The sequence below is a fragment of the Lysinibacillus pakistanensis genome (assembly GCF_030123245.1).
In the GTDB taxonomy this organism is placed as follows: Bacteria; Bacillota; Bacilli; order Bacillales_A; family Planococcaceae; genus Lysinibacillus; species Lysinibacillus pakistanensis.
In genome coordinates, this window is record NZ_CP126101.1 from 3,694,468 (window position 1) to 3,925,153 (window position 230,686).

232 protein-coding genes, 1 tRNA gene, 5 pseudogenes, 2 riboswitches and 2 other annotated features (2 of these 242 running past the window's edge) are annotated in these 230,686 nt (G+C 36.6%); of the genes and pseudogenes, 50 read left to right on the top strand and 188 right to left on the bottom strand.

All coding sequences use genetic code 11. The features are described 5' to 3' along the window. The 12 genes from QNH24_RS18400 to QNH24_RS18455 form a co-directional block, all read right to left on the bottom strand. On the bottom strand, positions 1-326 hold the 5' end (the start) of the coding sequence (locus tag QNH24_RS18400; protein WP_283868968.1) for an AAA family ATPase. It extends 388 nt beyond the left edge of the window; the window shows 326 of its 714 coding nt (coding positions 1-326); it begins with the start codon at positions 324-326; its stop codon lies beyond the left edge, outside the window. Positions 327-347: 21 nt separating this feature from the next. Next, positions 348-734, bottom strand: a complete 387-nt coding sequence (locus QNH24_RS18405; RefSeq protein ID WP_283868969.1) for an organic solvent tolerance protein OstA — start codon at positions 732-734, stop codon at positions 348-350. A gap of 12 nt (positions 735-746) precedes the next feature. Then, positions 747-1,223: a siphovirus Gp157 family protein gene (locus tag QNH24_RS18410; RefSeq protein ID WP_283868970.1), complete on the bottom strand. Its 477-nt coding sequence runs from the start codon at positions 1,221-1,223 to the stop codon at positions 747-749. Further along, positions 1,223-1,462, bottom strand: a complete 240-nt coding sequence (locus QNH24_RS18415) for a hypothetical protein (protein ID WP_283868971.1) — start codon at positions 1,460-1,462, stop codon at positions 1,223-1,225. Before QNH24_RS18415 ends, QNH24_RS18410 begins: the two co-directional genes overlap by 1 nt. Further along, positions 1,459-2,460: a hypothetical protein gene (locus QNH24_RS18420; RefSeq protein ID WP_283868972.1), complete on the bottom strand. Its 1,002-nt coding sequence runs from the start codon at positions 2,458-2,460 to the stop codon at positions 1,459-1,461. The genes QNH24_RS18415 and QNH24_RS18420 overlap by 4 nt, the downstream gene beginning before the upstream one ends. Continuing rightward, entirely contained in the window at positions 2,460-2,648 is a 189-nt protein-coding gene (locus QNH24_RS18425; protein WP_283868973.1) for a hypothetical protein, read from the bottom strand. Before QNH24_RS18425 ends, QNH24_RS18420 begins: the two co-directional genes overlap by 1 nt. Then, positions 2,649-3,041 carry a hypothetical protein gene (locus QNH24_RS18430; RefSeq protein WP_283868974.1) on the bottom strand — a complete coding sequence of 131 codons (393 nt, stop codon included), beginning with the start codon at positions 3,039-3,041 and terminating at the stop codon, positions 2,649-2,651. Positions 3,042-3,058: 17 nt separating this feature from the next. Next, positions 3,059-3,208: a hypothetical protein gene (locus QNH24_RS18435; protein WP_283868975.1), complete on the bottom strand. Its 150-nt coding sequence runs from the start codon at positions 3,206-3,208 to the stop codon at positions 3,059-3,061. Next, positions 3,180-3,659, bottom strand: a complete 480-nt coding sequence (locus tag QNH24_RS18440; RefSeq protein ID WP_283868976.1) for a hypothetical protein — start codon at positions 3,657-3,659, stop codon at positions 3,180-3,182. Before QNH24_RS18440 ends, QNH24_RS18435 begins: the two co-directional genes overlap by 29 nt. Before the next feature lie 233 nt (positions 3,660-3,892). Beyond that, the gene (locus QNH24_RS18445) at positions 3,893-4,366 is read right to left on the bottom strand and encodes a hypothetical protein (protein ID WP_283868977.1); all 474 of its coding nucleotides are present in this window, start codon (positions 4,364-4,366) and stop codon (positions 3,893-3,895) included. 43 nt (positions 4,367-4,409) lie between these two features. Beyond that, on the bottom strand, positions 4,410-4,577 hold the full coding sequence (locus QNH24_RS18450; protein WP_283868978.1) for a hypothetical protein: 168 nt from the start codon (positions 4,575-4,577) through the stop codon (positions 4,410-4,412). A gap of 103 nt (positions 4,578-4,680) precedes the next feature. Beyond that, positions 4,681-4,845, bottom strand: coding sequence for a hypothetical protein (locus QNH24_RS18455; RefSeq protein WP_283868979.1), 165 nt, complete (start codon positions 4,843-4,845; stop codon positions 4,681-4,683). A 153-nt stretch (positions 4,846-4,998) separates the two neighbouring features. On the opposite strand from QNH24_RS18455, the gene QNH24_RS18460 reads away from it, so the two are divergent. Further along, entirely contained in the window at positions 4,999-5,361 is a 363-nt protein-coding gene (locus tag QNH24_RS18460; protein WP_283868980.1) for a helix-turn-helix domain-containing protein, read from the top strand. Positions 5,362-5,381: 20 nt separating this feature from the next. On the opposite strand, the gene QNH24_RS18465 is transcribed toward QNH24_RS18460, so the two are convergent. Next, positions 5,382-5,543 carry a hypothetical protein gene (locus tag QNH24_RS18465; RefSeq protein WP_283868981.1) on the bottom strand — a complete coding sequence of 54 codons (162 nt, stop codon included), beginning with the start codon at positions 5,541-5,543 and terminating at the stop codon, positions 5,382-5,384. Positions 5,544-5,907: 364 nt separating this feature from the next. Between QNH24_RS18465 and QNH24_RS18470 the strand changes: the two genes are divergently transcribed. Then, entirely contained in the window at positions 5,908-7,338 is a 1,431-nt protein-coding gene (locus QNH24_RS18470; RefSeq protein ID WP_283868982.1) for a recombinase family protein, read from the top strand. 33 nt (positions 7,339-7,371) lie between these two features. Here the strand turns inward: QNH24_RS18470 and QNH24_RS18475 are convergent. The 3 genes and pseudogenes from QNH24_RS18475 to QNH24_RS18485 form a co-directional block, all read right to left on the bottom strand. After that, a pseudogene (locus tag QNH24_RS18475) lies at positions 7,372-7,758 on the bottom strand (UPF0758 domain-containing protein); the annotation flags it as partial. Between the two features lie 34 nt (positions 7,759-7,792). After that, positions 7,793-8,386 carry a Maf family protein gene (locus QNH24_RS18480; RefSeq protein ID WP_283868983.1) on the bottom strand — a complete coding sequence of 198 codons (594 nt, stop codon included), beginning with the start codon at positions 8,384-8,386 and terminating at the stop codon, positions 7,793-7,795. Positions 8,387-8,474: 88 nt separating this feature from the next. Beyond that, a complete protein-coding gene (locus tag QNH24_RS18485) occupies positions 8,475-9,119 on the bottom strand; it encodes a hypothetical protein (protein ID WP_283868984.1) in 645 nt (214 codons plus the stop codon). Positions 9,120-9,371: 252 nt separating this feature from the next. On the opposite strand from QNH24_RS18485, the gene QNH24_RS18490 reads away from it, so the two are divergent. Continuing rightward, a complete protein-coding gene (locus QNH24_RS18490) occupies positions 9,372-9,800 on the top strand; it encodes an SRPBCC domain-containing protein (protein WP_283868985.1) in 429 nt (142 codons plus the stop codon). A gap of 185 nt (positions 9,801-9,985) precedes the next feature. Here the strand turns inward: QNH24_RS18490 and QNH24_RS18495 are convergent, their stop codons facing one another. The 4 genes from QNH24_RS18495 to QNH24_RS18510 all read right to left on the bottom strand — a co-directional run bounded on the left by QNH24_RS18495 (position 9,986) and on the right by QNH24_RS18510 (position 16,020). Beyond that, positions 9,986-11,239 carry a bifunctional folylpolyglutamate synthase/dihydrofolate synthase gene (locus QNH24_RS18495; RefSeq protein ID WP_283868986.1) on the bottom strand — a complete coding sequence of 418 codons (1,254 nt, stop codon included), beginning with the start codon at positions 11,237-11,239 and terminating at the stop codon, positions 9,986-9,988. Continuing rightward, entirely contained in the window at positions 11,236-12,528 is a 1,293-nt protein-coding gene (locus QNH24_RS18500; protein ID WP_283868987.1) for a bifunctional folylpolyglutamate synthase/dihydrofolate synthase, read from the bottom strand. The genes QNH24_RS18495 and QNH24_RS18500 overlap by 4 nt, the downstream gene beginning before the upstream one ends. 177 nt (positions 12,529-12,705) lie before the next feature. Next, the gene (locus QNH24_RS18505; RefSeq protein ID WP_283868988.1) at positions 12,706-13,104 is read right to left on the bottom strand and encodes a hypothetical protein; all 399 of its coding nucleotides are present in this window, start codon (positions 13,102-13,104) and stop codon (positions 12,706-12,708) included. A 270-nt stretch (positions 13,105-13,374) separates the two neighbouring features. Further along, positions 13,375-16,020 carry a valine--tRNA ligase gene (locus QNH24_RS18510; protein ID WP_283868989.1) on the bottom strand — a complete coding sequence of 882 codons (2,646 nt, stop codon included), beginning with the start codon at positions 16,018-16,020 and terminating at the stop codon, positions 13,375-13,377. A 121-nt stretch (positions 16,021-16,141) separates the two neighbouring features. Beyond that, positions 16,142-16,406 (bottom strand) — a binding site (T-box leader). A gap of 105 nt (positions 16,407-16,511) precedes the next feature. Here QNH24_RS18510 and QNH24_RS26385 point away from each other — a divergent pair. Next, positions 16,512-16,706 (top strand): YszA family small membrane protein, encoded by a 195-nt coding sequence (locus tag QNH24_RS26385; RefSeq protein WP_283868990.1) that lies wholly within the window; start codon positions 16,512-16,514, stop codon positions 16,704-16,706. Here the strand turns inward: QNH24_RS26385 and QNH24_RS18520 are convergent. After that, positions 16,689-17,327 carry a valyl-tRNA synthetase gene (locus QNH24_RS18520; RefSeq protein ID WP_283868991.1) on the bottom strand — a complete coding sequence of 213 codons (639 nt, stop codon included), beginning with the start codon at positions 17,325-17,327 and terminating at the stop codon, positions 16,689-16,691. The two genes, QNH24_RS26385 and QNH24_RS18520, sit on opposite strands and share 18 nt — an antisense overlap. A gap of 222 nt (positions 17,328-17,549) precedes the next feature. Next, the gene (locus QNH24_RS18525) at positions 17,550-17,996 is read right to left on the bottom strand and encodes an SRPBCC family protein (RefSeq protein WP_054771341.1); all 447 of its coding nucleotides are present in this window, start codon (positions 17,994-17,996) and stop codon (positions 17,550-17,552) included. A 686-nt stretch (positions 17,997-18,682) separates the two neighbouring features. On the opposite strand from QNH24_RS18525, the gene QNH24_RS18530 reads away from it, so the two are divergent. Beyond that, positions 18,683-18,856 (top strand): site-specific integrase, encoded by a 174-nt coding sequence (locus QNH24_RS18530; protein WP_430675537.1) that lies wholly within the window; start codon positions 18,683-18,685, stop codon positions 18,854-18,856. Here QNH24_RS18530 and QNH24_RS26335 read toward each other — a convergent pair. The 19 genes and pseudogenes from QNH24_RS26335 to QNH24_RS18625 all read right to left on the bottom strand — a co-directional run. Then, a pseudogene (locus QNH24_RS26335) lies at positions 18,852-19,282 on the bottom strand (transposase); the annotation flags it as partial. The gene QNH24_RS18530 and the pseudogene QNH24_RS26335 overlap by 5 nt on opposite strands. Positions 19,283-20,375: 1,093 nt before the next feature. After that, positions 20,376-20,513 (bottom strand): FtsK/SpoIIIE domain-containing protein, encoded by a 138-nt coding sequence (locus QNH24_RS18540; RefSeq protein ID WP_283868993.1) that lies wholly within the window; start codon positions 20,511-20,513, stop codon positions 20,376-20,378. A 68-nt stretch (positions 20,514-20,581) separates the two neighbouring features. Beyond that, positions 20,582-21,940, bottom strand: a complete 1,359-nt coding sequence (locus QNH24_RS18545; protein WP_283868994.1) for a TraB/GumN family protein — start codon at positions 21,938-21,940, stop codon at positions 20,582-20,584. Positions 21,941-22,466: 526 nt separating this feature from the next. Continuing rightward, positions 22,467-22,724 (bottom strand): annotated as a pseudogene (locus tag QNH24_RS18550) (ABC transporter permease); the annotation flags it as partial. A gap of 45 nt (positions 22,725-22,769) precedes the next feature. Then, positions 22,770-24,062, bottom strand: a complete 1,293-nt coding sequence (gene hemL / locus QNH24_RS18555) for a glutamate-1-semialdehyde 2,1-aminomutase (protein ID WP_054771344.1) — start codon at positions 24,060-24,062, stop codon at positions 22,770-22,772. Continuing rightward, a complete protein-coding gene (gene hemB, locus QNH24_RS18560) occupies positions 24,063-25,043 on the bottom strand; it encodes a porphobilinogen synthase (RefSeq protein ID WP_283868995.1) in 981 nt (326 codons plus the stop codon). It lies immediately after the preceding gene. Continuing rightward, on the bottom strand, positions 25,040-25,801 hold the full coding sequence (locus QNH24_RS18565; RefSeq protein WP_283868996.1) for a uroporphyrinogen-III synthase: 762 nt from the start codon (positions 25,799-25,801) through the stop codon (positions 25,040-25,042). The genes hemB and QNH24_RS18565 overlap by 4 nt, the downstream gene beginning before the upstream one ends. After that, positions 25,791-26,723 (bottom strand): hydroxymethylbilane synthase, encoded by a 933-nt coding sequence (gene hemC, locus QNH24_RS18570; RefSeq protein ID WP_283868997.1) that lies wholly within the window; start codon positions 26,721-26,723, stop codon positions 25,791-25,793. The genes QNH24_RS18565 and hemC overlap by 11 nt, the downstream gene beginning before the upstream one ends. Before the next feature lie 18 nt (positions 26,724-26,741). Then, positions 26,742-27,569, bottom strand: a complete 828-nt coding sequence (gene ccsA / locus QNH24_RS18575; RefSeq protein WP_283868998.1) for a cytochrome c biogenesis protein CcsA — start codon at positions 27,567-27,569, stop codon at positions 26,742-26,744. A gap of 202 nt (positions 27,570-27,771) precedes the next feature. Beyond that, complete coding sequence (hemA, locus tag QNH24_RS18580; protein ID WP_283868999.1) at positions 27,772-29,136, bottom strand: glutamyl-tRNA reductase; 1,365 nt, start codon at positions 29,134-29,136, stop codon at positions 27,772-27,774. 196 nt (positions 29,137-29,332) lie between these two features. Next, positions 29,333-32,257, bottom strand: a complete 2,925-nt coding sequence (locus QNH24_RS18585; RefSeq protein WP_283869000.1) for a VWA domain-containing protein — start codon at positions 32,255-32,257, stop codon at positions 29,333-29,335. A gap of 17 nt (positions 32,258-32,274) precedes the next feature. Further along, positions 32,275-33,897 carry an S-layer homology domain-containing protein gene (locus tag QNH24_RS18590; RefSeq protein ID WP_283872887.1) on the bottom strand — a complete coding sequence of 541 codons (1,623 nt, stop codon included), beginning with the start codon at positions 33,895-33,897 and terminating at the stop codon, positions 32,275-32,277. A gap of 33 nt (positions 33,898-33,930) precedes the next feature. Beyond that, complete coding sequence (locus tag QNH24_RS18595; protein WP_283869001.1) at positions 33,931-35,607, bottom strand: hypothetical protein; 1,677 nt, start codon at positions 35,605-35,607, stop codon at positions 33,931-33,933. A 165-nt stretch (positions 35,608-35,772) separates the two neighbouring features. Continuing rightward, the gene (locus tag QNH24_RS18600) at positions 35,773-35,946 is read right to left on the bottom strand and encodes a YjfB family protein (RefSeq protein WP_283869002.1); all 174 of its coding nucleotides are present in this window, start codon (positions 35,944-35,946) and stop codon (positions 35,773-35,775) included. A 306-nt stretch (positions 35,947-36,252) separates the two neighbouring features. After that, positions 36,253-36,834 carry a ribosome biogenesis GTP-binding protein YihA/YsxC gene (gene yihA, locus QNH24_RS18605; protein WP_283869003.1) on the bottom strand — a complete coding sequence of 194 codons (582 nt, stop codon included), beginning with the start codon at positions 36,832-36,834 and terminating at the stop codon, positions 36,253-36,255. A gap of 4 nt (positions 36,835-36,838) precedes the next feature. After that, a complete protein-coding gene (lon, locus tag QNH24_RS18610) occupies positions 36,839-39,163 on the bottom strand; it encodes an endopeptidase La (RefSeq protein ID WP_283869004.1) in 2,325 nt (774 codons plus the stop codon). 233 nt (positions 39,164-39,396) lie between these two features. Continuing rightward, positions 39,397-40,668 carry an ATP-dependent protease ATP-binding subunit ClpX gene (gene clpX / locus QNH24_RS18615; RefSeq protein ID WP_283869005.1) on the bottom strand — a complete coding sequence of 424 codons (1,272 nt, stop codon included), beginning with the start codon at positions 40,666-40,668 and terminating at the stop codon, positions 39,397-39,399. A 719-nt stretch (positions 40,669-41,387) separates the two neighbouring features. Continuing rightward, complete coding sequence (gene tig / locus QNH24_RS18620; RefSeq protein WP_283869006.1) at positions 41,388-42,677, bottom strand: trigger factor; 1,290 nt, start codon at positions 42,675-42,677, stop codon at positions 41,388-41,390. A gap of 112 nt (positions 42,678-42,789) precedes the next feature. Next, entirely contained in the window at positions 42,790-43,779 is a 990-nt protein-coding gene (locus tag QNH24_RS18625; RefSeq protein WP_283869007.1) for a DUF3196 family protein, read from the bottom strand. A 319-nt stretch (positions 43,780-44,098) separates the two neighbouring features. On the opposite strand from QNH24_RS18625, the gene QNH24_RS18630 reads away from it, so the two are divergent. The 8 genes from QNH24_RS18630 (at position 44,099) to QNH24_RS18665 (ending at position 53,162) form a co-directional block, all read left to right on the top strand. Continuing rightward, the gene (locus tag QNH24_RS18630; RefSeq protein ID WP_283869008.1) at positions 44,099-44,563 is read left to right on the top strand and encodes a hypothetical protein; all 465 of its coding nucleotides are present in this window, start codon (positions 44,099-44,101) and stop codon (positions 44,561-44,563) included. Positions 44,564-45,518: 955 nt separating this feature from the next. Continuing rightward, positions 45,519-46,361, top strand: a complete 843-nt coding sequence (locus tag QNH24_RS18635; protein ID WP_283869009.1) for a DUF2785 domain-containing protein — start codon at positions 45,519-45,521, stop codon at positions 46,359-46,361. Positions 46,362-47,147: 786 nt separating this feature from the next. Further along, positions 47,148-48,080 carry a cytochrome aa3 quinol oxidase subunit II gene (qoxA, locus tag QNH24_RS18640; RefSeq protein WP_283869010.1) on the top strand — a complete coding sequence of 311 codons (933 nt, stop codon included), beginning with the start codon at positions 47,148-47,150 and terminating at the stop codon, positions 48,078-48,080. A 27-nt stretch (positions 48,081-48,107) separates the two neighbouring features. Beyond that, positions 48,108-50,051 (top strand): cytochrome aa3 quinol oxidase subunit I, encoded by a 1,944-nt coding sequence (gene qoxB, locus QNH24_RS18645; RefSeq protein WP_283869011.1) that lies wholly within the window; start codon positions 48,108-48,110, stop codon positions 50,049-50,051. A 1-nt stretch (position 50,052) separates the two neighbouring features. Then, positions 50,053-50,652 (top strand): cytochrome aa3 quinol oxidase subunit III, encoded by a 600-nt coding sequence (qoxC, locus tag QNH24_RS18650; protein ID WP_283869012.1) that lies wholly within the window; start codon positions 50,053-50,055, stop codon positions 50,650-50,652. Then, the gene (gene qoxD / locus QNH24_RS18655; protein ID WP_004226585.1) at positions 50,652-50,936 is read left to right on the top strand and encodes a cytochrome aa3 quinol oxidase subunit IV; all 285 of its coding nucleotides are present in this window, start codon (positions 50,652-50,654) and stop codon (positions 50,934-50,936) included. The genes qoxC and qoxD overlap by 1 nt, the downstream gene beginning before the upstream one ends. Positions 50,937-51,311: 375 nt before the next feature. Next, positions 51,312-52,178, top strand: coding sequence for a DUF6612 family protein (locus QNH24_RS18660; RefSeq protein WP_283869013.1), 867 nt, complete (start codon positions 51,312-51,314; stop codon positions 52,176-52,178). Positions 52,179-52,469: 291 nt separating this feature from the next. Beyond that, a complete protein-coding gene (locus QNH24_RS18665; RefSeq protein ID WP_283869014.1) occupies positions 52,470-53,162 on the top strand; it encodes a hypothetical protein in 693 nt (230 codons plus the stop codon). 105 nt (positions 53,163-53,267) lie between these two features. Here QNH24_RS18665 and QNH24_RS18670 read toward each other — a convergent pair whose 3' ends face one another. From QNH24_RS18670 to QNH24_RS18695, 6 genes are all read right to left on the bottom strand, one after another. Continuing rightward, positions 53,268-54,329, bottom strand: coding sequence for a PQQ-dependent sugar dehydrogenase (locus tag QNH24_RS18670; RefSeq protein WP_283869015.1), 1,062 nt, complete (start codon positions 54,327-54,329; stop codon positions 53,268-53,270). A gap of 742 nt (positions 54,330-55,071) precedes the next feature. Further along, entirely contained in the window at positions 55,072-55,242 is a 171-nt protein-coding gene (locus tag QNH24_RS18675; RefSeq protein WP_283869016.1) for a hypothetical protein, read from the bottom strand. Between the two features lie 166 nt (positions 55,243-55,408). Further along, on the bottom strand, positions 55,409-55,822 hold the full coding sequence (locus QNH24_RS18680; RefSeq protein WP_283869017.1) for a YugN family protein: 414 nt from the start codon (positions 55,820-55,822) through the stop codon (positions 55,409-55,411). Between the two features lie 531 nt (positions 55,823-56,353). Further along, entirely contained in the window at positions 56,354-57,550 is a 1,197-nt protein-coding gene (locus QNH24_RS18685) for a Ger(x)C family spore germination protein (protein WP_430675540.1), read from the bottom strand. Between the two features lie 5 nt (positions 57,551-57,555). Further along, positions 57,556-58,653 carry a spore germination protein gene (locus QNH24_RS18690; protein WP_283869019.1) on the bottom strand — a complete coding sequence of 366 codons (1,098 nt, stop codon included), beginning with the start codon at positions 58,651-58,653 and terminating at the stop codon, positions 57,556-57,558. 26 nt (positions 58,654-58,679) lie between these two features. Continuing rightward, entirely contained in the window at positions 58,680-60,224 is a 1,545-nt protein-coding gene (locus tag QNH24_RS18695) for a spore germination protein (RefSeq protein ID WP_430674136.1), read from the bottom strand. Between the two features lie 285 nt (positions 60,225-60,509). On the opposite strand from QNH24_RS18695, the gene QNH24_RS18700 reads away from it, so the two are divergent. Continuing rightward, a complete protein-coding gene (locus QNH24_RS18700; protein WP_283869020.1) occupies positions 60,510-61,514 on the top strand; it encodes a nucleoid-associated protein in 1,005 nt (334 codons plus the stop codon). Positions 61,515-61,647: 133 nt separating this feature from the next. Beyond that, positions 61,648-61,950, top strand: coding sequence for a hypothetical protein (locus tag QNH24_RS18705; RefSeq protein ID WP_054771353.1), 303 nt, complete (start codon positions 61,648-61,650; stop codon positions 61,948-61,950). Positions 61,951-61,991: 41 nt separating this feature from the next. Here the strand turns inward: QNH24_RS18705 and QNH24_RS18710 are convergent, their stop codons facing one another. From QNH24_RS18710 to QNH24_RS18720, 3 genes are all read right to left on the bottom strand, one after another. After that, the gene (locus QNH24_RS18710; protein WP_283869021.1) at positions 61,992-62,717 is read right to left on the bottom strand and encodes a metallophosphoesterase family protein; all 726 of its coding nucleotides are present in this window, start codon (positions 62,715-62,717) and stop codon (positions 61,992-61,994) included. Between the two features lie 243 nt (positions 62,718-62,960). Next, complete coding sequence (locus tag QNH24_RS18715; RefSeq protein WP_283869022.1) at positions 62,961-63,434, bottom strand: GNAT family N-acetyltransferase; 474 nt, start codon at positions 63,432-63,434, stop codon at positions 62,961-62,963. A gap of 334 nt (positions 63,435-63,768) precedes the next feature. Further along, the gene (locus QNH24_RS18720; RefSeq protein ID WP_283869023.1) at positions 63,769-63,969 is read right to left on the bottom strand and encodes a hypothetical protein; all 201 of its coding nucleotides are present in this window, start codon (positions 63,967-63,969) and stop codon (positions 63,769-63,771) included. Between the two features lie 607 nt (positions 63,970-64,576). Here QNH24_RS18720 and QNH24_RS18725 point away from each other — a divergent pair. Both QNH24_RS18725 and QNH24_RS18730 read left to right on the top strand, forming a co-directional pair. Beyond that, the gene (locus QNH24_RS18725; protein WP_054771354.1) at positions 64,577-64,789 is read left to right on the top strand and encodes a helix-turn-helix transcriptional regulator; all 213 of its coding nucleotides are present in this window, start codon (positions 64,577-64,579) and stop codon (positions 64,787-64,789) included. After that, on the top strand, positions 64,789-65,271 hold the full coding sequence (locus QNH24_RS18730; protein ID WP_283934514.1) for a hypothetical protein: 483 nt from the start codon (positions 64,789-64,791) through the stop codon (positions 65,269-65,271). The genes QNH24_RS18725 and QNH24_RS18730 overlap by 1 nt, the downstream gene beginning before the upstream one ends. A gap of 343 nt (positions 65,272-65,614) precedes the next feature. Here the strand turns inward: QNH24_RS18730 and QNH24_RS18735 are convergent, their stop codons facing one another. The 10 genes from QNH24_RS18735 to QNH24_RS18780 all read right to left on the bottom strand — a co-directional run bounded on the left by QNH24_RS18735 (position 65,615) and on the right by QNH24_RS18780 (position 75,260). After that, entirely contained in the window at positions 65,615-66,202 is a 588-nt protein-coding gene (locus QNH24_RS18735) for an undecaprenyl-diphosphatase (protein ID WP_283869025.1), read from the bottom strand. Positions 66,203-66,527: 325 nt separating this feature from the next. Beyond that, the gene (locus QNH24_RS18740) at positions 66,528-67,997 is read right to left on the bottom strand and encodes a class I adenylate-forming enzyme family protein (protein WP_283869026.1); all 1,470 of its coding nucleotides are present in this window, start codon (positions 67,995-67,997) and stop codon (positions 66,528-66,530) included. Positions 67,998-68,013: 16 nt separating this feature from the next. Then, the gene (fabG, locus tag QNH24_RS18745) at positions 68,014-68,745 is read right to left on the bottom strand and encodes a 3-oxoacyl-ACP reductase FabG (RefSeq protein WP_054772275.1); all 732 of its coding nucleotides are present in this window, start codon (positions 68,743-68,745) and stop codon (positions 68,014-68,016) included. Beyond that, entirely contained in the window at positions 68,729-69,640 is a 912-nt protein-coding gene (gene phaZ, locus QNH24_RS18750; RefSeq protein WP_283869027.1) for an intracellular short-chain-length polyhydroxyalkanoate depolymerase, read from the bottom strand. Before phaZ ends, fabG begins: the two co-directional genes overlap by 17 nt. Positions 69,641-69,652: 12 nt before the next feature. Continuing rightward, a complete protein-coding gene (locus QNH24_RS18755; protein WP_283869028.1) occupies positions 69,653-70,657 on the bottom strand; it encodes a 3-oxoacyl-ACP synthase in 1,005 nt (334 codons plus the stop codon). Next, positions 70,654-71,673, bottom strand: a complete 1,020-nt coding sequence (locus tag QNH24_RS18760; RefSeq protein ID WP_283869029.1) for a branched-chain amino acid ABC transporter permease — start codon at positions 71,671-71,673, stop codon at positions 70,654-70,656. Before QNH24_RS18760 ends, QNH24_RS18755 begins: the two co-directional genes overlap by 4 nt. After that, positions 71,670-72,542, bottom strand: coding sequence for a branched-chain amino acid ABC transporter permease (locus QNH24_RS18765; protein ID WP_283869030.1), 873 nt, complete (start codon positions 72,540-72,542; stop codon positions 71,670-71,672). Before QNH24_RS18765 ends, QNH24_RS18760 begins: the two co-directional genes overlap by 4 nt. 14 nt (positions 72,543-72,556) lie before the next feature. Then, a complete protein-coding gene (locus QNH24_RS18770; RefSeq protein WP_283869031.1) occupies positions 72,557-73,264 on the bottom strand; it encodes an ABC transporter ATP-binding protein in 708 nt (235 codons plus the stop codon). Beyond that, positions 73,239-74,015, bottom strand: coding sequence for an ABC transporter ATP-binding protein (locus tag QNH24_RS18775; RefSeq protein WP_283869032.1), 777 nt, complete (start codon positions 74,013-74,015; stop codon positions 73,239-73,241). The genes QNH24_RS18770 and QNH24_RS18775 overlap by 26 nt, the downstream gene beginning before the upstream one ends. A 102-nt stretch (positions 74,016-74,117) precedes the next feature. After that, entirely contained in the window at positions 74,118-75,260 is a 1,143-nt protein-coding gene (locus tag QNH24_RS18780; protein ID WP_430675542.1) for a substrate-binding domain-containing protein, read from the bottom strand. A gap of 371 nt (positions 75,261-75,631) precedes the next feature. On the opposite strand from QNH24_RS18780, the gene QNH24_RS18785 reads away from it, so the two are divergent. Continuing rightward, entirely contained in the window at positions 75,632-76,621 is a 990-nt protein-coding gene (locus tag QNH24_RS18785) for an aldo/keto reductase family protein (protein ID WP_283869034.1), read from the top strand. 119 nt (positions 76,622-76,740) lie between these two features. Here the strand turns inward: QNH24_RS18785 and QNH24_RS18790 are convergent, their stop codons facing one another. From QNH24_RS18790 to QNH24_RS18835, 11 genes are all read right to left on the bottom strand, one after another. After that, positions 76,741-77,640, bottom strand: coding sequence for a LysR substrate-binding domain-containing protein (locus QNH24_RS18790; protein ID WP_283872890.1), 900 nt, complete (start codon positions 77,638-77,640; stop codon positions 76,741-76,743). A gap of 465 nt (positions 77,641-78,105) precedes the next feature. Continuing rightward, the gene (locus tag QNH24_RS18795) at positions 78,106-81,216 is read right to left on the bottom strand and encodes a BTAD domain-containing putative transcriptional regulator (RefSeq protein ID WP_283869035.1); all 3,111 of its coding nucleotides are present in this window, start codon (positions 81,214-81,216) and stop codon (positions 78,106-78,108) included. A gap of 228 nt (positions 81,217-81,444) precedes the next feature. Beyond that, the gene (locus tag QNH24_RS18800; protein WP_283869036.1) at positions 81,445-81,675 is read right to left on the bottom strand and encodes a hypothetical protein; all 231 of its coding nucleotides are present in this window, start codon (positions 81,673-81,675) and stop codon (positions 81,445-81,447) included. A gap of 60 nt (positions 81,676-81,735) precedes the next feature. Then, positions 81,736-81,957, bottom strand: a complete 222-nt coding sequence (locus QNH24_RS18805) for a transposase (RefSeq protein WP_283869037.1) — start codon at positions 81,955-81,957, stop codon at positions 81,736-81,738. A 79-nt stretch (positions 81,958-82,036) separates the two neighbouring features. Further along, complete coding sequence (locus QNH24_RS18810; RefSeq protein WP_283869038.1) at positions 82,037-82,444, bottom strand: hypothetical protein; 408 nt, start codon at positions 82,442-82,444, stop codon at positions 82,037-82,039. A 272-nt stretch (positions 82,445-82,716) separates the two neighbouring features. Beyond that, positions 82,717-83,217 carry a DUF4275 family protein gene (locus tag QNH24_RS18815; RefSeq protein WP_283869039.1) on the bottom strand — a complete coding sequence of 167 codons (501 nt, stop codon included), beginning with the start codon at positions 83,215-83,217 and terminating at the stop codon, positions 82,717-82,719. Between the two features lie 277 nt (positions 83,218-83,494). After that, a complete protein-coding gene (locus tag QNH24_RS18820; protein WP_283869040.1) occupies positions 83,495-84,217 on the bottom strand; it encodes a cytochrome c biogenesis CcdA family protein in 723 nt (240 codons plus the stop codon). A gap of 428 nt (positions 84,218-84,645) precedes the next feature. Beyond that, a complete protein-coding gene (locus QNH24_RS26340; protein WP_353051149.1) occupies positions 84,646-84,840 on the bottom strand; it encodes a sigma factor in 195 nt (64 codons plus the stop codon). Between the two features lie 115 nt (positions 84,841-84,955). Next, a complete protein-coding gene (locus QNH24_RS18825) occupies positions 84,956-86,467 on the bottom strand; it encodes a PH domain-containing protein (RefSeq protein WP_283869041.1) in 1,512 nt (503 codons plus the stop codon). Then, complete coding sequence (locus QNH24_RS18830) at positions 86,464-86,958, bottom strand: PH domain-containing protein (protein WP_283869042.1); 495 nt, start codon at positions 86,956-86,958, stop codon at positions 86,464-86,466. The genes QNH24_RS18825 and QNH24_RS18830 overlap by 4 nt, the downstream gene beginning before the upstream one ends. A 718-nt stretch (positions 86,959-87,676) precedes the next feature. Then, positions 87,677-89,164 (bottom strand): serine hydrolase domain-containing protein, encoded by a 1,488-nt coding sequence (locus QNH24_RS18835; RefSeq protein ID WP_283869043.1) that lies wholly within the window; start codon positions 89,162-89,164, stop codon positions 87,677-87,679. Positions 89,165-89,655: 491 nt separating this feature from the next. Here QNH24_RS18835 and QNH24_RS26345 point away from each other — a divergent pair, with 491 nt between their 5' ends. Further along, a complete protein-coding gene (locus QNH24_RS26345; protein WP_283869044.1) occupies positions 89,656-90,666 on the top strand; it encodes a hypothetical protein in 1,011 nt (336 codons plus the stop codon). Positions 90,667-90,848: 182 nt separating this feature from the next. Here the strand turns inward: QNH24_RS26345 and QNH24_RS18845 are convergent, their stop codons facing one another. Beyond that, the gene (locus QNH24_RS18845; protein WP_283869045.1) at positions 90,849-91,049 is read right to left on the bottom strand and encodes a hypothetical protein; all 201 of its coding nucleotides are present in this window, start codon (positions 91,047-91,049) and stop codon (positions 90,849-90,851) included. 26 nt (positions 91,050-91,075) lie between these two features. After that, positions 91,076-91,318 carry a hypothetical protein gene (locus QNH24_RS18850; RefSeq protein ID WP_283869046.1) on the bottom strand — a complete coding sequence of 81 codons (243 nt, stop codon included), beginning with the start codon at positions 91,316-91,318 and terminating at the stop codon, positions 91,076-91,078. A gap of 343 nt (positions 91,319-91,661) precedes the next feature. Between QNH24_RS18850 and QNH24_RS18855 the strand changes: the two genes are divergently transcribed. After that, positions 91,662-92,276: a hypothetical protein gene (locus tag QNH24_RS18855; protein WP_283869047.1), complete on the top strand. Its 615-nt coding sequence runs from the start codon at positions 91,662-91,664 to the stop codon at positions 92,274-92,276. Between the two features lie 151 nt (positions 92,277-92,427). On the opposite strand, the gene QNH24_RS18860 is transcribed toward QNH24_RS18855, so the two are convergent. The 4 genes from QNH24_RS18860 to QNH24_RS18875 all read right to left on the bottom strand — a co-directional run bounded on the left by QNH24_RS18860 (position 92,428) and on the right by QNH24_RS18875 (position 94,257). Then, the gene (locus QNH24_RS18860; RefSeq protein WP_283869048.1) at positions 92,428-92,946 is read right to left on the bottom strand and encodes a fimbrial biogenesis chaperone; all 519 of its coding nucleotides are present in this window, start codon (positions 92,944-92,946) and stop codon (positions 92,428-92,430) included. Positions 92,947-93,126: 180 nt separating this feature from the next. After that, positions 93,127-93,396, bottom strand: coding sequence for a hypothetical protein (locus tag QNH24_RS18865; protein ID WP_283869049.1), 270 nt, complete (start codon positions 93,394-93,396; stop codon positions 93,127-93,129). 268 nt (positions 93,397-93,664) lie between these two features. Further along, the gene (locus QNH24_RS18870; protein ID WP_283869050.1) at positions 93,665-93,814 is read right to left on the bottom strand and encodes a hypothetical protein; all 150 of its coding nucleotides are present in this window, start codon (positions 93,812-93,814) and stop codon (positions 93,665-93,667) included. A 224-nt stretch (positions 93,815-94,038) separates the two neighbouring features. Then, positions 94,039-94,257: a hypothetical protein gene (locus QNH24_RS18875; RefSeq protein ID WP_283869051.1), complete on the bottom strand. Its 219-nt coding sequence runs from the start codon at positions 94,255-94,257 to the stop codon at positions 94,039-94,041. Positions 94,258-94,913: 656 nt separating this feature from the next. Here QNH24_RS18875 and QNH24_RS18880 point away from each other — a divergent pair. Continuing rightward, positions 94,914-95,450 (top strand): DUF6241 domain-containing protein, encoded by a 537-nt coding sequence (locus QNH24_RS18880; RefSeq protein ID WP_283869052.1) that lies wholly within the window; start codon positions 94,914-94,916, stop codon positions 95,448-95,450. A gap of 430 nt (positions 95,451-95,880) precedes the next feature. Continuing rightward, complete coding sequence (locus QNH24_RS18885) at positions 95,881-96,714, top strand: GNAT family N-acetyltransferase (RefSeq protein ID WP_283869053.1); 834 nt, start codon at positions 95,881-95,883, stop codon at positions 96,712-96,714. 214 nt (positions 96,715-96,928) lie between these two features. Here QNH24_RS18885 and QNH24_RS18890 read toward each other — a convergent pair. From QNH24_RS18890 to QNH24_RS18920, 7 genes and pseudogenes are all read right to left on the bottom strand, one after another. Continuing rightward, positions 96,929-97,195 (bottom strand): annotated as a pseudogene (locus QNH24_RS18890) (group II intron maturase-specific domain-containing protein); the annotation flags it as partial. An 88-nt stretch (positions 97,196-97,283) separates the two neighbouring features. Continuing rightward, positions 97,284-97,698: pseudogene (locus QNH24_RS18895) on the bottom strand (phage holin family protein). Between the two features lie 351 nt (positions 97,699-98,049). After that, positions 98,050-98,811 carry a hypothetical protein gene (locus QNH24_RS18900; protein WP_283869055.1) on the bottom strand — a complete coding sequence of 254 codons (762 nt, stop codon included), beginning with the start codon at positions 98,809-98,811 and terminating at the stop codon, positions 98,050-98,052. Between the two features lie 130 nt (positions 98,812-98,941). Further along, positions 98,942-99,730: a helix-turn-helix domain-containing protein gene (locus QNH24_RS18905; protein ID WP_347342982.1), complete on the bottom strand. Its 789-nt coding sequence runs from the start codon at positions 99,728-99,730 to the stop codon at positions 98,942-98,944. Further along, positions 99,679-99,825, bottom strand: coding sequence for a hypothetical protein (locus QNH24_RS18910; protein WP_283869056.1), 147 nt, complete (start codon positions 99,823-99,825; stop codon positions 99,679-99,681). Before QNH24_RS18910 ends, QNH24_RS18905 begins: the two co-directional genes overlap by 52 nt. A gap of 64 nt (positions 99,826-99,889) precedes the next feature. Continuing rightward, entirely contained in the window at positions 99,890-100,066 is a 177-nt protein-coding gene (locus QNH24_RS18915; protein WP_283869057.1) for a hypothetical protein, read from the bottom strand. A gap of 67 nt (positions 100,067-100,133) precedes the next feature. After that, positions 100,134-100,280, bottom strand: a complete 147-nt coding sequence (locus QNH24_RS18920) for a hypothetical protein (protein WP_283869058.1) — start codon at positions 100,278-100,280, stop codon at positions 100,134-100,136. Between the two features lie 139 nt (positions 100,281-100,419). On the opposite strand from QNH24_RS18920, the gene QNH24_RS18925 reads away from it, so the two are divergent. From QNH24_RS18925 to QNH24_RS18935, 3 genes are all read left to right on the top strand, one after another. Continuing rightward, entirely contained in the window at positions 100,420-101,094 is a 675-nt protein-coding gene (locus QNH24_RS18925; RefSeq protein ID WP_283869059.1) for a hypothetical protein, read from the top strand. Between the two features lie 138 nt (positions 101,095-101,232). Further along, entirely contained in the window at positions 101,233-101,379 is a 147-nt protein-coding gene (locus QNH24_RS18930; protein WP_283869060.1) for a hypothetical protein, read from the top strand. Positions 101,380-101,610: 231 nt separating this feature from the next. Further along, positions 101,611-101,808 carry a hypothetical protein gene (locus QNH24_RS18935; RefSeq protein WP_283869061.1) on the top strand — a complete coding sequence of 66 codons (198 nt, stop codon included), beginning with the start codon at positions 101,611-101,613 and terminating at the stop codon, positions 101,806-101,808. 65 nt (positions 101,809-101,873) lie between these two features. Here the strand turns inward: QNH24_RS18935 and QNH24_RS18940 are convergent, their stop codons facing one another. Next, positions 101,874-102,302, bottom strand: coding sequence for a hypothetical protein (locus tag QNH24_RS18940; RefSeq protein ID WP_283869062.1), 429 nt, complete (start codon positions 102,300-102,302; stop codon positions 101,874-101,876). A gap of 229 nt (positions 102,303-102,531) precedes the next feature. On the opposite strand from QNH24_RS18940, the gene QNH24_RS18945 reads away from it, so the two are divergent. After that, a protein-coding gene (locus QNH24_RS18945; RefSeq protein WP_283869063.1) for an IS3 family transposase occupies positions 102,532-104,105 on the top strand; the annotation gives its coding sequence in 2 pieces (ribosomal slippage) (positions 102,532-103,174 and positions 103,174-104,105; 1,575 coding nt in all). A 95-nt stretch (positions 104,106-104,200) separates the two neighbouring features. Here QNH24_RS18945 and QNH24_RS18950 read toward each other — a convergent pair. The 9 genes from QNH24_RS18950 to QNH24_RS18990 all read right to left on the bottom strand — a co-directional run bounded on the left by QNH24_RS18950 (position 104,201) and on the right by QNH24_RS18990 (position 108,233). Continuing rightward, positions 104,201-104,383, bottom strand: a complete 183-nt coding sequence (locus tag QNH24_RS18950; protein ID WP_283869064.1) for a hypothetical protein — start codon at positions 104,381-104,383, stop codon at positions 104,201-104,203. Between the two features lie 111 nt (positions 104,384-104,494). After that, complete coding sequence (locus QNH24_RS18955) at positions 104,495-104,689, bottom strand: hypothetical protein (protein WP_283869065.1); 195 nt, start codon at positions 104,687-104,689, stop codon at positions 104,495-104,497. Positions 104,690-104,836: 147 nt separating this feature from the next. Beyond that, a complete protein-coding gene (locus QNH24_RS18960) occupies positions 104,837-105,172 on the bottom strand; it encodes a M15 family metallopeptidase (RefSeq protein WP_283869066.1) in 336 nt (111 codons plus the stop codon). Beyond that, positions 105,169-105,573, bottom strand: coding sequence for a phage holin family protein (locus QNH24_RS18965; protein WP_283869067.1), 405 nt, complete (start codon positions 105,571-105,573; stop codon positions 105,169-105,171). Before QNH24_RS18965 ends, QNH24_RS18960 begins: the two co-directional genes overlap by 4 nt. A gap of 73 nt (positions 105,574-105,646) precedes the next feature. Beyond that, positions 105,647-105,931, bottom strand: coding sequence for a hypothetical protein (locus tag QNH24_RS18970; RefSeq protein ID WP_283869068.1), 285 nt, complete (start codon positions 105,929-105,931; stop codon positions 105,647-105,649). A 71-nt stretch (positions 105,932-106,002) separates the two neighbouring features. Then, positions 106,003-106,158 carry an XkdX family protein gene (locus tag QNH24_RS18975; RefSeq protein WP_283869069.1) on the bottom strand — a complete coding sequence of 52 codons (156 nt, stop codon included), beginning with the start codon at positions 106,156-106,158 and terminating at the stop codon, positions 106,003-106,005. Next, positions 106,158-106,379, bottom strand: coding sequence for a hypothetical protein (locus tag QNH24_RS18980; protein ID WP_283869070.1), 222 nt, complete (start codon positions 106,377-106,379; stop codon positions 106,158-106,160). The genes QNH24_RS18975 and QNH24_RS18980 overlap by 1 nt, the downstream gene beginning before the upstream one ends. Beyond that, positions 106,379-106,609 carry a hypothetical protein gene (locus QNH24_RS18985; protein WP_283869071.1) on the bottom strand — a complete coding sequence of 77 codons (231 nt, stop codon included), beginning with the start codon at positions 106,607-106,609 and terminating at the stop codon, positions 106,379-106,381. Before QNH24_RS18985 ends, QNH24_RS18980 begins: the two co-directional genes overlap by 1 nt. A gap of 13 nt (positions 106,610-106,622) precedes the next feature. Further along, positions 106,623-108,233: a phage tail protein gene (locus tag QNH24_RS18990; protein ID WP_283869072.1), complete on the bottom strand. Its 1,611-nt coding sequence runs from the start codon at positions 108,231-108,233 to the stop codon at positions 106,623-106,625. A gap of 21 nt (positions 108,234-108,254) precedes the next feature. On the opposite strand from QNH24_RS18990, the gene QNH24_RS18995 reads away from it, so the two are divergent. After that, positions 108,255-108,815 (top strand): site-specific integrase, encoded by a 561-nt coding sequence (locus QNH24_RS18995; protein WP_347342919.1) that lies wholly within the window; start codon positions 108,255-108,257, stop codon positions 108,813-108,815. A 94-nt stretch (positions 108,816-108,909) separates the two neighbouring features. Here the strand turns inward: QNH24_RS18995 and QNH24_RS19000 are convergent. After that, positions 108,910-108,983, bottom strand: a tRNA-Arg gene (locus tag QNH24_RS19000). A 232-nt stretch (positions 108,984-109,215) separates the two neighbouring features. Between QNH24_RS19000 and QNH24_RS19005 the strand changes: the two genes are divergently transcribed. Then, positions 109,216-109,362: a hypothetical protein gene (locus QNH24_RS19005; protein WP_283869073.1), complete on the top strand. Its 147-nt coding sequence runs from the start codon at positions 109,216-109,218 to the stop codon at positions 109,360-109,362. Positions 109,363-109,897: 535 nt separating this feature from the next. Beyond that, positions 109,898-110,551, top strand: a complete 654-nt coding sequence (locus tag QNH24_RS19010) for a hypothetical protein (protein WP_283869074.1) — start codon at positions 109,898-109,900, stop codon at positions 110,549-110,551. Positions 110,552-110,603: 52 nt separating this feature from the next. Here QNH24_RS19010 and QNH24_RS19015 read toward each other — a convergent pair whose 3' ends face one another. The 13 genes from QNH24_RS19015 to QNH24_RS19075 all read right to left on the bottom strand — a co-directional run bounded on the left by QNH24_RS19015 (position 110,604) and on the right by QNH24_RS19075 (position 120,808). Continuing rightward, positions 110,604-111,284, bottom strand: a complete 681-nt coding sequence (locus QNH24_RS19015; RefSeq protein WP_283869075.1) for a YqjF family protein — start codon at positions 111,282-111,284, stop codon at positions 110,604-110,606. Between the two features lie 57 nt (positions 111,285-111,341). Next, positions 111,342-111,506 carry a DUF2639 domain-containing protein gene (locus tag QNH24_RS19020; RefSeq protein WP_283869076.1) on the bottom strand — a complete coding sequence of 55 codons (165 nt, stop codon included), beginning with the start codon at positions 111,504-111,506 and terminating at the stop codon, positions 111,342-111,344. Between the two features lie 108 nt (positions 111,507-111,614). Then, positions 111,615-113,075, bottom strand: coding sequence for a protein adenylyltransferase SelO (locus QNH24_RS19025; protein WP_283869077.1), 1,461 nt, complete (start codon positions 113,073-113,075; stop codon positions 111,615-111,617). 140 nt (positions 113,076-113,215) lie between these two features. Continuing rightward, positions 113,216-113,722 (bottom strand): metallophosphoesterase, encoded by a 507-nt coding sequence (locus tag QNH24_RS19030; protein WP_283869078.1) that lies wholly within the window; start codon positions 113,720-113,722, stop codon positions 113,216-113,218. A gap of 12 nt (positions 113,723-113,734) precedes the next feature. After that, on the bottom strand, positions 113,735-114,328 hold the full coding sequence (locus tag QNH24_RS19035) for an XTP/dITP diphosphatase (RefSeq protein ID WP_283869079.1): 594 nt from the start codon (positions 114,326-114,328) through the stop codon (positions 113,735-113,737). A gap of 5 nt (positions 114,329-114,333) precedes the next feature. Then, complete coding sequence (gene rph / locus QNH24_RS19040; protein WP_283872893.1) at positions 114,334-115,077, bottom strand: ribonuclease PH; 744 nt, start codon at positions 115,075-115,077, stop codon at positions 114,334-114,336. 129 nt (positions 115,078-115,206) lie between these two features. Further along, positions 115,207-116,004, bottom strand: a complete 798-nt coding sequence (racE, locus tag QNH24_RS19045) for a glutamate racemase (protein ID WP_283869080.1) — start codon at positions 116,002-116,004, stop codon at positions 115,207-115,209. A gap of 10 nt (positions 116,005-116,014) precedes the next feature. Beyond that, positions 116,015-116,467, bottom strand: a complete 453-nt coding sequence (locus tag QNH24_RS19050; RefSeq protein WP_283869081.1) for a MarR family winged helix-turn-helix transcriptional regulator — start codon at positions 116,465-116,467, stop codon at positions 116,015-116,017. Between the two features lie 74 nt (positions 116,468-116,541). Continuing rightward, positions 116,542-116,763, bottom strand: coding sequence for a helix-turn-helix domain-containing protein (locus QNH24_RS19055; RefSeq protein WP_004226437.1), 222 nt, complete (start codon positions 116,761-116,763; stop codon positions 116,542-116,544). Between the two features lie 162 nt (positions 116,764-116,925). After that, on the bottom strand, positions 116,926-117,384 hold the full coding sequence (locus tag QNH24_RS19060; protein WP_283869082.1) for an acyl-CoA thioesterase: 459 nt from the start codon (positions 117,382-117,384) through the stop codon (positions 116,926-116,928). A 209-nt stretch (positions 117,385-117,593) separates the two neighbouring features. Further along, complete coding sequence (gene sdhB, locus QNH24_RS19065; protein ID WP_283869083.1) at positions 117,594-118,373, bottom strand: succinate dehydrogenase iron-sulfur subunit; 780 nt, start codon at positions 118,371-118,373, stop codon at positions 117,594-117,596. Between the two features lie 5 nt (positions 118,374-118,378). Then, positions 118,379-120,133: a succinate dehydrogenase flavoprotein subunit gene (gene sdhA / locus QNH24_RS19070; protein WP_283869084.1), complete on the bottom strand. Its 1,755-nt coding sequence runs from the start codon at positions 120,131-120,133 to the stop codon at positions 118,379-118,381. Between the two features lie 66 nt (positions 120,134-120,199). Continuing rightward, positions 120,200-120,808 carry a succinate dehydrogenase cytochrome b558 subunit gene (locus QNH24_RS19075; protein ID WP_054770928.1) on the bottom strand — a complete coding sequence of 203 codons (609 nt, stop codon included), beginning with the start codon at positions 120,806-120,808 and terminating at the stop codon, positions 120,200-120,202. A 272-nt stretch (positions 120,809-121,080) separates the two neighbouring features. Here QNH24_RS19075 and QNH24_RS19080 point away from each other — a divergent pair, with 272 nt between their 5' ends. Further along, positions 121,081-121,515 carry a YslB family protein gene (locus QNH24_RS19080; RefSeq protein WP_054770927.1) on the top strand — a complete coding sequence of 145 codons (435 nt, stop codon included), beginning with the start codon at positions 121,081-121,083 and terminating at the stop codon, positions 121,513-121,515. Positions 121,516-121,538: 23 nt separating this feature from the next. Here the strand turns inward: QNH24_RS19080 and QNH24_RS19085 are convergent, their stop codons facing one another. From QNH24_RS19085 to zapA, 17 genes are all read right to left on the bottom strand, one after another. Then, positions 121,539-122,822: a methyl-accepting chemotaxis protein gene (locus QNH24_RS19085; RefSeq protein WP_283869085.1), complete on the bottom strand. Its 1,284-nt coding sequence runs from the start codon at positions 122,820-122,822 to the stop codon at positions 121,539-121,541. A 460-nt stretch (positions 122,823-123,282) separates the two neighbouring features. Beyond that, complete coding sequence (ltrA, locus tag QNH24_RS19090; protein ID WP_283869086.1) at positions 123,283-124,545, bottom strand: group II intron reverse transcriptase/maturase; 1,263 nt, start codon at positions 124,543-124,545, stop codon at positions 123,283-123,285. Positions 124,546-125,550: 1,005 nt separating this feature from the next. Continuing rightward, the gene (locus tag QNH24_RS19095; protein ID WP_283869087.1) at positions 125,551-126,777 is read right to left on the bottom strand and encodes an aspartate kinase; all 1,227 of its coding nucleotides are present in this window, start codon (positions 126,775-126,777) and stop codon (positions 125,551-125,553) included. Between the two features lie 132 nt (positions 126,778-126,909). Beyond that, positions 126,910-127,088, bottom strand: a riboswitch (Lysine riboswitch). Between the two features lie 39 nt (positions 127,089-127,127). Next, on the bottom strand, positions 127,128-128,918 hold the full coding sequence (gene uvrC / locus QNH24_RS19100) for an excinuclease ABC subunit UvrC (RefSeq protein WP_283869088.1): 1,791 nt from the start codon (positions 128,916-128,918) through the stop codon (positions 127,128-127,130). Positions 128,919-129,030: 112 nt separating this feature from the next. Then, entirely contained in the window at positions 129,031-129,342 is a 312-nt protein-coding gene (trxA, locus tag QNH24_RS19105; RefSeq protein ID WP_054770925.1) for a thioredoxin, read from the bottom strand. A gap of 142 nt (positions 129,343-129,484) precedes the next feature. Continuing rightward, positions 129,485-130,834: an amino acid permease gene (locus tag QNH24_RS19110; protein ID WP_283869089.1), complete on the bottom strand. Its 1,350-nt coding sequence runs from the start codon at positions 130,832-130,834 to the stop codon at positions 129,485-129,487. 56 nt (positions 130,835-130,890) lie between these two features. Next, positions 130,891-131,124: a binding site (T-box leader), on the bottom strand. Positions 131,125-131,266: 142 nt separating this feature from the next. Then, positions 131,267-132,244 (bottom strand): electron transfer flavoprotein subunit alpha/FixB family protein, encoded by a 978-nt coding sequence (locus QNH24_RS19115; RefSeq protein WP_283869090.1) that lies wholly within the window; start codon positions 132,242-132,244, stop codon positions 131,267-131,269. Between the two features lie 50 nt (positions 132,245-132,294). Beyond that, positions 132,295-133,068 (bottom strand): electron transfer flavoprotein subunit beta/FixA family protein, encoded by a 774-nt coding sequence (locus QNH24_RS19120; RefSeq protein ID WP_283869091.1) that lies wholly within the window; start codon positions 133,066-133,068, stop codon positions 132,295-132,297. 109 nt (positions 133,069-133,177) lie between these two features. Next, positions 133,178-133,951 carry an enoyl-CoA hydratase gene (locus tag QNH24_RS19125; protein WP_283869092.1) on the bottom strand — a complete coding sequence of 258 codons (774 nt, stop codon included), beginning with the start codon at positions 133,949-133,951 and terminating at the stop codon, positions 133,178-133,180. A 14-nt stretch (positions 133,952-133,965) separates the two neighbouring features. Further along, entirely contained in the window at positions 133,966-134,547 is a 582-nt protein-coding gene (gene fadR, locus QNH24_RS19130; RefSeq protein ID WP_283869093.1) for a fatty acid metabolism transcriptional regulator FadR, read from the bottom strand. A gap of 189 nt (positions 134,548-134,736) precedes the next feature. Next, entirely contained in the window at positions 134,737-136,428 is a 1,692-nt protein-coding gene (locus tag QNH24_RS19135; RefSeq protein ID WP_283869094.1) for an AMP-binding protein, read from the bottom strand. 557 nt (positions 136,429-136,985) lie between these two features. Beyond that, complete coding sequence (locus tag QNH24_RS19140) at positions 136,986-137,936, bottom strand: nuclease-related domain-containing protein (protein ID WP_283869095.1); 951 nt, start codon at positions 137,934-137,936, stop codon at positions 136,986-136,988. A gap of 601 nt (positions 137,937-138,537) precedes the next feature. After that, positions 138,538-138,951: a DUF350 domain-containing protein gene (locus tag QNH24_RS19145; RefSeq protein WP_010860124.1), complete on the bottom strand. Its 414-nt coding sequence runs from the start codon at positions 138,949-138,951 to the stop codon at positions 138,538-138,540. A gap of 21 nt (positions 138,952-138,972) precedes the next feature. After that, the gene (locus QNH24_RS19150; RefSeq protein WP_283869096.1) at positions 138,973-141,339 is read right to left on the bottom strand and encodes an endonuclease MutS2; all 2,367 of its coding nucleotides are present in this window, start codon (positions 141,337-141,339) and stop codon (positions 138,973-138,975) included. Between the two features lie 18 nt (positions 141,340-141,357). Continuing rightward, positions 141,358-143,067, bottom strand: coding sequence for a DNA polymerase/3'-5' exonuclease PolX (polX, locus tag QNH24_RS19155; RefSeq protein WP_283869097.1), 1,710 nt, complete (start codon positions 143,065-143,067; stop codon positions 141,358-141,360). 59 nt (positions 143,068-143,126) lie between these two features. Continuing rightward, the gene (locus tag QNH24_RS19160; protein WP_054770922.1) at positions 143,127-143,666 is read right to left on the bottom strand and encodes a CvpA family protein; all 540 of its coding nucleotides are present in this window, start codon (positions 143,664-143,666) and stop codon (positions 143,127-143,129) included. A gap of 5 nt (positions 143,667-143,671) precedes the next feature. Beyond that, the gene (gene zapA, locus QNH24_RS19165; protein WP_054770921.1) at positions 143,672-143,932 is read right to left on the bottom strand and encodes a cell division protein ZapA; all 261 of its coding nucleotides are present in this window, start codon (positions 143,930-143,932) and stop codon (positions 143,672-143,674) included. Positions 143,933-144,067: 135 nt separating this feature from the next. Between zapA and rnhC the strand changes: the two genes are divergently transcribed. After that, positions 144,068-144,991, top strand: coding sequence for a ribonuclease HIII (rnhC, locus tag QNH24_RS19170; protein ID WP_283869098.1), 924 nt, complete (start codon positions 144,068-144,070; stop codon positions 144,989-144,991). Between the two features lie 393 nt (positions 144,992-145,384). On the opposite strand, the gene pheT is transcribed toward rnhC, so the two are convergent. The 3 genes from pheT to QNH24_RS19185 form a co-directional block, all read right to left on the bottom strand. Further along, complete coding sequence (gene pheT, locus QNH24_RS19175; RefSeq protein WP_283869099.1) at positions 145,385-147,802, bottom strand: phenylalanine--tRNA ligase subunit beta; 2,418 nt, start codon at positions 147,800-147,802, stop codon at positions 145,385-145,387. A gap of 14 nt (positions 147,803-147,816) precedes the next feature. Beyond that, on the bottom strand, positions 147,817-148,854 hold the full coding sequence (gene pheS, locus QNH24_RS19180) for a phenylalanine--tRNA ligase subunit alpha (RefSeq protein WP_283869100.1): 1,038 nt from the start codon (positions 148,852-148,854) through the stop codon (positions 147,817-147,819). Between the two features lie 590 nt (positions 148,855-149,444). Then, positions 149,445-150,209, bottom strand: a complete 765-nt coding sequence (locus QNH24_RS19185) for a TrmH family RNA methyltransferase (protein ID WP_283869101.1) — start codon at positions 150,207-150,209, stop codon at positions 149,445-149,447. Positions 150,210-150,389: 180 nt separating this feature from the next. On the opposite strand from QNH24_RS19185, the gene QNH24_RS19190 reads away from it, so the two are divergent. Continuing rightward, the gene (locus QNH24_RS19190; protein WP_283869102.1) at positions 150,390-150,785 is read left to right on the top strand and encodes a (deoxy)nucleoside triphosphate pyrophosphohydrolase; all 396 of its coding nucleotides are present in this window, start codon (positions 150,390-150,392) and stop codon (positions 150,783-150,785) included. Between the two features lie 68 nt (positions 150,786-150,853). On the opposite strand, the gene QNH24_RS19195 is transcribed toward QNH24_RS19190, so the two are convergent. Both QNH24_RS19195 and QNH24_RS19200 read right to left on the bottom strand, forming a co-directional pair. Further along, a complete protein-coding gene (locus QNH24_RS19195) occupies positions 150,854-151,102 on the bottom strand; it encodes a diguanylate cyclase domain-containing protein (RefSeq protein ID WP_283869103.1) in 249 nt (82 codons plus the stop codon). 3 nt (positions 151,103-151,105) lie between these two features. Continuing rightward, positions 151,106-152,455, bottom strand: coding sequence for an FAD-binding oxidoreductase (locus tag QNH24_RS19200; RefSeq protein WP_283869104.1), 1,350 nt, complete (start codon positions 152,453-152,455; stop codon positions 151,106-151,108). 189 nt (positions 152,456-152,644) lie between these two features. Between QNH24_RS19200 and QNH24_RS19205 the strand changes: the two genes are divergently transcribed. From QNH24_RS19205 to QNH24_RS19215, 3 genes are all read left to right on the top strand, one after another. Further along, on the top strand, positions 152,645-154,060 hold the full coding sequence (locus QNH24_RS19205; protein ID WP_283869105.1) for a LysM peptidoglycan-binding domain-containing protein: 1,416 nt from the start codon (positions 152,645-152,647) through the stop codon (positions 154,058-154,060). 152 nt (positions 154,061-154,212) lie between these two features. Continuing rightward, a complete protein-coding gene (locus QNH24_RS19210) occupies positions 154,213-154,374 on the top strand; it encodes a YfhD family protein (protein WP_283869106.1) in 162 nt (53 codons plus the stop codon). A gap of 12 nt (positions 154,375-154,386) precedes the next feature. Continuing rightward, positions 154,387-154,578, top strand: coding sequence for an H-type small acid-soluble spore protein (locus QNH24_RS19215; RefSeq protein WP_054770918.1), 192 nt, complete (start codon positions 154,387-154,389; stop codon positions 154,576-154,578). 244 nt (positions 154,579-154,822) lie between these two features. Here QNH24_RS19215 and QNH24_RS19220 read toward each other — a convergent pair whose 3' ends face one another. Together QNH24_RS19220 and QNH24_RS19225 are read right to left on the bottom strand one after the other, a co-directional pair. Continuing rightward, positions 154,823-156,982, bottom strand: a complete 2,160-nt coding sequence (locus tag QNH24_RS19220; protein ID WP_283869107.1) for a bifunctional diguanylate cyclase/phosphodiesterase — start codon at positions 156,980-156,982, stop codon at positions 154,823-154,825. A gap of 202 nt (positions 156,983-157,184) precedes the next feature. Continuing rightward, complete coding sequence (locus tag QNH24_RS19225) at positions 157,185-157,724, bottom strand: RNA polymerase sigma factor (protein WP_283869108.1); 540 nt, start codon at positions 157,722-157,724, stop codon at positions 157,185-157,187. Positions 157,725-157,934: 210 nt separating this feature from the next. Between QNH24_RS19225 and sspI the strand changes: the two genes are divergently transcribed. Beyond that, entirely contained in the window at positions 157,935-158,144 is a 210-nt protein-coding gene (sspI, locus tag QNH24_RS19230; protein WP_283869109.1) for a small acid-soluble spore protein SspI, read from the top strand. Positions 158,145-158,357: 213 nt separating this feature from the next. Beyond that, on the top strand, positions 158,358-159,737 hold the full coding sequence (locus tag QNH24_RS19235; protein WP_283869110.1) for an FAD-binding oxidoreductase: 1,380 nt from the start codon (positions 158,358-158,360) through the stop codon (positions 159,735-159,737). 231 nt (positions 159,738-159,968) lie between these two features. On the opposite strand, the gene QNH24_RS19240 is transcribed toward QNH24_RS19235, so the two are convergent. The 9 genes from QNH24_RS19240 to argF form a co-directional block, all read right to left on the bottom strand. Then, entirely contained in the window at positions 159,969-160,481 is a 513-nt protein-coding gene (locus tag QNH24_RS19240) for a GNAT family N-acetyltransferase (protein WP_283869111.1), read from the bottom strand. Positions 160,482-160,524: 43 nt separating this feature from the next. Then, the gene (locus tag QNH24_RS19245; protein WP_283869112.1) at positions 160,525-161,232 is read right to left on the bottom strand and encodes an amino acid ABC transporter permease; all 708 of its coding nucleotides are present in this window, start codon (positions 161,230-161,232) and stop codon (positions 160,525-160,527) included. Positions 161,233-161,244: 12 nt separating this feature from the next. Then, entirely contained in the window at positions 161,245-161,949 is a 705-nt protein-coding gene (locus tag QNH24_RS19250; protein ID WP_283869113.1) for an amino acid ABC transporter permease, read from the bottom strand. Positions 161,950-161,974: 25 nt separating this feature from the next. Continuing rightward, positions 161,975-162,802, bottom strand: a complete 828-nt coding sequence (locus tag QNH24_RS19255; protein ID WP_283869114.1) for a transporter substrate-binding domain-containing protein — start codon at positions 162,800-162,802, stop codon at positions 161,975-161,977. A gap of 175 nt (positions 162,803-162,977) precedes the next feature. Beyond that, positions 162,978-163,253: a glutaredoxin family protein gene (locus QNH24_RS19260; protein ID WP_283869115.1), complete on the bottom strand. Its 276-nt coding sequence runs from the start codon at positions 163,251-163,253 to the stop codon at positions 162,978-162,980. Positions 163,254-163,266: 13 nt separating this feature from the next. After that, the gene (locus tag QNH24_RS19265) at positions 163,267-164,268 is read right to left on the bottom strand and encodes an LLM class flavin-dependent oxidoreductase (RefSeq protein ID WP_283869116.1); all 1,002 of its coding nucleotides are present in this window, start codon (positions 164,266-164,268) and stop codon (positions 163,267-163,269) included. 50 nt (positions 164,269-164,318) lie between these two features. Continuing rightward, complete coding sequence (locus QNH24_RS19270) at positions 164,319-165,650, bottom strand: LLM class flavin-dependent oxidoreductase (protein WP_283869117.1); 1,332 nt, start codon at positions 165,648-165,650, stop codon at positions 164,319-164,321. Positions 165,651-165,826: 176 nt separating this feature from the next. Further along, complete coding sequence (locus tag QNH24_RS19275) at positions 165,827-166,726, bottom strand: LysR family transcriptional regulator (RefSeq protein WP_283869118.1); 900 nt, start codon at positions 166,724-166,726, stop codon at positions 165,827-165,829. Between the two features lie 308 nt (positions 166,727-167,034). Beyond that, positions 167,035-168,000, bottom strand: coding sequence for an ornithine carbamoyltransferase (gene argF / locus QNH24_RS19280; RefSeq protein WP_054770936.1), 966 nt, complete (start codon positions 167,998-168,000; stop codon positions 167,035-167,037). Positions 168,001-168,241: 241 nt separating this feature from the next. Here argF and QNH24_RS19285 point away from each other — a divergent pair, with 241 nt between their 5' ends. From QNH24_RS19285 to QNH24_RS19305, 5 genes are all read left to right on the top strand, one after another. Continuing rightward, entirely contained in the window at positions 168,242-168,694 is a 453-nt protein-coding gene (locus QNH24_RS19285; RefSeq protein WP_283869119.1) for a MarR family winged helix-turn-helix transcriptional regulator, read from the top strand. Positions 168,695-168,707: 13 nt separating this feature from the next. Then, positions 168,708-169,706 (top strand): serine hydrolase domain-containing protein, encoded by a 999-nt coding sequence (locus tag QNH24_RS19290; protein ID WP_283869120.1) that lies wholly within the window; start codon positions 168,708-168,710, stop codon positions 169,704-169,706. A gap of 327 nt (positions 169,707-170,033) precedes the next feature. Next, a complete protein-coding gene (locus QNH24_RS19295) occupies positions 170,034-170,192 on the top strand; it encodes a hypothetical protein (RefSeq protein ID WP_283869121.1) in 159 nt (52 codons plus the stop codon). A gap of 148 nt (positions 170,193-170,340) precedes the next feature. Then, entirely contained in the window at positions 170,341-170,520 is a 180-nt protein-coding gene (locus tag QNH24_RS19300) for a hypothetical protein (RefSeq protein WP_283869122.1), read from the top strand. Positions 170,521-170,587: 67 nt separating this feature from the next. Continuing rightward, positions 170,588-170,893: a hypothetical protein gene (locus tag QNH24_RS19305; RefSeq protein WP_283872895.1), complete on the top strand. Its 306-nt coding sequence runs from the start codon at positions 170,588-170,590 to the stop codon at positions 170,891-170,893. A gap of 158 nt (positions 170,894-171,051) precedes the next feature. Here the strand turns inward: QNH24_RS19305 and QNH24_RS19310 are convergent, their stop codons facing one another. Then, the gene (locus tag QNH24_RS19310) at positions 171,052-172,140 is read right to left on the bottom strand and encodes a M42 family metallopeptidase (RefSeq protein ID WP_283869123.1); all 1,089 of its coding nucleotides are present in this window, start codon (positions 172,138-172,140) and stop codon (positions 171,052-171,054) included. A gap of 94 nt (positions 172,141-172,234) precedes the next feature. Then, the gene (locus QNH24_RS19315) at positions 172,235-172,720 is read right to left on the bottom strand and encodes a dUTP diphosphatase (protein WP_283869124.1); all 486 of its coding nucleotides are present in this window, start codon (positions 172,718-172,720) and stop codon (positions 172,235-172,237) included. A 102-nt stretch (positions 172,721-172,822) separates the two neighbouring features. Between QNH24_RS19315 and QNH24_RS19320 the strand changes: the two genes are divergently transcribed. After that, positions 172,823-173,218, top strand: a complete 396-nt coding sequence (locus QNH24_RS19320) for a sigma-w pathway protein ysdB (protein ID WP_283869125.1) — start codon at positions 172,823-172,825, stop codon at positions 173,216-173,218. Between the two features lie 42 nt (positions 173,219-173,260). Here the strand turns inward: QNH24_RS19320 and QNH24_RS19325 are convergent, their stop codons facing one another. From QNH24_RS19325 to citZ, 24 genes are all read right to left on the bottom strand, one after another. Beyond that, positions 173,261-173,521 carry a DUF1294 domain-containing protein gene (locus QNH24_RS19325; RefSeq protein WP_054770910.1) on the bottom strand — a complete coding sequence of 87 codons (261 nt, stop codon included), beginning with the start codon at positions 173,519-173,521 and terminating at the stop codon, positions 173,261-173,263. Positions 173,522-173,694: 173 nt separating this feature from the next. Then, positions 173,695-174,054 (bottom strand): 50S ribosomal protein L20, encoded by a 360-nt coding sequence (rplT, locus tag QNH24_RS19330; protein WP_283869126.1) that lies wholly within the window; start codon positions 174,052-174,054, stop codon positions 173,695-173,697. A gap of 58 nt (positions 174,055-174,112) precedes the next feature. Then, positions 174,113-174,313, bottom strand: coding sequence for a 50S ribosomal protein L35 (rpmI, locus tag QNH24_RS19335; RefSeq protein WP_283869127.1), 201 nt, complete (start codon positions 174,311-174,313; stop codon positions 174,113-174,115). Between the two features lie 31 nt (positions 174,314-174,344). Then, the gene (gene infC, locus QNH24_RS19340) at positions 174,345-174,848 is read right to left on the bottom strand and encodes a translation initiation factor IF-3 (RefSeq protein ID WP_016994853.1); all 504 of its coding nucleotides are present in this window, start codon (positions 174,846-174,848) and stop codon (positions 174,345-174,347) included. Between the two features lie 411 nt (positions 174,849-175,259). Continuing rightward, on the bottom strand, positions 175,260-177,191 hold the full coding sequence (gene thrS, locus QNH24_RS19345) for a threonine--tRNA ligase (RefSeq protein WP_283869128.1): 1,932 nt from the start codon (positions 177,189-177,191) through the stop codon (positions 175,260-175,262). A 552-nt stretch (positions 177,192-177,743) separates the two neighbouring features. Next, the gene (gene dnaI, locus QNH24_RS19350) at positions 177,744-178,673 is read right to left on the bottom strand and encodes a primosomal protein DnaI (RefSeq protein ID WP_283872896.1); all 930 of its coding nucleotides are present in this window, start codon (positions 178,671-178,673) and stop codon (positions 177,744-177,746) included. A gap of 23 nt (positions 178,674-178,696) precedes the next feature. Next, on the bottom strand, positions 178,697-180,064 hold the full coding sequence (locus tag QNH24_RS19355; RefSeq protein ID WP_283869129.1) for a replication initiation and membrane attachment family protein: 1,368 nt from the start codon (positions 180,062-180,064) through the stop codon (positions 178,697-178,699). Between the two features lie 18 nt (positions 180,065-180,082). Next, a complete protein-coding gene (nrdR, locus tag QNH24_RS19360) occupies positions 180,083-180,553 on the bottom strand; it encodes a transcriptional regulator NrdR (RefSeq protein ID WP_283869130.1) in 471 nt (156 codons plus the stop codon). 236 nt (positions 180,554-180,789) lie between these two features. Beyond that, positions 180,790-181,812: a glyceraldehyde-3-phosphate dehydrogenase gene (locus tag QNH24_RS19365; protein ID WP_283869131.1), complete on the bottom strand. Its 1,023-nt coding sequence runs from the start codon at positions 181,810-181,812 to the stop codon at positions 180,790-180,792. Positions 181,813-182,049: 237 nt separating this feature from the next. Then, complete coding sequence (coaE, locus tag QNH24_RS19370; RefSeq protein ID WP_283869132.1) at positions 182,050-182,652, bottom strand: dephospho-CoA kinase; 603 nt, start codon at positions 182,650-182,652, stop codon at positions 182,050-182,052. Between the two features lie 13 nt (positions 182,653-182,665). Beyond that, positions 182,666-183,538 (bottom strand): bifunctional DNA-formamidopyrimidine glycosylase/DNA-(apurinic or apyrimidinic site) lyase, encoded by an 873-nt coding sequence (mutM, locus tag QNH24_RS19375; protein WP_283869133.1) that lies wholly within the window; start codon positions 183,536-183,538, stop codon positions 182,666-182,668. A 12-nt stretch (positions 183,539-183,550) separates the two neighbouring features. Continuing rightward, positions 183,551-186,178: a DNA polymerase I gene (polA, locus tag QNH24_RS19380; RefSeq protein WP_283869134.1), complete on the bottom strand. Its 2,628-nt coding sequence runs from the start codon at positions 186,176-186,178 to the stop codon at positions 183,551-183,553. Between the two features lie 227 nt (positions 186,179-186,405). After that, complete coding sequence (locus QNH24_RS19385; protein WP_283869135.1) at positions 186,406-189,315, bottom strand: S-layer homology domain-containing protein; 2,910 nt, start codon at positions 189,313-189,315, stop codon at positions 186,406-186,408. Positions 189,316-190,132: 817 nt separating this feature from the next. Further along, a complete protein-coding gene (locus QNH24_RS19390) occupies positions 190,133-190,546 on the bottom strand; it encodes a DNA polymerase I (RefSeq protein WP_283869136.1) in 414 nt (137 codons plus the stop codon). Between the two features lie 212 nt (positions 190,547-190,758). After that, positions 190,759-191,769: a protease modulator HflC gene (hflC, locus tag QNH24_RS19395; protein ID WP_283869137.1), complete on the bottom strand. Its 1,011-nt coding sequence runs from the start codon at positions 191,767-191,769 to the stop codon at positions 190,759-190,761. Next, positions 191,769-192,746, bottom strand: coding sequence for an FtsH protease activity modulator HflK (gene hflK, locus QNH24_RS19400; protein WP_283869138.1), 978 nt, complete (start codon positions 192,744-192,746; stop codon positions 191,769-191,771). Before hflK ends, hflC begins: the two co-directional genes overlap by 1 nt. 215 nt (positions 192,747-192,961) lie before the next feature. Then, positions 192,962-193,675 (bottom strand): LrgB family protein, encoded by a 714-nt coding sequence (locus tag QNH24_RS19405; RefSeq protein ID WP_283869139.1) that lies wholly within the window; start codon positions 193,673-193,675, stop codon positions 192,962-192,964. Further along, a complete protein-coding gene (locus QNH24_RS19410) occupies positions 193,672-194,040 on the bottom strand; it encodes a CidA/LrgA family holin-like protein (RefSeq protein ID WP_054770907.1) in 369 nt (122 codons plus the stop codon). Before QNH24_RS19410 ends, QNH24_RS19405 begins: the two co-directional genes overlap by 4 nt. 371 nt (positions 194,041-194,411) lie before the next feature. Next, on the bottom strand, positions 194,412-195,947 hold the full coding sequence (gene pnpS, locus QNH24_RS19415; RefSeq protein WP_283869140.1) for a two-component system histidine kinase PnpS: 1,536 nt from the start codon (positions 195,945-195,947) through the stop codon (positions 194,412-194,414). Beyond that, positions 195,944-196,660, bottom strand: a complete 717-nt coding sequence (locus tag QNH24_RS19420; RefSeq protein ID WP_283869141.1) for a response regulator transcription factor — start codon at positions 196,658-196,660, stop codon at positions 195,944-195,946. Before QNH24_RS19420 ends, pnpS begins: the two co-directional genes overlap by 4 nt. A gap of 52 nt (positions 196,661-196,712) precedes the next feature. Beyond that, complete coding sequence (locus QNH24_RS19425) at positions 196,713-197,153, bottom strand: MaoC/PaaZ C-terminal domain-containing protein (RefSeq protein ID WP_283869142.1); 441 nt, start codon at positions 197,151-197,153, stop codon at positions 196,713-196,715. 219 nt (positions 197,154-197,372) lie between these two features. Continuing rightward, positions 197,373-198,311 carry a malate dehydrogenase gene (mdh, locus tag QNH24_RS19430; protein ID WP_283869143.1) on the bottom strand — a complete coding sequence of 313 codons (939 nt, stop codon included), beginning with the start codon at positions 198,309-198,311 and terminating at the stop codon, positions 197,373-197,375. 178 nt (positions 198,312-198,489) lie between these two features. Beyond that, a complete protein-coding gene (gene icd / locus QNH24_RS19435) occupies positions 198,490-199,752 on the bottom strand; it encodes an NADP-dependent isocitrate dehydrogenase (protein WP_283869144.1) in 1,263 nt (420 codons plus the stop codon). Positions 199,753-199,832: 80 nt separating this feature from the next. After that, complete coding sequence (gene citZ, locus QNH24_RS19440; protein ID WP_283869145.1) at positions 199,833-200,948, bottom strand: citrate synthase; 1,116 nt, start codon at positions 200,946-200,948, stop codon at positions 199,833-199,835. 252 nt (positions 200,949-201,200) lie between these two features. On the opposite strand from citZ, the gene QNH24_RS19445 reads away from it, so the two are divergent. Beyond that, on the top strand, positions 201,201-202,166 hold the full coding sequence (locus QNH24_RS19445) for an AI-2E family transporter (protein ID WP_283869146.1): 966 nt from the start codon (positions 201,201-201,203) through the stop codon (positions 202,164-202,166). On the opposite strand, the gene QNH24_RS19450 is transcribed toward QNH24_RS19445, so the two are convergent. From QNH24_RS19450 to QNH24_RS19485, 8 genes are all read right to left on the bottom strand, one after another. Then, entirely contained in the window at positions 202,150-202,539 is a 390-nt protein-coding gene (locus QNH24_RS19450) for an FxsA family protein (RefSeq protein WP_283869147.1), read from the bottom strand. The two genes, QNH24_RS19445 and QNH24_RS19450, sit on opposite strands and share 17 nt — an antisense overlap. Before the next feature lie 211 nt (positions 202,540-202,750). Then, positions 202,751-204,511: a pyruvate kinase gene (gene pyk / locus QNH24_RS19455; RefSeq protein ID WP_283869148.1), complete on the bottom strand. Its 1,761-nt coding sequence runs from the start codon at positions 204,509-204,511 to the stop codon at positions 202,751-202,753. A 28-nt stretch (positions 204,512-204,539) separates the two neighbouring features. Further along, a complete protein-coding gene (gene pfkA / locus QNH24_RS19460; protein ID WP_283869149.1) occupies positions 204,540-205,499 on the bottom strand; it encodes a 6-phosphofructokinase in 960 nt (319 codons plus the stop codon). A gap of 303 nt (positions 205,500-205,802) precedes the next feature. Beyond that, a complete protein-coding gene (locus QNH24_RS19465) occupies positions 205,803-206,765 on the bottom strand; it encodes an acetyl-CoA carboxylase carboxyltransferase subunit alpha (RefSeq protein ID WP_283869150.1) in 963 nt (320 codons plus the stop codon). Next, on the bottom strand, positions 206,758-207,615 hold the full coding sequence (accD, locus tag QNH24_RS19470) for an acetyl-CoA carboxylase, carboxyltransferase subunit beta (protein WP_283869151.1): 858 nt from the start codon (positions 207,613-207,615) through the stop codon (positions 206,758-206,760). Before accD ends, QNH24_RS19465 begins: the two co-directional genes overlap by 8 nt. A 21-nt stretch (positions 207,616-207,636) precedes the next feature. Then, positions 207,637-208,278: a FadR/GntR family transcriptional regulator gene (locus tag QNH24_RS19475; protein WP_283869152.1), complete on the bottom strand. Its 642-nt coding sequence runs from the start codon at positions 208,276-208,278 to the stop codon at positions 207,637-207,639. 129 nt (positions 208,279-208,407) lie between these two features. After that, positions 208,408-211,488 (bottom strand): DNA polymerase III subunit alpha, encoded by a 3,081-nt coding sequence (gene dnaE / locus QNH24_RS19480; RefSeq protein ID WP_283869153.1) that lies wholly within the window; start codon positions 211,486-211,488, stop codon positions 208,408-208,410. Between the two features lie 26 nt (positions 211,489-211,514). Then, a complete protein-coding gene (locus QNH24_RS19485) occupies positions 211,515-212,468 on the bottom strand; it encodes a DHH family phosphoesterase (protein ID WP_283869154.1) in 954 nt (317 codons plus the stop codon). Between the two features lie 90 nt (positions 212,469-212,558). On the opposite strand from QNH24_RS19485, the gene QNH24_RS19490 reads away from it, so the two are divergent. Next, positions 212,559-212,864, top strand: coding sequence for a YtpI family protein (locus QNH24_RS19490; protein WP_283869155.1), 306 nt, complete (start codon positions 212,559-212,561; stop codon positions 212,862-212,864). 53 nt (positions 212,865-212,917) lie between these two features. Here the strand turns inward: QNH24_RS19490 and QNH24_RS19495 are convergent, their stop codons facing one another. Together QNH24_RS19495 and QNH24_RS19500 are read right to left on the bottom strand one after the other, a co-directional pair. Next, positions 212,918-214,225 carry a DRTGG domain-containing protein gene (locus tag QNH24_RS19495; protein WP_283869156.1) on the bottom strand — a complete coding sequence of 436 codons (1,308 nt, stop codon included), beginning with the start codon at positions 214,223-214,225 and terminating at the stop codon, positions 212,918-212,920. Positions 214,226-214,377: 152 nt separating this feature from the next. Then, positions 214,378-215,061, bottom strand: a complete 684-nt coding sequence (locus QNH24_RS19500) for a metal-dependent hydrolase (RefSeq protein ID WP_283869157.1) — start codon at positions 215,059-215,061, stop codon at positions 214,378-214,380. Positions 215,062-215,368: 307 nt separating this feature from the next. Between QNH24_RS19500 and QNH24_RS19505 the strand changes: the two genes are divergently transcribed. Further along, the gene (locus QNH24_RS19505) at positions 215,369-216,457 is read left to right on the top strand and encodes a M24 family metallopeptidase (protein ID WP_283869158.1); all 1,089 of its coding nucleotides are present in this window, start codon (positions 215,369-215,371) and stop codon (positions 216,455-216,457) included. An 80-nt stretch (positions 216,458-216,537) separates the two neighbouring features. On the opposite strand, the gene ald is transcribed toward QNH24_RS19505, so the two are convergent. Continuing rightward, positions 216,538-217,653: an alanine dehydrogenase gene (gene ald / locus QNH24_RS19510; protein ID WP_283869159.1), complete on the bottom strand. Its 1,116-nt coding sequence runs from the start codon at positions 217,651-217,653 to the stop codon at positions 216,538-216,540. A gap of 431 nt (positions 217,654-218,084) precedes the next feature. Between ald and QNH24_RS19515 the strand changes: the two genes are divergently transcribed. After that, complete coding sequence (locus tag QNH24_RS19515) at positions 218,085-218,534, top strand: universal stress protein (protein ID WP_283869160.1); 450 nt, start codon at positions 218,085-218,087, stop codon at positions 218,532-218,534. A gap of 41 nt (positions 218,535-218,575) precedes the next feature. Here QNH24_RS19515 and QNH24_RS19520 read toward each other — a convergent pair whose 3' ends face one another. The 5 genes from QNH24_RS19520 to mbcS form a co-directional block, all read right to left on the bottom strand. Further along, positions 218,576-219,505 (bottom strand): class I SAM-dependent methyltransferase, encoded by a 930-nt coding sequence (locus QNH24_RS19520; RefSeq protein WP_283869161.1) that lies wholly within the window; start codon positions 219,503-219,505, stop codon positions 218,576-218,578. Between the two features lie 89 nt (positions 219,506-219,594). Then, on the bottom strand, positions 219,595-220,098 hold the full coding sequence (gene tpx / locus QNH24_RS19525) for a thiol peroxidase (RefSeq protein ID WP_054770901.1): 504 nt from the start codon (positions 220,096-220,098) through the stop codon (positions 219,595-219,597). 136 nt (positions 220,099-220,234) lie between these two features. Continuing rightward, a complete protein-coding gene (locus tag QNH24_RS19530; RefSeq protein ID WP_283869162.1) occupies positions 220,235-220,858 on the bottom strand; it encodes an RDD family protein in 624 nt (207 codons plus the stop codon). A gap of 11 nt (positions 220,859-220,869) precedes the next feature. After that, positions 220,870-221,883 (bottom strand): signal peptide peptidase SppA, encoded by a 1,014-nt coding sequence (gene sppA / locus QNH24_RS19535; protein ID WP_283869163.1) that lies wholly within the window; start codon positions 221,881-221,883, stop codon positions 220,870-220,872. 208 nt (positions 221,884-222,091) lie between these two features. Next, complete coding sequence (gene mbcS / locus QNH24_RS19540; protein WP_283869164.1) at positions 222,092-223,678, bottom strand: acyl-CoA synthetase MbcS; 1,587 nt, start codon at positions 223,676-223,678, stop codon at positions 222,092-222,094. Between the two features lie 247 nt (positions 223,679-223,925). Next, positions 223,926-224,024, top strand: a riboswitch (TPP riboswitch). Between the two features lie 89 nt (positions 224,025-224,113). Between mbcS and thiM the strand changes: the two genes are divergently transcribed. From thiM to thiE, 3 genes are read left to right on the top strand one after another with little or no spacing between them, the layout of a single operon-like run. Then, a complete protein-coding gene (thiM, locus tag QNH24_RS19545) occupies positions 224,114-224,869 on the top strand; it encodes a hydroxyethylthiazole kinase (protein ID WP_283869165.1) in 756 nt (251 codons plus the stop codon). Beyond that, positions 224,869-225,693 (top strand): bifunctional hydroxymethylpyrimidine kinase/phosphomethylpyrimidine kinase, encoded by an 825-nt coding sequence (thiD, locus tag QNH24_RS19550; RefSeq protein ID WP_283869166.1) that lies wholly within the window; start codon positions 224,869-224,871, stop codon positions 225,691-225,693. The genes thiM and thiD overlap by 1 nt, the downstream gene beginning before the upstream one ends. Continuing rightward, positions 225,683-226,315, top strand: a complete 633-nt coding sequence (gene thiE, locus QNH24_RS19555; protein ID WP_283869167.1) for a thiamine phosphate synthase — start codon at positions 225,683-225,685, stop codon at positions 226,313-226,315. The genes thiD and thiE overlap by 11 nt, the downstream gene beginning before the upstream one ends. Positions 226,316-226,399: 84 nt before the next feature. On the opposite strand, the gene QNH24_RS19560 is transcribed toward thiE, so the two are convergent. The 5 genes from QNH24_RS19560 to ezrA form a co-directional block, all read right to left on the bottom strand. Further along, positions 226,400-226,618, bottom strand: coding sequence for an alpha/beta-type small acid-soluble spore protein (locus tag QNH24_RS19560; protein ID WP_012295642.1), 219 nt, complete (start codon positions 226,616-226,618; stop codon positions 226,400-226,402). Between the two features lie 313 nt (positions 226,619-226,931). Then, positions 226,932-228,140: a tRNA uracil 4-sulfurtransferase ThiI gene (gene thiI, locus QNH24_RS19565; protein ID WP_283869168.1), complete on the bottom strand. Its 1,209-nt coding sequence runs from the start codon at positions 228,138-228,140 to the stop codon at positions 226,932-226,934. Next, positions 228,137-229,297 (bottom strand): cysteine desulfurase family protein, encoded by a 1,161-nt coding sequence (locus tag QNH24_RS19570; protein ID WP_283869169.1) that lies wholly within the window; start codon positions 229,295-229,297, stop codon positions 228,137-228,139. Before QNH24_RS19570 ends, thiI begins: the two co-directional genes overlap by 4 nt. A gap of 297 nt (positions 229,298-229,594) precedes the next feature. Then, positions 229,595-230,068: a GNAT family N-acetyltransferase gene (locus QNH24_RS19575; RefSeq protein WP_430674196.1), complete on the bottom strand. Its 474-nt coding sequence runs from the start codon at positions 230,066-230,068 to the stop codon at positions 229,595-229,597. Positions 230,069-230,186: 118 nt separating this feature from the next. Further along, positions 230,187-230,686, bottom strand: the 3' portion of a protein-coding gene (gene ezrA / locus QNH24_RS19580; protein WP_283869171.1) for a septation ring formation regulator EzrA. Its footprint extends 1,201 nt past the window's final position; the window shows 500 of its 1,701 coding nt (coding positions 1,202-1,701); the start codon falls outside the window, past its right edge; the stop codon is at positions 230,187-230,189.

Sequence of the window (230,686 nt, forward strand, 5' to 3'; positions counted from 1 at the left end):
TTGTTACCTTCACGGCCTAAGTTAGCTAACATCGAACGCGTTAATTCAGAAATATTATCAAAAAAGATTGTGTCATACTTAGATAGGTCTGCATTTTTCAAATCAATCATAAGTTGATTCCATGCATTCCAAGCATCGTATGAATCGAAGTTCACAATATCGATATTTGGAGTTCCTGCTAAAACAATTTCAGTTTTATCAATTGGAATGTAAAGCGTGTTACCTTCTAAATATTTAGCAGTAGTTGTTTTACGCATACCAGGATTGCCGTAAAGCAACCAAGTGGATGCGTCTGCTTGAATGTCTGTAGCGCTTGTTACTTGCATGCCTTCCACACTCCTTTTCTATTAAAATGGCACGTTTTCATTAGATGCATCTTGTTTTGCTTCTACATTTGCGAATGGATCCTCGAATTCTGGTAATTCTTCATTCGTATTTTCAACTGTTACACTCCCATCCGAATTGACTGTATATGGTACACCTTCGTGCACTTCATCCATATTCATTTGACCATCTGGTGCATCATCTTCAGGTCGCTTGTCCATTTCCTCTTTAGCTGTCGAATATGTGTAATCCAAATCCACTAAAAAGTAGAAGCCTTTTGAATTATGTTTTTCATGGATTTTTTGCATTGTAAGAAAATCATTTTCCTTGGCTTCTGCAACAATTTCCTCAGCCTCTTTTCGAGTATCAGCGTACCAACGTTCTTTTGTGTATAATTTTTCTTTTGCCATTATTACATCCTCCTATCGAATACTTAATGATTGATTTTCAACGAGTTGAGCACCTTCTATTTGCTCACCTGCTTTTAATGCTTTTGCTAAATCTGCACGGCTGATAGTTTTCTCAACCTTAATAAACTGTGGAGGAATAGCAGCATCATTATTGATTTGTACTGATGTTGATTTACGGAAGCTAAACGTAAATTTTTCTGTTTTCACTCGGTTGCCTTCCACAGTTAATAAGGCATCAGCCATATTTTCTTTAATACGAGTAAGGTTACTTTCCATAACTTTGCGACGATCCGCCAATCGTTTTTCCTCAGTTTTAATACCTGTAATATCTGATTCGATATTTTTAAGCACCATGGCATATCCCTCTAGCTTTTCACCAATCTCACCTTTGATTTGAGAAAGTGCTAGTTCAAAACCTTCTACATTATTTTCTTCAATAAAATTTTGAAGCATTTTGTATTGGTCAGTTAGTTCGTAAAGAGTAGCCATTATTGACCCACCTCTTTTAATTCCAATTTCATATTTTTATTTAGTTGAATTTCTAGCTTTTTAGCTTGTTGTGAATAGAAATTGAAATCAGTAATAGAAAGTATTTCGTCGCTGTTATCAGAGATAATTCTCGCAACTATATCAATTGCATCACGCTCATTATCAATAACACTTACTTTCTCAACTTTTTCGGATTCATAATCATCCCAAGTATTATAAGCAATTAGATAACGTCTCATTTAATCACCTCGTATTTAGCGTTAGTGTCGTTGATAATTACACTAAGTTCTTTTGCTGAACGCGAATCGATAGCAGTTAACATACTTTCTTCAGAGTAAATCCCTGATTCTGCAATTGTTCTATATGTTTTATCTTCTGTTTCATAAACAATCTGTCCAATCGCAAATGTTGGCTGCACCGCCTGTTCAAACTCACTCACATCAAGACCTAGCGCTCGTCCTAGTGCGATTGCTTTTCCGATGTGTTCGTTGAATACGTCATTTGGATTGCATTTGGTAATACCTCGGTGATACACTTCATGTCTTGTACTGAAACTTTTTATTAACGCAACAACTGTACGTTTATCTTCATTGACAACAAATTCTAATGCGTCTGAGCTTCCAAAGATAACGGAAGTTAAACCACTGCCATCACAATATGGAACATGAAAATGCTTTTTATTTGAATTAACCTCAACAAACTTCTTCGCCTTCTCAATAACTGCAGCACGTTGTTGATTTGGTGTTAATGACATCATTTCTGCAACTTCTTCTATAGTTGTAGGCTGCCATTGACCATTTACTAGTCTTGTCATTTTTGGTGTGTCCTCCACAGTATTAGTTGTGGAAGGCTCCTGTGGTGCATTATTTATAACAGTCGTTAACTGTGGACGTTCACGTAATTCATGGACGATTAGCTTTAATTCACTAATTTCCTTTGATTGCTTTGCAACTGTTTCTTCTAATGCTGTGATACGTTTGTTTTTAGTTGGTTTCGATTCTACTAATTCAATTTCATCAAATCGTAATTTTCGAGAAAAATTGCTTGTACACTCATCAACATCTTCCTTTTTAAACTTTGCTTTAATAAAGTCACCTAAAACAGACTCAACAATTCCGATAGCACCAATTTTCACTACACCTTGTCCGCCAACATGCCACCCAGATGTTTTTTTATCTCCAATAAAAGAAGTATTTTGAGTAACTTTTATTTCATCTCCAACATTAAACTTTGCCATTACAATTCCTCCTGTGGTACAATACCAGTGATTTTAGGTTGTATTAAATTTTTATCTTGCTCGCCATCGGTTGCCGCCTTTGACGAGTTTTTTTGCGCCTCAATTTGGGCATTCTGTGCGTCTTCGATGTCTTGCCAGTATTCTGATTCACGGTCATATACATCAGCGTGTGTGTAGCCTATACGCAATCAATCACCTCCTTCTAAAGCATTACTGATAACGACTTGTAAGCGAGTATCTACATGACAGCTTATATCTTCCAGTGCTTCACGTAGACGTTTGTTTTCTTCGCGAAATTTTTCTAGTACTGCTGTTTTCGCCCGATTATCATTACCTAAACGATTGTTATGATGGTCGATTGTACGAATAACATGGTCTTTTTTCTTGATAGTAATTTTCATTCGACCGATTTTTGTACGTAGCTTATTCGCTTCTTTTTGACCATCTAAAGCCATCATGATTAGATATTTCATATCGTTGTACATAGCTTGAAAATTAACCATTGCATTAGGTGAATCACCTAGCGTTTGATGAGTTTCATCGATTTTTTCATCGATTTGCTTAATGCGATTTAAATTCACTGCTCAAAACCTCCTATTCAATTATCAGCAGCACGTTTAAGCGCCAATGTTTTAAGTAATGTTGTATACAACACATCCTCCAACGGTTGTCCTTCAATACTGTGGATGCCAAGTTTGTTTAACTTAGAAATGACTGATTTACGCTTCAATTGCTTCATCATCGACATCTATTAAACACCCCTCATGAAATGCCTTAACTTCCTCAATCGCGTCAATGATGCCGAATACTCGTTGTTGTGCAAGCTTGTATTCTCTTTGCTTAGAAACTAATTTTTCCTCTAGCTTTTCGAATGGATATTCTTCTTCCATCTCTCCCATTTCGATTAAAATGTCATTCAGTTTGTTATGTTCTTCTCGTTGTATTTGCTCCAAATGATGAAAGAGTTTGTTCCTTTCCTCTTCAATCCTGGATTCAAATTCAGGATGTTTGAGTGCTCCTTCCAAATTTTCAATAGCTACATGTGGGCGTGTTTCGTATTGACTATCTGCCTTATCAACAAAGCAAGTATTAGACTTATCTTCATTGATTGCATATACTGATTGAACTTTTCCCGTGTCACTATAATGAATTGATAACACTGACAAATCCGTACCTTTTACGTTTAATACTGCTTGCATTCTTATAACCTCCAAATAGTTTGATAGATTTACTTTTGACGTGTTGATACAGCATTTGCTATTGCTTGGCTTACTAATGCAACTGGAACAGGTTTAATTTCCATTGGATTCTCCTTCCCAATTCGTTATCTTGAAATTGTTCAATCTTCGCAATAATATGGTGCCATTGCTGTATCTCAGTAGCGTTTAATATCCGTGTCAACTCACCATACCGAATCATGATTTTGCTATTACTATGTGTGATGATTTTGTTTCCATTGGCCATCCGAATCACCATCCAATGCTTGACGTGCAATTTCTCCTCCATCCTCTACTACATACTCTGATTGAGGTACAATACTTTGAATCATTTTGCGAGAACCTCCTACTTGTGGTATCCATTTTTCAATAGTGACTGGTTCGTAATTATCTGCGTTAGCATAAAACCCAAGTGCTTCACGTAACCTCTCAACTTCTGCAACAAGCGCTGGCACATCTTCACGGGCATGTGCTATAAATTCAATGTTGCTTTCAGCGTCCTTTCTAATGTGTCTGCGAGTTTGTCCAACACTTACGATGCGTGTTGCCCATTTAGATGGAGCGTTAGGGGCTTTAACAACTGTTCTACATCCGTCGTATATACCGTCAATTTCTTCATTTACGCACCATGGACCAATTGTAGCTTTTTCAACACGTTGTTTAATGGCATTCAACTGTTCTTGATTCACCTAATTACCTCCCCTCACTTGCTTTAAAGCAGCTTGTTTTTCATCATCCGACATTGCATTCCACTCTGCTACTTTGATTTTCATTTAGTTCATCAGCCTCCTTTCTTTGTCGCTCAGCTTCTAAAAGTTCTTTATAGATACGTGGTATTGATGTTTTCATAAAGAAAGCATGCATACGTTGTTGAGTTTCAATAGATGGTATGGTTTTCACTAGATTTCCTCCTGATCGTATTAACGTTGCTACCGTCATATCAGCTATAAATTTGGATATACTATCATTAGTTACTAACTCAGTGCTTTAATCGATAGTTTTATTAAGAAATTTCAGCTTCATCATCCTCAACTTTTGGCGGTCTGTTAAGTTCCAAACCTGTAGCTACTCCTTTTACCAGTAAAAATTCTTCTCTAGACATTTTGAGAATCATATCCAAAAACTCATGCATATCTTCTTTTTTAGTGCATACAGTTTGACTATTCATGTAATCACCACCTTTCATTACCGTACACTTGTTTGAGTTGTTATGCTCATAGTACACCGATTATTTAAGCATGTCAACCCAAATAAATAAATATTTTGAGTTGACATGCTCAATGTTTTAAACTAATATATTATTCATAGGAGGGGACACACATTGGATTCAAGAATAAAGATATTACGAAATGAGCTGAAGCTATCACAGACAGCTTTTGGCAAGAAAATAGGAATTTCAAGAGATGCAGTCAATAATTTAGAAAATGGTCGTGCTGAAATAAAAGATTTGGTAGTAAAAATGATGTGTAGTGAATTCAAAGTAAACGAAGAATGGTTACGAACTGGAGAAGGTGAGATGTTCATAACTCTAGATGAAGAATTTGCAGACATTGTTAGTGAAGCTTTCCTAAAAGGTGGAGATGAATATAAAGACCTTATGATAAAAGTTAGCAAAATGTCTGAAAAAGAATTTAAATTAATTTCTGATTTTGCTAATTTGATAATTGAAAGTAAAGAAAAATAACATATAAAAAAGCAACCCCCTTATAAAGAGTTGCTTTTTTTGTGTATTGATTTACTTAAAGTTTGAAGTGCCATAAGCGCTTTTGGATTATTGATACTTAAGCTTAATTTAACAATACTCAAATGTTCTTGTGTAATTTCACCATTAAAATTTTCAATTAATTTAATCAATTCTTTTTTCATGGCCCCACCTCTTATTTTAAATAAATTATATAGGAACAGATGTTCTTAATCAATGTTATTTATTTACTAAAAATATCCGTACCATCTTTTACAGCATTCGACATTTTTGTAGGTATCTTTATTATATATGTATAGTCCAAAATTTCATAAAAATATCTTTAGACGTACATCGACATATGAAGAAATATTTTCCTCGTTATACATTTCCTCCGATTAAAATATTTTATTTTTTGTCTTTAATTGTAGAACATTGTCGTATTATGACTAAATGAATTTAATGTAAAATTCCCCTTTTATTATAAAGGGATACAAAAAAGTATATCTTATTCTATAATTTAAATTAAAACAGAATGGAGTTATTATTATGACAGTTGGAATTTACATTCGTGTATCTACAGAGGAACAAGCAAATGAAGGTTACTCAATTTCTGCTCAAAGAGAGCGTTTAAAAGCATTTTGTATGGCTCAAAATTGGAGTGAACACAAATTTTATGTAGATGAAGGAATTTCTGGACGTGATACAAATCGACCTCAATTAAAAAAATTATTAAAAGATATTAAAAATGGGCTGATAAACGTGTTATTAGTGTACAGATTAGATAGATTGACTAGATCAGTTCGTGATTTGCATAAAATATTAGATGAATTAGAAAAAAGTAATTGTACATTTCGTTCAGCTACTGAATTTTATGATACATCTACTGCAATGGGTAAAATGTTTATCACGATTATTGCCGCAATTGCTGAATGGGAAAGTGCTAATTTAGGTGAACGTGTAACAATGGGACAAGTAGAAAAAGCGCGTCAAGGTGAATGGGCTGCACAACCACCCTACGGATTTTACAAAGATGAAAATCACAAATTACACATACATGAAGAGGAAATAAAAGCAGTTAAATTAATGATTAAAAAAATCCGAGAAGGTATGTCTTTTAGGCAGTTATCTATTTATATGGATGCATCAAAATATATGCCAAAACGAGGTTATAAATGGCACATTGGTACGTTATTAACCCTACTTCACAACCCAGCATTATATGGAGCTATGTATTGGAAAGGTAATGTATATGAAAATACTCATGAAGGCATTATGACTAAAGATGAATTTAATCAATTGCAAGAAATTATTACTTCTCGCCAGAATTATAAAAAAAGAAACGTTTCAACTCATTTTGTTTATCAAACTAAATTGATTTGCCCTGATTGTGGTAATCGTTGTTCTTCTGAACGTTCAACATGGACACGAAAAAATGAAACTGAACTACGGGCTAAAAATGCTTATCGTTGTCAAGCATGTGCATTAAATCACCCTGATAAAACACCTTTTGGTATTAGAGAAACCAAAATGGACGAAGCTCTAATTGAGTATATGAGCAATTTTACAATTATGGCTTCAAAAACTGAAGAAATTAATCAGGATACGCAATTACTAGACATCAAAAACGAATTAAAACAAATAGAAAATCAACGAGAAAAATATCAACGTGCTTGGGCTAATGATTTAATTACAGATGATGAATTTAAAAATCGTATGGATGAATCACGTTTACGTTACGAATCTTTACAAAAAGAATTAATAAATATTGAAGGAACTCCTCAAGATCCAGTTGATATAGAAAGATTTAAAGAAATAACAAAGTCCTTTAATGAAAATTATTTTCGTTTAAATCAAGAAGAAAGACGTGCCTTTGTACAAACATTTATCGAAAGCATAAAAATCGAAATAATTGAACGTACAAAAGGCAAAGGTTATAGAAATCAAAAAATACGAATAGCAGATGTAAGCTTTTATTAAGCTCACTCTGCTAATATTTTTTCGTATTTATATCAACTTCACAGTAACGAAATGTTCCTGGCTTAGGGAGGTCATATCAGGCATTAAATAGGCAGCAGCATCCTGCGGGGATCGAATTGTATACTTTTCTTCACTTTGTTTCTGGGCAAGACGCCTACCTAGCTCAATGGCTGCTAATAATTGAATAGCTTTCACTTCGCCTATTCCTTTAATCGCCACCATTTCTTCAATAGTTGCATGCTTTAAATGGTGTAAACGCTCAAATACACTTAATACACGATTTGCTAGAACAAGAACAGACTCCTCTTTAGTGCCTGTCCGAAGTAAAATAGCTAGTAGTTCCTGATTCGATAAACTCATCGCACCTTGCCGCAATAATCTCTCACGTGGACGATCTTCAATATTCACGTCTCGTATCATCATACTAAGTAAAACATCATTCGGCAATAAAGCCTCACTCCTTCGCAAATTGGATTATATCGAGTGCTACCATTTGCGTAAACAACGACGCAAGTGGTAAACCGACAACATTGTTATAATCTCCTTCAATTCTCTTCACTAAAAGGGTTCCAGCCGTTTGAATGCCATAACCACCTGCTTTGTCAAATGGATCTCCCGAATCTACATATACTTCGATTAGCTCCTGTGATAAATGATGAAAGACAACGGTAGTTTCTTCAACAAACACGGTTTCATTACCATTAGGCTCGATTATGGCAACAGCTGTCATGACCGCATGATGTTTGCCTGATAAACGAATTAAATGGGAAATTGCTTCCTCACGAGTTTTTGGTTTATGCAGTAGCTCTTCATCAAAAACAACAATCGTATCTGCACCAATGATAGTTGCACTTGGAACCTTTTTTGCGACATCCCGTGCTTTCAATAGAGCTACACCTTTCACATAATCGTGCATCGTTGTTGCCTGAACACTTGTCTCTTCTACTTCACTCGTAATTATGTCAAAAGGAAGTGATAACATAGCTAGTAATTCTTTTCGTCTTGGTGAAGCAGAAGCAAGCACAAGGTTATGATTTGTTTTAAACATGACTTAACCATTCCTCCTTATTAGCTATCATAACGGAGAAATTGGTATTTGAAAATTTTCTAATAATCAAGATAATGCCGATTTCATACTAAAATTTTACTTGAAGACAGGCATTTTTCGATTTGTAATGGGCAAAAACCTGTAGGCGAATAATGCTGACATCATTAGAAATAGAAGAGGCTGCCGCTCCAATCGATTGCCAATCAGCAGGAAGTGTAGAATCCTTTGAATTTTCCTTAAAATTTAATTTTGTAGCTTTTTTATCAGCTAGCACGGATGGAAGCTCTGCAATAGTTGCCTCCTTACAGCTGTCACTGCTTACATTAAATGCTTTTTTAAAAGTAGCAGGATCTTCTAAAAAGGTTAGCTGGCTTTCATCTGTTACCATGCTCGTCCACACATAAAATTTTCCATCCACTTCAACAATAGCACTTTCTTTTAATGAAGGGTGCTCGGAGACAAAGGAGCTGGCACTTTCATAATTTGAATAAACCCCTGCTTGACTCGCAAAAAACATGGGTGACTTTGTGGCACCTCCCGCTGTCGGAATTGTTTCCGTGTCTGTATCTTTATTATTGCTGCTTGCTACTTCGTTACTATCATTTTTTAAAGATAATTGAGTACTTGCCTGAAGAATACCTAGAAAAATTGCTACACCAAAAAGCCCGACTATTCCTCCAATCAGCATTGCTCTAAATATTTGTTTTTTCATCACCTGACTGACAATTTTCATGCATCCATCACCTCTTCCTCCAACTTCTCGGTCTGCTTTCAACGACAATTTGATATAAGTATATGTAAAAAAGTAGCTGTAAATGCTAATTTACTACATTTTGATGTAGTAGTTTTAAAGAAGATATACCTTAAAAACCAACTATTTTCGTCCTCAAAAACACGCTATTTTACTAAATAGAAAAGGAAATCCTGACAGAGAAATCGAATAACGATTTATAGACAAAATAAAAACTATTGGAGTGAAACTAGAATGACTAACGATAGAATTATTGGGCAAACAAAAGCAGCTGGCTTTCAAGTAGGTGTAAGAAGATCATTTTCTATCTCTCAGGAGGATGCTTGGAGCCTTCTCGCTTCATCAGATGGATTAAATCTATGGCTGGGGGAAAGCACTGGCATTTCTCTTATTCCAGGTCAGACTTACATGACCAATTTGGGGTCAGGAGAAATTCGGATTGTTAAACCGCTACAGCAGCTTCGTCTGACATGGCAAAAGGAAGGATGGGAGCGCCCATCAACAGTTCAAATTCGCATTCTATCAAAAGCAGACAATAAAACAACGATTAGCTTTCATCAAGAAAAGCTATCAGATCAGTATGTTAGAGAGGAAATGAAAACATACTGGGAAACTATCCTAGAAAAAATAGGTGAGCGAGCGATGAAGAATAAATCTAGCTAAAAATAAGTTTTTCTACTTAACTATGAAATCAATTTTTAGTAACGTTGATTTCTTGTGCTTTTCTGACGTGAAATTGAAAATTAATATTAGAGAGATTAAAAGAAAATAAAATCGACTAGGTTATTTCATCATCTTCTAAACCACAAAGTAAAATCAGTACCCATAAAAAATGAGTACTGAAACTACTAAATACTTTTTAATCTATTCCGTACTTCTGTTAATAAATATAAAGATCCTGTTACAATCGTTTTTAGCTTTCTTTCAGACTGATGTTGTAAAAATGAGGCATAGTCCACTAAAACTTCTTTATAGGGTGCGCCAGATAGTTCTAGCATCTTCTGAGCACCCATTGCACGAGGATTATTAAAATCAACAAAATAAAAATGATCACTTATCTGCTCAAAAAGCTGCAATATTTGTGGAACATCCTTATCTGCAAGTATGCCAATTACCAAAGCAATTTGTTCATCAGGAAATTCACTTTTTATCGTTTCAATTAATTTTTCAACACTTGCTGGATTATGGGCACCATCTAAAATTACATGAGGCAAAATTTCTTCAAAGCGCCCTAAAATGGTTGCCTCTTTCACTCCTTTTTCAAGTGCACTTTTAATTACCTTTATATTTAGTGCAGTTGCCACTTCAAGAAAGGCTGTTATAGCTAAAGCCATATTATTTGCCTGATGTGCTCCCTTCATTGACCTAGTTAGCTTTGATAGATGGAAGCTCTGTTTATCATATTCATATGTCTCTCCATCCTTCTCTTGTCCAACAGAAAATTGCTGGTTAAGTTCAAGGACAGTTGACTGTTTTTCTCGTGCCTCCTTATAGATAATATCCTTTGCCTCCTGTGGTAAATCACCGATAATGACAGGTTTATATGGTTTTATTATGCCAGCTTTATGATGGGTGATTCTTTCAATGGTAGTGCCTAAAAATTTTGTATGTTCTAAAGCAATACTTGGAATAATCGATACAATTGGTGTCACTACATTTGTGCTATCAAGTAAGCCTCCCATTCCTGCTTCAATGAGAGCGATATCGACATCACTAGCAGCAAAATGTAAAAATGCCGCAACCGTTAAGAGCTCAAAATCCGTTAATTTTTCACTAAGTCCAGCTGCCTGCATTTGTTGGAATAGTTGGTCCATCACTGCCCCAGTAATTGCTTGACCCTCCACTTGAATTTGGTCATGTACATCGACAATGCAGGGGGACATAAATTTACCTACACGTAGGCCATGCTCCTTCGCTAACGACTCGAGAAATGTAAGCGTTGAGCCTTTACCATTCGTCCCTGCTAAATGGACAACTTGCAATCCGTTTTCTGGATTACCAACTCGCACTAATGCTTCCTCAATCGCAGCAAGACCAGGTTTAATAATATCATCACTCTTAACGTTCCATTTTTCTTTATAACGATTCAAATTAGGAATCATCGTTCTCCCTCCTGAAGCCATTGTCGTACTTCAGCAATAAAATACAGTGAACCTGTAATAATTACAATGTCTTTCTCATCTCTTTGATGTAATACTTTTCTGACCATTTCCTTCCAATCATTATGAAACTCCTTCACCCTATTCATAGAGAGCCTAGCTAATTTTTCAGCAGGCATGGCATTGGGTAAATCTATTTGTGTAAAGAATATTGATGCAGCTATTTGATCCATCAGGGCAATACTGTTCGCATGATCTTTATCTGATAAGGCGGCATAAATAAAGCGATAGTTTTGATTTGGGTAAACCTCTTTAAGGGTTTGAATAAGCGCAGCTGTACCTTCAGAATTATGGGCACCATCTAATACAATATTGCTTTGCAATTGCTCAAAACGACCTGCCCACTGAGCATTTGCCAATGCCTGACGTATTGACTCGTCAGAAATGTTAAATGCTTGCTTCTCTCTTAATGTTAAGATAGCAGTGATGGCGAGGCTCGCATTATTGACCTGATGAGATCCTGCCATCTTTAACGGAACATCTGTCATCTCAATATTAGCTTTTTTGTAGTGAAAATACTGCAAATTAGTGTCTTGTATTTTATTTGCAACATTAAAATCCTTCCCTAACACAAAGCATGGTGCATGCCGTTCTTCTGCAACTTGCTGAATAACTGTAAGAGCCTCTTCATTTTTAACGCCCACTATAACCGGTATACCCTCTTTAATGATCCCTGCCTTTTCAAACGCTACTTTCGCTAAAGTATCGCCTAAAAAAGCAGTGTGCTCTAATGAAATGGTAGTAATAATTGAAAGCTCAGGTGTAATGACATTTGTAGCATCTAAGCGTCCTCCAAGTCCTGTTTCAACAAGTACAATGTCTACAGCTTGATCTGCAAAATATTGGAACATTATTAATGTGACAACTTCAAAAAAGCTTGGAAACTCACCTTTATAATGTAAATGAATCTGCTCGGCTACTCTATTCATATAAAGTAAAAAATCCTTATCCGCAATCGGAATGCCATTAATCGTCATGCGTTCATTCACTCGCTCTAAATGTGGAGAGGTAAAGGCACCCACCTTGTAGCCAGCAAGTTGCAAAATTTCTCTTAACGCATTTACAGTGGAGCCCTTCCCATTTGAGCCTGCTAAATGAATAGCACGAAATTTGTCCTGTGGATTATTTAAAAGCGTAAGCACCTCTCGCATCAGGACAAGCGGAGCACGTTTATGGTCAACTGCTTTTAATGTAAAAATAAAATCTGTACACTCTTTCATTGTTTTAAACAAAAGAAACACTCCCTCTTACTACAATATCTCTATTTTAGTACAAGTCCTGCCTAATGCGCATACATTTCATAAAAAATACTCCTCCCAGCTAACCACTCTTTTACCAACATTAAAAACACACAGAAAGGCACTTGAATAAGTGAGGTTCTGTGTGTTTTTAAGCAATTTCGTATCGAGTTATTGATGCTGGTGTACATCAAGTAGTGCTCCCATATTATCTAATATAATTTTAGCATCATTGTTTAACAATGGTAGGATATCATCTCTTTGCACTAAATCAAAGGAGCTTTTTAAAGTTCTTTTTAGCATAGAAATATCAAAATCCGAGCAATACTCATTAATTTTTTTTATAGTTAATAAGTCGTTTCTTGTTATTTTATTTTCTGATGTCTCTTTCTTACTATCAGCTAGTACATGCTTTATAAGTACGCGACCATTTGAATTTAATAAACGATACTGTTTTGCCTCTGATAATTTCAGAAGATTTGTCTCAATCAATACTCTTGCGCTAACAAAATCTAAATCATCACAAGCCTTATTGATTTTTGTAATAATTGTAGTAATATTTCCTGCCATACTTTGCCTCCATTCAATTTACCACCCTAAAAAAGACCATTCCAATGAACAGTCATATAATAAATAACTTTTGCATTTAAAGTGCACGACCCAATTTTTTCACACTACATTTTAATAGTTTTTTATACCCATAATAAAATGATGAATATTTCACCTATTATACTAATTATTTAAAATATTACTATATATTTTTCCCTAATACAATACATATCTTTAGCTCCACAAAAAGAAAAACAGTGGATGACTTTATTGCCATCCACTGTTTCTTTCTTACATATTTTTCAACTCTTCTAAACGTTTTAATACAGCCGCATGTTTACTCTCATAGTCAGCTAATTTTTCACGTTCTGCATTCACTAATGCTTCAGGAGCTTTTGACACGAACTTCTCATTCGATAATTTTCCAGATACAAGCTTCACTTCTTTTGCCCATTTTTCTAATTCTTTTTCAAGGCGAGCAACCTCTTCTTCTATATTAATAAGCCCAACAAGTGGTAGGAATAGCTCTGCACCAGTTACCACAGCTGTCATTGATTGACCTGGAGCCTCTAAGCCTTCACCAATCGTTAATGATTCTGGATTACAGAATTTTTCTAAATACGCTTTATTTGCATCAAGGACAGCTACAGTTGCTGCATCTTTTGCTGAGATAAATAAAGGTACTTTTTTGCTCATTGGTGTATTAACTTCCGCACGAATATTACGGACTGAACGTATAATATCCATTAGGAGCTTCATGTTATCTGCTTCTTCAGCAAATTGAAGATCCGTACGTACAGTTGGCCACGCTGCCACAGTAATAGATTCACCTTCATGTGGTAGGTGTTGCCAAATTTCTTCTGTAATGAATGGCATGAATGGGTGTAATAAACGCATTGTTTGATCTAATACGTAAGCTAAAATAGAACGAGTTGTTTTCTTAGCTGTTTCATCATTACCATATAAAGGTAATTTAGCCATTTCAATATACCATGAACAGAAATCATCCCAAATGAAATTATAAAGCTCACGACCTACTTCACCAAATTCGTAGCGTTCTGCCAAGGATGTTACACGCTCAATTGTTTCATTTAAGCGAGTTAGAATCCATTTATCGGCAACTGACTTCTCACCAGTTAAGTCGATTTCTTCATATGTCATACCATCCATATTCATAAGCGCAAAACGAGAGGCATTCCAAATTTTATTCGCAAAGTTCCAAACCGCTTCAACCTTTTCTGTAGTATAGCGTAAGTCCTGACCAGGAGATGATCCAGTTGCTAAGAAGTAACGTAAAGAATCAGCACCGTATTTCTCAATAACGTCCATTGGATCAACACCATTGCCAAGCGATTTACTCATTTTACGTCCTTCACCATCACGTACTAAGCCATGAATTAACACATCTTTGAATGGACGCTGATCTGTAAACTCAAGACCTTGGAAAATCATGCGAGATACCCAGAAGAAAATAATATCATAGCCGGTTACTAATGTACTTGTTGGATAGTAACGTTGATATTCTTCATTTGTCTCGTCTGGCCAGCCCATTGTTGAGAATGGCCAAAGTGCAGAAGAAAACCATGTATCTAAAACATCTTCATCTTGAGTCCAATTTTCTGCATCTGCTGGTGCTTCTTTACCTACGTATATTTCACCTGTTTCATTATGATACCAAGCTGGAATTTGATGGCCCCACCATAATTGACGAGAGATACACCAATCACGAATATTTTCCATCCAGCGAGAGTATGTGTTTTCAAAACGAGCTGGTACAAAGTTTACTTTACCTTCTTCATCCTTTTGAAGCTCTAGTGAAGCATCAGCAAGTGTTTGCATTTTAACGAACCATTGCGCTGATAGGTACGGCTCTACAACGGCACCAGAACGTTCAGAATGTCCCACTGAATGCATATGCTCTTCGATTCGAATTAACACACCTGCTTCTTGTAAATCAGCGACAATTTGCTTACGGCATTCAAAACGATCCATACCGTTATATTTACCAGCAAGCTCATTCATTGTGCCATCTTCATTCATTACAAGAATGCGCTCTAAATTGTGTCGATTTCCAACCTCAAAGTCGTTCGGATCATGGGCTGGTGTCATTTTTACAACCCCGGTACCAAATTCCATATCTACGTAATCATCGGCTACAATAGGGATTTCACGACCAACGATTGGTAAAATAACGGTTTTACCGATTAGATGCTTATAACGCTCATCATTTGGATGAACAGCTACCCCTGAGTCACCTAGCATCGTTTCAGGACGTGTTGTGGCAACTTCTACATGCCCTGAGCCATCTGCTAATGGATATTTCATATGGTAGAACGCACCTTGAACATCTTGATAGATAACTTCAATATCAGATAAAGCTGTTTTCGCTGCAGGGTCCCAGTTAATAATACGTTCACCACGATAGATTAAGCCCTTTTCATATAAATCAACAAAAACCGTTTTAACAGCATCTGAAAGACCCTTATCAAGAGTGAAGCGCTCACGCGTGTAGTCTAATCCAAGACCAAGCTTTGCCCATTGATCACGAATATGATTAGCGTATTCTTCTTTCCACTCCCAAGTCTTTTCGAGGAATTTTTCACGTCCTAAATCATAACGTGTAATATTATCCTCTCGTAGTTTTGCTTCAACTTTTGCTTGTGTTGCGATCCCTGCATGGTCCATACCAGGTAACCAAAGCGCATCGTATCCTTGCATACGTTTCATACGCGTTAAAATATCTTGTAATGTCGTATCCCAAGCATGACCTAGGTGTAATTTACCTGTTACGTTCGGTGGTGGAATAACGATTGAATAGGGTTTTTTCCCACTTTCTGGCTGCGCCTCGAAAAACTTCCCTTGTAACCACCATTCATAGCGACCAGCTTCAATGGACTGTGGGTCATATTTAGTTGGCATTGAAATGTTTTCTGTCATTTTGACTCCTCCTGTTGTGTGTTATCTTGTGCAAACATCGAAAAGCTTCAATCATTCCATGACACATGTTCAAAAGACATTCATCAGAAGATTAATTGAAAATAAAAAAACTCCTAACGTCAAAAAGGACGAAGGAGTTTTAGTTCGCGGTACCACCTTTAATTCCAGCAGAGGAAAGTAAGTGTTATGAATAGAAATAGCACTACTTAAGCCTTTTTACTACTGGCTCTTAATTCGGTAACGGTTTTTAACCGGCTTTAACTACTGTTAGTTCACTAAAGCTGCTCGAGGGCTACGTTCAATTAGGCACAAATAGAAACTTTTCAGCTACCGTTTCTTCTCTGAAAATGTACGAATAATTTACTCTTCCCTGTCATAGCATCTATATCAATATTTTTACACATTGTACCGCAAAATCGTGCAATCTTTCAAGTGATTTAGTCATTTTTAGTGTTCACAATAAAGTAAATAGAAAAGGAAGTGATATTTAAATGCGACGACGTAAATATAATCCCTGTTTTTTACCACCTTGGCTTAGACAATTCCGCTTTTATTGTAGAACAATAATTGTGCCAATTTGTGCATTTCAATTTATACGAGTAATCATTGTACCAACATCTGGAGACTTCATCTTTTTATTGCTCCTAATACTTCTATGCTATTTACTCTTAAATGATATCATTTGAAACACGAACTTTTAGCGGGGTATAGCCTTCTTCTAAATCCCAGATCATCGAAGGTACTTCCTGCCATGAACTGGACTCACGAACCACAATATGACTTAAAGATTCTCTTAATACAGTTTTTTGTTCACTCGCTTCAAGTTTATCAAGTTTTGCTGAAGCAACATTCACTTCAGTCTGCTCTTCTATTGGGGCCGAAACAGCTACATGTTGCTTTAGCGGTGCTGTTTCTTCTACAATCATTGCTTTTTCAGCTTTGGCAGTAGTCGATTGTTGGTCGAAAGCAGAAGCATTTTCTAAGACCAGTTCTGGCTCATTGAAAATACTTGTAACAGTCCATTCAAGCTGACACATTTGGTTAGTAAGTGTTGGTCGTACATCTTTTACCATTAAGTCCTCAAGAGCTGAATCTTTAGGTAAATCAACATGTAATGGGACTGCATATTCAAAATAACCAGTATCTCCTTGAATATCGAGCGCATCAATTTTTATTAATTCTTCTTTATCATTAAAAGCCTGCATATCTTGGAAATCAAAGCGAACATGTGCTGTAATGTGATAAATACCCATTAATCGCAATGAATCTTCTAATTGCATTGTCTGCCACTGTGGCTTAATTTGCACAGCTGCTATTTCTGTTGGGCAGCCGTATCCAGGAAAACAGAAAGTTTCACGCATATTCCAAGTTTTGTGTTCGATAATAATCCCTCCCCTTGCATCATATGAAGCAAGAGAGTTCGGTATGCTATTGAAAAATTGAGACAGAAAGAAAAATGATTCTTGCTTTTCCCCAAAAATGGCATACTAGGAAAAAATCCTAGTATGCCATTTTACTAATAAATGAAATTATACATGTACCAATTTAATTTTATTTGCTACACGATCTGTTAGCATTTGTGTTGCTTTTGGTACGATTGGCTTAAAGATTGGATTTAACACTGGACCTGCTAATCCACCTGCTACCACTTCTAAAAAGCCTGTCATTTTTGTATTTTCTGCATCAATGCTTTCAGCAAGGAAATATCCGTTACCTGTAAAATTATCAGAAAGACCTTTTAATTCAAATGTTACTTTACTTGGGGCTACCCATTCTAAAATAGTAATTTCAACTTGAACTGTTTTTTTCAGAACCCCAACATTTCCTTTAAAAGTCCATGTTGAATGTTTGTCATCAATCATTTCATGTGCGTTATAACCTGGGACAAGTTTTGCCCATTTTTCCATATCGCTGACGAAATCCCATACGTGATCAATTCCTACGGGTACTTCGACTATATGTGTGCCTGTTGCCATATCAATTCACTACTTTCTTTTATGAATAGCTATATTATAAACGATTTCGCGTAAAATTGACTATGCTGAAAGATATAATTTTTACAAAATCAGGTCCTTCACCCAACAAAAATTTTTTAGGTAAATCCCTTCATCATTACATTTCGATGATTCAAGTCATTCTGTATTTTATCTAATTAAGAATGCAGAAACTTCAACTTATTTAAAAATGTCTATTCTTCTTAATTGAGTATAAATCTTCGCCGTGTTATAATTCATAGTGAAGATGTGTATAAAATAAATAAGACCATTTAGTGTTGCTGCACTAATGGTCTGTAACAAGACGAATCGCTTCAAAGGCGATTTGCAATGAGAAGAAGTAAACCTACTCACAGCTTGCGAGGCAGAGGCGGTTTACTTTTTTTTGTGAAAAAGTAAATGACAATGCAAGTATAGAAACTATAAGCGTAGAAAAGCTTATAGCGACCATTTTATATAGACTATAATTACGAGCAGTAGTTAACGTTTTCTACGTTAGCTTACTGTTCTTTTTTTATGGTTAAATACTATATATATGGATGTGATTTTTATAGTTCTTTTAGTTTTTAATGAAACGGAGCAAGAAAATGAAGGTAATAGAAATTGGCTCAGACGAGGGCAAAAGATATATGCTACTAAATCGAGAGGGAGAACCCGTTATTCCAGCCATGAAATATCTAAAATATCTTTTCAATATAGGAAGAGCAGAAAACACCATTAAATCTTATGAATATCATCTGAAGCTATATTTTGAGTTTTTAGAAGTTGAAAAAATTGATTATCAACAAATTAATTTACATACTTTTTCTTCCTTTATTGGGTGGTTACGAAGTCCTTTTTGAAGATGACATAAATAGCCTCTTGTAAATCAGCTTCTTGTGCTTGTCGTTCATCGTCTTTGCGTATTTTTAAGTGGTAGTAATATGAACTTCTTGGAATTTGCAGGACGTCGCACATTGTTGCTGTCGCTTCGCTTTCGCACAAAAAACATCTGCTGATACCGAATATTTGTGAGCGTTGTGACGAATCACATCTATTTTCGTCCCATGATCAGCGCTGCTTGCTTTAAGATATCGTTCTCCATTCGCAGTCGTTGTACTTCTACGTAGCTCTACTAGTTCATTTTCTTCCTATGAACGGTTATCTTCTGCCTTAAATGAACCAGTCTCTTGATGGTTTTTAATCCAACGATCCAGTGCAGATGGTGTAATATCATACTCTCTCACAATATCTGCACGAGATTTACCATTTTCATATAGCTTCACCATTTGAAGTTTAAAATCGGCTGTAAAAGTTCGACGTTAACGTGACATGAAAACACGCTCCTTTAGGTTAGTAATTATAGTGTACAGCCCTTATAGAATCTGTCTAACTTAGTGTAGCCTATCCAGAAGGTGAAATATGGCCAAAATAAAGAAGATGGTGTTAAATACCATCTTCTTTACATAGTGTTGAAAAACTAAATGGTCAAAGGATTCTTTGTGAACACTACTAAGTCAAATGAAGGTGATTTCCATTCCAGGCTACTCGCTTTCCAGTGGGCGAGCGACGAGCCGCTTCCTGCGCTGACGCTCCGTGCAGGGTCTCGTCTGTCTCGCTATCCCACGGGAGTCGAGTAGCCTTACACTCCAATCAGCAATAGTGTAGAACTTTAAATATTTTCTTAACTCAAAAGTAAGGTAAAAGCATATTACTTACCAACATTAAATGGATAGAATAGTAGTACAATTCTATAGCTGTCAACCTACATTTTTGTACATAAAACTACTTTATAACTAAACATAAAGCTACTTATTGCTGGACTGCTTTCGCATAGAAAAACGTTATCAGCTTTATTTTTGCATAAAATAGTGATGGCTAAGACTTCAATTTATCAATATCACTATACATTTATGTGAAATACCAATGAAAATACTATGAGAATGGTTGATTGGAGTGTAGACTGAGTGACTCCTTGGGGATTCAGCGACACAGATGAGACCCTGGAGCGCGAGTGAAGCGGCTCATCGGACGCCCCCAGGAAAGCACTCAGTCGGAACGGAGATCAACCCCTCGTTTTGAAAAAGGGCTATACTTTTTAATTTGTCACCTTGATTTCATTGACATAATAGTATTTCAACAACATGTAAAGAAGATGGTGTTAAGTACCATCTTCTTTAAGTAACCATTTCTTTATAAGTTGACTAACATTCTGAATTTCACTACTAGATATAAACGGAACTTGAGCATAAATTAAGTTTGGTTCACCAGATAGTTTTGCAACAAAATGTCCCTTCCCTAATAAGTACTCAACCTTTTTCTCCTAGCGGAATCTCAGATGTACCTGAACTTCCCACTTTTAATATAAGTCTATTACTTAAGTTATCTCTTAACTGCATGTAACGCATCCTTTTCTGGTCTTTGGGTAGCGAATATTAGATGTATACCTGCTGTCCTTGCTTTTACCCCCAACCTTTGAACAATTGAAGAAACGGTACTCTTATATTCATCTACTAGCATCCAATCTGCAAACTTATCATGATTAAGAAAAATAAATGGCAGCTTTTTCTCTTCGGATACTCATTTACTTATTGATAAAATGGCTTCACATCGTACCCATTTTTCTCCAAATGATAGCGAATGGTTTTCTCTGTTACTAAGTGTCCTGAACCAACAACAACAAAGTACGTACCTTCCTTCTTTTTAAGTAAATCCATGATTTTCTTTGCCATTTGTTCATCTCGTAAACCTAATAGCATTTTATTAAACTCTGACTGTTCTTCCACTGTCGCTTGGAAACTTTTTGCGAGGGTTTCAACGTCCCCATACTTCCAACTTGTTAACATTTCTTGATGGATTTTGGATTGATTTTTAGAAGGATCGATGATGCTATCCAAGGCAGAGACTAAGTATTGCTCCTGAGCTTCTGGCGATAACCCTTCAAACATATCAGTTTGTGCCTTTATACCTTCTAATTCAATCACTGGCTTTTGCTGCAGACGTGCATTCAATATAAAGTATAAATCAATACCATGAATTCCCATGTCTTCTGGTGTCATATCAAAAGAATCACTCATTGCCTGCACTGAAAATATATTAGCTAGATACCAAGGCTTTAGCAATGTCAGATGTTCCATCGGGAGACTATAAAGCTTTGCGACGTGCTCAAGCTTTGCAAATGTTTCTGGTGTAACAGTATCTTTCAGTTTAAAATTGTCTGCATATATTGATTTTTCTGTAAAGTATTTAGACCCTTCCGTATCCAGATTATTTGCCTCTACTACCAGAGCATCCGCTTCATTGAATGCCGTCATTAAGTTTTTATTTAACGGATATAAATCAGGTGTACCAAGATGAATGGATCCCAGTAAATACACAACTGTATCCTCATCCTCTACTACCCAAGCTACCCCCTTTGAACCTTGACCTGCAAACGCATACATATTCTTAATGAATCGAACTGCTAGTATAACAGCCTGTTGCGTCGTTGCCTTTTTCTCTAACTGCAGTCCGTTTGAAGAACCTTGTAATATGTTATGCTCTTGCATAAATTTAATAGCATCTTTGCCAACAGGTAAATCATAGCGCGCTATGATATTATACAAGCGCTTTACAATATCACCGCGTGTATTATCGTTCTTTACACTTACAGGCTTATACTGTTTATTCTCTGTTAAGCCCAGTGAGGCAATTTTCTTTTCCGTTAATACCAGCAGTTCATTTACCTTTTCCACCGGGATTTCTTGAAGGAAGCCTTCATAATACCATTGGGTTGGATAAATTCCGTACTTTTCACCTTCGTTTAATGTTTCTTTAGCCCAATCACTAATCGATGGTGCTAGGGGTGGTGATTGCTCCTTCGCATGGATCACTGGCATTACCATTGTCAGCATCAATGAAACGCCAATCAACACAGCACTCGCACGTTTCATTAACCTATTCATCATATTCTCTTCTCTCCCTTGCTCATACTTTGAATCAATACCGCTTAAAAATCCCACCGTAATAACCAACATATGCTTACAAAACAAAATATCTACAATTCTGTATTTAATATGAGACTAACACTTCCATTAAACGAGTTCAAGAAATATTTGAACTCAACAAATTATGATATTTATCAAGTTAATAGCCTCATTACTTCCTTCCACATAAGATGATATGAAGGGAGGGAAATTGTACGACTACTCTTTTAATAATGAACATATTAAATACAAAATAAGTAATGGCGTGATGTATAGAAGATAAGATTGAGTCATGCCTTATTTATTGTGTATTACTCTTATATTGCAAGCTAAACCAAAATAAAAAAGTTTAGACCGTATGATGAATAAACACAAAAAGACTACGTTCTCACATAGTCCTTTACAAAGATATGTTGTGGTCTTTTTTTAGTTCTGTTTAAATCGTAATCAAACTCATTTATCCTATGTTTTCAGTTCATTAACGACAAATGTTTTTATTATGTTTTCATTAGAATTTCGGAAGAACTATTCTCTTATATAGTTGAACGGTAATATAGTAGTATATTGAGTAAATTACAATAAAAATACCAATCGGAAGCCAAATACGGAAATAAGGTTCAGCTAAAATAGTTGAAAAAAGGTTCATGCCAATCAGTACATGTACATTACCAACTATCGCAGGGAATAGGAATACTAAGAATATTTCTTTATAAATAGATTTTGATAACACTTCATATCGAACACCAATTTTGAAAAGCATTTGATATATAAAAATAGCATGCCAGAAATTAATCTAGCATGCCATTAAACTTTATCTAGCTAATTGAGCAAATACTTTATGGAAGGCATCCACCGTTTTAGCGATATGCTCCTCTGTATGTGCAGTGGAAATAAATAATCCTTCAAATTGAGATGGTGGTAAGAATATTCCTTCCTCTGCCATAAGACGGAAGTACTCCGCAAATAATTGTAAATCAGATGTTTTCGCAGTAGCAAAATCAATCACGTTCTCATTTGTAAAGAAGAATCCTATCATGGAACCAGCACGATTGACAGTATGCGGAATATTGTATTTTGTTGCTGCTTCACGGAAACCAGCCTCTAATTGATCTCCTAGCTTTTTGAAGTATTCATATGAGCCTTTATCAAGACGAGATAATGTTTCATAGCCTGCAGTCATGGCTAATGGATTCCCTGAGAGTGTACCAGCTTGATAGATTGGGCCTGCTGGTGCGATTTGCTCCATAATTTCTTTCTTCCCTGCATAGGCACCTACAGGCAGTCCACCGCCAATTACTTTGCCTAATGTTGTGATATCTGGTGTCACATCGAAATAGGCCTGTGCACAGCTATAATCGACACGGAAGCCAGTCATAACCTCGTCAAAGATTAACAATGCTCCATATTCCTTCGTTAATGCACGTAAACCTTCTAAAAAGCCTGGCTGTGGAGGCACGACACCCATATTTCCAGCTACTGGCTCTACAATTACGCCTGCAAGCTCAGCTCCATACTTTTCAAAAATTAATTTTGCTCCCTCTAAATCATTGTATGCAACTGTTAATGTATTACGTGCGACATCTGCAGGAACACCAGGACTATCAGGTAAGCCTAATGTAGCTACACCAGAGCCAGCTTTAATTAGTAATGAGTCTCCATGACCGTGATAAGAGCCCTCAAATTTTAAAATTTTATCTCGGCCCGTTACGCCACGAGCTACACGCAATGCAGACATTGTTGCCTCCGTACCTGAAGATACAAAGCGAATCATTTCCATGCCTGGTAAACGTTCTAACACTAATTTAGCTAAACGATTTTCTGTATAGCTAGGCGCTCCAAATGAAGAGCCCTTCGCTGCAGCATCTGCAATTGCTTGAACTACTTCGGGATGTGTATGACCTAAAATAAGCGGCCCCCATGATAATACATAATCAATATATTCATTGCCATCAATATCTTTAATGATAGCACCATGTCCAGATTCCATGAAAATAGGATCCATATTGACAGATTTAAATGCGCGTACCGGGCTACTAACACCACCTGGCATTAAATGAATGGCTTCCGCATATGCTTGTTTTGATTTTTCGTAAGAACGTGTCATTTATTTCTCCTCCAACCAACGTGCAACATCTTTAGCATGATACGTAATGATTAAATCAGAGCCAGCACGTTTCATACCTAATAATGTTTCAAGCACTACATTTTTTTCTTCAATCCAACCATTAATTGCTGCTGCTTTGATCATTGCATATTCTCCAGAAACATTGTACGCAACGATTGGTAAAGTATAATTATTTTTCATATCTCGAATAATGTCCAAATAGCTTAATGCTGGCTTAACAATTAAAAAATCTGCACCTTCTGCAACATCCGACTCTGCTTCACGGAATGCTTCTAAACGATTCGATGGGTCCATTTGGTATGATTTACGATCACCAAATTGAGGAGCACCGTCAGCTGCATCACGGAATGGCCCGTAGTAGCTTGATGCATATTTAACTGCATATGACATGATTGGAATATGTTCAAAGCCTGCTTTGTCTAAGCCTGCACGTATTGCAGCAACAAAGCCATCCATCATATTTGATGGAGCAATGATATCTGCTCCCGCTTTTGCTTGAGACACAGCTGTACGCGCTAAAACATCTAAAGACGGATCATTTAAAATTTGATCACCTTCAATTAAGCCACAATGCCCGTGATCTGTAAATTCACATAAACAAGTATCTGCTATGATTAATAGCTCTGGGTGGCGTTCTTTAATAAGACGTGTTGCCTCTTGCACGATGCCATGGTCATGGAAAGCTCCAGTACCAATCGCATCTTTTTCAGCCGGTAAGCCAAATAAAATAACTGCTGGTATTCCTAATGCTACGACTTCATCAATTTCCACTTCAAGTTTATCTAATGAAAATTGAAAAACACCTGGCATAGAAGGTACTTCATTTTTAATATTTTCGCCTTCAATAACGAAAATAGGATAGATTAAGTCCTCTTTGTGTAAGTAAGTTTCTTTTACCATTGATCGTATCGTTGCATTTGCACGCAAACGACGATGTCTTTGAAATTGTAATTTTGTCATTTTCTATTCCCTACTTTCATTATTTCCTCGATGACCGCATGCATAGTATATACGCTGGGCTTAACATCTACAGTAGCCCCGTGATTTAAGATAGCCGCTTCTGTAATATGACCAATTGCTGCAACATGTGCCGCCTCCCACCCAATAACCGAAGCTACATCCATTGCGTAGACATCAACAGCAGAAGGACTAGCTAAAATCACCGTAACATCATTACTTGCACGTATGCATTCAATAATGATTTGTTTTTGATCATGACGCTCAATCGTTTCATATACTGTCCATTCCTTAATTTTAAAGGGTAGACCTTTCTTCAATGTATTTTTCGCCTTTTCTCCACGAATAAATAGACAACTAGGATTACTACCTGCTATTTCAGGAAATTCTTTAACAAAAACATCTGCACTAAAGATAGAAGGCATAAAACTAACATGGAATCCAAGCTTTTCTATTGCTGAAGTCGTTTTAGTGCCAATGGAAGCAATCTTTCCTTGAAAATGCCTTGCACTTAAATTAAATCGTTGCATCTTACTAGCAAAAGCATCTACAGCATTTTGACTTGTAAAAATAAGCCATTCAAATTGACGTGCTAACTCTATTTGTACATCATCATTTCTATCAATTAGCTCGCAAGTTTCAATCAATGGGGCAATAACGGCACGGCCACCTAAAGCTATAATGTCATCTACAATTGTTGTCGTTTTAGATGTCCCTGTCAAAATAATTGTTTTACCTTCTAAAGGTAAATTACTTTGCATCTTGCTCTGCCTTTACGCGTTGAATTAATTCAAAGGCACCTTGCTTCGTTAAAATCTCAGCAAGCTCTTTCCCAATTGCTTCCGCATCAGTGCCTACTACTGTCTCCTTATAAACAACAGAGGCATCTGGTGCAGCAACAAGACCAGTTATTGTAATTTCTTCCCCATTCGATTTAGCATATCCTGCGATAGGTACTTGACAGCCACCATCCATAGCTGCTAAGAAAGCACGTTCTGCATGTGCTTCTTGCCATGTAATGCTATCTGTTAATTTGCCTAATTCAGCTAATAGTTCAGTATCATCGCCACGGCATTCAATCCCTAGAGAACCTTGCGCTACTGCTGGAAGACAATCCTCGACAGGTAAAAACTCAGTCACCACTTCATCGCTCCAGCCAAGACGTTTTAGACCAGCAGCTGCTAAAATAATAGCATCATATTCATCTGTTTCAAGCTTTGCCAAACGTGTATCTACATTTCCTCGAATCCATTTAATTTCTATATCAGGGCGGACTGTTAGCAACTGAGCACTACGTCGAAGTGAGCTTGTTCCTACTACAGCACCAGCAGGAAGATCGGCGAATTTCACATGTCCTTTTGAAATAAATGCATCACGTGCATCTTCACGTGGAGGAATACAGCCTATTACTAATCCCTCAGGTAGTACTGCGGGCATATCCTTCATCGAATGAACAGCAAAATCAATTTCTTTATCGAACAATGCTTGTTCAATTTCTTTAACAAAAAGCCCTTTCCCACCAACTTTTGAAAGCTGTACGTCTAAAATTTGGTCGCCTTTTGTAACAATTTCCTTTACTTCAAATTCAAATGGTACGCCAGCTGCCTTTAACTCATTTATAAACCAATTTGTTTGCGTTAATGCCAGCTTACTTCTCCTAGAACCAACAATAATTTTTCTCAACAGTCTCCAACCTTTCTTCTAATACCATAAATGGAATCGCGATAAACTACTTCCTAAGAAGAAGTTCACAACAACTAATAGATATGCGTAAATATGTACCCATGCATAAGTTGTTCCTGTTAGCTTGCTTTTGCGATTCACATATAATATCAAGCAATACAAAATTAAGATAATGAAGGAACCAATGATTTTTGCATCAAAAATCGAAAGACTCTCTAACGTTAATAGTGCCCATTCAAACCCTAAAACTAAACTTATAAACAACATAGGAATTCCAATAAAAAATGATATATTCATCCAGCTACTTGTTTGTTGCAAAGATGGTAGCCTAGTCCATAAATAGGACCATTTTTTCTTTTTAAGTAACCGATATAAAATCAAATACAATATCGCAAAAACAAATGTTAGCGTAAATGCTGCATACGATAAAATCGCAAATGATATATGAATAAAAAGCATTTCCGAAATTAAAGTTTCACTAACTGCTCCAGTTGGTCTTTTCGGCATAAACGTAAAAATACTAGCGAACAAAAATCCTAATATATTAATAATAAATACCGGTAGATCTACCCGCGCAATACAGTGCAGAAAAATAGATAATGTAACGAGCAGCCAGGAATAAAAAAGAATTCCTTCAGATAAGGATAAAATCGGAAAACGCTTGGTTTCCACAAAGGTTAATAAAATTATGGCACTTTGTATTACCCATACAAATGAAACAAGCCAGAAAGCAATTCGCCTTGCTCGTACTTGTTTATAAAAGTAATCAGTAAAGTAAAATACTAGACTGATCGCATACAAGACGATCATTACTTCATAAAGCCTTGTCATTGTCAAATCAGCCAATAGACATCCCTTCTTTGTATCAAAATTGCTAAAGACGTATTCAACTTTAGCCAGAAAAGAAAAACGTTTTCGTATCCTTAGTTTACCACACAGATACGAAAACGCCTCATGTAATATCAGTAGAAAGTCTAGTTCGTGAGAGAATCGTGGATTTGCTCAATCCTAGATTAGGTTCACTCTTCAATACGAACGTATAGACATCTTAGAAAGAGTACTTTGGTTCAGTAGAAGTTTGTGATGATTGCACACGCTCTTTACGATCAAGCTCTTGCTTTGTCATTGCTTCTACCTCAGCTTCTACAGCATCCTCAATACCAAAAATTTGTTGGAATAAACGTAACTGTTCATTTGCTTTTGGTGAATTCGCCATTTCTTTTGCTTGTAAAATGGGCTCTTTTAACAACTGATTAATAATAGATTTAGTATGTTTGCTTAAAATTTTACGTTCACGATCCGTTAAATCTGGCATTTTATTTTCAATGCTAATCATTGTCTCCTCTTGAATATGATTAGCTTTTTTACGTAACGCTGAAATTACTGGCACAACACCGAGAGTTGCAACCCAGTCTTTAAATTGAAGAACTTCTTTGCCAATCATTGACGTAATGTCAGCTGCTGCACGTTCACGCTCAGCTAAGTTTGCTTCAACAATCCCCTGTAAATCATCAATATCATATAAGAAAACATTTGGTAAATCTCCAACACGCGGATCAATATCGCGTGGAACTGCTATATCAACCATAAATAATGGTTTACCTTTGCGTAAACGTTCTACAAATTGCATTAGTTCATAGTCAATCACATAATCGGTTGCACCTGTAGACGTAATTAAAATATCCGCTTCCAGTAAAGAACATTGTAGCTCTTTCATCGATTTTGCTTCACCATGGAATTTAGCTGCTAGGCTTTCTGCTTTTTCAAATGTACGGTTAATAACGGTTACTTTTCCAACACCGCTACCGTAAAGATTTTCAATAGCAAGTTCCCCCATTTTTCCAGCACCTAAAATAGCCACATGTTTGCGCTGTAATGAACCAAATATTTTCTTCGCTAATTCAACTGCTGCATAAGAAACCGATACCGCGTTCTCACCGATAGCCGTTTCATTATGTGCACGCTTCGCAAATGTCACTGCTTGTTTAAATAGCTGATTGTACACCGTTCCTGTTGTTCCAATCTCTTGTCCACTTAAGAAGCTTTTCTTTACTTGACCTAAAATTTGCGTTTCACCAAGAACCATAGAATCAATTCCTGCTGTCACCTTGAATAAATGCTCAATTGCCTCGTCCTCTTCTCGAATTGTTAGGTAAGAAGAAAATGTCTCCGCAGGTAAATTGAACCAATTTGCTAAAAATTGTTTTACAAAATGACGTCCCGTATGCAATTGATCCACTACAGCATAAATTTCTGTTCGGTTGCATGTTGAAACAATTACATTTTCTAATATGCTTTTTTGTTTTTGCAGCGCTTCCATTGCTTGTGGTAGTTCACTCTCTATGAATGATAACTTTTCACGAATTTCAACAGGCGCTGTTCTATAATTCAAGCCTACTACGATGGTATGCATGAATAACACCTCACACGTTCTAATTCACAAATCTCATTATAGCACAGTTCGACAGAAGTTCATCTATAATTTGTGAACATGTCATGAAGAACTGTTATTCGTCATCTACATTAGAATTATTATAAACTAAGTGTAACAAATTATACGTCCTGTTTCAAATAAAAAAACTGCCCCAATAAGGAGCAGCTTTTATCTATTAATTAGTGATTGTTACAGTCTTTAAAGTGATGATTTTATCATCTTTATCATATGCTACGAATTCTATTTCGTTGTTCACCTTGAAGTCTTGCATAGTTTGAACGGTTTTTGTCAGCATATAAACATTATCACTACGTTTCTTTAATTCAAATTGTACATCTCCACTTACAGAGGTGAAGCGCACATTAACTTTCGCAACATTTGAACAATTACCATCGATTCTAGCATTCATTGTAATATTCCCTTTGCGTAATGTAACAGAAGCTTCTTCAAATAGATTATCAGGGTTTACACAGCTTGAAGAAGTTGTTTTACATAATATCGCATCAATTATTTTTTGGAATACTTGATGTAACTGTAAATTATCGATTGCATGATAATAAGTTCCACCAGTTTCTGAAGCCAGCTGCATTAAAATGGCATCATTAACTTGTGATTTTTTACCCATACTTACTGTATAAACTTTGACGCCTTGCTTTTTCGCATCATTCAGCACTTTTGTCATTTTTGATTTACTTGTCTTGCCATCAGATATGACAACCATTGCTTTTGAAGTTTTCGCATCGTTTGAGAATTTCGTAAGGGCTAATTCAATACCTGCAAAGATATCTGTAGCACCCTTTTCTTTCGATGTTTTATAGAGGTCTTTTTTCAATACATTCTCTGTACTGCCTTCTGCTAGTACAGTAGCTTTTGTATTCGTTTCAACCACTATATTATTTTTTGCCTTAATCTGATTTATAGCTTCCATCGTTTTCTTACCACGGAAATTGGTTTGGTCAGCTGTTTTCATGGATGCTGAGTAATCCACCACAAATGCGACCTCTGTTGCTAATGAACAAGCATTTTTACTGAAATATGGATTCGTGAAAATTTCCTTAGTAATCGTTTTATCCGTCAAATCTTTTAATATAGTGGTATAGCGTGGATCAATTTTATTGACTAATGTTGCCTCTACTTTAGATTTCCCATAAATAATAGAGTCAAAGTACGCTACTGCTGTTCCAGGTCCACCTGTTTTGTCTAAATAATCCGAGGTATTTGTCACAAATGAAGCTGTTTTTTCTACACCATCGAATTTAATTTTTACAGTTCCTTGATAGTCAGTAATAGGGTCCCCGCCTGCTCTCACTAATGTAACCATTACTTTTGTATAACGATCTTTACCAGAAGGTCTAGATGCTGCCTCTGCGCTTTCTTTTAATGCTTCTACACGCTTTTTATAAGCCTCTACTTGACCAAGTAATTTACCGCCTTGATATTTTAATAGAACTGTTCGATCATAGTTACTTAAATTCGTAAGAATAGCATAAATTTTCATGACGCTATCATAATGCTCTAATGTTAATTTCTTTTCCTCTGGCATATGATTCATAAGTTGAATAATGGAACCAACCGGATTTATATTTTCAACCTGTGAAGCAATCGCATCGTCAATTCCTTGCACACGATATATAGGTCGGCCATCATCAGCAATCATATACATAATTTCTGTTTTAGCTGGTGTTGTCACGGAATCTTTCAATCGTCGATTTAATAATTCTTCAAATAAATAAACAGAAATATCATAGTTTTCAAACTGTAAAATAGCATGCTCATAACCTAATGCTGGATATTTTGGATCAGAGCCACCATATCTTAAATACATGTTTTGCACATTTCCAAGCGCATCTGTTACGTTCGTTTGCTGTCCAATACTAAACAGCTTTTTATCTGCGTCTTTGTCTAAAGGAACTGGATTGTAAACATCAATAACATTTTCAGTAAAGAACTCAGGCAATTTTTCATACGGTTTAAATGGGGGTGTAACATTTCCATTATCATCATCAGTATTGGCTGGATCATACACTTGGTAATCAATACGCATCTCTGGCTGAGGTGAATAACGTACCTGTGCATTTAATTTTTCACCTACTAGACATTTCATACCTGGATCTGTATTGTTAATTAGCTCGAATGAGATAGTGTCACGGACAGACTTTGTTAATGCAGGTGCTTTTACGATAGCTGTTACCGTAGAGCCATCAGATTGTATGTTTCTAACTGGATCGCCTGCTGTATCCACAATTGTTGCACCATATGATGAAGTTACACGGAACGTATAAGATTTATCGTCTGCAATTGGATCACCATTACAAGCTTTTAACGATACTGTAATTAGCGTTGAATCAACTCCATTTGCAATTAAATCAGGTTTTTCAACATCAATGCTTTGTAAAGCATTATTTACATATTCTGGACCAGTAAAATCATTGGAATTATCCTTTGGTTCTTCAAATTCTGCACTACCTGAGCCCATAAAGCCTGATGGTAAAGTAACTTTATCATTATCACGACCAGCAGCAGCACGTTTTAATCCTTGAACACTTAAGGAACCATTTTGTGCAGCGCGATATAAAAATACTGCAATATCCCCACGTGTTAATTTTGTCGAGGGATTAAAATCAGCAAATGTTTTTTTGCCTGTATTACCTGTTGAAATATCATTTGTATATAAATATTGTACTGCTTGAGGTTCGTCTAAATCTAAACCTTTAAAGGCTGCATATACCCGTGCAAATTGACCACGTGTTATTGCTTTGGAGCGATTTGCTGTTGCATGCGTACCATTAAAAGGTAAATAGAAATCACTATAAAAGTTATACGCTACACTTTCGTTATACGTTAATGCGTAATTACGATCAAGCTTCGCAAGCATAACTACAAGCTCTTGTTCAGTTATTTGTTCATCTGGTAAAAAGTTATTACCGCCATTCAATGAAAGTAAGTCATTATCAACTGCCCATAATATAGCTTTATATTTACTATTATTTGTTGGTACATCCTGAATAGTCGTGGCTGCCCAAGTAACAGCAGGAGCTGCTGACATAAATACTAATACGAAGCAAAGCAGTGATAACAATGCTTTTTTAGCATGTGCCATTTAGTTCAGTCCTTTCTTTAATTAAAGAACAATATATCATCACGATAGTTTTGTTTTAAATCATTTTCTAAATAATTCAAGAAACGTTCTAGCACTACTGATGCTTGTGCTCGTGTTAAAGGTTGGTTAGGGTTAAATCTACCTGTTACAGGATCACCTGTCATTAAGCCTAATTCATTGGCAATGTAAATTCCGTCTTTTGTATAATTTGGAATTTGAGCATCATCTGTAAACTTAGTTACATAGCCTGGGTCTGGTGCTTTGTTTTCAAGTCCTAAGGCACGCACAAAAATCGTTGCCGCTTGCCCACGTGTAATCGGACTATCTGGTTTAAAATACTCAGGGGTAACTCCTTTAATAATTCCTTTCTTGACAGCTGTTTCGATGTAGGCATAATCCTTTACAGTACGCTTTACATCTTTAAAAACACTTGTAGATGCTGTTTTTTTCGATTTATTTTCTTTTTCTTGCATAACTCGTAAATCAACCGCTTTACCAATCGCCGTTGTAAAATCAAAACGCTTCATTGGTGTGTTCGGAGAGAAAAAGTTACTCGTATCTGTGTAAATACCTAAAGAGTATAATTTATCAATAGCTTCCTTGGCGTAATGATTGTTTAAATCTCTAAATTTAGGAATAATTAATCGTTCGATAGTTGGCATATATTCAGTATCTAAGTCCAATTTCCCCTTTTGTCCAGAGGCTAAGTTATAATTATATTCAGAAATAACATCTTTTTCACTTACAACTGCATACCCGCCATCAAAGCTTCCTAAGCTTCCTAGATTTTGTTCATAGTTTAGTACACGTGATTTACTTGTAGATAATCGATTTTTCACATGGCTTGTTTTGCCATCACTAAAAGAATAAACCGATTCTGTAATTTGTGTTTCTGTTGCTCCCCAGAAATTTTCATAGCCAGCATGTCGGCTATCAGTATCAATGGTTACTGTATTTTGAACAGCATTTTTCCCTGTTCCCGACTGGAAGGAATAAGTTTTTCTAGAAATCACATTACCAGAATAATAATCTGAAGCAGCACGATTATCTGTCACTGTACCTTGGGAAAATTGGTAATCAACTAACGTATAGGTAGTTTTACCGACTACAATTTTTTCAGTATACTTTTTCACAACTCCATTGGACGTTTTTTGACCAATCGTAGCATAATCGACAACATCTGATTCATAGGCAATATTTCTTGTTAAAGTAGCACCATTACTCGCTGTCAGCTTAAGGCTATATGTTTCTGTTAATTTTCCCTTTGATTCTTTTTCGGTAATTTTAATATCTTTACTTGTCCCTTTAAAAATAATTGGTGTCCCTGTAATGAAAACAGCTTCTTCATATGTATATTCATTTTTTACAGCACCTGTAGTTTCCAATGAAGCAGCTAATGCATTTTGCGGGATGGTAGCGCCAATTACAGCTACTGCAAGAACTACTAACATTATTTTAGATAAATGTTTTCGCATTCGTTTTTTGTTCCTCTCTTTCATTTCATGCACATCTGTATAGAGCTGCCAAAAATCAAGTATAAAAAATAAGTGAATGAAGCTTAAAATTCGCATGTCTCTTGCAAGTTTCAAGAATCCAAGAATAGATATACGCATTTGCATATAGTCGTATCTTTCATCCATCTTACTCACAAGAGACTCGCAATTTCTATTAAATTAATCTACTAAAATAAAATGAGCTTTCCCAAAACGATCTGATAATACTAATAAACGATCAGAAGGCTTTAAATCAGCTGGTTGAATAACTTTACCAGCTTTTATAAGGGTAGTTTGATCAATATTCATATCAACCATTTCTCCTGCCTCATACCAACGACCTTTTTGCCATTGACTGACACTCTTTACATTAATAACAGCTGGATATGTTGATTTAACTGATTGCAGCTTACCTGCCAGCATTAATGGTGCAACTGGCTTAGCATTATCAAGGATATGAACAGCCTGAATATGTCCATCTTTCACATAGAAGTAGCCATAATCGCCTTCAAATAAATGAAGCTCAATATCAGGGATAACACTATATACTTTTTTCCCATCATCCACTATTGCCTTAGTAGAATTACTTACTGATAGAACAGCATGATCTGTTTTCTTAAAGACATTGGATTCAATCTTCATTGCATCATTAATTTCAATTAGATAGCCATCTGCTTGAGATAAGCGACCATAGTATAATTCATGACCTGCTAAGTTCGGAGACATAAAGCTATCACTTGTCACTTGGACAACCTGTGCGTAATTATCACGTGCAGCACCGTCCGATATTACAAAGGCTGTACCATAAGCTAGTAAGCCATTAGGTTCGATTAAACGCCCATTACGAATTAAAATTGTGCCATCATGGAAGTACAATGAACCAGCAGATTTAAGTTTTAATAATTGATATTTTGTATCCACAGAAAGCATAGGCTCATAGTAAGTACGTTCGTTATTTTTTAAGACAACAATTTTCTCGATCACTTCTTTACCAAATTGTTTAACCGTAGCATAGTATGCTTCACTGCCAATATAGTTTTTTAACTGACCTTTATCAATTTTGGTATTCCCTACATAAATAGGTACCTTTGATGAAAAATCCATCGTAGATAAAGCAGTTGTCGTTTCTGAGCCAAAGTCCCAATTTACAAAGGCATGTTGATTTTTTACCGTTAATTTATTTGCATTAGCATTAACAACTTGAATTTCACCTTTATAAAGATTTTCAACTAATGTACCCGTCTCACTAATATCTACTTTAGTGACAATAGACGTATTTAGATTTTTAAGACTAAGCTTAATTCGATCACCTACATAGAGTGCACTAATATCCACAGATGAGGAATTTTTTTGATAGCTTGTATCTTTATTTAGATAGTAGGTTGTTTCCTCCCCAATATCTGGCTTAAACATGATGAATAGTCCATTTGGATCAATACTTGTGACAACCCCAGTAACTGTCGCCTTTTTCGTATTTTGTCCGGCTGAAGGAGATGTAGATTCAGTTTCCATTGTGGAATTAGATGAACCGCGAAGCTCAACAACACTTCGAAGAGATATATCTGCCTCTACCTTCATTCCCATTTTAAAGCCATCAATGGTAGTGACTGTATTATTAATATATAGGCGGGCATTATCATTTATATTGTATGTAACTGTACGACCGCTATCATTTTGTAGAGTGATTTTACTTAGTTTTCTTTCTATTACTCCGTTTGGATTTGCATATTCTGAAAATGTTACATCAACAAAGGATCCTGTCACCATTTGAGTAGCAGCATTGGCTGTTTGACTCGAGGACATCCCGAAAACCGTGATTAACAAAATCAGTAGTATGTATGGAATCTTTTTCAACAAATCCCGCCTCCTTTAAAATTTGTTATTAATAAATAGTATATCGTATTATTGGTAGTTTTACGTCTTCAAAAAGTTACATTTTAACGCATTCTACTTTCTTTTTAGAGCAACCATTAGACACAAAGATAGAGGTAGCTTTCTAATCTCAAGCTACCTTACCTTTAATCATACTTGGATGTCAATTGTATGTCCGGCTGTCGGATGTGGAGCATCTAACATTTCAACTAACTGTTCTGTATTCTGCTGTTGCATTTCCATTGCCTGTTTTGTAACAGCTAATGATACATTTTGCATTAAAGTCGCTTGATTCATGGCAATTGATAAAGCTGCGATATCCATTCTGTCCACCTCCTATTTAATTTATCGGTCAATTCTTTCATTCATCAAGCGATTTTCCCAATTTTCTACATAACTTTCTCCTCCAAAACCTCCGTCCTATATTGTTGCTTTTACTTATAAATGAAAAAACATCTACTGTCCTAAAAAATAGACGCAATAGATGTTGTTTTATCTTCATTCAGCAAATATTTTCTGTAGGAAAAGCGAAGCGACAGCTACAAATTTTTTTTGAATCGAAAGCATAGCGGCAGATTTTTTTTGCGCGTAAGCGTAGCGGCAGCTACAATTACGCCAAGGCGAAGTTGATTACATTAAATTTTCAATCGTACGCCAAGTCTCTTCAAAGCCAATTCCTTTTTCTGAAGAAAACACAATAAGAGGATCATTCTTCTCCATATTGAGCGTTTCTTTTACAATTTTTTTATGTTTATCCCACTTACCCTTTGGAATTTTATCTGCTTTAGTCGCAATGACAATACAAGGGATATTATAATGCTTTAAAAAATCATACATCAGGCAATCATCTGCTGTGGGAGGATGACGTAAATCTACAATCTGTACGACCGCCTTTAATTCCTTGCGTCCTGTGAAGTAGCGCTCTATCATTTTTCCCCATGCTTCACGCTCTGTCTTAGAAACCTTTGCATAACCATAGCCTGGAACATCTACAAAAAACAATTGCTCTTCGATTTTATAAAAGTTCAACGTTTGTGTTTTTCCTGGCTTAGATGAAATACGTGCTAAAGCTTTACGGCCAATCATTCGATTAATGAAGGAGGATTTCCCCACGTTAGAACGACCGGCTAATGCAAATTCTGGCAGTCCATCTTCTGGATATTGGTCTGGTCTTACGGCACTAATGACCATTTCTACGTTATGGACTTTCATTTTTCTAAAAACCTCCGTCCAGTGCATAGGCTAATACTTCATCAGCCGATGACACTAGTTTAAATGTAAGTTGCTCGCGTACACTTTCAGGAATTTCCTCAATATCTCGCTCATTATCCTTTGGACAGATAATTGTTGTTAAACCTGCACGATGGGCACTGAGTGTCTTTTCCTTTAAACCACCTATTGGTAGTACACGGCCACGTAATGTAATTTCACCTGTCATACCAACCTCACGACGTATCGGACGATGTAAAATAGCAGAAACAATCGCTGTCGCCATTGTAATACCAGCAGATGGGCCGTCTTTTGGTACAGCTCCTTCAGGAACATGGATATGAATATCATGTGTTTCAAAGAATTCTGAATCCACTTTTAGCTCGGCCATCTTTGTACGAACATACGACAAAGCTGTTTGAGCCGATTCTTTCATTACTTCACCAAGCTTCCCGGTAAGTTGTATCTTTCCTTTACCAGGTGTTAATGATACCTCTATTTGCAATGTATCACCACCAACCGTTGTATAGGCTAATCCAGTAGCTACACCAACTTGGTTTTCTTTCTCTGCTTGTCCATAACGGAAGCGATGTTTACCCAAGAGCTCTTCTAATGATTTTGAGCTTACTGTTACACGTTTTTTCTCACCAGAGACAATAATTTTAGCAATTTTACGACAAAGCGTGGCAATTTGACGCTCAAGTCCACGAACTCCGGCTTCACGTGTATAGTAACGAATAATATCTAGTACCGCTTCATCCTTTATAACAACTTGTGTTTTTTTCAAGCCATGCTCTTTAAGCTGCTTCGGGATTAAGTGATTTTTCGAAATTTGAGCCTTTTCTATTTCTGTATAGCCTGCTATAGAAATAATCTCCATACGATCCAGTAATGGGCCTGGAATTGTACTTAAATCGTTAGCAGTTGCAATAAACAATACATTCGATAAGTCGTACGGCTCTTCGATATAATGATCACTAAAAGAATTGTTTTGTGAAGGATCTAGAACTTCTAGCATCGCTGCTGCTGGATCACCTCTAAAGTCATTAGACATTTTATCAATTTCATCTAATAAGAAAACTGGATTAATGGTGCCTGCCTTTTTCATGCCTTGGATAATACGCCCCGGCATTGCTCCAACATACGTACGACGATGACCACGAATTTCAGATTCATCACGGACTCCACCCAATGAAATACGTATAAATTTGCGATCCAAGCTTTCTGCTATTGATCGAGCTAGTGATGTTTTCCCAACACCTGGAGGACCCGCTAAACATAAAATTGGTCCACGTAAAGAATTTTTCAATTGACGTACAGCTAAATATTCTAATACGCGTTCTTTTACCTTTTCTAAACCAGCATGGTCACGATTTAAAATACGCTCTGCATGAGCAATATTCATACGATCTTCAGTCGAATTTGTCCATGGCAAAGAAATAAGCCAATCAATGTAGTTACGGATAACACCACTTTCCGCACTAGCCCCAGGTAATTTTTCATATCGATCTAGCTCTTTAAGCGCTGCCTCTTTTGTTGTTTCTGGCATACCTGTTTCTTCAATTCGCTTGCGTAATTCAGCTACCTCGCCCGTTTTTCCTTCACGGTCTCCTAGCTCCGTTTGTATAGCTTTCATTTGTTCGCGTAAATAATATTCTTTTTGTGTACGTTCCATTGATTGCTTTACTTTTGTATTAATTTTCTTTTCAAGATCTAGCACTTCTTGCTCATCGTGTAAACGAATTATTAAATGGTCTAAGCGCTTTTTGACACTAAGCATTTCTAATACTTCTTGTTTATCAGCAATTTTAAATGGCAGATGTGATGCGATGATATCAGCCAAACGTCCTGGTTCTTCAATGTCAGCCACTGTATTAATGGTTTCAGTCGTTATTTTATTGGAGGATTTAGCGTATCTTTCGAAATATGTTAACAGCGTACGCATTAAAGCCTGTGTTTCCACATCCTTATCAATCGTTTCCTCCTGTATTTCTACATCAACAACCGTATACTTTTCCAAAGCCTTATAGTTACTCCAAGTAGCTCGTGCAACACCTTCTACCAATATTCGCAACGTTCCATTTGGTAATTTGAGCATTTGCTTGACGTATGCCATAGTACCAATTGTATATAAATCTTGCTCTTCAGGTTGTTCATCATGCATTTCCTTTTGTGTTACTAGCAAAATCAATTGGTCCTCTAACATTGCCTGTTCTAGCGCTGCTACAGAACGATTTCTACCCACATCAATATGTAACACCATCGACGGGTATACTAAAAGGCCACGTAAAGGCAATAATGGTACATTTGTTGTTTTTTGTATTGTCACCATGCGGGTATTCACCTCCGTCAAAATTTTCTAATTTACATCCCGCTCTACTAGTATGTGTCTAAATAGCTGATTCACACTAGTTAATCAAACGAGCCAAAAATTACATCTAATTATTATTGGCTTTATGTATGAATGAATAAAAAGCTGACTGTCGATCTGTGCGAATATTGCACAATCGAAGTCAGCTAAATACTCTTTATCTCATAACCATTAGACTCAGTCACGTCTGATTGTTATGCTGAAGTTTTTGTGTCGCTACCTTCATCGAGTTCAGTGCCATCTTCAAGAAGCAATTTCGGTTTTTCTTTATCCGTAATTGTTTTTGCCGTAATGATACATTTTTTCACATCTTCACGTGAAGGTAGTTCGTACATTACATCAAGCATTGTTGACTCAATAATTGAACGAAGACCACGTGCACCTGTTTTACGCTCAATTGCTTCTTTGGCAATAGCTGTTAGGGCACCTTCATCAAACTCAAGCTCAACACCATCTAATTCAAGCATTTTTTGGTATTGCTTAGCCAATGCATTTTTGGGCTCCGTTAATATTTGTACAAGCGCAGTCTCGTTTAATTGCTCTAGACTTGCAAGCACTGGTAATCGACCGATGAATTCTGGTATAAGCCCAAATTTTAATAAATCCTCTGGAATTAACTTTGCCATAATGGAGCCTTCATCCACGTCTACTTTGTTTGGATCCGATCCAAAGCCGATTACTTTCTCACCCTGACGACGTTTAATAATGGATTCAATTCCATCAAACGCTCCACCTACAATGAATAGGATATTGGTTGTATCGATTTGCAAAAACTCTTGATGTGGATGCTTACGTCCACCCTGTGGCGGAACACTTGCAACAGTTCCTTCTAAAATTTTCAGAAGCGCCTGTTGTACTCCTTCACCAGATACATCGCGTGTAATAGATGGGTTTTCAGATTTACGTGCAACTTTATCAATTTCATCAATATAGATGATTCCTTTTTCTGCACGTTCAATATCATAATCTGCTGATTGAATTAATTTTAGTAAGATATTTTCAACGTCCTCACCAACATACCCTGCTTCTGTAAGAGAAGTAGCATCAGCAATCGCAAAAGGTACGTTTAAGATACGCGCTAATGTCTGAGCTAATAATGTTTTCCCGCTACCAGTTGGGCCGATTAACACAATGTTCGATTTTGCTAATTCAACATCATCAATTTTACTATTAGTATTGATGCGTTTGTAGTGATTGTAAACCGCAACTGCTAAAGCTTTTTTAGCACGTTCTTGTCCAATTACATACTCATCTAAAATCGCCAAGATTTCTTTAGGCTTTGGAATGTCCTGGAATTCAATTTCTTCCTCAACGCCTAGTTCTTCTACAACGATTTCTGAACAAAGCTCAATACATTCATCACAAATATAAACACCAGGTCCTGCAACTAATTTACGTACTTGCTCCTGTGGCTTTCCACAAAATGAGCATTTTAAATTGCCTTTTTCATCATTAAATTTGAACAATATGTTTCACCCCTATTCAAGCAACAATCTTACAAGATTATTGAACCTTTATCAAATAAATTGTCTGCATCATTTTACGCCCTGGCAATTATGCTATAGATTTTTAAAATACTTAAAGACGTAATTCATTTTGTTATACTACTATTTTTTTGCATAGCCATCAAATATTTAGCCAAATGAATTATTGTTAAAGCGTAGATTTTTAACTGTAATTCCCAAAAAACCTAGCGATTAGCAATCATACTATTATTGACTCATGATGGATATATAAAGCCTTAAAGTAAAAAGCTACAAACATTTAATTAGTTACTTAGCCTTTAATAATCAATACCATTCACCTAAGGCTTAACTTTATCCAGAAGAGGATGTATGTTTTCTATGGAGTTTTAAAAATTAGTGCGTTATGCCTCATTCAAAAGTTCAGTAACATTTGATTTACTCCAGCTCTACTGAATAAAGTTAAAATTTAGCACCGTATGAAAAGTCAAACAATACTATGTATTTTTGAGTGTAGAATACCTACCTATCTCTGCTAAAAATGTTCATTTTGAGATACTTTTTATTACTTTTTATGGTGAGATTAGTTTAACATCATCAAATTATTTAGCGTCTATATAAAGGGGACTTGGCTTTCAACTAAAGAAAGAATATGTGATAAAACAAGGCACGGTATAATGCCGTACCTTGTTTTCATTTATCTATCAAGTTACAAAAAAATCCTATTCAGTAATTTTAGCGTTTTCTACTAAAAATTCAACTGTTTTTTGAATTTTAATGTCATTTTCAAGAACCGCTGTACCACCTAGTGCACCTGTAATTTGTTCTTTTGTCATGTTAAATTGAGCAGCCATTTTTTCTAATTCAGCTTCGATATCAGCTTCAGTTGCTTCAATTTTCTCAGCTTCAGCAATTGCTTCTAGCGTTAAAGATACACGAACTCGGCTTTCAGCTTCTTCTTTCATTTGTCCACGTAAATCTTCTTCTGATTGACCTGAGAATTGATAGTAAAGATCCAAGTTCATACCTTGCGTTTGTAAACGTTGACCGAATTCTTGTAACATACGATCAGTTTCAGAGTTAATCATACCTGCTGGAACTTCAAATTCTGCATTTTCTGCAGCTTTTTCTACTAATTCATCACGTAATGCTGCATCTGACTCTGCTTGTTTTTGTTCAGCAGTTTGTTCTTTGATTTTAGCACGTAAAGCATCAACGTTCTCTACTTCTGAATCTAATTCTTTCACAAATTCGTCATTTAATTCAGGAAGAACTTTTGTTTTAACTTCTTTTACAGTTACTTTGAAAGTAGCTTCTTTTCCTGCTAATTCAGCCGCATGATACTCTTCTGGGAAAGTAACAACAACGTCTTTTGATTCGCCAGCTTTTACACCTACAAGTTGCTCCTCGAAACCAGGAATGAAAGAACCTGATCCGATTTCTAGTGGATAGTCCTCGCCTTTTCCACCTTCAAATGCTTCTTCGCCTACAAATCCTTCAAAGTCGATAACAGCTGTATCACCTTCTACGATTGCTTCGTCTTCTTTAATTTCAAGCTCTGCTTTACGAGCTAATTGATCTTTAATTTGTGCTTCTACTTCTTCATCAGTAACGTCTACTGGAAGTTTTGCAACTTCTAAACCTTTGTACTCGCCAAGTTTTGGCTCTGGTTTAACCGTTACTTGAGCTGAGAATGTGAAATCTTGACCATGTACGAAGTTTTCTGTACCAGAGATCTCAGGATAATCAACTGGCATAATTCCAGCTTCATCAATAGCCTTTGCATAAGAATCTGGAACGATGATTTCTAAAGCGTCTTGGTATAGAGATTCAATACCAAAGCGTTGTTCAAACATTTTACGAGGCATTTTACCTTTACGGAAACCTGGTACGTTAATTTGTTTTACAACTTTCTTGAATGCTTGGTCCATTGCCGCGTCTACTTCTGCAGCAGGTACTTCGATTGTAAGAGTACCGATATTACCTTCTTGTTTTTCCCATTTTGCTGACATGTATAAATACCTCCAAATAAATAATCAAGTTTAAATGTTAGACAATTCATTCGTAACTACGATTTTGACAACCATTTTAGTATAACATAGATGCGTATAGTTTCAACTTATTTCATACTTCATGTAGTTCTGTTAGTTTTTCTAACATTTGTAAAAATTCGATGAGTTCATAGTCCATTTCCTGCACTTTTCCGAGCATAGATTGCACAAAGTCAATATAACTATAGGCAATATCATCGGCTTCATATGGGTGCCATTCAAATGGATACGTTACAATGGCATGCTTAGCCATTAAATATTGTACCATTTCCAATGTTGTTGGGTCTTGCTGTAATTTATTTTCAATTATTTTTTTCACTTCATTATACTGAGGTAACTGATTTGGTAATACCAATTCAATCGGGTTTATGACCATTGTTTGGTCAAATTTTGAAACTGTAATATCAATGGATACTTCTTGTTCAACTAAAAGTATAAGCGCTAAGCTTTGAACAAACGGATGAATAGTTGTACATTCAATAATAGCTTTTAAAGCCGTTTTTAATTGTCGCACATTTGTATCCATTAATCGATGTAACCGAATAGATTGCTCATCGGGTGTAAGACTACTAAATTTCAGCAATTCATATTCTTGCTCTTCTATTAACCGCTGTGCATCTTCCTTTTGTTGAAGATTTCTCGCAACTTCTTGATTTATGCTTTTTAATCGTTGAAATTTTTCAATCTGCTCTAATGGAAGCACATCTTCCTCAAGCAATGTCGTAATTAACGACTCTACTTGATGGTACTGCTTTAATTGCATACATACCGTAATATATAATTCCATTATTTCCACGTACAATGTCGTACCCATAGCCAGCAATTGCTCACAAACTTCTTTAGCTTTGTTATATGATTTTAATTCATATAAAGCATAAGCATAGGCACTTAATGCTAATTCATCTCCTGTTTCATATAAAAATGCTTTTTCAAAGCTGGCCACTGCCTCTTCATATTGATAATTTTCCGCATACAAATGTCCTTCGCGTATTAATGTCTGAACAGCACCTGGAAAAACAATAATATTGTCATGTTTTATAACATGTCGTTTTCGCTTTGTCATTCCCTCACCTCTTTACTACTATTTCACTACACTTTAAAAGGTCGACCCTTCACCAGAATATGAGAATGAAATGACACATGGTGTCTCTCTATCCATAAGCAAACCGACAAGCCTTTTCTAAGGTGCAGAAATCTCACATTTTCACTGGAGCTAATGCACCACTAACTCAATTTTTGCAACGCTTATTTTTAACAAAAAATTCTCTGCTTTTGCATTCATATTTTGTAATAAATTGTATTATAATTAATAATATCTATTATTTAAAAATCATTGCAGACTGCATTTAAGAAACAAAAGTTCTTTACAAGGAGTGGAATACATGCAATTAATGGATACAGTCAGTGAATTTGAAAATCGTATTTCTCCAACATTTGAGGCACTATCAATAAAAGTTATTTCATATTCAATAGCGGATGGTCCTCAACAAGATTACCCGATTGAATTTGAAATTCTAACTCGCACTAAGGTTGATTCATACGTACAAGAAGCTATTACGCATATTATAAGTATCCAAGGTTACATTCCTGGCTCCATTTCAATTGGACATCAACATGAGTCACTTTTTATTGTTCCCCAAAGTGTACACATTGAATGCAACTATAAACTTCTTAGTATCGATAAAAAGGATATGCAAAAAATTTTACAGCATCCACAACCGAATCTCCATTACAGCGAATGGCTAATAGATGCCATAAAAAATGCTAATATTCTTGTAGAATTAAAAACAAATCAGGGTACAGTTACAGATTGGCCAATTGGCGTTAAATCAGCTGTAATCTTATAGTTAAGGTCAGACATACTAAATAGGTATGTCTCATAGTGTTGAAAAACTAAATGGTCAAGGGACCCTTTGTGAATATTTAGTCAAAATGAAGGTGATTTCCGTTCCAGGCTACTCGCTTTCCTGTGGGCGAGCGACGAGCCGCTTCCTGCGCTGACGCTCCGTGCAGGGTCTCGTCTGTCCCGCTATCCCACGGGAGTCGAGTAGCCTTGCACTCCAATCTGCAATAGTGTAGAACTTTAAATATTTTCTTCCCTCAAAAGTAAAGTAAAAGCATATTACTCACCATCATTAAATGGATAAAATAGTAGTACAATTCTATAGCTGTCAACCTACATTTTGTGCATAAAACTACTTTATAATTAAACATAAAGCCACTTATTGCTGACATATTGCTTTCGCATAGAAAAATGTTATCAGCTTCATTTTTGCGAAAAATAGTGATGGCTAAGACTTCAATTTATCACTATACATTTATGTGAAATGCCAATGAAAATACTATGAGCAATGGTTGATTGGAGTGTAGACTGAGTGACTACTTGGGGATTCAGCGTCACAGATGAGACCCTGGAGCGAGCAACGCGAGTGAAGCGGCTCATCGGACGCCCCCAGGAAAGCACTCAGTCGGAACGGAGATCAACCTCTCGTTTTGAAAAAAGGCTATACTTTTTAATTTGTCACCTTGATTTCATTGACATAATAGTACTTCAACAGCATGAGACATACTAAATAGGTATGTCTTTTTTTGTGTCTTTGAATAAGTTTATCCTTTTCGTGGCGTTTCTATCATATCAACTTTCTTTAGATTCTGGAATTCCCATTGTAAATATGCTCCTATATCACTAGAAAACTTTACTATTTTATTAACTTGTCTGTAAAAGGCGCTATTACAAACAAAAATGTTGTTATGATGATAAAATGCTTTATAGAACTTTATTTAACTTCGGGGGAAATAACTATGAATATTCAAGATGCATTGAAGTCCTTTTCTACTATGACGCTTACCATACGTCAAGAATTTATGATAAAGAATGGCGAATGGTTGTTACAAGAGATGTTAGACCATATTGGTTCACCGGATGCTGTATTACGGGACCAATTAATATACCGTACTTTTATTGAATTACTAAGTGACAATTTACTGACTACACAGCAGCTACAATTTTTATTTGACACAGCCTCTAGTGACAACTACTTATTTTTGAACATTGGGGAAGAAATGACAGATAGCGTCTTTACACGATCATTTTCTGCATTATTGGTTGCAGGGTTACTATCAAAGGATACTTCATTACAAACACTAGACGCCAATCGACTTGAGCCTTATTTTCAAAAGATTGGACGGTATTTATTATTAGAGAAAGATACACGAGGATTTGTTCAAGATAAGGGATGGGCGCACAGTATTGCACATGGTGCTGATTTAGCTACCATGACGATTAAGCACCCTAAATTCGATTTACAGTATGCACCAGCCATTTTGCATGCATTAAAACTTGTTTCGTGGAAAAATACCGTCTATGTAAACGATGAGGAGGAACGCTTAGTTACGATTATCGAAGCCCTTCTAGATCGAAATTACTCTGAAGAAGCATTAATCGAATTCGTTCAGCAAGCTTTTGATAAATTTGAAATGCATTTAGTAACACAAGGCTATAATGAAAGCTTTTTTAGCGGACGTACATGTACATTAAATATCATGAAAACTTTATACTTCGCATTAAAAATGAACAATCGATCACCTAAACTGCAAAACGCCATTTATGGACAAGTTGCCAAATGGCTAAAACTCGGTGCCTGATTCCTTAGAATGTCAGATAGCAAACTTAGTGTACTCTAAGATTGCTATCTTTTTTTAGAACATTTTTTACTTTTCGAGCAAAACATGCACAACCTAATATTTGGATATCAAAGAGATCCATTAATTATATTAACATAATTAATATTTCATTCCAAATTCCCCCTTTATAATCATTCCTTACATTGAAAAATTATCCTTTTTTATGCTTAAATTATCTTTTGATGTACTCCTTTTTTCAATAAAACGCAACCAAAATGTTTCATCCTCTTTGACTTCACGCGTATTTTATTACAAAATGGCGTCCAAAATGTGAAATGGTATTTTCACAAAAAAAATTATTTACTTAGGTAAATACCATAAACTCAGTATTTTCAACGTTTCAACAGTGTTTATTTTACAAAGCCTTAAAATACCAATATTAAAATAACGTTTTTTGTTCAAAAAATGTTCATATTCACCCCCTACTTACTATTAAATTTATAACAAAATAATTTTTTTTCTGTAAAACGGGGCGTATAATCCAATGTGCAAACAACGCCATTTGTGTCGATTGATTATGGCACAGTCTTTAATTCGATTGCACAGATTTATGGCTTTGCAAACGCTTGCACTAGACCAATCAAACACTAGATTCAATGTTTCATATTGAACCATGCCATTGTAAGTACTTTTAGGACTTTGATTGGTACACCAAATAAAAGAGGTGACCTTATTTACTCATCTATTTATAAATGTGAAATTTAACATGAAATTTATGAATAGTCGTTCTATAGAAAGGAGTCAAACATGAAAAAGAAGTTAAGCTTAATGTTTGTAGCATTTAGTGCCCTTGCCATTCTTGCTGGATGTGAACCTCTAACAATTTTAGATCCAAAAGGACCAAATGCTAAAACATTATCAGACACAATTATTTTATCCATTATCACAATGGCCTTTATATTATTAGTCGTGTATGTACTTTTAATATTTATGCTAACAAAATATCGTGCTTCAAAAGCACCTGCTAATTATGAGCCACCTCATGAAGAAGGCAGTCATTTACTTGAAATTACATGGACAGTTATTCCAATTATCATTGTTGCGTTTTTAGCAATCGTAACAGTTAGAACAACAAGTACAGTAGAAGCCAAGCCAGATGGTTATGACAATCAAGAGCCACTTGTAATTTATGCTTCTTCTTCTAACTGGAAATGGCATTTTAGCTATCCAGAGCAAGGAATTGAGACAGTAAACTACGTAAATATTCCAGTTGATCGACCAATTGAATTTAAACTGTACTCTTTCGGACCAATTACAAGTTTTTGGATTCCTCAATTAGCAGGTCAAAAATACGCAATGAGCGACATGTTGACTACTATTCACTTAGCAGCTGATGAGGTTGGTTCATATATGGGACGTAACTCCAACTTTAGTGGTCGTGGATTTGCTGAAATGGAATTTGAAGCACAATCTATGACACAGGAAGATTTTGATAAATGGGTTTCAGATGTAAAGGCAAATGAAAAACCATTAACAAAAGAGAAATTTGATGAGCTATTAAAAGCTGAGCATGTTGGTCGTTCCAGCTATTCATCAACACATTTAGAATTTAGTCCTGCTCCTATGGAACATAGTGAACATATGAACATGTCTGACAAAGAAATGGATCACTCTAAGATGAACCATGAGGGCCATTCAACAGATTCACAAGAAAATTCTAATGCAACACATTCACATTAATTTTTAAATCTGAAAGGAGCGCATCCAATGAGTATGGAAGAAGTTTTCCATCCAATGCAAGAACCGATGATTTTAGCGGCAGCTATTAGTATCGTCGTTGGAGCAGTTGTTATTTTTGCTGGCCTTACTTATTTCAAAAAATGGGGCTATTTCTATAAAAACTGGCTTTCAACTGTTGACCATAAAAAAATCGGTATTATGTATATCGCTGTAGCGCTTTTAATGCTTTTCCGCGGTGGTATTGATGCATTGTTAATGCGTGCACAAACGGCGGTTCCAGACAATGGACTTCTAGATGCACAACACTATAATGAAATATTTACAACACACGGTTTATTAATGATTTTATTTATGGCTATGCCATTCGTAATTGGTTTAATGAATATTGTTATCCCACTGCAAATTGGTGCACGTGACGTAGCCTTTCCACGTCTAAATGCAGTCAGCTTCTGGTTATTTGCAGCTGGTGCTGGTTTATTAAACTTATCATTTATCATTGGTGGTTCTCCAGATGCTGGTTGGACAGCCTACTTCCCACTATCAGGAACAGAGTTTAGTCCAACTGTTGGGAACAACTACTATTCTTTAGCTTTACAGTTATCAGGTATTGGTACATTAATGACGGGTGTAAACTTTATTACAACAATCATTAAAATGCGTGCACCTGGTATGACATTAATGAAAATGCCAATGTTCACTTGGTCAATTTTAATTACAAACATTATTATCGTATTTGCATTCCCAGTGTTAACTGTAGCGCTTGCATTAATGATGCTTGACCGTCAATTTGGTACACAGTTCTTTGCAATGCAAAATGGCGGTATGGATATGCTTTGGGCCAACCTATTCTGGGTTTGGGGACATCCTGAAGTATACATCGTTATCCTACCTGCTTTCGGTATCTTCTCAGAAATCATTGCAACATTTGCACGTAAAAACTTATACGGCTATAAATCAATGGTTATGAGTATGGTCGTTATTTCGTTACTATCATTCTTAGTATGGGCCCACCACTTCTATACAATGGGTCACGGTGTAATGGTAAACAGTGTATTCTCTATTACAACAATGGCAATCGCAGTTCCAACTGGGGTTAAAATCTTTAACTGGTTGCTGACAATGAGGCACGGGAAGATTCAATTTACTACTCCAATGCTTTACGCACTTGGCTTTATTCCGATCTTCACAATTGGTGGGGTTACAGGGGTTATGCTAGCAATGGCAAGTGCCGACTATCAATATCATAATACGATGTTCTTAGTTGCCCACTTCCACTATGTATTAATTCCAGGGACAGTATTTGGTGTACTTGCTGGTTACCACTACTGGTGGCCAAAAATGTTCGGTTTCCGTTTAAATGAAAAGTTAGGGAAAGCTGGTTTCTGGTTTATTGCAGTATGTTTCAACGTAACCTTCTTCCCATTATTCATTTTAGGTTTAGATGGTTATGCTCGTCGTATGTATACTTACTCTGAGTCTACTGGCTATGGTCCATTGAACATGCTATCGTTCATCGGTGGACTTGGTCTAGCTGTCGGCTTCGCGTTAATCGTGTACAATATCTACTACAGCTGGAAACATATGCCTCGTAATGAAAAAGCGGATGTTTGGGATGGTCGTACGCTAGAATGGGCTACTCATTCTCCAGTACCAGAGTATAACTTTGCAGTAGTTCCAACGGTTACACGTTTAGATGAATACTGGTTCGCGAAAAAAGAAGGTCGCGATATTACAGCAGGTAAAATTGAAAAAATTCACATGCCGAACAACACTGGCACACCATTCTGGATGAGCGGATTCTTCTTCCTTGCAGCATTCTTCGCTGTATTCAATCTATGGATTCCAGCCATCATTAGTATGCTTGGTGTATTTGGCTTTATGATTCATCGTTCATTTGAAAAAGATCATGGTCGTTACATTTCAGTTGAGGAAGTTATGGCTACTGAGAAAAGCTTGAGAGGTGATAAATAATATGAAAATCGATTCTTCACTTCCATTAGAATATAGTACAGAGGAAAATCGCCTGAAAATTTTCGGTTTCTGGATTTTCCTTGGCGCCGAAATCGTGTTATTTGCTACACTATTTACTGTATATTTCACACTTCATACACGTACAGGTAGCGGTCCAAATGGCGCTGAAATTTTTGAATTAACACCAGTATTATGGGAAACATTCTTATTATTAACAAGTAGTTTCACAATTGGTCTTGGCGTTCATGCAATGCGCATTGGCAATAAAAAAGCAATGATGACATTTTTCATCATTACACTGCTTTTAGGCCTTGGTTTCTTAGGTATTGAGATTGATGAGTTTGTGACATATGTTCATGAAGGTGCAACAATTCGAACAAGTGCATTCTTATCGGCATTGATGACTTTACTTGGTACGCACGGTCTCCACGTAACATTTGGTTTCTTCTGGGGCGTTGCCATTTTAATGCAAGTAGCTAACCGTGGTTTAAACCCACAAACGGCTAACAAAGCGTTTATCTTCTCACTGTACTGGCACTTCTTAGACGTTGTTTGGATTTTCATCTTCAGCTTCGTCTACTTGAAAGGACTGATTAGCTGATGAAGGAATTATTCCCAAAACAACATGTGATGGGCTTCGGCTTCTCACTATTACTAACAATTGTAGCTTTAGCAGTTGTTAAATTCGATATGTCACTTAATATGGCATTTGGCATTTTACTAGTAACTGCTCTAGCACAAGCGACTGTACAATTAGTATTATTCATGCACATCGGTGAATCCGAAGATAAGAAAACGTTATATACAACGATATTATATTCTGTATTCGTAGGTGTTGTCACAATCATTGGTACATTATTTGCAATGATCTGGGGCTATAACTGATAAAAAAAGTCGAGAAAATATTATTTTCTCGGCTTTTTCTTTTTTGAAAAAATAACTTTTACTTCAATCAAATGAAATGCGTCCCCAATATCCACAATAATTACAACGTTTTAAAAATATCATCAAAAAAATCATTCAATATCTAAAGCTAACTAACTTACTCTCTGTAACACTTCCTCCTACATTTATTATTCAGGTACTACTTCTTCTTGTCACTTAATATGCAAGAAGACATAAAAATAGAGGTGAAAATTGGTTATTTACTATTATTTTAATATTGAATTAAAATTTTATTTAAAATAATGAATCTTTTCCTTTTATAGTTATGTATACTAGTAGATATTGTTTTTTTACCAAGAATAGGAGATGAAAGAAATGAACAAATTTTTTAAAGTCTTAAGTGTTGGAGCACTTGCATTAACACTAGCAGCTTGTAACAGTAGTGCTACCCCAACGAAAGACACAACTAAAAAAAGTACACTTACTCTAGAGCAAGTGTATGACAAAGCGGTAGATCGCCAAGCAGACGTTAAAAGTGCTAGTGCCAAAATGGAGATGACCCAAGAAACAAAAATGGGGTCAGGCGAAAACGCGATGGAATTTACTAGCGATTCAAAAATGGAGATGGATGTAGTTACTGAACCACTTGCTATGCACGTTACAGTTACAACGACAGCGCCAGATATGCTTAGTGAAGGCGACCAAAATACCGAAGCATCAGTTGAAATGTATATGAAGCAGGATTTAGGCATTTTTGTAAAAGACGAAACGTCATCTGATGATAAATGGTTAAAGTTACCAAGTACTGATATTGATGCGATTATAAAAGAAACTGCATCACCCGCAAACGCTAAGGAACAATTAGATCAGCTGAAAAAATTTATTGGTGATTTTAAGTTTGAGCAAACAGATGATGCATATGTTTTAACATTAGACGCAAAGGGCGATAAATTTAAAGAACTTATCGATTCTGAGATTCAAAAATCAATGCAAGAGCTTAACCTTCAAGAAAACCCTCTTGATAACTTAACGATTGATAAAATGAACTACGTGATATACATTGATAAAGAAACTTTTGATACAAATAAAATAGATGTGATTATGGATATGAAAATTAAAGTGGAAGATGAAGAATTATCAACAAAAACGAAGACAGTTATTACATACACTGAATTCAACCATCTAAAAACAATTGATATCCCACAAAGCATTATTGATAATGCTAGTGATGTTGCACAATAATTCATTGAAAGCCAGTTTCCTCCATTAAGGAAACTGAGCTTTCTATTTATTATCAATAAACATATTTCACAATCATATAATATTTTTCTCAACATATAGCATAATAAGTATCTAATATAGACTATTATCACTATTAGTCGTTAATTTAAATAATCTTGCCCTAGATCACCCACATTTTTTTATGAAGTACCAGAGATTATTTTATGCTCAATGGAGCTAATACAGATAATTATTACCATGTGATTGGGCAAAAGATATTGCTATAATTTACTGAGAGGGAGTGTGTGAATTATGGCTATAGAATTTCAAGCAATTTCTACAACATTGGGTATCTCTTATTTCGATGTTGTTACATATTTAATTCCTAAGCAATGTCCCCATTGCTATGTCTGGATGATTCCATCGACAATCGATGCCAAACAGCTATCTTATGATTTACATTTTGATATGAATTTTCTTTCACATTCGTGTGTAGGTTGTAGAAAAAATTTTGTTACTACACATTTCCGTAAAACTTCAAATAATAGCATTACTTTTCATTCTGTTTATCCAGAGATGACAAATAAAGCTGTTCCAATTATTATTGCTGAATTTTCTCCGCAATTTGCTAATATATATAGACAAGCTGCATTGGCAGAAAATTTGGATCAAATTGAACTAGCAACGACTGGCTATCGAATGGCATTAGAAATTCTAGTAAAGGATTATTTAATTGCTGAGTTTCCAGAGCTAGAAGAACAAATAAAATATTCGAGCTTGCATCAATGTCTGACAGAATATTTTAAAGATATCTCTAATTCTGTCGCAGCCCATGTTGTAAAATCCTTGAGTAATGACTATGTCCATTATATAAAAAAGCATACTCACGCCGGTTTTGAAGAACTTAAGTTTTATTTTGAGATCTTTGTAAATGATATTGAAACTAAATTAAAATTTAAAAAACCAATTATTAAAAAAGCAAATATGCTTAGTAGCATGTCATAGCATAAAAAGGTGCCTAATTTTTTTAAGCACCTTTTTTCAATCCTTTACTTAGTCTGCAACATTCTCCCTATTTAAGAGAGGCAATTGTCTGCCAATATTTCAATATTACAATGGGATTCGATATAGCTTATCATCATTTGTTAATGGATTACCACGACCATCCGTATTATTACTAATGAAATATAGATATTGATTGTCTACGTAAAGATCTCGAATGCGACCAAGATCTGAAACTAGCTCTCTTTTTTCCAGCGTTTCTATAGAAAATTCCAATATTGCCGCTCCTCTTAATGCTGCCACATACAATTTCTCTTCATTATTATCCATTCCTGAAGGAGCCCAAGTCGTATCATGTCCAGATGTAACAATTGGGGCGACCATTCCTTGCTGTTCTTCACTGCCTTCTATATTCGGCCAACCATAATTTTGTCCTTTTTGTATAATGTTGATCTCATCATTAGCTGAATTTCCATGCTCACTCGCATACATCCTGCCGTCTGATGTCCATGTCAAACCTTGAGGATTGCGATGGCCAAAGCTATAAACATAGGAATTAGGAAAAGGGTTATCATCCGGGATAGATCCATCTAAATGTAAGCGCAGAATTTTTCCTTCTAGTACGGATAAATCCTGAGCTAGCATAGGCTCCGTAGCATCGCCAACTGTTGCATAAAGCTTGCTATCTGGCCCAATTTTTAATCTACCTCCATGATGGTATGTGCCACTATTAATACGATCAACTAGCAAACGCTCTTCCTTCCATTTGTTCCCCTGTAGCATCAAAGTGATAATCCGATTAAACTGTTTAGAGCCTTGAACATACGTATAATAGGCATATGCCCTTTTTGACTCAGGAAAATCTGGAGCAAGAACAAATCCTAATAACCCAGCCTCTGAAGCAGTAGAAAGCTCCTTATTAAGTTCAACATGTTGTCTTTCTACTTTTCCGTCTTCAATTTTTACAATATTCCCTGGTCTCTCAGATAAATAAAAAACATCGCCACTTTTTTGAATAGACCAAGGTGCATGTAGATTATCAGCGATAATTTCAAGATTTGAAGTTGTTAAGTTTGTAGCATTTTCAGGTTTTTCATCTTGCTTGATTTTGGTGCACCCTCCAAGAACACACAACAGTAGTAGTAACAATAATATATTCGCTTTTTTCATCAGCGATCCTCCCTTCTAATTTTGTTACTGACAGTAGTGTACAAAAGAAAAAGACGTCATTTAGACGTCTCATGTTGTTGAAATACTATTCTGACAATGAAATCAAGGTGACAAATTAAAAGTATAGTCCTTTTTCAAAACGAGGGGTTGATCTCCGTTCCGACTGAGTGCTTTCCTGGGGGCGTCCGATGAGCCGCTTCACTCGCGCTGCTCGCTCCAGGGTCTCATCTGTGACGCTGAATCCCCGAGGAGTCACTCAGTCTACACTCCAATCAACCACTGCTCATAGTATTTTCTTCTGCCATTTCACACAAATGTATAGTGATAAATTTGAAGTCTTAGCCATCACTATATTGTGCAAAAATGGAGCTTTGATAACATTTTTCTATGTGTATGCAGAGCGACAAAAATGAAAAAGTAGTTTTATCATAGAAAGTAGGTTAACAGCTATAGAATTGTACCACTATTCTATCTATTTAATGATGGTGAGTAACATGTTTTTATTTTACTTTTGAGGGAAGAGAATATTTAAAGTTCTACACTATTGTTGATTGGAGTGCAAGGCTACTCGACTCCCGTGGGATAGCGAGACAGACGAGACCCTGCACGGAGCGTCAGCGCAGGAAGCGGCTCGTCGCTCGCCCACAGGAAAGCGAGTAGCCTGGAACGGAAATCACCTTCATTTTGGCTAAATATTCATAAAGAGTCCCTTGACCATTTAGTTTTTCAACACTATGAGACGTCATTTAGACGTCTCTTCTACTATATCTACAAAGGAATCAAATTCTAATATCTCACCTTTAGCCTTTGTCTTTTCCAGCACCTCTAAATACTCTTCTTTCCGATCGATGAGTCGTTCTTGCTGCAATTTCTGATATGAATGAAGAAAATCATCACTAGCTGCTTTTCCCATTAACTCACCTCATTTAGTAGTATTAATTAGCTCTATTATAATATTGGCAATTTTTTCTGACAATTAAATTTTCTTTTTTGATTATTACGTACTAAATTTAATGAAGGATAAAAGACTTAAAACCGTACTAAGTGATATTATTTTTTATCTAAATGAATCCTCTATTTTAATGAAAGTACGGAAGCACTCTTTTTTCTACAACCTGCTCACCAGCACTTATCCATCTACTTTTATCATGAATATGACCATCCTTGTCAACTGGTGTCTGAAATTGACTTACTCCTGAAGCATCTAGTAAAGAGCCCTCATCATAATCTAAGCCAACATTTGCCACATGCTTTATGACAAATGGGTTTTGGAAGCGTATTTTGGCATCTTCGTTATCTAGCTCTCCTTCTGTTACAACAAACGGCACGCGTAAATAAATTGTCTCTCCGCCTTCTTTCCACAATACCGTATCAAAGCTTCCTTTATAATACTCCCAGTTACCGCCAATGGTAAATCCACGACCTTCGATTTTATCGCGTAAATAGCCAAATCCAATTTCTTTTCCAACTATTTTTGAATCAAATTGTAACAATTTTGACCCCTCCTTCCTGTTACTCGTTAAAAGTCTATCCTAAAAAGAGGAATTACAAACTCTTCTAGTAAAAAGTGTTGATAATGGTAAAGGTGCTTGTTTTTCATTCAAAATGAAAAATGACAAAACGCTTATTAACTTGCCCGTTTTATTTGGGATAAATATGTACTTATGAAGCCAATCCATTTACACTATAATGGTAAAGTGAAAACCAATCTGCCTTTTTAAATAATCATTTATGTAAAGGAGTGTTAGCGGAAATGAAAAAATTTGTAGTTAGTATGATTCTATTACTTTCTCTCTCGTTTTTTCTTGCTGGCTGCGGGAGTAAGGATGTACCCTATGACTATGAATATGATCGCTAAAAATCCCATAGAAAGTCTCGAAACCTTGAACAATACAAAGTTTCGAGACGACTATTTAGCCCTAATATATCCATTCTTTAAGGCTACATTGATAATGACCTTTTAACTTATAAAGGCAAAAGCTACATCTTTTCAAAAAAACAAAAAGACTATAGAACAAATAGGGTTAATCGCCCGATGTTCCATAATCTTTTATATTTATCTTGACCTCATATGTGATGGGTACCTCACTGAATGTTTGATCCCAATTCTTTTTAACCTTTTCCCATACTTTAGGATATTCAATTCTTAAGCTATTGCCAAATCCCGAAACATCAGTTTGATATTGTTGCTGTATCTTCTTTAATACATTGTCCATCAAGCGCTCTACTTCTTTTTTTGTCGTTTGTTCTGCTATTTTCAGAAATTTATTGTCAAATGTTTGTTCTGATAGCACCCAATGTTCTGCAATTCTACCTTCAGACTCTATTTTGACATGGAATGAAATACTGTCTCCCTTAACAGAGGGAGAAATTTTACTTTTTATAGATAGTGCCTCATATATGATAGGCTGATTTGTCTTTTCGTCAAAACTTTCGATTAAACCGCCTTTAGCTTTTCCAGTTATCCATGAAATTCCTTCTAATTCTAATGCATTTAAAGAACCTCGAAATGTTTTTGTTTTCCCCTCGATGACTGCAGCACCCACAAATTTTACTTCTCCATTTTCTGAAACTACATGTTGTAACAAAAAGCTAGCATTCGAATTTAATTTCCCCTCTAACTTGGCAAATGTCATAGGAGGCAGAATTTTAGATGTTCTTTCATGACCTTGAATCATTTCCCTAAGTTGAAACGCTGGAATTTTTGTCTGTTCATTTGATTCAAGTATGTCACTAGCACGATTTTTAGCAATAAGCAAAACACCACTGGGCCTTATCTCCAGCTCTCTTAGAAAAAAGTCCAATGTCTGTTTTAAATTCAATGTACTCGCTAAGTCCTCTCCAATAATAATTACTTTAGAATGTTCTGCAAAGGCCCGTTTGTCAATTTTCAATAACATATTTCGTAAAGTGGGAAGTACGGTATCTCCAGTTTCAGAAACATTTTTATAGGCTTGTTGATGGACAGTCCCTCCTTTTGCTCCAGTAGCAGTTGTCTCTGAGGTTACTAATTGATTGGTTATCGTAATGAGCTCTCTATTTGAAGATCTCCCTTCTTGCTCCTCCAAGCTTCCCGAATAATCACTGTTTGTAGCTAAGTCCAAGGAAGTGCCTGCTACTAGACCTAAATCTTCTATTTCTTTATTACTCCAGCATCCTGATAGAGGTAAAAGGATTAAGATTAACATCGCCCCCAACAGAAACCTTTGATACAAACGCATTAATGTCATGCTTTTTCACCCTTCAGTTTTGAAATAATAAGTAAAAATATCGGTAGTATACCGAAAAGAATAATAGCTGCATGGCCTATCAGATTGCCAAATTTAAATAGATCATTTATATTTTTTGGCGTCATTGCAATTATATATATAACAGGCAGTAAGCCAAACAAGAAAGGTTGAATATTAGTTTGAAATAGTTGAGCCAGGCCTAATGCAGCCGCATAATAAGTAATTGTAAATGTAGCAAATATTTGCATAATCCATATGACAAGTAAAAAGGATTCGAATCGTTCAAAGATTAAGCCCGGAATTTCAAAACTTCTCATCAGTTCAATTGTTGGCCATGTTCTTGTCACAACTCCCTCTATAGATAATGCCCCAATCACCATTACAACAGTAATCACATAAAAAATGAGAGGAATTATTAAGCCAACTAATACGATTCTAACAGCCTTTGTTTTGTCAGCTGGCTTCATAAAGGCGACTAGTAGCAACATAATTTCTGGTCCTAAAAATGCCAGTGTAGCTGTTTTTATTCCTTTTAACATCGGGGTAACACCTAAGCCTAATACGGGACGAAGATTATCTAGCTCAAAAATTCCAAAGCTTAAAAAGGCAACTAGCAAGAAAATAACAAATGTAATGGGAAAAATGATTTCAAATAGTCGAGCAATCGAGTTTATACCGCTACTAACCAAATATAAGCCAACCCACATAAAGGGCAGAATGATTGCCCAGGTGGGGGTGCCCTCTAACAAAAAAAGAGAGGTCACCTCGGCCATTGTCCTGACCTCAAATGCAGAAATTGTAAAGAAATAGCTAATAATCAGCAAGCTTAGCATCCAGCCAAGCCATTTTCCAACAATTTCTTGATTGTACTGATAAAAGGTTTTTTCAGGAAATTGCTGACTTAATTTCACAATAATAATTCCTGCAATCATCGCAATAATTCCGCCTAAAAAAACACTAATCCAAACATCTGGCGTTTTCACCTTCTCTACAGATGCTCGAGGCAGTGTAAGAATTCCAGTTGCAAGAATATAATTGACAAGGATAACAAGTGCCTGTGAAGAGCTAATTTTATCTTGTGAACTAATTATCATGCTAAGTCAATGTCCTTTCTAGAGGATTAATCTTTGCGGATAGGATCTTTCGTATGCAGCATCTTAGGACGGCGCTTCATCATCATTAATGGCATTCGAACCATAAAATCTTTCCAATCACTCGCTCGATATGGAATAGTTGGGCTTACATAGGGAACGCCAAAGCTTTTTAGTTTTACTAAATGACTACATAGAAAAAGGAAGAACAATACAACCCCAAATAATCCAAATATTGCCGCAAAAAACATCGAAACAAATCGAAGCAATCGTAATGTTATACCTGCACTGTATTGAGGTATAGCAAAAGAAGAAATCGCTGTTAAAGCTACCACAATGACCATAATTGGGCTCACTATTCCTGCTTGAACTGCAGCTTCTCCAATAACCAGCCCTCCCACAATTCCCATTGTCGGTCCTATAGGTTTAGGTAGGCGAAGTCCAGCTTCTCGTAATATTTCAATAGCTACCTCCATAATTAATGCCTCTATTATTGCAGGAAAAGGAACTCCTTCTCTTGTTCCCATCATGGACAATGCTAGTTTGGTTGGTATTAAGCCTTGATGAAAAGAGACAAATGAAATATATAAGGAGGGTGCTAAAAGCGTAATTCCAGCCGCTAGATATCGGAGCAGACGAATTAATGAACTGGGTAGCCAACGCTCATAATAGTCTTCAGGTGATTGCAATAGCATGCTAAAAGTAACAGGAACAATTAGGGCATAAGGTGTGCCATCAAGCAAAATCGCTACTCGTCCTTCTAGCAAAGCCCCCATCACTCTGTCAGGCCGTTCTGTATTCTGTACTTGTGTAAATGGGCTAAGGAAATTATCCTCTATCAATTGCTCTATATACCCCGATTCAGGTACATCATCTATATTTATTTTGTTGATTCTATGTTTGACCTCTTCAATTAAGTTGGGATCAGCAATCTCTTTTATATAGGCAAGGACTAACTCTTTTTTGGAGCGCTCACCAACCTGCATAGGAATCATAGATAGGTCACAATTTTCTCCATGCTGTCGTAATAAAGCTGTATTATTACTTAACGTTTCTGTAAAACCTATCCTTGGACCTCTAACCAAGGCCTCCGATACAGGCTCTTCAATACTACGCAATTTATTTTTTGTGGTACCCAAAATAAACACATGTTGCATACCGTCCACTACTAATAAAGTGGATCCAATCAATACTTTCGCTACAGATTTTTTGACATCCTGCTCCTTTGTTAAATCACTAACTGCAAGAACATGATTTGTTATATGCTCTTGTAAATCAATGTGATTTAATTCCTGATTTTTTGTTTCTGAAAAGCTACCCATTAGTGAAGATAAAATATGTTTATCAATCATCTCTTTATCAGATAATCCTTCCAGAAAAATGATTGCTGCACGATTACCAGTGCTACCAAGATAAAACTCTCTAAAATGCACATCCCAGTTATGTCCAATTGCGTTTCTTATAAAGGAGAGGTCTTGGGTAATATCACCTGTAAAATCAGTGAGCGAAACTTGAACATGCTTTGAATTTATCCATTTTTGTTTTTCAACTTCTGTTGTTTTGATTTCTAGCATTCCATTTTTCTTCCGATGAAGTATCAATCCATTAAACAATTTGTACAGAATATAAGGAATAAGAAATACCAAAAACCCTTGCAGAAATACTCCCCATTCTGGTATGTAGGATACCACCTTTCCCCACATCATTATCACCCTCACTAACTGCTTTCTACTTCTATAATTTCATTTTTATCTATCCATTCGCTTTTTAAACTTACAATAAGCAATCTTCGTCAAATAGGTTTTATAAAAGAGAATATGGTATATTATCTACATTGAATAAATAGAAGGTGAAGAAATATGCTAGAAGTTAGTGAAAGTAAATTAGCACAGTATATCATCCATTTTATAAGCGACTCACTTGTGCTAGGTGAGGAATCGTTTACACATCCCGAAGTCATGCTAGAAGCCGCTTTTACACAACTAGCATTTAGTAAAATCGATTTAGAGCAGCAGTATGAATTTTTCCATGAAACTAATATTGCCTTAAATGAGGTATATACATATGTTAGTGCCATTTTTAAAGAGGAAAAGAGCTTTCTTGAGCAATCCAAAAGCATCGCCAGACATTTACATAGTGTCTCTCAGCATCCTAATATTAAAAGCGGTGAATTATTTATTGGCTTGTTTGACAATTGCTTCTTCATGAATGAAGCTAAAAAAATTGTTGCCATTGTTAAATTTGATGAGAAAGAAATGTTTTTAGATGTTAAAAATGATCAAAACAAAATGATTATTCATGGTATTGACGGCATTAATGTAAAAAAGATCAATAATATGGCCATCATCGTGGATATGGGTGAGGAACAGGTACCTGCTGTATTTATTAAAACAAAGAGAAAAGAGGATATTGTCTATTGGCAGGAGCGCTTTTTAAAGATTAAGGCAGCGGATGAACATTATCACAAAACGAATTTGGCGTTAACTGAATGTAAAAAGTATATTCTTAAAGAAGACAATTTTTCAAACACAGAAAAACTAGGATTATTAAATAAAACGCTGGATTATTTTAGAAATGAGGATGAATTTCAAGTAAATGAATATATCGAAACGGTATTCGATAAAACAGATTCTACACAAAGGGATATAATCATAAATTCTGTAAAGCCCTATGAAACGATCATTTCTGAAAGTGCACTTGAAAAGGCCGAAAAAAAATATAAACGTAAAATAAAGCTAGATTCCAATATTGAAATTCAGGTTAATGTACAAAATATCGAGCAGGTAGATGAGCTTATCGAAGTAGGCTATGATGAAGCTACAAATCGTAAGTATTATAAAATTTATTTTCAGGAGGAAATCTAATCAAACCACAATATGCTCCTATTAGGTTGACAAACTGTTAGCTAATGGGAGTATTTTTTAGAATTTCCTGAAAAATACACACTCACAATTGTTAATATGTTACAATTTAATTACTTTATAAGGGGGTTTTTATATGACAATTATTGATGAATTACAATATTACATGGATAGTGCTTCCATTGGAATTGTACTTGAGCTTCTCCTAGTAACCACTTGCCTTTCAACTATTATCTATGTGGTCACTAAAAATCAATATATTTCATACTTATCATCGGCGCCAATATTTTACTTTATGTCCTTCTTCCTCTATCACAATTCTCACTTTATCCTGCTAATAGTAGCCATGACGATTCAAGCTTCTGTTATCCTCTTTATTCAAAAGAAAAATCTGTTTAAAGTACTTATAGAAAAAGACCATACTTTAAAATCTAATTAGCCTGACTCAAGCTGCAAACAATGGCAATTTGCAGCTTGTTCCTAGACATGTCCAAACTTTAATGCTCGTGCCCAATCAGGTCTATTTAGTTTTTCACTTTGCTTTATCGCATCAGTTACATCATAGGCAATATTTATTTGCGCGAAAATCCAATCGCTATCATGTTTTTCCACAATCGTATAATTAGCAAAGGGTGTCCCCGATTCCATTTTATAATAGAAGGGCTCATCTTCCTCATATGCAGGCAAGCCAACACTTCCAGGATTAACAATAACCTTGCCATTTGGTAAATAAACAATGGCTGGTAGATGAGAATGACCACAAAATATGATATTTTGTGGAATTTCCTTAACTAAATTCATTATGTCTTGTGGCTGCTTTAAAATTGCACCGTTTAGCGTTATATCATGTAACAAATACTGCTCATCACTTTCTGGAGAGGCATGACAGAAATAAAAATCTTCTGTCTGAATGGAAAATGGCAGATTGTTTAACCAATCTTTATGCTCATTCTCCAGCATACCTATTACATATTGCGCAGTCGGATTGTCTGATGATGCTTGTAACAACATACGATCACAATTTCCGCCAACACTTTTTATGTCCATTCTCTTTAATAAATCAAATGTTTCTAACGGGAAAAGCGGTCCATACAAAATATCACCCAAATTATAGATACTTTCAATATTTCGTTGCTGTATATCATCTAATACGGCCTTTAACGCTTCTTTATTGCCATGAATATCTGATAATACTGCCATTTTCATAATTTTCCCACCTTATTATATTGGATTAGTCGTCTTATGATCTTCTCTTTTTTAATACCATAGCAAAACCTTAGCACTAGGAACTACTCTATACAAATTAAACAACAAAAAGGACTAGGTTCAAATGATTGAAATACCTAGTCCCCTCTGCTTGTAGAAATAAGACATTGACAAGATTACATGAATAGCATACTACATCGTTCTAAACAAAAACTGAACAAACTTATTCTAGTAATCTTGATTTTAAACATTTATCTTCATTTTTCTACTTATACTTTCCATCCCTAAATGTTTATAGAATTCAATTGCATTGGTATTGAAGTCCCAAACATTTAATTCGATAGATAAGGCCCCTCTTGCCTTAGCCCATTCTTTACATCTTTCAAATAGCAATTTTCCAATACCATGCTTTTGAATTTCTTTTTTTACACCAAAATCATGTATATAAGCATATTTACGCTGAACTAAAGATGGAAACGAGGGAGAAGATTCAATGCTGATGACAGCAAAACCTATAACAGATTCACTATTCTTTGCAATAAAAATATTACTGTCGTTATCTTTAAGTAGTTCTTTAAAATAAGATTTAGGCATAACCGATTCGACACTTTTGAAAACAGTAGGTTCTTCAATTACATGTTCTTCATGTCCTTCTTTTACAAGAGTATTCAAAGCAAAATAATCCTCATTTGTTGCTAAACAAATATTAATTTTCAACTTATACCCCCAAAATATCCCTTTTATGAATATTATAGCAGGAATGATCGTGAATAAAAGTGTAATGTCATAACCGTAAAAACTTCAATGAAATTTGAAAAAAGCTTTAAATAACATACAAGTATGACACGATACGTATTTAGAGACAACTATTAGCGCATTCGTTGTTTGCTTTTTAGACTTTCATACATTGTTGACTGAAATGTTATAAAAATGAATCGTTTCTAAGATGTACATTGTTTTCGTTATCATTATATTTAATTAAATATACGCAGGGTTGTCCTATAAATCATCAAAATAAACTTTTGGGGTAGTCCCTACTAAATATTAATAATTAATTTATAAGTTTTTGATTATATTCAACCCACTTTTCCATCTCTCTCTCCACTGCACGGTTTTGCCATTCAAACCAAATAACTGAACATTCACTACAGTGGCTATCTACGCCCTTTTTTCCATTCATATCTTTACATGTAAAGATAGTCTTTTTACGACAGCTGTAACAGTAAATTTCTACATCTTTATAAAATTCCATTGCTATCAACTCCTACAATTTACACCTATTCCTTTCCGTTTTTCTTATAAATTATTCTTATGATGTCAAATTCGATTTAAGGCTGGAATTATCAGATCAAAAAACTAGGAAAATGAATAAGCCGAGGTTGTGATTTACACAAACTCGGCAATTTAAAACCTGCTCAAGAGCATTTTCACCTTCTTTGATTATAATTTAAATTAGATTACAATTGCTCTTCCATAGTATTCGTAAACCCCAGCCCTCACATAATTTCATTCCCTATTTCAACTAGAAATAATTGTTCAACCTTTTATCCCTAACCTTTACACCCAACGAATAAAAATAACCCTCTAAAAAGGTAGTGCCCCCTTAAAGTTAGAGTTTTGTTTATTCATCTTAACGAAAATCATCACTTCTACACATCTTTGTACATTTTTTATTAAAAGGATATTATAGTGTCACCTTAATGGCATAGTGCCGGAAACGGTCTATTTAATTGAATACGTGATGAACTGCGTCTTTTCAGATTCGTTTTTTTATTGTTGAACTATTACCCTTAATTTTCAAAAAGTAAAGTTAACTAGACAAAAAGACAAATTAACTTTACAATCAGAAGAAAGAAGAGGTGATTACATTGCTGGTTAATCGTGTGAAGGAATTTAGAGCAAAATATAATTTAACACAAGGAAAACTCGCTGAAAAAGTCGGGGTAACCAGACAAACTATTGTATCATTGGAAAAAGGTAGTTATATTCCTTCACTCCTTTTGGCAATGAATATTGCGGAAGTTTTCAATGAACCAATAGAAGAGATTTTTACCAAAAAGGAGGAAGAATGATGAATATGTCGTTGACTGTTATTTTAAGGACTTTGTTATATGCTTCGTTAGCTTTTATGGTTTATGATTTTGTTAAAATTCAACAACAATTTGAATTAATGAAGAGAGGTTATTTAGACGGATTTTCTGTTTATATAAGTAAATTACCAGGGCAATTATTTATAGTTATCACAATCATCTTATTACTTATGAATGTTATCCAACTAGTCGTTGTGAAAAAGAATAAACAGGCGAAAATTAAAGATTATATCCTTCCCGAATATGATGTTTCAGATGAACGTTCTATAGAAGTTACAGGAAAAGCAGTAAGAATTTCTTTTGTTTTTATATTATTTTATTCCTTTTTTATTCTTGGTTCATATATGTTTATTCCGAATTATTTTCTAGATTATATTTGGTATCCTATGTTTTCCACGGCTTCTATACCTATAGTCGGTCTAATCATCTATCTAATATCTTTTAGGGTTATATATTCCCGTTAAAAATTGTTAATTCTTTGCAAAGAAAGAACCCGTTTTGATATCAATCTTTTTTCAAAAAGGGTTCTTTTAAGTTAGCGTAAGATGTGGGTTTGTGAGCAAACTGTATTTCAAAGCTACATTTAGAAAATAAAGTAAGTATTCTTTATCACAATTAATTTACCATTAAGGATATATTTTAACCAAAAAATAAACAAGGTTTCCGGTTTTTTATGTACATATAAAAAAGCACAGGCTCAAAGCACCTGGGCTTAAATTGAATCATTCAATACAAAGTTAAGCATGATAACATTCACACATAGCTTCAATTCTACACTTCTAGCTATTAATTATTTTTGTCTGAAATCTATATGTGCTTTTTGCTAGTGATTACTTTTTCAATGGATTCGTATTTAGTAAGAATGGTTGTTATTATTGTTAATCTTGGAACTGTTAAGTAAGTTAAAACTGAAGAAACAATACCAATAAAAGCACCTACAAGTACATCTAATGGATAATGAACACCTACCCAGATGCGTGAAACTCCTACTAATATTGCTAACAAAATCCAGATGACCCATCTTCCTTTTTTAAACAACCAAAATGACATACAGAATGAAAAAAATAAAATAGTATGATCGCTTGGAAAAGAATTATCTACTGCTTTTTCTATTAACTGATTTGTATTTGAAAGGACAGCGAATGGTTGGTGATTAAAATGGAATAACCCTGCAAATTTCCCCATAGTTTCAGCCAAAATAAAAGCGATACTTGCACAAATGATCATTATTTTATTTTCTTTATTTTTTGTAAACCAGAACATAATAACAAAAAAAGCTAAGAAAAAAACTGTGTATTTAGCAATAATAATCATTGGTAAATTGATAAATTGAAATTCTTTCCCTAAACTATTAATCATTGTGAAAACATCATTATTTATTTCTGATATATTCAAGACACTCTCTCCTTTAAAGCTTTATAGAGCTATATTAAGAAAAAAGGTATCTTTAAACCATCACTTAAGGTGACAATCAATAATTGAATCTAACATTATTGTCACTTTGATTTAAAACTCTTTTTGATTAATACGGGACTACATAATGATTCAATAAATAGTTTCAAGACATTATCAATAAATTAACACTTTTAATCAATATGAGTTGTAATTTGCGAGGTAAGTATAGTGAAATACAGTAATTCTTTATTTTTATGGCTCATCCCCCTAAAGAAACATTTCATTTATAAAACAAAAAACGCTTGTATATCCAAGCGTTTTTTCTCTAAGAAGATGTTTTCACATACATTTGCAATACTTTTTTATCAATTTTTCCAACACTCGTTTTTGGCAATTCATCGATGACAATAAATTTTTTTGGTATTTTGTAGCGCCCTAAATGCTTGCTGCAAAGCTCTTTTATTTCCTCTATGATCGTAGCTGCTCTATCCTGACAAACGATAAATGCCGTTACGATTTCACCCCAATAGTCATCGGTCACACCAATCACCGAAACCTCCTGCACTTTCTGATGGCGTAAAATACATTGTTCCACTTCCTGCGGATAAACATTTTCACCACCAGAAATAATCATTTCCTTACTGCGCCCGACGATATAAAAGTCACCATCCTCATCCATCATTGCTAAATCACCAGTTTTTAACCAGCCATCTTGTATAATTTGTTCGGTATCCTGCTGATTATTCCAATAAAATCGAAACATATGCTTTCCTCTGACGAAAAGCTCTCCGACTTCACAAGGGGCACATGGATCACCTGTACGATTAATAATTTTAGCTTCGTTAAATTGCATGCTCTTCCCGACTGCACCCTTTTTCAAATAAGCATCCTCTCGAGCAATATAAAAATTGTTCGGCCCTGCTTCTGTTAAGCCATAGCCCTCTTTAAAAAATAAGCCCTTTTTAAAAAATTCATCATAAATCGGATATGGACACGGTGCACCCCCTGATAAAAATACTTTCATAGAGGGGAAGCCACTCTTCTTAAAGTAGTCTGTTGCAATCATCGCTTGGTACATCGTTGGCACAAAAAGCGATATGGTTGTCTTATATTGATTAATGGCCTTAAGAGCTGTTTCTGCCTCGAACTTATCGCCAATCACAACCGTTCCACCAGCCATTAGCAGTGGAATACATAGGGCATTTAAACCTCCTGTATGAAACATCGGCATATAATTTAACGTACAATCACTGTCATTTAAACCCCAGCTAATGATTGTGTTAATGGCATTCCAATTAATAGAATTAAAGGACAGGACGACCCCCTTCGCTTGCCCAGTAGTGCCCCCTGTATAGATAATCAGCCAAGGGTCATTTAAATCTACTTGGCTAATGCTTAGAAACGTATCAAATTCATTCAGCACTTGTAGAGGATGCATGTTCTCTAAAAAGAGAGGACAATTCATACCTTCCTCGTACAATAATAAGGATGGTGTAGCATCAATTAAAATATCATTTAATTCTTTTAAGCTCATGCGCCAATTTAACGGTACATAGATAAGCCCTCTTATTCCACAGGCGAATAATACGGCAAAAAGTTGGATGTGATTCTTCGAAAATACAGCTACACGACTTCCTGCCTGTAAATTTTGGTGCTCAAAAAAACGACTCCATTTTGTAATTTCATCTGTTAATTGCTTATAAGTCCACTGCTCCTGTGTTTCTAAATTTACCAATGCTAGTCGATTAGGTGTTAACGATGCACGTTTGAAAATCCAGGCTTGCTCTACAAACATTTTGAAAGCCTCCTTATCACATCATAATTGCTCCATCCACATGAAGCGTGTGACCGTGGACATAAGAAGCCTCATCAGATGCTAAAAATAAATAGGCATTAGCAATATCTCTAGGTGTACCTAATCTTTGCAAGGGCACGACTGCGCGCATTTGAGCAAGAACGTTTTCTGGCATCTTTTTCACCATTTCGGTTTCTGTAAAACCAGGTGCCACCGCATTGACATTGATGCCCTTACGCCCTAATTCCTTCGCCCATGTTTTTGTCATGCCGACGATTGCAGCCTTTGTTGCAGCATAATTGGTTTGACCAACATTTCCATATACACCACTAACGGAAGATGTATTAATAATTTTACCCCCACCAGCAGCCACCATATGTGGAATAACCTCTTGTGTGCAGTGAAATACCCCAGTTAAATTCACATCGAGGACCTGTCGAAACTGATCTTCTGTCATTTTTGTTAGCATCGCATCACGAGTAATTCCTGCATTATTTACTAAAATATCAACGCTGCCCGCGTGCTCTATAACCGTTGACACCAGCTTCTTGACACTCTCTCTATCCGCAACATCTACTTGCACAAATAATGATTTATCTCCTAAATGATGGGCAGCTGCAATACCAGCCTTCTCATCAAAATCTGCAATAAAAACGAACGCACCTTCTTCAATAAATCGTTCAGCAGCAGCATAGCCAATCCCGTTAGCAGCTCCTGTAATAATGGCAACTTTATTGTTTAATCGCATAATTCTTCCCTCCAATTTCTAAAAAAGCCTCGATTTCGGATGTTAGCTGTGGTAAATCATCAATTAATGGTGAATGCCCACAGTCTTTTAAGCTGACAAATTGTGCATTTGCACCTAAATCGAGCATAGTCTCATCATTCATTTCTTCTGTTATGACATAATCACGATCCCCTCGTAACACTAAAATGGGAATAGTGATTTGTTGTGCTTCATGTGTGCCCTTAACAACTTCATTATCAATACCACTAATATTAAAAACATTTAATGCATGATAAACTTCAGCTAAATTTCTTTGTGTCAGCATATCCTCCACGTATTGCTGATATTGTTCCGTACTAGGCTGCTGATGTGTATAAATAAGTGCATTCCAAATGGACTGTAAGCCTTGAGCATTTTTCGAATCGTAGAATCCTTGTACCAATTTCGTTTTAGATGTATCAACTAGCACCTCGTTATAGGTAAATGCTCTCTTTAATGAACCTTGATTGCTAGTACCTAAATCTGTGTAAAATGGATAGCCTCTGGTAGATGCTGAGGCTAGTAAAATTAGTCGTTGACAATAGCCCGGATAATTCGCAACAAACTGCATGCTTACTGCTCCACCTGTTGACCAACCTATCATGTCAAATTGCTTCAATTGAATGGCGTCAACAAAAAGCTTTACATCATCGCTAAAATCTTTAATAGTGGAAATTGGCTTGTGATAAGATGAACCACCAAATCCCCTTAAATCGATCGCATAAATTGTATACTTTTCATCCAACGAGTCTATAAGGACATCCCAATGTTTGGAAGATGTCATATTACCATGAATAAGTAATAAAACATGTTCTCCCCCTTGACGTTTACGATATGCAAGCGTTTCTCCATTTGAAAGTTGAACTGTTTTTAACATCGCACTTCCCCCTTATCCCCATCGAATTGTCATAGCTCCCCAGACATAGCCAATACCAGCACTAACAAGTGTGACAATGTCTCCATCTTGAATACGACCTTCTTCTAATGCCAGCTGCAATGACAAAATTTGATCAATCTGTCCAATATGTCCGTACTCCTGTAAATAGATGGATTGTTCCTGCTGCAGACCTAGTTCGGATAATATATAATCATGAGCAGATCTTTTCATGTGAAGCATCGCTAAATAGCTTATATTTCCCTCGTTTAATCCACTTTTCGCTAAAGATGTTCGAATCACCTTCAAAAAATTGCTTAAGGATTTTTGTTCAAGGCGCTCTTTCATCCCAATCGGATCGATGACATCGAGCTGATATAAATGATGCTCTAAATCATAAGCCGTCAAAGGTTTCTTAGTACCTCCAACAGGTACGACAACATCTTCCGAGAAAGAGCCATCCGTCATAATATCCGCCTCTAATAACTGATTTTTATCAAAATTCTTTTGTAAAATGATGGCGCCTCCACCTGCAGCTAAATTGTACATAAAGCGTGTTCGTGGATTACTGTAATCAATAAAATCAACATTTCGATAGCCGCCTGCTAACACAATGATTTGAATAGAATCATCTGATGCCATTAAGCTTTTTGCTAGTTTAAGAGCCATAATTGTCGTACCACATCTTAATTGCACATCGAATGCCCAAGCATTCACGGCCCCAAGCTCCTCCTGCATTTTGATCGAAGCCGTCCACAGTGGATACTCTTTATGCTCCTCCCCCATATAAATAACAACATCAATGTCCTTCGGCTCGATATTAGCCTTGCGTATTGCCTCCTGAGCTGCCCATACAGCCATTTGAACTGTATGATCATGCTCACCAGGAACAGGCTTTTCATGGATACCCATTTTTTGTCGAATAATATCTTCTGGAATAGTAGAACGGTCTGCTATTTCTTTAGATGTCATTTTTGTTTGTGGAATATAAATTCCGGTACTTACAATACCTACAGTCATTCAAATCGCTCCTTTTCCTGCGACAGGGCAACTGATACTTTGTCTTTTTTCTTTAGCTTTAATCGCCATTTCCAATACATCATGCGAAGTGATCCAATAATTCCTTTCGGGAAAAAGATAACAGCTAAAATATAAAGAATCCCAAAGAAAATAATCCAACGTTCAAATATCGGATAATCACGTGCCAATCCTGAAAGTGCATGTTGTGCATATTCAATAACAGCCGCTCCAAGCAATGGTCCAACTAATGTGCCAACACCACCAATAATTGTCATTAATAATGCATCTAATGTGATATCCATTGTCATGACACTTGTGTTGACGAATCGAAGTGATATAGCATATAAGGAGCCTGCTAAACTTGCAACGGTCCCTGCGACAACGGATGCAATCACTTTATAATGCAAAGTGTTGTAGCCCAATGATTTTGTTCGTTGTTCATTTTCTCGAACAGCGATTAAAATCCGACCTGTTGGGGAGTTAACGAAGCGATAAAGTGCGATAAAAATAAAGACTAAGCATGCTAATACAAAGAAATAAAACGTTATTCTGTCTCTAAAAATTTCCGGTGCTCTAAATGTAAAACCATCATTTCCGTATGTGACAGAGCGCCATTTTTCTGCCACTACTAAAAATAGTCCTGAAAAGGCTAGTGTCAGCATCGCAAAGAAATGACTTTTTAACCTAAGCGTTAATAATCCTACTAAGAAGCTAATGAACCCTGCGATGAATAGGCCGACAACAATCGATAATATAAAGATCGAAAGCGTGTTATCCATTTGTTTCAGCATGACAGATGTTGTGTACGCCCCTATTCCAAAAAACATGGCGTGACCAAACGATACAATGCCTGTGTAGCCTAGCAGAATGTCATAACTCATCGCTAAAATACCGAAAATAAAGATCTGTGTTAATAAAATCATGAGTGTTCTTGAATCATTGACGTAAGGGAGAAGCACTAATATTACCAGCATGAGGAAAAAGCCTACATACTTTAATGAAAGCTTATTTTTCATGTTGATCTCTCCTTTCGCATTGCAAATAAACCTTGTGGACGGAAAATTAATACTATAGCCATTAAAATCATATTGACCGCAAGCGATAATACCGGTACATAATAAGCCATAAAGCTACCTGCTAATCCGACTAAAATTGCCGCAAGTAGAGAGCCCGAAAAGCTGCCCATTCCTCCGATAACGACAACAATAAAGCCTAAAATCGCATATTCCATACCCATTTCAGCATAGATAACACCTGAATACGGAGCCATTAACATGCCGCTAAGTGCCGCTAATGCTGCACCAACCATAAAGACATATAAAAATACTCGCTTTATATGAATCCCGAGTGCCTGTGCCATTTCTTTATCCTGTACACCAGCCCGAACGATTAGCCCAATTTTTGTACGCTTCAACATGTACTGGAAAATACCGAAAATCACAAAACCTACTACAATAATAAATAATCGATATTTAATGATAATAACGTCTCCAATTTCCCAGCTACCTGCTAAATAACTTGGCGTTTTCACTGCCACACCATTAGGTCCAAAGACAACTTTAATCATCTCTTGTAACACAAGCATAAGCCCTAATGTAATTAAAATTTGCTGAATATGATTGCCATAAACAGGGGTAATAATTAATTTCTCTGTAATAAAGCCTAAAAGTGCACCTGTGACAACGGCTCCTATAAGGCCGATTAAAAAGCTCTCGGTGAACATATACGTAAATATCCCTGTATAAGCCCCCCAGACAAATAATCCACCATGTGCAAAGTTTAAAACATCCATTAATCCAAAAATTAACGTAAGACCAGCTGCCAGTAAAAAAATTAACATGCCCGTCGCTAGGCCATTAATGACTAAATTTACGAATAGCTCCAATGAAATACACCTCCTTATCCTATTCCAAGATATTTTCTTTTTAGTTCTTCATTATGGATAAGATCCTGCATTTTACCTGAGTGAACCGTTCTCCCGTCATCAATTAATGTATACATTTCGCCAATTCGACTCGCCATAATAAAGTTTTGCTCTACAAGTACAATAGACGTTTGTTTCTTCATTTCCACGATGGCCTCCATTACTTTCTCTACCATTATTGGCGCCAGCCCTTTGGAAGGCTCATCAATTAAAATTAACTTACTATCATTAATAAATGCCCTTGCCATGGACAGCATTTGCTTTTGACCACCTGAAAGATGTCCGCCAGCCTTTTTCCAAAATTTCTTTAAATCAGGAAACAGCTCCAGCACATAATTTTGTCGCTCTAAGGTAACTGCATCCTCTTTGCGCATCGCCACTTTCATATTTTCCTCTACGGTTAAATCTGCAAAAATTCCTTGGTTTTCAGGCACATAACCTATACCTAATTTTGCCACTTTATAAGTAGGGCTTTTTTTAATAGAGTGTGAGTGGAATTTTACCTCTCCCTTTGAGGCAGGCGTTAATCCCATAATCGTTTTTAAAGTAGTCGTTTTCCCTGCTCCATTTCTTCCAAGTAGTACACTTACCTGACCTTCCTTTGCCTCAAAATTGACTCCCTGCAAAATATGGTATTGGCCAATATATGTGTGGACATCATTTAATTTCAGTAAGGTGTTCATCGTACAGACCCCCTAAATATGCATTTTGTACGGTTTCATTTTTCATAATGTCCTGTGGGGTTCCATCCGCAAGAAGCTGACCATTAAACAACACCATAATCGAGTCAGACAAATCTAGAATCATATCCATCTTGTGTTCAATAAGGAGAATGGTTTTATCCCCCTGGTTTTTTATTCTGCGAATGATCTCTAAAATCGTTGGTACTTCCTCTAAGGACATTCCGGCCGTTGGTTCATCAAGCAGAAGAATTTCTGTATCAAGTGCTAACAACATAGCAATTTCTAGCTTTCTTTTTTCCCCATGAGACAGCATTGTTGCCAGGGCATCCCTTTTATTATCGAGTAAAACGAGTGTTAATAGCTCCTCTGCTTTTTCTGTAATCGCCTTATAGCTTTTATAATGGCGAAATAATTGGTAACGTACTTTCTCCTTTGATTGCACAGCCAAACGAACATTTTCTAAAACCGTCAAGTTTGGAAAAACATTAGTAATTTGAAACGATCGCCCTAGCCCCATACGCGTTCTTTCTATAGCCGATTTTTGTGCAAGTGATTGTCCCTTAAAATAGACATCTCCAGTAGACGGCATTAATTCCCCACTGATTAAATTAAAAAAGGTTGTTTTACCAGCACCATTTGGTCCAATAATTGATTTCAAATGCTTTTCTGGCATATTAAAATTCACATGGTCTACAGCTATGTGTCCGCCAAAACGAATCGTTAAGTTTTCTGTTCGTAAAATAGGCTCCATCGTATTCTCCTTTCTAACACTTCTATCGCTCTTCATCCATTCTGATTGAGATTAGATGAAGAGAGATGAAGAGAGACAGAATTATTTCTGTCTCCACCTTCACTAATTCATAACTGGTGGTGCCGTTTCTTCAGGATTAAGCTCACGAATTAGTACTGGTACTGGATAATCTACACCCTCTTGTTTTTCAAGACGGATCGAATACATCGACTGTAATGCTTGATGGTCTTCTTCTCGGAATGTCATCGTTCCTTTTGGTGTTTCAAAGGACATCCCTTCCATAATACCGATTAGTTTTTTCGCATCTGCATCACCTTCTGATTTTTTCAGGGCCTCTACAATAGAGATTGCAGCTGACATTCCTCCTGGCGTAAATAAATCAGGAACCTCATTAAAGCGTTTTTGATGTTCCTCTACTAACCATTTATTCACATCATTTTGTGGTAATGTATGATAATACACTGAGAAGCCTTCCATACCTATTAACGGATTCATAAAATTAAGTGCGATAATATCTGGTGCACCTGTAGAAATTTTAATGCCCTTCTCTTGGATTTTTAGATCGGCAATTTGATTCCAAGGTGAGTTAGCCCCTGCCCATACAACAAATAAATAATCTGGTTTTGCATCAATTACTTTTTGCAAATTCGATGTGAAATCTGTTGCCGCTGGATCAGCATATTCCTCTAAGACTATATCCGCACCTAGCTTTTCCGCCGCTGTCTTAAATGCATTCACCCCGTCCCAGCCAAAAGAATAATCTGGTGCAAAAGTGGCAATCTTAACACCCTTTCCAGCGATCGCTGCGGCAGCTGCATAAGCATCCTGAGAAGAATTTCGACCAGTTCGGAAAATATAGTCATTAAATTCTGAGCCCGTAATACTATCCGCTACCGCAGGCTCTACAACCATGATTTTTTCATATTCTTCCGCAAGTGGTAGTACTGCCAGCGTATCACCTGAGCTGGAGGAGCCAACTAAGAAATCCACCTTGTCATCCTCCAATAACTTTGTCGCCTTTTGTACTGCAACCTCTGGCTTTGTTTCTGTATCTTCATAAACAATCTCTATTTTCTTTCCGTTAACCTCCATCGTACCGTCTGTAGCATATTCAATCCCTAAATCAAACCCACGCTGTGTTTGTTTCCCATATGACTCAAGAGCCCCCGTCAATGACGCAAGTACACCAATTTTAATAGTGCCACCTTCTTCAGAAGTTCCCTTTGCATCATTCTCTGAATCCATATCATCCGTTGAACTATCCTTCAATCCCTCTCCATTACAAGCAACTATCATGATTGTGAACATCATTAACAGCACAAATAACCAATATCTCTTCATCCTCAAACCCCTTTCATAATGAGCTAAATAGAAAGCGCTTTCGTTGCTATGTCATCACTATATAAAAGTCCAGTTACAAATTAGTTACAAGATAATAGGCTCAATATTTGAGCCTATTATCTCTGCGACGAAAGTGAAGCGGAGCGCAACGGCAGCAATAAATCTCTTCAGTAGTTTTATATAAATTTTATATTAATTCATTATTAATAATATATTATCCATGTTAAAATCTGGTCTTTATAATGAAGATATCACTTTTAAAAGGGGGAACTAGGATGGAGTTTAGTAAACTTGGCAATAGCGGATTAACAATTAGCAAGATTGCATACGGAAATTGGATAAATCATGGGGGTAAAGTAGATGAGGATACTGCAAAAGAGTGTGTTAAAGCAGCACTAGATGTCGGTATAACAACATTCGATACTGCTGATGTTTATTCAGACACTAAAGCTGAAGAAATACTTGGCAGGTCTTTACAAGGTATACGACGCGAGAGCATTGAACTATGTACAAAGGTGTGTCATCCGATTGGAACTGGGCAAAACGATAAAGGTTTATCTCGAAAACATATTCTAGAAAATTGTCATGCATCTCTGCGTCGGTTACAGACCGACTATATAGATGTCTATTATGCACACAGATTTGACCCAACTACTCCTCTTGAAGAAACGATGCTAGCATTCGCAGATCTTGTAAGACAAGGTAAAGTGCTTTATATCGGTGTAAGTGAGTGGACAGCAGAACAAATCACCCGTGGTGCAGCACTTTCAATGGAATTGAATATTCCGCTCATCGCTAGCCAACCCCAGTATTCAATGTTGTGGAGAGTTATCGAAAGCGATGTGATACCAACCTGTCAGCGTGAGGGACTTGGGCAAGTAGTATGGTCACCTCTTGCACAAGGTGTTCTCACTGGAAAATATCTACCCCGAAAACCAGTACCAACTCAATCACGTGCTAATTCTCTTGCTGGCAAACCATTTTTTCATAAACTTGCACAACGTTGGATGAACGACAATGTGCTCACTGCTATCCAAAAGCTTAAACCTATTGCACAAGAGATTGATCTTACCCTCGCTCAACTCGCAGTAGCTTGGGTATTACAAAACCAGAACGTTTCCTCAGCAATTATCGGAGCCTCGAGCCCAGAACAGGTTAGAGAGAATGCGCTCGCTTCTGGTGTCAAGATAGACATTGAAATAATGAATCAAATTGACAAAATATTAGAAGGTTGCGTTGAGTACGATCCGAGTAAAACAGGTTAAGTTTGCACATGACTTTACCAGAAATATATATAAATCTTTGAAGTCTTCCTTTAATACTTAAGTTAAATTAGAATTCTTCCTTTCTAATTTTTTAGTGCCCATCCCATTAAGATGGGCTTTTATTTTTGGTGATCAAATTGGAAAATCGAATACACCTCTCTAACAACTGTTAAGAAATGATCTACTACTGCAGATTTTTCATCTTCTCTCCATCCAACATATAGATTTACTTTTGGTGTAGTCTCTTGGATTTTTTTATAGATTACCCCAGGACGTTTATAACTTTCCACCGATGATGGAACGACAGAAACTCCCATTCCTGTTGCAACTAAATTAACAATAGTTTGCATTTGAATTGCTTCTTGAACAACATTTAAACTTACACCATGCTCCCAAAAGTAGCTAATAATTAAATCATAAAAATTTGGACCCATTTGACGTGGAAACAAAATAAATGGTTCATCAATTAACAATTGGAGTGGAATTTCGGGCAATGAGGCGAAAGGGTGATCTTGATGTAAAACCAGTCTTAAAGATTCTTCAGAACAAACTTCAGAAGATAGTATTCCATTGTTCTGTTTAGAACGAATAAATCCAATTTGAATTTGTTTCTCATAAAGTGCTTTTAATTGCTGCTCCGTTGTCATTTCACGTAATACAAGATGGATTTTAGGAAAGCGTTCTCGAAATTTATTAAGCACTTCTATAACAATTTCTGTGGAATCGACAAAACCGATGATTAAGTTCCCTATTTTCCCTTCAGCTGCAAGTTGTGTTTCTTTTATGGTTCTTTCTAATTGAAACAGTGTTTGTTGAGATCCTTCTAAAAATACCTTCCCAGCATCTGTAAGTTCAACCATTCTTTTTGTGCGATGAAAAAGTTGAACTCCTAATTCTTCTTCTAATTTACGAATTTCTTGGCTTAGAGGAGGTTGTGCCATCCTAAGACGTTCTGCTGCACGACTAAAATTCAATTCTTCTGCGACCATTATAAAATATCGCATTTTCCTAATATCCATTTTCATCTATCCCTTCTACTAAAATTCAATAAGGACTTTTCTTTTATTATCATTTAGGAACTTAGTATTTTCGCAGCCATGCTTTTTATGTTTTACAGCTCTTTGGTACTAGGAGAGGAAGATATAAATCCGCCTGTATTTCTTGTTTTCGGTAGGAAAGACAAACTGTTTCATCAATATGCCTATATTCTAAATGAAAAGTTGCCATCAATTGCTGTTTCAAAAAATGAAAAAGCTAAAGGTAGTCAACAATATCCTCTAGCATTTCATCCGAGTTATTAATTTTTTCATAGTCTGGAGTCTTGCCCATACCTGGAAGATCAATATAAATTCGCTTCCAACCATTTCTTTCTATCAATTTCGCCTTGGCGTAATTGCGTCCGGATTTTGAATTGTGCCCGCACAATTCATTCCTTTGAAAATCCGTGACATCCGCCGGAGGCTTTATCTTCATTCAGTAATTTTTTAACCTATAATTAAGTCATAAACAACCATCGTTGATTCCATTGGCGTTGTATTAAGTTCTTTTTTTAATTGTTGCACACATTTTTGGTACCATTTTAATGCAAGAGAGCGGTTTTGTAATTGATAGTAACTATACATTAATAGCCGATAGCCCTCTTCCCATAATGCATCCTCTCGCAGCATTTTTTCCGCATAAAAAATGGCTTGTTTATAGTTTTGTTGTCTCGTCGCATTTTGCGCTAATCTTTCTAGTACTTCAATATATAACGATTGCAGCTTTTCACGATCCTGAATGAGCCAATCTAACTGCTTTTTTTCGGCATAGAGTACATCTGTATAACTTATTTCAGCAAGTAAAAGCCATTCGTTTGATAATTGTGGATCAAACTCCTCCATTCCTAACTCATAATAATAGAGAAAGCGTTCAACATCGATCTGCAAAAAATGAATATGCTGTAATTGATACATATTATTTTTTCGCTGAATAAAAAAGCTATCTTGACGGGCATTTCGATTTGGCTCAAGGACCTTTAATAAAGCGTTTAATACTACTTTAAAATCTCGGTCTAGTGAATCAGCCTTCCGCTCTGGCCATAATGCCTGAGCAATCTCTTCCTTTGGTGTATACCTATTTCGGTGACAGTATAAATAGACGAAGAGCTCCTTCGATTTATCGCGCTGCCATTCTTTATCCTCTAACTTTCGATCCTTTCTAATTAAGTCTAAACTTCCTAAAAAATTTACCTGCACCTCATCTTGCGGATAAACAATACTTTCCTCTACTTGAAAATAGCGACGCATTGCCAAAATAGCCACATTTTCACCATCACATTTTTTACTATATTGTAAAAGTTCATAAAATATCATCCTATTGAATGGCCCGAGAATAGTTTTTCTCTGTAAAAAATACTCATAACCATTTGACATACATATTTGAGCAAACTGCTGAAAATTCACATTAAATTGCAAGGCATTATTTTCATAAAAAGCAATAATCGAATGATAAAATAAAACATGCATCTCCCCATTTCGATCGCCACAGTCTAGAAATAATTGCTGAGCCTTCCGCAATAATTGCTGTGCCCGCTCAAATTCATGCTGAGAAAGAATGATCTTCACCTCTGCAATTAATATAAGAGCGGTCATCCAAGTATCCTGAACCTGCTCCGTTTCCTGTAAGCCAAGTGCTACATATTTTTTAGCTGATAGGATATCTCCTTGCGCATGTTTAACAATCGCTAAACCCATAAATGGTTCAGCTTTCACGCGTGAAATATTAATCGTATTCATCAATGTAAGGGCTTTCTCATAAGCCTCGCAAGCCCCCTGATAGTCTGGAAAATCTATTAATAGTAAAGCATGTGCTTTTCGAATATAACCAACAGCCTCAATAAAAATAGACCTTTCACGTTGCCCTCTACGAATCCCAAGCTGAGCAGCATACCAAGCATCCGTGCCCAGACCTAATAGCGCATAGACAAATGATACTAACAGCTCACTTTCTCTATGTGTCGCTACAAGCTGTGGCGGTAATTCCAATCTTTTTGCAAGTAAATACTTTGCCTCCAGTAACTTTCCCGTTCTTAACAATATTCGAACATCGACATTCGCTCTTTGTAGCACTTCCTCTGTCAAAGCAACCTCCTCCGTAAATATTTGTGCACCTTTTGCTTTTCCTAAATTCACTAAATTTTCAGTATATTGTCGTTGCAATTCTAGCAGTTCTTCATTGTTTAACGGTGTCTGGTTCGCTAATTCTAATGCTCTTTTTAAATGCGGCTCTGCTAATGCTGGCTGGATTGTATCGAGATAAATATGTGCTAATCCTGCCTGTGCCTTCGTCATAAAGAGATAGTCATTTTTATGTTTCGCTATTTCCGAACACCATTCGTACGCTTGCTTTGCTTTTTCATAATACGCACGATAGCGATGGCATTCGCCCTCAAAAAAATATAATTTATAGTATTTCGTTTTTTCCTCGGCAGTAAAACGATAGATTTTTTCTAATAGCCACTCAAACTGGCCAGCCCGTATAAGGTCTTCAGCATAATTTTGTAATAGTTCACCACAAAAATAGTGATCATTCGTTCTAAATGCATGATAGAGAACTGCATGTATATTGTTTTGTTTTACATAATACAATGCTGCTTGTTTATGTAATGCAATATATTTTAAAGAGTCTTGTTGCCATTTTAGCTCCAAAAATCGACTAAACAAGGCATGGAAACGATATAATCCATCCGTTGTCATTGGTTGAATAAATAGGTGCCGTTGTACAAATTGTTTTAACGCCTCCGCTACCTCCAAGCCATAAAAGCGGGCAATGAATTCCTCTGAGAAAGTAGGAAAAATCGCCAAGCTTAATAATACTTCTTGCTCAAATGCTGTCATCTTTAAAAAAACTTCCTCCGATAAATAAGCAAAAAGATCATTTGTAGATATGTTTAACCATTGATCTAATGTCTCATTGTTCCATTGTTCTGCCAATAAGGAAATACTAATTGCCCAACCTTCTGTAATTTCTAAAACTTTAGAAATTTCATCCTTTACTAAGTGCACATCTACATAATCCTCGAAAAAAACAGCAATTTCCTCCGAAGAAAATGCTAATTCTGCTTCAGAAATAACGAGTAATTTTTTTTGTAGCTTTAGTTTTCTTGTAATATCCCAATTTGGCAAAGTTCTAGAAGCGATAAAGAAATGAGTATTTGGAGGTGAAAACTCTATTATTTTTTCCATAACATAATTAATATGAAATTCATGGTCCACTTGATGGTAGTCGTCTATGACAATTAAAATCGATTCTTCGATTTCACATAAGCTATTAACAAATAATTTATACAAGCGATTAAGTTCTTCTATTTTCGGAAAGCGTGATAATTGATTCCATGCATCAAATTCTTGACCGAAACCCGGAACAACTCGTTTTATACTAAAAAATAAATGCCTTAAAAAGGGTAATAAATTGTCATCTTCCTCGGACACACTATACCAAGAAAATTTGCTTGATTCTGTGTGTAGAAATTGTGTAAGGATGGTTGTTTTGCCATATCCAGCACCACTAAGAATAAATGTACAAGTGTATTCTAGGCACCTTTTTAATTTTCTCATCAATACAGCCCTACTAATACAATGTTTAGAAGGACTAGGTGGAATACATTTTGATTGAATTATAATGTCTGTTGTCAATTGATAATAACCCCCATTCTCTTTGGCGATACGTAAGGTTACAAACTTTCGCAGAAAAACATTAAATCTTTCAAATAGTTAAATTATTGACATTCTACCATATACTATATGTTATTTGACAGAATTGACTTGCTTAAATGAGGTTTTATTTTAAATGTTTGGTGAGGCACAATGCGTAGCTTCCCCGAAGACTTGGAGCTTTTTTATGAACGCAAGCTCCGCACGTAATAATTCATTTTCACTTTCTAATTCCTGCTCACGAGTTAATTTCTTTTCTTCTAGCTTTCTTCGGTTTGTTTGCCAATGATGGACTCCTTTTGATTTTGGAGAAATTCCATCTATATCATGCTTTCTATATGCAGAAGCCCAAGATGAAGCCATCGAATCATTTGGAAGATTGAATTTATGAGCTACTTTTCGGATAGATTCTCCACTATTTAATTAATAGTTTATGACATCTAATTTGAATTGAATAGTGTAACCTGCATGTCTTGCCCGTTTTCTAAGAGAATCAAATCCTAATGCAGCTACCTGTTTTAACCATATTCTAACCACTCCATGACCCGAAATTCCAAATTGAAGGGCTAAATGTCTATAACCACCCTCACCTTGAAAATAAGCTTCCACAACTTTCTTTTTAAACTCATAATCGTACTTTGACAAAATAAAAACACCCCAATCGTTAGGTTTTTTGTCTAACTTTTGGGGTACAGTTCAGATGAGTATCTTCTAAAAGGTGAATCTATCTAATTATTTGTTCGAATTCTTCACCATTAACTGTAAGAACGGCTTTTAATGGTTTGCCATCATTTTCTGTTTCAGATGGTAAAGATGCTAAAAAGTGCAACACTCCAGTTTGTAATGGCTCAATATAAGTAATATTTGAATAAGTGAAGTCTTTACCCCCATTTTCTTCTAGCGTAGAAAATGTTGTATATTCATATTTATCATCGTAAATAATTTTTACACTTACAAAATCACTTGCTTCTTTTCCTGAAGTTTGTAAACTTTTCACCGTAATAACAGTGTCTAAAAACACTTGATTTGGTTCTTTATTTTCATAGTATGTGTAGAGATCACCTGGATTTGGCGGATTAATAATTTGACCAAGATTATTGCTATTTAAAGTGATTTCCGCAAAATCATTCACAACCATCACTTCACCTATTTTTATTTGAGGTGTGGCTTTTGATTCTTCAGGTTAAACATATCCACTAGTTCCAGTGAATTGAAGAAAAATCCAATCACACTATTTATTAAAAAATCTTAATTTAGACACCTTTTAGGCACCATTTAATGAAAAGTATATGTATCTATCAGTACACATCTTCATCTTGGAGTGGTCTTTTCTTAAATTCAATTAAAGCTCTCGTCAGCATAATAAGAAACTATCCCCTTAGTTACATCCAAAATTTATCCCCTTCAATTTATCTTATAAAGATATGGACCACACATTGATTCATGTGTATGAACATATGTCCAAGTAAAGTTTTTATCAAATATATAAATATCTTGTTGTGTATCAAAATCCCTCGATATCACTTCATTAGCATTTGTATAAAGGAATATTATTGGTGAATCTTGATACATTACATAAAATGCTTCTTTAGATAAAGTATCAAATGCTTTTCTGGCCACTTCTTTTTCCAAGCATTTTTGCTTCTCATAACTGAAAATATGCCATTTAAACTGATCATAATATATTTCTTCTTTTAAGTTTTCACTAATGTTTTGTGCGAATGTCTTATCCCATAAATCAATAATTTCCTCTGCTTCATTAACTAATTTTATGACGACACCTTTTTCACGTAAGTTTTGTTTATATATATACTCTTCTTGTATAAAAACTATTGACCAAAAAACATTTTCTAATTCTTCTTCTGGTAAACAGTCTAAGATTTTATCAATTTTATCTCTAATCATCTTTTCCTCCAATGTCGTAGAATCTGTTTTATGTAAAAATCGAACCTTTTTATTTCATTCTCAATTTTCTTGCTTACATTTTAAATTCGAACCTATATATACATTTGGGTTGACATGTAATAAAATATTTACATACGAAATATTTCGAATTCGGGAATTATTCACTCTATAGCACTTGAGGCTCTTTTAAATTCCCATCTGTTAAAGATAATAAGTGTATTGTATGGGGAAAACAATATTGATTTAGCAGTCCTTTACTTTACTGCATATTCAAAAATTAAAATCCTTGAAAATCTCCAAAAATAGGTTGTAATAATGAATTAATTAGTGTGAACTTATCGAAAAAGAGAATAATACCCATGGCAATCATAATACCGCCACCCACTTTCATAAATATTCCACTGTATTTTCTAAGCCAATTGAATTTTGAAATGAAGAAAGCCATTAATAAAAATGGCATGCTAAAGCCGATGATATAGGCAGCCATATACCATAACCCTTGTGATGGATTTGTTCCAACTAAAGCCAAAGTAGCTGCAAGGATTGGGCCCGTACAAGGCGTCCAGCCGATTGCAAAGGCTAGCCCGATCAAACTTGAGCCAAAATAGCCCGCAGGTTTATTTTTAATATGTAATTTGTGTTCCTTCATCATAAATGAAGGCTGTAAAAGTCCTACTGTAATCAATCCAAAGATGATCATTAAAATGGCACCAATTTGCCTAATCAAATCACCGTATTGGAAATACCAACTTTCTATTTTTGTTGCCCCTTCAGCTGTTCCTAAACCTAACACTAAGTAAATAATCGAGAATCCCATTAAAAAGAAAATCGTATGAAATATTGCTTCTTTTCTGCTTCTTATTTGCCCTTGCTGTATTTCTTGGACGCTCAAACCTGTGATATAAGACAAGAAAGCAGGGTATAATGGAAAGACACAAGGTGAAAGAAACGTAAGTAATCCAGCTCCAAATGCCAAAACAATAGAAATATCCGCCTGCATAAGTACCCCCATTTTTTCTAGTTATTATCATAACTTACAACGAAAAGAAAAAGAAATAGTTCCTTTATAAAATTTAGATACAGTTATATTACACAGTTGTTAAGCAGTTAAAAAACTTATTTAAACCTTCTAAGAGCCAGCGAAGCTCCTATTGTGAAAGGTTACGTACTTCCTTTTGATCTTTTAGCTATTGCAGTTTCCCATTTTTTAGCCGTTTATAGAGTCTAGTAAAGCCATCCCCATCGAAATATTCTACTCCTTGATTTCAATAAAAAAAGAGCTGCACATGCAACTCGATGTTCTTCAAGTAAAGCCTCTGTTAGTCTTCTAGATAAAGATCCAGCAATTTTTGTTACTGAAAGAAATCCACTTCGTATGAGGATTGCTATTGATAATATACGGGGGTTACTTAGGTTGCTCCAAAAAATTCATGTGTAGGAACCCCCATATTTACAATACTTCGTTCTCAGATAGTCTTTACATTGGTTTTTCCTGACTGTATATAACCATGCTTTAATCGTCCACTTATCTTGATGTTGGTCAAGGTGAATGATGTATTTAAGAAAAATTTCTTCAACAATATTTTCTACAAGGTACGGGTCTTTTACATATCCCCAAGCTATTTTTTAAGATTTATACTGTATGACGTTATTAGATTTGTAAGTTGATATTCATTTGTATTTTCTCTAATAATGTGACCATCGTTAATTAATTTAGATAGGAAATGTAAACACGCTTTCATTCGACTTTGATTTCATTTCTACGTTTCATATACCATTGGTAAAGCGAGGCAGCTAGTTCTAATGGTACATCGTCAACACCAGTATGATGTACCGGTTTAGCTCGATTAATTGTTCTGATAGATGCCAGACCAACCATTTGTTGAACAATGTTCCGAGTTACTTTCACTTCAATGATTTTATCTCGTTTTGATAAGAATAAAGAAGTGGTCAGACTCCCTGTTTTGAATTGAATAAATTGATCGTTCATAATGTATCGAGTATTACAGAAATCTAGCAATCTTGATACTGCAATAAGAATAAACAGGACAGCAGGTAAGATCCACCAAGCTTGCTCCACTTCTAGAATACTTGGTTTGAAATAAAATAGAACTGCCGTTGTAATGATCCAGATCCAACTTGGCTTAAATAAGCGCACCCATAGGGATTTTCTAGGGAGACGAATCATCTTTGTTGTTACTTCATAAGATGGTAATATTTCCGAAACCATTTCATATGCCCGTTTAACAGGTAAAAATGGATAGAGTGAATTGATTTCAAGTGTATCTTCGCCAGAACTCAAACTGCCTGCACTGGTCAGCTTCACTTCGGCAAGTCCAAGCAATCGTTTCATGATGGACTGCTTAATTTCAATTGCCTGCACTTTTTCTTTGGATATTGAAAAAGTAGTTTCTTCGATTACACCTTTCGTAATGTAAATACGATCATGGTCTGAGGAGATTTGATATTTCCCATATTTTAAAAATGTCCGAACGATACCGAAAGTAGCAGAAACAATGACGAGTACAGTGATAATGATCGTCATCATCCACCCAGAGCTCATTATACTCATAAAAATTCCTTCGACTTCTTCTTCCACATGAAAAATTTGATTGATTTTAAAATAAAAAGAACCAATTAAAGGAAAAAGAATAAAAAAGCTTAGCGATGTAAAGGAGGCTTTTAAAATGTCACTTTTCGTCGGCTTAAAATGAATGGTTCGATTCAAATTCACATTTTCTGTATCCATTTTAGAAGATAATTCAATATTGTCATTGTTAGAATTAATGGTGGTTAATTCATGGCGGCTAGCACTTGTTATATGTGCTTCTATTCGATCTGCTTCTATTTGAGAAATCACTTCAAATTTTACAGCAGCTTCCTCACCCCTCATTCCCGTTTCAAAATTAGTCGAAGTCACTTTAAAAATCCGGTGGAGTAAAGATGTATGTCGATTCACGTTTTGAATTTTAGAAAAAGGAATAGTTCGCTCAGATTTACTGAAAAATCCTTTGTAAAGGTGAAATGATCTATCATCGAGTTCGTATTTATGGGTGAACCACTTCAATATAATTGATATAAGTGAAATTCCAAAAGCTAGGAAAAAAATAATCCTACCGTATATTACGAAGTTAGATTCCGAATCAGCTTTTATCACGAATAAATAAATTACAAAAAAAATGGAGTTTTTGACTAATTTCCATAAATTAAAAAGAATGAGAAGTGGATGGTATCTTTTTGTCTTCGTCATGATTCTACTTCCTTAATTTTTGCATAATGAGCAATCTGATTCCTTAACTTAATAGCTACATCTTTAGGTAGGGCAGGAATTATGTGTGATGACCCCATTGTTTCAATTGAAATTGAGCAAAGTCCATATTTTCTAAGTAACGGTCCTTGTTTAGTTGCAACCGATTGAATTTTTGTCATTGGGACAAGTTGATGCTCTTCATATAATACGCCTGATTTTAATTGTAAAAACTCTTCATCTACATCATAACGCCAGTTTTTATAAAGTAAAAACGGGTTGATAAATGACCAAGCTGCTCCTAGCACAGCGATCACTGTTATACCAATCAAAATCCAATCAATCCATTCTTTCCATAAAAAACGGTAATCTAAGTAAAGTAAAATCCCAATAATCATGAATCCGATTAGATTCGTGATCATTTCACTTATTAACCATACTTTGACCGCATCCTTGGATAATCTTTTTTGAGGTGCATTCGTTTGAGAATACATAAAAATCACCGCCTATATTTTTAAACTACTATTAAGATTATTCATCCAGAATTTATATTCAAATGATGGATCTTTCTACACGAAGGACATCTAGCTTATACTAAAACTGATATAATATCACCAGCTTAGCTTTCTGAATCGGAGAATGTTTGAGCATTACGGTGATTGTTAAACTTTAGATGCTCTAAGTTCATTCATTGTGCCAATTTTAACAATCTGTCCTTCTTTCATATTTCTGTTTTTCCGATTACTAAAATACCGGATTTTCCCTTTTATTGTTTTTTATTTCCTTCTTTTTTCTACATACTAATGATAGTTTTACCCGCTAAGTTATATAGTCATAACACCACAAATAATGGATAGAAACAATTTCAGTTGTATGTCTAGCATTCAATAATATCGCTGCAATATCGGAAATCGTTTTCATCCCTTCAACGATTTTTTCAATCTACCATTATTATAAGCGTTCTTTCTTATCTCTTCTGAAACTCTCCCTTAATTTTTCCTTAATTCCTATATTTTTAGTTAGTGAATTATATGATTATTTAAATATCAAATTGAATAGGAGCATCTTCATGAAAGATGCTCAATTGTCGATGATTAAACTAATACCTGGTTTAGTTGAATAGCAACAACCTTTTAGAAAATAGCTTAAAATAATATATAATGAAAAAATTAAGTCACTCATTTTTTAAATGAATGACTTTGTATGCTTTATTTACGTATGTTTCTTTTTAGTTAAAATGTGCAATAAGCCTAATAAATAATAAATTACACTTGTCATGATGACACTATAAAATAACACAGTGATTGAAGTTGGACCCCATACTTTCATAAACGTCCAGTTATATCCCAAAAATTTTGGGAGCATATTTGTAAGTGTCAAAATTGTTGCTACAATCAAAGAATGTATGAAAAACAACAAAATCCTTTTTATATTTAATGATGCTTTAATGCTTTGTTTTCTAACTATCTTCCTCAGGGTTTTTAGCAATAGAATGCTAAAAAGTATCCCAAAGCCGATGACAGTAACGCACAGAAACGTTACTATTTTATCCATTTTTTCGGGACCCCCAGACTGAATATTGTTAGCATTTTTCCCTCCCCACAAATCCATCACACCTTGACCTATAGCTGTTGTATAGCTAGTATTCATATTGGCCAATACAGCTACTCCTAATTGTTCATTTGGCTGCATAATGAAATATGAAGTGAATGTTGGGTTTTCTCCAGCATGGAATATATATTGATTTCGGTCTTTTTCCATGACTCCCCATCCACTAGCATAGTATGTATCCGTATCGAAAGGCTCTACGGAGTGATCAGTAATATGTGATTCTTGAATAATTTTTTTATCAATAGAATCAATTTGATTACTTCCTAACTGCAAGTTTAACCATTTTGCTATATCATTTGTATTGCTTATTACATATCCAGCAGGTACATTTCCACGATAGATAGGTGGTGTGTAACGTTGTTCTCTCATCAGTCCTAATTTATAGCCTGATGCCATGTCAGCAGATTTAATTTGATGAAGACCAACAAATGTATCTTTCATATCAGTTGGCTCTAATATATGTTGTTTTATAAACTTTTCAAATGGCTGTTTTGATACTTTTTCAATAACGAGTCCCAAAACATCGTAATTAAGCGTTGCGTACTCATATGAGCTACCAGGTATACGATTCAAAGGCTTTTCAAGTAATTTTTTTACAGTCAACTCAAGAGCATTACTTTCGTTACTTTCAGGGATATCAGCTATAGTGTAAGTTGATATGCCACTAGTATGATATAGTAACTGATTTATTGTGATAGACTGCGGCTCCTCATTATATTTTAGTTTCAACCATGGAATGTACTTTCTGACATCATCAGAACGTTTTAACAACCCTTCCTTTTCCAATTGTAAAATAGCTAATCCTGTAAATGCTTTCGAGGTAGACCCTAGTTCAAATAAAGTATTAGAAGTAACTGGTGTTTTTGATATAACATCAGCATATCCAAAGCCTCTTTGATAGACCGTTTTCCCCTTCTCTACAATTACTAACGATAACCCTGGAATTTTACTGATTGCTCTTTGCTCTTCTATAAAACTTTCTATCTTTTTAATTTTTTCCTCTGATTCTGCCTTTACAATTGTCGGCGTAAAACTATAAAACGCTACAATCATAGCAATTATAACCACTAACATTTTTGGTGATTTCATTTTCATGTCTCCTTTAGATCTAGATTTTTAATAAGCATCGGTGGGTAGAAAGAATTAATTTCCTTACAACATCGTTTACTATAACAAGTAATTAGTACTCAAACCATCGTTTAACATGACTAAAAACAACACAACATGACAATTTTGTAACATATAATGCTATACACAAAAAGACCAGTACTCATTATTGAAGTGAGTCCTGGTTTCAATTGTTTATAAGGCTTAAAAGTAATTCTTCCACTTGGGGTTTTTAAAGCATGATTATACTTGATCACTATAGTCAATAATAAAAGGAATGTTTGTTTGTATATATTACAGTCATCATAGTTTATAACGAGGAAATTAAAGCAGGAGTTTAGTAAGTTAATGAACAAGCTAAGCAATTCAATTCAGAACATGGAACAGATAACTATTATTGGTTGTCTGCTTTTTTGTATGTACTTTTATATCCTGATTTCCTAAAATGGAAATATAGAGGAGGAATTTTAAAAATGAAGAAAAAATTAATTTTTAGTGCAGCATTAGTATTAAGTTTAGGATTGGCAGGCTGCGGAGGAGAAAAAGCAAAAGAAGAACCTCAAAAAGAGAATGATACTAAAACTGAAGAACAACAAAAGGTTCTAGCTAAAACAGTAGATGATGTAATTAAATATTTTAAAGAAGATGGTCTAGAGCTAGGAGAAGTTTCAGATTTACCAAATGATGAATTTGGAAACATACGAAAAGAAGGTAAACGAATTTTAATTCCTTCTCTTGGCGTTGATTCAGGCGGTCGATTATTCTTATTTGATAGTGAAGAAAACTTACAAAAAGCTAAAAGTTACTACGATGAATTAGGTAATTCAGGACCCATGTTTTACTCACACACACATCAGAGTGGCTTATTCTTAATTCAAATGAATGGCGATATGGAAGATAATGAATTCGCTAAGTACGCAGCTTCACTCGAAACAGCTGTAACAGGTTCTACTACCATTAAAATCAAAGAAGAAAGCAAAGCAAATAAAGCAGATAATTTAACTGTAGCTAATGTTGGTGATGTAGTAAAAGACGACTTTGCTGGTACATATACAATCACTGATTTATATGAAGCACCAACTGATAAGTATAAAAGTGCTGATGTTGAGTTTTCTATTGATGGAATTAAAACAGCTAAATTAAAGGCGGAAAATCCTGATTTGATTGAAACCGCAGCTGAAACAAATGTCCTTATTTTATCAATCACAGGTGAGAACTTATCTGATGATACTGTAAGCTTTCATCCTGACACAGCTAAAATGACTACTGATACTAAGCGTCAAATCGAGGCGAATGTCATGATTTCTCCTTATGAATCTGAATTTATTGGAAAGGTCATTCAAAAAGGTGAGGTTATTTTTGATTTAGGAGAAGAAGGTTTAGAGGGTGTGAAGGAATTGAAATTTATATTTGAACCAACATCAAAAGATGCTAGAAAAATCGGAGAAGAAATTACTGTTGTTGTACCAGTAAATAAAAAATAGTCACTCAGCGGCTTTTTAATTTTAGGAGGTTATGTATGAGGTTTGTAAAAGGGCTCATAGGTCTCATATTAATTATGGTTGGTCCTATGTTGCTAGTCATAACGATTGACGATTCTTTATTAATCAAAAATATACTTTTAAAAGTTTTAGGAACGTTTTCTATTTTTATTGGTGCAGATATATTACATAGACAATTCCATCCAAACAAGTACAAAAAAAAGACCAGCCCGGCTAAATAAGCTTTGCTGGTCCTCGTTTTCCCTATTTAATCGATCAGTGGTCATTGTACCATTCTGCAAATCCTTCAAGTGCGATTCTTGAATAATGCCATCTTTAACCGCCTGTGCAATAAAGTTTTTTGTTTCGAGAGCTATATAATTCATAATCTATCAATTTTCTTCAACTGGCTTTAGTAGATTGGCTTTAAAATACCTACGGGAAGCCAAATACATTGTTCGTCATTCGCTTCCAAGTTATCCTTTACACATAGATAAGCATTAATTGAATCACTCACTGAATAAACAATGCTTCCTTTTTGCATGACTTTTTCAGTTTTAGAATCTATTAATGGATAGGACTTCGCTTCGGTATCCTCTGTTACCTCATAACGTACACCTGCTTTTCTATTCCCTCTATCTACCATTCTACCCAATTCGCTAACTTACATTGTCTGTTACTTATTGATTGTGAGAGGCTATCCCTTTCCTCTATCCAATTATAAAAAGACACAGGACGTTCATTAGAATGAGTTTCTTCTTTAAATTGCGGTTATAGGCTCCACTATTGAACGCTCTACAGCTTTACTTACGTCCCTACAAAAATTACTGGAAATTGGGTATACGTTTGAGGAAATAAAGGAGCCTTTGAGGAAGTAATTGAACAAGCTAAACAGTCTAATAGGATCGTGAGACAGATAACTAATATCGGTTTTATGTTTTTTATGTACTTTTATCTTCTAATTCCCTAAAATGGAAATATAGAGGGAGGAATATTTGATGAAAAAATTAGTATTTAGCGCAGCATTAGTATTAAGTCTTGGACTAGCAGGATGTGGAGAAACTACTACAAAAGAAGAAACACCAAAAGATGAAAAACCAGCTGCTGAAACACCAAAAGAAGATGCTACAAAACAAGAAACATCAGCACCAGCAACTAAAGAGGGGAATGGTAAACTAACTGAAGAAAAGTTTAAACAAATTAAAGAAGGTATGACATATGAAGAGGTAGTTAAAATTGTTGGTGCGGAAGGTAAAGTTCTTTCTGAAACAGGTTCTACTGGTGAACCACATCATACAGTAATGTATGAATTTGAGACAGATGGCGTCTTGTCATCCTCTACTATGATGTTTCAAGGAGGTAAACTAATCAATAAAGCACAAATCGGAGTGGAAACATCTGATATTGAAATTACCCTTGACCAATTTAATAAGCTTGAAAATGGCATGACAAAAGAAAAAGTATTTGAGATTCTTGGTGGTGAAGGTGCAGTCATTTCTGAATCTGGTGATGTAGTAATGTACAGCTATAATGGCACAGTTTTAGGTGGCAATGCATCGTTAATGTTCCAAGGCGGTAAATTAATGAATAAAACTCAAATAGGTTTAAAATAAAAAGAAAACAGAATATGTTGTACATGATAAAATTGCTTCATTTGAAGTAAGAGAATATTAATTACAAAAAGACCAGGCACTCATTTTGAAGTGAGTCCTGGTCATTTGACTAAATGGTTAACGATTTGTTAACTTCTATATCTATTCTCTTTTAAATAAAAATAGCTCGTTGAAATTGATGATGTAATACCGTATTCCCTTCTTGAGGTACTCCCGCATTATTAATCTCCCATGTGTTGAAGATTATTGGATCAGGTGGGAACATTATAAGCACTTCATAAACAGGGTCAACTGGTTGCCAAGCATTTTGTGGAGTTGCATGAACGGTGAGAAGTTTTTTAGCTGGAATGGTAAATATAAGAGGAGTAGGTGCTTCATTAAAAAGTGAAGGTAGAGATTCTCCACATAAGAAGGCTTCTTTTGGCATCTCTTCTTGGCTACAACTTTGCCAATCTAAGACCGATATTGTCACTGTTTGAGGTGTATCTGTTTTATTCAAAAGAGTAACCACAATCATTTCCGTTGCAGGATTTCTCCATATTGCTCCTGTCGTAAAATCATTAGGAACTCGAGGTTGAAAAGGACTACTAGAACAAATCGGACATGAAGATACTTTATTTAAACGAATTATTTTTTTATCGCAATCACAGTTACAAGAAGATTTTATCATTGCATCACTCCCTTTAAATCGATTGATAATAATAGGATATGGCAATTTATCAACATGGTTTAGGAAATTTACTCAAGGAGAAATCACAAGATAAATAAATACAAAATCACCCTTCATTTTTGGTTTTTTCCAATTAAAAGCCCTCCACAGATGATTGTGGAAGGCATAATGTATAAAATTTTACTCAGTTATATATCCTCGTACAATGTCCCAATACACACCATAAAAAACTAAACTTTCAAGATTGAATTGCTCTACTATATTCCATATTTGTTTACCTAATTCATCACTATATTCATCATATTCCATAGTAAATCTCACATAGCAATCACCGTTAATTTGTTCTACTTTGACATTATCTATGCCTTTAGTAAGAAATAAATAATGAGCAAATTCATAAGCTTCTTTTAGATTATTTGTAAAAACTGAGTCATTTCTTAATACACTCAATTAAAATGCACCGCCTCTCATTCTACTTTATTCGATGAAAGGGAAGGATTTCCTCTTGAACTCCTTCCATCGTTTGTGCTGTGGAGTCTAAACTTTGTTTGAAATCAGGAATAGCAGCTTCGCCATGGCATCAGCCGATCGCTTGATGTAGTCGAGGTTATTATAAACACCTTGCGCTACCCTCGCCGGAATCCATTTAGCGACTTCTGCCATTTCTCGTGATGGTGAATGAATGCCTAGTTTTTTCTTCACCCATTCTGGAAAAAACTCAGCTGCTTAGAGTCAATGTAGCCCCTTGACCGTTTCCACCACCTCCTGGTGGCAGGTTATCCCCTGGTGGGTTTCCTTCGCCACCATCTGCGAACATTTGAATATTTAAAGGTAAAAAAGTTTTTAAATTAAATGGATTTTGATTCATAATTTGCTCCTTGCCCAATTTAATTATTCGATTGAATCCCTAAACTGTTCAAAAGTTTATTTTTCTCGTTCTTTATAGCGTCTGCGAGAATAAAGATAAAAATAAAAAGCCACTCAAAAATGAATGACTTGTGTAGATTTATAACAAAGTTTGTTTTAATTAATACAAGAACAAGACTATAAAGCATGATTTGGAAAAAGTACAATAGGCTATCCTAGGTTTAATTACCATTTCTCATTATATTTATGGTTCTTTAAATGAACGTATTCAGCATTTTTAATTCTCTTCCAACTACTAATAAAATTCAAAATAATCATAAAAATTACGAATAATACAGAACCCACCATGTAATGACCTAAGAAAAAGATAACAAACCCCGCAACCAATAATAATATCATTAATACTATTGCTAAGATTTGTAATTTCCCATTCTTATCATTCATATACTCAACCTCCTATTAAATGATCTTTCCGATCTTTTAATATGTTAACGTGGTTTATTTTACCATGTTTTAAAGTTTTACACAAAATCTTAATGACTTAATCACACAACAAATAAGAACACTTCTAAGAAAAACTAACATTATGATTTTTATCAAATTATTTTGCGCTAAATTGTTTTCTCCAATCCTCGTAGCTCATAAACACACAACAACGCTTGGAGGCTTTACCTGTTTATGCGCTTTGTTAAAAGCTTGTTTGTAAGTAAACCCTAAATCAGACATGTAAGCATCATGCATTGTAGTCCCTGCCTCGTCTTACTCAGGCAGTTTTCCATTAACCATGTAAATCGTGTGGCAACGACTGTATGTCCATCAATGCAATACCCCATAACCTCGGTGCTTTTGATCAAGATAAAAGTGAGGAATGAAGGTTGTAAAGTGCAAACTATGCACCTTTCGGCTGTGCACTCTTTGCACATCGGGAATCCAAATTCGATTATTGTTCATAGTAGGTACCTGTCACGTATACTGTACGTTTCGACTTTTCATTGCCATAACTACAGGTTACTTTAATGTTATGTTATTATTATCCTAATTACATAATATAAACCAATACAAAATTAAATAATGATACAAAATTATTGAGGGGTATTAACATGAAGAGAAAAACAAAGGCGATTATCGTTATCATTGGAATATTGTTCACTTTTGGTGGAATTTTTGGTTACTTCAAATTCACCGAACAAATGGAGAAACCTGTTCCTGAAAAGGAAAAAGCAATTGTTGAACATGCTGGAGTAACGCTTGAAAATAAAATTGTTACAAAAGAAGAATTGCTTTATCCTGATAACTTAATAGAACACAAAGTGAACGAAGCCATCCATAGCATGTCTCACCAAAAAGTTGAAGCTAAAGTAAAATGGGGTCACACGCAAATAACACAGGCTAAAGTTGAACGATTGTTAGATGTAGCCAAAATGAACGATTATAAATATAAAGAGCTTTACGTTTCAATATTGGAAAGATGGTCAAAAGGTGATTTTTCTCATGCTGTAGAAGATCATAACGCAATTTGGGAGATACAAGGTGGTGATGAGTCAAGAAATTCAGGGAAAGCAATTCGTTTGCTATCGCCCGAGGAAGAACAAGCTTATATTGAACACAATTTAGCATCTGACTTATATGATAAATAGCACTCATTAAATTTTTCATTGCCACAACATAAAGATATTTCAATAAGCTGTTATTGCAATATCACCTTTTTCGTAAAGATTTTTAGCGTATGCTCTACGTATGGCGTGAGCGTTGATATTTGGTAAATCATAACGCTTGGAATATTTGTTCAATTGTTTGCTTATGGCATTATTGGTTGATTTACCATTTATACTCTCGCCTTTTTTGTTATGAACAAAAAATCATTACCTACTTCAAAATGCGAGCAGATTAAATTAATTTGCATGATTAATATTTTGTACATTCTCATCAAGAAGAAAATAAGAAATTAGAAGAACAAGAAATAGAACGAAAGAAGCAGGAAGAAATAAAACAACAAGAAGAACAAAAAAAGCTTGAGGAAGCACAAACAAAAAAATATATTTTGTTTAAATTAAAGGAGCTATTTTTATGATTTATAAATTAGATAAAAAAGACTACCCCAGAATAAAAGGATTGCTACAATCTCCCGACCAAAAGAATGACCTAACATTAAATTCTATAATCAATGGTATGAATAGAGGAACAATTTATGTAGATAATCCTCAAGAGCCAAAAACAGCACTGATAGATGTAACAGGAGTAATTAGTATTTTTATTGGAGATCCAACTAATAAAAAGTTTAATGATGATTTACGAGATTTTCTTGATAGTCAATTAAAAATAGATACATATGAATCATGTGGTGGAACCTGGTTTATTGCAGTTGTGAAAGATGAAACATGGGAACAATTATTAGAAAATGTTATTGCAGATAGAGAATATGAAAAAGATTATGAATGTTACTATCAATTTAATCCTGAAATTTTCTCTTCTTTAAAAGAGAAATACAAATCATTACCAGACAATTATCACATAAAAAAAATTAATAAAGAAGTTATTGAGAATGATCCTGATGGAATTCTCTCTGAAGTATTGGAAGAGGTGTGGTATTCAATTGAAGACTTTAATACTTATGGACTTGGGTATTGTATCACAAAGGATAATAAAGTTTTAAGTGCATGTTATTCGTGTTGTGTGCATGAAAATAAACATGAAATTAGTGTAGAAACATATGATGAGAAGTACATGAATAAAGGATTAGCTACCTTAGTATGTTCTGCATATTTAGAGGATTGTATAAAAAATGGTTTAATGCCACAATGGTCAACAATGGAAACAAATCTTGGATCTAAACGTTTAGCGAAAAAATTAGGCTTTGAATTTAAATCAAAACTAAAAACTTTGGAGTTTGAATGGCAATAGTTTATTGAGCGTCCAGCTTGAAAAATGAAAGGGATCTAATATTTAGTAGGAAGAATAGGTTATTGTTTTTTCTTAACAGACAATAAATATAAATATTTTTTCTTTATAGAATTTTTGCTTGGTGTTACCTTAAAACCATACCAATCGAGTGGAGGGAGTGATTAGCTCCTGACCTCTCACACTACGTCGTACGGTTCCGTATAAGGCGGTTCAATTAAGATGAATAACGCAAAGTTTCGTAACGACTTTGCAGACTTTTCAGCCTTGGCTTTCCCAGTATGAATTGCCGAGAGTTCTGTGTAATATGGGGCTTTTGAGATGCGCCAGTATCCTTTTCCTTATGGAACTTTTAAACGAATGAGATTTCTGACTCTGGTTCGTGGTTTCTTCCAATTCTTCCAAGACATATTCGAAACCTTTTTTTAATCCAACTGTCTAATCTGTTGAATATTGAAGGTATGTCTGCGAGCGCAAAATATCCCAAAAAATAAAATCTGTTTATCTAATAGGGAGCACATCAATTAAACTATCTTGGTCTTTTTTTCTGCATGTTGTTGTTACGTTCACACTCATTTCGCACTCCCCTCCCCTGATTTATCCTTTACGATTGCTAAAATGTTTTTAATAAAGTCAGCTGTTGGCAAGCCCATCTTTGTGCCATTTTCCGTTATAGAAATAAATTCGAGTACACAGAATGCAATGGCTGTTTTCATCACCTGGGTACTCGATACCTGGAATAACTAGTGCCAGTAAATACACTGAGCCAACTAGCATTAAGTAATAAATTTTTCGTATGATGCCGTTGAAACCAACACGACTATTAAGGTTCTGATTAATGACGCCACTCATATTACCAGTCGCATAATCGAGAGCCATAAAAACGATTAAGACCGTTACAGCCATACCCACCCCATCCACTGAATAGGATACAAGTGTACCAATTACTTCAGCAATCCATTTGAGATAATAAAAAATCCACCACAATTAATATGTTATTCTATGCGATTTTCAAAATATCTATAAAAACAAAAAAACGCTCAAAACCCAGTATTCATAAGGTTTCAAGCGCTTTTCACTTCGGTTAAAAATTAACCTTTAATTTGTAATGGACGTCCCAGGAGGACATACCACAATGCTGATATATCAATGGTTAACAGCTATAATGTTTACCTTTTGTTTACCTTACTTTTTAGACCACCCATCACGGAGTGGTCTTTTATGGATTATTCAGCTAAGCACAAGACATCGATAAACATCCTATTCGCATGTCAACAAACCATAAAAAATAGCCCCCTTATCGAATAAATAAGAGGGCTTTATATAATTCTTAATCTATCACTTATCTCCAACTGGCTTTAGTGAATTCATTGGAAGATAAACAGCATTATCGAGTCTTCCTTCTAATTCATCGGTTACATATATATAACCATTAATTTCATGATCATACCTTGAAAAAACAGTACTTCCCTTTTTCATAATTCTTTCAGTTTTAGATTCTTTTAATGGAACGCCCTTCCCCTCTTCATCTCTTGTTAGTTCATAACGTACACCTCTTTCTCTCGATATTGTCTCAGCGATTTTAAGGTCTGTACCAGGATACGTATAATTCAGTTGGAAACTACCATCACCGCTATCGCCAAAAGTTATTAGTTGTCCATTTTTTGTATCTGAGAAAGAAATATCCCATTCACCGCTACGGAGGTAAAATCCGTAACTTCCCATACCATAATTACCATCACGATTAATAATAATATATGTTGGATTGTTATAGAAAGATGAACGAATTTCTATTGGTACTTCTTTGAAAACTACTAAATCCGTTGCTTGCACGCGATATTGCCCCATCTGGTAAAATATTTTGCCATCATATTTCTCAATATCATACGTTTTAAAGAAGTTATTTCGCTTAACCACTAAAGATTCAAACGTACCATCTGAATTTTTCTTGTATACCTTAATGTCTTTTTTAAAGGTCATTTTCCCTGTTTGCCCTTTTACAACTTCTGCTCCATCATACATCACTTTCGCTTCTGATTTTGTTGGATTTACTACTGCAAATACGAATGCTGCTAGTAACACAATAAATAATTTTTTCATTATTCTCCTCCTACTCAGTTATAAAAACATAATTTCTTAGTATTATATACCAGTAACTTAATATTCTATCAACGGATGTTAAAAACCCTACAAAAGTATAGTGTTTTTCCATAACATTATTTCCCCCCATCTACCATTCTACCCAATTATCTAAATTATATGGTCTACTACCTATTGATTGTGGAAGGCTATCTCTTTCCTCTAACCAGTTATAGAAATGCACAGGACGTTTTTTATATGTTGTTTCTTCTATATAAGATGAATTAATCGACTTACTATTTAAACGCTCTACAGCCCTACTATACGCCCCTACAAATACGGCTCTTAATGTACTAGTAACAGTTAGTACGCCTTCTTTAATGTCCATTGCTATCTTAAACAGGACGTTTTTAGCTCTAATGAAGTCAGGTGCATTTTGAACCTGAGCAGCTAATACAACCTTGTGCAATTCATCTTTCAAATTGTCTGCTAATGGCAGTGAGTGCATGAAATCAAACAACATTACCTGGTACTCGTTCATGTATTCCTTAGCTGCTTCTTTTTCAGCATGTGCTGATTCATATACTTCCTGTAAATTGCTTGTTTTTAAAAGATTAAAAGAACTAGATGGTTGGTTTTCTGAAAAATGTCCAGTACCCTTGATACTACTAGCTTTATCGGCTGTCTCTCGTTGGGACACGCTCGATGGGACATAAGGTAAAATACGATAAATACTAGCCCCTTTGATGCCGTTTAATTTTGTACCTGGTACCTTTTCGATGATGCCTAATTCCTCTAACTTTTTAACGCTACGATAAACCGTCTTTGTACTGATCTCCAATGATGTTGCAATGGTACTCGCTTTAAGATGGCATGCACCTGGATACTCTAATGAATGAGAAGCAAGCTTGAAAACGATGGCACTTCTGATTCTGTTAATTCATAGTAGTGTACCGCCATGTGCTCTTCCACATGCTGGTCCATTTCTTGGACTGAATTGAATGTTTCGTATTGTGCTAAGTATTCAAATGCCATCGTTTTCACCTCACTTTCTAATTCCCGAACTTTTACGGATCCATTGGATGAATATTGTTCGTATTTATTTAAATTCCTTACGTAAATTTTCTCGCACCTGCTTTACTTCCAAATTCGTCAACAGCCGATGATACCCCATAAGGCGTTTTAATCTTCGTTGATACTTGTTGACATCTGAAATTGCATCATGTTGTTTCATCTTCGTTTGAATATATTCATTACGTTGTTGGATGGTTTTCAATTTGTTCACCTCACTAATATTTAAAAACTCAATCGAGAGCACTCAATGAATGCTCCCTGTTCAGTTTTTAAAAAGTAGGAATGTTAATTAATATTTCAATCATCATTTCTTTGTCATATTCAATTACATCTACTTCTAAATAAGCATGTTCAACAATCATCTTTTCGCGTAAAGCCTCTTCATTCATCATTTTTAGTTCTTCATATTTGTACATTTATTGCACACCCCTTAAAGTTCTTTTCCGCAGTCGTGACATACGCAAATAGCATCTCCTGAACAAAGTTGTCTGTTTTTTTGTATGTACTTTTATCCCCTGATTTCCTAAAATGGAAATATAGAGGGAGGATTTAAAAATGAAAAAATTAATTTTTAGTGCAGCATTAGTATTAAGTCTTGGACTAGCAGGATGTGGAGAAGAAAAAACAAAAGAAGAACCAAGAAAAGAAGATACTAAAACACCTGTATCAGCTGAACAAAATGTACAAAAAGAAGAGAGTAAAACAGATGATAATGAAGTTAAAGAAGGTCCTTTAACAAAAGCAGGGCAATGGACAATGGATGGTCAAGACAAAGTTACTTTGGTGAAAATCAAAGAGGTAAACCAAACATATAAACAAGGTCCTATCAATTTAACAATTGAATCCGTTAAATTATTACATCACTCAAATGTTGCCGATGAAACAAAAGAATACTTAAAGAATGCAAATGGCAAAGATGTAACAGAATTGAATACAATTCAAGTGGTTTATAAAGTGGAAAATACAGTAGATGATAATGTTATGATGATGGCAATTGATACATTAACAACCGATACCAAAGCACAAATTCATAGCTATGATAATCTGGCAAGTTCTGATGACACAGGCAGTTATGCAGGACAAGTCATTGTAGAAGGCATGGCTATTTTCCCTTACTTCAACGGCACTTTAGAAGATATTAATACAATTTTCATTAATACGGGTATGACATTAAATAGCGATGCAGGTACAAGACTTGGGGATAGTCAACGTATCGAAATTGCTTTATAAATAAAAACGAATTAGTCACTCAAATGAGTGGCTTTTTTTGATGAAAAAAATTAGCAAAACAGGAAAATAAATATAAAAAAGTATTGATTTTATATATACCTTGGTATATAATTAAAGTATAGAAAGGAGGTGAACAAAATGGATTACGATAAGATTCTAGCTTACCTAGTAACTATCGCAACAATCGCAAACTTGCTTACAAGTACAGCGAAAAACATAAGCGATATGAAAAGTAAGAAAAAACAAAAGCGACGCCCCTCTAGCAAGAAGAAACGTCGCAAATAGTCAAAGCGAAGGAGGTTAGCCCCTCCTTCCCTTTAATCTTATCATATCCTCATCATTATGAAAAATATTGGCTATGTTGTTGCTTTAGCATTAGCGTTGTATATCTTAACTGATATGGTTAATTGGCATGAACCAAAGTTTTTTGATTACTTCATGATTGTGGCATACTCTATTTGTTTCATATTAGTAATAATTAATATCGTTCTGTACTTTAAGAAAAGGAGAGGTTAAATGTTGACTGACAAAAAAACATCTGAAGCTCAAAAGCGTGCTACACAAGCTTATCGAGAAAAAAATCGTGAAAAAACACGTAAACAATCAGCTAAGAGTGCAGCTAAAACTTACATTAATAAATATTGTGAGTTAGACGATTTAACGGAATTAAAGCAGCTGATAGACGCTAGAGAAAAGGAATTACAAGGTGAATAATAACACTAAGACCAGGTACTCACCTTTTTATGAGCGCCTGGTCATTTGTTTATATGACTTAAAAGTTATTCTTTCTTCTCTGCTTCAATAATAAAATCTGTATATGGTTTTTCATCAACTAAAACAGAAATTTTCCAAAGCCCTTTTTTATCAAATCCAAACTTCGCCTCACTCTGTTTGTTTTCAATTGGCCATATATAAAGTTTTACAGTTTCTCCTGTATCCTTATGTGTTGCTGTCATTTTGAAATTCTTTCCGATAAAATCTTTTTCTAAAAAATAGACTTGATATAGTCTTCCTTCGTCACCAGCTGGAAACTCTGGCTCATCGCTTTCCCCATTAACTTTTATAATACCGAATTTTTCTTCTAATCCATGTAAAATCATATTATCTTTAGTAAAAGTCGGGCTTTTTTCCCAGTCAGTTTTTATATCTTCTGAACACCCTGACAAGATTAAACACATAATAAAGAAAAAGCTAATCATTTTCCTCAATGTCTTTTCCCCCTCCTAAAACTGTCAAAATATTTTAAGTACGGTCTTTTACTAGCCAGGCCAATATTTTACCACAACCTACTATTTACTAATATTAAGTATACTTTGAATTACTAAATATACCAATAATAAAAATAAAAAAAGCCCAGGCTCAAAATTAATTGATATGCTCCCTATTAGGTAGACAGATTAAAAAATAAAATCTGTTTATCTAAGGGGAGTATTTTTTATGGGGCGAAGCAAACATCCGCTCGAGTTAAAACTACATATCCTTCAATTGTTTGAAGAAGGTCAATATTCTATAAGGGAATTGTGTGAAAAGTTTTCAGTAAATGATCAAACTTTATATAGATGGAGAATGCAATATGAAGCAGGTGGACGTGAAGGATTACAAGAAGCGACTTCATGTAAATTCTATTCAAAAGAGTTAAAATTAGCGGCTGTGGAAGACTACATTCAACAAAATTATTCACAAATGGAGGTGTTGGCGAAATATGAGATTAGTAGTACCTCTGTTTTAAAAAGGTGGGTGAAAAAGTATACTAGTCATAGTGAATTAAAAGATTCAGGTAAAGGAATGAGTCAAGCTATGACAGAAGGAAGAAAAACAACTTTTGAGGAGCGTATTGAAATTGTCGACTACTGTTTGAAGCACCAGAAAAATTATCAGTTAGCAGCACACACTTATGGTGTTTCATATCAGCAGGTGTATCAATGGACGAAGAAATTTGAAGCAAATGGTGAAGAGGGATTACGTGATCGCCGTGGTCGCACAAAAGATGAGGTTGAATTAACCGTTGAAGAGAAATTGAAATTAGAGATTCAACGTATTGAGCGTGAAAATGAGCGCTTACGTGCAGAAAATCTATTTTTAAAAAAGTTAGAGGAAATCGAAAGGAGGCGTCACTAAGCCAAATCCGCTTTCAACAACGGTATTTAGCGATTCAAGAATTACATCAAGAGGAAAAACTGGCGATTCTTTTATTATGTGAAATCGCTGGTGTTTCGCGAGCTGCTTACTATAAGTGGCTAGTTCGCAAGCCTTCTAACAGAGAAGTTGAAAATGAAGCAATTTTAAAGGATATTCATCTTCTTTACCAACAAGTAGATGGCATTTACGGCTATCGTCGTATGGCGCTGACCATCAATCGTCAGCGAAAAGAAAATAATCAAGCGGTGGTTAATGAGAAGCGAATTTATCGTTTGATGCAAGTGAATGGGTTGAAGTCTGTTATTCGGCGAAAGCGAAAGCCTTATCGTAAATCCCCAGCGCATCATGTGGCAGAAAATGTGTTAAATCGGGTATTTAAAGCGGAAAAGCCAAATGAAAAATGGTGTACAGATGTCACCGAGTTCAAGTATGGAAATGGAAAGAAAGCTTATTTGAGCGCAATTATTGATTTATATGATGGTTCGATTGTGAGCTACGTGTTAGGACATTCAAATAATAATCCATTGGTATTTAACACGATAAAATTAGCAATTCGTTCATTAAAAGAAGGTGAGCAGCCACTAATTCATAGCGATCGAGGCTTTCAATATACATCACACGGATTTAAGCGAATCATTGATAAAGCAAAACTGATACAAAGTATGTCACGTGTAGGCCGATGTATTGATAACGGACCGATTGAAGCATTTTGGGGCACATTGAAATGTGAGAAGTATTATCTACATAAGTACGATTCATATGAAGAGTTAAAAGTAGCGATAGATGACTATATTCATTTCTATAATCACTATCGCTACCAGAAAAGATTAAACGGCTTGAGCCCTTTAGAATTCAGGAATCAAGCCGCTTAATACAATTTTTATTATTTCCACTGTCTACTTGACGGGGTGCAGTTCAAATTGCGTACCTGGGTGTCTTCTTCTGTCACAAATGTAGAATTCTCTTTTTATTCATTACAAGCATTAGTTGGTTCATCACCAAATACATCTGCTAGTGTGTTAGAAATGCCCTGTGCTCCTAAACACATTTTATACTCTAGTTCATCGGATACCCCATAATGCAGAACTGCACTTCCTATAATAATAATTAATGCTCCTGCAAAAAATACGTTCTTCGCTCCCTTTATCACTTTGATTGCTCCCTTCAACAAGAAATATTTGCTATAAACAGCATATCAAAAGTTTATTTTGCACGTAAATACAGTGATAGACTGATAACTCATCAGGCTTTAGACTTACCTTTATTTAAGCATTCCACCGCGGTCAATGACAGTTGCAACTAAGCCCAGCACTCGATCTGTAGTAAGTTCTTTATTTTGTAGAGCTGTTAAGTGTTGAGATTGAATGTGTTTCTTCTCTACGCCCCATTTAATAATGTTTTCTGTTGCCGTTTGCATAGCTGGTGAACCTGGATTCCAATTTTTAATTTCTGGCACTTTAACTTCCTCCTTTGGTTTGTCTTCCACAATTAATTGAACTTGCATTTTGCTGTTACTTGGTACGATTACTTGTCCTAATTTATAGCCTACTGGCATCTGCCAGTTGAATTTTATCTCGAAATGAGGTCGGTCAATATTGCCTGCTCATGTGCCTCCCCAAGTAATGCCTAGCTTTTTAGCTATAGCACCCACTCTGTTTAAAGTAGTCACATCATATAAAGACTGTGGAGGACCAACAGCAATATCCCAAGCTAAACGTGATTTATGATTGCTATCTAATGTCCAGGTAACAATTTGCCCGGGTCTAGTACGTCCCTGAGCGTAAAGGTAATTTTGGCGTTCCTGTGAGCGATATGTTTCAGTGATGAAGATATTTTTAATTCCGGCTTTAAAACACTCCTGAAATAACAAACGGCAAGCTGTTTGTGCAACTGGTAATAGCTCGGCAAGATCTCGACATGTAGTAGTTACGCTAGTCATTTCGCATCACCTTCCCCTGTTTTATCCTTTACGATTGCTAAAATATTTTTAATAAAGTCAGGCGTTGGTAAACCCATCTTTGTACCATTTTCCGTGATAGAAATAAATTCGAGTACACAGAATGCAATGGCTGCTCCATCACCTGCGTACTCGATACCTGGAATAACTAGCGCCAGTAAATACACTGAGCTAACTAGCATTAAGTAATAAATTTTTCGGATAATACCATTGAATCCAATACGACTGTTAAGGTTTTGATTAATGATTCCACTCATAAGCCCAGTCGCATAATCGATAGCCATAAAAGCGATTAAAACCGTTACAGCCATACCCAACCCATCCACTGAATAGGATACAAGTGTGCCAATTACTCCACTTACTGCAGCAATCCATTTTTCCATCTGAACACTTCCTTTTTTCCAAAATAAAAGCCCCCCACAATCATCTGTGGAAGGCTTAAAACAAAATGTATTATTAATTTTGTAGTAAATCAAAGTTATATTTTTTATTTATCTTATTTGCAATTGATTCTAAAAACAATTCAACAGTCATGTTTTCGACTTCTCTTGTATACCATGCAAGTTTTGCACCATAATTTTTTTTATTATAATTTACTTGTAGTGGCCAAAAATTTTTGGTTGCATAAGTATAATCAAACTTCACATATAATTCCTTCCCATCTGGACTTTCCATAACAACATTATACATTGGATTTTTTCTTTCTGGCTCAAACTTAACTTTTCTGATTTTGGTTAGCACTAAATCACTCCTCTATTTATTATATTCGACAAAAGGAAAGGATTTCCTGCTAAAATAAATAATAAAAAATGCTAAGCTTCTGCTTGCATCTTAAAAACTTGCCCTGTGATTTCTTTGTATTGTTCTTTTGTAATTTCTCCAAATGGATTTGTTTCTGTTTTTACAGCTAATTTTAACTGATCTGCTGTTACCCACTTGTACATAAATGCGATTTGCCAAAACTGCATTATGCGCCACCTCCCTTCAATGCCATTACTTCTAGCTTTAACTGTATAACTGTTGCTCCCAGGCTATTGATAATTAAATCCTTCTGGATGCCTTTTATCTTTTCTTGTGCCAATTGTTCTCCAAAAGAAGCTACTTGCTCATCAAGTTTTAACCCTGAACCAATTGTGACCGGTGCACCTAAACCACCACTTTCATCACGTACTTTATACTCTAATGCCATTATTCAACAACCCCCGATATTAAGTGGATTTTGTGATGGATGTCTACAGTCTCACGAGACGTCTCAAGCTTCAAGATGATATTGTTCTTTGGCTCAGTTGCCTCATAATAAAATGTATCTTCTACGACATTATTTTGATTTGGCATAGGTGCTGTATTTTCAGGTGTTAGAACAACATATTGCTCTTGTTCGCCAGCTAATGTCATCGATAACGAGACTTCAAGGTCCATATCCTCATCTCGCTCAATGAATAATAAAACGCCCTTTGCAGATCCCTTTGGTGGCTCGATTTTGTAGCGAGCAACGGATTGCAAAATATATAGTGCTGGTGCCACTGCCTGACATTCTGATATTTTGTCCAACTGTTATTTCTTTGTTCACATTAATATTTGTAGCTCCACTAATATCACCATCGACTACTACAGCACCATTAAGGTTTATCTTATCAGCATTAATTGTCGCAACACCTGGGCTCAAATTAATATCAGTAATAGAGCCGCCTTTGTCTACTTTTAAGTTGATACTATTTTGCATTACATTAATAGCAGATTTTGTGTCTCTATCTAAATTAGAAACAGCTATTTCAATTCTTCCGGCTCTTACGTCAATTGCAGATACTTCATTTGTAATACGATTATTTACTGAAAGATTGATATTGTCTGCTTTTAAATTGATAGCCGCCATTTCGTTTGTGATACGGTTATTCACAGACAAATTAATATTATCGGCTTTAATATCAATAGCAGCAATGGAAGTATTGATATGCTCTACCTCTAACGTTATACGATCATCCGTTTTCTTGATTTCACTTCTAAATTCACCCTGCAACTTTTCCTTGGTTTCTTCGATTTCTTCCTTTAATTCTTCTTTTGTATCGTCAATGTACTCATTTGTGTCGCCTATTTTTTCTTCTTGGTCAGCAAGTGTATCTTCTATTGACTTCGGAAGTGAATTCCCGAAAACGACACTAGATGTTATTAATTTACCGTTATACAAAACTTTCGTTTGCTTTAATATCCGCGTTGACATTTCAACACCTAGCGGCTCATAGATAAGCCAAACACGTTCACCATTTTCTCTTGCAACAAGCTCTGGAATTGTTGTTTCAATCGCTAGTTGTGGCTCATCCTGTAGCTTGCTTTTGATGTAATTTAGCAAAGCTGTAGCATCAGTAAAACGCTCATCTTTAACAGGCTCCTCTTCCCTCCGACCGAAAATATCGATGTTAGGTGATGTATAATCAACTGTTAAATCATCTTTACCAAAACCTTTAATATAAGTAGCAAGGTTAGTCGTATCTTCTTGTAACACAATTGATGATATATTGTGTTTATAACGATACTGGTAGTCGTTGTCGCCACCAATCTCTTTAGCAAAATAAAGTTGCTTATTCGGCAAAATTTGAAATTCGCAATTATGGTACTTGCATATTTTTTGCACTAATTTAATGACATTATCATTACCGAATGATCGTATATAATTAGTGACATTTGCGATATTTGCATCTACTGTGAACGTCCACCCTGTACCTTGCAAAGCAAAATTAATGTGATTATTTAAAGTGTGACTACCCTCAAATATGCCATGCCTATACGTTTTCAAATGGTCATAAAAAATACTTAATGCCGTTACTGATTTACTATAAACATTGTCAGCAAAAACCTTCACACGAAAATCGTTGCCATCCACAGTGATGATTGATTCAGACTTTAGTAGTTCGTAACCAGGGTTATTTTCGCTTGGAAAACAAGAAAACGACACAGTAAAAGTGCCGTCTACTATTTGTTCCATTTTAAAGTCTGTGCCGATTTTTATTAAAGGCTCCACCTGTGAAATAACTGTAACAGTAAGCAAGCAACCACCTTCTTAAGATTATTGGTTGAACTTGCTGTAGTAAGTGCTGCTCGACAAGGTGAACTAGTAGCCATCGAAGAAAAACACCTAAACATAGAAAACAATACCTTATTAATTGAACAAGCTTTAGTTAATTTAACTGGAGAAGGAATCATTGTAAAAGAGACGAAAGGTAAAAGAAAACGAGTTGTGACTATTCCTTCAAATATAATGAATGATTTAGTTACACTTGCTGCAGTTAAAAAATATCAACTACAAGAAGCTGGTGATGAGAGAGAATGGAAGGAACACTTTTTTCTATTCTCAAATGAATTCGGTAAACCATATCGCCCAGATTCAATTAGTCAATGGTGGGATCGTTTTATGAAAAGGAATCCGGATTTACCTAGAATTCGTTTCCATGATCTACGTCACACATCAGCAACTTTATTAATTCATGCTGGAGAACACCCGAAAGTTATTCAGTCAAGATTGGGTCATTCAAATATTACGACAACAATGAATACTTATGGACATCTTTTGCAAGAGACTGATCAACGAGCTAGTTCTCATTTTGATAAATTATTTGATGAAAAAAAGTGATTTGGGCACCTTTTGGGCACTGAATAATGAAATATACATTTATGCATAAATATAAAAAGCCTTACAACCGTTATGGCTGTAAGGCTTGAGTTAGCGTCCCAGGAGGGATTCGAACCCCCGACCGACGGCTTAGAAGGCCGTTGCTCTATCCTGCTGAGCTACTGAGACATGATGTCGTTTCTATATATTTCATATGAAGGACAATATTTATTATATGTACTTTATGGGGAAATGTCAACATTAATTTTACTTTGAAGGCAAGGTTTGCCTCATAAAGATTATTATATGAATTCATTAGTGACTTTATGCTATCTTTTCCCGTTCTTTTTTCTTGGGTTGACCGATTTTTTACTAAAATGATGAGTGCAAAAACAATGGGAATTATGATTATGTTTTGCATATGCACAACAAGGGTACTCATGTTGTCATTGCTGATGTAAGCAGAGAGTTAGGTCAGCAAGTAGAGAGCGATTTACTAGAGCAAAAATATTCTACGCTTGTTATTCCAACCGATGTATCAATGGAGAACAAGATATTATCCATTTAATGCAAAGGACCTCTGATTATTTTGGGTACTATTCATATTTTAATAAATAATGGGGGTAAGTTTCAATATAAATCTCTAAATAGCATAACATTTAAGGAATGAAATAATACAAACCAATTTTGCGAGTGCCTTTTTCTGCTAAAGCGATGAGGTCTCATGAACATGGTGGTTCAATTTTTATCCAGCCCCTACTCGTGCTGAAACGTCTGAATCTGAAACCAGGGCTTATGCGGCAACAAAGGGTCGTATTGTCGTGTTAACGTATGCTTTAGTACGGTCATATTTTATTTCACCAGGATGTTTAAAACTGGGAATGATCGTATGCAGCAATTTTCTATACGTGTAGGTGTTCCTGAAGATATCGCTCGAGCCTGCCATTATTTAAAAATAATATTGTAACAGACATTAATCTTACTGTAGATGGTGGTATGACAAAGAAAATGATGTATGAAGCATAATCGATTTTGCCTTCTATCATACTTGAAACTTTTAAAGAGTATTCTAAAGTAAAGGAAAAATAAAAAGGAGTGAATTATTGTATCCTTATGCACAAGGGTTTACCCTTAGTATGCTATATCCTGCTCCATACACTAATTATACGGCACCAGTTCGCCATTTTTTAAGACCGTCAAATGATTATCGGCGCTGTATAAGTAAAACTGAGGCTGACTTTATGGCGATGAATCGACTTCTCTGGATGGAGCATGTCAATTGGACGAGGATGACAATTATTAGCATTGTTTTTAATCTGCCTGATCTTCCCTTCGTGCAACAACGATTGTTGCGCAATGCGACTGACTTAGGAAATTGTCTACGCCCATTCTATGGTGATGCCATTGCTGATCGTTATGCTACCTTAATAAAGGAGCATCTTACTATAGCAGCACAATTAGTGACTGCTGCTGTTAAAGGCGATGCTAAAACAGCAGATGCTAAAGAAAAAGAATGGTATCGAAACGCAGACGAAATCGCTATTTTTTTACACAGTATCAATCCTTACTTAAGCATAGAAGGTGTACAACAAATGTTCTATACACATTTAGCGTTAACGAAAAATGAAGCTATAACTATGATCCAAAAAGATTATCAAACAGATGTAAACATTTTTGATGAAATTGAGGCTGAAGCACTTGCTATGTCAGATATGATTGCCCACGCGATTGTCCTACAGTTTTGTTATCTCTTCTAGTAATAAAAACCAGATCTATTAACATTTATTTTTGTTAATAAATCTGGTTTTTCTATTCAATAACAGGTGGAAAAATTTTCGCCTTCTTGTACTTTGCATAATGAACTATTGGTTGAGTCCTTTGGAGCATTTCATTCGTAAAAGGAGCTAGCGTATTGCTTTCAATATTGATTTGCGCTTTATGAAGCTGCCAAGGTAAATGATGTATATCGATGCGTAATAATACATTTTTCGATTTTGTCCATGAGCAATAGCGTTCTACTAACCATTTATCAAAGCTGCTACTAGGTATTTCACTAGGCAATGGTTTATAAGAAATCCTTGCTCTTTCCTTAAATTTATGACTATGGCTTGTAAAAAAGTAGCTATTATCCTTTAGTTGTAATGCCATTTTTGCATAACGGTATTTTAAACCACCCATTGAAGCTAATTGTGCAACAAAACGATTTGTCACATCTAAATTAAAAAAATAAATACCTTGCTTCCCCTTGTACGTCACATAGGTACGTATATTGAGCTGTACATAGGAATCAGTTCCAGGGAATGCTGGTAGCAATCGGATTCGTTGTCCGTTTACTTTAAAAAGCACTATACTAAGCCAAGCGTTTTGTTCAAAGAGATCTACTTTTAAATCTATTGGGATATGTTGCTCTAGTATAGACGGAGGAACAGGCCAATGCAAAAACAATACATCCTGCCATGTTTGCGTTAAAATCCATGGTTTTCTCAACATCAAATCACTCCCTTCTGTAGAATCAATTCTCTCCTACAGAAGAGTAGTTCAAACATTTTATTTTCGATCTGTTTCTAGCGTTTCTTTTACAACAAAGCGATAATATAAATTGCGAAGCTCAGATTCTTTAAAAAGCCCTAAATGATTTTTTAATTGAGGGTGTACTAGAATTCCATGTTTACGCAACTCGTTAACAAACCAACCCTTTGAATATTTATACATCTAATATAGTCTCCTTTAGCGTTTATTCATACATAGGGTATGCGCTTGGATTCTAGAAGTGACCTTTTGACAAAATAAAAAACGAAGGGAGTTCCCCTCGCTTTCCAATTATGTGCCACAAAATGTACGATATGGCTGTGTAGATGGTGTTGGTAATGTTGCGTATTGTAATTGCTCATTAGAATGCTCGAACGGCTTCGCAAGGGCCTTTAATAATTTGTTCATAACACTGTAGTCCCCATGCTCGACTGCAGCCTCTAAGGCTTCTTCCACACGATGGTTTCGTGGAATAATTGCTGGATTATGATTACGCATTAATTGGTGAGACATTTCCTTTGTTTGAGATTGTCTTGTTAATCGCTCAAGCCATTTACTATGCCACTCTTTAAATGCTGATGAGCTAAATAGCTGTGATTCGTCCCATCTTTCAAAGGTTAATGCGATAAATGTATTTGTATAGTCCGCTTGATATTGCTGCATAAGCTTAAGTAGCTCTTCAATAAGAAGCACGTCCTGCTCTTCTTCATTATAAATTCCAAGCTTTGCACGCATACCTGCTAGCCAGTTATCTTGATACAGTTTGGGATATTGTTGCAATGTTTCTTGAGCTAAGGTTATTGCTTCTTCTTGATTTTCATGAATTAATGGTAATAGTGTTTCAGCCAAGCGTGTTAAATTCCAGCCACCTATATTGGGCTGGTTGCCATATGCGTAACGACCTTGTCTATCAATGGAGCTGAACACTGTCGCTGGGTCATAGGTATCCATAAATGCACAGGGGCCATAATCAATCGTTTCACCACTAATAGTCATATTATCCGTGTTCATCACACCATGAATAAAGCCAACTAACTGCCATTTTGCAATAAGGGAGGCCTGCTTTCTGATTACTTCCTGTAGTAGATAAAGATAGCGATTTTGAGCCTGTTCTGCATTCGGAAAATGGCGCTCTAATGTATATTCTGCCAACATTTTTAGCTCCTCATCTGTTCCCCATTGTGCTGCAAATTGGAAGGTACCGACGCGCAAATGACTGCTTGCAATACGAGTTAGAACAGCACCCGAAAGCTCAGATTCACGGATAATAGTTTCACCTGTTATTACAACAGCCAAGCTTCGTGAAGTGGGAATACCAAGTGCATACATGGCTTCGCTAATTATATATTCACGCAGCATGGGACCAAGTGCTGCCCTACCATCTCCGCCACGAGAAAAAGGTGTTCTTCCTGAGCCTTTTAGTGCGACATCAAAACGTTTATTATTTGGGGTTATTTGCTCTCCAAGCAACAGTGCTCGACCATCCCCTAGCATATTGAAATGACCAAATTGATGACCAGCATAGGCTTGAGCAATGGGATTCCCTCCAGTTGGAACCTTATTTCCTGCAAAAATCGCAACCGCTTCCTCGCTAGATAAGGCTTCAATCGTTAAACCTAATGACGAGGCAACCGCTTCATTTAATTTGACCAGCTTAGGAGCACGTACAGGATTAAGGGCTAGTTCCGAATAAAAAATGCTAGCTAGTTGGACATAACTATTATCAAAATTCCATCCAAATATATTTTCCATGCTCTCTCCTTTATTGTCTTTTATATTTATTTTCCCTTAATCTTTAAAATCAATTCATAGTCAATTTTACCACTAAGAACTCCTTAAAGCCGACTACAAATTAAAAATCCGCTAAATAAAGCGGATTTTTACAACCATCATTATTCATTTCGCATAAATGTGTAAGAGTCTAAAAGCTGGTGATCGTCCGTAAAGAAATTAACTTTAAAAGTTGTCTGATTGATCTCCACAACGGCAAAGCTCTTCTCTCGGCGTTCACGCGGCTTTAACAGGCTCCCTGGATTTAAAAATAACATACCATCAATCATCTCTGCTCCTAGCATATGAGAATGTCCGAAGCAGACAATTTGTGCATCCACTTCTTTCGCTCGGTAGGATAATGATAGCATTGAGCTTTTCACATTAAATAGATGACCGTGGGTTGCAAAGACTTTAATATCGTCAACATCAATAACTATTTCATCTGGAAAGGCAGGATCGACGTCACAATTACCTCCTACTTTTTTCATGCCATCTAATACCTGATGGGAGAAAGGAAGCTCACTATCCCCACAATGTATCAAGGTGTCAATGTTTGGATAAAAGCCTCGAACCTTTTCAATCACACCGCTATCACCATGTGTATCGCTCATCACTAATATTTGCATAGATATCACCTCTTATTTTATAAGATTTGACAATTGTTCCTTTAACTGACGAATTGCATTTCCACGGTGAGAAATGGCAGCCTTTTCTGCTGGTGATAGCTCAGCCATCATACGGTCTAAGCTTGGTACGTAGAAGATTGGATCATAGCCAAAGCCATTTGTACCTCGTTTTTCATGGGCAATAACACCCTCACAAGTACCAAAAACTGTAGTTGTGTTAAAATTAGGACCTGCAATGGCAATACAGCAGCAGAAGCGTGCTGTACGATTTTCATCTTCAACATTCTTTAAATTTTCTAGCAGTTTGACTATATTCGCTTCATCATCATGGTCGCCTGCATACCGTGCAGAATAAACGCCTGGCTCTCCCTTTAATGCATCGACAGCTAAGCCGCTATCATCTGCAATAACGATTGTGCCGAGCTCTTTGGCTAATGCCTCTGCCTTTAAGACTGCATTTTCCTCAAATGTAGTGCCCGTTTCTTCTATTTCCATTTCTGGTGCCACTTCAAACATGGTTACCACTTCATAGCCAAGTGGACCAAATAAAGCTTCGAAATCCTTAGCTTTTCCTTTATTTTTCGTTGCTATTACTACTTGTTTCATCACTTTTATCCTCCAATTTGATCTGCCAGTTCGCCAAGTGTCTCTTTTTGTAGTGCAATTAACTCCTGTATGCCCTTTTCACCTAGTGCTAGTAGATCATTTAGCTGTGCACGAGAAAATGTTGCCTCTTCTCCTGTTCCTTGAAGCTCAACAAATTGTCCTGCTCCTGTCATCACAATATTCATATCGACGGCAGCATCAACATCTTCTATATAGTTTAAGTCTAAAATCGCCCCTTGTTCTTCGACAATTCCAACGCTTGTTGCTGCTAAATAGTCAGTCACGGGAAACTTTTCAAAAGGCTTTTCGGCACCAAATTTAGCGATTGCCTGTGTCATTGCCACAAATGCACCTGTAATAGAGGCTGTACGTGTTCCTCCGTCTGCTTGAATAACATCACAATCAATCCACACTGTTCGCTCACCAAGTGCCTCTAAGTCAACAATAGCACGTAATGCACGACCGATTAAACGTTGGATTTCCATTGTACGACCATTTACTTTGCCTCGAGATGACTCACGGGGTGTACGCTGTGCTGTTGCACGAGGTAGCATCGAATATTCTGCCGTGATCCAACCTTTGCCCTGTCCACGTAAAAATCCTGGAACCTTATCCTCAATTGTTGCTGTACAAATCACTTTTGTATTACCAACTTGAATTAAAACTGAGCCTTCAGGGTGTAATAAATACTCACTATCTATTTTTACTGGTCGCAGTGCATCTGCATTTCTTCCATCAAATCTTGTCATCATTCTTGTTCCTCCTAAAACTTTCGCACTCATCTTATCATACTTTAACCATTCAAAAAAGTGTACGGTTCTCTATGTAAGATGCTAAAAACAGCAAAAATCAGCCTAGCCCATCGCTAAGCTGATTTTTTATTTTAATGTCATACGTTTTATATCGAGAGTACCTTGTTCAAGCCAATTTTCAGCAATTGAACGGAAAATTGGTACTGATCCTGTGGCATAAAATTTATGAGTAGGCACTATAGTTGAATCAGCCAACGTGCCATTATACTCAAGCATTTCTTGAACATCCTTTGCTGTTTCCTCCGCAGAAGATAGCACGAACACATCTTCTCCGACAACAGCTTCAATTTGTTTTTGCAAAATTGGATAATGTGTACATCCTAAGATGACCGTATCAAATTGTTCATTTTTCAACGGCTTTAAGCCTTCTGCAATTAATTTATTGGCAAATCCACCTTTATATTCGCCACTCTCAACAAGTGGCACAAATGTTGGACAAGCAAGTGGAATAATATGTGTTGACGTATTGAGTGACAGTAAGGCTTCCTCATACGCCCCACTTTTAATGGTTCCTTCTGTTGCAAGCACAACGACTTCATGTCGCTTCGTTTTCTTTACAGCTGCACGTGCGCCAGCATTAATAACGCCTAGTACCGGAAAAGGCATATTTCTTTGTAAACTTTCGAGTGCTACTGCAGTCGCTGTATTACAAGCAATAACAAGCATCTTGATATTCATTTTCTCGAGTGCTTTTGCCATTTGCCAAGTGAAATTCCGTACTTCCTGTCGACTTCTCGGACCATATGGACATCTTGCTGTATCGCCAATGTAGTAAATCGTTTCATTTGGCAAACGTTTCATAATTTCCTTTGCTACGGTTAAACCGCCAACTCCTGAATCAATAACGCCTATCGGGGCATTCATACTTTCCGCCTCAATCCTGTTTCATGTGTACATGTAGTCTTTGTAGATAGCCTGATAATTGCGCGACTTCTTGTTCATTAAAACCTACAAGTTTTTCCTGCAAATACTGTTGTCTTTTTTCAATAACCTCTTGAATAATACGTTCGCCTTTCTCGAGAAGATGAACAACAACGACACGACGATCATTTTCGTCACGTACTCGTTTCACTAATTCATTTTTCTCCATTCGGTCCACTAAATCTGTTGTTGTACTAAAAGCTAAGTATAATCGGTTAGACAAGTCGCCAATTGTCATATCACCAAGTTCTTCTAACCACTGTAATGCAACAAATTGTGGCGGCGTAATCGCATATTGCGAAACAATCTCTCTTCCCTTTTGTTTCACAATGGCCGCTATATAGCGTAATTCCTTTTCAACCGTTGCAACGGTTTCAGGTGAGTGTTTTGTTACTTCATCCGACATATAACTATTTCACTCCTAAAAATACGTTGAATAGTTCTATTTTGTCGTTTTTTTCATGAAATAGCAAGTGTCCATTAGTCTAATTTAAATTCTTCTAAGCGTAACAGCTCAATTAACGCCTGAGATCGATTCGTTACACCTAGCTTTTGAATTGTATTGGAAATGTGATTTCGCACTGTTTTTTCACTAATACCAAGTTGCTCTGCTATATCCCTCGTTGTTTTTTCAGCTAATAAAAGCGCAAATATTTCACGTTCTCGATTTGTTAAAAGAGAACGATGATGAGAGCCATTCATTTTCAGTTACACCCTCCTCCCCCGCACGTATTGTAACTTATGATAAGGAGTGAGGAGCGGTGACGGCTATTTTCATGAATAATACGTGTTTCCTTAAAAATTTCGAAAATTCCTGACATAAAAGAATTTCTTGTCACAAGGATATTAATTTAGGATTTATTATCATAATATGGATAGGCTTGCTAAATGATTCCTTGCTTCTACAGACAAAGGTACACTTTTCCCAGTGCGAGGGTCCATTTGCACAACGGTACCCCGACCCGTGAAACAAACTTCATCTTTTTGATTTTTCCCCAAATAATGAATATCCAATGATGAATTTCCAACCTTCGCTACCTTTGTATAAATTTTTAATGCATCATCAAAGAAAACCTGTCTTACATAATCACATTGTAGATCCGCTACTATTGGAATTCCCTCCACATTCTCATCAATTGCAGCTGGCATTAGGATACCTAAGTGACGGAAATAATCAATTCGTGCTTGTTCAAAATATGTAAAGCTAACTGTATTGTTCATATGACCGTACATATCTGTTTCAGAAAAACGTACACGTACCTCGATATAAAAAGAAAAATCCTTTGCCCATTCCTGAAAATCTTCAATATAATTTGCTTTCATCTTACCATCCTCCTAAAATTCATTCGCTTTAAAATTTAGCGAATTGATAGATGAATATACATTCATTATAAAGGAGATTATTATATTATCATAGAAAATTCAGCTATTTGCTTGTTTTATTCACAAAATCCCTTAGCAAAAGAAATTGGAATAGAAAAATCCCCCTGACACTTTATCGTGTAGGGGGCTTTAAAGTAAAGCTTGTACAATTAGTCAACGAAGTGGTCAGAACCGAAGAAGTTACGGAACATTTGCACTGTAGTTGCACGGTTTAATGATGCAATAGATGTTGTTAAAGGAATACCTTTTGGACATGCAGCAACACAGTTTTGGGAGTTACCACAGTTTGCAAGGCCTCCATCACCCATAATCGCATTTAATCGTTGATCTTTAATCATAGCACCAGTTGGGTGAGTGTTGAATAAACGTACTTGTGATAATGGTGCTGGTCCGATGAATGAAGCTTTTTCAGACACATTTGGACAAGCTTCCATACATACACCACAAGTCATACATTTAGATAATTCATAAGCCCATTGACGTTTACCTTCTGGCATACGTGGACCTTCACCTAAATCATAAGTACCATCGATTGGCACCCATGCTTTAACTTTTTTCAGTGCGTTGAACATACGTTCACGGTCAACTTGTAAGTCACGAATAACAGGGAAAGTTTTCATAGGCTCTAGTTTAATAGGCTCAGTCAATTGATCAACAAGCGTTGAACAAGATTGACGTGGGCGACCATTAATAACCATTGAACATGCACCACAAACTTCTTCTAAACAGTTCATATCCCATGCTACCGGTGAAGTATTTTCACCATTTTCAGTAACAGGATTTTTTTGAATTTCCATTAAAATTGAAATTACGTTCATACCATGACGGTAAGGCACTTGGAATTTTTGCCAGTAGCTATTGCCGCCTTTAGTATCTTGACGTAAAATTTCCACTTTGACCATTCTTCCAGTATTTGCTGCGATTTGCATAACTTTTAGTCTCCTTTCGCAGAGTAGTCGCGTTTACGTGGTGGAATTAAAGAAACGTCGACTTCTTGGTACGTGATGATAGGATTACCAGTAGTTGGATCAAACTTCGCCATTGTTGTTTTTAAGAAGTTTTCATCATCACGGTTCGGGAAATCTGGTTTATAGTGAGCACCACGTGATTCATTACGCAATAATGCACCCTGTGTCATTACTTTCGCAAGAATTAACATATTTTTAAGCTGACGTGTAAAGTGCGCACCTTGGTTGCTCCATTTTTGTGTATCATTGATGTTGATGTTATTCCAACGCTCAGAAAGATCATCTAATTTTTTCAATGTATCTTGAAGTTGGTCGTTATAACGTACTACTGTCATCGTAGCAGTCATCATCTCACCAAGCTCTTTATGAAGCAAGTAAGCGTTTTCTGTGCCGTCCATCTTCATGATAGCGTCCCATTTAGCTTGTTCTTCTTTTACGCGAGCATCGTAAAGCTCTTGTGGAAGATCTTCAGCATGCTTTTTAAGATGTTTTACATAATCTACTGCGTTTGGTCCTGCAACCATACCACCGTAGATAGCAGATAATAATGAGTTTGCACCAAGACGGTTTGCACCATGTTGTGAGTAATCACATTCACCTGCTGCAAATAGACCAGGTATTTCAGTCATTTGGTTGTAGTCAACCCATAATCCACCCATTGAGTAGTGAACTGCTGGGAAAATTTTCATAGGTAATTTACGTGGGTCATCTCCAACGAATTTTTCGTAGATTTCGATGATACCACCAAGCTTAACGTCCAATTCATGCGGATCTTTATGAGAAAGATCTAGGTAAACCATGTTTTCACCATTGATACCAAGTTTTTGGTTTACACAAACGTCGAAAATTTCACGTGTTGCAATATCACGTGGTACTAAGTTACCATAAGCTGGGTATTTTTCTTCTAGGAAGTACCAAGGTTTACCGTCTTTATAAGTCCAAATACGTCCACCTTCACCACGAGCCGATTCTGACATTAAACGGTTTTTGTCATCTCCAGGAATCGCTGTAGGGTGAATTTGAATGAATTCCCCATTCGCATAAGAAGCACCTTGTTGGTAAACGATAGAAGCAGCAGAGCCTGTATTAATAACAGAGTTTGTTGTTTTACCGAAGATAATACCAGGACCACCAGTCGCCATAATAACAGCGTCTGCACGGTATGATTTAATTTCTTCAGTACGCATATCTTGTGCTACAATACCACGACAAACGCCATCTTCGTCAATAATGACACCAAGGAATTCCCAGTGCTCATATTTATTAACTAAACCAGCTACTTCGTGTGAACGAACTTGCTCATCTAGTGCATATAGTAATTGTTGACCAGTTGTTGCACCTGAGAATGCTGTACGGTGCATTAATGTACCACCAAAACGACGGAAATCAAGAAGTCCTTCAGGTGTACGGTTGAACATAACACCCATACGGTCCATTAAGTGAATAATACCAGGAGCCGCATCACACATACCCTTAACTGGTGGTTGGTTAGCTAAGAAGTCCCCACCATATACTGTATCATCAAAGTGAATCCAAGGAGAATCCCCTTCACCTTTTGTATTTACCGCACCATTAATTCCGCCTTGCGCACATACAGAGTGTGAGCGTTTTACAGGAACTAATGAGAATAAATCAACTTCAGTACCAACTTCAGCTGCTTTAATCGTTGCCATCAGACCAGCAAGACCGCCGCCGACAACAATTATTTTGCTTTTCGCCATGATTATTTCTCACTCCTCTTAAAAAATTGCAATGATTGCATGTGCTCTATAGTAGCTTCTATTAAATTAAACGAAAGCTAAAATAGCAGCCACACCAACTACACTTAGAATTACGAAAAGAATGTTTGTTACATAAGTAGCAATCTTTTGAGACTGAGGAGATTGTACAACACCCCAGCTTACTAGGAATGCCCATAGACCGTTTGATAAGTGGAAAGTTGCTGATAAAATACCAACGATGTAGAATCCAAGCATGATTGGATTAGCAACGATATTCGCCATCATATCGTAATCAACGTGTGTACCAAGCGCTTTTTGAATACGAGTTTGGAAAATATGCCATGCAATGAAAATCACTAAGAATACACCTGTAAAACGTTGTAATGAGAACATCCAGTTACGGTATGTGCTGAAACGTCCTGTATTTGGTGTAGCAGTGAATGCAATGTAAACACCATAAAATGCGTGGAACATTAATGGAATATAGATGACAATCCATTCAACTAGGATAAGGAATGGAATCTTTTCCATTACTGCGGTAGCATCGTTGTAACTTTCTGCTCCGCCTGTTGCTGTAAAGTTAATGAACAGGTGCATCGTTAAGAACAGACCTACTGGAATGATCCCAAGTAGAGAATGTAAGCGACGCCATAAAAACTCTCGATCTTTCGACAAGACTGTTACCCCCCTTAGTACTTAAAATAGCACAACAAAAGAAGTCATCATTTTGTAAATGATACTTCATTGACTGTGTATTTCATCATGGTACAATATTATGACATGTTTATTGTACTCTCAAGAGCTACGAGCGTCAAGGTAACTTAGAGTTTTTCATAGTCCTCATTAAAGAACTAATCTAGTACATGATGCATCATTTTTTCTCGAAAAAACTATCTTTACTTTATCAGCGTTAAATTTTAAGAAAATTCTAAGAAAGAAGGATTTCAATGTTAAACCCTCCATATCCTACTATCTCATCATTTGGCTATGAGATTATCCGTGATCATATTTTATCTTCAATTCTTGGTAAACACGAGGAGGATGTACTTTACTGGGCCGGAAAAGAGCTGGCTCGGAAGTTTCCTTGTAAAAGTCAAGAAGAACTTATCGCATTTTTCGCAGATGCCTGTTGGGGTACCCTTGAATTGATTAAAGAAACAAAAGATGGACGTATATTCCAGTTGACAAACGACCCTGAGCTGCTATTAGTTGGGCACCGTTGCTTTAGATTGGAAGCCGGTTTTATAGCAGAGCAAATTCAGCAAGCAAAAGGCTATTTAACAGAGTGCTACGATGAAAAACAAGTTAAACAGGAGCATGTGATGTTCACTGTGAAGTGGGATGTTAAAGAAAGAATTATGAATACTATACCAACAGAGTAAGAAAAAGGATTGCATCCCTCTCTTTATTTATGGGATGACAATCCTTTTTCTAGTTGCGCATGTCTTTCTTTTAACAGTATATCTATTAATGCAATAAAGGCCTCCAATATATTAAGCGAGTGTTGAATCATTTCCTCTAAGTTACTAATTGATAGTTCATTGACTAATTTTTGTGCAGCAGTATGTACGAATTCATGCGGTTGCTCTATTTGACGGTACTCTGATAAGGAATGATACTGCTCAAGATGTCCATAATACCATTGTCCAAAGGCACATTGATGATGTGTTTTTAAAATATCCTTTTTTCCTGCCCTTTGAATTGTATTTCGCAAAAACCTTGCATGATCCATTAATCTTGCTGCTAGCTGACTTATGACGGTTTGCTCTGAAGGTTTGCGGATGGTCGGTACAATAGCTTTTAGCATTTCAGTGACTTGATTTTGAATTGTCTCGGAGAAATCACTAGTATGTGATAATTCTGTTGTCGTGATAGCCAATCGATCAATCGCTACTACATTTTCCTCAGACGCAACTGTTATTTGGTGAACGCCATGTGCCGCCTCTTCAATACTTTTGCTTGTAATAGACAGATTCGTAATATTGTCTTTCATGTTGCTTAAGAAATTTGTGAAATAGTATTCAACCTGTTCGATATTGGTTATAGTATGATGTAATTTCTCATCGATGACTGATCGAATTGTTGTCATTTCTTTTAAGGAACCTTTGGAGCTATTGGCTAACTTCCCTACCTCCATAGCCACAACATTAAAGCCTTTTCCATGCTCACCTGCACGCGCAGCTTCAATTGAGGCATTTAACGCAAGTAGCTGTGTTTGATCAGCAATCGCTGTTACACTTTTGCCAATGTTATTCATTCTATTCATTTCATCCTTCAGTTGCTCTGTTGAATGAGCTCCCTGGATTAACAACCCTTGAACAATTTCACCTTTTGTAATTGATGACTCCATCTCTTTCACTAATTGGATAGAATGCTGTTTGATTTCTTGAATGTTTGCATTCATATTTTGCTCTACAGCTAATATTTCTTCTGTGTTTGATGACATTTCTTCACTCATTGCTGAAATATCCCCTACACTTGTTGACACTCCCTGTACCTTTAAAGCAGTTTGAAAATTAATTAATTCCATATGTGCTAGTACAAATTCTAATATTGCATTTTTCACATCAATACTTTCCTGTGCAAGTTCCAATTCTAGAATTCGTTTTTTCAGTAATTGTATTTCAGAATCATTGCATTGTTTTATACCTTCATCAATTGGTTTTTGAAATAGACCAAATAATGCCATTCAATACTCACCTCTTCCTTGCCAAAACATGTAATCTTTCTCTATTATATAACAATCAATTTCGATAAAACATTAAATTGAAGTAAACGTCCCATATATAAAAAGGAGGTGGCTATTGGCACATCCTTTCATAGTGTTGAAAAACTAAATGGTCAAGGGACTCTTTGTGAATATTTAGTCAAAATGGAGGTGATTTCCGTTCCAGGCTACTCGCTTTCCTGTGGGCGAGCGACGAGCCGCTTCCTGCGCTGACGCTCCGTGCAGGGTCTCGTCTGTATCGCTATCCCACGGGAGTCGAGTAGCCTTACACTCCAATCTGCAATAGTGTAGAACTTTAAATATTTTCTTCCTTCAATCGTAAAGTAAAAGCATATTACTCACCATCAATCGAGTAGGAGGGGGTGACTAACCCCCGACCTCTCTCACCACCGTACGTACGGACCCGTATACGGCGGTTCAATTAAGATGAATAACGCAAGATTTCATAACGAGCTTGCAGACTTTTGAGCCCTTGGTTACTCCAATAAGAGTTACCAAGGGTTCTGTGTAATATTGGACTTTTCGAAATACGCCAGTAACTCTTGCGAGTATTGCCCCATTCGTAAGCCTTCCAGTCTGGAACTCCTAAGCGAATGAGGTTGCGCACTTTCGTACGAGGCTTCTTCCAATTCTTCCATAAACACATGCGAAGTCTTCTTCTAATCCATCCATCCAGTGATTCAAATACTGATTTCGTATCCGCTAATGCAAAGTAGCCACACCACCCAATTAAGTATTGATTCAATTGTTGAATTCGGTACTCCATTGGAAATGGCTTCTTTCTAGCTGTTAATTCCCGAATTTTATTCTTCATTCGCTTTATGCTCTCTTTCGCAATTCGAACTTGTGGTTCTTTGCGGGAGGTAAAGCTAAATCCTAGGAATTTACGTTGCCAAGGACGAGCCACTGCGGATTTCTTCTCATTTACTTTCAATCGTAGCGTCTTCTCAATAAAGGTTTTGATACTTGCCATCACTCGTTCTCCTGCTCGTTTTGTTTTCACATAAATATTGCAGTCATCGGCGTAACGGACAAATTTATGACCACGTTTCTCTATCTCTTTGTCTAATTCATCCAGGACAATGTTTGAGAGGAGTGGACTCAGTGGACCCCCTTGGGGTGTTCCTTCATCTGTATCATAAACGACACCATTTATCATGACACCCGATTGTAAGTATCTACGAATCAGCTTGAGTAGAGGTTTATCAGAAATTTTCTTCGCTAATGTACTCATTAGACGGTCGTGGTTTACTTTGTCGAAGAATTTCTCTAAGTCCATATCTATTACCCAGCGGTATCCTTCTTTTATATAGCCTTTGGCTTCTCGGATTGCATCGTGAGCACTTCGTTTTGGTCGAAATCCGTAACTATGATTCGAGAAGTTCAGGTCGTATAGGTTGGATAGCACTTGGGCAATCGCCTGTTGAATGAGTCGGTCTGTCACGGTTGGGATTCCTAATAGTCGCACACCGCCGTCAGGTTTCGGGATTTCGATTCTGCGGACTGGTTGTGGTTGGTAGGTTCCCTCAAGAATTTGCTTCTTAATCGTTAGCCAGTTTTCGACTACATGCTGTCGTAGGAATTTTACGGGCATTTTGTCTACTCCATGACTCCCTTTGTTTCGTTCCACCCGTTTGAGTGCGAGAAGCAGATTCTCCCGTGATAATATTTGATTCATTAACATCTCGTTCGATTCCTCCGTGAATAGCTTGTCTTTTTATAACAGTTTCTACTGCACCCGCTCAATGTCCCTCATGGGATTCACCATTACCTCCATTAAGTCGGTCCTTTTGGATTTTCTGTGTTTATCATAGAAAACTGCATGCCAAGGGCTATTTTCTCCGAATTGTTCGGTCCTTCCCCTTCATTCTAGAAGTGAATGGTACTATGACCTCTGCTGACTTCTGATGGTTCAGCTACCTATCGCTAAGTAGGTTACAAAGTGTACTTTGCGTTTCCATCAGACCTCCCCGGGTAAGCGCATGCACTTTCACACCATCTATCCGCCTCATTTACTCGATATGACCTTCGACAGAAAGGACTTTGTGTTGTTAAGCACACTCATCCAATCATACCTAGCCTTCTATGAGATTCGTGTTCCTCGGACCGGTGTTTTGCCTCCAGCTTCCTTCAGATTCCGCGTCGCCACGGACACCCTTGCTCTTGGCTAACCTCTACTTCTGTCTTCGGGGTTCGGGACTTGCACCCTATAGTTCATACGCATGCCGGGCGCACTTAAATGGATAGAATAGTAGTACAATTCTATAGCTGTCAACCTACATTTTGTGCATAAAAATACTTTATAACTAAACATAAAGCCTCTTACTGCTGTCGTACTGCTTTCGCATAGAAAAATGTTATCAGCTTCATTTTTTACGAAAAATAGTGATGGTTAAGACTTAAATTTATCACTATACATTTATGTGAAATGCCAGCGAAAATACTATGAGCAGTGGTTGATTGGAGTGTAGACTGAGTGATTCCTCGGGGATTCAGCGTCACAGATGAGACCCTGGTACGCGAGTGAAGCGGCTCATCGGACGCCCCCAGGAAAGCACTCAGTCAGAACGGAAATCAACCCCTCGTCTTGAAAAAGGGTTATACTTTTTAATTTGTCACCTTGATTTCATTGACATAATAGTATTTCAACAACATGAAAGGATGTGGCTATTGGCACATCCTTTCATTCTTACATATAAAGTGCTTGCTCTAAATTAAATTCATCATGTAAAGCATTAGCTGCATGAATCATGTCATCTTGAGGCACTACAACAGACACTTTGATTTCAGATGTACTAACCATCTTAACAGGGATGCCTTCATGTCGTAAACGATCAAACATTCGTGCAGCAACGCCTGGATTAGATGCCATTCCTGAACCAATAATAGATACCTTTGCCAAGCCAACTTCAAAATCAGCAAAGCTAAACCCAAGCGACAATTTACTTTCTTCTAGAACACGTAATGCTTCTGCAAACTCTTCTTTCAAAATCGTAAATGATACAGTCGGTTTAAGACCGTCAATGATCGCTTGCACGATGATATCTACGTTAATGCGATGATTTGCAAGTACCGTAAAGATATCTGCCAACGAAGCATCCGAATAAGCATCATACCCTACCGTTAAACGAATAACATCTGATTCATAGGCAACACCACGTACAATTAAATTTTTTTCCATCTCAACTTCCTCCTTCAATAAAGTACCTACTGTATCTATTTCATTTGATCGAATAATAACTGGTATTTGAAACTTCTTTGCTAATTCTACAGCTCGTGGATGTAAGATATGTGTACCTAAATTCGATAACTCTAGCATCTCATTATAGGAAATTTCCTTTAATTTTTGTGCACCGTTCACATGGTTTGGATCAGCAGTATAAACGCCATCCACGTTCGTATAAATATCCACACGCTCCGCATCCAGTGCTGCTGCAATGGCCACAGCCGCCGTCTCTGCTCCACCTTTACCAAGAGTCGTAATATTTTGTAAATGATCAATACCCTGCTCCCCAGCAACTACGACAATTTGCTTCTGTGCCAAATGCTCTTCTAGTCGACTTACATCTATATAATCAATGCGTGCGTTAACATACATTGCATCTGTTTGAACACCTGCCTGCCAGCCTGTTAATGACACTGCATTATAGCCTTCTTCCTGCAAGGCAATGGCCACTAAGGCACTTGATAGTTGTGAGCTCGTTGAACGTAGCACATCTAATTCACGCTTAGACGCTTCATCAGATAAATCCTGTGCCATTTTTGTTAATTCATTTGCTGAGCTTATCATTGCTGCAGTGACAATAACTACATCATGACCTTTTTCTTTTTCATGAATTGCCTTTTTCGCAATCTTAAAAATATGTGCTGATGATGCTAATGTAGCACCGCCAAATTTCATTACAATTCTTGCCATCCTGAATCTTCTCCTTTTCATCATCACTAATTTGACGTAATTTCTATTCGGAGTGTCTACTAGAAAACCAAAAAAGCAGCTTTCACATAACGTGAAAGCTGCCTATACATGTACAATAAAAAAACCTTGCGCATGTGTGATAGCTCTCCGAAACGTTTAGAATCGACAGTCTTACATTTCTTAAATGCAAAACCAGTACAACATCGGAAACAACGATGCTCCACTTCGGCAAGCTCCCCTTTCATACATCTTCACAGGATTTGTTCATCCTCTGATGTACTACTTTTGAATCTTGCACCTCTATCATCACTTAAAATAGTGAATGTATGTTATTAAACATTAGCATATGTCTATTCCTTTGACAATGTCTGTTCCTGAAAATAGGTATATATATGACTAGCAAGATTAGCAGGCATCCCAGCCTCTTGTAATGCTAACTCACTTGCCTCTCGAATTTTTTTGACAGAACCAAAATGCTTTAGTAATTGCTGTTTTCGCTTTGGACCAATACCCTCAATCTGATCGAGAACGGATTGAATAGCATGCTTTTCGTGCTGCTGGCGTAGGAATGTAATGGCAAACCGGTGTACTTCGTCTTGAATTCGTTGCAATAAATAGAACCCATCACTTGTGCGCTTTAACGCAATGACCTCAGGTGGATCACCAAATAGAAGCTGTGATGTATTATGCTTTTCATCCTTCGCTAAGCCAGCGATTGGAATGACCAGCCCAAGCTCATCCTCTAATACTTCTCGTGCAACTTCCATTTGTCCCTTCCCTCCATCTATTAAAACTAAATCTGGTAGGGGTAATCCTTCCTTTAGTACACGAATGTAACGACGACGTATTACCTCCTGCATCGCCCCATAGTCATCGTGCTTAGCAGCTGTCCGAGTTTTATACTTCCGATATTCTTTCTTTGCAGGCTTGCCATCGATAAATACCACCATTGCAGATACAGCATCTGTTCCATGCATATGACTGTTATCAAAAGCCTCGATTCGTAAAGGTGTGGAAATTCCCATCGCTTCACCCAGTGCCTCACATGCACCAATTGTTCGTTCTTCCTGACGTTCAATGAGCTGGAACTTAGCTGCTACTGCGATTTCAGCATTTTTTGTAGCGAGGTCAACAAGCTCTTTTTTTTGCCCACGCTTTGGCGTCAATACCTTCACATCTAATAATTCTGTTAAAATCGCAGCATCAATAGCTTGTGGGATAAAAATTTCCTTTGGTTTAATATGCTCTAGCTTTTCGTAGAATCGACCAACAAATGTTAAAAATTCCTCCTCTGCTTCCTGATAAATCGGAAAAATAGAGACATCACGCTCAATAAGTTTACCTTGACGAACAAAGAATACTTGGACACACATCCAGCCCTTTTCAACTGCATAACCAAATACATCTCGATTGGTCGTATCACTTGATACAATTTTTTGCTTTTGCATAACTGTATCAATATGTGCAATCTGATCACGGAATTCTTTTGCACGTTCAAACTCTAAATTTTCAGCAGCGGCTAGCATTTTTATCTCTAGCTCCTTTTTGACTGCCTCCACGCCACCATTTAAAAATTTGGTCATATCCTCAATCATATCCTGATAAATTTGAGCATCAATCTCCTTTACACAAGGTGCCATACATTGGCCCATGTGATAGTATAGACAAACCTTTGAAGGTAGTTGTACACATTTTCGAAGCGGATATAAGCGATCAAGTAGCTTTTTCGTTTCACTTGCTGCATATGCATTAGGATAGGGTCCAAAATACTTTGCCTTATCCTTTTTCACTTTTCGTGTCGTAATAAGACGGGGATGTTTTTCATTCGTAATTTTTAAATACGGATACGTTTTATCATCTGTCAACATGACATTGTATTTAGGATCATGAAGTTTTATGAGATTAAGCTCTAAAATCAATGCCTCAATATTAGAGGAGGTCACAATATAATCAAAATCTTCTATTTCACTTACAAGTCTCTGTGTTTTCCCCTCATGTGTACCAGTAAAATAGGAGCGTACTCGATTTTTTAGCACCTTTGCTTTTCCTACATAAATAATGGTTCCTTGCCGATCCTTCATCAAATAGCAGCCAGGCTGATCAGGCAAAATATCAAGCTTTCGTTTTATTAAATCATTCATTACAACCTGCCCCCTCTTTGTTATACATAGGTCCCATCCTCTATTAACTTATTATATAACGAAAAAAAGCCAAGCACATCAAATGATGGCTCGACTTTTCATATCTTATCAATTAAGCATGTTTTGCAATAAATGTCTCTAACGCTTCTTTAGGTTGGAAGCCAACAGTTTTATCTACCAATTCACCATCTTTAAATAATAATAAAGTTGGAATTGACATGATTTGATATTGCGCTGCCGTACCTTGGTTGTTATCTACATCTACTTTTACGATTTTAGCCGCACTACCTGCAGCATCCATTTCTTCAAGTACAGGTCCAATCATTTTACATGGTCCGCACCAAGCAGCCCAAAAGTCTACTAGCACTAACCCCTCTTTAATATCATCTTGGAAAGTTGCATCTGTTGCATGTACAATTGCCATTTGAAATCCTCCTTAAACTTACTATGCTTGTAGTATAGCATGGATAATTTACCTTGAGCGAACAATCTGCCTATAATGCAAAATTGATGAAAAAACAAGATGAAAAAAGTCGAAACAGCTTGAAGTCAATTTATAATTTAGTCTAATTTGTATGGTAGCGACCTTTATAAACATACGTTAACGTTATAAAGATATATATAGCTAATGTAATACCTGTTACAATTATAGAAGTTGTAAAAATAATACCAATCAAGATAGCACTTAACGCAATAATAGCAATCCACGTTGTGTAAGGAAACCATTTAACTACATAGGCACTTGTTTTTTCTGATTGTTTTTTACGTGATTTCAAATGTGCAATCGCAATGATTAACCAAATAAATAACACCGTGTATCCTAGTGAACCCATTAGAAACTCAAAAGTCTTACTTCCAGCATAAAGTGAAATAATTACACCAACATATAATGCTAATGTGCACATTAAAATCGCATATACCGGAACTTTTCTTTTCGATAAATGAGCAAAGATTTTTGGAACACGCCCGTCCACAGCCTGTGTATATAACACACGAGATGAGCCATAAAGCCCTGAATTCATGGAGGAAATAATCGCAAGTAAAACAACAGCGTTCATAATATGGTCTGCACCAGGAATCCCAATCATTTTAAACACCATCACAAACGGACTTTCAGGTACGCCATTTACTTCATTCCAAGGAATTAAGCTTACGATAATAAAGAAAGGTAGTAAATAGAACGTCACAATCCGAACTAGTGTACTGCGCACAGCTTTCGGCACTACCTTTTCAGGATTCTTTGTTTCTGCTAATGTAATACCAATAATTTCAGTACCACCATAAGAATAAATAACCACAAGCATTGCAGCAATTAATCCCATTGATCCGTTAGGGAAAAAGCCTCCATGCTCCGTTAAATTCGAAAAACCAACAGCAGTATGCTGACCAAACGAAACAAGTAATAAAATTAAGCCTGCAATAATGAACACAACGATTACACAAATTTTAACTAACGCTAACCAATATTCTGTTTCAGCAAAAACTTTCACTGATAATAAATTAATCGCTGTAACTAACACTGAAACAGACAATGCCAGAATCCAAATTGGATAATCAGGTAACCAATATTGAATGAAAATGGCCGCAACTACAGATTCTGCTGCAATATTCAAAACCCACATTTTCCAATAAATCCAATCTAGGAAATATGCTGGGTACTTTCCTAATATCGATTGAACTAAATCTCTAAACGTTCTGGCCTCGCTATTTCGAACTGCCATTTCCGCTAAACCTTGCATTACAAATAAAAGAATAATACCACCTAATAAATAGGCGATGAGCACTGATGGTCCTGCCTTATCAATGGCAGCACTACTTCCTTTAAATAATCCTGCACCAATGGCACCACCTAAAGCCATCATCGTGATATGTCGTGAGGACATTGTGCGTTTTAATGTCTGGTTGTCTTTTTCCATTTTCTTTCCTCCTAAATCAAAAAGGCATATCGCCTATCCTTTCACCGTTAAATGAAAGAAGAGACGATATGCCATAAGCAAACCGCGGTACCACTCTAATTGATTCGATTCGAATCCTACTTTAAAACCTTGTAACGAAGGTTAATCGTCAAACAAATAGAATAATCTGTTAATTCCATTTATTTTACCACTCCTAGGCAAGTTCAAAGTCTTATTGGACTGCGTTGCACCACCCCGCAGCTCTCTCTACCAAATAATGAGCTTCTACTACTCCTAATCTTTGCGTTTCAATACTTTATTATTGAAAAATTTAATGATTATCCACCACTATAAGGGCTATCCATCATTATGTCAATATCTTATTTTGCGATAATTCTCAAAATAGAGCATTATACAAAAAAACAGGAGGAATGAATCCCCCTGTACCATTTACTATGCATTTACTTTTAATGCCTTAAATTCTTCAATTAGAAGAGGCACTACTTCGAATAAATCTCCTACAATACCGTAATCTGCCACTTTGAAAATATTAGCCTCAGGATCTTTATTAATCGCAACGATGACTTTAGAATTTGACATACCTGCTAAGTGCTGGATTGCGCCAGAAATTCCTGCAGCAATGTAAAGATCAGGTGTTACAACCTTACCTGTTTGACCAATTTGAAGTGAATAATCACAGTATTCAGCATCACATGCACCACGTGAGGCACCAACTGCGCCACCAAGTAAATCTGCTAGCTGTTTTAATGGTTCAAAGCCTTCTTCTGATTTAACACCACGTCCGCCCGCTACAACTACTTTCGCTTCTGAAAGATCAACACCTTCTGAAGACTTACGTACAACCTCTTTTATGATTGTGCGAAGGTTTGTAATATCCACCAAAATGGAAGCTACGTCACCTGATTTGCCTTCTACTTTTTCTAAAGGTGCAATATTGTTTGGACGAATTGAAGCTAAAATAACACCATCTTTTACTTTTACTTTTTCGAAAGCTTTACCAGAGTAAATTGGACGGATAAATACGATATCATCGCCAGTGCCTTCAATTGAAGTAACATCAGATACTAGACCTGCCTGTAACTTACTTGCAATCTTTGGTGATAAATCTTTGCCATTAGCTGTATGACCAAATACAATTCCAGTTGGATTTTCCTGCTCAATGACAGCTAATAACGCTTGACCATATCCATCAGATGTATATTGTTTTAAATGTGGATGCTCTACTGTTACAACACGATCAGCTCCATATTCAAATAATGAACCAGTTAAATCTGCTACAGCGTCCCCTAAAAGTACGCCAACAACCTCGCCACCATCAGCGATTTGTTTTGCAGCAGCAATTGCTTCGAAAGAAACATTACGTAAGCTTCCTTCACGAACTTCACCTAATACTAATACTTTTTTTGACATAGTATATTCCCTCCGTTACCCTTTAAGATTCGATTAACATCATCAAATTTTTAAACTACTTTTGCTTCAGTGTGAAGTAGATTTACCAGTTCTTTTACTTGTGCAGAAAGATCACCTTCAAGAACGCGTCCTGCTGCCTTTTGTGCTGGTAAGAAGATGTTTACAGTTTCAATCTTCACTTCTACATCATCTTCATCGATATCTAAATCATCTAATTCAAGTTCTGCAAGCGGTTTCTTCTTCGCTTTCATGATACCTGGTAAAGATGGGTAACGAGGCTCATTTAAACCTTGTTGAGCTGTTACTAATAGTGGTAAAGAGGACTCGATAACCTCTGAATCACCTTCGATATCGCGTACAATTTTCGCAGATGTTCCATCGATTTCAAGTTTTGTAATTGTTGTTACATAGTTAATGCCAAGTAAATCTGCAACACGTGGACCTACTTGCCCAGAGCCACCATCTATCGCTACGTTTCCTGTTAAAATTAAATCAGCATCTTTATCTTTTAAATACTCTGCTAAGATAAAAGCAGCTGCATTTTGATCTAATTCATCCAAATCATCTTCTGTATTAATAAGAACCGCTTCATCTGCTCCCATGGCAAGAGCTGTACGTAGTTGCTTTTCAGCATCTTCGCCACCAATTGTTACTACTGTTACTTTACCACCAGCAGCGTCACGAACTTGGATTGCCTCTTCAATGGCATATTCGTCATAAGGGTTGATGATGAATTCAGCACCATCTTCTTGAATTTTACCACCAGACACAACAATTTTCTCTTCCGTGTCAAACGTACGTTTAATTAATGCAAAAATGTTCATATATCCATACCTCCTGGAACGTTTTTTAATTCTAAGTAAACTTATAAATATTATATATTTTCAGTTTGGATAATGTCGATTGACAAGTGCTATCGACACTAATGGAAAATTATTTACCAGTAAACACAGGCTCACGTTTTTCAATAAATGCTTGAATGCCTTCTTTTGCATCTTCTGTTATAAAAACAGTACCAAACGATTTTGCCTCAGCCTCCATACCTTCGTAGAATGAAGCAGGCTTCGCAAATTGTAAAGTTTGAATAGCTGCCTTTAAGGCGATTGGGCTCTTCTTCGCAATTTTCTTAGCAGTTTTTAACGTTTCCTCAAGCAGCACTTCATCTGAATATGCTCGATTCGCTAACCCCCACTGCACAGCTTCTGTACCTGAAATTGGCTCACTTGTAAACATCATTTCTGCAGCTTTTGCAACACCAACATAGCGTGGTAATCGTTGTGTGCCACCAAAGCCAGGAATTAGACCTAATTGTAATTCGGGTAACCCTAATTTTGCAGATTCTGTTACAAAGCGCAGATGACAGCTCATCGCAAGCTCCAAACCACCGCCAAGTGCAGCACCATGGATTGCAGCAATAACAGGTTTTGAGAATGATTCAACACGTTCAAATACTTGTTGCCCATTGCTCGCTAGTTTTGTAAATTCCTCGCCAGATTCAACTTCTGTAAATTCCTTTATGTCTGCACCTGCTGAGAAGAAACGGCCTTCACCGTGAAGCACAAGGACACGTACTGCGTCATCGTTTTCTACTGCATCTAGCACTTCATTGACTTCGGTAATGATTCCGCGAGATAATGCGTTTGCTGGTGGTCGTGCAATTGTAATAATTGCTACTCCATCTTCAACTTTCCAACTTAGAAATTCCATTTCTCCACATCCTTTTAAGCTTTAATGCCGTTCAGAATTAATGCCTGAACCTTTGGAACTTGTTCTATCAAATCATATCGATAGTCATTCATGACCCACGACGTAATGGTTTCATCAATTGTTCCAAATACCATTTGACGTGCCAAGCGTACATCCATCGTTTGATTGAACTCACCGGAAAGCATACCTTCGATTAAAATTTGATCAAGTAATTGTAAGTACTCTCTTAACACCGAATTAATCTTTAATCGTAAATCCTTATTCGATTGTCGTAGTTCTAATTGTGTGACGGTTGCTAGGTATCGATCTGTCGCTAGAACATTAAAATGATTTTCTATCATCCGTGAAAGTTTGTCTTTAGACGTACTTCCATTTTCTATTATATCTTGTAATGACTCAACAAAAACAGCCATTTTTTCATTAAAGACAGAAATTAATATATCTTCTTTATTTTTAAAATATAAATAGATTGTTCCATCAGCCACCCCAGCCTGTTTAGCGATTTTCGACACTTGCGCTTGGTGATACCCATTTTCTGCTATAACGATGACAGCTGCATCAATAATTTGCTTATATTTCGGCTTATCACGTTTCACTTATATATCACCACCTATAAAAACTTACAGACGTCTACATGCTTTGTTACCACATGATGTAATCCTTATTTAGTAAAAAGTAAGGATGTGACGTATTAACCTAAAAAAAATATGAAAATATGAATGGTCATTCATTCATATTTTCATATTATATTTTACAACTTTGCTTGTCAATACTTTATGACGTATTTATTTTGCTTCTTTATTCACTAATTTCGTTTTTTCTTCATCCACTAATGAGCGACGCAAAATTTTCCCTACAGCTGTTTTCGGAAGCTCATCTCTAAATTCATAATAGCGCGGAACTTTGAATGCAGCTAGATGTTGGCGGCAATATTTATTTAATTCGTCCTCTGTAATCGAATATCCTTCTTTTAATACAATATAAGCTTTAACTGTTTCTCCACGGTACGGATCTGGAATACCTGCAACTATACATTCTTGAATTTCCTCTCGCTCATATAAGACTTCTTCCACCTCACGAGGGTATATATTAAAGCCGCCTGCAATAATCAAATCCTTTTTACGATCCACTACATAGAAAAAGCCTTCTTCATCCATATAACCCAAATCCCCTGTTAAGAACCAGCCATCTGCGAACGTTGCTGCCGTGTCTTCTGGTCGGTTCCAATAACCCTTCATTACCTGTGGACCTTTTACAGCAATCTCTCCAACCTCACCAACTGGAAGCTCCTCCGTATCTCCTGTACGTAAAATAACCGCATCTGTGTTCGGCCATGGTAAACCAATTGAGCCGATTTTGCGTTTACCCCAAATAGGTGTTGAATGTGTTACTGGAGAAGTTTCTGTTAATCCGTAACCTTCTACGAGCTTTCCACCTGTGACTGCTTCAAATTTCTCTTGCACCTCAACCGGAAGTGATGCAGAGCCACTCAAGCAAGCTTTAATGGATGACAAATCATATTTAGTAATATCTGGATGATTTAAAAGACCAATATATAATGTTGGGGCACCAGGGAAAAGCGTTGGTTTTTGCTTATCAATGGTTTTCAATGCTGTTTCCGCATCGAATTTTGGTAATAACACCATTTTATTTTGCGTAAAAACAGATAATAGCATAACCGTGGTCATACCATAGACATGGAAGAACGGTAAAATACCCATAATTGTTTCTTCACCATGCACACATTTATACATCCAAACATCACACATTGTTGTATTGGCAATTAAATTTTTATGAGTCAGCATTACACCTTTAGGAAAGCCGGTTGTACCTCCTGTATATTGAAGCAAGGCAATGTCCTCTTCAAAATCAAAAGAAATGTCCAGCACCTTAATTGGTGAGGAACGCATAATTTCAGTAAATAGATGGTTTTGACCGCTATGTTCTACCTTCACACTAAAACCGTATTGCTTTTTTTGAATAAAAGGATAAACTAAATTTTTCGGAAATGGTAAGTAATCTTTTATAGCCGTGACAATTACATTTTCAAGTGCGGTTTCTTTCATAATCTTCATAACACGTGGATATAAAATGTCCATCACTAAAATAACCTTTGCTCCTGAATCAGCCATTTGATATTGAAGTTCACGTTCAGTATAAAGTGGATTTGTTTGTACGACAACAGCTCCAGCATACATAGCACCGTAGTAAGCAATTACACTTTGAGGTGAATTTGGTAGCATAATTGCCACACGATCTCCCTTTTCTACACCAAGTGCCTGTAAATAGTTTGCAAATCTAAGCGCAGACTCATATAACTCTGTGTACGTCAAATCCTTCCCCATAAAATGAATCGCCACTTTGGATGGATTCTTTTTATAGGCACGTGTCAAAAACTCTTGCACTGGAATTTCCTCAAACGTTAAAGACGATGGTACTTCTTCAGGATAATTTGCTAGCCATGGTTTTGTTGTCATACGTCCTCTCCCCTTTGCCCCAAACTTTGTAAATTCTTATATTAATTATAATGAAAAAGAAATACAGTTTCAAACACAAAATAGAAAATAAATGCATTTTCGATTAATTATTATGCATTTCACAACATTTATATGACTGTATTTTATAGGGTTTTTGATTGCTAGACCTTATGAATACTCATTCATTCTTTGTTTTTTTATGCAAACATGTGAAGTAATATTTCTATATTGCGAAAATAAATTGCGAGGATTAATTTTTCATAAGATGAAAGATTAATGATAGATTTTAGTAGTATTTTGTGCGGTAGTGGTTTTAAGAGAATTTTGATGGTGATGAAATTTTTGATTTTGCTGAAGATTGGGGGATAATTTATGCTGCCTAGGTGGGGGCGAAATCACATGAGTTGTTTTTAAAGCTACATGAGCGATTCTACTCGATACATGCACAAGTTTTGGTGTCATCTGAGTGGTTCTTGATGTCAGCCGCTTGCTTTCTCTCCTTGTCTGAGTAGTATCCGATTCTCTTCTGATTTTTACCTCACCTAAGCTAGGATTTTTTAATTGCCCTTTAAATAATAGAATGTCTTATTATTACATCCTTCTTTTTTCTTAGAAAATTCCTGTAGCACTCTTTTTGTAAGATGTCGATTTGATAATGCTAAAAAATAGCGTGCAGTTTGAGTATTAATTTTCTCATCAATCAATAAACAAAAATCCTGCAATGCTTGATGATGTGCGAATTTGTCATACATGTTGCAAGTTGGACAAAACCAACTATACTTTTGCCGGATTACTTTTGATTGATTACAATGTCTGCAGAATATCCCCTGTTGAAGAGCTTTGGGATCAATTTTGTAGTAGGAACATAATGGGGAAGGTTGAAAAGCACGATGATGCTTTAATAAGAGATTTGCTATTTTAGATTTTGGAATCGTTCCTTTGGATTTATTTTCATTTAAATGCTGTCTTAGAAAATAAGACAATTCACGCCTCATTAAAACCGGAAACTTTCCTTGTTCATAATAAATTTCAGCATTATTAAAAGGAAAAACAATAATTCCTGTCACTGCTATTTGGACCTCAAACTGCTTAAAAAAGGAAATTAATCCATAAATATATTCCTCGAGTTGAATTTCTGGGTGATTAAAAATATGTTTGTCACCATTTTCTAATATACGAACCATCTGTCTCGGGTGATGCTTCAATTCAATCCTCCCACGAATATTTTTACTTTCAATCACAACTACATCATAAGGAGTAATAACTACAACATCAAGCTGAATAGGAACAGGCTCAAACAAGGTAATATTATGTAAAACATAGATTTCCAGTGTCTGTGATAGCTTTTGCAATTCACTTATTATACATTGTTCACCAAAATCCCCTGCTTCTAATTGCTGTAATTCTTTGGAAACTTTTATATGTAGCGGATGACTTGAGTCCAAACGATGAATCATTGCACGTAACCCTGGTAGCATTGCTGCTTGTTCAAATGGTTTTAATATCATGAAATTTCCCTTTCTTTTTGCTTAGACTATAGCAAGTTTTATCCTCTTTGCAAATAGCTTTTTTTAAATTAAAAATTTAATCACCTTAAATTTGCTTAAAAGAATAAAATTAAGAAAATTTGTGGATATTTGACCCTCCCCTGTTAATTTTACAATGGACCGAAGCGGTTCTTGTCCATACCTGAGCGACTTTTTACTCTACCGGAGCCGTTCTTGACCCTACCTGAGCGACTTTTTACTCTACCGGAGCTGTTCTTGATCCTATCCGAGCGACTTTTTACTCTATCTGAGCACTTCTTGACCCTACCCGAGCGATTTCTTACTCTATCTGAGCACTTCTTGACCCTACCTGAGCGCTTCTCGACCATACCCGAGCGCCTTCTTACTTTATCTGAACACTTCTTGACCCTACCCGAGCAATTCCACTCTCAAGCTGAGCAATTTTTTCTGTATGCCACCTTTAAATATAACAAAAACGCATCCTCACAAACAGGATGCGTTTTCTTGTTTAAAGGGTCATCATATAGTAGACACCGACTGCTAAAAATGCGATGCAGACAACGATTAGAATTTTTGCTAATTTTTCCATGTCATGACACTCCTATGCAATACTTGCCCCAATCACAAACGATAGACCTACTGAAATGGTGAAGGAAATAAAGCCGACTGAGCGATTATCATTCGCAATTTCTTGATCTACATTAAAGCGTGGAGTCATAAATTCAAATAAAAAATACGCCACAATCAGTAATGTAAAGCCAAAAAGACCCCAGCCAATCATTTCGCTTAATGTGCTGTGTCGAGCAATGGAATAGCGGAAAATATTGCAAATCCCCAAAATTTTCCCTCCAGTTGCAAGTGCTACAGCAACATTGCCATTTTTTATTTCTTCCCAATTTTTATATTTCGTAACGACTTCGAACAATGCCATCGAGACGACTAAACATAACACAACAACACTAAAATATCCTGCCGTTTCGATAATCGGATATCGCCAAAAGCTAGAATTCAGCATTTTCTCCGTCCCCTTTACTGCTTATTTCAATTCCACAACCGTGACTCCAAAGCCACCCTCACCGGCTTCACCAAAACGGAAGGATTTTACACGCTTATGCTTTTTCAAATAGTTTTGAATTCCCTGACGCAATGCACCTGTACCAACACCGTGAATAATCGAAACACGCCCATAATTAGCTAGTAGAGCATCATCAATATATTTTTCTGTACGTAAAATAGCATCCTCGAAACGTTCACCACGTAGATCTAATTCTAATTTCACATGGCTATTTCGGTTTTTAACACCTGCAATACGTTGCAAGGGCTCTTTTTCCGGCTTGATGTATTCAAGGTCACTATCCGAAATTTTCATTTTCAAAATGCCCATTTGCACAACCCATTCAGAATCAGACACTTTTTCCAGCAAAGTACCCCGTTGACCATAGCTTAACACCTTTACCTCATCTCCGACAACTAGGTTTTGAGCGCGAGCCTTGACTTGAGCTGCTTTCTTTAGCACCTTATTGTTATCTAGAGGCGTCGCATCTTCTAAGCGTTTACGAGCCTCAATAAGCTCATGCTCCTTCACGACCTGGTCCGCATTTTTACGCATTTCACGCAATTCAGCTATGATTGATTCAGCTTCTCTCTTCGCCTCATCGATAATTTTACGAGCCTTTTCCTTCGCTTTTTTATCGAGTGCCTCTTTACGCTCCTCATAAGCCTGTAGCTTATCCTGCAGGTCTTTGCGTAAGGCTTCGGATTCCATCAGTAATTCATGAGATCGCTCTGCATCATCCTCGGATTGGCGTCGTGTCTCCTCAAGTGAAGCAATCATTGACTCCACTTCATGACGATCTGTGCCTGTAAAGCCTTTCGCTCTATCTATTATAGATTCTGGTAGGCCAAGACGGCTTGAAATTTCAAATGCATTGGAGCGACCTGGAACACCAATAAGTAGACGGTAAGTTGGACTCAAAGTTTCAATATCAAACTCCACACTTGCATTGGCAACGCCAGGACGATTATACCCATAAGCTTTTAATTCTGGATAGTGAGTCGTTGCCATCACACGAGCTCCTCTTCCATGTACTTCATCTAAAATAGAAATAGCAAGAGCTGCACCCTCCTGTGGATCTGTCCCAGCACCTAGTTCATCGAAGAGCACTAGTGACTCATGATCAAACTTTTGTAAAATGTCTACAATATTAACCATATGTGAGGAGAACGTTGATAGTGATTGCTCAATAGACTGTTCATCACCAATATCTGCAAATAACTGCTTGAAAACTGCTAATTCTGAACCGTCTAGAGCAGGTACAGGTAATCCAGCCTGTGCCATCAATGTACATAATCCAACTGTTTTTAACGTTACAGTTTTCCCACCAGTGTTTGGTCCTGTAATAACAATTGCCGTAATGTCTTTGCCGAATTCAATATCATTGGCAACTGCAGTGTCAATCGGTAAAAGTGGATGACGTGCTCGTACTAGGCGAATATAACCGTCGTTATTCATTTTTGGCATTGTACATTTGTTTGCTTGCCCATATTTCCCCTTTGCTAAAATAACGTCTATCTCACCAAGTACTTTCACTAAATTAAATAAATCAGGGGCTACTTCCTCTACCATAGCACTTAAAGCAAGTAAAATGCGTTCAATTTCAGCTTGCTCCTTCATTTTTAGTCGATGAATCTCATTATTTGCTTGTACAACCGAATCTGGCTCGATGAATAATGTTTGCCCCGAAGACGATTGATCATGCACAATTCCACCATAATGATGACGATACTCCTGTTTAACAGGAATAACGAAGCGATCATTCCGAATCGTTACAAGTGCATCTGACAGCATTTTTGCAGCATTACTGCCACGTATAAGGCTTTCAAGCTTTGAACGAACCTTAGCCTCCTCTGCACGCAAAGATTGGCGAATGGAACGTAAAGTTTGACTTGCTGAATCTAACACTGAACCATTGTCATCAATACAATTGTTAATTTCGTGCTGCAAGCCAGTTAAAACAGGCATTGCCTCCTTTTTAGTGATGAAATGAGGAATCTCAATCACTGCTTCTGATTCAATATCCTCAATGAAATTGCGAAGAATTCTGCTAGCACGAATTGTACTTGAAACTTCCATCAATTCCATCGCTGAAAGCATACCACCGATTTGTGCACGTCTTGCGGCAGGGCGTACATCAAAAATTCCACCCATCGGTACATTGCTTTTTACACGTAAAATGGAAAGTCCTTCATCCATTTCCTCTAATAATTGTACAACTTTCTCATAGTCTGTCTGTGGTACAAGCTCATCAATAGCCGTTTTGCCAATAGATGAAGTACAGTATGTAGCCACTTGCTGACGTACTTTATCATATTCTAGTGTTTTCAATGCGCGTTCTGCGATCACTGAGAACACCTCCTCAACCTATTTATTTCGTCGAATAAACGCCTCAAATTGTTCCCGCGTCCATGTATTCACAATCATATCCTTTTTCAACCATGCTTTGTTTGCATAACGAACCCCTATATCCATAAAACGTAAATGAGTAATATCATGGGCATCGGTATTAATGGCTACAGGCACACCAGCTACCATGGCCATTTCTAAATGCTCTACACATAAATCAAGTCGATATGGATTGGCATTTAACTCTAAAATTTTACCATACTCCTTCGCCCAAGCAATTAATTGTTCCATATCGGGATTATAACCTTGACGGTCCTCAATAATTCGACCTGTAGGATGCGCAATCATATGCACATATGGATTTTGCATCGCCGTTAGTAAACGTGCCATTATTTTTTCCTGAGACTGTGTAAAGCTAGAATGGATAGAGGCAATCACAAAATCTAACTCTTTTAATACTTCATCTTCAAAATCAAGCGTCCCATCTGGCAAAATATCCATTTCTGTTCCTGCATATAAATGAAATTCCGAATGTGCCTTATTAAATGCTTCAATTTCAGCACGTTGCTTTATTAAACGTTCAGGCGTTAAACCATTTGCTACCTTTAAAAATTGCGAATGGTCCGTTATAACGCTATATTGATAACCTCGTGCGATTAAAGCCTTGCCCATTTCTGCCACAGAATAGGCTCCATCTGACCATGTCGTATGCATATGCAAATCTGCCTTGATATCCTCTAGTTTCACTAAAGTGTGAATATCCTTGCTTTTGTCAAACTCCGTTGTACCAGTGCGTAGACTTGGAGGGATAAACGGTAAATCAAAATGGGCAAAAAACGCTGCTTCATCTTTAAAGGTCAATACGTTCCCGTCTTCCTGCTCAACACCATATTCACTAATCTTCTCACCACGTGCTTTTGCAATTTGACGCATACGAACATTATGATCCTTAGAGCCTGTAAAATGATGTAAGGCAGTTGCATATTCCGCATCTTTTACTAAACGGAAATCCACACTTATTGGCTCATCTAAATCTAATATGACAGAAATTTTCGTATCACCAGCTGCTACCACTTCCTGTATCGAAAGCTTATTCAGCAGTTGCTCACGAACAGCCCCAACTGCTTCAGTTACAACAATAAAATCAATATCCTTACTTGTTTCCGCAGCCCGACGGAAGCTTCCAGCAACTGAAAAACGCTCCACTTCCTTCATACTACCTAGAAGTGCTTCTATTTGTAAAACAACAGGCTCCAGTTGCCATATTGGTAAACGTTCTGAACGATTAGCTAAATTGGCAAGCTCCTTTAATATTTTTTCTTCTGTTTTCGCTGCAAAGCCTGCTAGCTCACGAACTTTACATGCCTCACATGCTGCCTTTAGGCTTTCCGCAGAATCAATTCCTAACTCTTGATGAAGCTTGGCTATTTTTTTCCCACCTAATCCAGGTAATTTTAATAATGGTAGTAAGCCTTTAGGAACAACTTCTTCTAATTCCTTTAATAGACTTGATTGTCCAGTTGTCATTAAATCTTCAATGACAGCGGCAGTTCCTTTACCAATTCCTTTAAGTTTCGTTACATCCTCCATCTCACTTAATGAGCGTTCGTCTCCCTCAAGAGCCGCAGCTGCTTTTCGAAAGGCTGATACTTTAAATGGATTTTCCCCCTGTAATTCAATATATAATGCGATTTTTTCAAGTGTTCGAATAATTGTCTTTTTGTTCAACAGAAGTTCCTCCTATCGTAAAAACACTTCTCTCACAGCCGAGAGAAGTGCAAAGTTTACTATTGCATATAAATATACCACCAGTTTTGAAACATCTTTGTAATAATTGGTGTATGCTCCAAAATAAGACCACTTATCAATGACTTCGATATTAACCCTTGAATAAAATCAACTGGCAATAAAGCAAGAATGTATAGCAAAATAAACATAATTAAATAGTTTTCAATCATGCCAAACAATGCTCCAAGCCAACGATTTAAAGTATTTAACACTGGTAAATACGCTATAAAATCGAAAATTGACGCAATAATTTGCAAGGAAATTTTCACAGCGAAGAAAATAACAGCGAAGGCAATGACACGGTAAAATGTGCTGTCTAAATCCAGACTATCTATGACTACGCCAAGACTACCTGAATCTGTTACACCTGGATATGGAATCCAAAACACAAATTTTTGTGCTAATGGCTTATAATAAATATACGCAACAATGATGGCAACTATAAAGCTGACGATATGCATCATCTGAACGATGAAACCTCGTTTTGCACCAATAATAAGTCCAGCTAATAGCACCGCCAATATGATTAAATCTAGCATTCACTTCAACCCTTTAATTTTTTCAATTCTTCTTCTAGTTGCTCCATCTGCTCTTTTAATAGTAAATAATCGTGAACAGTATTTACTGCTGTTAGAACAGCTAGTTTTGTACTATCAAGTGAGGGGTTATGTAAATTCATTTCGCGCATACGGTCATCAACAATTGAAGCGACAAGTCGCATATGTCCAATGGATTCAGAGCCGACCATTTTATATGTGTGACCATATATTTCCACAGAAATTTTATTCTTTTCTTGATTTTCCATAGTCGCACCCTCCTTTTTTAATCTTTATGTTCACGATTTTTTTAGTTGTGAACAGAATCACACAAAAAAGCTATTTATTATCATACCATGAAAGATATAAAATTGTGAACAATGAGGACAGAAAGGGACGATTAAATGTCAAATATTGTGCTATCAATATCACCAAATATACAAAAAGAAGTGATGGCCTTCTATGCAAACCATTATGTAGAGCGAAAGGCACCTGGTGTTATCTTTGCCGCAAAGCTTCCAGATACGGCAATCACCATGTACAAATCAGGTAAATTAATGTTTCAAGGGGGAGGAGCTGAACGAGAAGCTGCTCGCTGGGGCAGTAGCATCCCTAGTCCGCCAAAAGCTTCAGCCATAGGTGCAAAGGGAGATGTTTTGCCTGATGGCTTTGCTACAATGTCAGTGCTCGGCTCTGATGAAACTGGCACTGGCGATTATTTCGGTCCAATTACTGTAGCAGCTGTTTATGTTCCTTCATCGAAGATTGAGCTTGTCAATGAGCTTGGGGTAAAAGATTCAAAAATGCTAACAGATGACTATATGCGTAAAATAGCGCCAGATTTACGTGCTGCCTGTGTCAATAGTGTACTTATACTGCGGAATGAGAAGTATAATGATTTACAGGCAAAGGGCTATTCACAGGGAAAAATGAAGGCAATGATGCACAATAAAGCACTTAACAATACTCTAGTGAAAATGGCACCAGAAAAACCACAGCATATTTTAATCGATCAGTTTGCTGAACGAGGCGTATACTATAATTATTTAAAGAATGAGCGAGAAATTGTCCGAGAGAATGTGCTTTTTTCAACAAAAGCTGAGCAATTGCATGTTTCAGTCGCAACAGCCTCAATATTAGCTCGCGCAGCTTTCTTAAAGGAAATGGATCGACTTAGTGAACTTGCTGGAATCGAATTATTAAAGGGAGCTTCTGCAAAAGTAGATGCTTTAGCAGCACGTATTTGGCGTGGTCAAGGTGAGAATTTTTTACGCACTATAACGAAATGGCATTTTGCAAATACCGAAAAAGCAAGGAAAATGATTTAAATCATTTTCGTCTTGGCGTAATTGTAGCTGCCGCTACAGATAAACAATGCATCCTGATCATCCGCAAGGGGATTTAGGCCAACAGATGTTTTTTGTGCGAAAGCGTAGTGTTAACGCAGCGGCAGCAACATGTTGTTTTTTTGTGCGAAAGCGTAGTGCTAACGCAGCGGCAGCAACATGATGTGTTTTGTGCGGAAGCGTAGACTGAGTTCCACTATTCCAGTAGATGTTTGGACACCCACTGATAAGGAACCAAAACCGCATTCATCTCACCACCTGTAGAGATGGGAGTTCTGTATCTGCGGCTGCCGCTATGCTTTCGATACAAGAAACATTTGCTGAATGAAGATAAAAAAAGACTGCCCCGTAAGACAGTCTTCCTAAATAATAATATTAACGTACTTCTGTACCTTCAATTGTTGCAATAGCTTTTAGCACTTTGTTATGTGCTGCAACAACTTCTTCATCTGTTAAAGTACGCTCTGGGTCAAGGTAAGTGAGTGAGAATGCAACAGATTTTTTATCTGGCTCCATTTTTTCACCTTCGTAAACATCAAATACACGAACGTCTTTCAATAATTTTACGCCAGCTGAACGGATAGCTGTGATGACTTCTCCTGCAGTTGTAGCGCGATTCATGATTAAAGCGATATCACGAGACATTGCTGGGAAGCGTGGCACCGATGTGTAGGCAAGCGGTTCTTCTTGTTCAGTGGCATTTAATAATGCTACTAAATTCATTTCCATGACATATGTGTCTTTAACACCCCACGCTTTTTGCTCTGCGGGATGTAAACCACCAATAATGCCAACTTGCTCACCATCTAAAAGAATGTTAGCTGTGCGTCCTGGATGCAAGCCATCGACTTGTGCTTGCACGAATGAAATGCGATTTTCTAAACCAAGCTTACCAATAACGCCCTCTACAATGCCTTTTAAGACAAAGAAGTCAACTGCTTTTTTCTCACCCTGCCAAGCATGATCTAACCATTTTCCTGTTAAAACTGCTGCTACATGCTCTTCCTCATATGGCTGCCCTTCTTCTAGTTGACCAAGAAACACAGAACCAACCTCATAAAGTGCCACGCTTTCAGCTTGACGCGCTACATTATAAGCTGCTGCTTCAATTAAATGTGGAATTAGACTCTGACGTAAAGTTGAACGTTCTTCACTCATAGGCATTAGCAAGCGAGTGACTGGCTCAGCCTTCAATGCAAAGCGCTGTGACAGTGCCTCAGATGTTAATGAATAGGTTACAGCCTGATAAAGCCCTGCTCCCTCCATAAAATTACGAACTACACGACGATGTGCTTGATATGGTGTTAAACCACCTACTTGCGTAGCACCCTCTGGTAATGTCATCGGGATTTCATCATAACCAAATAAACGAGCAATTTCCTCAACGATATCCTCTTCAATTTTAATATCTTGACGACGCGTTGGCGCATCAATTATTAACAAGCCGTTCGCTGCCTCTACACTGAATTTCAGACGTTCTAAAATAGAAAGCATATCCTCTAAAGAAATTTTCATTCCTAAACGCTCATTAATAAAGTCTGGGGACACAACAACACGAGCTGGTGTTTTATCCAGTTCATCGACAAGACATGTGCCTTCCAACACTTCCCCACCAGCAAGTTCAGCTAATAAAGCTGCTGCACGTTCTGCTGCTGGTAACACACGGTTAGGGTCAACACCCTTTTCGAAACGAGCAGAAGCATCTGAGCGCAAGCCAAGACGACGTGAAGTTTGGCGTACAGTTAAGCCATCGAAATAAGCAGATTCAATAACAACTGTTGTAGTAGACTCTATTACCTCAGAATTTGCACCACCCATTACACCTGCAATAGCTACTGGTTCCTTACCATTAGTAATCACTAAATCAGTCGCTTTTAATGTACGTTCTTGGTCATCTAAAGTTGTAATTTGTTCACCCTCTGTTGCTTTACGGACAACGATTTCACCTGTTGCAAGGCTATCATAGTCAAAGGCATGAAGCGGTTGACCGTATTCCATTAAAATGTAGTTCGTTATATCCACAACATTATTGTGTGGACGAACACCCGCAGCCATTAAACGATTTTGTAGCCACATTGGTGATTCTGCAATTTTTACATTTTTCACAACTTTAGCAACGTACATTGGGTTTGCTTGCAAATCTTCTACTCGAAGCTTTAACTTGTCTTCCGCTTTTTCAGTAGATGTGTTATAGGAAATTTCTGGATACTCCACTTCTTCTGAAAGAATTGCACCAACTTCATATGCCACACCTAGCATTGACAGTGCATCTGATCGATTTGGTGTTAAACCTAGCTCTAGTACTGTATCTCGTAAACCTAAAATAGCAAGGGCATCTGAACCAATTTCAGCATCAGCAGGAAGTACATAAATCCCCTCAGAATATGCTTTAGGAACAAGCTTCCCTTCGATTCCTAGCTCTTGCAACGAACAAATCATACCATTTGATTCATGTCCACGAAGTTTCGCTTTTTTTATTTTAATGCCACCTGGTAAATGTGCACCTGGACGAGCCACAATAACTTTTTGTCCCGCATCAACATTTGGTGCGCCGCAAATAATTTGTTGTAGCTCTGCTTCGCCAACATCCACTTGGCAAATATTTAATTTATCCGCTTCAGGGTGTTTTTCTTTTGATACGACATAGCCCACTACAACTTTATCCATTCCGTTAACACGATCAATTACTGCATCTACCTCAATTCCAGAGCGCGTAATTTTTTCCGCTAACTGCTCAGGCACTAAATTCTGTGTACTTACATAATCTTTTAACCATTCTAATGAAACTAACATTTTTTAATCCTCCCTTACGCCTCTGTTCGCTCGAATTGTGATAAGAAACGTGTATCACTTGTGTAGAAATGACGAATATCGTCGACACCATATTTTAACATCGCAATACGTTCTGCACCGATACCAAATGCAAAGCCTGAAACTTTTTTGGGATCATAGCCAGCCATTTCAAGCACATTTGGATGTACCATACCAGCACCTAAAATTTCAATCCAGCCTGTACCTTTACATACATTACAGCCTGAACCACCACATTTAAAGCAAGAAATATCCATTTCAACAGATGGCTCTGTGAATGGGAAGAAACTTGGACGTAAGCGGATTTCGCGATCAGCACCAAACATTTTCTTCGCTAAAGTATCTAAAGTACCTTTAAGGTCGCTCATGCGAATATTTTCGCCAATCACTAATCCTTCAATTTGCATGAACTGGTGTGAGTGTGTAGCATCATCGTTGTCGCGGCGGAATACTTTACCTGGGCAAATAATACGAATGGACTCACCTTTTTTCTCTTCCATTGTGCGAGCTTGCACTGGAGATGTATGTGTACGTAACAATATTTCCTCGGAAATATAGAACGAATCTTGCATATCACGAGCAGGATGCCCCTTCGGTAGGTTTAGTGCTTCAAAGTTATAGTAATCCTTCTCAACTTCAGGACCTTCTGCAATTTCATAGCCCATACCGATAAATAAATCTTCAATTTCTTCAATGACACGTGTCAATGGATGACGGTTTCCTACTTTAATTTCTCGGCCTGGTAATGTGACATCGATCGACTCACTTGCTAATTTTTCAGCAATTGCCGCTTCCTCAAGCACAGTTGCCTTTTCCTCTAAAACAGCTGTTACCTTTTCACGCACTGTATTCACTAAGGCACCCATTTTAGGGCGTTCCTCTGCCGATAATTTCCCCATCCCTTTTAATAAATCAGTGATAGGTCCTTTTTTTCCCAGATATGCTACACGCACATCATTTAACTCTTTTAAAGTTGAAGCTGCTTCAATTTTAGCAAGTGCTTCTTGCTCTAATTGCTTTAATTGCTCTTCCATGTGTAAATCCTCCTTGTTCAAATCAATTTCTCTTTGGCATTTTTGAAGTTATCGCTTTGCCTTCACTACAGATTCTGAATTGTCCTATACCATGTTTCACTTCCGCTACAGGATAAATGCCAGCTTTTTAATGGCATAAAAAAACTCGCCCCTAAAAAAGGGACGAGGACATATTCGCGGTACCACCCTAGTTATTGCAAGGCAAACGCCAAGCAATCACTTCATTGACATAACGACTAGATTAAAGCCGGCTTACCTTTACAGCATTTTGCTGGTCCTGGTAGCTGCTCGCGGGCTGAATTCAAAACTGCATTGGTTCGGCGCTGGCTCTCAATCTCCGGCCTACGCTCCCTGTCGTCCATTCACAATCTTTACTACTTCCCGGTCAAAGCATTTTCATATTCAAGTTTACAATTTAAAAGTGATTATACAATACTATGCTCATGCAAATCAAGGGGCATCTTTCCATTATTGAGGATACTAATGATTCAAAAGTTTTTGAACCCTTCATTATGACAACGCATCCATCGATTTAAGCAATCTATCCTTCACTTTTGTTATTCTATCCATCAGTTTGATAGTTCTATCCGTTATTTAACAAAACCATATAATACAATTCCTGTTGCCACCGCTACATTTAATGATTCTGCCTGTCCAAAAATAGGAATTATAATATTTTGATCGGCCATAGCAAGCAATTGTGGATGGATGCCGCTGCCTTCATTGCCCATCATGATGGCAAAAGCACCTGTATGCTGAATATCGCTGTAGATAACCGCATCTTCATCTAAGGCCGTTCCAAATACAGGTACACCATTTTCCTGTAGCTGCTCTATCCAATCCTCCAACTCACCTCTAAGTACTGGAATGTGAAAATGTGAGCCCTGTGCAGAACGAAGTGTTTTAGGATTATACATATCTGCACAGCCTTTGCCTAATATAACTGCATCCAAGCCCGCAGCATCTGCCGTACGAATCATCGTTCCTATATTTCCAGGATCTTGTACAGCATCAATCAGTAATACCTTACGCCATAAAGCCATTACATCTTCCTTTAGTAAAGGTTGCTTACAAACAGCAAATACTCCTTGTGAGGTCTCCGTTTCAGCAAACTCCTTCGCAACAGCTCCAGTCACTTCAATGATGGCAATATCGTCAATTGGCCAAAGCATTGGTAAATCTACACCTTCACGCACAATAAGCTGCAATACCTGCTCTTTATTTTTTAATGCTTCCTCTACTAAATGGAATCCTTCGACTATAAATTCTCCAGAACGTTCACGCTCTTTACGTGTCGTCGCTAGCTTCTTCCAGTATTTCACTAATGCATTTTGCGTAGATTCAATTCTTTTCATCGTACCTCGTACCGCCCTTTTCCTATTTACTGATTTTTATTATACAGTAGAAAATAACAATTTACATCGTCATGGAAACTCTGTTTTTAATAGAGACAGCTTTTATTTTAAGTAACAAAAATTTAAAACTACATGTTATAATCTACAATATTTCATATAAAAAATTTTAGGATGAAGAAAATGAAAAAACATATACACGTAGTGGGCGCAATTATTGAAAATGACAAGAATGAAATCTTTTGTGCATTACGAAATCCTCACATGGTACTCGCTAACTACTGGGAATTTCCCGGCGGTAAAATAGAAGTAGGGGAATCGTCGAAGCAGGCATTGGCCCGTGAAATATTAGAGGAATTTAATTGTTCTATAGAGGTGAACGAAAAAGTAGAAGATACCACATATGAATATAAAGAATTCATTGTGCGCCTAGAGACATTTAAAGCCTCAATAATTAGCGGAGAACCACTTGCTTTAGAACATACTGAAATCAGATGGGTAGCTCGACACCAGCTGTTAGAATTAAACTTCGCTCCAGCGGACATCCCTTCCATAAAAAAATTGCTAGCAGAAAAATAACGAAAAGATGGCAATTAAGTAATTTTCTTAATCGCCATCTTGTTCATAAACATCCCCTTTACTCCTCTCTAAATACTTGTTAAATCTATACTGTGTGTAATGCGGTTTCGACCATTTTCCTTAGAGGCATATAGGGCCTTATCAGCTCTTTGTAAAATAATAGTCTCATTATCCGTTTTGATAGCAGAGGCAATACCGACACTCACTGTAATTCGCCCAGTTTGCCACTTTGCTTGTTCTACAGCTTGTCGCAATTGTTCTGCAATAGCTTTTGGCGTAGCGGCAGCTACAATTACGCTGGGGCGTAATTGATTCACTACCTAAAGCCATTTTCGATTAGGTGGGATGCTTTGAGGAAAATGAAACACATTCAACGGATCGTATTTTGACTTTACCTCTCTTAATCTACGAATATTTCGGCCATAATAAGCAGTCAGCCAATCTTTAATAAAGCGATCAGGGAAATTGACATAATCCCCAGTAGTATAAGGAGACAAAGCCCGTCTGACATTTTCCACCCATCGAATGTTTTTCTCTTCTTCTTTAGGTTTTTTCCAAGATGTATTGTACTCCTGTGCCATTAAAGCATTTCTATAATAATAAGCTGTACGATTGGGTGCAACTTGACCTACAGCGCCTCCCAAAGATTGCTGCCATATCGTTGTATTTCTATTTGGTGGTTTAGCCAAGAATTCTTTCATTTGTACAATGGCAGCATGTGGAAATGGTCTTTCAATAAAAGAACCAGATCTTTTACGAAGGGCTGGCTGGTTGCCACTTGGAATATCAAAAAATTCTACAGCCTTTAAATATGGGACTTCCTTTATCCAAACATTTCTGGGTGCTCCTGTTTTCCTTAAAGGCCGTAGTAATTTCTTTAATTCTGAAGCAGAACCGACGAACTCTCCTTGCGCAACAATCTCACCTATCTCCTTTGATTTAAGCTCAATCTGGGACGTTAAGCGTTCATCTGTATATGGTGCCCATTTTTGCCATGCATCAAAGGCACGTTCAAAATCCTCCCAACCCCATGTAATAGAAAAAATAGCAACATCATTAATTGGATGTAGCTTAAAGGTAAGTGCAGTTACGATACCAAAATTGCCACCTCCACCTCCACAGCTAACCCACAATAAATCACTGTTTTTCTGTCTGTTTGCTTGAATGACTGTTGCTCCTTCATGACCACTTACACCCACCATCTCAATTTCAATCAAATTGTCACATGTTAACCCAAATGGACGAGATAGCATCCCAATTCCTCCACCAAGTGTTAAGCCCACGACGCCTACACTACTTTCGGTTCCGGCAGGTATTGTTACACCTTGTTCTCCTAATACACGATAAACGCTCCCAAGATTTGCCCCTGCTTCAATTTTCACTGTCATTTCCTGAAGATTGAGTTGAATGTCATTCATGTCACTAATATCAATAACAAGACCTTTATTTAATAATGAATAATTTTCATAGCTATGCCTGCCACTTCTTATTCGAAATGGTTCATTATTTTCCCTTGCCCAGTTTAATGCATTTATAACATCCTTTGTATCTTGACAAAACACAATTACACTGGGATATTTCGGATTATTCAAATTATTATTTGTTCTTGCCTGTTCATATCCCGGATCATCAGGGGTAACAATTCTTCCAGTGAGCTTTACTTTTTTCAAAAGCCAGCTCCTTTCTCAAATAATGAATGCATATGCTCTATCCTATGCATATTGATTGGAAAGAATATGAACAATAAAATATTTATTATGCGTCGTTGAATCCACAGAAATAGAAGGCTCTTCAGAAAAATACTCATTTTCTTCCTTAATACATATGATGCAATATGAAAACTACTTTGGAGGTGTCCAATGATAATACATGTGGTGAGTGCTGGTGAAACACTGTGGCAAATTGCAAATCACTATTTTGTACCTATTCAGGAGATTATTCAATTAAATGGGTTATCTAATCCAGACCAATTAGTAATCGGACAATCACTCGTTATTCCCTCTCCCTATACAACTCATACAGTGAAAAGAGGAGATACTCTATGGTCGATTGCACAACAATACAACGTATCAATTCAATCTATTATCTCTGTTAATCATTTAACTAATCCTGATTTGTTAACGCCTGGCACTCAATTAGTAATTCCACCCGTTATTCATATCGTCCAACCTGGAGAAACGTTATCCCAAATTGCTTATCAATATAGTACGACTGTTCAAGCCATTGCTGTTGAAAATGGCATTTCAAATCCAAATTTGATTTATGTAGGTACACACTTAATCATCCCAAGAGCAAAGCCTTTAATTGAGGTGAACGCCTATACGTATGAAAAGCCAAAAGAAGCTGTTCAATCTATAAATGCCATTGGCCATCTTCTTACTTATTTTAGTCCTTTTGCTTATATAATAAAGGAGGATGGAACTTTAGAGCCGCCCGATGATCAAGAAATGATTGCAGCTGCCAATGCAAAAAACATTACACCTATGCTAACCCTTACAAACCTAACTTCTACTGAAACAGGCTCTAACTTATCACATATTATTTTATCAAGCGCAGCATTACGTGAAAAAGTGATTACAAATACTCTACAAGTAATGCAGGAGAAGGGCTATAAAGTTTTAAATATTGATTTTGAATACGTCCTTCCAGCAGATCGAGAAAATTATACTGCCTTTCTTCAACTCGCTGCTGACCGTCTACATCCGTATGGCTATCTAGTATCTTCAGCACTTGCACCTAAAACAAGCGCAGCACAGGTAGGAACACTGTATGAGGCTCACGATTATGAAGCACATGGGAAGATTGCAGATTTTGTAGTATTGATGACCTATGAATGGGGGTATCGGCTTGGCCCACCACAAGCAATATCTCCAATTAATGAAATGAGGAAAGTTGTTGAATATGCTTTAACTGCTATGCCTGCTGAGAAAATACTTTTAGGCTTCGAACTTTATGCTCGTGATTGGCTTTTACCACATGTAAAAGGACAAGAAGCAGAAACATTCAGTTCTCAAGAAGCTGTTAATCGGGCAATAAAATATGGTGCAACCATTCAATATGATCTAGTTGCACAGTCACCATATTTTCGTTATGTTGATGAACATGGGAAGCAACACGAAGTTTGGTTTGAAGATGCTCGAAGTGCACAAGCTAAGTTTGATATGGTGCGACACTATAACCTTAGAGGAATTAGCTATTGGGCATTAGGTTTCCCTTTCCCACAAAATTGGGTGCTATTAAATAATGACTTTTCCATAAAAAAGGTCTCGCTATAAAAACGCTTGTTTCTTTTAAGGTTAACGATTTCTCCAAAAATAATTCGTAACTGTTTTACATTAAATTTTTTCTGTTCCCTAGATTTCCCCTTGATAAAAATTCGATTCAAAAGCCATATTAAGAAATATCAAAAACGAAAGGAGAAACAATCATGGGAAGAGACAATAAACAAGGACAAAGCGCCAACAAAGGATCTTTACCTCAAACGCCAAAAAACCAAAAAATAGCGCCCAACAAAGTGAGTGAAGAATTTTCAAAAGAGTTTATGGAACTTATTCATTCCGTTACCAAAGAAGGTAAATCAAAAAAATAAGGGGGACTTCAAGTGGATTTTAAACGTGCACAAGAAATAGTCGCCTCACCATTAGAATATGAAGTCAGTTATAATGGCGTATCTATCTGGATTGATAAGCTTCATGACGATGGAAAAACAGCAACTGTTCATTTACGGCGTTCTTTAGAGGAGCGATCAGAGGTGGATATAGGAGAATTAAAGGAAGAGTATCTGATGCATTAATCAATTATACCCCAGCATCATTGCGTTCGGATTTTTTCGAGCCTCATCAAAATCCGTGACATGGTGCTGGGGCTTTATTTTATTTGTGCACCCCACTAAATTGGATATACGTTATAGAAGTGGAAGTATTCTATCTTTATTTTTCCTTTTTAAATTGTAGCGAATTTTTTAAAATGCCAAAATAGGAGTAACACTAAAACGAGACTAGCCAATTATTACTGTACTCATTGTAATATCTTTACCTCTAAATAATGTAGTCTTCTACATATGTAAATTGTGTTAAGATTTCTAAAGCATGTCTGTGTAATTCCTTAAAGTTATTAGAGATTTGTTCTGCTGAAATCGGCTTACTGAATAAGTATCCCTGGATATAATCGCAATCTCCATTAATAAGGAACGCAAGCTGCTCGACTTCCTCAATTCCCTCTGCAACAACCTTCAGTCGCAAATGCTTGGCCATTGATAAAATCATGGACACAAGTGCTTCATCATTTGGATTATGCTGAATATTTCGAACAAATGCGCGGTCAATTTTTAAGCAATCAATCGGAAAATCCTTTAAATAAGAAAGTGAAGAATAGCCAGTCCCAAAATCATCCACAGCAATTTGAATCCCTAATGCCTTTAATTCATACAGCAGCTGTGTCATTTGATCGATATTCATCGTCATACTTTCCGTGATTTCTAATTGTAAATGCTTTGGTTCTAATCGTGTACGCTGTAAAATTTCCTGTACCATCTGTACTAAATCCTGCTGGAACAATTGTCCAAGCGAAAGATTTACGGCTACCTTCATAGGCGGTAATCCTTGCTCCTCCCAAGCTTTAGCTTGAGCACAGGCGGTTTCTAAAATCCATTTTCCCAACGGAATGATAAGACCTGATTCCTCAGCAATTGATATAAACTGATCTGGAGCCACAAACCCACGTGATGGATGACGCCAACGTACAAGTGCTTCTACAGATTCAATTTTACCCGTTTTTAAATTTACCTGTGGTTGAAAATCCAAATAAAATTCCTGATTAGCCAGTGCCTTATGTAAATCTTGCTCAATTAGAATACGATCTGTAACTCCGTTAGACATATAAGGTTTATAAAATAAACATCTTTGAGGGAGCTGACTCGCTTCTCTCATTGCTAATTGTGCATGCATTAGAAGTTCTTCACCCGTACAATCTTCTTCATGCAGGGCAATACCTATATTAAGATTTCCATTAAGTGAAAATAACTGTACCTGTAAGGGCTTTTTCATCACATTTCTTAAATTTAAACAGAATTGTAATAGCTCTTCTCTTGTTTTGACATGATTAATATAAATAATAAATTGGCCTTCATTAAGTTTTGTTGCAAAATAATAAGGCGGTAATATTGCTTGTATCCTTTCAGCAACAAGCTTCATCATCTTATTGGAATAGCTAATCCCTATTGATGCACGAATTGCTGCTAATCGATCAATTTCGATGGCTATAATTGCCTTTTGATAGTTATTTGCATGTAAGCTTTCCTTTAAGGTTTTCAATAATAAGTGCTCATTTGGAAGCTGTGTAATATCATCATGGTAGGCTTGAAAATGAAGCTCCTGCTGTGAATGCTCCAAATCCTGCTTGATTTTCAAAAGCTGCTGATAAGGTTTTTCCACAGTTGTATAATAAATGGCCTTTAAGAAAAAATAGAAAGCAAAAAATTGATAAATAAGTGCTGAAAATCCCCAAATTGATTGCCAATCCTTACTGATAACAAAGAAAATATCACTAAAAATTAAATAGATGGCCGCACAAATAAGCCACATTACACGTTTTGGTATTTTCTCAAAATATTTACTTAGAATTATTATTGTGACAATCTGAAAAACCGCAGACAATAAAAAAACAAGATCATTTATTTTATTCAACTGATTCTCAAACAGTAATTGCCTTGAAGATAAATAAACTAGAAAAAGGGTAAGTAATACTAATATTAAGGAACTTCCATATGTATAATAACGATATTTCATCGCTATATTTTGTTTTGGCTTTACAATAATAAATAAAAAGCCAATAGCCAAGCATAAACGCATTATGATATGTATACTCATTACCGCATAGTGCGAATGAACGGAATAGTTTTGATGAATAACTAAACTAACTAATTCCAATAATGCGGTGATAAAAAACAAATTACCTATGTATAATGTTTGATTTGATGGGAGATGTGAAAAAACAAGCCAAGATTGAATGGCAATTGCCATTGTAAAAACAATAATGAGTATTTTTATAACTAAATTCAAATAAAGATAACTTTCTTCCTTAAAAATACCATATACCTGATTACTAAAACCTAATAGGGGTACAACTAGCAATAACGGTAATACTATATACCAAAACTCCTTCTTTTCAATTTCTAAATGATTAAACCAATTTTCCAATCCAAACCCTCCATACTAAGTATATATCTATAAATTGTATAGGTAAATTTATCTACCTATTGAAAATATCATTTTAAAAATTGTATATTTTTTTGACTTCTTACAAATCATAGCATTTTTCTTGGAAGTTGTATGCAAGTATTGAAAGTATGCTAATATTCTGTGTATTTAGATATTAGCATACTTTTGCTATTTTATCCCTTTATTTTACTATAGAGGACCTTAGCTCACGTAGTTTTGTCATGATTCTAGTACGCCTCTTTTTTATGGCTGATACTGATAAATGTAATACTTGTGCGATCTCCTCATAAGTATAACCTTCTACATAATAAAGTAGTAAGATAGCTCTTTCTTCCTCCTTTAATTCAGCCAATAAAGTTTCTAAAAGCATAGGGCTTTTTGGATTTATTTCAAAACCTCTAACGTAATTTATAGTTTCATCATCCATAGGTGCATGCAGTTCTTCAAATGTCACCTCTTTTGTCAGCTCCTTCATCAGCTCTCCCTTAACAGTTGTATAAATATAAGCCGAAAATTTACCTTTCAATGGATTTACTTTACACCAAGCCTCCCATACTGCTATCGAAGCAAGATGACGATAATAATCATAATCTTTATAAATATGAAGCTTTAAAAAAATCGATGTTATCATTGGCTGGACTTTTTCTAATACTTCTTCAAATGACTGTTCAGGAGATAGCTTATTACATTGCGGCATCCCATTTTCCTTACGACTATGCACAGTCCTTTATTCCTAGGTGCCTTTATCTTACTTATTATACTACGAACGTGGCGAATACCCTTTTTGTCGATATGATCAGAAATTTTGTATAAATCCATACTAAAATTTATTCAGAATCGCTATAAAATAATAAAAAATCATATCTTTATGTGTCCTTCTATACATATTTCTTCAAAGGCTGGACAAATTATCACTAAGGAGGCGAAATACATGAATTTTCAAATACGGGATGCGATCACAACAAACGTACATGGTCAAACAGCGGCTGAATTTAAAGACATTGTTGAAGATGCGATCAGTCGTGGGGAAGAGCATTTATTACCAGGGCTTGGTGTATTTTTCGAAAAGTGGTGGCAGCAATCTAGTCCTGCTGAGCAGGATGCATTTGTACAAAAGCTAGAAAAAGCATTTGCTCACTGATTTCAGTAAACAATGTAGGCGATGCGGTTTAGTGACCAAACACTCAAAGGTATAGAGGAACAAAGATTTTCTAAATTCTTTTAAAGGGTGATTGGCTCACAGAGTTTGGACGGTAGCTACAACAACATCAGGGCAAAATTACTAAACATTTCATTCCATTTCCAAGAAATGCATGATAAAGTTTTACTTATCAGAAAATTTGGAGGGATTGGAATGACTGTTGCTGTAGAATTAATCATCAATCAACTAAAAGAGGCTTTATTAGAAGAACAAGTATCGACAAACGAAACAGTGCGACAGCTTCATGGGAAGGACGAGTCTCATCATGCAATGAGCTTACCAGATATCGTTGTCTTTCCCCGTTCCACAGCAGATGTCAGTGCCATCTTGAAAATCGCGCATGCGGAACGTGTACCAGTCGTACCTTTTGGAGTTGGTTCAAGCTTAGAAGGAAATGCAATTCCCATTGCCAATGGTATTTCTATCGATTTCTCTGAAATGAATGCTATTTTAGACATTCGACCAGACGACCTATTGGTAAAAGTACAGCCGGGTGTAACTCGTGATCAATTGAATAAAGAATTAAAAAAACATGGACTCCAATTCACAGTCGATCCTGGTGCTGATGCAACATTAGGTGGTATGGCTGCTACCAATGCTAGCGGGACAACCGCAGTACGCTATGGGGTTATGCGTGATCAAGTTCGTGATTTAGAGGTTGTACTAGCGGATGGCTCGGTTATTCATACAGGGAGCCTAGCCGCTAAATCATCTTCTGGTTATCATTTAAATAGCTTATTTGTTGGCTCAGAGGGTACACTTGGCTGCTTTACAGAATTAACATTAAAAGTCTATGGAATTCCTGAATTTGTAACTGCAGGGCGTGCAGTTTTTGCAACAGTTGGCGATGCTGTTAGTGCAGTAACTGCATTATTACAGGTCGGGATTTCAATTGGCCGTGTTGAGCTGGTAGATGAAGCCTCTATTAAACAGGCAAATATTTATAATGAAACTTCTTATGAAGAAAAACCTACATTATTTTTAGAATTCCACGGTAACGAAGCTGGGATGCATGCTGACATAGATTTTGCAACAGAAATTTTCAAGGATTTCGATTGTCTTTCAGTTGAATTCGAGCATGATACAGCAGCACGCAATAGGCTCTGGCAGGCTCGCCATTCCTTAGCCTATGCATATATTCATGCTTATCCTGGGAAAAAGCTGATGTCGACTGATGTATGTGTACCCATTTCAAAACTAGCTGAAACCATTTTATATGCGCGTGAGCAACTTGAAGACGTTGGGCTAGCAGGTGGTATTGTTGGCCATGTCGGAGATGGTAACTTTCATGCATTGCTTATGCTTGATCCAAATGATTCTGTCGAACGCGCACAAGCAGACCGCTTTAATGAACATATTGTGCAATACGCCTTACTGCGAGGTGGAACATGTACAGGTGAGCATGGAGTTGGAATTGGCAAAATGAAATATCAATCAACGGAGCATGGTACATCCCTATTAGTGATGAAAAGCATAAAGGCAGCCCTTGACCCCCATAATATTATGAACCCAGGAAAAATTTTTACTATGTAATCTTGCAAAAAAAACACGATCTCGTCATTAAGACGGGATCGTTTAGTTTTTTATAGGGATCTTCCCCTTAAAAACTAGGCACAGCACCTTATCTGTAAAATGTCATAGGTAAAGTAGCAAAACGTGTGTAAGGTGATGAGCAATTCCTTGAGAGTAGTTGCCTTAAAAAGTATTGAAGCAGAGTACCGCTATGCCACGTCAATAATCATAAAGCCACTTAATTACTTTATTTTATAAATCATAACGGAAACCTTTTACAAGAATATCTCCCTTGCGAAAATCCTTAGATTCATCACGTACAAAGCCTAATGATAAGTAAAGATTGATGGCAACCTGCATGATATCGCCCGAATGTAAATATAAAGCTTGATCCTGACGAGCGCGTGCGAAGGCAAAGCTTTCTTGTAGTAATTTTTTCGCAATGCCTAATCCCCTTCCCTTAGGATGCACGCCAAGTAAACGTACAATAGTAGAATGTATACTAAGCTCTGGCAAACCATAGGCCTTTTCTGAATCCGTAAATAGCTGGAGCCCCCCTAAAATTTCATCCCCCTGCTTTGCCACTAAAATTGTTGCTGCATCAGGATTACCTACGGATGCACGAATAGCACTTAAATAGGAAGCCCAATCCTCTGGGTTATTATATTCTTTCTCATATTGTGAATAGCTCTCTACAAGAACCTCTAAATAACGTGCATGGTCTTCCTCTTTCAATTGCTCAATCACTATTTCCACTACTGCCATTGTTTATTCCCCTTTCTTTTTTTGTCGAACCATAAGTATTTCGTCAAATGCCGCCCTTATTATAGGCAGTCACTTTTTTTTCAAGGCGATGGGCAAGCCATTCAACGATGGCTGAAACGCCCCAATAGATAATACCCACAGCGATAAATGCCTCCAAAAATTTTAAATTTTTAGAGGCAACAATATTCGCTACACCTGTTAATTCTTTCACTGAAAGAAAAAAAGCTAGCGATGTGGCATGTAAAAAGCCTATAAAAACATTCGTAAAATTAGGAATTGATTTACTAAATGCCTGAGGTAATATATACCGTCGCATCGCCTGAGAAAATGTTAAACCAACTGCATAAGCTGCCTCTAGCTGCCCCTTAGGCACACTTAAAATCCCTGATCGAATTATTTCGGAGGCATAGGCACCTGCACTCAATGTCAAAGCAAGTAAAACAAAAAATATTATAGGAATAGAGCTGGATTGAACATTTAACTTTAATGCTTTCGCAAGGACATCCACTATGAAAGGTACCCCAAAATAAACAAGCATTATATGCATAATAATGGGTGTACCTCTAAAAAAAGATACATAAAAATTTAACAACGGTGTGAAAAATTTAGTTTGCTGGATTCGAACAAAGGCAACAATAACACCGATGATTATACCCAATAGGACAGGTGTAATTGTCATAAACAAGGTTAACGGCAATACCTTACTAATTTCTTTAAAAGCTTCGAAAATAAATGCAAAATCTATGGTCATAACTTTTACCTCCTAGCTAGATACAGCTTCCTTTGGCATATAGCGATTAAGATAGCGCTCATTACTCTTAAAAACCCTCTCTAGCAGCATCACAATGACATAATAGACAATTGATAGTGCCAAATAAATTTCTAGCGCTCTTGTGGTAGAGGCAATAAGTGTTTCTCCTCTCCCAACCATATCCATGACACCAATTGAAAATGCAAGAGACGTATCTTTTAAGGAGCTAATCATCGTGTTCGCTAGATTGGGAAAGGCAACACGAAGAGCCTGGGGAAATACAATCCGCACAAAGGCCTGTGTACCGTTTAAACCTACTGAATATGCAGCCTCGATTTGCCCTCGATCCACCGTTAAAATCGAGGCTCTAAAAATTTCTGCAAATGCAGCAGCATTACTTAACGTGTAGGTAATAATGACAAAATACATGGCATCCATTCTTGTTACATCAATATGCACAATCATTAATAATGCAGGTATGCCATAAAACACTAAAAATAATTGTACTAATATCGGTGTACCACGAATAAACGAAATATAGATTGTTATTATTTGTCTCAAAACATTGATATGGAGTAGCTTTGGTAAAGCAATACCTATACCAAGCAGTATGCCAAAAAGAATAGAGAACACTAAAATTTCAAATGTTACTGGTAAATACTGAAGTAATATTGGAAGTATTTTTGCTATAAGCACGAAGTCAAAGTCATTTGCCATACTTCCTTCACCCTCTCTGTTTTCATTAAAAGTCTACGGTATAATCATCACCTAACCACTTTTTACTTAGCTCACTAATAACACCATCTTCCTTTAATTCACGAATAGCATCATCAAGTCGTTGCTGTAGGGTAATCTCATCTTTATTTAATAAGAAATACACTTTTGAATTTAATAATGCGTCTCCCACTACCTTTTGCTGTGCTTCATTGTTTTCGTTATAATACTTCACTGCAAATGGTGTTGTTATAATAGCATCCACACGCCCCGTCGCAAGTTGATTATTAACATCAACTGAGCCTGATGAATAGATGATATTTGCACCTAAATCGTGTTCCTTATTGTATTTCTCAATAAAGACAGCTGAATTACTAGTTGGAGAAACACTCACATTTTTTCCTTTTAAATCATCAATAGATTGAATATCATCGTTTTTTGCATTAACAGTTACCTTTAATGGGAATACATTATAGGGCTCTTTATTAAATAGAAACTTCTCCTCACGCTCATTATTGACTTCCATTTGATGTGCAACAAAATCAATTTTTCTTGTTTCCAAACTTAGCAATAAATTTGAGAATTCCATAGTTTTAAATTCAAACTCATATTCTGGTAGCTTCTCATCAATTGCACGAACAAGCTCCACATCATAACCAGTCAAATTTCCTTTGTCATCTAAGAAGCAGATATTTGGAAATTGTGTACCTGTACCAACAATAATTTTTTGAACTTTCTTTCCACTCTGTGCTGTATCATTCTTACTTGTATCTCCTTCAAGCTTTTCAGTGCCTGCACAAGCGGTTAAAAGCAACATTAACAGTAGCAAACAACTTAAAAGTGTTATTTTTTTCATAATATCCCTCGCTTTTATCAATGTAAACTTAGCTGAATAGTAGTATTTAAAACAGAGTGAAATTTTTTTAATCCCAAATTGGGCATGGTAGCTCTTTTTTGAGAACATGCATGATTTCTGTAAAGGGCGCCCATTAGTTTAAACGTGCTACTAAATACGATTAATTTTATATGTTTTATGACTGTATTTTTTCTTCAGCTAGTGCTGCCTTTAAATGCTCCAGACCAAGTTCTGTAATGGCTTGATAGATACCGTCTTCACTTGAGCCAATTTCTACAACGGGTACATAACGAATTCCATATTTTGTATCGAGAATATCACGGAAAGCATCATTATGCGTTACATCCACTGTTTTATAACGTATACCCTCCTCTTGTAAATAGGTTTTTACCTCATTACAGTAGCTACAGCCCTGCTTCGACCAAATTATTACATCTCTATTTTTTGTCATGATGTTTTCCTCCTTAACTAACCGTTTCTTTTAAATGCACTGGACTCAATAGCTCAAAAGATCGCTCACGCTCAAAATCCTTTAAGACAGGCGTATGCAAAATAAATTCATCGATTTGGTAGTTCACATGGTAGTCATCTAAATTGGCTTTAATTTCTTCAGCTGTACCATATAAAATATCAGCGTCATACTGCTCAATCGTATATTCCTCTCCAGATTCCTGACCAAATTTCTCTGCTAGCTCTACTGATTGTAGTGTCAGGCTTCTGCCACTTGCTAAATGTACCTTTGTAATTTTTTGATCACCTACCAGCTCTTTCGCCTCCTCTTTGCTTGGGGCAGCAAGTGCGGCAATGGAAATCACAAAATGGCCGTTTGGATGGTGACTGCGATAGGTTTTAGCTGCATGTGCCAAAACATTATTATCACTATTAATAAATCGAGCAAAGACGAATGCAATTCCTAGTTTACCTGCAAGAGCAGCACTTTCTGGGCTAGCACCGAGTAAAAATAATGTTGGCTTTATCTTCGGAATAGGCGTTGCTTGTATGCCATATAATTCGTGCTCATTTGGTATTGATTGCTCAATTAATTGCTGTAAAAATATTAATCTTTCCTCAAAATCTCCTCCATTATTGAGCGTGCCATATTGGAGGGCCTTTGTAGAAAGAGGTAAGCCTCCAGGTGTCTTCCCAATACCCAAATCCACTCGACCCGGCTCCAAGGATGCTAAAACATGGAAATTTTCCACTACTTTATAGGGGCTATAATGCTGTAGCATAACCCCACCCGATCCAATGTTGATTGATTTTGTTTTAGCTAGTAAATAAGATACTAATACCTCAGGAGATGTTCCTGCTAATGAATCTGTATGATGGTGCTCCGATACCCAAAAGCGTGAGTAGCCTAATTTCTCAGCTTTTTGTGCGAGTGCCACTGTCTTTTGCAAGGTCTGCTCATTTGTTGCACCCTCGATAATCGGACTTTGATCTAATATACCTAGTGAATAGCTCATATATTGCCTCCTTAATCTTTTTATTTTTATTCAAATCAATTTTCTAGGTTTTAAGAGACAGTATGTTTAACATAACGGCTTTCCTTAAATGGTAAACCTAAATTGCCACGTAATGTATCCGCCTCATACTCTTCACGATAAAGCCCTCTTGCTTGTAAAATTGGTACAACCTTATCTATAAAATCGTCAAGTGCACCAGGTACAGTTACAGCAATAATAAAGCCATCCGCTGCCTCCTTTTCAAACCATTCCTGCACTAGATCAGCGACTTGCTCGGCTGTTCCGAAGAAAGCTGTTTTTGGTGTTGCCTCACGTAAAGCAACTTGTCGTAATGTCAGTCCTTCTTGTTTGGCATATTTTTTTATATAATCGGTTGTACTTCTAAAGCTATTTGCTCCTATATCACCAAGCTCTGGGAATGGAGCATCCACATCATACTGTGTAAAATCATGATGATCAAAGTATCGTCCTAAATAAGCAAGTGCACGTTCTATGGATACCAGCTCCACGATTTCCTGATATTTAGCTTCAGCCTCCTCCAGCGTTTCACCAATAATTGGAGATATTCCTGGGAAGATTTTAATTTCCTGTGGATTACGTCCAAATTCAAAAGCCTCTGTCTTAACCCTTTGATAAAATTTCTGTGCCTCATCTAAAGATGCACCATGTGTAAAAATTGCATCTGCATCCTTAGCTGCTAAACGGATACCTGCATCAGACGAGCCAGCCTGAAAAATAACAGGCTGACCTTGCCTCGAGCGTGCAATATTAAGTGGTCCCTGTACAGAAAAATATTGTCCCTTATGGTGTAAGGTATGTAGTTTATGTGGATCAAAAAACACATCCTGTTCTACATCTGCAATAAAAGCATCATCGTCCCATGAATCCCATAAGCCCTTAGCCACTTCTAAATATTCTTCAGCAATTTGATAGCGCTCTGCGTGAGTAGGATGCTGTTCTATTATTTTATTGTAGTTTAAGGCAGTGCTTTCTAAAGGAGTTGTCACAACATTCCATCCAGCACGTCCTCCACTTATATGATCCAAAGAGGCAAATTGACGTGCAACTGTAAAAGGTTCACTGTAGGAGGTAGATACTGTGCCAACTAGCCCAATGTTTTTTGTTGCTACTGCTAATGCTGATAAAATTGTTATTGGCTCAAAGCGATTTAAAAAATGAGGAATGGATTTTTCGTTGATAAACAAACCATCTGCAATAAACACTACATCAAATTTCCCTTGCTCTGCCTTTTGTGCCTGCTGGATGTAAAATGGTAGGCTTACACTTTGATTACTTGCTACCTTTGGATGACGCCAGCTTGAAATATTGCCACCTACACCGTGAATAATTGCTCCAAATCGAATTTTGTCCTGTCTCACCATATTCATTTCCTCCTCAAACTTCATTTTTTACTAAACATAGTGGTTAAGTATGTTTTCGATAAAAAAAATAATACTCCATAAATAAATTAGGGTTGAGGAAGATATTACAGCTCAACGCTGCAATATGCAATAGGCTACATAATAGAAAAAAATTTACTGTATGATAAAATATTTTATCAATCTATTTTTTCATAGCTGCTTTCAAATTGCTCTGCAGTTTCTATTACCTTTTCCCAAAAGGATGGAGCTAGTGTATCTTTATTGTTATAAGTTAAAAAAATATGTTGATTCATATCCAATAAGTGCTTGACATCAATCTCTACAAACTCACCACTTTCAAGCTCCTTTTTTACACAGAGATGTGGTAAAAAACTCATATATCCTTTCGTCCGTATAAATTCTTTCGCTACTTCTAAATGATCTGTACGCACTTCTATATTTGCAGTGACACCCTCCACCTCAAATAGCTTATGAACATAATTCCAATCAAAGGCTCCACATTCAAAAAACACCATTTTTTGCTGAGCTAATTCCCTTACTTTAATTAGCGTATTCTGCTGAAAAGAATGTTCACGATGCATCACGAGTTTAACAGCATTACTTAATAATAGCTCATTACCAATCCCTTCTCGATGCACATATTGAATAAGGCCAAAATGGATTTGATGACTTTGTAGCTTTTCTAATATTATATTTGTTGACCCTGTTACAATTTGAAAGCGTAAATGCGGATAGCTTTCCTTCCATTTAGGTAATGCGTACGCTAAAAAATATTGTGCAGTCACTCCATTAGTACCAATGCACACTTCATCAGTCTCCTGAGTTTCCTCTAGCTGCTTTTTTCCCTGTTGGAAGGTTTGCACAATTTGTGTCGCGAATGGTAAAAAACCCTTGCCCTTATCTGATAAAATTACACTTCGCCCATCTCGATGAAATAATTCAACATTTAGTTCTCGTTCTAATGATTTAATGCGCGCAGTTACAGTCGGCTGAGATAAAAATAATGCATTAGCAGCCTTATGGATACTTTTATAATGCACGACATATAAAAATGCCTCGATATGATCAATATTCATTTGAAGCCCTCCCCCAATTATTTATTTATCTTATTATATAGATAAATACTTTTATTCTCTATAATAAGATTGGAAAACTAGGTAATATACTTGTTTGAAAAATAACACAACAAAAAAGTAACCTAGCGTCTCCCAGGTTACTTTACTATGTAGCGATGTGGCCATCCATCTTGACAACGTACATCGCGCGTGGCTTACATTCCTCTGTCTGTAGGCCACTGTTATGATATTCACATTGACACCCTCTGTTATCAATGTGAACTCTGTATATATAGTACTTCTCAACCCGAGAAGCATATGTCAAAAATTTAAGCTAAAATAGATGCAAGTACTGCTTTTTGTGCATGTAGTCTGTTTTCTGCTTGCTCAAAGATGTAAGAATTAGGGCCATCAATAACAGATGTCGCTACTTCCTCTTCACGATGTGCAGGTAAGCAGTGTAAAAACATATAATTTGGCTTTGCATAGGAAACAAGTTCATCATTAATTTGATAACCAGCAAAGTCTTGAAGACGTTTTGCAGCTTCTTCTTCTTGTCCCATGGATGTCCAAACATCTGCATATACTACGTCCGCATTTAACACCGCTTCTACTGGATCATTTGTGATTGTAATGGTACTGCCATTTGCCGCTGCGATAGCTTGTGCTTTTGCGATAACCTCTGTATCACATTCATAGCCGACAGGCGTTGCCACTGCCACGTTCATTCCTACATGTGCAGAAGCGACTACTAATGAGTGCGCCACGTTGTTGCCATCTCCAACATATGCAATTTTAAGTCCTTTTAGTTCACCTTTATTCTCAGCGATTGTTTCTAAATCCGCCAATGCCTGACATGGGTGATAAATATCTGTTAATCCATTAATAACTGGGATAGTTGCATGCTCGGCAAGCTCCTTCACCATAGCATGGGAATTTGCTCGAATCATAATACCATCTAAATAGCCTGACAGTACGTGTGCTGTATCATAGATTGATTCACCACGTCCAATCTGCAAATCACGCGCATGCATAAACATACCTTTTCCACCCAATTGATTCATGCCTACCTCAAAAGAAATACGAGTACGAGTTGAATGTTTTTCAAAAATCATGCCAAGTGTTTTACCTTCTAATAGCCTTGGACATTTTCCTTCTTTTGTTATAATTTTCAGTTGTGTTGCTAATTCCACTAACTGTTGAACCTCTTCACTTGTATAGTCTAACAAAGTTAGTAGGTCTTTACCCTTTAAGCTAGACACTAACTTTAACTGTACTTCCTCAAGTAATTTCATAGCCTTCGCTCCTTGTTCTGTTGCTGTTGAAATAAGTATAGCATGCATAAATATAAAATCAACTGAATTTTTATGTTTATTTTTAAAAATTAGAAATCTACAATAAAATATGTCAAAAATGCGTCTCTTTGAATATTTATGCATAATTCTATTTTTAACAATCATATTCTATAAATTATTTGCATTATCTTTCATGCACATTTATAATTAATGCACATTAACTATTTAGGCGGTGAAACAAATGGAGAAAGAGCTTATACAACTTGTGAAAGAGCTGAACCAAATAGAATATGAAACAAATGTAATGCTAACAGAAGAATTCTCCACCTTGTTAGACGAAACATTAACTACAAAGCAAGCACTATTCTTAAGTCTTCTTCAATCACATGGTCCCTTGCAAACCTTCGAATTAGCAAAACTGATGGGAACATCTGCTAGTGCTGTTAGTCAATTAGTAGGAAGACTAGAACAGGAGGGCTTTATAAAAAGATCCATAAGTAAAAAGGATCGCAGAGAAATCATTATCGAGTTGGATACGAGAGGTCATGATTATTTTCAGAAGCAGGAAGAAATTGAGCTAGCTATTATCAATAAATACTATTCACAGCTCCCTAAAGGAGAGTTGCTGCAATTAAAAGAAATTTTCATGAAACTACATGCTATTGTCTCTAATGCACAAAAAAATAGCGATTAAGGGAGGAATATTTGTGGATTTAAATGATTTAAAAAAGGATATTTTTAAAATTGCTTATCCTTACATAAAGCCTCGTCCGAATGTAACTTTATCCATTGGTGTTTTTTGTCATGACCAAGACGCTACTTTTATATTCAACGGCTCAAATGTCACATATGATAAAAAGCCCTATATCTATGAAATTGGGTCAATCTCTAAAGTTTTAACAACATCCATGTTTGGGGAGATGATTCAAGAAGGAATCGTGAAGGTTGAAGACTCTATCGGCAAATATTTTTCTGCAATTCCTGATAATCACCCTGTTACTTTGAGGCATCTGGCAAATCATACATCTGGTCTACCGGGAATAGGTGTACTGAAGAACATCTATAATCTTTTTGATAGCCAAACACCTCGTGACCCTTTTTGTCCCTACTCATTGAATGAGACAATACATTATTTTAAAACCCATACATATGAGCCTAAAGCTAAGTTTAGGTATTCTAATGTAGGAATGGGATTTTTAGGATATTTATTAGCAAATGAACTTCATACCGACTTTGAAACAGCTATCACACGTAGAATCGTAGAGCCTTTAAATTTAACGAACACCTTTATTTCTATCCCCTCCTCTAAAGAAGGTGCCATATTAGAGGGTTACTCTGTTCGTGGACATAACAAGCCTCCACTTCAAATGAATGAATTTATGGCAGCGGGCGCTATTCGATCCACAGTTGATGATTTATTAAAATTTATAAAAATACATGTTGGCAATCAAAATTCAGGCTATCAATTAACACACCAAGCTACTCATACTATTTCAAAAGATATATGCATCGGACTAGGGTGGATACTTGAAGACGATATTTTTTGGCATAACGGGTCAACGAAAGGCTTCTCTAGTTATCTAGGATTTAATAAAAAACAGCAAACAGGTGTCGTGATTCTATCCAATTATCGATCCCCTATACTAGCAACAAATCCTGTTCATATGGGAAAAGATATCTTACAGCTTTTACAAAATTCTTTATAGAGAAAATGGGGTGTTTCTTGAATGGAATAAAAGGAATTACCCTATTCTTCACAAGAACACTCTTGTAGCTCCTATACATACCGTACACTTGTCAATTCCTTCACTCATTCTCAATAGTTCATAGGCTCGATAAATGCTTTTAGAAGCTAGCTATTGTTCTTGTCATAAGCTAACTTAACGTACACAAGCTGTTACTCAGTTCATGTAACTATCAATATTACTCGTTAGATTTTTCCATTTACCTACCAATTAATACGCCACTATGTTACGATTTCTATAAGAGATAATTTTCAATCAGTTATGACAAGGGCAATTTGGAGGTTAATTATGCAAAGTTATTTAGTTTATACTTTATTACTAATCTTAATTTTTATTGCAATGGTTAGCTCTTGGGGAAACTCCTCTAAAACGATATGGTATGTAATAGCATTTACAAGTATTATCTGCTTAATGATTATGAAAACAATTGATCGAAAAAGACATTGAATAATAGGGCAATTATCGCCTATAAGAAACAGTCAATATTATTTGTTACATATAGATACTCCCTACACCACTATTTGTGAATTCTCTACATTTTAACAAAGTAACGGTAAACAAAATGGCAGGTAAAAAAACGAAAAGAGGGGAATGTATGATAAAGAAAAACATTCGATTTGCGTTGTTATTTTTCATGGTAACAATTGGATGTAAATCAATTTTTCAAAATGACATTAAGTGGGGAGAATCAATAACAATCACAATTTTAATATTTCTGTTTTCACTATTGTATGATTGGTCAAATGTCCCATATAAATGGAAGAAACAACAATAGAGTTGTACCCTGAATTTCCTTATTGATATAGGAATAAATGAAAGGAGATTACAGCATGGAATTATTCATGGAACTTGTAGGTATTGTTCTACCCATTGCAATAATTGTAGGAATTGTGATCTTTGTTGTTAAAAGGCTTGAGCAAAAACATAAGCAGGGAAAATTAGGTAAGAAAAAATCAAGAGGCGCTCAAATCTTATTAGATAGTTTAATACCACTAGGCATGCTTGTTGGCTGTGCAATTGGTTTGATTCTTAGCATGTTTTTCTCAATTTCATTATTATCTACAATAAGTTTTGGCTCAGGAATAGGCTTACTACTTGGCTATTTTGCTTATGAAATTTATGGCAATAGAGAGGAAAATTATTCATAAGAAACTATTATTCCTTAAGAGTTTGACTTGACTTGTGTTTTCATTAATCTTCATTATCGCAAATCCTTTTTTATTCTTTTAAGCAAGTTAATTGGTCTTGGAATCGTGAAAAAAAGCCTCCTAACATTTTGTTAGAAGGCTAAACCATATTAGCAGTATCAGTCAAATATAATTTGATTAACTGCATCTCTGTCTAATTTTTTTATAACTTCTACCATTAATTTTACGGCATTATCATAATCATCACGATGTAGAATACCTGCATGTGAGTGAATATAACGTGTTGCAATACCGATTGATAGTGCAGGTATGCCGTTAGCTGTTACGTGAATAGAGCCTGCGTCTGTACCGCCACCAGCCATTGTCTCGAATTGATAGGGAATATTATGCTCGTCAGCCACATCTAATACGAATTCGCGTAAGCCACGGTGGGATACCATTGATGCATCATAGACAACAATTTGTGGACCAGCACCCATTTTACTTGTTGATTCCTTCGCAGTTACCCCTGGCGTGTCCCCAGCTACACCTACATCAACAGCAAAGCCAATATCAGGTTGAATTTTATGAGTAGCTGTTTTTGCACCTCGAAGACCGACTTCTTCTTGTACATTCCCTACAGAATAGAGGATGTTAGGATGTTTTTCATTTTGTAACGCTTTCATAACATCAATGGCAATTGCACAGCCAATACGGTTATCCCATGCCTTTGCTAAAAGATACTTGTCATTTTTCATAACATTAAATTCAAAATATGGTGTTACCATATCACCAGGACGCACGCCCCATTCAAGCACCTCTTCCTTTGAAGCTGCACCCACATCAATAAACATATCTTTAATGTCTACTACTTTGTTTCGTACATCTGCTGGTAAAATATGTGGTGGCTTAGAACCAATTACCCCGATGATTTCATCATCTTTACGAGTTGTAATTGTCACACGCTGTGCAAGCATTACCTGGCTCCACCAGCCACCTACAGTTTGGAATTTGATAAACCCTTTATCATCAATTTGTGTAACCATGAAGCCAACTTCATCTAAATGCCCTGCCACCATAATTTTTGGACCATTTTCATCGCCCACTTTTTTTGCGATAACACTACCTAAGTTATCTGTTTCTACTGAGTCTGCATATGGTGCAATGTATTTTTTCATAACCTCGCGTGGTGCACGTTCATTCCCTGCTATTCCATTCGCATCCGTTAAATCTTTAAACATTTGTAATGTTGGATCTAGTTGTGTCATCCTTTTGCCTCCTACTTCTAAAATCTTCTCTATTATACTTCGTTTACCGAAATATTCCTAGTATAATCGTCTGAAAATTGATGTATTTCTCACATTAATATCCTGAACGCTGGCGATTATAATTTTCTTCATTCTTTTCTATATACGCTGCCACAACGTCCTCAAACGTAAAGCCTAAATTATACGCAAGTAAACTATAGCATTGCCAAATCATTAAATATCTATCCTCTGATGGCTGGTGAATAAACGTTAAAATATAGTCCTGTGTCAATAAGAAAATTTCTGTTAAATTTCGCTTTTCTTGAATTACTGGCCAATTTTCTAGCTTTGTGTAACCCTTTAGTAGACCAAGGGATAATATAAAATGAATTGAATCCACATACTCCTCTAAAATAACAGTACGATCTGAGGGTCCCTTTGTACTCCAAAATTTAAAGCAGCGTGTTTCATTAGCTAGTTCTGCTAATTCAACCATTAATGCTAAACCTTTTTCTTTAAAAACATCCTGTTCAATTTTTTGTGTTTTCTCGATAAAATCATCAAGCTCTTGCTGCATTTTAAACAATTGTTGTAAATTCATTTTTTTCTCCTAAATTTCTAAATTAATTTATAAAAAGTGAAACTAATTTCCCCCTTCAATCGTATAGGGAAGAATAACCTTTATTCAAGGGGGAAATAAAACATGTTGCCGTTACTAATTCGACTTGCTGTAATTGCGCTTATAATCTATGTATTTTACAAAGCGATTCGTTATATAACCGATCCTAAGCGAAAACTTGATGAAGCCTATGAAAAAGGCCATTATTATTTTTACGATGATGTTAAAAATGTCCGAAAAAATTTCTTTATATCCTATAAGGGTGCACTTTTTGAAGGTGAAAAATACCTCGGTACTACTGAGGAAGCCTTTGAGGTTGTGACAATTTTCGTTGGTGCTCGTGATGCTGCGACATTGCAGGGCTTCAAAAAAAGTGATTTTGAATATTTACAGCAAGAAATCCTATTGAACTATCCAAACGCAAAAATTAATTGGAAGCAGCCCATTGAACAGCTTATGCGCAACACATCCTCCTCATGAGGATGTGTTTGTAATTAGCGTATTTTTTGTGTCTCCTCACTCTCACCATAGCTGTACAACGATAAAAATTTGAACAGCGGCTAACAGTGGGAAGCCAAAAGCAAAGCTGTTATGGCGTGTTTTATGACGAAATAAATACATTCCCAACACGCCGCCTACTGCCCCTCCAGCAATGGCCAGCGTAAAAAGCGAACGTTCCGCAATTCGCCACTCATGCTTTTTTGCTTTGGATTTATCCATGCCCATCATTACGAGCAGTACTATAGAAACAATTGCCATATAGGCTACTAATGCTTGTCCCATTGAAGTCTCCTTTACAAGTGATTTACTACTAACTCTAACATAAAAAAGACTGACGGATACATCCATCAGTCTTGAGAATACATATTATTTTGCGACTGTCGCTTCGCTTTCATCGCAGAATTTAACTGAGAGTCGCTTCGTTTCAGTCGTGTAAAAAACATTATATCGCTTAATTATTTAGCGACTGCTTTTTTAGCAGCATCTGCTAATTGAGTGAATGCTGTTGCATCTGTTACAGCTAGATCTGCTAACATTTTACGGTTAACTTCGATACCAGCAACTTTTAAACCGTGCATTAAACGGCTATAAGAAAGACCGTTCATACGAGCAGCTGCATTAATACGAGTGATCCATAATTTACGGAAATCACGTTTTTTCTGACGACGGTCACGGTATGCATATGAACCTGACTTCATCACTGCTTGGTTAGCAACTTTATATAATGTATGTTTAGAACCAAAGTAACCTTTAGCTAATTTTAAAACTTTTTTACGACGTTTGCGCGTCACTGTTCCGCCTTTTACGCGTGGCATATGAATTACCTCCTGCTTTTCATTTAAAAATGAATGTTAGTTATTTTGTGTAGTCTAATTATTTCATGTAAACAAGTAATGAACGAATACGTTTGAAATCACCAGATGAAACGATGTTCGCTTTACGTAGGTGACGTTTTTGTTTCGTAGATTTGTTTGCGAATAAGTGGCTTCCGTAAGCGCGGTCGTATTTTAATTTACCTGAACCCGTTTTTTTGAAACGTTTCGCAGCTCCACGGTGAGTTTTCATTTTTGGCATGTCGAATTCCTCCTAAACTGTTCGTCTAATATTATTTCTCGTTCTTTGGTTGAAGAACTAAGAACATGCTTCGGCCTTCCATCTTCGGCTTTTGTTCTACCGTCGATACTTCAGCACAAGCTTCAGCAAAGCGATCTAGCACACGTTGACCAATTTCTTTATGTGTAATCGCACGACCTTTGAAACGTAGGCTACATTTAACTTTATCGCCTTTTTCAAGGAATTTAATCGCATTACGTAACTTCGTTTGGAAATCATGTTCATCAATTGTTGGGCTCAAACGAACCTCTTTCATGACGATGACCTTTTGATTTTTACGAATTTCACGGTCTTTCTTTTGCTGTTCAAACTTAAATTTACCATAGTCCATGATACGAGCGACTGGCGGCTTGGCTTGAGGGGCCACAAGGACAAGATCCAAGTTTACACGAGCGGCGATTTCTAGCGCTTCATTACGTGTCTTTACACCAAGCTGGTCACCATTGTGATCGATTAATCGAAGTTCACGTGCGCGAATGCCTTCGTTTACATACATGTCTTTGCTAATAGTAATCCACCTCCAAGTAATTGTCGCGAATACATGGTTTGGGCAAAGCCTTGCCCGGTTGAACGGTACATCCTCTTGTCATGTCCATAAAAAAAGGACGGACACTTTGAAGATGTCCGCCCGCTATATGTGCATGCGCAAGTCTGCGCAAAACAATTCAACGTGTCATACCTGTTCACAGCCTAGAGCGTTAATCAGGTGAGAAGCGGGCAGCCTCTACTTCAACCACAAACTTTGTATTCATTAACCTTAATTATATTAGCATGTATATAATAAGCTGTCAAATATTTATTTTCTTATCCCTACTAGATTGACCTAGAAAAAAATATTTTATACAAAAGCAAGATTCATTTTATATAGAAACCCTCACTAATGTAAGTGAGGGTTTCTTATGAATGCTTATTTAGTAATTTCTGCTTTTATAGTTGCTAGGAAATCTTCAAAGCTAATTGTTTCAGAATCTTTTGAGCCATAACGACGTACATTCACGCCATTTGCCTCAACTTCTTTATCCCCAATGACAAGCATATACGGGATTTTTTTCATTTGTGCTTCACGAATTTTATAGCCTAATTTTTCTTCACGGTCATCCATTTCAACACGTAAGCCTGCTGCTGTTAATTGCTCTTCAATTTGTTTTGCATAGTCGAAGTGGGCTTCATTCGATACTGGAATCACTTCTACTTGAACTGGCGCTAACCACGTTGGGAATGCGCCTTTGTATTCTTCAATTAAGAAGGCTACGAAACGTTCCATTGTGGAAACAACACCGCGGTGAATAACTACTGGACGATGTGGCTTTCCATCTTCACCAACATAAGTTAGATCAAAACGTTCAGGTAATAAGAAGTCTAGTTGAACTGTTGATAAAGTCTCTTCTTTACCAATCGCTGTTTTTACTTGTACGTCAAGTTTAGGGCCATAGAATGCAGCCTCACCTTCCGCTTCGAAGTAATCTAAGCCAAGCTCATCCATTGCTTCTTTTAACATGCTTTGTGCTTTTTCCCACATTTCATCATCATCGAAGTATTTCTCTGTATCTGCTGGGTCGCGGTAAGATAAGCGGAATGAATAATCATTTAAATCGAAATCTTTATAAACCTCTAAAATTAACTGCACCACTTTTTGGAATTCTGCTTTAATTTGGTCTGGACGAACAAAAATATGAGCATCGTTTAAAGTCATCCCACGTACACGTTGTAGGCCTGAAACTGCTCCTGACATTTCATAGCGGTGCATTGTACCAAGCTCTGCAATACGTAATGGTAGGTTACGATAAGAATGCATGCTGTTTTTGTATACCATCATATGGTGTGGACAGTTCATCGGACGCATAATTAATGTCTCATTATCCATTTCCATTGGTGGGAAAATAGAATCTTGATAATGATCCCAGTGACCAGAAGTTTGATAAAGCTCTTTTGAACCTAATACTGGTGTATAAACATGCTTATAGCCAAGTGATAATTCTTTATCCACGATATAGCGCTCAATAACACGACGAATTGTTGCACCATTTGGTAACCAAAGTGGTAAACCTTGCCCTACCTTTTGAGAAGTTGTGAACAGGTCTAATTCTTTCCCAATTTTACGGTGATCACGCTCTTTAGCTTCTTCAAGCATTTGTAGGTGGTGTTTTAATTCCTCTTTTTTGAAGAACGCAGTACCATAAATACGTTGAAGCATTTTATTATCAGAGTTTCCTCTCCAATAAGCACCCGCTAAAGATAAAAGCTTGAATTCACGAAGCTTACCAGTTGATGGTACGTGAATACCACGGCAAAGGTCGAAAAATTCTCCTTGATAATAAATAGACACTTGCTCATCAGCAGGAATGGCTTCTAGTAATTCTAATTTATATTCATCGCCAATTTCTTTATAGATTGCTTGAGCCTCAGCACGGCTTACATTTTTGCGTTCTACTTCTAGGTTTTCCGCAATAATTTTTTTCATTTCTTTTTCAATTGTAGGTAGATCTTCAGCAGTAATTGGTGTTGGTGAGTCAATATCATAATAGAATCCACCTTCAATTACTGGACCAATACCAAGCTTCACATCTGGGAATAGACGTTTAATAGCTTGCGCAGTTAAGTGAGCTGTTGAATGTCGTAAAATCTCAAGAGCTTCCTTATCATCTTGTGTAATAATAGCAATTGTTGCATCCTCTTCAATTGGTGTTTTTAAATCCACTAATACACCATTAATTTTACCCGCATAAGCTTTTTTTCGTAGACCTGGGCTAATTGATAATGCTACGTCATCAGTTGATGTGCCTTTTGCAAATTCCTTTACAGCGCCATCTGGAAAAGTTAATTTAATCATTTCTGACATATTGTTTGCACTCCTTACAGTTTTGTTATGATGCATGATGAAGTCCCGGAAACTAAAAAAGCCCCGTCCCTCACAAAAGGGACGAAGCGTATGCTCGTGGTTCCACCCTTCTTCCTTCCGACCTTTCATAGTCAGACGAAGCTCAAGGCTAGCTAACGGGCTAGGGGACCGGCGAAAGATTATCCCTTTCGCTGCTCAGTAGGTAGTAAATAATGTGCTCTAACTAGGAAGCTTGCAGCCAATGACTTCCCTCTCTAAAAGCCGTTACACAAAATTCATGTCCTCATCAATGCATTTTTGATCAATTATGCCTCGGCATAATTGCGTCTGGAATCGGCTTTGTGCTTAGGCCTGCACGATGCAGGTCAGTTAGCCGTTATCGCATGGATGCGATGGTTTTAGGCTAACATCCTTTATGAACTCTTTCCGATTCCGTGACATCCGCCGGAGGCATTAACTTTTTTCAGCGGGTGTTTGCACAGCCTGCTGAAAGAAGTTATTTATTATATGTGACAGTATACGCTCGATTGTCGTAAAATGCAACTGCCAATGTTACATCCGTCGATTTTTGCCACGCATTTCAATGGGCTCCGTTAAGGCTTTAATACGTTCCATAATCCGTCCTGCTTTGACTACTTCGATATCACCTTTTTGTGATTGTGCTAAATGATGTTCCAATTCATCATAATTAAAATTAGAAGTTATAAATGTTGGTAATTGCTCGGCCATACGATAATGGAATATAGTTCCCAAAATTTCATCCCTCGTCCAAGTGGTCATCGTTTCGGCTCCTAGGTCATCAAGCATCAGCACAGGTGCCTTTTTCACATAGTCTATTTTTTCATTCAATGTATTATCACCAATGGCATTTTTCATTTCTCGTAAAAATTCAGGCACAAAAACGACTACTGAACGAATTTTGATAGCAGCTAATTCATTAGCCAAGGCACCCAATACAAAGGATTTCCCTACACCAAACTTTCCGTATAAATAATAGCCCTTCGCAGGGAGCTTCCCTGATTCCACAGTAGCCTTGACAAATTGTGCCGCTTTTTGCGCAATCATAACGCGAGATTCGTCGTCAATCATTAAATCTTGAATGGTTGCTTGAAGTACATCTTTAGGCATATGCATACTTGCAATCATATTGGCTACATCCCTGCGTTCATCCTCACGTATTTTTTGCTCACAACGCACATAATCCATTTCAACAGTATTTCGAACGACACGTAAAGTTGGAATAAAACCTTTTAAATAGTTTGTACAATGATCTGTATTGTCACAGCCACAGCAAACAGTAGATTGACTTATAAACTCTTGAAGCTTCGGTAAATTACGCTCAATGGAATCATAGCTTAACTCATTTGCATGCGCTGCTAAAAAATCTTGCACACGAGGGTTTTCTAAAATTTCTCGACGCATCGCTTCGTAACGCTCTTGAAATGATGGTACATTAACTGCTCTTTTTAATGGTCCATTAATTTGTTCGATTGTCGTTCACCCTCCTACTTATCACTTTTTCCTAGCATTTTTAATATTTTTTGACGCTCTTTTTCAAAATCCATCGTGCTTGAGGTGCTTTCCTCCTGCTGCTCATTACGCTTGTAAAACCATTCAGGTACCTTCTCTTCACGTTGCTTTCCTGAACGTCCTTTGACATTTTGACTGCTTTTACTCGGTGTCTGGGGTTTATTTTTCCAAGTAGTGTATTTATCATGCTCCTGACGCGCAAGCTCCATTGCTTCCTTAGCTGTTTGAATATTTTTGCGAACCCAATGATCTGCAATCGTCTCTACATACTTTTTAGGTAGCTTCATATCCGTAGTAAGCATTACATATTCTAAAAGAGCATTGACAACTCCTACTGGCATGCCATGCTGAACAATTAAACTTTCAGCAAGTTGGACAGAGGTTTGTAGAGGCTCTTTACCGTTATTAATATCTCGTAGCACTTGAATAGGAGGTGTGGTTTCTAGGTATTGCTGTAGCTCCTGATCCTTTGTTTTATGTCCTGCTCCTTCTACAGGGGCTGGCTCATTTATTCGCATCAATTTTGGTGGCTCTTTTGAGACAGTTAGCTTATAAAAATCAGCTGCAGCCTTACGAAGCCGCTCCTGTGAAATGCCCACATCATCATCTAAAGCTAGAATCACTATTTTTTGCATATCTAGTGCAGTTAAATGATACAGGAATGCAAGTTTAGCAATCGTTTCACGAACATCTAATGTAAGTAAACTGGCAGGCACTAATTGCTCAGATAACCCTGCTTTAAGAAGCTCAAAATCAAACTGGTCAAAATAAAACGGATATATTTTTGACTGATTATCCTTGCTACTCTTACTAGCTTGTAAATCATCCGGAATATTTGAATTTACAGGCTTATAAACATCAATAAAAGCGCGAGATACATCTTTAAATTCAGCATCTCTTGCAGGAGCTATAAAGCGCTGTCGCAGCCTCCGATAAGCTTGCTCTCCAATTTTACTAAATAAAAACATGGATAATAGCGGGTCTTTCATAAAACTATCTGCATCAAGTGGACGAATCAGTTCATATAAAAAGCTTCGCTCTCCCGTATTTTCTTTCTTCCATGTACGTAATAAGCCAATCGCTTCAAGTGCTATTCGTGCCTCAAATATTTTACCAATCGGAAGCCCTAAAACATTCATTAAATAATAATGTGTCATTTGCTGATCTGGCATTTGCTCAGCTTCTGCCCAAAGTGTTAAATAAAGGCTTATCGGCTCTGCCCCAGTTAATGGCTGATAAAATAATGTTACTAATTGACGTTCCTGTGTAGAAAGTGCATGAGGTAAACGAATGTCAAAAGAATCAGCAGGCTGTAATTCCTTATACAAATGAATCAACGACATTCACCCTCTCTGGATTACTTAAGATTTTTGCTCTGTCTGACGTTGAATAATATCTTTAATTTCTTCAATAAAGACATTGATGTCCTTAAATTGACGATAAACCGATGCAAAGCGGACATATGCTACCTCATCGATTTTCGCTAGGCGGTCCATTACCATTTCCCCAACATCCTCAGAGCGTACTTCTGAATTACCAATACGACGGAGGTCTTTTTCAATCGATAATACGAGTTGCTCAAGTACATCTAGGGCAACTGGACGTTTTTCACAAGCACGAATAAGCCCACGAAGTACCTTTTCACGACTAAACTCCTCACGTGAACCTTCTTTTTTTACAACAACAAGTGGTGTCTCTTCAATTTTTTCAAACGTTGTAAAGCGAAAGCCACATGACTCGCATTCACGACGTCTTCGAATTTCTTTATTATCATCTACTGGCCTCGAATCCACTACACGCGTTCCGTTAAATTGGCAAGATGGACATCTCATATCTTTACTCTCCTGATTTCACAACAATTTAATATTCCTATTATAACAAATTTCCCACAAGTAAGAAAAGCGCATTCACGCTAGTGTGCTCATGATAAACCCTGAAAGCAGAAAGTACAAGTATAGATGCCAACAATTTTTCAAGTGAATTTCCTTAAAAAGCTCATTCAAAAACTATTACTCTAACAAAAAAGCACACCGAAATCACCAGGATTTCAATGTGCTTAGTATAATTATTATGCGTTAACTGTTTCTAAAGCGTTTGCCACTTTTTTCACAAGATCTACTACACGTGCAGAATAACCCCATTCATTGTCGTACCAGGCAAGTACTTTTACTTTGCGGCTACCCATTACCATTGTCGAAAGTCCATCAACTGTAGAAGAGTAAGTTGTTGTATTGTAATCAGAAGATACTAGAGGCTCAACTGAGAAGTTTAAAATTCCTTTCATTGGTCCTTCAGTAGCAGCATTCACAAATGCAGCATTAACAGAATCTACTGTTACATCTGTATTTAAATCCACTACAAGGTCCACTAAGGATACGTTTGGTGTTGGAACACGAAGTGCCATACCATGAATTTTTCCTTCTAATTCTGGTAATACCAATTTCAATGCTTTTGCAGCGCCTGTAGATGTTGGAATGATTGACTGCGCGCATCCACGTGCACGACGTAAATCTTTATGTGGATTATCTAGGTTCTTTTGGTCATTTGTATAGGCATGAACAGTTGTCATTAAGCCATTATCGATACCAAATGTGTCATTTAATACTTTCGCAACTGGTGCTAAGCAATTTGTAGTACAAGATGCATTTGAAATAACATCATGTTTTGCAATATCAAGTTTATCGTCATTTACACCTAAAACAATTGTTACGTCCTCGTTTTTACCTGGTGCTGTTAAGATTACTTTCTTTGCCCCTGCTTCTAAGTGCATCGCAGCTTTTTCACGATCATTAAATTTACCAGTTGCTTCGATAACAATATCTACACCCATTGTAGCCCATGGTAATTTTAAAGGGTCACGCTCGCTAATAATTTGAACACGTTTACCATTTACAATTAAAGCATCGCCTGCTGGTTCAACCGTACCTTCAAATGTTCCGTGATTTGTGTCATACTTAATCAAATGTGCTAACGTTTCTGCTGGATAGCTCGCGTTAATAGCAACAATATTTAAACCCTCTTGTACGATCGCTTGGCGGAAAACCATACGTCCGATACGTCCGAAACCATTAATAGCAATTGATACTGTCATTTATAAAATCCTCCTGTGAGTACATACTCAGATTAATTATATACTTTATGGTGATTAGTATAACACAATTTTAAAAAAGATGAACATTATATACTCATAATATTAAAGTTCTTATTTTCTGAAAAATAATTTTGTCAAATTTTATCCCTATTATGGCGTAAGCAAACATAAAAAATGCGTAGTAAGATATGCTTACTACGCATCAGGCAATGAAAAAACGTCTTTATTTACAGGATTTTAATTAGCATCTATAACATCCCATTTTGTAAGAATTTTTTTCAATTGGTCCTCTGTTTGTCCTAAATTTTCATTATTGTAAATAACTGCATGTGCTCCCTTTTCCTTCACTGACATTGGGAGCTGTGAATGCATTCGCACTAATGCATCCTCCTTCGACAAATTGTTGCGCTCCATTAAACGGCGAAGCTGGACTTCCTCGCTCACAGAAACTACAATGATTCGCTCAACGAAATGCTGTAACTTACTTTCAAATAGGAGTGGGATATCCATTACGACATGCTTGTTGCCAGCCTCTAAATAGGCATCGCGCTGGCGCAGCATTTCCTGACGAATAGCTGGATGCATAATATCATTTAAAATTTTACGCTTTGCAGGCTCATGGAAAATAATATCGCCAAGTTTAGCACGATTTAAAGTGCCATCTTCCAGCAGAATATCTTGTCCAAATTGCTCAGCGATTAATGCTAGTGTTTCCGTTCCTGGTTCCACAACATCGCGCGCTACAATATCTGCATCGACAATTGGCAAACCAAGAGCTGTTATCATTTTCGCAACGGTACTTTTTCCACTGGCAATACTTCCTGTTAATCCGATAATCATCGCTTATTCCCCTTTAATGTTGACAATTTGGGCAAAAGACAGACGTGCGCCCACCAATTGTCATTTGGCTCGTTGCCGTATCACACACTGGACACATCTTTTTCCCATACATCTGAAGTCGATTTTGCATGCTTCCAGCCTCACCATTAATATTACGATAATCTGAAATCGTTGAACCTCCTGCGTTAATGCTTTGACGTAAAACAGTAACAATCGCTTCAAATAGTGCACGTTTACGCTTTTCACTAATACGGTTCATTTTGCGAGCTGGATGAATTTTTTGAGCAAATAATGCCTCAGTTGCATAAATATTGCCACAACCCGAAATTACCTGTCCATCCATAATGACTTCCTTTACGGATTTCTTCTCATATTTTGGTAATTTTGATTGAGCAATAAAATAATCACAAGCTATTTCATCGAATGGCTCTGGTGCCATCTTTGTTAACGGTACATGGTCTTCAATTTTTTCTAAAAAACGAAGTTCACCAAAACGGCGAATATCTGAATAAATTAAAAAACCGCCATCTGACATTTTGAAAGTAGCATGTATATGCTTTTGAAATTTCGCTTCATTGATTTCCTCTGGCGAATTCACCACAAACCATGCACCTGTCATCCCTAAATGACTAACAAGCACATATGGAACATTCTCTTTACGCATATGAAAAAAGATATACTTTGCACGTCTCTCGATTTTTGTAATGGTCATTTGGGTTAAGGACATTTCAAAGGCATCAGGCTCAGCTTGCTTGATAATACATTTTTTTCCTTCCCCAAAGGAAAAACGAATTACCTCAGAAAGCTGCACCTGTTGGATTGTCCGTCCCTCCATTTTAGGCTTTAATGCCTGGACGACACCTTCAACCTCTGGTAATTCAGGCATTTAAATCCCTCCTTATTTTGCTTCGTACCAAGTTGCTCCATGGTTGAAGTCCACTTTTAACGGTACGGTAAGCTCTATGGCATGCTCCATAACCTCAGGAACAATTTTTTCAAGCAATGCAATCTCTTCCTTAGGTGCTTCAAAAATTAATTCATCATGCACCTGTAAAAGAAGCTTTGCCTGCATATTCTCTTTTTTCAAGCGAGTATCCATATCAATCATTGCTTTTTTAATAATATCTGCAGCGCTTCCCTGAATAGGTGTATTCATGGCAGTGCGCTCTGCAAAGCTACGTATATTGAAATTGGAGCTTGTGATATCAGGTAAATATCGACGTCTATTTAAAATCGTAGTGACATAACCATTAAACTTCGCATCCTGCACAATATCATCCATATACTGTTTTACCCCTGGAAAACTTGCGAAATATTTTTCAATAAATGTTGCCGCTTCCTTACGAGTAATATCTAAGTTTTGTGATAAACCGTAATCACTAATTCCATAGACAATTCCAAAGTTAACTGCCTTTGCTGCACGACGCATATTACTATCAACCTCATCTGCTGATACATGGAAAACATCCATTGCTGTACGTGTATGAACGTCCATCCCTTCACGGAAGGCCTCTACAAGGTTTTTATCTTCTGACATATGTGCCAGAACGCGTAATTCAATTTGTGAGTAGTCAGCAGAAAACAGTATCCAGCCCTCTTTTGATGGTACAAATGCTTGACGGATTTTGCGCCCCTCCTCTAAACGAATGGGAATGTTTTGCAAATTTGGATCTGTAGAGCTTAGACGTCCTGTAGCCGTTAATGCTTGCTGAAAACGGGTATGCACCTTGCCGTCCTCGTTATGAATTTCTTTAAGCAAGCCTTCAATATAGGTTGATTGTAATTTACCTAACTGACGATATAAAAGAATATGCTCAATAATCGCATGCTCCGATTTTAATTTTTCTAACACATCTGCTGCCGTTGAGTAGCCTGTTTTCGTTTTTTTAATAACTGGCAGTCCAAGCTTATCAAATAAAATAACCCCTAATTGTTTTGGTGAATTAATATTAAAGGCTTCTCCAGCTTCCGTATAAATCTCTTGCTCAATAATAACTAATTTGTCATTCAATTCTTGTCCCATCTTCTCTAAAGTAGCACGGTTGACTGTAATTCCTTCATTTTCCATCTCGCCCAGTATAGAAGCTAATGGGAGTTCTAGATTTTTATATAAATCAAATTGTTCGTTTTCCTTTAGCAATGCCTCAAGCTTTGGCTGTACTGACCACACAGCAAAAGCTTTGCGGCTTGCATGCTCTGCTAGTGTATCAATGGTAGGTATAGCTCGTTTGGCACCCTTACCATAAACGGTCTCATTTGCCTGCACATCACGGTAGCCAAGTTCCTTCGCAAGTGTTGCTACATCATCTCCGCTTAGCCCAGGATTATTGATATAAGAAGCAAGCAATAAATCAAAATCAACTCCTGCTAAACGAATCCCTGCACGTCTTAATGCCGCTTGGGCTGCCTTTGAATCTGACATATACTTTATTTTTGTCGCATCCTCTAGCCATAGACGAAGAACATCTGATTTAGCCACTATATCAAAAGGTACGTAAATTGGTTTCGCTCCATCAGTTAGAGCAATGCCTAGTTGCTGACATGTGTGATAATGTTCGTCCGCCAGCTCCAAATGCACTGCCATAACATCCTTTAAGTGTTCTTGCTTTACTTCCTGCACAATTTCATAGTCAAATGGTGCTTGTTCTTCTTCTTGGACAGAAAAATCACTTTTTTCTAGCAGTGATTTAAAGCCAAGCTCCCGCCAGACACTTATTAGCTCTTCTTCATTCGGACCATTGTAAGCAAGATCAGCAAGTGCAACCTCTATCGGTGCATCCGTAAAAATGGTTGCAAGCTTTTTACTCATGATTGCCTGCTCTTCATTGGCTACTAATTTTTCTTTCATTTTCGAAGCCTTTAATGTATCCATCGCTTTATATAACGACTCTACTGAACCATGCTCTTTCAGCAATTTAACAGCCGTTTTTTCACCGACACCAGGTACTCCAGGAATATTATCGGAAGCATCCCCCATAAGCCCTTTCATATCAATTATCTGCGAAGGGGTTAAGCCATATTTTTCTTCAATATAAGCTGGTGTATTTTTCTCAATTTCAGTTATACCTTTTTTAGTAATGTACACAGTTACCTGCTCTGTGGCGAGCTGTGTTAAATCACGATCTCCAGAAACAATGATGACATCGATATCCTGTGATGAAGCTTCTTTAGCAAGTGTTCCTATTATATCGTCCGCTTCATACAGTTCTAACTCGTACTGCTTAATACCATATGCGTCAATGAGCTTACGTAAATAAGGGAATTGCTCAGATAATTCTGGCGGAGTCTTTTGTCGCCCTCCTTTATATTCCGTAAAGGTTTCATGACGGAATGTTGTTTTCCCAGCATCAAAAGCAACTAAGATTTTTGTTGGTTGTTCTTCCTCTAATATTCTTTGTAGCATTGTTGTAAAGCCGTATACAGCATTAGTATGAATGCCACTATCATTCGTCAACAATGGCAACGCAAAAAACGCGCGATACGCTAAACTATTACCGTCCAATAATAGTAATTTTTCCTTTGTCATGATTTTATCCTCCTGCGTTCTCTTCTACTTAATTGTAAAACGAAAACGTATGTTTGAAAATGCCTCTTCTTTCTACTTTATCGAGAAAACAGCCATTTTGCCAACAATAACAATGCATTTCACACAAAAAAACATTATGTGTCTCATTGTGCTATCTTAGTCCCTTAGGATTGCCATTCCTATCAAAAAAGCCAACCGCTCATGGCGATTGACTTTCTTACTTACTATCAAACGTTTGTATTTTCCATTGTAAATGGTTCTTTCAAAAGGTTATGTTCAGGTTTACTTTCACGTTCAATGTGTATAAAGGTTGCAAATAATGGGACAGTACCATCAATTCGAATGACTACACTATTTCCTGTACTGCTACTTACTGTTCCATACAGCGGGGTTAATGAGTCATTTATCATAAATATAAATTGCTCGCCCTCTGGTATCTCGATATTTGAAGAGAACGTGAGCCTTAAATTCTCATTATCTATATAAGAGACCTCATTAATGACAAGCGGTTGTGGTTGCACAAGTGTCAGTTGTGCTGATATTGCTGGTACAAGCTCTGATGTTTGACTTGTCACAGGGTCTGTATATGAAACGGCTTCATTTAATGGAATCGTTACTTGATTGTCAATGATTTGAATATGTTGTTTAAACTCCCTTAACATGGCGATAATCAATTCCTGCTCCTCAACAGTTAGAGGCTCTTGTTCAAGTTCGAATTCGTTCCTTAACAATTGTTCTATCGCTTCATATAATCTGCCCACAGTTACTTCTTCGATGTCTGGTATGCTTGTAATCTCTTTGTCATTTAATAGACGTTGGATTGTTGCTATCTCCTTCAACCCATTGATTGGTTGTAAATTCATCAGCTTCTCTAATTTTTCTGCCATACGATTAATATCTGTTTGTGTGTTAGCTAGTAAAATATTCGTATTTGTTAAAGAAGCGACTCGCTGGTAACCCATTGGTCCTTGAGCTACTTTAGCTACCATTGCTTCAGCTTCAGTTATTGCTGCTTGCAGTGCGTCTGTTGCTTTTTTAGGTATCCATTGCTGTGCATGTGGAATATCAAAGCCATTTTCAGATATAGGGTGATCTCCATTTTGCACGGCTACAAGTCGTTCCTTCGCATTACTAATCATTTTTTTAAGGGTTGTCGTATCTACAGGTGTTGTTGTATTTCCTCCACCTGTGTTATTACCACCAGAACTACTTCCACTGTTACTACTTGAACCACTGTCTGTAGCCTCTGCAGGCATTGGGTTAAAAGGTGTTTGTTGGCCCTTCGCAGATATTAATGTTTTAATTTGCCCTTGACGAACATTTGTGAATATTGCAAGCAGCGCTTCTCTAGAAATATCTGTCATCATATTATGAATGCGGACATCCGGTCCAAGAGTGAAGGTTGAAACAGCAGGTGATGGTACAATGATATTACCAATATTTATTGTTCCATTAATTTGTAAAGCAGTCTTTAATAGATTTTTAAAATCTTCATTTTGTTGTTGCAGCTTTCTTGACTCTTCTTGTATCTGTCGTATTCTTTCTTCCACTTGTGTTGTTAGTTCAACTGAAGGGAATAATCCTGGCAAATTGGGTATTCCTGCTGGGTTATTACTAGATTGCTGCTGGTTTGATAGTACTCTTAGAGAAAGTAGCTCATTTTCTATCTGTTGCAATTTTTGTCTTAATAGAGCTAATTGATTATCTTGTATTGGTGTCCTTTTAACCTTTGTTAAATCATTAATCTGCTGTTGCAAGCCTACTGATTCAGTTGTTAAATCACTTATTTTAGTCAATATTGCTTTTTTCTCTTGCTCCTGCAATTGTTGCTGCTCTCTTAAAAAGACTTGACTGGCTTCAAGCTGCTTTTGCATTCGCTGTAACCTAAATTCATATTCAGCACCAATCGTGACTGTTCCAATATCTGCATTTCCGCTTAATTGTGAGCCTTCAGGTGGCGATTCCCAATTAAGCAGCCCTATATTAGGTGCATTAATCTGTAAATTACTTCCTAAATGAGTTACGACTGGTAGCGATGAATCTGAGTTAATAAATGCCGTTCTTTTTACAAGAAGAGCTACAAATTCACTTCTAGTCATTTCAACCGTAATAGGGTTGTCATTAATAACGGCTACTTTGTTAAGTGATGCCGTTTTTGAAGCTTCACCTTCTTCTAGGTATAGCTCCCCTTTTACCTTTAGTTGATTCAGTGCTATAGAAGTTGTTCGCCCTAGGACACGAATATCCCCTGTGACAACCATATTTTTCAGCTCAACAAAATCTGCATGAACTACGATATTGCCTATAGAGGTATTGCCCCCATCCAGCACAACTTTTGCACCTTGCTGTCCAGATGTGTATAAATCAATCGCTAATACCTCAGCGATTTCACCATTCACCACAATAACATCTAGCTGTGCATTTACTAAAGCAGCAGCGTTTTTATCATTTAATATAGTCTTTGCATTTTTGCCAATTGGCCATTCACGCCCCCCAATTGTAACCTTGTTGTTGTGAATGTGCTCCACTGTAACGGTCGCCCCTGCAATACCTGTATCTGTTGAAACTTGCCTTATGATCTGCTCAGCTCTTACAATAAATGAAGCGAGCTGTCCTCTTGTCACAAACTTACCTCCACTAAATGTAGTGGCCGATGTTCCTTTTGTCATCCCATATTCAAATAGTGCTGTCACTGCCTGCTGATGTTCTGCTGACACATCTGTAAAGGGTATCGACACATTACCGGATGCAGTTAGCCCTAATGACTTCGTAATGACCTTTGCCATGTCGTTGCGTGTAATAGGATCATTTGGATTTAATGAGCTATCCATAAGACCTGCTGCTTGTAAAGCTACCCATTCTTGTTCATCACTAGCATCTAAATTGAGTATACCCGCAATGATTTTCGCTGTTTGCTTAAATGTGACAAACTCATTTGGCTTAAATGTACCATCCGGGAAACCATGTATAATATTACGCTGTGCTAAATCCATAATGGCTGTATAATGGCTATTTGCCTCTTGTACATCTGAAAAATTGGTCGTTGCTGCTTCTACAGTAGTGCATATACCTGTTACTATAGTACTTACTCCCACCGCAGTAGTAGTCGCTACAATAAATAGCTTATTTTTTTTCATAATTTTCCTCCTAGCAAGATAGTAAAGGAATAGGCCATGACCCTTTAACATTATTACGTAGCATCTTCAAGTTACTCTGGCTATCATTTATTTTTTTAAGATGGTGAATAAAACCTTTTTTAAATAAAGTGACAGCTTTTTTCCTATTTAATTCTATAAGTTGTGCAATTAAACTCAGAGATTTGTTGAAAAACTTCCCTCTCCGTCATTCCCTCCTAAACTTTTTAATGTTATATACAATTGGAAAATCCTCATCATCATACATAATAAAGGTTAAAATTAGGTTAAAAAATATAATTTTCTTAAAATGAACGTTAATACTCGTGGCGCTATTCGACATCATTTTTTTGTCACAGCAAAATAATTCCCTTCATTAGCTCTGGTCGCACAGGATGATGAGTACTTAGAAACTTTCTCCTTTCGCTCTTTTATCCTTTATCCATGTAATAATTACTTATAGCTGTAAGTAAATACTTCCTAAATGTACTATAGATAAAATGAAGACAATACTGATGAATGTTAATATTTCACTTTGAGCGCTAATATTAGAAAATAAGATTCGATGATTAAGCAGAAAACACCATGACCTCAATCTGTAGTCACTCATAATCAATTACTCCCGTAGCGTAATTTCGTCAGGATTTTTTCAAGCTCCCCCGAAAAGCTCCTGTTCAAAATACGTGACATCCAACAGAGACTTTAGGCCAACACAATGGAACGGGTATTTGTATGCCCTGCTGAATCAAGATAAATAAATGAAAAAAACTTTCATTCAAAAGAGACAATCCTTTGAATGAAAGTTCATTAATGCATGCTATTAATTTGATGTACGATAAAATATTTCTTCATATATAATCGTTAAGATAAACGCATTCATAAAAGCAAACACTAAAAATAAGGGCATCCCACCCAATTGTGGCTGTGTCAGCTCTTTACTAAATACCATCACCATACTAATTTGTGCTAAAAAGAAAATAAAACCAATACCAACTTGCCAAATAGGACGCTTAACCTTGCGTTTTTCATACCAAAATATTCTTTTACATATTTTGCGGACATCCTCAGCAATAATTAAACTTCCTAAAAACAAAATGACAAAAAATACCGGTATATGATAAACACTTTTCGTTATCCATTCAAAATCTGATAGACGGAAGAAAAGTGTAAACAACGATGCAATACTACTGGCTATACCTAAATTTTGTAGCCAGGTACTAATTTGTAATTTCACAGCTATTACCCCCATTTTTTCATTCTAAACATCATTATTCTATCAGATTATAGTAATCTACGATATAGAAATTTATAAATTTCTATTATTTACTTACTATATAAATTAATAATAATAAAATTTTATAAGTTTACACATTATTAAAAACAGAAAAGTCGCCACACCAAACTGGTAGGCGACTTCTTATTTTAACCCCTGCAAGGATTACAGAATTATTTGATATAGCCAGATAATACCTTTGCATACGGTGAAGTAGATGGCAAAATAATAACCGTATCTTCACCGATCGTTTTCTTATAGGATTCTAAAGTACGATACAGTGAATAGAATTCAGGATCTTGAGAAAATGATTTATTATAGATTTTCGCTGCCTCCGCTTCTCCTTCTGCTTGGATTAGCGCAGCATCCTTTTTAGCTTTTGCTAGCATTTCTTGCACTTTCTTATCTGTTTGTGCTTCAATACGACGCTTCTCAGCATCACCTTCTGATAGGTATTTTTGAGCGATTGATTCTCGTTTTGAAATCATATTCGTAAACACAGCTTGCTCATTCTCAGTTGGCAAGTCGATACGGCGCATCCGAACATCCACTACTTCAATTCCATACTTATCGTTTGAGAGCAATTCATTAACACGTTTTGTGACTTCATCATTGATACTACCACGTGAAGAGTTTTCATCATTAATAATCTCTGTATATTCTATTCGACCAAGCTCTGAGCGAATAACTGAATAGATAAACTCTTCCATACGTGTTTCAACTTTTTCAATTGTTCCTGCATTCGAAATTAATTGCTTTGGATCTGTAATACGCCAAACTGCATAATTATCAATTATTATTCGTTTTTTATCCTTTGTATTAATTTCCTCTTCAGAAATTTCATACGTCATTTGGTTTTTTGGTAGCTTCGTTACGCTTTGAATAAATGGAACCTTTATTTTCAAGCCGGGCTCACTTTGAAATTTCACCACTTCCCCAAACTGTCTAACCACTGCATATTCAGATTCTTTAACAATATAAATATTTGCAAATAATATAATAGCAATGGCAAAAACGGCTGTTAAGGTTACAGTAAGAGAAATATATTTCTTTGGATTCATCGGACCCTTCTTCGACATCTTGATGACATTATCCTCTGAGTTTCCTTCCTTTGGAGTAGTATTTTTGGATTTGCCCGATAAAAAATTTAAGAATTTTTCAAGATCCTTATTTTTTTGATCCATTAGTTACCACTCCCTTCTTTTTTCTCTTCTTGTTTCTGCTCTTGCTTCTGTTCTACGGGCTGTAGTGCTTGAAGAGGTAAGTATTTCATTGTGCTGCCATCATCATTCATAATGTAAATTTGTGCTTTTGGTAATACATTCTCAAGTGTTTCTAAGATTAAACGCTCACGTGTAATTTGCTGATTTCCTTTATATTGCTCATACATTTTATTAAAGACAGCTACATCCCCTTGAGCCTGTTCAATTCTGGCTGTTTTTTCACCTTGAGCCTTCGAGATAATCGCATCCTTTTCACCGTTAGCCTCATTAGTACGCTGATTCGCATATTTTTCTGCTTCATTTATTTTTGTATTTTTCATTTCACGTGCATCCGTAACCGCTGTAAAGGCCGCTCGCACATCTGCATTTGGTAATTCAACATCCTGTAATTTTACCCCTAGAACACTTATACCAATATCGTATTTTTCAATAAGGGTGACGAGTAAATCTCGTGATTTTGCTTCTATGTCCGCTTTTCCTTCAGTTAACGCTGCATCAACTTTGGAGCTTCCAATAATTGACCGAATCGCACTCGACGTAGCGCTATGTAATATTTTTTCTGGGTCTTGTGAATTGAATAAATATTTGTTTGGTTCTGTAATCTTCCATTGGACGACAAGGTCTGTTAATACAATATTTTCGTCTCCTGTAATCATTTTCGTTTCAGCATCATAAGCTTCTAATTCCCCTTTTTTATTTTGCTTATAGCCAAACTGTAAACTAAATGTTTCTTTTGATAAAACCTCAACCGATTGGACAGGCCAAGGTAATTTAAAATGTAAGCCTGGTTCTGTTACTGTATCATCGGCACGACCGAATGTTATAACAACTGCTTGCTCTGATTCATCTACTGTGTACCAAGATGTAAATACAGCAATAAGTGCAACAATGCCGAAAATTCCAAGACCCACCATCATTAGTGTCCTTTTCACACTCATGTTTGTTCCTCCCTTATGCTTAGTACTATTGTATACGGAACACTTTTTAAAAGGTTTCAAAATATTTTAATAAACTAATATTTTATTGTAGGCAGTTTGACATATATCCTGCTTCATCCAATTTCGAGCCTTACAGATTTCCTTTGACTAGCTTGTTTGTAACTAAGAGTCCTTGGGCATTCATCTCCATCTTAAACAAAAAATCCTGTCACCATTTAAGGCAACAGGATATTTACAACTAGATGTTCAAATGCTGGGAACAATGTTGTAGAAAGCACGATGCTAATTAAGGCTGCTACAATCATCGCAAGGCTGGCAAAGGTTCCTTCGAGTTCACCAAATTCAAAGGCTTTAGAGGTACCTGTACCATGAGCTCCCATTCCTAACATTAAACCTCTGGATGAGGGTCTATGAAAGCGAAAAACTTTTATGATTAACGGAGCAAGTAGACTTCCTAATATTCCCGTTGTCATCACAAAAACGGCAGTCAAGGTAGGCGAGCCACCTATCATATTAGAAATATCCATCGCAATTGGTGTAGTGACTGAGCGTGGTACTAGGCTATGAACAAGCTCATTATTTAGGCCAACAACTAATGCCATAATAAATGAGGATATAATAGCGACGGCTGAACCAACTGCAATGCTAAGAAATATTTCAAGAGCATGCTTTTTTAATAAATTAAAATTTTTATAAATTGGAACAGCAAATGCAACTGTTGCTGGTCCTAATAAATTGGATAAAATATTTGCTCCTGCATTATAGGATTGATAGGAAGTACCTGTTAATAATAATAGTAAAATTATTATTATGGGTGTGACAAGCATGGGCGTAAGCCACTCTTTTTTATATTTAAGATACAACATTTTACATGCGTAAAATATAGCTACTGTCCCCGCTAAGCTTGCTATAGCTATGAAATAACTCATGCGGCATCACCCTTCTTTCGTTGCTCTAGCCACTGTGCAGTAAAGCCTGTTGTAAACATGACAACAATAGCGCTCACGACAATCACAAGAACAACCTTCACACCCTGCACACCGAACAGTGAATCATAATCAATTATGCCAATTGCAGATGGTATGAAAAATAACAATAGCTCACTTAGTAATAATCCTGCTCCTAACTCAATCCATTCAAGTTTAATCATATGAAACTGCAAAAGTAAAAATAATAAAACTAGTCCAATTATGCTACCTGGAATCGGCAAGTGAAGTAGACGTGCAATACTATTTCCAACAAATAATAGTATATAAAGATAGCCGATTTGCACGATACTTTTGACGATTTTCATGGTCATCCTTCTTTCAATTTTGTCCTGCTTCTAAGGAAAACACAGTGAAAATCATACTTTATCTTTTAATAGCTGTATTCATTTCACTGTCCATAAAAGCCCAATTATTTAGTTCAACTAAACATTGAAATTATCAGTTAAACTTTATGCTACTATACTTTACACCTATTTTCGTCTAGTGTAAAACAGAAAAGAATCTATCACCAAAAAATTTGGCAATAGATTCTTCCATGGCAATTATAAAGCGGTCATTAAAATGTAAAAAATGATACATGATTTATTTACAGACTTGTCGATTATATAGGGGGTTTCTACTAAATAAGTATAAGCTCCCTTTGTGAATGTTACATGTTGCTTTTGTAAAGAGATTGTTAATTCTTCGGAATCATGACAATCATCTTAGTTCCAACACCGACTTCACTTTCTACCTGAATACGCCCATGATGCGCCTCTACTAAATGCTTCACAATAGCGAGCCCTAAGCCTGTCCCTCCAGAGTTTCGACTTCGGGCACGATCCACACGATAAAATCGTTCAAAGACACGAGCAATTTCGTGCTTTTCGATTCCAATTCCCTGATCCTCTATTTCAATAATTCCATACTTTTCATTTTCCTTTAAACGGATTGATACAGTTGTATTTTCTGGGGAATACGTAATCGCATTCGTGATTAAATTTGTTACGATTTGAATGATTCGATTGGCATCTCCCATCACTTCAACATCGCGTTCGATATCCACATGGAAGCTCATATTTTTTTCATCTAAACGGGGCCCTGTTAATTCTGCACCTCGAATAAGTACGTCCTGCAAGCCCATTGGCATAATATTCACGGTAAAACCATGCTGTTCGATTTTCGATAGTTCCAATAAATCCTGAATCAGCATTTGTAGACGATTACTTTCTTTATAAATAATTTCTAAAAAGGATAGTAACATCTTTTCATCTTTATAGGCACCATCCAATAAAGTTTCTGAAAAACCTTTAATCGAGGTAATTGGTGTCCGTAATTCATGGGAGACGTTTGCCACAAAGTCCTTTCGGATTTGTTCCAAACGGACAAGCTCTGTAATATCATGCATAACAATAACAACACCAAGCCAACGACCATGATCTCCAATAACAGGAGCCCCATACACTTCCTTATTATATAGTTCCTGTTGTACTTCCATTTTAATTTGCTGTCGATAAGGCATTTCTGTTAGAAAGACATGGTCGATAAATTGCTCAAGTGATTTAGGTAAGCCTATTGTACGAAAGACCTTTCCTTGAACATCGTCAATTTGCATGCCAAAACGCTCTAAAAATACACGATTCACAATCGATATATTGCCTTCACGTCCAATCATCATAAGTGAGCTTCCCATGTTCTCAATTAACGTTTTTAGCCGTTCCTCTTCGACTTCACGTATCGTCGTAATGTCCTGTAAATTACGCGCTAAAATATTAATAGAATGGCTTAATGGCATCATGCGTTCCTGCTCGTTCTCATGGGCACGAGCACGGTAATTCCCTTTAGCGAGCTCTAGCGCTGTTTCGGTTACATTATCGATTGGTGCAGTGAAATTTCGAATCATATAACGACTGACAATTGCAATCAAAATTAGTGCTATAGTAAAAAGAATAACGAGAACCACATATAATCGAGCGCGAACACTCGATAAAATTTTATGCTGTTCCCCTGCATTTTGGACTCTATTGATAGCCTCCCTATCTTCCTTCGAGAGTTCAATTTTTCGTTCATCTAGTACTTGATTGATGAATTCTTGCTTCTCCAGGCTCGCCTGTTCGTCATACTGTTCTATATAAACAGGAAAAAGCTGACCTATTACAATCATTAGGACAGCTAGTATTGTTCCGAGTAAAAGCATGAATGTCACGAATAAGCGGTTGCTCATTGATTTCATGTTGTCTTCGGCTCCTCGAATTTATAGCCAAGACCACGAATTGTTTTGATAAACATTGGTTTTCGGCTATTTTCCTCAATTTTATCTCGAAGGTGACTGATGTGTACATCCACAATTCTTGTATCACCAGCAAAGTCATATTTCCATACAGCACTTAATAGCTGATCACGTGTTAAAACACGATTTTTATTTTCAAGCAAATAAATCAATAACTCAAATTCCTTCGGTGTGAATTCCAATGCTTCATCCTGTAAAAATACTTCAAAACGCTCAGGAAAGACACGTAATTGTCCAAATTCATACATTTTCTCTTGAGGTTCATCTTTATTGTCTAATACAACATTTTGTGTGAAACGTCTTAACACAGCTTTCACTCGCGCCAATACCTCACGCGGGCTAAAAGGCTTCGTCATATAATCATCTGCTCCCAGCTCCAGACCAAGAACTTTATCGAATTCATCGTCCTTTGCGGTTAACATAATGATAGGTGTATTCATACGTTGTTGACGTATTTGTTTACATACCTCCATACCATCAAGTCTTGGAAGCATTAAGTCTAAGAGAATTAAATCCGGCTGTAAGTCAATTGCTTTATCCAATCCTTCTTGCCCATCTGCAGCTGTTTCTACAACATAGCCTGCCTGTTCTAAATTATATTTCAATAATGTCGCAATAGAAAATTCATCTTCTACAACTAAAATCGTTTTTGTCATTAATAATGCCTCCGTTAGTGATTTGAAACCCCCATTTCAAATCTTAAAACGTCTATAGCGCAAGTGGCGGTGTCACCAATAAGGTTCCTTCTATCACAAGCTGCTTTTGCTCATTATAGGAGTGGACAGATACAGTAATTATATTTTGGAGTTTATTTACTTCTGTTACCTCTAAAAGCGTATCAAATAATTCATAATGATAGAGAGGTCCTAAATATTTTAAATGTTGCTCAATAATTCGTGCACCTGGTCCAGGAATATACTTTGACACAGCTGACGTAATGATACCATTTAACATAATTGTAGGTACGATTGGCTTTTGAAAAGGCGTCATCGCAGCATAATCATGTTGAATATAAAGCGGATTACTATCATTCGTAAGGCCTAAATAAAGCAGTAAATCCTTATCCTCTATCTTTTCAGTAATATGAATCTTCTCGCCAACTGTAATTTCATCTATTGTGAGACCAAGCTTACTGTTTTTTTGAAGCAAAGATACGCCAACCCCTTTTTCATCATACTATCTTCATAGTATCAATTTTATTCTAAAAGTACAACGAAAAGCAGAATAACCATTTTATTGATAAGCATAGGATGCATTAGTAATTAAAGGAATATAGTCTATTTGTCACTTACATTTTATATAGACAGACTATTATTAAACAAAAAAATCGAGTAGGAATGATTCCCACTCGATTTCATAAGCTTTTTATTAAGCTAAAACTTTCATAACATTGCGGACTGCTTCTGCCGAATTATCTAAAGCCACTTTTTCTTTGTCTGTTAAGTCCAGCTCAAAGATTTTTTCGATGCCATTTGCACCTAGTAAAGTTGGAACACCTAAATACAAATCAGTGTAGCCATATTCGCCTTCTAAATATGCAATGGATGGTAAAATACGTTTTTGATCCTTAATAATTGCTTCAGCCATTTCAACAAGTGCTGCTGCTGGAGCATAGTATGCTGAGCCATTACCAAGTAAATTAACGATTTCTGCACCACCATTACGTGTTCGATTTACAATCTCTTCAAGACGATCAGCAGGAATTAATGTTTCTAATGGTATGCCGCCAGCAAATGAATAGCGAGTAAGTGGTACCATTGTATCACCGTGGCCACCTAAAACAAAACCAGTAATGTCTTTCACCGAGATATTAAGTTCCTCTGCAACAAATGCACAGAAGCGAGCTGTATCAAGTACACCAGATTGACCGATAACACGATTTTTTGGGAAACCAGTTTCTTTGTAAACTGTATAAGTCATAGCATCTACTGGGTTTGTGAGCACGATAATCGTTGCATTTGGTGCATGAGCAGCAATTTCCTTAGAAACAGCCTTCATTACACCTTGATTAATTTGAACAAGATCGTCACGACTCATCCCTGGTTTACGAGCAACACCAGCAGTGATAAGGACTACATCAGAATCGGCTATATCTGCATAGTTAGAAGTACCCTTCACATACGAATCATAGCCTTGCACTGGTGCAGCTTCCCACATATCTAGAGCTTTTCCTTTTGTTGGGTTTTCTGCTTGTGGAATATCAACTAATACGACGTCGCCAAGTTCTTTCTGAGCTGCTAAAAATGCAGCTGTAGCACCTGTAAAACCACTACCGATTACTGAAATTTTTTTACGTTTCAGAGACATTTAAATACGCTCCTTTAAAATTAGGTTATATATTTTAAAAGAGGGAGGAGAATACCATCTCCTCCCTCGATTAAACAAGTTCATCGTAATACTTTATTAAACTAAATACATTTTACCCTAATTATATCGGCAGAATAAAGCATCCGCTTACCTATTATTTCTATATTACAATAGAAAATTATAGGTTTTTGATTAACTCATTCGCGAATTCTGAACATTTCACTTCTGTAGCGCCGTCCATTAAACGTGCGAAGTCATAAGTTACAACTTTAGAAGAAATTGTTTTCTCAACAGATTTAGTAATCATGTCAGCAGCTTCTTGCCATCCTAAGTGTTCAAGCATTAATACACCTGAAAGTAATACTGAAGATGGGTTTACTTTATCTTGACCAGCATATTTTGGAGCTGTACCGTGAGTAGCTTCAAAAATCGCGTGTCCAGTTACATAGTTAATGTTTGCGCCTGGAGCGATACCGATACCACCAACTTGTGCAGCTAATGCGTCAGAGATATAGTCACCGTTTAAGTTCATTGTTGCAACTACATCGAACTCATTTGGACGAGTTAAGATTTGTTGTAAGAAGATATCAGCGATAGAATCTTTCACTAAGATTTTACCAGCTGCTAAAGCGTCAGCTTGTGCTTTGTTCGCTGCTTCTTCACCTTGTTCAGCTTTAATTGCATCATATTGGTTCCAAGTGAATGTTTGATCAGCAAATTCTTTTTCAGCTAATTCATAACCCCATTTTTTGAACCCACCTTCAGTGAATTTCATGATGTTACCTTTGTGTACTAAAGTAACAGATGGGCGTTTATGATTAATAGCATATTCGATAGCAGAACGTACTAAACGCTCAGTACCTTCTTTAGATACAGGTTTTACACCGATACCAGAAGTTTCTGGGAAGCGGATTTTGTTAACACCAAATTCAGTTTGTAGGAAGTTGATGATTTTTTGAGCTTGTTCAGAACCAGATTCGAATTCGATACCAGCGTAGATGTCTTCTGTGTTTTCGCGGAAGATAACCATATCAACGTCTTCTGGGCGTTTAACTGGAGAAGGTACTCCATCAAAGTGACGTACTGGACGTAAGCACACATATAGGTCAAGCTGTTGACGTAATGCTACGTTTAGAGAGCGGATACCACCACCGATTGGAGTAGTAAGAGGACCTTTAATTGCGATTAGGTATTCATTAATTTTGTCTAAAGTTTCTTGTGGTAACCATTCACCAGTTTGGTTGAATGCTTTTTCACCAGCTAAAACTTCTAACCATTCGATTTTCTTTTCACCGTTGTATGCTTTTTCAACTGCTGCGTCGATTACTCGTGATGCTGCAGCCCAAATATCTGGACCAATTCCATCACCTTCGATGAAAGGAATCACTGGATTGTTTGGTACATTAAGTACGCCATTTTCAACTACAATTTTGTTTGACATTGCTGTTGCCTCCTAAATTCATAATCATAGGACTGTGTTATCAGTAACACAGTCCCAAATATTCTAGCATATTTTCCAAATTAGCGCTCGCTGATTGGAACATATTTTTGCATGCCTGGTCCAACATACTCTGCACGTGGACGGATTAGGCGGTTGTTAGCATATTGCTCTAAAATATGAGCTACCCAACCAGAAGTACGTGATACTGCGAAAATTGGTGTGAATAGGTCATGATCAATACCTAAAGAATCATACACTGACGCAGAGAAGAAGTCTACGTTTGCAGGTAATTTCTTTTGTTCTACGATCATGTCATGGATTTTAACTGACATTTCATATAGCTCTGGTTTACCAGTTAGTTCAGTTAATTTTTGTGACATAACACGTAAATGTGGTGCACGTGGGTCGCCTTTGCGGTATACGCGGTGACCAAAGCCCATGATTTTTTCTTTGTTGTCTAGTTTATTTTGAATGTAAGATTCAACTTTATCAAGTGAGCCAATTTCAGTTAACATTTTCATAACTTGCTCATTTGCACCACCATGAAGTGGTCCTTTTAATGCACCAATAGCTGCTGTTACACCAGAATATACATCTGATAATGTAGCTACACATACACGCGCTGTGAATGTAGATGCATTTAATTCATGGTCAGCATGTAATACTAATGCTTTGTCGAATGCTTCAACTTCGATTGCTGCTGGTTCTTCACCTTTAAGCATGTATAAGAAGTTTGCTGCATATCCTAATTCTGGTTTTGGCGCAACTGGCTCTAAACCTTTACGAACACGCGAAAATGCAGTAACTACTGTAGCAATTTTAGCTTGTAAACGGATAGCTTTACGGTAGTTAGCTTCTGGATCCATAACATCTGCCTCTTCATCGAATACACCAAGTAAAGATACTGCAGTACGTAGTGCAGCCATTGGATGTACAGTTGAAAGTGGGTATGTTTTGAATTGCTCTACAATTGCTTGCGGAATTGTCATGTTGTCTGCTAATTGTTGTTTTAATTCAGCTAGCTCGTCCTCTTTTGGTAAACGAGTGTGCCACAATAAATAAACTACTTCTTCAAATGACGCGTTCTCTGCTAAATCATCAATGTTGTAACCAACATATGTAAGTGTGTCATCGATAATTGAACTGATTTTAGATTCCGCTGCTACGATACCTTCTAATCCTTTAGTTGCTGACATAAATTATCGCTCCCTCATACTTATATTTTTTGGTTGTAAATGTATTTAGTTCGTCACATTTACGTACTTTGCTCATATGAACCATTAAGTAAATCGCTTACATTGCTATTATAATCATTTTTGACAGCTTTGTGAATGAAAATCACCTAATTAAAGAAAAAGGCGCCCGAGCGATTATATATACGCTCTAAAGAGGTTTTATTGTATATTTTGACATTAATTTAACTTTTGAAATGGGGTGAATTTGTAAAAATGAGGAATATTAAGTATTTTTCATACGAAAGAACTACAAGTGTTTTATTTTTCATTTTCTATTTGGTAATACTTTGGTTCGTATTACCTGTTTCACTTGCAATTTTTTTATCTTTTTCGACGTATCCTATCATAAAATTTCTTCACTCTTATTGTAGGGTCGCTTATTGGCTTGCAGCAATCATTGTGGAAATTTTAATACTTTCTTGTATCTTTTTTCTTGCTGTTATATCCATCAATAGCGTCATTTATATCTTTCCTGAAATCCGAGATACACTACAAAATTTCCCACTTTTCGATGAATATGAATCCATGTTTATTCAAGTTTTGAAGGAAAAATCGTTGTCTATTTTTGATTCGATTTTAATTTATATAGCGAATATTTTTCAATTAATTATGAAGCATGTCATTGAAGTATTTATATTCCTTGTTGCCTACTATTTCGCCCTATTAGAAACTCGGAAATCCCGTTATTGGTTTTTTCGATATGTGCCAAAAAAATATCGCAATGAATGGCAGTCACATTTTTCTAAAGTAATGCAGCTATTTCATTACTTTATATTCGTGGAATTTCAGCTTTTCACAATTACGTTACTCATACTATGTGCAGGATTTATGCTGCTTCAATTTGAACAAGCTATCATTAAAGCTTTTATTGTAGCCTTCACAGATGTTCTGCCTTTCTTTGGCATTGGTGTATTTCTTGTACCTATGAGCATTTATTTTTACTTCACGGGCAATACCTTTTTATGTGTTGCAATTTTGGTGTTATATTTATTCGTCCAATTAACAAGGCAGCTAGCTGAATCCATGCTTTGGTCAAATACGCTACAATTACGTACCTTCCACACCTTTTTCATCAGTGCTGCCTCCATTTTATTATTTGGTTTTTATGGTATTTTACTAAGCCCATTTTTTTTATTTTTAGCGGTTAAGCTAAAGGAAAACGCTATTTTTGAACGATAATAAAATTCCCTTTTTTCATTTTTTTACGCATCCAATAATAAAAAATTGGTTGGAACATTTTACGAGAAAAAGGCATAAGTAGTAGCAAACCAATTAAATCCGTTAAAAATCCTGGCAAAGCTAGTAATACACCACCGCTAAAAGTTAACACGGTATCAATTAAGGCAGGGCCTGGTGCCTCTCCTTGTGCTATCGTATTTTTAACATTTTGCACAGAATTCATACCTTTATTTTTCACTACATAAATACCTATAATACTTGTTGCAACAATGAGCAATAATGTATTGAAAACACCAATATTTTGACCAATTACTATTAATAACGCCAGTTCGGCTAATGCATAGACAATGAAACCAAGAAAAACCTTTCTCATATTTTTCTCCCTTCTATCTAAAAAAAGCTATACCTCTTATACGTTATTATAGCCCATTTTGTTTCATTAAAAAAACAAATGAAACATCATGTAGAGAGATCAATCTATTTATATTCAAGCATGCTACGAATGAAGAATGTTTATGTATAAAAAGTGTTTGTTATGTTTAGAAAAAAGCTCTAGTACAGTCGATTGCACTAGAGCTCCTTTCTTAAAGAACGCTGGCATGTCCTTTATAAATAACGCCCGTTTCCGCATCCATTGTGATTTCTTGACCATGACGTATCAATGTTGTAGCTTCTTTTACTCCAACAATAACAGGGATACCTAAGCTCAGACCTACTACTGCTGCATGGCTTGTAAGTCCACCTTCTTCCGTAATCAAACCAAGACAATTTTCAAGCGCTGGCATCATATCGCGATCAGATCCAACAGTTACTATAATACAGCCATCTGTATCATAGGCTAGTGCCTCTGCTGCATTTTTTGCAACAACCGTTTTTCCTACTACTGAAGCTTTGCCAATTCCTTGACCACGAGCTAATAAATCTCCAATAATGTGAACCTTCATTAAATTAGTTGTACCTGCTTCACCTACTGGTACACCAGCTGTAATAACAACTGCATCGCCATGCGTTACATAGCCATGCTTTAAGCTCTCATCAACAGCTAGCTCTAAAATTTCATCGGTAGTTGTCACACGCTGACAAACAACTGGATATACTCCCCAAACTAAAGTTAGTGTATGAGCTGTATTAGAGGACCCAGTTACGGCAACAACTGGTACACCTGGGCGATATTTCGCAATCATTCTAGCTGTATTACCACTTTCAGTCGGAGCTAAAACTGCCTTTACTCCTAAGTTGATCGACGTATATGCTACAGCCTGAGATATAGCCTCCGTCATATTTGCCTCTTTTTCTCTACTACGCGCAGAAACAATTGCTTTATAGTCTAAAGAGTTTTCTGTACGCTGCGCAATTTTATTCATTGTTTGAACAGACTCCACTGGATATAGACCTGCTGCTGTTTCACCAGATAACATAATAGCATCTGTGCCATCAATAATCGCATTCGCTACATCACTTGCCTCTGCTCGTGTTGGACGCGGGTTTCGTTGCATTGAATCTAACATTTGTGTAGCAGTAATTACTGGTTTCCCTACTTGATTACATTTTAAGATTAATTTCTTTTGTACTAACGGAACTTCCTCAGCTGGAATTTCTACTCCTAAATCACCACGAGCTACCATTAATCCATCTGACACTAAGATGATTTCATCAATATTGTCGACACCCTCTTGGTTCTCGATTTTTGGGATAATTTGAATGTGACTGCCACCATTTTGTTCAAGTAGCTCGCGAATTTCTAGCACATCCTTCGCACGACGCACGAACGAAGCTGCGATAAAATCTACATCTTGCTTAATGCCAAATAAAATATCCTGCGCATCCTTTTCTGTGATTCCAGGAAGCTGGACAGAAACACCAGGTACATTCACACCTTTTTTATTTTTTAAAACACCCGCATTTTCAACAATTGTATGAATAAGACCTTTTTCCATATCTGTCGCTAAGACACGTAGCTGAATAAGTCCATCATCTAACAAAATAATAGAGTTTTGTTCAACATCCTCAATCAAACGATCATATGTGACAGAGAAGCTAGTCTCTGTACCCTCAACCTCAGTCATTGAAATATCAATTACTTGACCTGCTGATAAATGTAGTTCCCCGTTTTTCATATTATGTGTACGAATTTCAGGACCTTTAGTGTCGAGTAATATCCCAACTGGCTTACCTAATTTCTGTGCAACTTCACGAATTAAATTAATGCGTACTTCATGCTCCTCATGTGAACCATGTGAAAAGTTTAAGCGGGCAACATTCATACCTGCCTCAATCAGTTTTTCTAAAGTTTCTGGCGACTCACTTGCCGGACCAATTGTACATACGATTTTAGTTTTTCTCATTTTCTGCCCACTCCGTTTTTATGCCAAATTATATTGATAGTTCTTTCATTAACGTATATAAACTTACATCTGCCTCATGATTTTTTTCGAAAGCTTCAGGCATATCATAGTCAATTACTTGATGATTGCGAATTCCTACCGCTCTGCCAGACTTTCCTTCCATTAGTAATTCAACTGCATGAGCACCGAATTGACTTGCCAAAACACGATCACGTGCAGTAGGAGAACCACCTCGCTGAATATGGCCAAGAACAGAAACACGTGTCTCTTTCCCCGTTTTTTCATTTAACAATTTTGCCAAATCACTACCAGACATGACACCCTCAGCAACAATAATAATACTATGCTTTTTACCACGAGCTGCTCCTCGATCTAAGCGTGCCACAATATCATCTAAATTATAATCTTCTTCTGGAATTAAAACTGTTTCAGCACCAGCTGCAAGACCTGCCCATAAAGCAATGTCACCTGCGTCTCTTCCCATTACCTCTACGATAAAGGAGTTTTCATGAGAGGTTGCTGTATCACGAATTTTATCGATGGATTCTACAACAGTATTTAGTGCCGTATCAAATCCTATTGTGTATTCTGTGCCCGGTACATCATTATCAATTGTTCCTGGGACACCAACAACAGGGAAGCCTTTCTTCACTAAATCCATAGCACCTCTGTAGGAACCATCACCGCCAATAACAACTAAACCTTCAATTCCAGCTGCCCGCAGGTTGTCAATACCACGCTGTTGGACTGCTTCTTCTTTAAATTCAGGACATCTCGCTGAATTTAACTGTGTACCACCTCGTTGGATTATGCCACCTACTGAACCTAAATCAAGGTTTTCCATGTAACCTTTTACTAAGCCTTCATAGCCATGCTTAATTCCGACAACATCGATTCCATGAAATGCTGCCTTACGAACTACTGCACGAATAGCTGCGTTCATTCCTGGTGCGTCTCCACCACTTGTTAATACGGCAATTTTTTTCATTGTCGAACCTCCTGCAGTTACTATTATTATTCACATTAACATGAAAAAACAAACTATGTAAGGGTTCTAAGACTATAAAAACATAACTTTTACATAAAAAATGAAAAGAATGCGCTTTCACACACTCTTTCCATTCAAAAACATCCGAAATCTAACATTTTTTCAAGAAGTCTGGCGTTATTTTTGCGCTACTATCTTCTTATATCATAAAAGCTTTTTCATTATTTAAAGACAAAATTAATCTCTTTACGAGCAAATTTCAACTATCGAATCTAATTCTAAAATTTAATTCACAAAATATTTTTATACTTCTGTTTCTGTATATTGACCTATTTTTTTAAATTTCTCGTAACGATCTTCAACTAATTGTTCACCATTTAAAGAATTTAATGCTTTCAGTGTGTCACTTATACATTCCTTTATATAGAGTGCCTGTTTTGCTACATTGCGATGTGCACCACCTGTAATTTCTGGAATAATGCCATCAATGACACCTAGCTCCTTTAAATCAGGTGCTGTTATACGCATTGCCTCTGCAGCTTGTTTTGCAAGGCTTCCATCACGCCATAAGATGGATGCTGCTCCTTCAGGAGAGATAACAGAATATGTTGAGTTCTCTAACATAAAGACGCGATTAGCTACCCCTAATGCAAGTGCACCACCGCTACCACCTTCGCCAATAACAATGCTGATTACTGGTACTTTTAAGCCTGCCATCTCAATCAAATTTCTAGCAATTGCTTCACTTTGACCACGTTCCTCAGCTGCCTTACCTGGGTACGCGCCTTTCGTATCAATAAAGCATATAATCGGTCGTTTAAATTTCTCCGCCTGCTTCATTAATCGCAATGCTTTTCGATAACCTTCTGGATGTGGCATACCAAAATTACGACGGATATTTTCTTTTGTAGATTTTCCACGTTGATGTCCGATAATTGTTACTGGCTGTCCTTCAAAAAATGCAATACCTCCAAGAATGGCTGCATCATCACCAAACGTCCGATCCCCATGCAATTCTATAAAATTTTCACACATCGCTTCTATATATTGTAATGTCGTTGGTCTTTCTGGATGTCTTGCAACCTGCACACGATCCCACGGCTTCATATTGGCGTATATGGATTGCTCTAGCTGAGTCAGACGAGTTTCAAGTTTTTCAATTTCGCCTGTCATATCTACATCTGCTTCAGCAGCTATTGATTTTAATTCATCTATTTTTTCACGTAATTGTATTACTGGTTCTTCAAAAGCTAAATTTTTAGGCATGTTGTACGCCGCCTTTCGTATGCATTTTTACAAGTACTGCTACTTGATTTCGCAAATCTTTACGAGGGAAGATGGCATCAAGTTGACCATGCTCTAGTAAAAATTCTGCCGTTTGGAAATCATTAGGTAATTTTTCCCTAACCGTTTCTTCAATAACACGACGTCCAGCAAAGCCAATTAATGCCTGTGGTTCCGCAATATTAATATCTCCAACAGATGCAAAGCTTGCCGAAACACCACCTGTTGTTGGATGTGTCAATATGGAAATAAATAAAAGCCCTTGTTCACTATGACGTTTTAATGCCACGCTCGTTTTCGCCATTTGCATTAATGATAGAACGCCTTCCTGCATGCGCGCTCCTCCACTAGCAGTAAAAATAATAAACGGTACACGCAATTCTGTAGCCTTTTCAACAGCTCGTGTAATTTTTTCTCCAACAACTGAGCCCATGGAGCCCATACGGAAATGAGAATCCATAATTGCTACAACAATTTCTTCTCCGTCTAACGTTCCTACTCCTGTCAATACAGCCTCATTTAAGCCCGTTTTTTGTTGGTCCACAGAAATTTTCTCTACGTACGCTGGGAAATTAAGTGGATTACTTGTTTGTAAATGATCATCCATAGAAACAAATGAGCCTTCATCTAAGAAATAATCGACGCGCTCCTGTGCAGTCATTTTGAAGTGATGGCTACATTTTGTGCATACTTTATGATTTTTCTCTAATTCCTTCGTTAATTGAATATGGCGGCATTCAGGACATTTTGTCATCAGTCCTTCTGGAAATGCCTTTTCTTGTCCGCTCTCTTTCTTTTTCTTATTACCACTAAATAAGCTACGTATTGCCATGTTTGACTCCCCCTCTGTTGTCTAAATGCTTTGTTCAGTATTCATCCATTGTTCGTAAGCATTTAATGCTTCTTTTTCATAGCCTAGCTGCATCGATTTCAACATTGTTTGAATAATTAACTTTTCCTCTTCTGTTGAGTTTCGATTTAAACGATCACCATCATAAGCTGTTAATTGAAACCAGATTTTTAAAGACAGTCGATTTCCTGCCGTTATTATTAGCTCTCGTAAAATATCCCGACAATTTACCGTACCTTCAATTTCTAGTTTCACAAAAAAACTATCCCACACAGGTAGTATGCGAAGAATCTCTGTACAACTTATTACGCGGATAGCTTCCTTTTCATGAATTTGCCGCGTTAATTCGACATCCTTTTTTGATTTTTCATCTTCTAATATAAACATCGACAATATTTCTACGAGCTGATGTTTATGTGTTGATGCTAGAAAAGTACCACCACCATGTCTTGTTTCAATCAGTCCGAGCAATTCTAAACTTCGTAATGCCTCTCTTACAGAGGAACGCCCGACACCTAGACGCTCTGACAGAACTCGTTCGGAAGGCAGCTTCTCACCAGCTTGTATTTTTTCTATTTTTATGAGTTGACGTAATTGTTGGACGATTTCTAAAAACACTTTCTTTTGTTCGGTTTTTTTATCCATACGACTAACTCCCCTTATCAAAAAGTGGTCTGACCACTTTTAACGTTGTTTCTAGCTTACAAAATAACTGATGAAATGTAAAGAAAAAACTGCATAAAATTTATGCAGTTTCTAAATTCTTGTTTCATTTTATATTTTTTTTGTCGTTTGTGCGTGTTTTACTTTCACCTGTGCCTTTCCAAATCGTCGTTCCACTGTACCCTCAATATAAAGTATTTCATCCTCCTTTAAAAAGTCCTGCACAAGCTGAAATACTTGTGGAAATAGGGTGATGGACACTGTGCCATATTCGTCTTGTAGCTGAGCAAAAGCCATTTGCTCACCTCTCTTTGTACGAATTTTTTTTATCTCTTCAATCAAGCCAATCACTTTGACATAGGTTCCATCTCGTGTATGTTTTAACTCTCTGCATGTAACATTGGCATCCGGCCAGAAAGCTCGCTCTTCTGTTACAGGATGTGCTGATATATAAAACCCTAAAACTTCCTTCTCGTGCATCAGTTTTTCTTTTTGCGTCATTTCTTGAGCTTGCATATATTTGGGCTTACCGAAGCTAAAGGCAGTAGCTGAGGCCCAATCAATCTCTACTGTAGGTCTTAATAGCTCTGCATGCTTCAAAGCTGCTTCTACAGTCTTAATAAGTACAGCACGATCTTTCTCCAAATAATCAAGGGCTCCAGCAAAAATTAAAGATTCTATTACTTTCGGTTTAAAATGCTGAGCACTTAAAGCAACTGCTAGATCAAATAAATTATTCAATGCCTCTACATTCGATTGTTGTATGGCCTTAACCATCTCAATTAAGGGATGAGGAACACCTTTAATCCCTGATAAGCTATAGCGAATGCCATCATTTTCTACAGTGAAATATTTAGTACTATGTTTTAATGAGGGCGGGTAAAAAATTATACCCTGCTCTTTGGCTTCATTCACAAGCTGCTGAATCTTTTCCACATTTCCTGTTGCATTTGACAATAACGCTGCATAAAAGCTTTTTGGATAATGCGCCTTTAAATAGGCCATTTGATAGGAAATAACACTATATGCAACTGCATGGCTTTTAGGGAAGCCATAATCCGCAAAACGTACAATCAGTGCATACACTTCTTCTGCTATATGAATATCGTAACCTTGCTTCATCGCTCCATTGACAAATACAGCACGTTGCTCCTCTAAAACTTGGCGATTTTTCTTGCTGACCGCTCGACGCAGTAAATCTGCCTGTCCCATCGAAAAGCCTGCCATTATCGAGGCAATTTGCATGATCTGTTCCTGATAAACGATAACACCAAATGTCTCTTGTAAAATCGGCTCTAACACTGGATGTGGCATAACCACTAATTCTTGTCCTGATTTCCGTTTTGCATAGATTGGAATAAAATCCATTGGACCTGGCCGATATAAAGCATTGACTGCTACTATATCTAAAAAATGAGTTGGTTTAATGTCCCGTAAAGCTTGCTTCATGCCTTCAGATTCCAACTGAAAAATCCCTAACGTATCTCCCCTTTGAAGAAGTTGGAATGTTTTTTCATCTTGCATAGGGATTCGTTCAAACTCTATCCATGGTCCCCTTGCTTTATAAATTGACCAGCGTATCTGCTCTAAAATTGTTAAATTACGCAAGCCTAAAAAGTCCATTTTCACAAGACCACATGCTTCTACATCACCCATTGGCCATTGCGTACAATAAATATCATCATGCCCCTTCTCAATAGGCATTGTATTGACCAAGGGGGATGGTGCTAATACAACCCCAGCAGCATGTGTAGAGGAATTTCTTGGCAAACCCTCTAATTTCAAAGCTACTTCTAACCAACGACGATGCTTTTCATCCTCTGCTATCCAGCCTTGTAAGCCCTGTGATTCCGCGACCGCTTTTTGTAGCGTCATTCCAGGTTTATTAGGAATCAATTTCGAAATCTTTTCTAATGTTTCAGCTTCGAAGCCTAAAGCTCGAGCTACATCCCGAGCCACAGCTTTTGCAGATAATGTACCAAATGTAATAATCTGCGCGACATTTGCCTTACCATATTTGTGTGCAACATATTGTATAACCTTTTGTCTTTTATTATCTACAAAATCAATATCAATATCTGGCAAAGAAATACGTTCTGGATTTAAAAAACGCTCGAATATTAATCCATATGCTAGAGGATCTACTTGTGTTATAGAAAGACTATAGGCTACAAGTGATCCCGCTGATGAACCCCGGCCTGGCCCTGTTAAAATTTGATTTTCTTTGGCATATTGCATAAAATCCGCAACAATTAAAAAATAATCCGCAAAGCCCATTGAACAAATAATTTCAAGCTCATATTGTAGTCGCTCTTTATAAGCAGGTGGTATTTCATGCTCATTGAAGCGCATTGTTAATCCAGTAAACGCCTCTTTGACAAGCAAGTTCTCAGCAGTCTCTCCTATTGGCACTGGAAATTTAGGCATTTGCACAGGCATATGAGGAATTTTGGCAGTACAGCTAGCTAACATTGCTGCGCTCGCTTCAAGCCATTCAGGACGATCAGCAAACCAGCTGCTCCATTCACTCTGAGTTGGCACAAAATAACCTTGCAAGGCGGATACCTTTGTATCCGTGCATTTTTCACCTGTATCAATAGCTCTTACCACCTCGTAAGCAAAGTGGTCTTCAGGTCGTAGAAAATAACAACTTTGTGAAGCGACTAAAGGAACGCTTTCGTTTTTACACCATGTAACACAATCCTGTTCTGTTTCTGCAATCATCCCTGCTGGTCTAGCAACTCCCATAAATAAATGCTGACCAAATAATGCTTTTAGTGCACTTGCTGCCTCTGTCCAATGTCCAATTTCCATTATGTCATTAGAGGAAAGCAATGCTATACAGCCTGCTGCATACCCCTTCAGCCATTTCCAAGGCAAAACTTCATCCTCTCTTATCGAAACAGCACTACTAATCTTTAATAAATGCTGATAACCTTCTTGTGTCTTTGCATATAAAACTAAAGGAATTTGTAACTCCTGCCATTGTATGTTTATAGAAAGACCGACTACAGCATGAATATTTGCTTGCTGTAACGCCCTACAAAAAGGCAAAAGCCCATACAATTTCGAATTGACGATTGCACAGGCCTGCGTTTTTTGCTCTTGTAAAAAAGGGATCAATTGTTCAAGCCGAATCGTGCTTTTCAATAAATCCGCGCTCGTATGCATTTTCGTATATACATGTGTCAAATGAATCCCTTCCTTTCTTGATCTTGTTAGTTATTTGAGCGATACGTTTGACAAATTGCCTGTAAACGATTTATCACACGATCCGCTTCCTCCCATGAATAAGCAGTTGCCCCTGAAGCTAATGGGTGTCCCCCACCATTGAATTCCTTCGCTAGCGTATTAATAACAGGACCTTTCGAGCGTAAACGTACTCGAATTTGTTCCCCCTCCTCAATAAACACAACCCATGCACAAATACCTTTCACACTACCAAGGCTGCCTACTAAAAGAGAAGCCTCAGATGGTACAGCCTCAAAATCTGTTAGCAATTCCTTCGTCAGCTTTATATATGCTGCCCCATGCTCATCCATTTCAAAATTTTGATAGATATAGCCCTGTAAATTTAGTAATTTTTGTTCCATTTCATACATGCCATTAAAAATCTGATTTCTATCAAAATCATATGTAATGAGTTCTGCAGCAATTTTAAACGTTTTCGCAGTTGTACTTGGAAATTGAAATCTTCCTGTATCACCCACAATACCAGCAAATAGCAATCTTGCAGCTGCACTAGATAGCGACCAGTTGGCTGCATTGCGCCCTTCCTCAAAAAGCTCATAGATCATTTCACTACAAGAGCTAGCTGTCGTGTCCACCCACAATAAATCGCCATATGCATCATCATTTGGATGATGATCGATTTTAATAACCATTTTACCCTTTGTATAGCGTTGGTCGTCAACACGTTCAGTATTTGCAGTATCCGTAACAATTACTAAAGCATTATCATAAACATCATCAGTAATTTGATCAGGCTGTGCCATAAATGTTAAAGAATCATCATGCTCACCTACAGCAAAAACCTTTTTTTCTGGATAGTTGGCTAAGATTAATTCTTTTAAACCTTGTTGAGATCCATAAGCATCTGGATCTGGACGTACATGACGATGAATAATAATTGTCTCATATAAAGCAATTGTGTCGATGATTTGTCGTTTCAATATAATTTCCCCCAAAATGATAGTAATAACCGTTAGCATTTTTCATCAATAATCGTTACAATAATGTCTAGTTATGCTAGGAGGTTTACTATGCTCAATTTAATTTTTGTGTTTGCCATAATCATATCATTTGTTTTTTATTTTTACTTTAAAACAAAACAATTCCGTTCTCCATTACCGATTGCAAAAAAATGGTACAAAAGCAAGGCGAATGTAGGTTTCGGTGCCTTTATACTTTTTTTTGGTTGTAATCAAGCTTATTTATTCCCTGGATTATACACATTTATTATTGTAGCAATTCTTGTCGTTTTAGGCATCTTTGTTATTATTGAAAATATTAAAAAAGCACGACACTACGGTCAATTTGTTGAAGAGGAGTGCCGTATTAATCAATAAGCAAAAAAATAAGGGATGGCCTAATATTTCCACTAGGCCATCCCTTTTCCAGCTTAGCGCTCCAAGAGTTGGAACATCATCATTGCCTTCCCGACTAACATTTGCTGATTAAACACTTCGAAGTCCATTTTCACAAATTTACGACTCATGTCTAAAATTCGAGGTTTTACAGTAAGTGTACTTTCCATTTGTACAGGCTTGATGAAATAAATCGTCATGTTTTCGGCGACGGCATCGCCTCGCTTACGGCGCTTTAATGAAAATGAACCAACTTCTGCTAATAAAGTTGTAAATGCTCCGTAAGAAATCGCCCCATACTGGTTTGTCATTTGAGGTGTTACTTTAAACTCAACGATTAGCTCTTCATCACCAAGAACCTTCATTTCATTTTTTACTAAATCATCAATTGTTTCTCCATGTTGAGGCTGTCTTTGTGCAAGCTGAAGTGCCTTAAGCACATCTTGACGGCTAATCACGCCTTGTAAAATCGTATCATCATCAACGATCGGTAACAAATCAATGCCTTCCCAAATCATACGGTGACCCGCAGAAGCAACACTCATTTTCATGGATCCAGCAATCGGGTTTTTAGTCATTACCTTTTCAATAAGCTCAGTTTCTTCTCGACCGATTACGTCTTTCACAGTAATCATCCCAACAAGCTTATTATTGGCTGTCACTACTGGAAAGGCACCATGAGTAGTTCGCTCATTTAGCTTTTGGAAATGATGAATTGTTTCATCATTTTTTAGGACAGCTGTATCTGTCATCGGAACATAGATATCCTCAATAAATAATATATCCTTTTTGATTAATTGATCATAAATTGCTCGATTAATCATCGTCGCAACTGTAAACGTATCATAGCTTGTTGAAATGATTGGTAAATCTAATGAATCCGCAAGCTGCTTATTATCCTCCGTTGTATCAAAACCACCAGTTATTAAAACAGCTGCACCAGCTCGTAGCGCATTCTCATGGGCTTTAATACGGTTACCAACGATAAGCAAGCTTCCTGCATCTGTATAACGCATCATATCCTCTAATTGCATCGCACCAATCACAAATTTTGTCAGCGTTTTATGTAGTCCTGATTTCCCACCTAAAACCTGTCCATCAATTATATTGACAATTTCAGCAAACGTTAAGCGTTCAATATTCTCTTTCTTTTTCTTTTCAATACGAATTGTTCCAACCCGTTCAATAGAGCTAACTAAACGGCGATTCTCCGCTTCCTTAATAGCACGGTATGCAGTTCCTTCACTTACTTGCATTTCTTTTGCAATTTGACGTACTGAAATTTTATCACCCACGGGTAGTGATTCGATGTATTGTAAAATTTTCTCATGTTTTGTAGACAAAATATCACCTATTCCTCAAGCATCATTTCTGCTCTTAGTGTACCATATATTTTATAAAAATATTTAATATAAAGTGATGAATTTGTTTAACTTTCCCCATCGTTTCAACTATGCACGTGGTGTCAATTTATATAGTACAGCAGTGTCACTGTTTAGGAACAGTTTACTTTTTCACCGGCTTTTAAAATTTGCACCTCTGAATTTTGCACTAGTTCCGCAAAAATTTGTGGATCCTGCTCGATTGGAGGAAATGTATTGTAATGAATTGGTACGACAATTTTCGGCTTCAAAAATGCAACTGCACATGCAGCATCCTCTGGCCCCATTGTGAAATTATCACCAATTGGTATAAAGGCAATATCAATCGGATGGCGCTCACCAATTAATTTCATATCACTAAATAGCGCTGTATCTCCTGCGTGATAGATTGTTAATCCCTCAATAAATAATAAAACTCCTGCTGGCATTCCCATATAAATAATTTCATTATTTTCAGTTACATAGGAAGAACCATGGAAAGCTTGCGTAAATTTCACTTTACCAAAATCAAATTCTCTTGCCCCTCCTATGTGCATTGGATGCGCTTTCACGCCTTGCCAGGAAATCCAATTGGCCAGCTCATTTGGTGCAATAACAAGTGCGTCTTTCTTCTTTGCAAGCTCTACCGTATCACCAACATGATCATTATGTCCATGCGTCAATATAATAATATCTGGTGCTTCTTCCGCAACCTTTAAATCTGTTTGCCCATTCCCATTAATGAATGGATCAATCAATATTGTTTTCCCATAAGTTTGAATTTTAACAACGGAATGTCCATGATAGCTTATCTCCATTTTATAATTCCTCCTTGCACTATTGTTACGAATCCATGTGTCGAAAAGGCCAAATTGGTAACTGGTAATTAGTAAGCTACTGATTACTATTACACAATATGCCCCCTTTAATTTTTATTCGCTATTCATGCGCGTTTTCCCTTTTTTTGATATGCTTATAGGGAGAATTGTTGTCTTATCTTATCAGACTTTACCCGATTAAGAGACAATTATTCATTAGCAAAGGAGATGACCCGCTCAAAAGTAGAAGCCTCACCAAGCTTCAGCAGTAAAAAAATCTTTTAAGCAACAAGAGGAGGAAATGTCTATGTCAAAGGTAGAAGAAATTCAAAACTATTTACAACAAAACCAAATTGATGCTGCTTTCGTAACAACACCTGATAATGTTTTTTACGTTTCTGGCTTTAAAAGTAATCCACATGAGCGATTACTGGGCGTGATGATTTTCAAAAACGCAGAGCCTTTTTTAATTTGTCCAAAAATGGAGATTCCAGATGCGAAGGCTGCTGGCTGGTCACACGAGGTGGTTGGTCACCAAGATACGGAAAACTCCATGGAAGTTCTTGCCCAAACTATAAAAGATCGAAATGTGAATCCATCAGCTTTTGCTATTGAAAAGGCTCACCTTATTGTAGAGCGTTTTGAGGCACTACAGCAATCATTCCCGGAAGCAAATTTTGTCCGTCTTGATGAAAAAATCAATGCTTTGCGTGTTATTAAGGATGAACATGAATTAGAAAAATTACGTAAAGCTGCTGAACTTGCTGACTACGCAATTGAGGTCGGTTGTAAGGAAATCGCTGAAGGAAAAACAGAAATGGAAATTGTAACAGCTATTGAAAGTGCTATTCAAGAAAAAGGCTGTAAAATGTCCTTCGAAACAACAGTATTGAGTGGACCGAAAACAGCCTCTCCACACGGTATACCGGGTTCCCGTAAAATTGAAAAAGGCGATATGGTGTTATTTGATCTAGGCGTAAATTACGATGGTTATTGCTCTGATATTACACGTACAGTTGCCTTTGGTGAACCAAGCGAAGCACAGAAGGAAATTTATCATACTGTGCTAGCTGCCAATACAAATGCCATTGCTGCTGTAAAGCCAGGTGTCCGTGCAATGGAGTTAGATAAAATTGCCCGTGACACGATTGCTGATGCTGGTTTCGGAGAGTATTTTACACATCGACTAGGTCATGGCCTTGGCATTTCCGTCCATGAATTCCCTTCAGTGACAGGTGCTAATGAACTGATTATGGAAGAAGGAATGGTCTTTACAATTGAACCAGGTATCTACAAATCTGATGTAACAGGTGTCCGTATTGAAGATGATGTGGTTGTTACAAAAGATGGAGTCGAGGTGCTTACAAAGTTCCAAAAGGAATTAATTGTGCTTTAATGCTTCCTAATTACATTTAGTCCAATCAAAAAAGGAAGCACCATGAGTTTTCTCATAGTTGCTTCCTTTTGCTATTTCAATTATTGAAGTAATTCATCTACATCAACAAATGGCAGACCTTGAGAATCAGCTACCGCCTTGTAAACAAGTTGTCCATCTAACGTATTTACACCTTTTTTCAATGCAGGATTATCAAGACATGCTTGTTTATATCCCTTATTTGCGATTTGCAGTGCATAAGGAATTGTATTATTTGTTAAAGCAATAGTTGAAGTACGAGGAACAGCCCCTGGCATGTTTGCTACTGCATAGTGCACTACACCATGTTTAACATAAGTTGGATCATCATGTGTCGTCACACGATCGGATGTTGCAAAAATTCCACCTTGATCAATGGCAATATCAACAACTACTGAGCCTGGTTGCATAGACTTAATCATTTCCTCAGAAACAAGCTTAGGTGCCTTAGCCCCAGGAATTAACACTGCTCCAATTACTAAATCTGAGTTTTTCACGGATTCCGCAATATTATAAGGATTAGACATTAATGTTTGAACATCACGACCAAATAAATCCTCTAATTGACGTAAACGCTCTGGGCTTAAATCAATTACTGTTACATCTGCACCCATACCAACAGCTATTTTTGCCGCATTTGTTCCAGCAATACCACCACCAATAACAGTGACTTTACCGCGTGGTACACCAGATACACCGCCAAGTAGAATTCCTTTTCCTGCATGGTTTCTCTCTAGGAACTGTGCCCCAATTTGCGTTGCCATTTTACCTGCAACTTCACTCATTGGTGTTAATAGTGGTAAGGAACCATTTGCTAATTGAACTGTTTCATAAGCAATACCAACAACTTTTTTATTTAAAAGAGCCTGCGTTAATTCGATTTCTGGTGCTAAATGCAAATAAGTGAATAGGATTTGCCCCTCTTGGAAGTAGTCATATTCTGATGCAACAGGTTCTTTTACCTTCATAATCATTTCTTGTGACCATGCCTCTTTTGCTGTTTCAACAATGTGAGCACCTGCTTCCTGGTAGTCTGCATCTGTAAAGCTTGATCCTAAGCCTGCTCCTGTTTCAATGAATACTTCATGACCAGCATGTGTTAATGTAACAACTCCAGCGGGTGTCATTGCTACACGATTTTCATTGTTTTTAATCTCTTTTGGAATACCAATTTTCATCTTTCCTATCCCCTTCCATTACCTAAGAAATTAGCATCATTTTTGTAAATACGATTTTTTCCGTATTGATGCACCCCTTGCCCTTCCATATTACCAAAAATAATCAAAAAATGCTTTAAATAAAGCGATTACAGCTAAAATTAATAACATTTACAAAATACAAAATTTTCAAATTAATAATATTACATTTTCAGTTGGTATTCATAAAAATAGACACTCACCGTTTCTATTAACAAAATGTAATCTTCGTTTTTATAATGGATTCCCAGTTGGAAGTACTGTTCTTTGGACAACATTATATGAGGGAAATTGATATTTTAGCAGTTTCACAATAAAAGCCTTCACTTTTTCACATTTTTTCTTTCGGAAAGTATTTCCTTTAGAAAATCATTTGGTATAATCAGAATATATAAATCAGGGAGGTAATTTAAATGGCTAATCATTATAAAAGCATTGTAGTTGCAGTAGACGGTTCTAAGGAAGCAGAATACGCTTTCCGTAAATCAATTGACGTGGCAAAACGTAACGAAGGTGCTGTGTTAAACCTAGTAAATGTTATCGATACACGTTCTTTCGCTGCAATCGAAGCTTATGATCGTTCCATTGCCGAGCGTGCTCAAGCATTCTCTGAAGAATTATTAAATGGTTACAAAAAACAAGCTGAAGATGAAGGCTTAACGAACATTAACCTTGTAATTGAATATGGCTCACCAAAAAATATCATTACGAAAGAGCTTTCTAGCATCGTAGACGCAGACTTAATCATCTGTGGTGCAACTGGTCTAAATGCAGTAGAACGCTTCCTAATCGGTTCAGTATCTGAAGCAATTGTACGTTCAGCAAAATGTGACGTACTTGTTATCCGTACGCCAGAAAAATAATTAGTACATAAAAAGGTATCCAATTTTGGATACCTTTTTAATTATTTATCTTCTCGCCACATTTTCACTTTTTCAAAGAACATCGCTAGCGCTTGTTTATTTTGCATATTTGGTACCTTTGCCAGCAATACCTCTTTCGGTGCCTTAAAGTCCTGCCCCTGCTTTTGCAAAATAACAATGCTTTTCTCAAGGGCTCTGTTTGCAAATATTGTATCAGGCAGCTGAATAATTGCTTGAATCCAAGCATGCTTCTGGATATATTTATGCAATTGCTTAGATTGCTCTGAGTCAAAAAGATGGGATGGTGCAAGGAAGAATAAATAGCCCCCATCCTTCGTGTAGTTAATGGACTGCTCAATAAACAAATGATGTGCAAAACTCATTCCTTCTGAAGGACATAATTCATAATTCAATGCCACTTCCTCGTTCGGATAGTAACCGACTGGTAGATCACAAACAATTGCATCCACTGGATTTACAAGTAAATCCTCTAAAGCATCTTGACGGTATAAAGACACAGGCTGCTCTGTCAAATCAGCTGTTGCTGCGGCTAAACGAATAAGCAGCTCATCAATCTCGATACCAGTAGCTTCTATCTTTCCATCTAATAAATTCATAACTGTTAGTAGTAAATTCCCTGTACCAACCGCTGGATCCAACATAGCGATTTTTTCTGTTGCTAGACGATCTGCAAAAATCTGCTCCACAAAATAGCCAACTAATAGACCAAGTGTATCTGGTGTCATTTGATGATTAGGCTGAGAACCTTTTCTCATACCCTTTAAGATAGCAATTTGAACTGCTTTTCGTACTTCTTCCTTAGTTGCACCTTCTTGAGAAAAATCAACTACTCCATCTAGCCACGCCTCTAAACCATCCAAAACTCCTTCAAGCAAAGTAATATCTTGTTCTTTTTCTATTTTCTCAGCATGTTCATTAAGCATACCAAATAACTTCTCAATATTTTCCATAGATAACTTCCTTTCACGCAGAAAAGAGCCGTGACAAAACCTTGTCACAGCCCCTTTGTCTAGTAATATCTTAGCCTAAAAGCAGTATTTTATGCTAGTGCTTTGACAGCTTCAATCGCCGCTTCATAATTTGGATGGTCTGTTGCCTCTGGTACATATTCCACATATGTCACTTTGTCATTAGCATCCACCACAAAAACTGCACGCGTTAGAAGACGTAATTCTTGGATGTATACCCCATATGCTTCCCCAAATGAAAGGTCACGGTGATCTGAAACTGTTTGAACAGCATCAATCCCTGCAGCACCACACCAACGTTTTTGAGCAAACGGAAGATCAACAGATACTGTATAAATTACAACATTGTCTCCTAAGTTTGCTGCTTCCTCGTTAAAACGACGTGTTTGGGCATCGCACACACCAGTATCTAATGATGGTACAACACTAAATAAACGAATTTTCCCCTCAGAATCTTTCAATGTAACAGGTGAAAGGTCGTTCGCTAATACTGTGAAATTTGGTGCTTGATCTCCAACCTTTACTTCGTTACCAATAAGTGTTACTGGACCATTTTTAAATGTTACTTGTGCCATATAAACGCCTCCTAATCATCATATGTACATAATATTACTAAATGAAGGGAATTGTTTGCAACTAAGACAACTCCGTAATTCAATTTCAGGTACCACAAAAATGAGCTGCCCCATTTACTTGAGACAGCTCAAATTACTATTCCCCTTTTTTTTCTTCAAGAATGTCTAGGTCTTTTTCTATGAGGGGTTCAGTTGTAAGACTATCCTCTTTGATTGGTAATGGAGGTTGTGTTAATTCCTTTTCAATAAACGTATTTTCATGAACAACAGTTGTATCCGCAAAGAAATCATGTAAACCTTTATTGTCAGGTAAAATAACGACAAGAATATATAGTGGCATAAAAATATTACAAATTATTCGCCCAATCCAATCACGAAATATCACATCAGACCAAGTAAGTTTATCATGCTTTAGTGAAACCACACGTAATCCAAATACCATTTTCCCTAATGTTTGCCCAAAAAACTTTGTCATCAGAACGAAATAACTATAATACAGGATAGCAGTAATTATTGAAATGGGTGCATACCATACTGTTTCAGATAATGACCAATCCATTACATAAAAAATAGGGTTAATGAAAATGCCTCCAACTGCTGTAATAATAAATCCATCTAATAAAAATGCCCAAAAACGGATCCAAAATCCTGCTGTTTTTTTAGCGTAGTTTTTATTCATGATCGTTTTTTCGGATTGATCAATTAGTAGCTTATTACTGAGAGAGGATGAACCTTGCATAACAATTTCATGGTTTGTCATTGTGCTCCCCCTTAGTATTCGCCGTATAAGTACATCATTTTCGGTGCTTTATAATCTGTCATGATTTTCATCAGCATTTTTTCCTCAGTAGATGGACCAAAGACAGATCCAATCTTCATGCCAACATATGACTGCCAGCCACCCATTTCATATGAATACTCAAATAATTCAGCATCTTGTAAATCAAAATCTTCGCGTAATGCAGTAATCGTAGCTTCCTGATCACCAATTTCATCAATTAAGCCGGATTCAAGTGCCTTTGTACCACTTAGTATTCGACCATCAGCAACTTTTTTAACTTCTGCTTCAGACATGTTACGCCCTTTTTCAACAATATCAACGAATTCCTCATATGATTCATTAATCATGTCCTGCATCATGGCACGCTCTTCTGCTGTTACTTCACGCATAGGACTTAGCATGTCCTTATGCTCACCAGATTTAAACGTCTCATACTTAATACCAACTTTTTCTGCCAAAGCCTGATAATTAATTGATTGCATAATGACACCTATTGAACCTGTTATTGTATCACGTTGTGCAAATATTTTATCGGCTGGTGCTGAAATATAGTAACCTCCTGATGCAGCCATTGAATCCATAGAAACATAAATTGGTATTTCTCGCTCTTCTTTAATTTTTAAAAGTCTTTTATAAATTTCTGCAGATTCTTTAACACCACCACCTGGTGAATTAACACTTAAAACAATACCTTGTATCGAATCATCATTTAAAATATTATCTAATTGCCCTAAAAAGAATTGATGATCATATGCTACTGGTTGCCATAACGAACTTGAGCCAATATCTTGTATTGCTCCATCAATTTTTAAATAGGCTATCCGCTTATCCATATTACCATTTTCGATAACTGTCTCCATAACTGACAAATTATCACCAGCCATTAAGCTGTCAAAATTACCAAATAAATCTGATTTAAAAATTGCAAATACGGTGTTGATACCTAAAGAAAATACAAGTAATACACCTGCAATAATTAAAGCAGTCCACCTTTTTACATTCATGTCTTTCCGCCTCCTCTACACGTTATACGAATAACTTTCCAATATGTTTCATTTTTTTTGCAATACTATTTAAAAGTTTGCTAATTAATATTACCGAATATCATAAAAAAATCAAAGCTCAGTAAAAATTCATGAACTTTGATTTTCGACATTATTTCCTAGGAAATTATTTGTGAATTATTTTTTTCGACAAAAAGTAAATCTGTAACTATTTAATATTACATTTATTTTTCTCTTGTTGACGCAATTCAATACGACGGATTTTGCCTGAAGAAGTCTTTGGCAATTCAGTTACAAATTCAATGGCACGAGGATATTTATATGGTGCTGTTAAAGCTTTTACATGATTTTGAAGTTGTTTAATAAGATTATCATTTCCTATTTCTCCATCAATAAGTACCACAAATGCCTTTACAATATTTCCTCGAACCTCATCTGGACTTGCTACAACTGCCGCTTCTTTTACTGCAACATGTTTGATGAGAGCGTCTTCTACTTCAAAGGGTCCTATTGTATAGCCAGATGAAATAATAACATCATCTCCTCGCCCCTCAAACCAAAAATAACCATCTACATCTTTATATGCTCGATCACCAGTGATATACCAATCTCCTCTAAATTGTAAGCTAGTACGCTCAGGGTCATGTAAATATTTTTTAAATAACGCAGGCGTTTCACGATGAACGGCAATATCACCTACTTCTCCAACTGAAACAGGATTTCCAAAATCATCTATAATATCAACTGTATTTCCTGAAGTTGGTTTTCCCATTGAGCCAATTCTAGCCTCCATACCTACCATTGTTCCAACCAGTAATGTATTTTCAGTTTGCCCATAGCCATCTCTTACCTGTAAACCGAAAGTATCCACAAACACTTTTATTACATCGCTATTTAGAGGCTCTCCTGCTGAGACAGCTTCACGAACACTTTCTAAATTAAAATCTTGTAAATTTTCTAATGCAGCCATAAATCGATATTCAGTTGGTGTACAGCACAAGATATTAATATTGAATTTCTCAAGAAGTGTGAGATATGTTGCTGCATTAAATTTACCCTTGTACACAAATGCGGTTGCACCACTTCCCAATGTAGCAAGGAATGGACTCCAAATCCATTTTTGCCAACCTGGAGCTGCTGTAGCCCAAACAATGTCATCTTCCTGTACGCCTAACCAATTTGGAGCTGTTGCTCGTAAATGTGCATATCCCCAGCTATGTGTATGTACGGCTGCCTTAGGATTGCCTGTTGTACCACTTGTATAAGCTAAAAATGCCTTGTCTGAACTTTTCGTTGGAGTTGAACTTATGTAGTCTGTTGGTTGTTCTTGCATTTTTTGAAGTAATGACTGCCAAGGTTCATGAGCAGTACCTATTACGAATTGCTGCAAGCCCTGTAAGTTTTTCACGTTATCGAATTGCTCAATATATGGCTCATAAGCAACAATGCCCTTTGCATTAGCGTGGTTTATACGATATTCTATATCCTTTGCTCTTAGCATTTCTGAACTAGGAATAATTGTTATACCGGCTTTTAGAGCGGCAATATAGACAATATAGGCTTCTACTGATCTAGGCACCATCACGATAAGTACATCACCTTTTGTTAAACCTTGTTTTGTAAAAACATGTGCTGCCTGATTTGCCTTTGCAAGTAAATGTGCGTATGTAATAAATTGAACATCATCATTTTCATCATAAATAATGAGCGCATTCTTGTTTGCATCCTGTGCATATTTTTCAATTTCCTCTGTAATATTGTACCATTCAGGTGCAATTAAATCCTGTCTTTTCATGGCAAATGCCTCCCTTATGCTATGACTCATTATAAAACTCCATTTTTATTATTTTCAATGGTTCGCACTCTATTTTAGAAAAGTCATGACAACTATCATACTTTGCTATATGGCATCGGTCACGTTCATCAATCATTTCGCCTTGGTGTAATTGTAGCTGTTGCTACAGAAGTACATTTGCTGAATGAAGATAAAAACTATCTATTGAACAGGAAAGAAAAGTATGGTACATTTTGGTCAACTAAAAGCATGATTGCAGGGGGACTCATTTGGAGTTGAGAAGGTAAAACCTGACCCTTTGAACCTGTTAGTTAACACTGACGTAGGGAGCAATTCACATCTATTCACTGATGAAAGGCTCTTTTGCGTGTATTTTTTGCACAAAAAAGAGCCTTTTTTGCACGCTTACGTCCATCCAACAAAGGAGGACTTAAAATGATTTTGCAAACTATCCGTAAAAAAAGCCCACTAATTCATTGCATTACAAATTATGTAGTGGCAAATTTTCAAGCAAACGGTCTATTAGCAATTGGTGCCTCACCAGTTATGGCTGATGGCAATGACGAGGTCGAGGAAATGGTTGCAATTGCCTCAAGCTTATTGATAAATATTGGTACCCTTAATGACAAAACGAAAGAATCCATGATACTTGCAGGAAAAAAAGCCAATGCACTTGGCATACCTGTAGTTTTAGATCCAGTTGGCGCTGGAGCCACTACCTACCGAAAACAAACTGTAAAACAACTGTTAGAAGAGATTGAATTTGCAGTAATTCGCTGCAATATTGGAGAGCTTGCCGCAATTGCCAACATAAAATGGCAGCAAAAAGGTGTAGACAGTGGAACAGGTTCCATTTCCTTAGAGGATGAAGCGAAGAGAATTGCTCAGTTGTATCATTGTATAGTGATTGTCACAGGTGAAAAAGATTTTATAACTGATGGAAATCACCAGCAATGGATTACAGGTGGAAATCCTCATATGGCAGAGGTCACTGGTACTGGTTGCTTATTAAGTGCCATTTGTTGCGCTGCTTTTGTATCCGACAATCAGCCCTATTACCAATTAGTAGATGTACTAAGATGTTATAAAAAAATTGCTGAACAAGCCGGTTCTACTACACAATACATCGGTGATTTTCAAATTGCTATATTGAATGAACTATATCGTCTTTCAAAGGACGGTGAACGATAATGCAGGTTGTTACGACAATTGCTGGATCTGATAGTGGCGGTGGTGCTGGTATACAGGCTGATTTAAAAACCTTTCAGGAATTAAAGGTGTTTGGAACTTCTGTCATTACAGCTTTGACCGCTCAAAATACACTTGGTGTATCAGGGGTAATGCCCATTGAGGCAAGCTTTGTTGAGCAACAACTACAGGCACTATTGGAGGATTTTTCAATTAGTGCGGTGAAAACAGGCATGCTATTTTCCTCAGCCATTATTCAAACTGTTGCACAAATGACGGCTAATACAAAAGTCCCGCTTATTGTAGATCCTGTGATGATTGCAAAGGGCGGAGAAAGCTTATTGCAACAAGATGCCATCGATGCCATCATTAATCATCTACTGCCAGTGGCAACCATTGTGACTCCGAATATCCCGGAGGCCGAAACGCTTACTGGCAAAGAAATTAACACTTTAGCTGATATAAAAGAAGTAGCCAAGCTCTTGTTACAAACTGGAGTACAATGTGTCATTATAAAAGGAGGGCATTTAGCAGATAAGAATTTTGCCATTGATTATATATTTTTTAAAAATGGACAGTCTTTTTCTATGCAAACTCCTCGTATTGCGTCAAAAAATACACATGGTACTGGCTGTACGTTTTCAGCAGCCATAACTGCTTTTTTGGGCAGCGGTCTTCCTATAAAAGAAGCAATTATCGAAGCAAAAAAATTTATTCAATTAGCAATAACGTATGATTTAGCTCTAGGTAATGGGCATGGGCCGACAAATCATTTTGCCTATCAAAACTATAAGGAGACCTGTGAGGTGATTATTCATGAATCGTAAGGATTTACAGCTATATTTTATAATGGGCACAGGTAATGTTGTCCATCAGAAGCCAATACAAGTTCTTGAAAAAGCTTTACAGCATGGGATCACCATGTTTCAGCTTCGAGAAAAGGGACCTTGTGCATTAACAGGACAAGAATATGAAAATTTTGCTCGTCATTGTCAAAAGCTTTGTCAGCAGTATAATGTGCCGTTTATTATCAACGATGATGTAGAGCTTGCAGTAAAACTTAACGCAGATGGAATCCATATTGGTCAGGAGGATTTCCCTGTATCTAAAATTCGTAAAAAAATTGGAAAGATGATACTAGGTGTTTCAGTTCATTCTCATGCTGAATTAGAAACTGCTCTACAATATGGAGCAGATTATGTAGGAATTGGTCCCATTTTTGCAACCACTTCTAAAAGCGATGCGAAAACGCCAAGTGGAACGAAATTCTTGCAGGGCCTCCGCATTGAAAATCCGGAGCTTCCCATTGTTGCAATTGGAGGCATAAATTGTTCAAATGGACAATCAGTTATTGATGCTGGTGCGGATGGTATCGCTGTTATTTCTGCTATTTGTGATAGTGAGGATATTTCCCAGACAATAGCAACGTTTAAATCATTTTTTATTTAGGATAATTAAACTAAATGTAAGCAAACTAAAACCAGTGCCTTTTACGGTCACTGGTTTTAAGCTTAATAATTACTTATTCAGCAATTATTGATTGTTGTTTGGCATACCTTTTAATTGAGATTCTGCCATTTGTACAAGACGTTTAGTGATTTCACCACCAACGGAACCGTTAGCACGAGCTGAAGCGTCAGCTCCTAATTGAACACCAAATTCTTGTGCAATTTCGTATTTCATTTGATCAAGTGCTTGTTGTACACCAGGTACTGCAAGCTGGTTTGAACTGCGGTTGTTGTTTGAAGCCATGTTTCTCACCTCCTTGTGAATATAGAATGTGCGATATTAGATTTTTAATACAAAATTTTTAGAGGTAAATTGTACCTCCACAGGAAATAGGGGAAATTAAAAAAAGCCGCCTCAAATTTAGCTTTTGAGACGACTTACATTTAATTTATATCAAGTTTAATTATGACCAGATTTTTTTCAAGCTCATTCAACTAACTCTTCTTCAAAATCTAGGACATCTACCAAGGATTTATTCTGATTTAGCGGATATACAAACACCCCACTATTTATAGGGATAGAAGTTTTTTGCTGAATCAATATAAATTTCTTCTCGTTATAAAAGATCTGCAAATTTATCGGTTTCTTGTTCTTTTTTCGGGAAAATATAGACTTCTCGATTTTTCACAGCTCGTTCAATTAATTCGTCAAAATCCGAGAAGCTTTCGTAATGCTCAACCTTCTCAAGTTTTGGTTTTGTTTTTGGACTTGCAGGTGTAAAAATGGTGCAGCAATCTTCAAATGGCTGGATAGATGTTTCGTATGTGCCAATTTTCTCAGCAATATTGATAATTTCTAATTTATCAGTTGAGATTAAGGGACGTAAAATCGGTGTATTGGTTACAGCATTTATTGCAGTAAGACTTTCAAGTGTTTGACTTGCCACTTGTCCAAGGCTTTCACCTGTTACAATTGCTAGTGCATCTATATCCTCCCGTACCTTATCAGCAACTTTTAACATCATGCGGCGAGTTGTTGTCATTGATACATTTGAAGGTACTTTTTCTTTAATCAGTACTTGTATTTCAGTAAAAGGAATGACATGTAAACGAATACTTGCGCCAAACTTCGTTAATTCATTTGCTAGTACCTTTACCTTTTCCAATGAATTTTGGCTTGTATATGGTGGACTAAAGAAATGAATCGCCTCTAAGCGCACACCACGCTTCATCATTAAATAGCCAGCGACTGGACTGTCTATTCCACCAGAAAGCATTAACAGCGATTTCCCATTAGAACCTACTGGCATTCCACCTGCACCTGGAATCACTTGTGCCATCATATAAGTTGCATCATGACGCACTTCTACACGAAGCTCAATATCAGGATTCTTTACCTTTACAGATAGATTTTTGTAATTTGGTAAAACATAGCCGCCAATTTCACGTTGAATAGCATGAGATTCTAATGGAAAAGTTTTATCTGTGCGCTTCACCTCTACTTTAAAGGTAAGCTGCTCATTTTTAAATGTATCCATAATTGTAATGGCTAGCTTTTTCATAGCTTCAATATCTTTTTCACATGCTGCCACTGGGCTGAAAGATTGTATGCCAAAAATTTTAGGTAATCCTTCTAATAAAACATTCATTTGAATTTCATTTTGTATAGCGATAAACATCCGATCACGCTCTGTACGAATGTGTAAATGTCCCAAATCTGCAAATGCATGACGAATATTTTCACGCAATCGGCGGATAAAATCCATCTTATTGCGTCCTTTTGTTGAAAGCTCGCCATAACGAATTAAAATTTCTTTCCAAATCATTGTATATGTTCTCCTTTAAGTTCCATCATTACTTCATTTAATACATCTTTAAATTTTGCAATATCCTCATCCGATAAATAGGCACCAAAGCTTAAACGGATAACACCCTTTTTAAAATGCTCATCAAGTTTTAAGGCCTCTACCACATGGCTTGTTTTTGTTTGCTTTGACGAACAAGCACTTGATGTAGAAACGATTACCTGACGTTTTTGCATGGCATTAATAATAACCTCACCTTTTAAATCACGAATGCTAAAAGATAAAATATGTGCTGCTCCCTGAGGCGTAGATAAAATATGCACTGCCTCTCCATATTCACGTAACTGTAGACATATTTCATCATGCCATTTACGATATTTTTTTTCCTGATCCACCCTAGATTCCACTGCAATACGAGCAGCTTTGGATAAAGCGACAGCCTGCGGAACAGCCACTGTCCCACTGCGCAATCCATATTCCTGACCACCGCCAAGTGCATATGGCTGCCACTTCATATGTGTCCGAAACGCTAACACACCTGAGCCCTTAAATCCATGAATTTTATGCCCAGAAATGGAAATGCAGTCAGGTCCATCCTCATGGTTAAATGCTAAAGGTAATTTTCCGAAACTTTGAACAGCATCCACATGAAAAGCAGCCCTGCTCATGTTATGAATAATTTTAGCTGCTTCAAATATGGGCTGAATTGCGCCCATTTCATTATTAACGTGCATTATGCTTACTAAAATGGTATCCTTACGTACTTTTGCTCGAAGATCATCTAATGAAATCACTCCATTTTGATCCACTGGTAGATATTCTACTTCAAAGCCCTCTTTTTCAAGTTGTTTAACGGACTCTAGAACAGAGGGATGTTCAATTTCAGTCGTTATAATATGCTTGCCTTTATGTGTATTGCTGTGAGCCAGACCCAAAATTGCTGTATTATTGGATTCAGTACCACCTGATGTAAATAGCACATTTTTTGCTTCTGTCTGCAAAATATCTGCTACTTGCTCACGTGCACGCATTAATAAGTTGTTTGCTTCAACACCCATTGCATGTATGGAAGCGGGATTGGCATAATACTGCTCATTCACTACCATAAATGCTTGCATGACCTCTTTTAAAGGCTTTGTGGTTGCACTATTATCTAAATAAATTGTTTTTACTTCCATTAAAATTCACACACTTTCAAAACGTTGATTTAACGGTATTTATCATAACGCAATCTTGAACAATTGACTACTAACTTTAACGATTATTCTAATTTAGTTACTCATTTATTTACTTTTATGGCGAAAAACCATCCTTCATAGAATGGTAACTATTTTAGTGGGAAAAATTATTTCCATCAATTACGCCTTAGCATAATTGCGTCCAGATTTTTTTCGAGCTTGCTTGTAAAATCCCTCTTCATGTGATATCCGTCAGGGCTTTTACTTCCTGGAAACGCCCAAAAGTAAACGATACATTCATTTTTTCAACATTGTTATAAATGCGCTTGTTGCTGTGAATTCCATGCTTTTTTTAAAGCCTAATTTTTCGTAAAGATGAATAGCTCTCGTATTAAATTTAGCAACTGTTAAGCGGAGAGGGTACTGATTATTTTGTTGTATTTGATTTAGGATAAATGTAAAAAATTCCGTACCAAAACCTTTCCCTGTTAATTCAGGCTTCATCCCGATACCTACATCAATACATTCGTTTAGATATGCCCCATAGTCATGCCCTTTAGGAACTTGTGCAGATGCTCCTGTACAAAAAAAACCGACAAGTTCATCTTTGTCGTTAACAATTGAATAATATGGATTATCAAGTATCTCTTTTATTGATTCCTCAGAATGTTCGTTATTATAAAAATCATATGGAGTTTCATATTTCCAACTTACAATATCAGTCGCATAGCTTTCAGTCATTTCCCTAATAAAAAATGGCAATTTCCCCACTCCTTCATTTCGAAGTTCTATCCAGCGTATCCATCTGATTTCAAAAACAAAGCTGTCTAAAAAGTATTCGTATACTTTTTAGACAGCAGATGAAATTTCTTATATGGCTGTGTCTTAACTATCTTGACATGAATTCCTCTGCAACGAGCTCTTGAATTCGTTTTAAAGCGCCTGGCTCCATTTCTTCAACTGCCGTTCCAGCCTCTTCTAGTGCTTTGGAATAACGGAATTGATGAAAAGCTACTTCAGCTTCTTTTAAACGAGCATTCAAATTTGGATTTGTTACACGATGACGATTTCCATACTGAATAATCCGTTCAATTAGCATTACATTTTCTATCAATTCATTCGCCTTTTCTTTTACATCCTCCACACAAAGGGTAGCAGCCGTTAAATTATTATGTACTGTTCCCATATTAAGAGGTACTTCTTGCAAGCTTTGCATCACTACATAGATATGCTCTGCCGCCTCATCTAAACGCGCATCCATTTCATCTGGTATACCAGGAATATTGGCCTTATTTAAAAGTCGATCTGTCTCTTGCAATGCTTTCTTTAGGCTTTCTACTTGTGTACGTGCCTTATTCTCATCTATACGAAGTTTTTTCATCGTATTTG

Bases quoted from the DNA above. Each gene is read 5' to 3' on its own strand.
- pheS (WP_283869100.1), bottom strand. From the start codon at position 148,854: ATGGAAGAGCAATTAAAGCAATTAGAGCAAGAAGCACTTGCTAAAATT.
- rph (WP_283872893.1), bottom strand. From the start codon at position 115,077: ATGACAAGATTTGATGGAAGAAATGCAGATGCACTGCGACCAGTAAAA.
- QNH24_RS18835 (WP_283869043.1), bottom strand. From the start codon at position 89,164: ATGAAATCACCAAAAATGTTAGTGGTTATAATTGCTATGATTGTAGCG.
- QNH24_RS18545 (WP_283868994.1), bottom strand. From the start codon at position 21,940: ATGATGAATAGGTTAATGAAACGTGCGAGTGCTGTGTTGATTGGCGTT.
- QNH24_RS19030 (WP_283869078.1), bottom strand. From the start codon at position 113,722: ATGCAAATATTAGTGATGAGCGATACACATGGTGATAGCGGTGTGATT.
- QNH24_RS19285 (WP_283869119.1), top strand. From the start codon at position 168,242: ATGGAGAAAGAGCTTATACAACTTGTGAAAGAGCTGAACCAAATAGAA.
- yihA (WP_283869003.1), bottom strand. From the start codon at position 36,834: ATGAAAGTCCATAACGTAGAAATGGTCATTAGTGCCGTAAGACCAGAC.
- QNH24_RS19255 (WP_283869114.1), bottom strand. From the start codon at position 162,802: ATGAAAAAAATAACACTTTTAAGTTGTTTGCTACTGTTAATGTTGCTT.
- QNH24_RS18790 (WP_283872890.1), bottom strand. From the start codon at position 77,640: ATGGATATTAGGAAAATGCGATATTTTATAATGGTCGCAGAAGAATTG.
- QNH24_RS19080 (WP_054770927.1), top strand. From the start codon at position 121,081: ATGTTAAACCCTCCATATCCTACTATCTCATCATTTGGCTATGAGATT.
- ltrA (WP_283869086.1), bottom strand. From the start codon at position 124,545: ATGTTAATGAATCAAATATTATCACGGGAGAATCTGCTTCTCGCACTC.
- QNH24_RS18825 (WP_283869041.1), bottom strand. From the start codon at position 86,467: ATGACGAAGACAAAAAGATACCATCCACTTCTCATTCTTTTTAATTTA.
- QNH24_RS18665 (WP_283869014.1), top strand. From the start codon at position 52,470: ATGGCTATAGAATTTCAAGCAATTTCTACAACATTGGGTATCTCTTAT.
- QNH24_RS18980 (WP_283869070.1), bottom strand. From the start codon at position 106,379: ATGGCATTAGAGTATAAAGTACGTGATGAAAGTGGTGGTTTAGGTGCA.
- rplT (WP_283869126.1), bottom strand. From the start codon at position 174,054: ATGCCACGCGTAAAAGGCGGAACAGTGACGCGCAAACGTCGTAAAAAA.
- QNH24_RS18600 (WP_283869002.1), bottom strand. From the start codon at position 35,946: ATGGATATCGCAGCTTTATCAATTGCCATGAATCAAGCGACTTTAATG.
- QNH24_RS18920 (WP_283869058.1), bottom strand. From the start codon at position 100,280: ATGTACAAATATGAAGAACTAAAAATGATGAATGAAGAGGCTTTACGC.
- QNH24_RS18930 (WP_283869060.1), top strand. From the start codon at position 101,233: ATGGATTACGATAAGATTCTAGCTTACCTAGTAACTATCGCAACAATC.
- tpx (WP_054770901.1), bottom strand. From the start codon at position 220,098: ATGGCACAAGTAACATTTAAAAATGGTCCAGTAACACTTATTGGTAAC.
- sdhB (WP_283869083.1), bottom strand. From the start codon at position 118,373: ATGCAAATCGCAGCAAATACTGGAAGAATGGTCAAAGTGGAAATTTTA.
- QNH24_RS18780 (WP_430675542.1), bottom strand. From the start codon at position 75,260: ATGGATTCAGAGAATGATGCAAAGGGAACTTCTGAAGAAGGTGGCACT.
- thiD (WP_283869166.1), top strand. From the start codon at position 224,869: ATGCAGGTTGTTACGACAATTGCTGGATCTGATAGTGGCGGTGGTGCT.
- hflC (WP_283869137.1), bottom strand. From the start codon at position 191,769: ATGGATCAAAAAAATAAGGATCTTGAAAAATTCTTAAATTTTTTATCG.
- QNH24_RS18660 (WP_283869013.1), top strand. From the start codon at position 51,312: ATGAACAAATTTTTTAAAGTCTTAAGTGTTGGAGCACTTGCATTAACA.
- QNH24_RS19465 (WP_283869150.1), bottom strand. From the start codon at position 206,765: ATGCCTAAAAATTTAGCTTTTGAAGAACCAGTAATACAATTACGTGAA.
- QNH24_RS19530 (WP_283869162.1), bottom strand. From the start codon at position 220,858: ATGACAAACCATGAAATTGTTATGCAAGGTTCATCCTCTCTCAGTAAT.
- QNH24_RS19355 (WP_283869129.1), bottom strand. From the start codon at position 180,064: ATGTCGTTGATTCATTTGTATAAGGAATTACAGCCTGCTGATTCTTTT.
- QNH24_RS19320 (WP_283869125.1), top strand. From the start codon at position 172,823: ATGTTGCCGTTACTAATTCGACTTGCTGTAATTGCGCTTATAATCTAT.
- QNH24_RS19260 (WP_283869115.1), bottom strand. From the start codon at position 163,253: ATGACAAAAAATAGAGATGTAATAATTTGGTCGAAGCAGGGCTGTAGC.
- pnpS (WP_283869140.1), bottom strand. From the start codon at position 195,947: ATGAAATCAATGAGCAACCGCTTATTCGTGACATTCATGCTTTTACTC.
- tig (WP_283869006.1), bottom strand. From the start codon at position 42,677: ATGTCAGCAAAATGGGAAAAACAAGAAGGTAATATCGGTACTCTTACA.
- QNH24_RS19125 (WP_283869092.1), bottom strand. From the start codon at position 133,951: ATGGAATTTCTAAGTTGGAAAGTTGAAGATGGAGTAGCAATTATTACA.
- QNH24_RS19235 (WP_283869110.1), top strand. From the start codon at position 158,358: ATGACTGTTGCTGTAGAATTAATCATCAATCAACTAAAAGAGGCTTTA.
- argF (WP_054770936.1), bottom strand. From the start codon at position 168,000: ATGAAATTACTTGAGGAAGTACAGTTAAAGTTAGTGTCTAGCTTAAAG.
- thiE (WP_283869167.1), top strand. From the start codon at position 225,683: ATGAATCGTAAGGATTTACAGCTATATTTTATAATGGGCACAGGTAAT.
- QNH24_RS19475 (WP_283869152.1), bottom strand. From the start codon at position 208,278: ATGGATAAAAAAACCGAACAAAAGAAAGTGTTTTTAGAAATCGTCCAA.
- QNH24_RS19570 (WP_283869169.1), bottom strand. From the start codon at position 229,297: ATGGAAGTAAAAACAATTTATTTAGATAATAGTGCAACCACAAAGCCT.
- QNH24_RS18770 (WP_283869031.1), bottom strand. From the start codon at position 73,264: ATGAACACCTTACTGAAATTAAATGATGTCCACACATATATTGGCCAA.
- QNH24_RS18705 (WP_054771353.1), top strand. From the start codon at position 61,648: ATGACAATTATTGATGAATTACAATATTACATGGATAGTGCTTCCATT.
- QNH24_RS18505 (WP_283868988.1), bottom strand. From the start codon at position 13,104: ATGGCAGGAAATATTACTACAATTATTACAAAAATCAATAAGGCTTGT.
- citZ (WP_283869145.1), bottom strand. From the start codon at position 200,948: ATGTCAGCAACTAAAGGATTAGAAGGTATCGTAGCAGCGGAATCTAAA.
- phaZ (WP_283869027.1), bottom strand. From the start codon at position 69,640: ATGTTAAAAACAGTTCAACTTTCAAATGGAGAAACGCTTGCATATCGT.
- QNH24_RS19160 (WP_054770922.1), bottom strand. From the start codon at position 143,666: ATGCTAGATTTAATCATATTGGCGGTGCTATTAGCTGGACTTATTATT.
- QNH24_RS18875 (WP_283869051.1), bottom strand. From the start codon at position 94,257: ATGAATGATAAGAATGGGAAATTACAAATCTTAGCAATAGTATTAATG.
- QNH24_RS18435 (WP_283868975.1), bottom strand. From the start codon at position 3,208: ATGTCGATGATGAAGCAATTGAAGCGTAAATCAGTCATTTCTAAGTTA.
- QNH24_RS19325 (WP_054770910.1), bottom strand. From the start codon at position 173,521: ATGGGACAAGCATTAGTAGCCTATATGGCAATTGTTTCTATAGTACTG.
- QNH24_RS19270 (WP_283869117.1), bottom strand. From the start codon at position 165,650: ATGGTGAGACAGGACAAAATTCGATTTGGAGCAATTATTCACGGTGTA.
- fabG (WP_054772275.1), bottom strand. From the start codon at position 68,745: ATGCGATTAAACAATAAAGTTGCCATTATTACAGGAGCTGCTAACGGG.
- hflK (WP_283869138.1), bottom strand. From the start codon at position 192,746: ATGAGTGTGAAAAGGACACTAATGATGGTGGGTCTTGGAATTTTCGGC.
- QNH24_RS18775 (WP_283869032.1), bottom strand. From the start codon at position 74,015: ATGGAGCCTATTTTACGAACAGAAAACTTAACGATTCGTTTTGGCGGA.
- QNH24_RS18975 (WP_283869069.1), bottom strand. From the start codon at position 106,158: ATGCAGTTTTGGCAAATCGCATTTATGTACAAGTGGGTAACAGCAGAT.
- QNH24_RS18675 (WP_283869016.1), bottom strand. From the start codon at position 55,242: ATGGGAAAAGCAGCTAGTGATGATTTTCTTCATTCATATCAGAAATTG.
- QNH24_RS18860 (WP_283869048.1), bottom strand. From the start codon at position 92,946: ATGATAAAATCTTCTTGTAACTGTGATTGCGATAAAAAAATAATTCGT.
- QNH24_RS18935 (WP_283869061.1), top strand. From the start codon at position 101,611: ATGTTGACTGACAAAAAAACATCTGAAGCTCAAAAGCGTGCTACACAA.
- QNH24_RS18845 (WP_283869045.1), bottom strand. From the start codon at position 91,049: ATGAATTATATAGCTCTCGAAACAAAAAACTTTATTGCACAGGCGGTT.
- zapA (WP_054770921.1), bottom strand. From the start codon at position 143,932: ATGGAAAATCAAGAAAAGAATAAAATTTCTGTGGAAATATATGGTCAC.
- QNH24_RS19520 (WP_283869161.1), bottom strand. From the start codon at position 219,505: ATGGAAAATATTGAGAAGTTATTTGGTATGCTTAATGAACATGCTGAG.
- QNH24_RS19210 (WP_283869106.1), top strand. From the start codon at position 154,213: ATGGGAAGAGACAATAAACAAGGACAAAGCGCCAACAAAGGATCTTTA.
- QNH24_RS18585 (WP_283869000.1), bottom strand. From the start codon at position 32,257: ATGGCACATGCTAAAAAAGCATTGTTATCACTGCTTTGCTTCGTATTA.
- QNH24_RS18635 (WP_283869009.1), top strand. From the start codon at position 45,519: ATGAATATTCAAGATGCATTGAAGTCCTTTTCTACTATGACGCTTACC.
- QNH24_RS19005 (WP_283869073.1), top strand. From the start codon at position 109,216: ATGCACAACAAGGGTACTCATGTTGTCATTGCTGATGTAAGCAGAGAG.
- hemA (WP_283868999.1), bottom strand. From the start codon at position 29,136: ATGCATACCATCGTAGTAGGCTTGAATTATAGAACAGCGCCTGTTGAA.
- QNH24_RS19385 (WP_283869135.1), bottom strand. From the start codon at position 189,315: ATGAAAAAAAATAAGCTATTTATTGTAGCGACTACTACTGCGGTGGGA.
- mbcS (WP_283869164.1), bottom strand. From the start codon at position 223,678: ATGAAAAGACAGGATTTAATTGCACCTGAATGGTACAATATTACAGAG.
- QNH24_RS18510 (WP_283868989.1), bottom strand. From the start codon at position 16,020: ATGACAGAAAACATTTCAATGCCAACTAAATATGACCCACAGTCCATT.
- QNH24_RS19055 (WP_004226437.1), bottom strand. From the start codon at position 116,763: ATGAATGGCTCTCATCATCGTTCTCTTTTAACAAATCGAGAACGTGAA.
- QNH24_RS18710 (WP_283869021.1), bottom strand. From the start codon at position 62,717: ATGAAAATGGCAGTATTATCAGATATTCATGGCAATAAAGAAGCGTTA.
- accD (WP_283869151.1), bottom strand. From the start codon at position 207,615: ATGGCAATACGTAGCTTATTTAGTGGTAATAAGAAAAAGAAAGAGAGC.
- QNH24_RS18420 (WP_283868972.1), bottom strand. From the start codon at position 2,460: ATGGCAAAGTTTAATGTTGGAGATGAAATAAAAGTTACTCAAAATACT.
- QNH24_RS18910 (WP_283869056.1), bottom strand. From the start codon at position 99,825: ATGGCATTTGAATACTTAGCACAATACGAAACATTCAATTCAGTCCAA.
- thrS (WP_283869128.1), bottom strand. From the start codon at position 177,191: ATGTCAGAAATGATTAAATTAACTTTTCCAGATGGCGCTGTAAAGGAA.
- QNH24_RS18490 (WP_283868985.1), top strand. From the start codon at position 9,372: ATGACTAACGATAGAATTATTGGGCAAACAAAAGCAGCTGGCTTTCAA.
- QNH24_RS19515 (WP_283869160.1), top strand. From the start codon at position 218,085: ATGGCTAATCATTATAAAAGCATTGTAGTTGCAGTAGACGGTTCTAAG.
- qoxC (WP_283869012.1), top strand. From the start codon at position 50,053: ATGAAAATCGATTCTTCACTTCCATTAGAATATAGTACAGAGGAAAAT.
- QNH24_RS19205 (WP_283869105.1), top strand. From the start codon at position 152,645: ATGATAATACATGTGGTGAGTGCTGGTGAAACACTGTGGCAAATTGCA.
- QNH24_RS18530 (WP_430675537.1), top strand. From the start codon at position 18,683: ATGAAATATCTAAAATATCTTTTCAATATAGGAAGAGCAGAAAACACC.
- pfkA (WP_283869149.1), bottom strand. From the start codon at position 205,499: ATGAAAAAAATTGCCGTATTAACAAGTGGTGGAGACGCACCAGGAATG.
- QNH24_RS18700 (WP_283869020.1), top strand. From the start codon at position 60,510: ATGCTAGAAGTTAGTGAAAGTAAATTAGCACAGTATATCATCCATTTT.
- QNH24_RS18965 (WP_283869067.1), bottom strand. From the start codon at position 105,573: ATGGAAAAATGGATTGCTGCAGTAAGTGGAGTAATTGGCACACTTGTA.
- pyk (WP_283869148.1), bottom strand. From the start codon at position 204,511: ATGAGAAAAACTAAAATCGTATGTACAATTGGTCCGGCAAGTGAGTCG.
- QNH24_RS19295 (WP_283869121.1), top strand. From the start codon at position 170,034: ATGCAAAGTTATTTAGTTTATACTTTATTACTAATCTTAATTTTTATT.
- sdhA (WP_283869084.1), bottom strand. From the start codon at position 120,133: ATGGCGAAAAGCAAAATAATTGTTGTCGGCGGCGGTCTTGCTGGTCTG.
- QNH24_RS18800 (WP_283869036.1), bottom strand. From the start codon at position 81,675: ATGGCTTCATCTTGGGCTTCTGCATATAGAAAGCATGATATAGATGGA.
- coaE (WP_283869132.1), bottom strand. From the start codon at position 182,652: ATGATTATCGGATTAACAGGAAGTATTGCCAGTGGAAAAAGTACCGTT.
- QNH24_RS19300 (WP_283869122.1), top strand. From the start codon at position 170,341: ATGATAAAGAAAAACATTCGATTTGCGTTGTTATTTTTCATGGTAACA.
- mdh (WP_283869143.1), bottom strand. From the start codon at position 198,311: ATGTCTCTGAAACGTAAAAAAATTTCAGTAATCGGTAGTGGTTTTACA.
- racE (WP_283869080.1), bottom strand. From the start codon at position 116,004: ATGAATGCCCCGATAGGCGTTATTGATTCAGGAGTTGGCGGTTTAACC.
- QNH24_RS18690 (WP_283869019.1), bottom strand. From the start codon at position 58,653: ATGATAATTAGTTCACAAGATAAAATTAGCTCTTCACAGGCACTTGTT.
- QNH24_RS19095 (WP_283869087.1), bottom strand. From the start codon at position 126,777: ATGGCAAGAATTGTAATGAAATTTGGCGGTGCTACATTAGCATCATCA.
- QNH24_RS19020 (WP_283869076.1), bottom strand. From the start codon at position 111,506: ATGTATAAATATTCAAAGGGTTGGTTTGTTAACGAGTTGCGTAAACAT.
- QNH24_RS19120 (WP_283869091.1), bottom strand. From the start codon at position 133,068: ATGAACATTTTTGCATTAATTAAACGTACGTTTGACACGGAAGAGAAA.
- thiM (WP_283869165.1), top strand. From the start codon at position 224,114: ATGATTTTGCAAACTATCCGTAAAAAAAGCCCACTAATTCATTGCATT.
- QNH24_RS19500 (WP_283869157.1), bottom strand. From the start codon at position 215,061: ATGGAGATAAGCTATCATGGACATTCCGTTGTTAAAATTCAAACTTAT.
- rpmI (WP_283869127.1), bottom strand. From the start codon at position 174,313: ATGCCAAAAATGAAAACTCACCGTGGAGCTGCGAAACGTTTCAAAAAA.
- QNH24_RS18960 (WP_283869066.1), bottom strand. From the start codon at position 105,172: ATGACTAGCGTAACTACTACATGTCGAGATCTTGCCGAGCTATTACCA.
- qoxA (WP_283869010.1), top strand. From the start codon at position 47,148: ATGAAAAAGAAGTTAAGCTTAATGTTTGTAGCATTTAGTGCCCTTGCC.
- uvrC (WP_283869088.1), bottom strand. From the start codon at position 128,918: ATGAATGATTTAATAAAACGAAAGCTTGATATTTTGCCTGATCAGCCT.
- QNH24_RS19445 (WP_283869146.1), top strand. From the start codon at position 201,201: ATGAGGAATATTAAGTATTTTTCATACGAAAGAACTACAAGTGTTTTA.
- QNH24_RS18485 (WP_283868984.1), bottom strand. From the start codon at position 9,119: ATGAAAATTGTCAGTCAGGTGATGAAAAAACAAATATTTAGAGCAATG.
- QNH24_RS18880 (WP_283869052.1), top strand. From the start codon at position 94,914: ATGAAGAGAAAAACAAAGGCGATTATCGTTATCATTGGAATATTGTTC.
- QNH24_RS18885 (WP_283869053.1), top strand. From the start codon at position 95,881: ATGATTTATAAATTAGATAAAAAAGACTACCCCAGAATAAAAGGATTG.
- QNH24_RS19135 (WP_283869094.1), bottom strand. From the start codon at position 136,428: ATGACAACAAAACCATGGCTAGCAAATTATCCTGAAGAAGTACCATCG.
- QNH24_RS19275 (WP_283869118.1), bottom strand. From the start codon at position 166,726: ATGAATATTGATCATATCGAGGCATTTTTATATGTCGTGCATTATAAA.
- qoxB (WP_283869011.1), top strand. From the start codon at position 48,108: ATGAGTATGGAAGAAGTTTTCCATCCAATGCAAGAACCGATGATTTTA.
- QNH24_RS18480 (WP_283868983.1), bottom strand. From the start codon at position 8,386: ATGTTTAAAACAAATCATAACCTTGTGCTTGCTTCTGCTTCACCAAGA.
- QNH24_RS26385 (WP_283868990.1), top strand. From the start codon at position 16,512: ATGCGACGACGTAAATATAATCCCTGTTTTTTACCACCTTGGCTTAGA.
- QNH24_RS18900 (WP_283869055.1), bottom strand. From the start codon at position 98,811: ATGAAAAAATTATTTATTGTGTTACTAGCAGCATTCGTATTTGCAGTA.
- QNH24_RS18670 (WP_283869015.1), bottom strand. From the start codon at position 54,329: ATGAAAAAAGCGAATATATTATTGTTACTACTACTGTTGTGTGTTCTT.
- QNH24_RS18540 (WP_283868993.1), bottom strand. From the start codon at position 20,513: ATGCTAGTAGATGAATATAAGAGTACCGTTTCTTCAATTGTTCAAAGG.
- QNH24_RS18630 (WP_283869008.1), top strand. From the start codon at position 44,099: ATGCAATTAATGGATACAGTCAGTGAATTTGAAAATCGTATTTCTCCA.
- QNH24_RS19560 (WP_012295642.1), bottom strand. From the start codon at position 226,618: ATGGCTTCAAACAACAACCGCAGTTCAAACCAGCTTGCAGTACCTGGT.
- QNH24_RS18740 (WP_283869026.1), bottom strand. From the start codon at position 67,997: ATGTTTGTAGAGCAAGCCTGGATTTTCAAACGTGCATCGTTAACACCT.
- thiI (WP_283869168.1), bottom strand. From the start codon at position 228,140: ATGATTTGGAAAGAAATTTTAATTCGTTATGGCGAGCTTTCAACAAAA.
- pheT (WP_283869099.1), bottom strand. From the start codon at position 147,802: ATGTTAGTTTCATTAGAATGGTTAAAAGATTATGTAAGTACACAGAAT.
- sspI (WP_283869109.1), top strand. From the start codon at position 157,935: ATGAATTTTCAAATACGGGATGCGATCACAACAAACGTACATGGTCAA.
- QNH24_RS18730 (WP_283934514.1), top strand. From the start codon at position 64,789: ATGAATATGTCGTTGACTGTTATTTTAAGGACTTTGTTATATGCTTCG.
- QNH24_RS26345 (WP_283869044.1), top strand. From the start codon at position 89,656: ATGAAGAAAAAATTAATTTTTAGTGCAGCATTAGTATTAAGTTTAGGA.
- QNH24_RS19060 (WP_283869082.1), bottom strand. From the start codon at position 117,384: ATGAAAGCAAATTATATTGAAGATTTTCAGGAATGGGCAAAGGATTTT.
- QNH24_RS18855 (WP_283869047.1), top strand. From the start codon at position 91,662: ATGAAAAAATTAGTATTTAGCGCAGCATTAGTATTAAGTCTTGGACTA.
- QNH24_RS19505 (WP_283869158.1), top strand. From the start codon at position 215,369: ATGTCAAAGGTAGAAGAAATTCAAAACTATTTACAACAAAACCAAATT.
- qoxD (WP_004226585.1), top strand. From the start codon at position 50,652: ATGAAGGAATTATTCCCAAAACAACATGTGATGGGCTTCGGCTTCTCA.
- QNH24_RS18820 (WP_283869040.1), bottom strand. From the start codon at position 84,217: ATGCAGGCGGATATTTCTATTGTTTTGGCATTTGGAGCTGGATTACTT.
- mutM (WP_283869133.1), bottom strand. From the start codon at position 183,538: ATGCCTGAATTACCAGAGGTTGAAGGTGTCGTCCAGGCATTAAAGCCT.
- QNH24_RS19450 (WP_283869147.1), bottom strand. From the start codon at position 202,539: ATGAGAAAGGTTTTTCTTGGTTTCATTGTCTATGCATTAGCCGAACTG.
- sppA (WP_283869163.1), bottom strand. From the start codon at position 221,883: ATGAATGTAAAAAGGTGGACTGCTTTAATTATTGCAGGTGTATTACTT.
- QNH24_RS18695 (WP_430674136.1), bottom strand. From the start codon at position 60,224: ATGCTAGAAATCAAAACAACAGAAGTTGAAAAACAAAAATGGATAAAT.
- QNH24_RS19140 (WP_283869095.1), bottom strand. From the start codon at position 137,936: ATGATATTAAAACCATTTGAACAAGCAGCAATGCTACCAGGGTTACGT.
- QNH24_RS19420 (WP_283869141.1), bottom strand. From the start codon at position 196,660: ATGACAAAAACGATTTTAGTTGTAGAAGATGAATTTTCTATTGCGACA.
- QNH24_RS18870 (WP_283869050.1), bottom strand. From the start codon at position 93,814: ATGAATCAAAATCCATTTAATTTAAAAACTTTTTTACCTTTAAATATT.
- QNH24_RS18590 (WP_283872887.1), bottom strand. From the start codon at position 33,897: ATGGATGAAAGATACGACTATATGCAAATGCGTATATCTATTCTTGGA.
- QNH24_RS19050 (WP_283869081.1), bottom strand. From the start codon at position 116,467: ATGTCGGATGAAGTAACAAAACACTCACCTGAAACCGTTGCAACGGTT.
- QNH24_RS18815 (WP_283869039.1), bottom strand. From the start codon at position 83,217: ATGATTAGAGATAAAATTGATAAAATCTTAGACTGTTTACCAGAAGAA.
- QNH24_RS18410 (WP_283868970.1), bottom strand. From the start codon at position 1,223: ATGGCTACTCTTTACGAACTAACTGACCAATACAAAATGCTTCAAAAT.
- nrdR (WP_283869130.1), bottom strand. From the start codon at position 180,553: ATGAGATGTCCATCTTGCCAATTTAACGGAACGCGTGTAGTGGATTCG.
- icd (WP_283869144.1), bottom strand. From the start codon at position 199,752: ATGTCAAACAAAATTGTAGTTGAAAATGGCGTACTTAATGTACCAAAC.
- ald (WP_283869159.1), bottom strand. From the start codon at position 217,653: ATGAAAATTGGTATTCCAAAAGAGATTAAAAACAATGAAAATCGTGTA.
- QNH24_RS18685 (WP_430675540.1), bottom strand. From the start codon at position 57,550: ATGCGTTTGTATCAAAGGTTTCTGTTGGGGGCGATGTTAATCTTAATC.
- QNH24_RS18625 (WP_283869007.1), bottom strand. From the start codon at position 43,779: ATGACAAAGCGAAAACGACATGTTATAAAACATGACAATATTATTGTT.
- QNH24_RS18465 (WP_283868981.1), bottom strand. From the start codon at position 5,543: ATGAAAAAAGAATTGATTAAATTAATTGAAAATTTTAATGGTGAAATT.
- QNH24_RS19035 (WP_283869079.1), bottom strand. From the start codon at position 114,328: ATGAAACAAGTAGTAATAGCAACGAAAAATAAAGGAAAAGCTAAGGAT.
- QNH24_RS19025 (WP_283869077.1), bottom strand. From the start codon at position 113,075: ATGGAAAATATATTTGGATGGAATTTTGATAATAGTTATGTCCAACTA.
- QNH24_RS18760 (WP_283869029.1), bottom strand. From the start codon at position 71,673: ATGAAAAATAAGCTTTCATTAAAGTATGTAGGCTTTTTCCTCATGCTG.
- QNH24_RS19315 (WP_283869124.1), bottom strand. From the start codon at position 172,720: ATGAATTTACAACAATTGTTTAAAATGCAGCAAGAGCTTGATGATTTT.
- QNH24_RS19245 (WP_283869112.1), bottom strand. From the start codon at position 161,232: ATGACCATAGATTTTGCATTTATTTTCGAAGCTTTTAAAGAAATTAGT.
- lon (WP_283869004.1), bottom strand. From the start codon at position 39,163: ATGGTGACAATACAAAAAACAACAAATGTACCATTATTGCCTTTACGT.
- QNH24_RS19310 (WP_283869123.1), bottom strand. From the start codon at position 172,140: ATGACACAACTAGATCCAACATTACAAATGTTTAAAGATTTAACGGAT.
- QNH24_RS19265 (WP_283869116.1), bottom strand. From the start codon at position 164,268: ATGAGCTATTCACTAGGTATATTAGATCAAAGTCCGATTATCGAGGGT.
- QNH24_RS18525 (WP_054771341.1), bottom strand. From the start codon at position 17,996: ATGGCAACAGGCACACATATAGTCGAAGTACCCGTAGGAATTGATCAC.
- QNH24_RS19115 (WP_283869090.1), bottom strand. From the start codon at position 132,244: ATGTCAAAAAAAGTATTAGTATTAGGTGAAGTTCGTGAAGGAAGCTTA.
- polA (WP_283869134.1), bottom strand. From the start codon at position 186,178: ATGACAAAGGAAAAATTACTATTATTGGACGGTAATAGTTTAGCGTAT.
- QNH24_RS18455 (WP_283868979.1), bottom strand. From the start codon at position 4,845: ATGAATAGTCAAACTGTATGCACTAAAAAAGAAGATATGCATGAGTTT.
- QNH24_RS19185 (WP_283869101.1), bottom strand. From the start codon at position 150,209: ATGAAAAGAATTGAATCTACGCAAAATGCATTAGTGAAATACTGGAAG.
- QNH24_RS18925 (WP_283869059.1), top strand. From the start codon at position 100,420: ATGAAAAAATTAATTTTTAGTGCAGCATTAGTATTAAGTCTTGGACTA.
- QNH24_RS18440 (WP_283868976.1), bottom strand. From the start codon at position 3,659: ATGCAAGCAGTATTAAACGTAAAAGGTACGGATTTGTCAGTGTTATCA.
- QNH24_RS19410 (WP_054770907.1), bottom strand. From the start codon at position 194,040: ATGAAAATCGTCAAAAGTATCGTGCAAATCGGCTATCTTTATATACTA.
- QNH24_RS19190 (WP_283869102.1), top strand. From the start codon at position 150,390: ATGAAAAAACATATACACGTAGTGGGCGCAATTATTGAAAATGACAAG.
- trxA (WP_054770925.1), bottom strand. From the start codon at position 129,342: ATGGCAATTGTACATGCAACAGATGCAACTTTCCAAGATGATATTAAA.
- QNH24_RS19305 (WP_283872895.1), top strand. From the start codon at position 170,588: ATGGAACTTGTAGGTATTGTTCTACCCATTGCAATAATTGTAGGAATT.
- QNH24_RS19240 (WP_283869111.1), bottom strand. From the start codon at position 160,481: ATGGCAGTAGTGGAAATAGTGATTGAGCAATTGAAAGAGGAAGACCAT.
- QNH24_RS18785 (WP_283869034.1), top strand. From the start codon at position 75,632: ATGGAGTTTAGTAAACTTGGCAATAGCGGATTAACAATTAGCAAGATT.
- QNH24_RS19490 (WP_283869155.1), top strand. From the start codon at position 212,559: ATGCTCAATTTAATTTTTGTGTTTGCCATAATCATATCATTTGTTTTT.
- infC (WP_016994853.1), bottom strand. From the start codon at position 174,848: ATGTATGTAAACGAAGGCATTCGCGCACGTGAACTTCGATTAATCGAT.
- QNH24_RS19250 (WP_283869113.1), bottom strand. From the start codon at position 161,949: ATGGCAAATGACTTTGACTTCGTGCTTATAGCAAAAATACTTCCAATA.
- QNH24_RS18795 (WP_283869035.1), bottom strand. From the start codon at position 81,216: ATGAGAAAATTAAAAAGGTGCCTAGAATACACTTGTACATTTATTCTT.
- QNH24_RS19110 (WP_283869089.1), bottom strand. From the start codon at position 130,834: ATGGAAAAAGACAACCAGACATTAAAACGCACAATGTCCTCACGACAT.
- QNH24_RS18830 (WP_283869042.1), bottom strand. From the start codon at position 86,958: ATGTATTCTCAAACGAATGCACCTCAAAAAAGATTATCCAAGGATGCG.
- QNH24_RS18565 (WP_283868996.1), bottom strand. From the start codon at position 25,801: ATGCAAAGTAATTTACCTTTAGAAGGTAAAACAATTATTTTGACAGGG.
- QNH24_RS19015 (WP_283869075.1), bottom strand. From the start codon at position 111,284: ATGTTGAGAAAACCATGGATTTTAACGCAAACATGGCAGGATGTATTG.
- QNH24_RS18405 (WP_283868969.1), bottom strand. From the start codon at position 734: ATGGCAAAAGAAAAATTATACACAAAAGAACGTTGGTACGCTGATACT.
- QNH24_RS18755 (WP_283869028.1), bottom strand. From the start codon at position 70,657: ATGACTGTAGGTATTGTAAGTACCGGAATTTATATTCCACAAACAAAA.
- hemB (WP_283868995.1), bottom strand. From the start codon at position 25,043: ATGACAAAATTACAATTTCAAAGACATCGTCGTTTGCGTGCAAATGCA.
- QNH24_RS19085 (WP_283869085.1), bottom strand. From the start codon at position 122,822: ATGGCATTATTTGGTCTATTTCAAAAACCAATTGATGAAGGTATAAAA.
- hemL (WP_054771344.1), bottom strand. From the start codon at position 24,062: ATGACACGTTCTTACGAAAAATCAAAACAAGCATATGCGGAAGCCATT.
- QNH24_RS18720 (WP_283869023.1), bottom strand. From the start codon at position 63,969: ATGGAATTTTATAAAGATGTAGAAATTTACTGTTACAGCTGTCGTAAA.
- QNH24_RS18470 (WP_283868982.1), top strand. From the start codon at position 5,908: ATGACAGTTGGAATTTACATTCGTGTATCTACAGAGGAACAAGCAAAT.
- QNH24_RS18985 (WP_283869071.1), bottom strand. From the start codon at position 106,609: ATGGACCTTGAAGTCTCGTTATCGATGACATTAGCTGGCGAACAAGAG.
- QNH24_RS18415 (WP_283868971.1), bottom strand. From the start codon at position 1,462: ATGAGACGTTATCTAATTGCTTATAATACTTGGGATGATTATGAATCC.
- rnhC (WP_283869098.1), top strand. From the start codon at position 144,068: ATGTCAAATATTGTGCTATCAATATCACCAAATATACAAAAAGAAGTG.
- QNH24_RS18495 (WP_283868986.1), bottom strand. From the start codon at position 11,239: ATGATTCCTAATTTGAATCGTTATAAAGAAAAATGGAACGTTAAGAGT.
- QNH24_RS19405 (WP_283869139.1), bottom strand. From the start codon at position 193,675: ATGAGTTATTTCATAGCTATAGCAAGCTTAGCGGGGACAGTAGCTATA.
- QNH24_RS19145 (WP_010860124.1), bottom strand. From the start codon at position 138,951: ATGCTGAATTCTAGCTTTTGGCGATATCCGATTATCGAAACGGCAGGA.
- QNH24_RS19365 (WP_283869131.1), bottom strand. From the start codon at position 181,812: ATGACAGTATCAATTGCTATTAATGGTTTCGGACGTATCGGACGTATG.